The sequence below is a fragment of the Luteimonas sp. AC640a genome (assembly GCF_979256585.1).
This window is the reverse complement of sequence record NZ_CEEDOV010000010.1, coordinates 1-226,257: the sequence shown is the minus strand read 5'-3', so window position 1 is coordinate 226,257 and position 226,257 is coordinate 1. Positions and strand designations below refer to the sequence as shown.

At 67.6% G+C, this 226,257-nt stretch carries 208 protein-coding genes, 3 pseudogenes and 1 riboswitch (1 of these 212 only partly in view); of the genes and pseudogenes, 135 read left to right on the top strand and 76 right to left on the bottom strand.

Translation table 11 applies throughout. The features are described from left to right. The 7 genes from ACZ9YD_RS10135 to ACZ9YD_RS10105 form a co-directional block, all read left to right on the top strand. Positions 1-46: the final stretch of a hypothetical protein gene (locus ACZ9YD_RS10135; RefSeq protein ID WP_465075078.1), read on the top strand. The gene continues 353 nt to the left of window position 1, outside the view; the window shows 46 of its 399 coding nt (coding positions 354-399); its start codon lies beyond the left edge, outside the window; the stop codon is at positions 44-46. A gap of 68 nt (positions 47-114) precedes the next feature. Then, positions 115-669 carry an ATP-dependent protease subunit HslV gene (gene hslV / locus ACZ9YD_RS10130; RefSeq protein WP_159680638.1) on the top strand — a complete coding sequence of 185 codons (555 nt, stop codon included), beginning with the start codon at positions 115-117 and terminating at the stop codon, positions 667-669. 91 nt (positions 670-760) lie between these two features. After that, positions 761-2,146 (top strand): ATP-dependent protease ATPase subunit HslU, encoded by a 1,386-nt coding sequence (hslU, locus tag ACZ9YD_RS10125; protein ID WP_465075077.1) that lies wholly within the window; start codon positions 761-763, stop codon positions 2,144-2,146. A 70-nt stretch (positions 2,147-2,216) separates the two neighbouring features. Further along, positions 2,217-3,416, top strand: a complete 1,200-nt coding sequence (locus ACZ9YD_RS10120) for a DUF1176 domain-containing protein (RefSeq protein WP_465075075.1) — start codon at positions 2,217-2,219, stop codon at positions 3,414-3,416. A 51-nt stretch (positions 3,417-3,467) separates the two neighbouring features. Further along, the gene (locus tag ACZ9YD_RS10115) at positions 3,468-3,911 is read left to right on the top strand and encodes a hypothetical protein (RefSeq protein WP_465075073.1); all 444 of its coding nucleotides are present in this window, start codon (positions 3,468-3,470) and stop codon (positions 3,909-3,911) included. Between the two features lie 87 nt (positions 3,912-3,998). Next, positions 3,999-4,355 carry a type II toxin-antitoxin system prevent-host-death family antitoxin gene (locus ACZ9YD_RS10110; protein ID WP_465075071.1) on the top strand — a complete coding sequence of 119 codons (357 nt, stop codon included), beginning with the start codon at positions 3,999-4,001 and terminating at the stop codon, positions 4,353-4,355. Between the two features lie 2 nt (positions 4,356-4,357). Beyond that, entirely contained in the window at positions 4,358-4,996 is a 639-nt protein-coding gene (locus ACZ9YD_RS10105) for an AAA family ATPase (RefSeq protein WP_465075070.1), read from the top strand. 7 nt (positions 4,997-5,003) lie between these two features. Here the strand turns inward: ACZ9YD_RS10105 and ACZ9YD_RS10100 are convergent, their stop codons facing one another. From ACZ9YD_RS10100 to ACZ9YD_RS10055, 10 genes are all read right to left on the bottom strand, one after another. Beyond that, positions 5,004-6,116 (bottom strand): HlyD family secretion protein, encoded by a 1,113-nt coding sequence (locus ACZ9YD_RS10100; protein ID WP_465075068.1) that lies wholly within the window; start codon positions 6,114-6,116, stop codon positions 5,004-5,006. Continuing rightward, a complete protein-coding gene (locus ACZ9YD_RS10095) occupies positions 6,113-7,723 on the bottom strand; it encodes an MFS transporter (RefSeq protein ID WP_465075526.1) in 1,611 nt (536 codons plus the stop codon). The genes ACZ9YD_RS10100 and ACZ9YD_RS10095 overlap by 4 nt, the downstream gene beginning before the upstream one ends. Positions 7,724-7,963: 240 nt before the next feature. Further along, positions 7,964-8,734, bottom strand: coding sequence for an enoyl-CoA hydratase-related protein (locus ACZ9YD_RS10090; RefSeq protein ID WP_465075066.1), 771 nt, complete (start codon positions 8,732-8,734; stop codon positions 7,964-7,966). Then, complete coding sequence (locus ACZ9YD_RS10085) at positions 8,727-10,265, bottom strand: 3-hydroxyacyl-CoA dehydrogenase (protein ID WP_465075065.1); 1,539 nt, start codon at positions 10,263-10,265, stop codon at positions 8,727-8,729. The genes ACZ9YD_RS10090 and ACZ9YD_RS10085 overlap by 8 nt, the downstream gene beginning before the upstream one ends. Then, entirely contained in the window at positions 10,258-10,863 is a 606-nt protein-coding gene (locus ACZ9YD_RS10080; RefSeq protein WP_465075064.1) for a glutathione S-transferase family protein, read from the bottom strand. The genes ACZ9YD_RS10085 and ACZ9YD_RS10080 overlap by 8 nt, the downstream gene beginning before the upstream one ends. Beyond that, entirely contained in the window at positions 10,863-12,089 is a 1,227-nt protein-coding gene (locus ACZ9YD_RS10075) for a CaiB/BaiF CoA transferase family protein (protein ID WP_465075063.1), read from the bottom strand. Before ACZ9YD_RS10075 ends, ACZ9YD_RS10080 begins: the two co-directional genes overlap by 1 nt. Before the next feature lie 126 nt (positions 12,090-12,215). Next, positions 12,216-12,992 carry an enoyl-CoA hydratase/isomerase family protein gene (locus ACZ9YD_RS10070; protein ID WP_465075062.1) on the bottom strand — a complete coding sequence of 259 codons (777 nt, stop codon included), beginning with the start codon at positions 12,990-12,992 and terminating at the stop codon, positions 12,216-12,218. Between the two features lie 128 nt (positions 12,993-13,120). Continuing rightward, on the bottom strand, positions 13,121-13,918 hold the full coding sequence (locus ACZ9YD_RS10065; RefSeq protein WP_465075061.1) for an amidohydrolase family protein: 798 nt from the start codon (positions 13,916-13,918) through the stop codon (positions 13,121-13,123). Beyond that, positions 13,915-14,484 (bottom strand): carboxymuconolactone decarboxylase family protein, encoded by a 570-nt coding sequence (locus ACZ9YD_RS10060; protein WP_465075059.1) that lies wholly within the window; start codon positions 14,482-14,484, stop codon positions 13,915-13,917. Before ACZ9YD_RS10060 ends, ACZ9YD_RS10065 begins: the two co-directional genes overlap by 4 nt. A gap of 94 nt (positions 14,485-14,578) precedes the next feature. Continuing rightward, the gene (locus tag ACZ9YD_RS10055) at positions 14,579-15,562 is read right to left on the bottom strand and encodes a LysR family transcriptional regulator (RefSeq protein ID WP_465075058.1); all 984 of its coding nucleotides are present in this window, start codon (positions 15,560-15,562) and stop codon (positions 14,579-14,581) included. A 341-nt stretch (positions 15,563-15,903) separates the two neighbouring features. Between ACZ9YD_RS10055 and ACZ9YD_RS10050 the strand changes: the two genes are divergently transcribed. The 9 genes from ACZ9YD_RS10050 (at position 15,904) to ACZ9YD_RS10010 (ending at position 25,746) form a co-directional block, all read left to right on the top strand. Then, entirely contained in the window at positions 15,904-16,053 is a 150-nt protein-coding gene (locus tag ACZ9YD_RS10050; RefSeq protein ID WP_465075056.1) for a hypothetical protein, read from the top strand. A gap of 216 nt (positions 16,054-16,269) precedes the next feature. After that, on the top strand, positions 16,270-17,382 hold the full coding sequence (locus tag ACZ9YD_RS10045) for a porin (protein WP_465075054.1): 1,113 nt from the start codon (positions 16,270-16,272) through the stop codon (positions 17,380-17,382). An 84-nt stretch (positions 17,383-17,466) separates the two neighbouring features. Beyond that, a complete protein-coding gene (locus tag ACZ9YD_RS10040; RefSeq protein ID WP_465075052.1) occupies positions 17,467-18,774 on the top strand; it encodes an MFS transporter in 1,308 nt (435 codons plus the stop codon). A gap of 97 nt (positions 18,775-18,871) precedes the next feature. Next, on the top strand, positions 18,872-19,675 hold the full coding sequence (locus tag ACZ9YD_RS10035) for an alpha/beta fold hydrolase (RefSeq protein ID WP_465075051.1): 804 nt from the start codon (positions 18,872-18,874) through the stop codon (positions 19,673-19,675). A gap of 42 nt (positions 19,676-19,717) precedes the next feature. After that, the gene (gene pcaF / locus ACZ9YD_RS10030; RefSeq protein ID WP_465075049.1) at positions 19,718-20,923 is read left to right on the top strand and encodes a 3-oxoadipyl-CoA thiolase; all 1,206 of its coding nucleotides are present in this window, start codon (positions 19,718-19,720) and stop codon (positions 20,921-20,923) included. A 40-nt stretch (positions 20,924-20,963) separates the two neighbouring features. Next, positions 20,964-21,932 (top strand): aldo/keto reductase, encoded by a 969-nt coding sequence (locus tag ACZ9YD_RS10025; RefSeq protein WP_465075047.1) that lies wholly within the window; start codon positions 20,964-20,966, stop codon positions 21,930-21,932. A 63-nt stretch (positions 21,933-21,995) separates the two neighbouring features. Further along, a complete protein-coding gene (locus tag ACZ9YD_RS10020) occupies positions 21,996-23,432 on the top strand; it encodes an aldehyde dehydrogenase family protein (protein ID WP_465075046.1) in 1,437 nt (478 codons plus the stop codon). 26 nt (positions 23,433-23,458) lie between these two features. After that, positions 23,459-24,901 carry an aldehyde dehydrogenase family protein gene (locus ACZ9YD_RS10015; RefSeq protein ID WP_465075044.1) on the top strand — a complete coding sequence of 481 codons (1,443 nt, stop codon included), beginning with the start codon at positions 23,459-23,461 and terminating at the stop codon, positions 24,899-24,901. A 77-nt stretch (positions 24,902-24,978) separates the two neighbouring features. Further along, the gene (locus tag ACZ9YD_RS10010) at positions 24,979-25,746 is read left to right on the top strand and encodes an SDR family NAD(P)-dependent oxidoreductase (protein ID WP_465075043.1); all 768 of its coding nucleotides are present in this window, start codon (positions 24,979-24,981) and stop codon (positions 25,744-25,746) included. A gap of 53 nt (positions 25,747-25,799) precedes the next feature. Here the strand turns inward: ACZ9YD_RS10010 and ACZ9YD_RS10005 are convergent, their stop codons facing one another. Together ACZ9YD_RS10005 and ACZ9YD_RS10000 are read right to left on the bottom strand one after the other, a co-directional pair. Beyond that, positions 25,800-27,278 carry a SulP family inorganic anion transporter gene (locus ACZ9YD_RS10005; protein WP_465075041.1) on the bottom strand — a complete coding sequence of 493 codons (1,479 nt, stop codon included), beginning with the start codon at positions 27,276-27,278 and terminating at the stop codon, positions 25,800-25,802. 180 nt (positions 27,279-27,458) lie between these two features. Then, a complete protein-coding gene (locus tag ACZ9YD_RS10000) occupies positions 27,459-27,914 on the bottom strand; it encodes a nucleoside deaminase (protein WP_465075525.1) in 456 nt (151 codons plus the stop codon). Positions 27,915-28,050: 136 nt separating this feature from the next. Between ACZ9YD_RS10000 and ACZ9YD_RS09995 the strand changes: the two genes are divergently transcribed. From ACZ9YD_RS09995 to ACZ9YD_RS09970, 6 genes are all read left to right on the top strand, one after another. After that, positions 28,051-29,595 (top strand): TerC family protein, encoded by a 1,545-nt coding sequence (locus tag ACZ9YD_RS09995; RefSeq protein ID WP_465075040.1) that lies wholly within the window; start codon positions 28,051-28,053, stop codon positions 29,593-29,595. A gap of 7 nt (positions 29,596-29,602) precedes the next feature. Further along, the gene (ubiE, locus tag ACZ9YD_RS09990) at positions 29,603-30,364 is read left to right on the top strand and encodes a bifunctional demethylmenaquinone methyltransferase/2-methoxy-6-polyprenyl-1,4-benzoquinol methylase UbiE (protein WP_465075039.1); all 762 of its coding nucleotides are present in this window, start codon (positions 29,603-29,605) and stop codon (positions 30,362-30,364) included. A gap of 94 nt (positions 30,365-30,458) precedes the next feature. Then, positions 30,459-32,447 (top strand): M1 family metallopeptidase, encoded by a 1,989-nt coding sequence (locus ACZ9YD_RS09985; RefSeq protein ID WP_465075038.1) that lies wholly within the window; start codon positions 30,459-30,461, stop codon positions 32,445-32,447. Positions 32,448-32,451: 4 nt separating this feature from the next. After that, the gene (locus ACZ9YD_RS09980; RefSeq protein WP_465075037.1) at positions 32,452-33,435 is read left to right on the top strand and encodes an alpha/beta fold hydrolase; all 984 of its coding nucleotides are present in this window, start codon (positions 32,452-32,454) and stop codon (positions 33,433-33,435) included. Beyond that, positions 33,432-34,163 (top strand): hypothetical protein, encoded by a 732-nt coding sequence (locus ACZ9YD_RS09975; RefSeq protein WP_465075036.1) that lies wholly within the window; start codon positions 33,432-33,434, stop codon positions 34,161-34,163. Before ACZ9YD_RS09980 ends, ACZ9YD_RS09975 begins: the two co-directional genes overlap by 4 nt. A gap of 664 nt (positions 34,164-34,827) precedes the next feature. Then, positions 34,828-35,463, top strand: coding sequence for a DUF998 domain-containing protein (locus ACZ9YD_RS09970; protein ID WP_465075034.1), 636 nt, complete (start codon positions 34,828-34,830; stop codon positions 35,461-35,463). A 1-nt stretch (position 35,464) separates the two neighbouring features. Here ACZ9YD_RS09970 and ACZ9YD_RS09965 read toward each other — a convergent pair whose 3' ends face one another. Together ACZ9YD_RS09965 and ACZ9YD_RS09960 are read right to left on the bottom strand one after the other, a co-directional pair. Further along, complete coding sequence (locus ACZ9YD_RS09965; RefSeq protein ID WP_465075033.1) at positions 35,465-35,884, bottom strand: hypothetical protein; 420 nt, start codon at positions 35,882-35,884, stop codon at positions 35,465-35,467. A 116-nt stretch (positions 35,885-36,000) separates the two neighbouring features. Beyond that, positions 36,001-37,503: an MATE family efflux transporter gene (locus ACZ9YD_RS09960; protein ID WP_465075031.1), complete on the bottom strand. Its 1,503-nt coding sequence runs from the start codon at positions 37,501-37,503 to the stop codon at positions 36,001-36,003. A 487-nt stretch (positions 37,504-37,990) separates the two neighbouring features. Here ACZ9YD_RS09960 and ACZ9YD_RS09955 point away from each other — a divergent pair, with 487 nt between their 5' ends. Then, positions 37,991-39,475 carry a peptidoglycan-binding protein gene (locus ACZ9YD_RS09955; protein ID WP_465075029.1) on the top strand — a complete coding sequence of 495 codons (1,485 nt, stop codon included), beginning with the start codon at positions 37,991-37,993 and terminating at the stop codon, positions 39,473-39,475. A 121-nt stretch (positions 39,476-39,596) separates the two neighbouring features. Here ACZ9YD_RS09955 and ACZ9YD_RS09950 read toward each other — a convergent pair whose 3' ends face one another. Beyond that, positions 39,597-40,814 (bottom strand): HD-GYP domain-containing protein, encoded by a 1,218-nt coding sequence (locus ACZ9YD_RS09950; protein ID WP_465075027.1) that lies wholly within the window; start codon positions 40,812-40,814, stop codon positions 39,597-39,599. A gap of 811 nt (positions 40,815-41,625) precedes the next feature. Between ACZ9YD_RS09950 and ACZ9YD_RS09945 the strand changes: the two genes are divergently transcribed. Together ACZ9YD_RS09945 and ACZ9YD_RS09940 are read left to right on the top strand one after the other, a co-directional pair. Further along, positions 41,626-41,763, top strand: a complete 138-nt coding sequence (locus ACZ9YD_RS09945; RefSeq protein WP_465075025.1) for a M15 family metallopeptidase — start codon at positions 41,626-41,628, stop codon at positions 41,761-41,763. A 264-nt stretch (positions 41,764-42,027) separates the two neighbouring features. Further along, on the top strand, positions 42,028-45,024 hold the full coding sequence (locus tag ACZ9YD_RS09940) for a LysM peptidoglycan-binding domain-containing protein (protein ID WP_465075024.1): 2,997 nt from the start codon (positions 42,028-42,030) through the stop codon (positions 45,022-45,024). Between the two features lie 182 nt (positions 45,025-45,206). Here ACZ9YD_RS09940 and ACZ9YD_RS09935 read toward each other — a convergent pair whose 3' ends face one another. From ACZ9YD_RS09935 to ACZ9YD_RS09920, 4 genes are all read right to left on the bottom strand, one after another. Next, the gene (locus tag ACZ9YD_RS09935; RefSeq protein ID WP_465075022.1) at positions 45,207-45,635 is read right to left on the bottom strand and encodes a hypothetical protein; all 429 of its coding nucleotides are present in this window, start codon (positions 45,633-45,635) and stop codon (positions 45,207-45,209) included. Positions 45,636-45,707: 72 nt separating this feature from the next. Beyond that, complete coding sequence (locus tag ACZ9YD_RS09930) at positions 45,708-46,331, bottom strand: DUF4240 domain-containing protein (RefSeq protein WP_465075021.1); 624 nt, start codon at positions 46,329-46,331, stop codon at positions 45,708-45,710. A gap of 59 nt (positions 46,332-46,390) precedes the next feature. Then, entirely contained in the window at positions 46,391-46,756 is a 366-nt protein-coding gene (locus tag ACZ9YD_RS09925) for a bleomycin resistance protein (RefSeq protein ID WP_465075524.1), read from the bottom strand. A 368-nt stretch (positions 46,757-47,124) separates the two neighbouring features. After that, a complete protein-coding gene (locus tag ACZ9YD_RS09920; protein ID WP_465075020.1) occupies positions 47,125-48,075 on the bottom strand; it encodes a carbohydrate kinase family protein in 951 nt (316 codons plus the stop codon). Positions 48,076-48,281: 206 nt separating this feature from the next. Between ACZ9YD_RS09920 and ACZ9YD_RS09915 the strand changes: the two genes are divergently transcribed. The 15 genes from ACZ9YD_RS09915 (at position 48,282) to rarD (ending at position 65,726) form a co-directional block, all read left to right on the top strand. Further along, positions 48,282-49,322, top strand: coding sequence for a rod shape-determining protein (locus tag ACZ9YD_RS09915; protein ID WP_465075019.1), 1,041 nt, complete (start codon positions 48,282-48,284; stop codon positions 49,320-49,322). A gap of 244 nt (positions 49,323-49,566) precedes the next feature. Further along, positions 49,567-50,619, top strand: a complete 1,053-nt coding sequence (gene mreC / locus ACZ9YD_RS09910) for a rod shape-determining protein MreC (protein ID WP_465075018.1) — start codon at positions 49,567-49,569, stop codon at positions 50,617-50,619. Then, on the top strand, positions 50,616-51,095 hold the full coding sequence (mreD, locus tag ACZ9YD_RS09905; RefSeq protein ID WP_465075017.1) for a rod shape-determining protein MreD: 480 nt from the start codon (positions 50,616-50,618) through the stop codon (positions 51,093-51,095). The genes mreC and mreD overlap by 4 nt, the downstream gene beginning before the upstream one ends. Before the next feature lie 14 nt (positions 51,096-51,109). Next, on the top strand, positions 51,110-53,167 hold the full coding sequence (gene mrdA, locus ACZ9YD_RS09900; RefSeq protein WP_465075016.1) for a penicillin-binding protein 2: 2,058 nt from the start codon (positions 51,110-51,112) through the stop codon (positions 53,165-53,167). Further along, positions 53,164-54,273, top strand: coding sequence for a rod shape-determining protein RodA (rodA, locus tag ACZ9YD_RS09895; protein WP_465075015.1), 1,110 nt, complete (start codon positions 53,164-53,166; stop codon positions 54,271-54,273). Before mrdA ends, rodA begins: the two co-directional genes overlap by 4 nt. A 70-nt stretch (positions 54,274-54,343) precedes the next feature. Continuing rightward, entirely contained in the window at positions 54,344-55,474 is a 1,131-nt protein-coding gene (mltB, locus tag ACZ9YD_RS09890) for a lytic murein transglycosylase B (protein ID WP_465075014.1), read from the top strand. Beyond that, complete coding sequence (locus tag ACZ9YD_RS09885; protein ID WP_465075013.1) at positions 55,471-56,814, top strand: septal ring lytic transglycosylase RlpA family protein; 1,344 nt, start codon at positions 55,471-55,473, stop codon at positions 56,812-56,814. The genes mltB and ACZ9YD_RS09885 overlap by 4 nt, the downstream gene beginning before the upstream one ends. A gap of 55 nt (positions 56,815-56,869) precedes the next feature. After that, positions 56,870-58,111 carry a D-alanyl-D-alanine carboxypeptidase family protein gene (locus ACZ9YD_RS09880; RefSeq protein ID WP_465075011.1) on the top strand — a complete coding sequence of 414 codons (1,242 nt, stop codon included), beginning with the start codon at positions 56,870-56,872 and terminating at the stop codon, positions 58,109-58,111. Between the two features lie 256 nt (positions 58,112-58,367). Next, a complete protein-coding gene (locus tag ACZ9YD_RS09875; RefSeq protein WP_465075009.1) occupies positions 58,368-58,646 on the top strand; it encodes a DUF493 family protein in 279 nt (92 codons plus the stop codon). Between the two features lie 22 nt (positions 58,647-58,668). Continuing rightward, positions 58,669-59,136: a BLUF domain-containing protein gene (locus ACZ9YD_RS09870; RefSeq protein WP_465075008.1), complete on the top strand. Its 468-nt coding sequence runs from the start codon at positions 58,669-58,671 to the stop codon at positions 59,134-59,136. Next, complete coding sequence (lipB, locus tag ACZ9YD_RS09865) at positions 59,106-59,789, top strand: lipoyl(octanoyl) transferase LipB (protein ID WP_465075523.1); 684 nt, start codon at positions 59,106-59,108, stop codon at positions 59,787-59,789. Before ACZ9YD_RS09870 ends, lipB begins: the two co-directional genes overlap by 31 nt. A gap of 80 nt (positions 59,790-59,869) precedes the next feature. Next, positions 59,870-60,877, top strand: coding sequence for a lipoyl synthase (gene lipA, locus ACZ9YD_RS09860; protein ID WP_465075006.1), 1,008 nt, complete (start codon positions 59,870-59,872; stop codon positions 60,875-60,877). Between the two features lie 366 nt (positions 60,878-61,243). Then, complete coding sequence (locus ACZ9YD_RS09855) at positions 61,244-63,436, top strand: carboxy terminal-processing peptidase (RefSeq protein ID WP_465075005.1); 2,193 nt, start codon at positions 61,244-61,246, stop codon at positions 63,434-63,436. Positions 63,437-63,879: 443 nt separating this feature from the next. Next, complete coding sequence (yedA, locus tag ACZ9YD_RS09850) at positions 63,880-64,818, top strand: drug/metabolite exporter YedA (RefSeq protein ID WP_465075004.1); 939 nt, start codon at positions 63,880-63,882, stop codon at positions 64,816-64,818. Then, positions 64,815-65,726 (top strand): EamA family transporter RarD, encoded by a 912-nt coding sequence (gene rarD, locus ACZ9YD_RS09845; RefSeq protein ID WP_465075002.1) that lies wholly within the window; start codon positions 64,815-64,817, stop codon positions 65,724-65,726. The genes yedA and rarD overlap by 4 nt, the downstream gene beginning before the upstream one ends. A gap of 107 nt (positions 65,727-65,833) precedes the next feature. Here the strand turns inward: rarD and ACZ9YD_RS09840 are convergent, their stop codons facing one another. Beyond that, a complete protein-coding gene (locus tag ACZ9YD_RS09840; protein WP_465075001.1) occupies positions 65,834-66,898 on the bottom strand; it encodes an alpha/beta fold hydrolase in 1,065 nt (354 codons plus the stop codon). Positions 66,899-67,073: 175 nt separating this feature from the next. Here ACZ9YD_RS09840 and ACZ9YD_RS09835 point away from each other — a divergent pair, with 175 nt between their 5' ends. Then, the gene (locus ACZ9YD_RS09835; protein ID WP_465074999.1) at positions 67,074-67,691 is read left to right on the top strand and encodes a nucleotidyltransferase family protein; all 618 of its coding nucleotides are present in this window, start codon (positions 67,074-67,076) and stop codon (positions 67,689-67,691) included. Positions 67,692-68,085: 394 nt separating this feature from the next. Here ACZ9YD_RS09835 and ACZ9YD_RS09830 read toward each other — a convergent pair whose 3' ends face one another. From ACZ9YD_RS09830 to ACZ9YD_RS09810, 5 genes are read right to left on the bottom strand one after another with little or no spacing between them, the layout of a single operon-like run. Then, positions 68,086-68,394, bottom strand: a complete 309-nt coding sequence (locus ACZ9YD_RS09830) for a hypothetical protein (protein ID WP_465074997.1) — start codon at positions 68,392-68,394, stop codon at positions 68,086-68,088. Further along, positions 68,391-69,701: an ABC transporter permease gene (locus ACZ9YD_RS09825; RefSeq protein WP_465074995.1), complete on the bottom strand. Its 1,311-nt coding sequence runs from the start codon at positions 69,699-69,701 to the stop codon at positions 68,391-68,393. The genes ACZ9YD_RS09830 and ACZ9YD_RS09825 overlap by 4 nt, the downstream gene beginning before the upstream one ends. A 54-nt stretch (positions 69,702-69,755) precedes the next feature. Then, positions 69,756-70,913 (bottom strand): ABC transporter permease, encoded by a 1,158-nt coding sequence (locus ACZ9YD_RS09820; RefSeq protein WP_465074994.1) that lies wholly within the window; start codon positions 70,911-70,913, stop codon positions 69,756-69,758. A 25-nt stretch (positions 70,914-70,938) separates the two neighbouring features. Then, positions 70,939-71,631 (bottom strand): ABC transporter ATP-binding protein, encoded by a 693-nt coding sequence (locus ACZ9YD_RS09815; RefSeq protein ID WP_465074993.1) that lies wholly within the window; start codon positions 71,629-71,631, stop codon positions 70,939-70,941. 44 nt (positions 71,632-71,675) lie between these two features. Then, complete coding sequence (locus ACZ9YD_RS09810; protein ID WP_465075521.1) at positions 71,676-72,923, bottom strand: efflux RND transporter periplasmic adaptor subunit; 1,248 nt, start codon at positions 72,921-72,923, stop codon at positions 71,676-71,678. A gap of 246 nt (positions 72,924-73,169) precedes the next feature. Between ACZ9YD_RS09810 and ACZ9YD_RS09805 the strand changes: the two genes are divergently transcribed. Together ACZ9YD_RS09805 and ACZ9YD_RS09800 are read left to right on the top strand one after the other, a co-directional pair. Continuing rightward, on the top strand, positions 73,170-74,126 hold the full coding sequence (locus ACZ9YD_RS09805) for an ABC transporter ATP-binding protein (protein ID WP_465074992.1): 957 nt from the start codon (positions 73,170-73,172) through the stop codon (positions 74,124-74,126). Beyond that, positions 74,126-74,896 (top strand): ABC transporter permease, encoded by a 771-nt coding sequence (locus ACZ9YD_RS09800; RefSeq protein ID WP_465074991.1) that lies wholly within the window; start codon positions 74,126-74,128, stop codon positions 74,894-74,896. The genes ACZ9YD_RS09805 and ACZ9YD_RS09800 overlap by 1 nt, the downstream gene beginning before the upstream one ends. A gap of 2 nt (positions 74,897-74,898) precedes the next feature. Here ACZ9YD_RS09800 and ACZ9YD_RS09795 read toward each other — a convergent pair whose 3' ends face one another. Continuing rightward, the gene (locus tag ACZ9YD_RS09795; protein WP_465074990.1) at positions 74,899-75,636 is read right to left on the bottom strand and encodes a hypothetical protein; all 738 of its coding nucleotides are present in this window, start codon (positions 75,634-75,636) and stop codon (positions 74,899-74,901) included. Between ACZ9YD_RS09795 and ACZ9YD_RS09790 the strand changes: the two genes are divergently transcribed. The 3 genes from ACZ9YD_RS09790 (at position 75,596) to ACZ9YD_RS09780 (ending at position 78,722) form a co-directional block, all read left to right on the top strand. Beyond that, the gene (locus ACZ9YD_RS09790) at positions 75,596-76,783 is read left to right on the top strand and encodes a CIA30 family protein (protein WP_465074988.1); all 1,188 of its coding nucleotides are present in this window, start codon (positions 75,596-75,598) and stop codon (positions 76,781-76,783) included. The genes ACZ9YD_RS09795 and ACZ9YD_RS09790 overlap by 41 nt on opposite strands. A 56-nt stretch (positions 76,784-76,839) precedes the next feature. Further along, positions 76,840-78,033 carry a sensor histidine kinase gene (locus ACZ9YD_RS09785; protein WP_465074987.1) on the top strand — a complete coding sequence of 398 codons (1,194 nt, stop codon included), beginning with the start codon at positions 76,840-76,842 and terminating at the stop codon, positions 78,031-78,033. 68 nt (positions 78,034-78,101) lie between these two features. Continuing rightward, the gene (locus ACZ9YD_RS09780) at positions 78,102-78,722 is read left to right on the top strand and encodes a response regulator (protein WP_465075520.1); all 621 of its coding nucleotides are present in this window, start codon (positions 78,102-78,104) and stop codon (positions 78,720-78,722) included. Positions 78,723-78,950: 228 nt separating this feature from the next. Here the strand turns inward: ACZ9YD_RS09780 and hglS are convergent, their stop codons facing one another. Further along, complete coding sequence (gene hglS / locus ACZ9YD_RS09775; protein ID WP_465074985.1) at positions 78,951-80,318, bottom strand: 2-oxoadipate dioxygenase/decarboxylase HglS; 1,368 nt, start codon at positions 80,316-80,318, stop codon at positions 78,951-78,953. 182 nt (positions 80,319-80,500) lie between these two features. On the opposite strand from hglS, the gene ACZ9YD_RS09770 reads away from it, so the two are divergent. Continuing rightward, positions 80,501-80,926 carry a hypothetical protein gene (locus ACZ9YD_RS09770; protein WP_465074983.1) on the top strand — a complete coding sequence of 142 codons (426 nt, stop codon included), beginning with the start codon at positions 80,501-80,503 and terminating at the stop codon, positions 80,924-80,926. A gap of 7 nt (positions 80,927-80,933) precedes the next feature. Here the strand turns inward: ACZ9YD_RS09770 and ACZ9YD_RS09765 are convergent, their stop codons facing one another. Both ACZ9YD_RS09765 and ACZ9YD_RS09760 read right to left on the bottom strand, forming a co-directional pair. Continuing rightward, on the bottom strand, positions 80,934-82,295 hold the full coding sequence (locus ACZ9YD_RS09765; RefSeq protein ID WP_465074982.1) for a leucyl aminopeptidase family protein: 1,362 nt from the start codon (positions 82,293-82,295) through the stop codon (positions 80,934-80,936). 28 nt (positions 82,296-82,323) lie between these two features. Further along, positions 82,324-83,037: an HAD-IA family hydrolase gene (locus ACZ9YD_RS09760; protein WP_465074980.1), complete on the bottom strand. Its 714-nt coding sequence runs from the start codon at positions 83,035-83,037 to the stop codon at positions 82,324-82,326. A gap of 159 nt (positions 83,038-83,196) precedes the next feature. Between ACZ9YD_RS09760 and ACZ9YD_RS09755 the strand changes: the two genes are divergently transcribed. Beyond that, entirely contained in the window at positions 83,197-85,530 is a 2,334-nt protein-coding gene (locus ACZ9YD_RS09755; RefSeq protein WP_465074978.1) for a winged helix-turn-helix domain-containing protein, read from the top strand. 156 nt (positions 85,531-85,686) lie between these two features. Next, on the top strand, positions 85,687-88,941 hold the full coding sequence (locus tag ACZ9YD_RS09750; protein WP_465074977.1) for a YadA-like family protein: 3,255 nt from the start codon (positions 85,687-85,689) through the stop codon (positions 88,939-88,941). Positions 88,942-88,980: 39 nt separating this feature from the next. Here ACZ9YD_RS09750 and ACZ9YD_RS09745 read toward each other — a convergent pair whose 3' ends face one another. From ACZ9YD_RS09745 to ACZ9YD_RS09725, 5 genes are all read right to left on the bottom strand, one after another. Beyond that, a complete protein-coding gene (locus tag ACZ9YD_RS09745; protein WP_465074976.1) occupies positions 88,981-90,102 on the bottom strand; it encodes an AI-2E family transporter in 1,122 nt (373 codons plus the stop codon). 22 nt (positions 90,103-90,124) lie between these two features. After that, on the bottom strand, positions 90,125-90,718 hold the full coding sequence (locus tag ACZ9YD_RS09740; protein WP_465074975.1) for a hypothetical protein: 594 nt from the start codon (positions 90,716-90,718) through the stop codon (positions 90,125-90,127). Then, a complete protein-coding gene (locus tag ACZ9YD_RS09735) occupies positions 90,715-91,227 on the bottom strand; it encodes a phage holin family protein (protein WP_465075518.1) in 513 nt (170 codons plus the stop codon). Before ACZ9YD_RS09735 ends, ACZ9YD_RS09740 begins: the two co-directional genes overlap by 4 nt. A gap of 24 nt (positions 91,228-91,251) precedes the next feature. Next, a complete protein-coding gene (locus ACZ9YD_RS09730; protein WP_465074974.1) occupies positions 91,252-91,608 on the bottom strand; it encodes a hypothetical protein in 357 nt (118 codons plus the stop codon). 62 nt (positions 91,609-91,670) lie between these two features. Beyond that, positions 91,671-93,098 (bottom strand): Do family serine endopeptidase, encoded by a 1,428-nt coding sequence (locus ACZ9YD_RS09725; RefSeq protein WP_465074973.1) that lies wholly within the window; start codon positions 93,096-93,098, stop codon positions 91,671-91,673. 538 nt (positions 93,099-93,636) lie between these two features. Between ACZ9YD_RS09725 and ACZ9YD_RS09720 the strand changes: the two genes are divergently transcribed. The 5 genes from ACZ9YD_RS09720 to ACZ9YD_RS09700 all read left to right on the top strand — a co-directional run bounded on the left by ACZ9YD_RS09720 (position 93,637) and on the right by ACZ9YD_RS09700 (position 99,047). Beyond that, positions 93,637-95,787 (top strand): adenosylcobalamin-dependent ribonucleoside-diphosphate reductase, encoded by a 2,151-nt coding sequence (locus ACZ9YD_RS09720; protein ID WP_465074971.1) that lies wholly within the window; start codon positions 93,637-93,639, stop codon positions 95,785-95,787. A 167-nt stretch (positions 95,788-95,954) separates the two neighbouring features. Then, positions 95,955-96,650: a hypothetical protein gene (locus ACZ9YD_RS09715; protein WP_465074969.1), complete on the top strand. Its 696-nt coding sequence runs from the start codon at positions 95,955-95,957 to the stop codon at positions 96,648-96,650. Between the two features lie 208 nt (positions 96,651-96,858). After that, positions 96,859-97,677 (top strand): TSCPD domain-containing protein, encoded by an 819-nt coding sequence (locus tag ACZ9YD_RS09710; RefSeq protein ID WP_465074968.1) that lies wholly within the window; start codon positions 96,859-96,861, stop codon positions 97,675-97,677. An 85-nt stretch (positions 97,678-97,762) separates the two neighbouring features. Beyond that, the gene (locus ACZ9YD_RS09705) at positions 97,763-98,488 is read left to right on the top strand and encodes a hypothetical protein (RefSeq protein WP_465074966.1); all 726 of its coding nucleotides are present in this window, start codon (positions 97,763-97,765) and stop codon (positions 98,486-98,488) included. A gap of 310 nt (positions 98,489-98,798) precedes the next feature. Continuing rightward, on the top strand, positions 98,799-99,047 hold the full coding sequence (locus ACZ9YD_RS09700; RefSeq protein WP_465074964.1) for a hypothetical protein: 249 nt from the start codon (positions 98,799-98,801) through the stop codon (positions 99,045-99,047). A gap of 256 nt (positions 99,048-99,303) precedes the next feature. Here ACZ9YD_RS09700 and ACZ9YD_RS09695 read toward each other — a convergent pair whose 3' ends face one another. Then, a complete protein-coding gene (locus ACZ9YD_RS09695) occupies positions 99,304-101,178 on the bottom strand; it encodes an ATP-dependent nuclease (protein WP_465074963.1) in 1,875 nt (624 codons plus the stop codon). 234 nt (positions 101,179-101,412) lie between these two features. Here ACZ9YD_RS09695 and ACZ9YD_RS09690 point away from each other — a divergent pair, with 234 nt between their 5' ends. From ACZ9YD_RS09690 to ACZ9YD_RS09665, 6 genes are all read left to right on the top strand, one after another. After that, on the top strand, positions 101,413-101,766 hold the full coding sequence (locus ACZ9YD_RS09690; protein ID WP_232134171.1) for an FKBP-type peptidyl-prolyl cis-trans isomerase: 354 nt from the start codon (positions 101,413-101,415) through the stop codon (positions 101,764-101,766). Positions 101,767-101,989: 223 nt separating this feature from the next. Continuing rightward, the gene (locus ACZ9YD_RS09685; protein WP_465074962.1) at positions 101,990-102,985 is read left to right on the top strand and encodes a hypothetical protein; all 996 of its coding nucleotides are present in this window, start codon (positions 101,990-101,992) and stop codon (positions 102,983-102,985) included. Between the two features lie 220 nt (positions 102,986-103,205). Continuing rightward, positions 103,206-104,204, top strand: coding sequence for a sulfite exporter TauE/SafE family protein (locus ACZ9YD_RS09680; RefSeq protein WP_465074961.1), 999 nt, complete (start codon positions 103,206-103,208; stop codon positions 104,202-104,204). Between the two features lie 417 nt (positions 104,205-104,621). Then, positions 104,622-105,062, top strand: a complete 441-nt coding sequence (locus ACZ9YD_RS09675) for a BON domain-containing protein (RefSeq protein ID WP_465074960.1) — start codon at positions 104,622-104,624, stop codon at positions 105,060-105,062. A gap of 230 nt (positions 105,063-105,292) precedes the next feature. Continuing rightward, positions 105,293-105,685: a VOC family protein gene (locus tag ACZ9YD_RS09670; RefSeq protein WP_465074959.1), complete on the top strand. Its 393-nt coding sequence runs from the start codon at positions 105,293-105,295 to the stop codon at positions 105,683-105,685. A gap of 126 nt (positions 105,686-105,811) precedes the next feature. After that, positions 105,812-106,177, top strand: coding sequence for a hypothetical protein (locus ACZ9YD_RS09665; protein ID WP_465074958.1), 366 nt, complete (start codon positions 105,812-105,814; stop codon positions 106,175-106,177). 235 nt (positions 106,178-106,412) lie between these two features. Here the strand turns inward: ACZ9YD_RS09665 and ACZ9YD_RS09660 are convergent, their stop codons facing one another. From ACZ9YD_RS09660 to ACZ9YD_RS09650, 3 genes are all read right to left on the bottom strand, one after another. After that, complete coding sequence (locus ACZ9YD_RS09660; RefSeq protein ID WP_465074957.1) at positions 106,413-106,601, bottom strand: hypothetical protein; 189 nt, start codon at positions 106,599-106,601, stop codon at positions 106,413-106,415. A gap of 323 nt (positions 106,602-106,924) precedes the next feature. After that, a complete protein-coding gene (locus ACZ9YD_RS09655; RefSeq protein WP_465074956.1) occupies positions 106,925-107,782 on the bottom strand; it encodes a chemotaxis protein CheX in 858 nt (285 codons plus the stop codon). 38 nt (positions 107,783-107,820) lie between these two features. Next, complete coding sequence (locus tag ACZ9YD_RS09650; protein WP_465074955.1) at positions 107,821-108,189, bottom strand: response regulator; 369 nt, start codon at positions 108,187-108,189, stop codon at positions 107,821-107,823. A 285-nt stretch (positions 108,190-108,474) separates the two neighbouring features. On the opposite strand from ACZ9YD_RS09650, the gene ACZ9YD_RS09645 reads away from it, so the two are divergent. After that, positions 108,475-108,783, top strand: coding sequence for a hypothetical protein (locus ACZ9YD_RS09645; protein ID WP_465074954.1), 309 nt, complete (start codon positions 108,475-108,477; stop codon positions 108,781-108,783). Positions 108,784-108,808: 25 nt separating this feature from the next. Here ACZ9YD_RS09645 and ACZ9YD_RS09640 read toward each other — a convergent pair whose 3' ends face one another. Then, complete coding sequence (locus tag ACZ9YD_RS09640) at positions 108,809-109,570, bottom strand: nuclear transport factor 2 family protein (protein ID WP_465074953.1); 762 nt, start codon at positions 109,568-109,570, stop codon at positions 108,809-108,811. A gap of 46 nt (positions 109,571-109,616) precedes the next feature. On the opposite strand from ACZ9YD_RS09640, the gene ACZ9YD_RS09635 reads away from it, so the two are divergent. Then, on the top strand, positions 109,617-110,294 hold the full coding sequence (locus ACZ9YD_RS09635) for a hypothetical protein (RefSeq protein ID WP_465074952.1): 678 nt from the start codon (positions 109,617-109,619) through the stop codon (positions 110,292-110,294). Positions 110,295-110,334: 40 nt separating this feature from the next. On the opposite strand, the gene ACZ9YD_RS09630 is transcribed toward ACZ9YD_RS09635, so the two are convergent. The 3 genes from ACZ9YD_RS09630 to ACZ9YD_RS09620 all read right to left on the bottom strand — a co-directional run bounded on the left by ACZ9YD_RS09630 (position 110,335) and on the right by ACZ9YD_RS09620 (position 111,674). Continuing rightward, entirely contained in the window at positions 110,335-110,586 is a 252-nt protein-coding gene (locus ACZ9YD_RS09630; RefSeq protein WP_465074951.1) for a hypothetical protein, read from the bottom strand. Further along, complete coding sequence (locus ACZ9YD_RS09625; protein WP_465074950.1) at positions 110,586-111,299, bottom strand: pseudouridine synthase; 714 nt, start codon at positions 111,297-111,299, stop codon at positions 110,586-110,588. The genes ACZ9YD_RS09630 and ACZ9YD_RS09625 overlap by 1 nt, the downstream gene beginning before the upstream one ends. A gap of 165 nt (positions 111,300-111,464) precedes the next feature. Next, on the bottom strand, positions 111,465-111,674 hold the full coding sequence (locus ACZ9YD_RS09620) for a cold-shock protein (RefSeq protein WP_134674212.1): 210 nt from the start codon (positions 111,672-111,674) through the stop codon (positions 111,465-111,467). A gap of 543 nt (positions 111,675-112,217) precedes the next feature. Here ACZ9YD_RS09620 and ACZ9YD_RS09615 point away from each other — a divergent pair. The 3 genes from ACZ9YD_RS09615 to ACZ9YD_RS09605 all read left to right on the top strand — a co-directional run bounded on the left by ACZ9YD_RS09615 (position 112,218) and on the right by ACZ9YD_RS09605 (position 114,103). Beyond that, positions 112,218-112,586, top strand: a complete 369-nt coding sequence (locus ACZ9YD_RS09615) for a TraR/DksA family transcriptional regulator (RefSeq protein WP_465074949.1) — start codon at positions 112,218-112,220, stop codon at positions 112,584-112,586. Positions 112,587-112,792: 206 nt separating this feature from the next. Further along, entirely contained in the window at positions 112,793-113,857 is a 1,065-nt protein-coding gene (locus tag ACZ9YD_RS09610; protein WP_465074948.1) for an SDR family oxidoreductase, read from the top strand. A gap of 102 nt (positions 113,858-113,959) precedes the next feature. Next, a complete protein-coding gene (locus ACZ9YD_RS09605) occupies positions 113,960-114,103 on the top strand; it encodes a hypothetical protein (protein ID WP_465074947.1) in 144 nt (47 codons plus the stop codon). Positions 114,104-114,274: 171 nt separating this feature from the next. On the opposite strand, the gene ACZ9YD_RS09600 is transcribed toward ACZ9YD_RS09605, so the two are convergent. After that, on the bottom strand, positions 114,275-114,673 hold the full coding sequence (locus tag ACZ9YD_RS09600; RefSeq protein ID WP_465074946.1) for a response regulator: 399 nt from the start codon (positions 114,671-114,673) through the stop codon (positions 114,275-114,277). After that, positions 114,670-115,695 (bottom strand): sensor histidine kinase, encoded by a 1,026-nt coding sequence (locus tag ACZ9YD_RS09595; protein ID WP_465074945.1) that lies wholly within the window; start codon positions 115,693-115,695, stop codon positions 114,670-114,672. Before ACZ9YD_RS09595 ends, ACZ9YD_RS09600 begins: the two co-directional genes overlap by 4 nt. Before the next feature lie 182 nt (positions 115,696-115,877). Between ACZ9YD_RS09595 and ACZ9YD_RS09590 the strand changes: the two genes are divergently transcribed. Further along, on the top strand, positions 115,878-116,156 hold the full coding sequence (locus tag ACZ9YD_RS09590) for a hypothetical protein (RefSeq protein WP_465074944.1): 279 nt from the start codon (positions 115,878-115,880) through the stop codon (positions 116,154-116,156). On the opposite strand, the gene ACZ9YD_RS09585 is transcribed toward ACZ9YD_RS09590, so the two are convergent. Then, on the bottom strand, positions 116,129-116,932 hold the full coding sequence (locus tag ACZ9YD_RS09585) for an EAL domain-containing protein (protein ID WP_465074942.1): 804 nt from the start codon (positions 116,930-116,932) through the stop codon (positions 116,129-116,131). The genes ACZ9YD_RS09590 and ACZ9YD_RS09585 overlap by 28 nt on opposite strands. Positions 116,933-117,184: 252 nt before the next feature. Next, the gene (locus ACZ9YD_RS09580) at positions 117,185-117,418 is read right to left on the bottom strand and encodes a hypothetical protein (RefSeq protein WP_465074941.1); all 234 of its coding nucleotides are present in this window, start codon (positions 117,416-117,418) and stop codon (positions 117,185-117,187) included. Positions 117,419-117,981: 563 nt separating this feature from the next. Between ACZ9YD_RS09580 and ACZ9YD_RS09575 the strand changes: the two genes are divergently transcribed. From ACZ9YD_RS09575 to ACZ9YD_RS09565, 3 genes are read left to right on the top strand one after another with little or no spacing between them, the layout of a single operon-like run. Further along, positions 117,982-118,449 carry a hypothetical protein gene (locus tag ACZ9YD_RS09575; RefSeq protein ID WP_465074940.1) on the top strand — a complete coding sequence of 156 codons (468 nt, stop codon included), beginning with the start codon at positions 117,982-117,984 and terminating at the stop codon, positions 118,447-118,449. Beyond that, the gene (locus tag ACZ9YD_RS09570; protein WP_465074939.1) at positions 118,446-119,285 is read left to right on the top strand and encodes a polysaccharide deacetylase family protein; all 840 of its coding nucleotides are present in this window, start codon (positions 118,446-118,448) and stop codon (positions 119,283-119,285) included. The genes ACZ9YD_RS09575 and ACZ9YD_RS09570 overlap by 4 nt, the downstream gene beginning before the upstream one ends. Then, positions 119,282-119,638 carry a low molecular weight protein tyrosine phosphatase family protein gene (locus ACZ9YD_RS09565; protein ID WP_465074938.1) on the top strand — a complete coding sequence of 119 codons (357 nt, stop codon included), beginning with the start codon at positions 119,282-119,284 and terminating at the stop codon, positions 119,636-119,638. The genes ACZ9YD_RS09570 and ACZ9YD_RS09565 overlap by 4 nt, the downstream gene beginning before the upstream one ends. Positions 119,639-119,647: 9 nt before the next feature. Here the strand turns inward: ACZ9YD_RS09565 and ACZ9YD_RS09560 are convergent, their stop codons facing one another. The 3 genes from ACZ9YD_RS09560 to ACZ9YD_RS09550 all read right to left on the bottom strand — a co-directional run bounded on the left by ACZ9YD_RS09560 (position 119,648) and on the right by ACZ9YD_RS09550 (position 122,608). Further along, positions 119,648-120,841 (bottom strand): GAF domain-containing protein, encoded by a 1,194-nt coding sequence (locus tag ACZ9YD_RS09560; RefSeq protein WP_465074937.1) that lies wholly within the window; start codon positions 120,839-120,841, stop codon positions 119,648-119,650. A 73-nt stretch (positions 120,842-120,914) separates the two neighbouring features. Further along, positions 120,915-121,154 carry a hypothetical protein gene (locus tag ACZ9YD_RS09555; protein WP_465074936.1) on the bottom strand — a complete coding sequence of 80 codons (240 nt, stop codon included), beginning with the start codon at positions 121,152-121,154 and terminating at the stop codon, positions 120,915-120,917. Between the two features lie 107 nt (positions 121,155-121,261). Continuing rightward, the gene (locus ACZ9YD_RS09550) at positions 121,262-122,608 is read right to left on the bottom strand and encodes a GAF domain-containing protein (RefSeq protein WP_465074935.1); all 1,347 of its coding nucleotides are present in this window, start codon (positions 122,606-122,608) and stop codon (positions 121,262-121,264) included. Here ACZ9YD_RS09550 and ACZ9YD_RS09545 point away from each other — a divergent pair. The 3 genes from ACZ9YD_RS09545 (at position 122,607) to ACZ9YD_RS09535 (ending at position 126,118) form a co-directional block, all read left to right on the top strand. Continuing rightward, complete coding sequence (locus tag ACZ9YD_RS09545) at positions 122,607-123,782, top strand: GAF domain-containing sensor histidine kinase (RefSeq protein ID WP_465074934.1); 1,176 nt, start codon at positions 122,607-122,609, stop codon at positions 123,780-123,782. The genes ACZ9YD_RS09550 and ACZ9YD_RS09545 overlap by 2 nt on opposite strands. Before the next feature lie 142 nt (positions 123,783-123,924). Then, the gene (locus tag ACZ9YD_RS09540; RefSeq protein ID WP_465074933.1) at positions 123,925-124,758 is read left to right on the top strand and encodes an amidohydrolase family protein; all 834 of its coding nucleotides are present in this window, start codon (positions 123,925-123,927) and stop codon (positions 124,756-124,758) included. 34 nt (positions 124,759-124,792) lie between these two features. Continuing rightward, positions 124,793-126,118 (top strand): glycoside hydrolase family 2 TIM barrel-domain containing protein, encoded by a 1,326-nt coding sequence (locus ACZ9YD_RS09535; RefSeq protein ID WP_465074932.1) that lies wholly within the window; start codon positions 124,793-124,795, stop codon positions 126,116-126,118. 83 nt (positions 126,119-126,201) lie between these two features. Here ACZ9YD_RS09535 and ACZ9YD_RS09530 read toward each other — a convergent pair whose 3' ends face one another. Next, on the bottom strand, positions 126,202-127,368 hold the full coding sequence (locus tag ACZ9YD_RS09530; RefSeq protein ID WP_465074931.1) for a PQQ-dependent sugar dehydrogenase: 1,167 nt from the start codon (positions 127,366-127,368) through the stop codon (positions 126,202-126,204). A 67-nt stretch (positions 127,369-127,435) separates the two neighbouring features. Between ACZ9YD_RS09530 and ACZ9YD_RS09525 the strand changes: the two genes are divergently transcribed. Next, positions 127,436-127,912, top strand: coding sequence for a hypothetical protein (locus ACZ9YD_RS09525; RefSeq protein WP_465074930.1), 477 nt, complete (start codon positions 127,436-127,438; stop codon positions 127,910-127,912). Between the two features lie 20 nt (positions 127,913-127,932). Here the strand turns inward: ACZ9YD_RS09525 and ACZ9YD_RS09520 are convergent, their stop codons facing one another. Then, on the bottom strand, positions 127,933-128,316 hold the full coding sequence (locus ACZ9YD_RS09520) for a VOC family protein (protein WP_465074929.1): 384 nt from the start codon (positions 128,314-128,316) through the stop codon (positions 127,933-127,935). A gap of 202 nt (positions 128,317-128,518) precedes the next feature. Between ACZ9YD_RS09520 and ACZ9YD_RS09515 the strand changes: the two genes are divergently transcribed. Then, complete coding sequence (locus tag ACZ9YD_RS09515; protein ID WP_465074928.1) at positions 128,519-128,683, top strand: hypothetical protein; 165 nt, start codon at positions 128,519-128,521, stop codon at positions 128,681-128,683. 68 nt (positions 128,684-128,751) lie between these two features. On the opposite strand, the gene ACZ9YD_RS09510 is transcribed toward ACZ9YD_RS09515, so the two are convergent. Next, positions 128,752-129,462, bottom strand: coding sequence for a response regulator transcription factor (locus tag ACZ9YD_RS09510; protein ID WP_465074927.1), 711 nt, complete (start codon positions 129,460-129,462; stop codon positions 128,752-128,754). A gap of 261 nt (positions 129,463-129,723) precedes the next feature. Beyond that, the gene (locus tag ACZ9YD_RS09505; protein ID WP_465074926.1) at positions 129,724-131,343 is read right to left on the bottom strand and encodes a sensor domain-containing diguanylate cyclase; all 1,620 of its coding nucleotides are present in this window, start codon (positions 131,341-131,343) and stop codon (positions 129,724-129,726) included. Between the two features lie 187 nt (positions 131,344-131,530). Here ACZ9YD_RS09505 and ACZ9YD_RS09500 point away from each other — a divergent pair, with 187 nt between their 5' ends. From ACZ9YD_RS09500 to ACZ9YD_RS09490, 3 genes are all read left to right on the top strand, one after another. Beyond that, positions 131,531-131,854, top strand: a complete 324-nt coding sequence (locus ACZ9YD_RS09500) for a DUF6122 family protein (RefSeq protein WP_232147848.1) — start codon at positions 131,531-131,533, stop codon at positions 131,852-131,854. After that, a complete protein-coding gene (locus ACZ9YD_RS09495) occupies positions 131,844-132,491 on the top strand; it encodes an NAD(P)H-binding protein (RefSeq protein ID WP_465074925.1) in 648 nt (215 codons plus the stop codon). Before ACZ9YD_RS09500 ends, ACZ9YD_RS09495 begins: the two co-directional genes overlap by 11 nt. A 112-nt stretch (positions 132,492-132,603) precedes the next feature. Then, positions 132,604-133,155, top strand: coding sequence for a hypothetical protein (locus tag ACZ9YD_RS09490; RefSeq protein ID WP_465074924.1), 552 nt, complete (start codon positions 132,604-132,606; stop codon positions 133,153-133,155). A gap of 27 nt (positions 133,156-133,182) precedes the next feature. Here the strand turns inward: ACZ9YD_RS09490 and ACZ9YD_RS09485 are convergent, their stop codons facing one another. Continuing rightward, positions 133,183-134,364 (bottom strand): acetyltransferase domain-containing protein, encoded by a 1,182-nt coding sequence (locus ACZ9YD_RS09485; RefSeq protein ID WP_465075516.1) that lies wholly within the window; start codon positions 134,362-134,364, stop codon positions 133,183-133,185. Between the two features lie 158 nt (positions 134,365-134,522). Between ACZ9YD_RS09485 and ACZ9YD_RS09480 the strand changes: the two genes are divergently transcribed. After that, complete coding sequence (locus ACZ9YD_RS09480; RefSeq protein WP_465074923.1) at positions 134,523-134,921, top strand: host attachment family protein; 399 nt, start codon at positions 134,523-134,525, stop codon at positions 134,919-134,921. Next, positions 134,921-135,244 (top strand): thioredoxin family protein, encoded by a 324-nt coding sequence (locus ACZ9YD_RS09475; protein WP_465074922.1) that lies wholly within the window; start codon positions 134,921-134,923, stop codon positions 135,242-135,244. Before ACZ9YD_RS09480 ends, ACZ9YD_RS09475 begins: the two co-directional genes overlap by 1 nt. Here ACZ9YD_RS09475 and ACZ9YD_RS09470 read toward each other — a convergent pair. Then, positions 135,241-135,840: a DNA-3-methyladenine glycosylase gene (locus ACZ9YD_RS09470; RefSeq protein WP_465075515.1), complete on the bottom strand. Its 600-nt coding sequence runs from the start codon at positions 135,838-135,840 to the stop codon at positions 135,241-135,243. The two genes, ACZ9YD_RS09475 and ACZ9YD_RS09470, sit on opposite strands and share 4 nt — an antisense overlap. 55 nt (positions 135,841-135,895) lie before the next feature. Then, complete coding sequence (locus ACZ9YD_RS09465) at positions 135,896-136,402, bottom strand: DUF421 domain-containing protein (RefSeq protein ID WP_465074921.1); 507 nt, start codon at positions 136,400-136,402, stop codon at positions 135,896-135,898. Between the two features lie 217 nt (positions 136,403-136,619). Here ACZ9YD_RS09465 and ACZ9YD_RS09460 point away from each other — a divergent pair, with 217 nt between their 5' ends. Beyond that, positions 136,620-136,889 (top strand): hypothetical protein, encoded by a 270-nt coding sequence (locus tag ACZ9YD_RS09460; protein ID WP_465074919.1) that lies wholly within the window; start codon positions 136,620-136,622, stop codon positions 136,887-136,889. A gap of 148 nt (positions 136,890-137,037) precedes the next feature. Here ACZ9YD_RS09460 and ACZ9YD_RS09455 read toward each other — a convergent pair whose 3' ends face one another. Next, positions 137,038-137,238: a hypothetical protein gene (locus tag ACZ9YD_RS09455; protein ID WP_465074918.1), complete on the bottom strand. Its 201-nt coding sequence runs from the start codon at positions 137,236-137,238 to the stop codon at positions 137,038-137,040. Between the two features lie 145 nt (positions 137,239-137,383). Between ACZ9YD_RS09455 and ACZ9YD_RS09450 the strand changes: the two genes are divergently transcribed. Then, the gene (locus ACZ9YD_RS09450) at positions 137,384-138,100 is read left to right on the top strand and encodes an SOS response-associated peptidase (RefSeq protein WP_465074916.1); all 717 of its coding nucleotides are present in this window, start codon (positions 137,384-137,386) and stop codon (positions 138,098-138,100) included. Between the two features lie 62 nt (positions 138,101-138,162). Then, on the top strand, positions 138,163-138,609 hold the full coding sequence (locus ACZ9YD_RS09445; RefSeq protein ID WP_465074915.1) for a hypothetical protein: 447 nt from the start codon (positions 138,163-138,165) through the stop codon (positions 138,607-138,609). Between the two features lie 9 nt (positions 138,610-138,618). On the opposite strand, the gene ACZ9YD_RS09440 is transcribed toward ACZ9YD_RS09445, so the two are convergent. Both ACZ9YD_RS09440 and ACZ9YD_RS09435 read right to left on the bottom strand, forming a co-directional pair. Continuing rightward, positions 138,619-139,098 (bottom strand): cupin, encoded by a 480-nt coding sequence (locus tag ACZ9YD_RS09440; RefSeq protein ID WP_465074914.1) that lies wholly within the window; start codon positions 139,096-139,098, stop codon positions 138,619-138,621. Between the two features lie 60 nt (positions 139,099-139,158). After that, entirely contained in the window at positions 139,159-139,710 is a 552-nt protein-coding gene (locus ACZ9YD_RS09435) for an adenine phosphoribosyltransferase (RefSeq protein WP_465074913.1), read from the bottom strand. Positions 139,711-139,801: 91 nt separating this feature from the next. Here ACZ9YD_RS09435 and ACZ9YD_RS09430 point away from each other — a divergent pair, with 91 nt between their 5' ends. Next, positions 139,802-140,575 (top strand): lytic transglycosylase domain-containing protein, encoded by a 774-nt coding sequence (locus tag ACZ9YD_RS09430; protein WP_465074912.1) that lies wholly within the window; start codon positions 139,802-139,804, stop codon positions 140,573-140,575. 58 nt (positions 140,576-140,633) lie between these two features. Here the strand turns inward: ACZ9YD_RS09430 and ACZ9YD_RS09425 are convergent, their stop codons facing one another. After that, a complete protein-coding gene (locus tag ACZ9YD_RS09425) occupies positions 140,634-141,830 on the bottom strand; it encodes a PQQ-dependent sugar dehydrogenase (protein ID WP_465074911.1) in 1,197 nt (398 codons plus the stop codon). A 384-nt stretch (positions 141,831-142,214) separates the two neighbouring features. Between ACZ9YD_RS09425 and ACZ9YD_RS09420 the strand changes: the two genes are divergently transcribed. The 4 genes from ACZ9YD_RS09420 (at position 142,215) to ACZ9YD_RS09405 (ending at position 144,598) form a co-directional block, all read left to right on the top strand. After that, a complete protein-coding gene (locus ACZ9YD_RS09420; protein ID WP_465074910.1) occupies positions 142,215-142,592 on the top strand; it encodes an EF-hand domain-containing protein in 378 nt (125 codons plus the stop codon). A 121-nt stretch (positions 142,593-142,713) separates the two neighbouring features. Further along, on the top strand, positions 142,714-143,451 hold the full coding sequence (locus ACZ9YD_RS09415; RefSeq protein WP_465074909.1) for an HAD family hydrolase: 738 nt from the start codon (positions 142,714-142,716) through the stop codon (positions 143,449-143,451). Between the two features lie 183 nt (positions 143,452-143,634). Continuing rightward, positions 143,635-144,054: a hypothetical protein gene (locus tag ACZ9YD_RS09410; RefSeq protein ID WP_465074907.1), complete on the top strand. Its 420-nt coding sequence runs from the start codon at positions 143,635-143,637 to the stop codon at positions 144,052-144,054. Between the two features lie 100 nt (positions 144,055-144,154). After that, positions 144,155-144,598 carry a hypothetical protein gene (locus ACZ9YD_RS09405; protein WP_465074906.1) on the top strand — a complete coding sequence of 148 codons (444 nt, stop codon included), beginning with the start codon at positions 144,155-144,157 and terminating at the stop codon, positions 144,596-144,598. Positions 144,599-144,635: 37 nt separating this feature from the next. Here ACZ9YD_RS09405 and ACZ9YD_RS09400 read toward each other — a convergent pair whose 3' ends face one another. After that, entirely contained in the window at positions 144,636-144,827 is a 192-nt protein-coding gene (locus ACZ9YD_RS09400) for a hypothetical protein (protein WP_465074905.1), read from the bottom strand. A gap of 144 nt (positions 144,828-144,971) precedes the next feature. On the opposite strand from ACZ9YD_RS09400, the gene ACZ9YD_RS09395 reads away from it, so the two are divergent. Further along, positions 144,972-145,499, top strand: a complete 528-nt coding sequence (locus ACZ9YD_RS09395; RefSeq protein ID WP_465074904.1) for a hypothetical protein — start codon at positions 144,972-144,974, stop codon at positions 145,497-145,499. 39 nt (positions 145,500-145,538) lie between these two features. On the opposite strand, the gene accC is transcribed toward ACZ9YD_RS09395, so the two are convergent. The 5 genes from accC to ACZ9YD_RS09370 form a co-directional block, all read right to left on the bottom strand. Then, positions 145,539-146,906 carry an acetyl-CoA carboxylase biotin carboxylase subunit gene (accC, locus tag ACZ9YD_RS09390; protein WP_465074903.1) on the bottom strand — a complete coding sequence of 456 codons (1,368 nt, stop codon included), beginning with the start codon at positions 146,904-146,906 and terminating at the stop codon, positions 145,539-145,541. A gap of 10 nt (positions 146,907-146,916) precedes the next feature. Next, positions 146,917-147,396 carry an acetyl-CoA carboxylase biotin carboxyl carrier protein gene (gene accB, locus ACZ9YD_RS09385; protein WP_465074902.1) on the bottom strand — a complete coding sequence of 160 codons (480 nt, stop codon included), beginning with the start codon at positions 147,394-147,396 and terminating at the stop codon, positions 146,917-146,919. Positions 147,397-147,465: 69 nt separating this feature from the next. Next, entirely contained in the window at positions 147,466-147,909 is a 444-nt protein-coding gene (gene aroQ, locus ACZ9YD_RS09380; RefSeq protein ID WP_465074901.1) for a type II 3-dehydroquinate dehydratase, read from the bottom strand. 102 nt (positions 147,910-148,011) lie between these two features. Next, on the bottom strand, positions 148,012-148,611 hold the full coding sequence (locus ACZ9YD_RS09375) for a TlpA disulfide reductase family protein (RefSeq protein ID WP_465074899.1): 600 nt from the start codon (positions 148,609-148,611) through the stop codon (positions 148,012-148,014). Then, positions 148,608-150,956: a protein-disulfide reductase DsbD family protein gene (locus ACZ9YD_RS09370; RefSeq protein WP_465075514.1), complete on the bottom strand. Its 2,349-nt coding sequence runs from the start codon at positions 150,954-150,956 to the stop codon at positions 148,608-148,610. Before ACZ9YD_RS09370 ends, ACZ9YD_RS09375 begins: the two co-directional genes overlap by 4 nt. Before the next feature lie 542 nt (positions 150,957-151,498). On the opposite strand from ACZ9YD_RS09370, the gene ACZ9YD_RS09365 reads away from it, so the two are divergent. From ACZ9YD_RS09365 to ACZ9YD_RS09345, 5 genes are all read left to right on the top strand, one after another. Continuing rightward, the gene (locus ACZ9YD_RS09365; RefSeq protein ID WP_465074898.1) at positions 151,499-151,984 is read left to right on the top strand and encodes an acyloxyacyl hydrolase; all 486 of its coding nucleotides are present in this window, start codon (positions 151,499-151,501) and stop codon (positions 151,982-151,984) included. 446 nt (positions 151,985-152,430) lie between these two features. Continuing rightward, complete coding sequence (locus tag ACZ9YD_RS09360) at positions 152,431-152,721, top strand: co-chaperone GroES (RefSeq protein WP_465074897.1); 291 nt, start codon at positions 152,431-152,433, stop codon at positions 152,719-152,721. Between the two features lie 130 nt (positions 152,722-152,851). After that, on the top strand, positions 152,852-154,492 hold the full coding sequence (gene groL, locus ACZ9YD_RS09355) for a chaperonin GroEL (protein ID WP_232147878.1): 1,641 nt from the start codon (positions 152,852-152,854) through the stop codon (positions 154,490-154,492). 148 nt (positions 154,493-154,640) lie between these two features. After that, positions 154,641-156,833, top strand: a complete 2,193-nt coding sequence (locus ACZ9YD_RS09350; protein WP_465074896.1) for an AsmA family protein — start codon at positions 154,641-154,643, stop codon at positions 156,831-156,833. 234 nt (positions 156,834-157,067) lie between these two features. Next, the gene (locus ACZ9YD_RS09345; RefSeq protein ID WP_465074895.1) at positions 157,068-158,141 is read left to right on the top strand and encodes a 3-deoxy-7-phosphoheptulonate synthase; all 1,074 of its coding nucleotides are present in this window, start codon (positions 157,068-157,070) and stop codon (positions 158,139-158,141) included. Positions 158,142-158,220: 79 nt separating this feature from the next. On the opposite strand, the gene ACZ9YD_RS09340 is transcribed toward ACZ9YD_RS09345, so the two are convergent. After that, a complete protein-coding gene (locus ACZ9YD_RS09340) occupies positions 158,221-159,438 on the bottom strand; it encodes a BaiN/RdsA family NAD(P)/FAD-dependent oxidoreductase (RefSeq protein WP_465074894.1) in 1,218 nt (405 codons plus the stop codon). Between the two features lie 125 nt (positions 159,439-159,563). On the opposite strand from ACZ9YD_RS09340, the gene ACZ9YD_RS09335 reads away from it, so the two are divergent. The 7 genes and pseudogenes from ACZ9YD_RS09335 (at position 159,564) to rpoH (ending at position 168,501) form a co-directional block, all read left to right on the top strand. Continuing rightward, positions 159,564-160,778 (top strand): NAD(P)/FAD-dependent oxidoreductase, encoded by a 1,215-nt coding sequence (locus ACZ9YD_RS09335; protein ID WP_465074893.1) that lies wholly within the window; start codon positions 159,564-159,566, stop codon positions 160,776-160,778. Positions 160,779-160,809: 31 nt separating this feature from the next. Next, positions 160,810-161,079, top strand: a pseudogene (locus tag ACZ9YD_RS09330) (GIY-YIG nuclease family protein); the annotation flags it as partial. Positions 161,080-161,142: 63 nt separating this feature from the next. Beyond that, positions 161,143-161,535 (top strand): GNAT family N-acetyltransferase, encoded by a 393-nt coding sequence (locus ACZ9YD_RS09325; protein ID WP_465075513.1) that lies wholly within the window; start codon positions 161,143-161,145, stop codon positions 161,533-161,535. A 72-nt stretch (positions 161,536-161,607) separates the two neighbouring features. Continuing rightward, complete coding sequence (locus ACZ9YD_RS09320; protein ID WP_465074892.1) at positions 161,608-162,726, top strand: UDP-N-acetylglucosamine--N-acetylmuramyl-(pentapeptide) pyrophosphoryl-undecaprenol N-acetylglucosamine transferase; 1,119 nt, start codon at positions 161,608-161,610, stop codon at positions 162,724-162,726. After that, positions 162,723-164,351 (top strand): phytoene desaturase family protein, encoded by a 1,629-nt coding sequence (locus ACZ9YD_RS09315; RefSeq protein WP_465074891.1) that lies wholly within the window; start codon positions 162,723-162,725, stop codon positions 164,349-164,351. Before ACZ9YD_RS09320 ends, ACZ9YD_RS09315 begins: the two co-directional genes overlap by 4 nt. Positions 164,352-164,646: 295 nt before the next feature. Then, on the top strand, positions 164,647-167,424 hold the full coding sequence (glnE, locus tag ACZ9YD_RS09310; protein WP_465074890.1) for a bifunctional [glutamate--ammonia ligase]-adenylyl-L-tyrosine phosphorylase/[glutamate--ammonia-ligase] adenylyltransferase: 2,778 nt from the start codon (positions 164,647-164,649) through the stop codon (positions 167,422-167,424). A 198-nt stretch (positions 167,425-167,622) separates the two neighbouring features. Then, positions 167,623-168,501 (top strand): RNA polymerase sigma factor RpoH, encoded by an 879-nt coding sequence (gene rpoH, locus ACZ9YD_RS09305; RefSeq protein ID WP_465074889.1) that lies wholly within the window; start codon positions 167,623-167,625, stop codon positions 168,499-168,501. Between the two features lie 80 nt (positions 168,502-168,581). Here rpoH and zupT read toward each other — a convergent pair whose 3' ends face one another. From zupT to ACZ9YD_RS09280, 5 genes are all read right to left on the bottom strand, one after another. Beyond that, positions 168,582-169,391, bottom strand: a complete 810-nt coding sequence (gene zupT / locus ACZ9YD_RS09300) for a zinc transporter ZupT (RefSeq protein WP_465074887.1) — start codon at positions 169,389-169,391, stop codon at positions 168,582-168,584. 76 nt (positions 169,392-169,467) lie between these two features. Beyond that, on the bottom strand, positions 169,468-170,781 hold the full coding sequence (locus ACZ9YD_RS09295; RefSeq protein ID WP_465074886.1) for an NAD(P)/FAD-dependent oxidoreductase: 1,314 nt from the start codon (positions 170,779-170,781) through the stop codon (positions 169,468-169,470). Positions 170,782-170,935: 154 nt separating this feature from the next. Next, on the bottom strand, positions 170,936-173,755 hold the full coding sequence (locus tag ACZ9YD_RS09290; protein WP_465074885.1) for a valine--tRNA ligase: 2,820 nt from the start codon (positions 173,753-173,755) through the stop codon (positions 170,936-170,938). A gap of 137 nt (positions 173,756-173,892) precedes the next feature. Further along, a complete protein-coding gene (locus tag ACZ9YD_RS09285) occupies positions 173,893-174,318 on the bottom strand; it encodes a DNA polymerase III subunit chi (RefSeq protein WP_465074884.1) in 426 nt (141 codons plus the stop codon). A 67-nt stretch (positions 174,319-174,385) separates the two neighbouring features. Next, entirely contained in the window at positions 174,386-175,864 is a 1,479-nt protein-coding gene (locus tag ACZ9YD_RS09280; RefSeq protein WP_465074883.1) for a leucyl aminopeptidase, read from the bottom strand. Positions 175,865-175,998: 134 nt separating this feature from the next. On the opposite strand from ACZ9YD_RS09280, the gene lptF reads away from it, so the two are divergent. From lptF to ACZ9YD_RS09265, 3 genes are all read left to right on the top strand, one after another. Then, on the top strand, positions 175,999-177,084 hold the full coding sequence (gene lptF, locus ACZ9YD_RS09275) for an LPS export ABC transporter permease LptF (protein WP_465074882.1): 1,086 nt from the start codon (positions 175,999-176,001) through the stop codon (positions 177,082-177,084). Next, entirely contained in the window at positions 177,027-178,190 is a 1,164-nt protein-coding gene (lptG, locus tag ACZ9YD_RS09270; protein ID WP_465075512.1) for an LPS export ABC transporter permease LptG, read from the top strand. Before lptF ends, lptG begins: the two co-directional genes overlap by 58 nt. Before the next feature lie 156 nt (positions 178,191-178,346). Continuing rightward, a complete protein-coding gene (locus ACZ9YD_RS09265) occupies positions 178,347-178,487 on the top strand; it encodes a hypothetical protein (protein ID WP_465074881.1) in 141 nt (46 codons plus the stop codon). A 210-nt stretch (positions 178,488-178,697) separates the two neighbouring features. On the opposite strand, the gene ACZ9YD_RS09260 is transcribed toward ACZ9YD_RS09265, so the two are convergent. Next, positions 178,698-179,186 carry an RDD family protein gene (locus tag ACZ9YD_RS09260; protein WP_465074880.1) on the bottom strand — a complete coding sequence of 163 codons (489 nt, stop codon included), beginning with the start codon at positions 179,184-179,186 and terminating at the stop codon, positions 178,698-178,700. A gap of 43 nt (positions 179,187-179,229) precedes the next feature. Between ACZ9YD_RS09260 and xerD the strand changes: the two genes are divergently transcribed. From xerD to ACZ9YD_RS09140, 24 genes and pseudogenes are all read left to right on the top strand, one after another. Next, positions 179,230-180,216, top strand: coding sequence for a site-specific tyrosine recombinase XerD (gene xerD, locus ACZ9YD_RS09255; RefSeq protein WP_465074879.1), 987 nt, complete (start codon positions 179,230-179,232; stop codon positions 180,214-180,216). Between the two features lie 788 nt (positions 180,217-181,004). Then, positions 181,005-181,811, top strand: a complete 807-nt coding sequence (locus tag ACZ9YD_RS09250; protein ID WP_465074878.1) for a DsbC family protein — start codon at positions 181,005-181,007, stop codon at positions 181,809-181,811. 88 nt (positions 181,812-181,899) lie between these two features. After that, complete coding sequence (purL, locus tag ACZ9YD_RS09245; protein ID WP_465074877.1) at positions 181,900-185,820, top strand: phosphoribosylformylglycinamidine synthase; 3,921 nt, start codon at positions 181,900-181,902, stop codon at positions 185,818-185,820. Positions 185,821-186,228: 408 nt separating this feature from the next. Continuing rightward, positions 186,229-186,312 (top strand): annotated as a pseudogene (locus tag ACZ9YD_RS09240) (ESPR-type extended signal peptide-containing protein); the annotation flags it as partial. Positions 186,313-186,390: 78 nt separating this feature from the next. After that, positions 186,391-194,766, top strand: a complete 8,376-nt coding sequence (locus ACZ9YD_RS09235; RefSeq protein ID WP_465075511.1) for a hypothetical protein — start codon at positions 186,391-186,393, stop codon at positions 194,764-194,766. 106 nt (positions 194,767-194,872) lie between these two features. Further along, entirely contained in the window at positions 194,873-196,771 is a 1,899-nt protein-coding gene (locus tag ACZ9YD_RS09230) for a S8 family peptidase (protein ID WP_465074876.1), read from the top strand. An 839-nt stretch (positions 196,772-197,610) separates the two neighbouring features. After that, positions 197,611-198,018: a hypothetical protein gene (locus ACZ9YD_RS09225; RefSeq protein WP_465074875.1), complete on the top strand. Its 408-nt coding sequence runs from the start codon at positions 197,611-197,613 to the stop codon at positions 198,016-198,018. 133 nt (positions 198,019-198,151) lie between these two features. Beyond that, entirely contained in the window at positions 198,152-198,766 is a 615-nt protein-coding gene (locus ACZ9YD_RS09220; RefSeq protein WP_465074873.1) for a DUF2242 domain-containing protein, read from the top strand. Between the two features lie 69 nt (positions 198,767-198,835). Then, positions 198,836-200,569, top strand: coding sequence for a type II secretion system ATPase GspE (gene gspE, locus ACZ9YD_RS09215; protein ID WP_465074872.1), 1,734 nt, complete (start codon positions 198,836-198,838; stop codon positions 200,567-200,569). Beyond that, positions 200,562-201,305, top strand: a complete 744-nt coding sequence (locus ACZ9YD_RS09210) for a hypothetical protein (RefSeq protein WP_465074871.1) — start codon at positions 200,562-200,564, stop codon at positions 201,303-201,305. Before gspE ends, ACZ9YD_RS09210 begins: the two co-directional genes overlap by 8 nt. A gap of 12 nt (positions 201,306-201,317) precedes the next feature. Beyond that, entirely contained in the window at positions 201,318-202,535 is a 1,218-nt protein-coding gene (xpsF, locus tag ACZ9YD_RS09205; protein WP_465074870.1) for a type II secretion system protein XpsF, read from the top strand. Between the two features lie 68 nt (positions 202,536-202,603). Beyond that, entirely contained in the window at positions 202,604-203,041 is a 438-nt protein-coding gene (gene gspG / locus ACZ9YD_RS09200; protein ID WP_465074869.1) for a type II secretion system major pseudopilin GspG, read from the top strand. 80 nt (positions 203,042-203,121) lie between these two features. Continuing rightward, positions 203,122-203,586, top strand: coding sequence for a type II secretion system protein XpsH (gene xpsH / locus ACZ9YD_RS09195; RefSeq protein WP_465074868.1), 465 nt, complete (start codon positions 203,122-203,124; stop codon positions 203,584-203,586). Positions 203,587-203,588: 2 nt separating this feature from the next. Then, positions 203,589-204,008 carry a type II secretion system protein XpsI gene (gene xpsI / locus ACZ9YD_RS09190; protein WP_465074866.1) on the top strand — a complete coding sequence of 140 codons (420 nt, stop codon included), beginning with the start codon at positions 203,589-203,591 and terminating at the stop codon, positions 204,006-204,008. Continuing rightward, positions 204,005-204,640 (top strand): prepilin-type N-terminal cleavage/methylation domain-containing protein, encoded by a 636-nt coding sequence (locus ACZ9YD_RS09185; protein ID WP_465074864.1) that lies wholly within the window; start codon positions 204,005-204,007, stop codon positions 204,638-204,640. The genes xpsI and ACZ9YD_RS09185 overlap by 4 nt, the downstream gene beginning before the upstream one ends. After that, positions 204,637-205,494, top strand: a complete 858-nt coding sequence (locus tag ACZ9YD_RS09180) for a type II secretion system minor pseudopilin (RefSeq protein ID WP_465074863.1) — start codon at positions 204,637-204,639, stop codon at positions 205,492-205,494. The genes ACZ9YD_RS09185 and ACZ9YD_RS09180 overlap by 4 nt, the downstream gene beginning before the upstream one ends. Beyond that, a complete protein-coding gene (locus ACZ9YD_RS09175; RefSeq protein WP_465074862.1) occupies positions 205,494-206,681 on the top strand; it encodes a PilN domain-containing protein in 1,188 nt (395 codons plus the stop codon). The genes ACZ9YD_RS09180 and ACZ9YD_RS09175 overlap by 1 nt, the downstream gene beginning before the upstream one ends. Continuing rightward, entirely contained in the window at positions 206,671-207,333 is a 663-nt protein-coding gene (gene gspM / locus ACZ9YD_RS09170) for a type II secretion system protein GspM (protein WP_465074861.1), read from the top strand. Before ACZ9YD_RS09175 ends, gspM begins: the two co-directional genes overlap by 11 nt. Continuing rightward, positions 207,323-208,195, top strand: coding sequence for a type II secretion system protein XpsN (locus ACZ9YD_RS09165; RefSeq protein ID WP_465074859.1), 873 nt, complete (start codon positions 207,323-207,325; stop codon positions 208,193-208,195). Before gspM ends, ACZ9YD_RS09165 begins: the two co-directional genes overlap by 11 nt. A gap of 10 nt (positions 208,196-208,205) precedes the next feature. Next, complete coding sequence (gene gspD, locus ACZ9YD_RS09160; RefSeq protein ID WP_465074858.1) at positions 208,206-210,491, top strand: type II secretion system secretin GspD; 2,286 nt, start codon at positions 208,206-208,208, stop codon at positions 210,489-210,491. A gap of 27 nt (positions 210,492-210,518) precedes the next feature. Then, positions 210,519-211,346 (top strand): annotated as a pseudogene (locus ACZ9YD_RS09155) (glycosyltransferase family 2 protein); the annotation flags it as partial. A 170-nt stretch (positions 211,347-211,516) separates the two neighbouring features. Beyond that, positions 211,517-212,377, top strand: a complete 861-nt coding sequence (locus ACZ9YD_RS09150; RefSeq protein ID WP_465074857.1) for a glycosyltransferase family 2 protein — start codon at positions 211,517-211,519, stop codon at positions 212,375-212,377. A gap of 3 nt (positions 212,378-212,380) precedes the next feature. Continuing rightward, the gene (gene pncB, locus ACZ9YD_RS09145; protein ID WP_465074856.1) at positions 212,381-213,568 is read left to right on the top strand and encodes a nicotinate phosphoribosyltransferase; all 1,188 of its coding nucleotides are present in this window, start codon (positions 212,381-212,383) and stop codon (positions 213,566-213,568) included. Between the two features lie 107 nt (positions 213,569-213,675). Beyond that, positions 213,676-215,073: a CehA/McbA family metallohydrolase domain-containing protein gene (locus ACZ9YD_RS09140; RefSeq protein ID WP_465074855.1), complete on the top strand. Its 1,398-nt coding sequence runs from the start codon at positions 213,676-213,678 to the stop codon at positions 215,071-215,073. 183 nt (positions 215,074-215,256) lie between these two features. On the opposite strand, the gene pyrF is transcribed toward ACZ9YD_RS09140, so the two are convergent. The 3 genes from pyrF to ettA form a co-directional block, all read right to left on the bottom strand. Then, positions 215,257-216,087 carry an orotidine-5'-phosphate decarboxylase gene (gene pyrF, locus ACZ9YD_RS09135; protein WP_465074854.1) on the bottom strand — a complete coding sequence of 277 codons (831 nt, stop codon included), beginning with the start codon at positions 216,085-216,087 and terminating at the stop codon, positions 215,257-215,259. A 10-nt stretch (positions 216,088-216,097) separates the two neighbouring features. Continuing rightward, complete coding sequence (gene map, locus ACZ9YD_RS09130; RefSeq protein WP_465074853.1) at positions 216,098-216,835, bottom strand: type I methionyl aminopeptidase; 738 nt, start codon at positions 216,833-216,835, stop codon at positions 216,098-216,100. Between the two features lie 125 nt (positions 216,836-216,960). Next, a complete protein-coding gene (gene ettA / locus ACZ9YD_RS09125; RefSeq protein ID WP_465074852.1) occupies positions 216,961-218,622 on the bottom strand; it encodes an energy-dependent translational throttle protein EttA in 1,662 nt (553 codons plus the stop codon). Between the two features lie 161 nt (positions 218,623-218,783). Between ettA and glyA the strand changes: the two genes are divergently transcribed. The 8 genes from glyA to thiL all read left to right on the top strand — a co-directional run bounded on the left by glyA (position 218,784) and on the right by thiL (position 226,002). Then, on the top strand, positions 218,784-220,052 hold the full coding sequence (gene glyA, locus ACZ9YD_RS09120; protein WP_465074851.1) for a serine hydroxymethyltransferase: 1,269 nt from the start codon (positions 218,784-218,786) through the stop codon (positions 220,050-220,052). Between the two features lie 102 nt (positions 220,053-220,154). Next, the gene (gene nrdR, locus ACZ9YD_RS09115; protein WP_465074850.1) at positions 220,155-220,679 is read left to right on the top strand and encodes a transcriptional regulator NrdR; all 525 of its coding nucleotides are present in this window, start codon (positions 220,155-220,157) and stop codon (positions 220,677-220,679) included. A 121-nt stretch (positions 220,680-220,800) separates the two neighbouring features. Next, positions 220,801-221,901, top strand: coding sequence for a bifunctional diaminohydroxyphosphoribosylaminopyrimidine deaminase/5-amino-6-(5-phosphoribosylamino)uracil reductase RibD (gene ribD, locus ACZ9YD_RS09110; RefSeq protein ID WP_465074849.1), 1,101 nt, complete (start codon positions 220,801-220,803; stop codon positions 221,899-221,901). Positions 221,902-222,101: 200 nt separating this feature from the next. Beyond that, positions 222,102-222,250: riboswitch (FMN riboswitch) on the top strand. A gap of 97 nt (positions 222,251-222,347) precedes the next feature. Continuing rightward, positions 222,348-222,965, top strand: a complete 618-nt coding sequence (locus ACZ9YD_RS09105; RefSeq protein ID WP_465074848.1) for a riboflavin synthase — start codon at positions 222,348-222,350, stop codon at positions 222,963-222,965. After that, positions 222,962-224,062 (top strand): 3,4-dihydroxy-2-butanone-4-phosphate synthase, encoded by a 1,101-nt coding sequence (gene ribB / locus ACZ9YD_RS09100; protein WP_232134286.1) that lies wholly within the window; start codon positions 222,962-222,964, stop codon positions 224,060-224,062. Before ACZ9YD_RS09105 ends, ribB begins: the two co-directional genes overlap by 4 nt. Before the next feature lie 41 nt (positions 224,063-224,103). After that, positions 224,104-224,571, top strand: a complete 468-nt coding sequence (gene ribH, locus ACZ9YD_RS09095; RefSeq protein WP_465074847.1) for a 6,7-dimethyl-8-ribityllumazine synthase — start codon at positions 224,104-224,106, stop codon at positions 224,569-224,571. Continuing rightward, positions 224,568-225,032 carry a transcription antitermination factor NusB gene (gene nusB, locus ACZ9YD_RS09090; protein WP_465074846.1) on the top strand — a complete coding sequence of 155 codons (465 nt, stop codon included), beginning with the start codon at positions 224,568-224,570 and terminating at the stop codon, positions 225,030-225,032. Before ribH ends, nusB begins: the two co-directional genes overlap by 4 nt. 16 nt (positions 225,033-225,048) lie before the next feature. Then, positions 225,049-226,002, top strand: a complete 954-nt coding sequence (gene thiL, locus ACZ9YD_RS09085; protein ID WP_465074845.1) for a thiamine-phosphate kinase — start codon at positions 225,049-225,051, stop codon at positions 226,000-226,002. The last annotated feature ends 255 nt before the right edge of the window (positions 226,003-226,257 follow it).

Here is a 226,257-nt window from a genome sequence, read left to right as displayed (position 1 = left end):
GCTCGATCGCTACGTGTGCGGGCCTGCGGCCGACGCGACGCCATGACGCGACGCCGGATGCCTTGATCCGGGCGGGCGCGGCCCCATCCAGTGGATTCGATCCTTGGAGGCCGCATGGACCCCAGCCAGAATCCCAACGTATTCCACGCCACGACGATCGTGTCGATCCGCAAGGGCGGCAAGGTGGTCGTCGCCGGCGACGGCCAGGTCACGCTCGGCCACACCATCATGAAAGGCAACGCGCGCAAGGTGCGTCGCCTGGGCGAAGGCGGCAAGGTGCTCGCCGGATTCGCCGGCGCCGCCGCCGATGCGTTCACCCTGTTCGAACTGTTCGAAGGCAAGTTGCAGCAGCACGGCGGTCAGCTGGTGCGCGCCGCGGTGGAACTGGTCAAGGACTGGCGCACCGATCGCCGCTACGGAAAGCTCGAAGCGCTGCTCGCCGTGGCCGATGCCGAGACCTCGCTGATCATCAGCGGCAACGGCGACATCATCGAACCCGACGACGGCATCATCGCGATCGGTTCCGGCGGCTCCTACGCATTGTCGGCCGCGCGCGCACTGCTCGCGCATACCGAGCTCGACGCGCGCACCGTCGCTGTCGAGTCGCTCAACATCGCCGGCGACATCTGTATCTACACCAACCGCAACGTGGTGGTCGAAGAGCTGTGATCGACCTGCGGCGGCGCGCGGCGATCCGCCGGATTGCACGCGCCTGCCGGTCGCGCGCACCCGCCCACGCTTCTACGGACATCCGATTCCCATGACGAATGCCAATTCCTCGACCATGACCCCGCGCGAGATCGTGCAGGAACTCGACCGCCACATCGTCGGCCAGAACGCCGCCAAGCGTGCCGTCGCGATCGCGCTGCGCAATCGCTGGCGTCGGGCGCAGCTCGACGACGATCTGCGCAACGAGGTCATGCCCAAGAACATCCTGATGATCGGCCCGACCGGCGTCGGCAAGACCGAGATCGCGCGTCGTCTGGCGACGCTCGCCAATGCGCCATTCGTCAAGGTCGAGGCGACGCGCTTCACCGAGGTCGGCTACGTCGGCAAGGACGTCGAACAGATCATCCGCGACCTCGCCGACACGGCGGTCAAGCTGTATCGCGAACAGGCCAAGGTGCGCGTGCGCACACAGGCCGAGGACCGCGCCGAAGACCGCATCCTCGACGCGCTGCTGCCGAAGCGCGAAGCCGCGCAGCCCGGTTTCGGCTTCAGCGCGCAGAGCGCCACGGTCGATATCGGCGCCGAGCCGTCGTCGAAGGAATCGGAGACGCGGCAGAAGCTGCGCCGCCAGCTGCGCGCCGGCGACCTCGATGATCGCGAGATCGAACTCGAACTCAGCGCCGGGCAGGGCATGGACATCATGACCCCGCCGGGCATGGAGGAAATGGGTCAGCAGCTGCGACAGATGTTCGCCAACCTCGGAGGCGGCAAGACCCACAAGCGCAAGCTGACGATCCGTGCCGCGCGTCCGCAGCTGGTCGAAGAAGAAGCCGGCAAGCTGGTCAACGAGGACGATGTGCGTGAAGCCGCGATCGAAGCCTGCGAGCAGCACGGCATCGTCTTCATCGACGAGATCGACAAGGTCGCCAAGCGCAGCGAGGGCGGCGCGAGCGGTGCCGACGTCAGCCGCGAAGGCGTGCAGCGCGATCTGCTGCCCCTGGTCGAAGGCAGTACGGTGAGCACCAAGTACGGCTCGGTGAAGACCGACCACATCCTCTTCATTGCGTCGGGCGCGTTCCACCTCGCCAAGCCCAGCGATCTGATTCCCGAGATGCAGGGTCGCTTCCCGATCCGCGTCGAACTGACGGCGCTGACCAAGGACGATTTCGTCCGCATCCTCACCGAGCCCAAGGCGGCGTTGACCACGCAGTACGTGCAGCTGCTCAAGACCGAGGGCGTCGGCCTGACGTTCGCGCCGGACGCGGTGGACCGGCTCGCCGAGATCGCAGCGCACGTCAACGAGCGCCAGGAAAACATCGGTGCGCGTCGCCTGCACACGGTGCTCGAACGCCTGCTCGACTCGCTGAGCTTCGAGGCGCCCGACAAGGGCGGCACGGTGCTCATCGACCGCGCCTACGTCGACCAGCAGCTGGGTGATCTGGTGCAGGACCAGGATCTGAGCCGCTACATCCTCTGACGCATCCGCGTTCACCACGTTCGAACCTCGGGCCCGCATCATTGCGGGCCCTTTCGTTGGAGACGTCGCGATGTCGAACGCTGCTCGCAAGTCGGTGCTTCTAGTGGCGCTGCTGGCCTCGCTGGGCGCGTGCACGAAAGGCGATGCGGACATGCCGGCGGCTGCAACCGGGTCCGTGTCGATCCCGGACACCGATGCGGCGGCATCCGTGGACGCATCCGCACCGGCGGCCCCCGTCGGCACGCCCGCCGCACCGGTCTACCGGACCTTCCGCGACGTCACGGTCGCCTGCGACAACGTCCGCCGCTGCGCCGCGATCGGCGTCACCGACGCCGCGCCGGGACTGGTGCTGTCGTTGACCCGCGATGCCGGCGCCGATGGCGCGCAGTCTTTGCTGCTGAGTGCACCGTGGGCGGACGTGGACGCCTCGTCGCTGCGACTCGACGGTGTCGCCGCGTCCGCGATTGCGGTGCTGCCCTGGGAGCGCGATGCAGGCGAGAACGCTGCCTTGCGCATCGAGGATCCCGCGTCGATCGCGCGCTTCCTCGATCTGGTGCGCGACGGCACGCGTCTGGATGACGATCAGGATCGCAGCGTGTCGCTGTCGGGCCTCAACGCGGCGCTGCTCTACATCGACGAACACCAGCAGCGACTCGATACGCCCGGCGCGTGGGCGCGACGCGGCGAGCGGGATCCCGTGGCGATTCCTGCGGCGCCGGCGCTGCCGGTCCTGGCGCGGGCCACTGCGTCGCCGCAGCCGTTGTCGGGCGCCGATGCCGCGCGTCTGACGCGCGGCGTGCGTGCGTCGCAGGCCGCGGCACTGCGTGCGCACGAGTGCAACGAGGCCGGCGGCGACTTTGACGTCTCGCGCGAGGATGCTGCGTACCCGCTTGATGCGGCGCACGCACTGGTCTTCATCAGCTGCTACAGCGGCGCTTATCAGGGCTCGAGCCTGGTGTTCCGCGCGGCGCGCGACGGCAGCGACGTCACGCGGCTGACCCTGCCGGCGCCGAAGCTCTCCGACGACAGCGTGAACCCCAGCGAGGATTTCGACCTGCTGGTCAGCCCGGGCCTGGATGCCGCCAACGGCACGCTCGCGCAGTTCGCGAAGGGCCGCGGCATCGGCGACTGCGGCTTTGAAGCGACGTGGCAGTTCGACGGCCAGACGTTCCAGCTGTCGCACTACGCCGAGATGCAGACGTGCGGTGGCCTGAGCGCCGATGCATGGCCGGTGCTGTGGCGCGTGGCCGAGCCTGCCGCCGCGCCTTGAGCCCGCCGGGCGAGGGCGCCACAATCGCCCGCCCTGTCCGGTGCGCCGCCCATGTCCGTGTTGCTTCGACTCGTCGCGATCCTGCAGATCGCCGGTGGTTTCTACGGCCTCGCCAGCACGCTGATGCGGCTGGCCTCCGGCGGAGCCGGCGGCGGCGCGGTGCTGGTGCTGGCGATCGGCCTGCTGCTGTCGACGTTCGCGATGATCGCCGGCGTGCTGCTGCTCGAAGGCGACGCGCTCGGCGAGCGCCTGTCGCGGATTGCGCTCGCCATGCAGATTCCGGTCATCGCCACGCCGTGGCTGAGCTACGCCTGGCACGTCGGCGCCACGGTGCCGCTGCAGTTCCGCTTCGGCCGCAGCGTGGTGGTCGACCTCGACTGGTCGGTGCCTTCGGAGGCATTCCGGCTCGCGCTGGCCGGCCCATCGACCGCGGCGCTGGGTGTGAATCTGCTCGCGCTGGTGCTGTGGCTGGTGCTGCGCTTTTCCCGTCGCTGAGCGGGTCCAGAACACCGTGCATCGCGTGAAGGGCCAGATAGGCCAATTGGGGTATATTTCCCCATGCCCGCCGCAGGAGCGACCGCGATGACGATGTCCCTCAAGCTCGACGCCCTCGATGCGCTGCCGCGCACGCCGGCCTCCGACGTCAAGAAGCTCGGCTGGCGCGGCGTGATGAAGACCATCGCCCGCGGCGGGAAGGTCGTGGTGACCAACCACAACACGCCCGAGGCGGTGATCCTGTCGGCCGAGGAATACGGCGCGATCCTGCAGGCGCTCGACACCGCCGGCGCGGCCCAGCGTTCGGCGCTGGACACGCTGCGCACGCGTTTCGACGCGCGCCTGGCGGCGCTGCAGGCCGACGATGCCGGCGCGCGTCTGCGTGACGCGATGCGCGGCCCCGCGCGGCTGCGCGGCAAGGTCAAGGCCGGCGCGACCTGCTGAGCGTGGCGCGTCCGGTCCTCTACGTGCTGGCGGGCGTCAACGGCGCCGGCAAGAGCTCAGTCGGCGGTCATCTGCTCGAACGCGCCGGCATGACGTGGTTCAACCCCGACACCTTCGCGCGCGAACTCGCTGCCGCGACCGGCTGCTCGATGCCTGAAGCGAATGCGGAAGCCTGGCAGGCAGGCATGCGCCGGCTCGACGTCGCACTCGCACACGGCCACAGCCATGCATTCGAAACCACGCTGGGCGGCAACACCGTGCCGGCGCGCATCGCCGAGGCCGCACGCACGCACGACGTGTTGATGTGGTTCTGCGGCCTGTCCTCGGCCGAGCAGCACATCGCGCGCGTGCAGGCGCGCGTCGCGGTCGGCGGTCACGACATTCCCGAAGCCAGCATCCGCGCGCGCTGGACGCGTGCGCGCGAAAACCTGATCGCGCTGATGCCGGTGCTCGCGCAGCTGCAGGTCTACGACAACAGTGTCGAGGTGGCGCGTGGAAAGGCGGTGCCGGATCCGGTGCTGCTGCTGGAGATGATCGATGGCGCGCTGGTGGTGCCGGATGCGGATGATCTGGAGGCGCTGGCGGCGACGCCGGAATGGGCGAAACCGGTCTTGGAAGCAGCGCTGGACACGCCGCGTTGAGGCGCGGTCAGCGCGTGGCGGGCGACGTCGCGGGGGGTGTGGCTGCCGTATCCACACTCACCTCCACCGACATCCCGGGCCGCAACCGCTCCGCCAGTGGTTGATCGCGGTCCACCGCGATCCGCACCGGAATCCGCTGCGCGATCTTGACGAAGTTGCCGGTCGCGTTGTCCGCGGGCAGCACGCTGAACTCCGAACCGGTCGCGGGTGAAATGCGTTCGACGCGACCGGTCAGCCGCGCGCCGCCGAGTGCGTCGACGGTGAAGCTCGCCGGCTGGCCGACGCGCATGTCGACCATCTGCGTTTCCTTCATGTTCGCCAGCACCCAGACGTCCGCCGGCACCACCGCCATCAGCTGCGTGCCGGCGTTGACCAGCGCGCCCTGGCGCACGGTGACCTGGCCGAGCAGGCCGTCGTCGGGCGCAACGATGCGCGTGTTGTCGAGATCGATCTTCGCCAGCCGCACCGCGGCTTCGGCGCTCGCGACGGCGGCTTCCAGGCTGTCGCGGTTGACGTCGACGCTGCGCGCGTCCTGTTCGGAAATGTCGAGCGATGCACGGGCCTGTGCGGCCGATGCGCGCGCCTGCGCATTGCTGGCGCGGGCGAGATCGCGGTCGTGTTCGGAAATGAGTTTCTGCGCGGCCAGTTGTTCGATGCGGCGCAGATCGATCGCGGCGACGTTCGACTGCGCGCGCGTCGCGGCGATGTCCGCGGCGCTGCGGGCGATGCCGGCTTCGGCGCTGCGCCGCGACTGCGTGGCGTTCGCCAGCGCGGCCTGCTGCACGCGCAGGTTCGCTTCCGCCTGTTCGAAACGCTGGCGATAGATGCGGTCGTCAATGGTCACCAGCAGCTGGCCGCGCGTCACCGCCTCGAAATCCTGCACCGCGACCTCGGTGACATAGCCCGAGACCTGCGGCGCGATCAGTGTCACGCGTCCACGCACGGTCGCGTTTTCGGTGCTCTGCACGCTGCTGCCGAACGGTGGCAGGCGCCAGGCGTAGAGCACCAGCAACACGCCGGCCAGCGCGACCGCGGCGAACGCGGCGATCTGCAGCACGCGTCGGCGACGCGACGGCGCGGCCGGCTGTTCGGGTGGAGGCGTCGGGGCGGGTGCGCTCATGCGGAATCCGGGGCGGCAGAAGAGGGTGGCGATGCGGGCGTTGCCGGTGCGGCGCGCAGACGCGCCCAGACCCGCGACGCGATGATCCACACCAGCGTGCAGAACGCGATGAAGGCGATCAGCAGGAAGACATCGTTGTAGGCCAGCACATTGGCCTCGCGCGTGGCCGCGCTGCCGAGTGCGCGTACCGCGAGGGCGTTGCGCTGCGCGGGATCGGCGATGGTCGCGGCATAGCCGTTCGCGGTGGCTTGCACGCGCGCGGCGACCAGCGGATCGAGCAACGTCAGGTGCTCGGTCAGTACGCTGGAGTGGAACTTCTCGCGCATCGTCTGGAACGTGCCCAGCAACGCCGAACCGAGCAGCCCGCCGAGGTTCTGGGTCATGCCGAACAGCACGACGAAACTGATCAGGTTGCGCGGCTGGCTGATCACCGGGCCGATGCCGGCGATCAGCATCGGCCCGAGAAAGAACGTGCTGCCGAACGCGAGCAGGAACTGGCTCACGTACATCTGTTCGGGCCGGGTGACGTTGGTGGCCTGCGCATCCATCAGCGCACCGGTCATCATCAGCGCCAGCGAGATCAGCACCGGTTGCCAGGTCTTCGTCGGATCGATCGTCAACGCGCTCGTCGCCAGCCCGGCCACGCTGCCGACGAGCACGATCACGAACAGCGTGCGCATCTGTTCGTTGCCCAGGCCCAGCGCCTGCAGGAAACCGACCGCGCCGGTTGCCTGTTCCGACAGCACGATGCGGATCAGCACGATCGCCAGTGCCAGCCGCAGCATCGAGCCGGTCGCGAGCCAGCGCGTATTGAGCAGCGGCCGCGCGCGGAAATGTTCAATGGCGATCGCCGCCGTCACCAGCGCGAAGGAGCCCGCCAACGCCCACCCCAGCCACGCGGTTTCGGTCCACCACGCGAGACGGCCCTGCGCGAGCACCGCGGTCAACAGCGCGATGCCGGGTGCGAACAGACCGAAGGTCACGAAGTCCAGCGGCTCGAAGGCCTTGTGGCGGTCACCGGGCGGCAGTTTCAGCAGCAGCACGCCGCCGAGTGCGACCAGCGCCAGGCCGAGTTCGAACATGTACAGACCGCGCCATTCGCCGAACTCGAGCAGATCGGTCGAGAACACGCGCGCCAGCGGCAGCGCGAGTTGCGCGATGCCCAGGCCGATCACCAGCCCCCGCAAACGATGCTTCTGCGGAAACGCCTGCAGCATGTAGTACAGGCCCAGCGTGTTGAGCGCCGCGCCGGCGATGCCGTGGCCGGCGCGCACCGCGATCGCCGAGCCCAGATCGTTGACGAACAGATGGGCCAGCGTGATCAGCGCATAGAGGATCAGGAACGCCTCGGTGAACAGCCGCAGGCCGAACTGCTGGCGGAACTTCACCAGCAGGATGTTCATCGACACGTTGGTCATCACGTAGGCCGCAGGTAGCCACGCGATCTCCGACGCGTACGCGCCGAGCGCGCCCTGCAGGTTGACCAGGTTCGCGGTGACCAGCGCATTGCCGAGACCGCCGGTCATCGCGACGATGAAACCGACGATGCCGAACGCGATGCGGCGCCGCGTGGAGTGCAGCGGCGTCGACGGCGAGCCCGGCATCATCGGCCGCTCGTGCGGCGCCCATTCGCGGGGCGCGTAGCGATGCGCGCGCAGTGCGGCCCGCTCCGGAACCGCGGCAGGCGGCGTGGAGGGCGGCAGACTCGACATGCGGTCAGTCTGGGCCGGCGCGCGCACTAGAACAAGACAACCCGCGGCATGCAGCGTTCGCTGGCGTTGCCGGTGATTTCACGTCCCGGTGACTGGCGATGCGCAGCACCCGCGGGTGCACGCGCTGCGTCGGTGTCAGCGACCGGTGTAGCGCGGCGCGCGTTTGTCGAGGAAGGCCTGCATGCCTTCGCGCTGATCGGCGCTGTCGAACAGCCGCTCGAACAGACGACGCTCCAGCGACAGCGCGGTCTCCAGCGGCACGTCGGCGCCCAGGCGCATGGCCTCGCGGATGGCCTGCACGGCCAGCGGCGGCATCGTCGCGATCTGCGCGGCGAGACGGACCGCCTCGTCCAATGCCTCGCCGGGTGGGACCAGGCGCGAGACGAGATTGGCCGCGTACGCATCTCGGGCCGGAATATGCTCGCCGGTCAGCGTCCACAACAGCGCCTTGTAACGGCCCGCCGCGCGCAGCAGGCGCTGGGTGCCGCCCGCGCCCGGCATGATGCCGACGCGGATCTCGGGCTGGCCGAAACGTGCGTCCTCGGCCGCGACGATCAGGTCGCAGGCCAGCGCGAGTTCGCAGCCACCGCCCAGCGCGTAGCCTTCGACCGCAGCGATCACCGGCTTGGGCGACTGCCGCACCACGTGGAAGACGCGATCGGTCTCGAGACGCTGGTGATCGGTCGGCGACAGGGTCGCCATCTCGCCGATGTCGGTGCCGGCGACGAAATAGCCGCCGCTGCCGGTCAGCACGATGGCGACGACGGCAGGATCTGCGCAGGCCGCCTGCAGCGCCACGATCAGCTCGGTCTTGACCTGCAGGTTCAGCGCATTGCGCCGCGCCGCGCGTTCGATGCGCACGATCGCGACCGCATCGCGGACCTCGGTGACGACGAACTCAGCCATGTGTGCCTGCCCCGATGTGCAGTGCCTGGACCTCGCGACGCAGCCACGGGGACACCTTGTAGCGGTCCTCGCCATATGCCGCCGCCAGATGCGTGAGGACTGCTGCGAAGTAAGGCAGGCCGTCCTTCCGGCCCCAGGCCAATGGTCCCAGCGGATAGTTCACGCCGCGGGTCATCGCCGCGTCGATGTCGTCGGCGGATGCGATGTCCTGCTGCAGAGCGTCCGCCGCTTCGTTGACGAGCATGGCGACCGTGCGCGCGACCACGAGACCGGGCGGGTCGTCGAGGACCGAGACGCGCTTGCCGAGTGCCTCGAACAGGCCGATGACCGCGTCGCGTGTCCGTGTGTCTACATGTGCCGGAAACGCGAGCGCAATCCGGGTGGCGGTGGCGTAGTCCAGCGCCAGGTCGAAGACCGCCACCGGCTCGCCCGCCTCGAGCGAACGCGCGGTCGCGGTGCGGCCGTCGGTCAGTGCGAGCGCGAGGCCGTCGATCCGCAGCAGGCCGGATCCGCTGCCGTGTTCGACCGTGATGCCATCGAGCCCGTCGAGCAGCGCGACCAGCGCCTGCGCCGCGCCCAAGTCGCCCCCGACGCGTACCTGCGAGGGCCGCGTGCCGGTGGCATCGTCGGGCCGCGGTGTGTCGGCGTCTTCGCGATAGTCGAAGAAGCCGCGACCGGACTTGCGCCCCAGCCAGCCGGCGTCGACCAGCGACTGCTGCACGAGCGACGGGCGGTAGCGCGGATCCTGGAAGAACGCGTCGTAGACCGAGCAGGTGACCGCGAAATTGACGTCGTGGCCGATGAGATCCATCAGTTCGCACGGTCCCATGCGGAAGCCACCCGATTCGCGCAGCACCGCATCGAGTGTGGCCGGCGTCGCCGCGCATTCCTGCAGCAGCCGCAGCGTCTCACCGTAGAACGGACGCGCGATGCGGTTGACGATGAAGCCCGGTGTCGAGCGGCACACCACCGGCGATTTCTTCCACGCAAGTGCGGTCGCGACGAGTGTGTCGACGACCCCGGGTGCAGTCGCCTGGCCGGCGACGACCTCCACCAGAGGCAGCACCGTGGCCGGATTGAAGAAGTGCAGACCAGCCACACGCTCCGGGCCGGGCAGGCGCGCGGCAAGCGCGGTGACCGACAGCGACGAGGTGTTGGTGGCGAGGATCGCGTCGGCGGGCAGGGACGCCGCGTACGGCGTCAGCGCGGCGACCTTGATGTCGAGGTTCTCGACGATCGCTTCGATCACCAGTCCGACATCGGCCGTATCGGCACTGCCGTCGTCGGCGTGGATGCGCGACACGATTGCATCGCGCGTGGCCGCGTCGAGCTTGCCGCGGGCGACGCGCTTGTCGAGGCCGGCGTGGATGCGGGCGATACCGCGTGCCAGCGAATCCGCATCCGCGTCGCGCAGCAGCACGCGGTGACCGGCGGTCGCGGCGACTTCGGCGATGCCGCCGCCCATCGTGCCTGCACCGATGACGATGACCGCGCGCTGCAGCGGCAGTGCGGTGCCGTGGACCTCAGCCATCGGCGGGCACCGTGCCGGCAAACGACGGCCGCGCGGACACGTCGGCGAACCAGTCCGCCAGTGCCGGCGCGGACGCACGCCATTCGCGCGCGGCGAACCGGTAATCGAGATAGCCCAGCGTGCAGCCGATCGCGATATGGCCGATCGCGAACGGCGCGGCCGCAAGGGCCGGCGCTTCGCGTTCCAGCTGCGCGACCACGGCGTTGCTCTTCAGCGCGAAGGCATCGTCGAGCACCTCGGACGGTACATCGCGCTCGCGTTCGTTGCGCCAGAGCACCAGCAGATCGAGCGCGCCATCCCCCAAGGCCTGCCAGCGCAGCGCGTCCCATCGCAGGCCGGGCGCACGCGGAAACAGGTGTCCGTCGAAACGGTCGTCGAGGTATTCGCAGATCACGCGCGAGTCGAACAGGCACGCGCCGTGCTCGAGCACCAGCGTGGGGATTTTCGACAGCGGGTTGTCCCGCATCAACGCAGCGTTGGGCACCCGCATCGCGGCGACCGAGCGCTCGAGCGCGATCGCATCCGCGCATCCCAGCTCATGCGCGCAGACCATGACCTTGCGGACGAACGGCGACTTCGGCGACCAGTGCAGTTTCATCAGACGACTCCGGTGGCACGCAGCGCCGCGATGCGCTCGGGACTGTAGCCGAGCGTGGCGAGGATCTCGTCGCTGTGCTGTCCGAGTAGCGGCGGCGCGGTGCGCGGCTTGAGCGCGGCGTCGCGGAAGCGCATCGGCGTGCCGATCAGTGGCACGTCGACGCCGGCCGGATGCGCGGCGTGCTGCAGCATGCCGCGTGCGACGACCTGCGGGTCGGCCAGCACTTCGGGCACCGTGTTGATCGCGCCGCAGGGCACGCCGACCGCATCGAGCGCAGCCACCAGGTCGGCGCGCGTCCAGTTCGCGAAGGCGTCGCGCAGCAGCGTCGACAGGGCACCGATGTTGCGTACCCGGCCGGCATTGCTGGCGTAGTCGCCCTCGGCCCATTCGGGATGGCCGAGCACGTCGCAGAGCTTGCCGTACTGGCGGTCGTTGCCGACGACCAGGATCACGTCGCCGTCGCTGCAGGCATAGACGTCCTGCGGCTGGATGTTGGGATGGGCGTTGCCGTTGCGCTGCGGGGTGTCGCCCGACACCAGATGGTTCATCGCCTGGTTGGCCAGCGTCGCGACCTGCACGTCGAGCATGCTGATGTCGATCGTTTCGCCTTCACCGCTGCGGTCGCGTTTGGCGACGGCGGCGAGCACGGCGACCGCGGCGTACATGCCGGTCATCAGATCGACGATCGGGATGCCGACCTTCTGCGGGCCACCGCCGGGACGGTCGTCGCGCTCACCGGTGACGCTCATCAGGCCGCCCATCGCCTGGATCAGGAAGTCGTAGGCGGGCTGGTCACGGCGTGGGCCGGTCTGGCCGAAGCCGGTGACCGAACAGAAGATTAGCCGCGGGTTGATCGCGCGCAGCGCATCGGCGTCGAGGCCGTAACGCTTCAACGTGCCGACCTTGTAGTTCTCCAGTACCACGTCGGCGTGCTGTGCGAGTTCGCGCACCAGCTGTTGGCCTTCGGGCGTGTCGATGCGGATCGTGATCGAGCGCTTGCCGGAATTGACCGCCAGGTAATAGCCGGCCTCGCGGGTGTCGTTGCCTGCAGCGTCCTTGAGGAACGGCGGACCCCAGGTGCGCGTGTCGTCGCCGCTGCCGGGGCGTTCGACCTTGATCACGTCCGCGCCCAAGTCGGCCAGGATCTGTCCGGTCCATGGCGCGGCCAGGATGCGGCTCAGATCCAGCACCTTGAGGTGAGACAGCGGGCGTTGGTCGGGCGTCATGGGGCAGGCGATCTCCGGCGGGTGTCCGGTGGACTGTAGGAAGGTGGGCCGCCGCTGCCTACGCGCCTGATGCGCAAGGCTGGCATGCCGTCCGCGACACATCGCGGCCACGGCGGCACGGGTGCATCAGCGGCCGGTGAACGCCGGCGCGCGCTTCTCGCGGAACGCGGTCTGCGCTTCGCGGGCATCGTCTGTGCGGCCGATCGCCGCGGTCATGTCCTGCTCGTAGCGGTAACCGTCGCGCAGGCTCATGTCCTCGATGACGTTCATCGTGTGCTTGCCCATGCGCGTGGACACCGGACTCTTGGCGGCGATGCTGCGGGCGATCTCCAGTGCCGTCGGCAGCAGCGCCTCGTGCGCGGTGCAGGCTTCGACGATGCCGAGCCGGTAGAGCTCCGCACCGTCGACGCGGTGCCCGGTCAGGGCCATGCGTCGCAGACGCGAATGGCCGAACAGGCGCATCGCATGGCGACAGCCGCCGAGCAGGCCCACGTCGACTTCCGGCAGGCCCAGCGATGCACGCTCGGACGCGACCAGGATGTCGGCCGAGGCGACCATCGCCAGACCCGACCCCAGCGCTGCGCCGTTGATCGCGACGACCACGGGCTTGGCGCATTCGCGGATCGCATGGAAGCATTCACGGGTGCGGCGGGCATGCGCCGGCAGATCGCCGGGGCCCCTGATGATCTCCGCGCGCCCCTTGAGGTCCGCGCCTGCGCAGAACACCTTGCCCGCCGCCGTCAGCAGCACGACGCGCACGTCGTCGAGTTCCGAGATGCGGTCCAGCGCGAGCGTGAGTTCGTCGTTGAGCGTGCGCGTCAACGCGTTCACCGGAGGGGCGTCGAGCGTCAGCGTTGCGACGTGGTCGGCGATGTCGACCTGGAGCTGGGTGTAATCGTCCATGTGGCGCCTGCAGCCCGTACCGGAGATGACATCCGAGTCTAGGCAGGCGGTCGGCGCCCCACGATGCGGGCGCCCGCAGAGCAGCTTTGCGGATTCGCGCAACACGTCGCCATGCCGCGCCCGCGCCGTCAGTCGTACAGCGCGGCCGGATTGTCGACGAGGATCAGCTGCGCGAGCGCGGCAGGCGTCCAGTCGCGGAACAGGGCGAGCAGATCCGCCGCATCGGGCGCCGGTTCCACGCGCAGATGCGGCCAGTCGCTGCCCCACACCAGCTGCGCGGGATTGGTGTCGAGCAGCGCCTGATGGAATGCGCGGCCGCGCGCGAGATCGGTGCCGAACAGATTGCGATAGGCGCACAGTTTGACCCAGGCGTGACCGTCACCGACCAGCGCCCGCAGCGCATCGAAGCCGGGCGCATCGACGCCGGCTTCGACGTCGAAACCGCCCATGTGGTCGATGACCACGGTCACCGGCAATGCGCGCAGCGCGGTGTCGATCCCGGGCAGCGCCGTGGTGTCGGTCCACAGCTCGGCATGCAAGCCGGCGTCGGCCATCGCAGGCGCGAGCGCGACCAGATCGTCGACGCTGGCGCTGCCGGCGAAGTTGCCGGCGCCGCTGCGATGACTGAAGCGCAGGCCGCGCACACCGCGTGCGCGCAGGTCGGCGAGATCACGATGTTCGTCGGCGCGGGCCACCATCACCCCGCGCAGCTGCGGCGCGGCGTCCAGCGCATGCAGCAGCAGCGCATGGTCGGGGCCGTAGGCGCTCGCGTGCACCAGCACGCCGCGCGTCAGATCGAGCCGCTGCAGCAGGCCGAGATAGGCGTCTAGCGTCGCTTCGGGCGGCGTATAGCTGCGCTCGCCGGCCAGCGGGAAATCCGCGTACGGCCCAAACACATGTGCGTGGCAGTCCCAACCCCCGCTCATCGCAGCGTCGCCTGTGGCAAGTCGAATGCAGGCGCGACGCCGTCGGGCAGTGGAATCTCGTGTGCGTTGAGTGTCATCGCGACCATCGTGTAGTAGCCCACCAGCGCAGTCAGCTCGACCACGGCCACCGTGCCGAGCAGCGCGAGCGCGCGTGCATACACGGTGTCCGAGACCGAGCGGTGCGCATTGAGCTCTGCGGCGAACGCGACGACCACGGCCTCGTCCTCCGCGAGACCGGTCGGTACTTCACGCGCGAGCAGCGCTTCGATCACCGGAGGTTCCAGTCCGATGCGCTCGCTTTCCAGCCGATGCGCATACCACTCGAACGGCGAGTTGCAGGCGCGTCCGGTCACCAGAATCGCCAGTTCCGACTGGCGTGGTGTCAGCGAGGTGTCGTAGCGCAGCAGCGCACCGAGTGCCTGCCAGCGGTCGGCAAGTTCGGGGCTGTGCAGCGCGGCGCGCAGCGGGCCCTGGATCTTCCCGCGCGGGCCGGACACGATGCGGTCGTACACGGCGCGTTGCGCGGGCGACATGTCGTCGGGGGCGGGCAGGGCAATACGGGGCATCAGGACTCCGGAACGGCGGCGACGTCGACACGTCGCGGAGCGACGACCCTAGCCGCCGGTGCATCGACGATCCAGCCCGTTGCCTGCAAGCCAGTTATGCGTGGGCCGGCGGTTGCGGCCGATCGCGATGCCAGATGCCGGTCTCGGCCATCTCCCGCACGATGGTTTCGATCTGCGACGCGACCGCCGAGACGGCACGGCCGGGATTCTTCGAGCGCGCCATCGCCATCGAGATCGTCCGCTGCACCGGCGGATCGGTGATCCGCGACGCCTGCAGCGAGCCGTCGTCGAGCTCGTGCCAGACCGCGTGGATCGGCAGCACGGTGTAGAGCCCGTCGCGCGCGGTGAGCGATTTCTGCAGCGGCAGCGAGTCCGCCTCGATCGCCGGCGACAGCGCGATGTCACGCTGCCGGGCGATGCTGTCCAGTGCGCGGCGCAGGCCGTTCGGTGCACTCGGCAACACCAGCGGCAGGCCGTCGAGTCGATCGAAGGCGACGGTCTTGTTGCGGGTGAGCGCATCGCGCTGCGGGCCGATCAGATAACTGTCGACGACCGCGAGCGGCTGCTCCATCTCGTGGGTGGAGGTGCCGTAGCGGTAGAGGATGGCGATGTCGATGCGCGCATCGGCCAGCCACTCTTCGACTTGGCCGCCGGAGCCTTCGAGGATCTTCAGGCTGACACTGGCGAAGCGCTCGCGCAGCGCGGCGAACAGCGGTGCGGTGATCGTCTGCGAGATCGATGGCAGCAGGCCCAGCGTGACCCGGCCGGTCGGCGCGAGCGCCTCGCCGCGGATGTCGGCGTCGAGCAGCGCGGCGTCTGCCAGCAGCGCCTTGACCCGCGGAAGCACATGCGCGCCAAGCTCCGACAACTGCACGCCGCGACCGGTGCGGGTGAACAGCCGCGCGCCGCAATCGCGCTCGAGCGCATTGAGTTGGCGGCTGAGCAGGGACTGGTTGCTGTCGAGGAACAACGCCGCACGGGTGATGCTGCCGAGTTCCGCGATCGCGACGAACGCACGCCAGCGGTGCAGGTCCGACGCGATGCCGATTTCGAACTCGGTGGGTTTGGCCGCTTGCATCGCCGATCCTGATGGAGATGCGAACCAGGTTCCGGTTCGCGTGTCTCGAGGCTGTGCAGCGTACGCCTGCGTCCAGATCGCGCCAAGGCGAGACATCGCGTGACATCCCCATCGCCTGACACATGCAGCGCAGGTTCCTGGAACGGCTGACCTGCGAAACGACCGGGAAAAATGCTGTGCTGCAACAATCGTTGACGCAAGGCGGCCATGTCTCGCATGGCATAGCTGGATTGTCCGCGGACTCCGTGCGCCGGCCAAAAACCCACCGATAGACTCCGCTACGTCGAGACGCCATGGCCCATGCGCCGGAACGTCTCGCACCACGACGAGGGAGGTGTGGAATGCAGCGTCGCCAGCAAGTCGCCATGCCGCGCCCGCGGCCGGGTATCGATCGACGGATCCATGTCGCGACCACGCGGCGCGGCGATGTGTCCGCCGTCGATGCCATGCCGGCCGCCCGATGGATTCACCGGCGCATGCCGGTGCCCTGACCCCCGTCATTCCACCGAAAGGTCGGGTGCAGGACGCCCCGACCGCACCTGTTGTTCCGACACATCCGCCAGGCCTTGCAGCCGGGCCGGCGAGCCGTGCACGCCAGTCCGCAGCGCGAAGGAACCCCCTGCCTCGTGACGCGGCGGACGCGTTGGAACCACTGCCCGCATGGATGCCCATCCGAACACGACAACCAGATTGAAGGGGATGTGCGAATGAGACAGACGATAGCGAGCGTGACGATCTGCGCCGGCATGGTGCTGAGTGCATCGGCCGCCGCGCAGCAACCGCAGACGCCGCCGGAGCCCGCGCCCGCGCCTGCGGCGGCCCCCGCCGCTGCGACCCCCGCCGCGAAAGCGCCGCTCAAGCCGATCGGCCTGTACGGCATCGTCGACGTCTTCGTGACCACAGGCGACTACGGCAACGGCACACGCACACGCGTCGATTCGAACGGCGCGCGCGCCAGCCGGCTCGGCCTGCGCGGCGGCAAGGCGCTCACCGACGACCTGTCGGTCCAGTACACCTACGAAATGGGCCTCGATCTGACCCACGCCCGAAAGGCCGACCGCCATCGCGTGTTCAACCGCCAGGCCTGGGTGTCGCTGGTCAGCGAGGACTACGGCATGGTGCGTGTGGGTCGTCAGAACACCCCGCAGTTCATCATGCTGGGCAAGTACGACGCGATGGACGCGACCACGCAGTCGTCGGGTCTGTTGAATCTGGCGCCGTTCAATCCGCGCTACAGCCGTCTGGTGTCGTACTTCACCCCGAAGCTCGCCGGTGCGGTGACGCTGCAGGCGCATTACGGCCTGGGCGAACACCTGTTCAACGGCAACCGCACCAACAGTTGGCATGTCGCGGCGGAATACGAGAAAGGCCCGGTCGGCGTCGGCGTGACCCACGAGCACGTCAAAGATCTGGGCACCGCCACGGTCGAGACCGACTACACGCTGGCCGGCGGCAGTTACGACTTCGGCCGCTTCAAGGTGTTCGGTGGCTACCACCACGTCACCACCAGCAATGCCAGCCGCGAAGCCGATACCTACTCGACGTCGGTGCTCTACCGCATGACGCCGGTCGACACGCTGTCGCTGGGCTATAGCGCGCTGTCGGACCGTCTGCCGGCCAACAACGACGCCAGCCAGGTCGGCCTGCTGTACCAGCGCTTCCTGCGCCCTCAGACGGTGATCTACGCCGGCGTGGCGCATATCAACAACCGCAATGCCGCGCGTTTCACCCTCAACGGCTCCGCGGTCGCGGGCACGCCGCTCACCGAGCCGGGCTTCAATCCGCAGGCGCTGCAGCTGGGCTTCCGCCATGGCTTCTGACCTGAATCTTCCGTCCGCTGTCGATACCGACGGCACATCCGCGCCGTCGTGCGCGCTGGCATTCTTCGCTCCAGGAGACATCGCATGAGTCATGACGCAGCGCCGCAGGGGATCCATCAGGGATCCGACGCGAAGACCATCCGCCGGGTCGCCATCTCCAGCTGGATCGGCACCACGATCGAGTTCTACGACTTCCTGCTCTACGGCACCGCCGCCGCGCTGGTGTTCGGCAAGCTGTTCTTCCCGGAAAACAGTGCGACGGCCGGCACCCTGGCGGCGTTCGCGACGCTGGCTGTGGGCTACATCGCCCGGCCGCTGGGCGCGGCCGTGTTCGGCCACTACGGCGACAAGGTCGGCCGCAAGAAGATGCTGCTGCTGACGCTGATCCTGATGGGCGGTTCGAGCACCCTCATCGGCCTGCTGCCGACCTATCACAGCGTCGGCATCCTCGCGCCGATCCTGCTGGTGATGTGCCGCTTGGTGCAGGGCATCGCGATCGGCGGCGAGTGGGGTGGTGCCGCGTTGATGGTCGTCGAACATGCCGGCGCGAAGAACCGCGCGTTCTGGGGCAGCTTCGCGCAGATCGGCGCGCCGACCGGCGTGCTGCTGTCGACCGGCGTGCTGGCGATCATGACCCAGCTGCCGCCCGAGCAGTTCGAGAGCTGGGGCTGGCGCGTGCCGTTCCTGCTCAGCGTGTTCCTGCTGATCATCGGCTACTACATCCGCACCAGCGTGACCGAAAGCCCCTTGTTCGCCGAAGCCAAGAAGAGCGAGCAGGGCGTGGCCAAGGTGCCGTTCGTCGAGCTGATGCGCGCGCCGGGTCCGTTGTTCAGCGCGATGGGTGCGGGTCTGGGCGCGTTCGTGATCCAGGCGGTCATGCTGTTGTTCGGTCTGTCGCATGCGATCAGCGTCGGCTTCGACCGCAGTGACGTGCTGCTGATCCAGGTGGCGGGTTCGGCCGAGCTGATCGTGCTGGTCGTGGTGATGGCGGTGCTGGCCGACAAGGTGGGCCGGCGTCCGGTGGTGCTCGGCGGTGCGTTGCTGTCGGCGGCCTGGGCCTTCCCGATGCTCAATCTCATCAATACCGGCGAATTGTGGGCGCTGATGCTGGCAGTCGGCGTGGGCACGATCGCGCAGGCTGCGATGTACGCGCCGCTGGTCGCGTTTCTGACCGAGAAGTTCAAGCTGCGCACCCGCTACACCGGCGCGTCGCTGGGCTACCAGGGCGCGGCGCTGATCGGTGCCGGCTTCACCCCGATGATCGCCACCGCACTGAAGGCCGAGTTCGGCGGCACGTTCGCCGTGTCGATGCTGTTGCTGGTCACCAGCCTGATCTGTGCCGGCTGCGTGTACTTCGCCAAGGAAAGCCAGCACAACGACCTGCGTCAGTGAGAGCGCGACGGCCCGCGTCGCCGCCTCGACCCATGCGCCCGGATCCCGGGCGCATGGAGGTTTGCAAGCCCCGCCGTTTGATGGAATCCATGTGTCGATGAATCACCCCGCTTTCCGTGGCGCGCCCGGCGCCAGATTTCGCCGCCTGCTGGTACGGGGCGATGTGCAGCTCGACGTGATCGTCGAAGGCGCCGGCCCTGCGATCGTGCTGCTGCCCTCGCTCGGTCGCGATTCCGAGGACTACGACGTGGTCGCCGCGGGACTCGCGCTGCAGGGTTTTCTCGTGCTGCGGCCACAGCCGCGCGGTCTCGGTCGCAGTCATGGGCCGATGCTCGATCTGACGCTGCAGGACTACGCCGACGACATCGCGTTCGTCATCGCCGAACTGTCGGCCGGACCGGCGGTCATCGTCGGCCATGCATTTGGCAACTGGGTCGCGCGGATGACCGCCAGCGTGCATCCCAAACAGGTGCGCGGCGTGGTGATCGCGGCGGCGGCGGCCAAGCGTTATCCCGCGCAACTGACCGCCAGCATCCGCCGCATCGTGGATCCCGCGGTCGACGATGCCGAGCGCCTGCAGCATCTGCAGTCGACGTTCTTCGCGCCCGGCAACGATGCCTCGGTGTGGCTGGACGGTTGGCACGACTATGTACGCGACAGCCAGTTCGCCGCGCACCAGGCCACGCCGCAGGGCGACTGGTGGGCCGCCGGTGAGGTGCCGTTGCTCGATCTGCAGGCCGCGGACGATCCGTTCAAGCCCGCCGACAAGCGCGAAGAACTGCGCGATGAACTCGGTCCGCGCGTGTCGATTGCCTTGATTGAGCACGCGAGCCACGCATTGATTCCCGAGCAGCCGGAGCGCGTCGTCGAGGAAGTCGTGCGCTGGGTCCGGACGCTGTGATGCACATCGACACCACCACCCACGCCACGAGGCGCCAAAGCGATGCATGACGTCTTCATCTGCGATGCAGTGCGCACGCCGATCGGCCGCTACGGCGGCGGTCTGGCGCCGGTGCGCGCCGACGATCTGGCGGCACTGCCGCTGCAGGCCCTGATGCGGCGCAATCCACAGGTCGACTGGTCGCGGCTGGACGAAGTGTTCCTCGGCTGCGCCAACCAGTCCGGCGAGGACAACCGCAACGTTGCACGGATGGCAGCGTTGCTTGCCGGCCTGCCTGTCGAAGTGCCGGGCGTGACCGTCAATCGCCTGTGCGCGTCGGGCATGGACGCGGTGGGCGCCGCGTTCCGCGCAATCGCCAGCGGCGAGCTCGAACTGGCGATCGCCGGCGGCGTGGAATCGATGTCGCGTGCCCCGTTCGTCATGGGCAAGGCCGAGGCCGCGTTCGGGCGCACCCAGGTGCTGGAAGACACCACGATGGGCTGGCGGTTCGTGAACCCTGCGCTCACCGCGTTGCACGGCACCGAGACGATGCCGCAGACCGGCGACAACGTTGCCGCCGAGCACGCCGTCTCGCGCGCGGACCAGGATGCGTTCGCGCTGCGCAGCCAGCAACGCGCCGCGCGCGCGCAAGCGGCCGGATTTTTCGCCGACGAGATCGTTCCGGTGGAGGTCACCACGCGCAAGGGCACGCTGGTCGTCGACCGTGACGAACATCCGCGGCCCGACACCACGCTCGAGACGCTGCAGAAGCTGCGGCCGGTCAACGGCGCCGACCGCAGCGTGACTGCGGGCAACGCGTCGGGCATCAACGACGGCGCAGCCGCGATGATCCTCGCCTGCGCCAGCGCAGTGCGTGCGCATGGCCTGACGCCGCGCGGCCGCGTGCTCGGCATGGCCAGTGCCGGCGTCGCGCCGCGTGTCATGGGTATCGGGCCAGTGCCTGCCGTCCATAGACTCTGCGCGCGCCTGCAGATGTCCGTGGCGGACTTCGATGTCGTGGAACTCAACGAGGCCTTCGCCAGTCAGAGCCTGGCGGTACTGCGCACACTTGGACTCGCCGACGATGCGCCACAGGTCAATCCGAACGGTGGAGCGATCGCACTCGGCCATCCGCTCGGCATGAGCGGCGCGCGCCTGGTGCTGAGCGCGTTGCATCAGCTCGAAGTGCAGCAGGGCGACAGGGCCCTGGCCACGATGTGCGTCGGTGTCGGCCAGGGCGTGGCCCTGGCGATCGAGCGTATCCGATGACACGCATGCCGCACTCCATCCGCAATCCGGATCCAACGCCATGAACCACCGCACGATCGGCCGCACCGGTGTCCGCGTTTCGCAGCTGTGCTTCGGCACGATGTCGTTCGGCTCCTATTCCGACGCCGACGCTTCGAAAGCCATGTTCGCGCGCTGCCGCGAGGCCGGCATCAACTTCTTCGACTGTGCGAACTCCTACGCAGGCAGCCGGTCCGAAACGATTCTCGGCGAGTGCATCGCCGAATCGAAATCGCGCGACGACATCGTGCTGGTGTCCAAGGTCTGCCGCCCGATGGGACCGGGCGTGAACGATCGGGGACTCTCGCGCCACCACATCATGCGCGAGGTGGAACAGAGCCTGCGCCGGCTGCAGACCGACCGCATCGACTTCTACTTCATGCACCACTACGACCCGCTGACGCCGGTCGAGGAATCGCTGCGCGCGTTCGACGACCTGCAGCGGCAGGGGAAGATCCTCTACCCGGCGGTCAGCAACTGGGCCGCCTGGCGCATCGCCAAGGCGCTGGGCATCTCGGAACGCGAATCACTGGCACGCTTCGAGCTGGTCCAGCCGATGTACAACCTGGTCAAGCGCCAGGCCGAAGTCGAACTGTTTCCGCTGGCCGAGTCGGAGCAGCTGGGCGTGATCGTCTACAGCCCGCTCGCCAGCGGTCTGCTGACCGGCCTGTACGGCGTGGGCCGCAAGCCCGAGACCGGCCGCCTCAACGAGGCGCGCTATTCGCAGCGCTACGCCGACCGCATGAACTACGAGGTGGCCGATCGCTTCACCGCGTTCGCCGCCGAACACGGCTTTCATCCGCCGTCGCTGGCAGTGGCCTGGGCGATGTCGCACCCGGCCGTGACCGCACCGATCATCGGCGCCGAAACCGTCGAACAGCTCGACGGCTATCTCGGTGCGCTGGACATCGACCTGACGCCCGACCTGCGCCAGCAGATCTCCGATCTTTCGTTCGTGCCCGATGTCGGCACCGAACGCACCGTCGACTGATCCGGCGTTCCTCCCCCCTTCGCCGGTTCGCCGGCGACGCCGTACTGCTCTGAAGGAGTTCCCATGCACAAGACCCACCTGCTCATCGACAACCAGGACGTCGCGACCGACGACTACCTCGAAGTCCGCGATCCCGGCCGCACCGCCGACATCGTCGGCCTGCTCGCACAGGGCACCGCGGCGCATGTCGACGAGGCCGTGCAGGCTGCGCATCGCGCGTATGCCGGCTGGCGCGACACGCCGCTGGCGCAGCGCCAGGCGCTGCTGACGCAGGCCGCGGATCTGCTGGTGGCCGAAGGGCCGGGCGTGGCCGAACTGATGGCCCGCGAGTCCGGCATGCTGGTGCCGACCAACAAGGCCGAAGCCGGCATGTCGGCTGCGATCATCCGTGACAACGTCGATCTCGCCACGGAGTTCCTGAAGCCGCTGCAGGTCGAGGACGAGGCCAGCTGGGTCAGCGTCGAGAAGCGGTCGATCGGCGTGATCGCCGGCATCATTCCGTGGAACGCCCCGATCATCCTGACCATGCGCAAGCTCGCGCCCGCGCTGGTCTGCGGCAACACGCTGGTCCTCAAGCCCGCGCCGACTGCAGCACTCGGCCTGTCGGCGCTGCTGAAGAAGATCGCCGCGCTGTTCCCGCCCGGCGTCATCAACGTGATGCACGGCGGTGCCGAGGTCGGCACGGCACTGACGACGCATCCACTGGTGCGCAAGGTGTCGTTCACCGGTGGCGGCACGGTCGCGAAGGCGATCATGAAAGCCGCAGCGGACAGCATCAAGGGCGTGCAGTTCGAACTCGGCGGCAACGATCCGGCGATCGTGCTGGCCGATGCAGACCTCGACGACGTGATCCCGAAGATCGTCGGCGGCGTGTTCCGTCGCTCGGGCCAGTTCTGCTTCGCGGTCAAGCGCATCTACGTGCAGCGGCCGATCTACGACGCGTTCTTCGAGAAGTTCATCGCCGAGGTCGACAGGTTCAAGGTCGGGCACCCGCTCGCCGAGGGCGCGACCTTCGGCCCGGTCAACAACCGCTCGCAGTTCGAGTATCTGCAGGGTCTGGCCGAGCGCACCCGCGCCGCCGGCGCCGAGGTGATCGAACTCGGCAGCAAGCTCGACGCCAGCACCTGGGACGACGGCTACTACCTGCTGCCGGCCGTGGTGAAGCACGCGGCGCCGGATCTGGAGGTCGTGGTCAACGAGCAGTTCGGTCCGATCATCCCGATCGTCGCATTCGACGATGTGGAAGACGCCATCCGTCTCGCCAACGACAGCGAACTGGGTCTGGCGTCCAGTGTCTGGTCGACCGATGCGGATCAGGCCGTCGCGATCGCCAGCCGCATCGAGGCCGGCATGACCTTCATCAACAACGCCGGCACGTCGCGCATCGGCCAGAAGAACAGCCCGTTCGGTGGCGTGAAGCAGAGCGGCATCGGCCGCGAGAGTTCGGAAGTGGGCCTGTCCGAGTACGTGGAGTACCACGCCATCAACTTCCACAAGTGAGCGGACCGGTCGCAGGAGACACACGCATGCATATCCCCACGCTTCAACTGCTGATCGACAACCAGGATGTCGAGACCAGCGACTATCTCGAGGTTCGCGATCCGGGCCGCTTCGCCGATGTCGTCGGTCGCGCTGCGCAGGCCGACGCGAGCCACGTTGATCTCGCCGTGCAGGCCGCGCATCGCGCGTTTCCGGGCTGGGCGGCGACCCCGCTCGAGTCGCGCATCGAACGTGTGCTCGCGGTCGCCGATCTGCTCGAATCGATGGTCGATGAACTGACCCCGATCGTCGTCGCCGAGTCCGGCCTGCTGCCGCAGGAAATCCGCATGGAGATCGCCGGCTCCGCATTCGCCACCCGTGACAATGTCGATGCCGCCCGCGCGTTCCTGCAGATCCAGCGCGTCGAGGACGACACCAGCTGGGTGACGGTCGAGAAGAAGCCGGTCGGTGTGATCGCGGGCTTCGTGCCGTGGAACGCGCCGGTCGTGCTGATGATCCGCAAGCTCGCGCCCGCACTCGTCTGCGGCAATACCATCGTCATCAAGACACCGCCGACCACGCCGCTCGGCGTGGGCACGCTGCTCAAGCGCGCGGCCGCACTGTTCCCGCCGGGCGTCATCAACGTGCTGCACGGCGGCAGCGACACCGGCTCGGCGCTGGTCGCGCATCCGCTGGTGCGCAAGATCTCGTTCACCGGCGGCGGCAAGGCGGCGACGGCCATCATGAAAAGTGCCGCCGATACCATCAAGAGCGTGCAGTTCGAGCTGGGCGGCAACGATCCGGCGATCGTGCTCGACGACATGGATCTCGATGCGCAGATGCCGACGCTGGTTGCCGGCACCTTCCATCGTTCGGGGCAGTTCTGTTTCGCGGTCAAGCGCATCTACGTACCGCGTGCCATCTACGACACCTTCTTCGAGAAGTTCAGCGCCGAGGTCGCGAAGTTCCGCATCGGCCATCCGCTCGATCCGCGCACCACGTTCGGTCCGGTCAACAACGCGGCGCAGTACCGCTACGTGCAGGACCTCGTGGCCCGGGCGAAAGACAGCAGTGCGACGGTCGTGGAACTCGGAGAGCCGGTCGATCCCGACACCTGGCAGGACGGCTATTACCTGCGTCCGGTGCTGGTGAAGCATCCGACGCCGGATCAGGAAATCGTCACCTGCGAACAGTTCGGCCCGGTCGTGCCGGTGATTGCGTACGACAGCGAGGATGCGGTCATCGCGATGGCCAACGACAGCGAGTACGGCCTGGGCTCCAGCATCTGGACCACGAATTTCGAGCGTGCGGTCGCTATGGCGCGGCGTATCGAGGCGGGCATGACCTACATCAACAAGAACGCGCAGTCGCGCCTCGGGCGTCGCTACATGCCGTTCGGCGGAGTGAAGCAGAGCGGCATCGGCACGGAGAACGGCGAATTCGGTCTGGCCGATTACGTCGAATACCACGCGATCAACTTCCACACATGAACCAGCTGACCCGTCCCGTGATCGAGACCGCCCCGGGAGGCGGTGATCCTGGTGCGATGCGTCGCGAGGAGCACGCCGTGAGTCGTCATCAACTGTTGCAGGGCAAGACCGCCATCGTGACCGGTGCCGCGTCGGGGCTCGGCCATGCCATCGCCGCGCTGTTCCATGCGCAGGGCGCGCGCGTGATCGTCGCCGATCTCAATGGCGAGGCCGCGGATGGAGTGGCGGCGACGCTTGGCGGGGGTGCCCATGCGGTGCAGGCCGATGTCGCCTCGGAAACCAGCATCCGCGCGCTGGTGGACGCCACGGTGTCGCGCTTCGGCACAATCGACGTGCTGGTGAACTGCGCCGGCGTGCCGCAGGTCTATACCGCGATCGAGGACCTGGAAGAACGCCACTGGGACTGGATCCTGGGCGTCAATGCCAAGTCGATCTTCCTGGCCTGCAAGCACGTCGTGCCGCATATGAAACAGGCGGGCGGCGGCACGATCGTCAACATCGGTTCGATCGTCGGCGTGCGTCCCAAGCCGGGCCAGAACGCCTATTGCGCATCCAAGGCTGCGACGATCGCGCTGAGCCAGTCGCTCGCGCTGGAGCTGGCGTCGAGCCACATCCGCGTCAATGTCATCAACCCGGGCGCGGCGGAAACGCCGATGCTCGGCGGCTTTCTGGATCCGGCCAAGACCTCGCTGGAAGACGCCAAGAAGCTGTTCGCGGGGAACATCCCGATGGGTTCGCTGATCCAGCCCGACGACATCGCCGAAGCGGCGCTCTATCTCGCCTCCTCGCTGTCGAAGCAGGTCACCGGACTGGTGATGAACGTGGACGGCGGTCGCGGCGTCTGAGGTGACGCACCATCGCCGGGCGAAACCGGCGATGGTGACGGACGGCATCGGGCTCAGTGCCCGGCAGCGGGACGCGCCCCAGGCTTGTCGTGCACGCCGAGCCGCTCGACCAGCGTCGCGCTCGCGGCGTTGAGTCCAAGCACCTCGACGTCGACGCCGCGCGCGCGCAGTTTCATCACCACGGTATCGAGTGCGCCGATCGCGCTGAGATCCCAGAAGTGCGCGTGGGTCAGGTCGATCACGACGCGCGGCACCGGCTCCAGCAGATCGAAGGCATCGCCGAATGCGTTGGCCGAGGCGAAGAACACCTGGCCGCGCACGACGTAGCGGCGGATGCCGTCGGCGTCGAGCGAATCTTCGACATTGAGCAGCCGGCCGACACGCCGGGCGAAGAACAGCGCCGAGAGCAGCACGCCGGTCAGCACGCCCTTGGCGAGATCGTGCGTCGCCACGGTGACGACGACGGTGCTGAGCATCACCACGCTTGATCCCGGCGGATGCCGACGCAGGTCCAGCAGCGACTGCCAGCTGAAGGTGCCGATCGAGACCATAATCATCACCGCGACCAGCGCGGCCATCGGAATCATCCCGACCCACGGCCCGGCAAACACCACCAGTGCCAGCAGCACGGTGCCGGCGACCATCGACGACAGCCGCCCGCGACCGCCGGATTTCACGTTGATCACCGACTGGCCGATCATCGCGCAGCCGGCCATGCCGCCGAGGAAACCGGTGGCGATGTTGGCCGCGCCCTGGCCCACGCATTCGCGGTGCTTGTCGCTGGGCGTGTCGGTCATGTCGTCGACGATGCGTGCGGTCAGCAGTGATTCCAGCAGGCCAACCACCGCGAGCGTTGCCGACACCGGCAGCACGATGCGCAAGGTCTCCAGCGTCCACGGCACGTCGGGCAGCAGGAACACCGGCAGGCTGTCGGGCAGCGCGCCCATGTCGGACACCGTGCGCACGTCGATCCCCATTGCGGCGACGAGCACCGTCATCGCGACGATCGCCACCAGCGGCGACGGGACCGCGCGGGTGATGCGTGGGAGTCCGTAGATGATCGCCAGCGCCGCCGCGCACAGCGCGTAGACCGTCCACGGCATGCCGACCAGTTCCGGCAGCTGCGCGGCGAAGATCAGGATCGCCAGCGCGTTCACGAATCCGGTGATCACCGAGCGCGAGACGAAACGCATCAGCGATGCGAGTTTCAGCACGCCCGCGAGGATCTGGAACGCGCCCGCGAGCAGCGTCGCGACCAGCAGGTACTGCAGGCCGTGGTCGCGCACCAGCGTGACCATCACCAGCGCCATCGCGCCGGTGGCGGCGGAGATCATGGCGGGGCGGCCGCCGACGATCGCGGTGACCACGGCCATCGAGAACGAGGCGTAGAGACCGACGCGTGGATCGACGCCGGCGATGATCGAGAATGCGATCGCTTCGGGAATCAGTGCGAGCGCGACGACGAGTCCGGCGAGCACGTCGCCACGGATGTTGCCGAGCCATTGCTGGCGCAGCGGAATCTTGGAATGCATGGGATAGCCCTGACTGAGCCGGACACGCAGCGGTGTCCGGCGGGATGACGGTGCATGGCATAGCGCGGCGACGCCCGGTGGGCGGCGCGGAAACGGCGGCTATGGTGGCGTGGTCGTCATCAGGGGCAGGGCGGGTGACGCGGGGGCGCGCAGTCTAACGCAGGTCAGTAGAGGTGACGCTCAGTCCTCGCCGATGTCCTCGTTCCAGACCTCCGGATGCGCGGCGATGAAGCCGCCGAGCAGCTCGACGCATGTCTGGCTATGCATGTCGATCACCTCGACACCGGCCTCGCGCAGCCAGTCGATGCCGCCCTGGAAGGTCTGCGATTCACCGACGACGACGGTGCCGATGCCGAACTGACGCACGAGGCCGCTGCAGTACCAGCACGGCGCGAGCGTGGTGACCATGATCGTGTCGCGGTAGGAACGCTGACGCCCGGCCTTGCGAAACGCATCGGTCTCGCCATGGATCGACGGATCGCTTTCCTGCACGCGGCGGTTGTGGCCGCAACCGAGCAGGCGTCCGTCCTGGTGATACAGCGCCGCGCCGATCGGGATGCCACCTTCCGCAAGGCCCTGTCGGGCTTCGGCAATGGCGGTGTCGAGCAGGGCGCGGTAGTCGGGCGTGGCGATCATGCGGGCGCTCATCGATACATCGGGCACGCAGTCTGCCTGCCGCATCCGTCGCGGTCGAGCGTGAGACGCCTCGTCAACTTCTTAACGAACGCGTGGCAGAATCCGTGGCCCCCAAAAGCGCGATGCAAGAACACCTATGGAATGGCTGTCCGACCCCACGATCTGGATGGGGCTGGCGACCCTGGTAGTCCTCGAGATCATTCTCGGCATCGACAACCTGGTGTTCATCGCGATTCTCGCCGACAAGCTGCCACCGGAGCAGCGCGACAAGGCCCGTGTGATCGGCCTGTCGCTGGCACTGTTGATGCGGCTGGTCCTGCTGGCGCTGGTGGCGTGGATCGCCGGCCTGATCACGCCGTTGTTCACGCTCTGGGGCAACGACTTCTCCGGGCGCGATTTGATCCTGCTGATCGGCGGCGTGTTCCTGTTGTTCAAGGCGACGATGGAGCTGCACGAGCGGCTCGAAGGCCAGCAGAGCCAGACCAGCACGAAGCGCGTCTACGCCTCGTTCGGTGTCGTGCTCACCCAGATCGTCGTGCTCGACGCGGTGTTCTCGCTCGATTCGGTGATCACCGCGGTCGGCATGGTCGAGCACCTCGGCGTGATGTACGCGGCGGTCACCATCGCGATGGCGGTGATGCTGCTCGCCAGCAAGCCGCTGACCACCTTCGTCAACAAGCATCCGACCGTCGTCGTGCTGTGTCTGGGCTTCCTGCTGATGATCGGTTTCAGCCTGGTCGCCGAAGGCCTGGGCTTCAAGATTCCGAAGGGCTATCTGTACGCGGCGATCGCGTTCTCGATCCTGGTCGAGGCCTTCAACCAGTGGTCGCGCTTCAATCGCGAGCGCCACGCGCAGCAGCTGCCGTTCCGCCAGCGCACCGCCGATGCCGTGCTGCGTCTGCTCGGCACACGTCCTACCGCGCACATCGAGGATGGTGCGATCGACGTGCCGCAGGGCGAGGGCGAGGAACGTCTCGAAGCCGCCGAGCACGACATGATCCGCAGCGTGCTCACGCTGGCCGAGCGCCCGGTGTCGAGCGTGATGACGGTGCGCAGCGACATCGAGTGGATCGACGCGACGCGCGGCATCGAACACGCGACCGCGCGCCTGATCGAATCGCCGCATACGCGCCTGCTGGTCTGCGACGGCGAACTCGACCAGATGCTGGGCATCGTGCAGAGCGGCGATCTGCTGTCGAGCGTGCTGCAGGGCCGCGCGCTGAACGTCACCGATTTCGTGCGCGAGCCGCTGGTGGTGCCCGAGGGCACCTCGACGCTGCGCGTGCTGGAGCAGATCCGCGCGCATCCAATTCCGCTGGCGGTGGTCGTCGACGAATACGGCAGTCTCGAGGGCATGGTGACCGCGAACGATCTGCTGGCGACGATCGCCGGCGATCTGGTCGACACCCAGGACGCCGACTATGCCGCGAGTCGCGGCGACGACGGCATCTGGCTGGTCGACGGCTCGATGTCGCTGCAGGATCTGGAGCAGACCACGGGCATCGTGCTGCCGCGCGAAGCGACCTACGTCACCCTGTCGGGCCTGGTGCTGCACCTACTCGACCGCATGCCGGTCGAAGGCGACACCGTGACCGTCGGCGCCTGGCAGCTGCAGGTCGAATCGCTGGAGCGGCGCCGCGTGGGCAAGCTGCGGATCGCGCCGGTCCCGGATGAGGGATAATCGACCCATGAGCGACGAATCCAACAAGCCCGGCACCACCCATTTCGGTTTCCGCGACGTGCCCACCGGGGACAAGCAGAAGCTCGTCGGCGAGGTGTTCTCCTCGGTCGCAGGCAACTACGACCTGATGAACGACCTGATGAGCCTCGGCATCCACCGGGTGTGGAAGCGCTACTTCGCCGCGACCGCGCAGGTGCGCACCGGTGACCGCGTGCTCGATCTGGCCGGCGGTACCGGCGACATCGCCGCGCTGCTGAAATCCCGCGTCGGCGAATCCGGCGAACTGGTGCTCGGCGACATCAACGCCTCGATGCTGCGCGTCGGCCGCGACCGCATGACCGATCGCGGCAACGTGCGCGGCTTCGAGTACGTGCAGTGCAATGCCGAGACGCTGCCGTTCCCGGACGCCAGCTTCGATCTGGTGACGATCGCCTTCGGCCTGCGCAACGTGACCGACAAGGACGCTGCACTGCGCGAGATGCTGCGCGTGCTGAAAGTGGGCGGCCAGGCGCGCGTGCTCGAGTTCTCGGAAGTGAAGGCCGACTGGTTCAAGCCGATCTACGACTTCCATTCCTTCCAGATCATGCCGCGGCTGGGCAAGCTATTCGCGCGTGATAGCGACAGCTACCAGTACCTGTCGGAATCGATCCGCAAGCACCCGCCGCAGGATGCGCTCAAGGGGATGATGGAGACGGCCGGCTTCGCGCGCTGCAAGTACCGCAATCTCAGCGGTGGCATCGTCGCGATCCACGACGGCTTCAAGGCCTGAATACGCTGCTGCGCCGCGGATGGGGTGCAGCACACCGGAGCGAGGGCAGGGCGCACGGTAGAATCGCCGGCTTGTCCCCCGTGTGGATTGTCCGATGCGCCCACTCCGTTCCGCCGCTGGCCTGCTGGCATTGGCCGTTCTTGCGCTGACCGCATGCAACCGTGATGCACCGCCTGCCGGCGAGCCGACCGCGCCGCCTGCCCAGGCCGCCGCCGTCGACCGCGATGAGCATTCCTACGCCGAGCCCGGCAAGGTCGTTACCGAAGACCTGGCGCTCGATATCGCGCTGGACTTCGATGCCAAGACCATCGCCGGCACCGCGACCTACACGCTGCAGTGGAAGGATCAGTCCGCGACCCAGCTGGTGCTCGACACGCGCGACCTGACGATCTCCAAGGTCGAAGGCGAGGCCGCCGGCGGCCAGTGGCAGCCGCTGCAGTACGCGCTCGCGCAGGCCGATGCGACGCTGGGCAGCAAGCTCACCATCGAAACGCCTGAACGGAACGCCAAGGTCCGCGTGACCTATGTGACCTCGCCGGATGCGTCGGGCCTGCAGTGGCTCACGCCGGAGATGACCGAAGGCAAGCAGTTGCCCTTCATGTTCAGCCAGTCGCAGCAGATCCACGCGCGTTCGTGGGTGCCGCTGCAGGACACGCCGGCGATCCGCTACACCTACACCGCGCACGTCACCGCACGCCCGGACGTCATGGTGCTGATGAGCGCCGACAACGATCCGGCCGCCCAGCGTGACGGCGATTACACCTTCAAGATGCCGCAGAAGATTCCGTCGTACCTGATGGCGATCGCGGCCGGCGATCTGGTGTTCAAGGAGATCTCGGGCCGCGCCGGCGTGTGGGCCGAGCCGGCGATGATCGATCGCGCGGTGGCGGAATTCGCCGATACCGAAAAAATGATCGCCACCACCGAGCAGCTCTACGGTCCCTATCGCTGGGAGCGCTACGACCTGCTGATCCTGCCGCCGTCGTTCCCGTACGGCGGCATGGAGAATCCGCGTCTGTCGTTCATCACCCCGACCGTCATCGTCGGCGACAAGTCGCTGGTCTCGCTGATCGCGCACGAGCTCGCGCACAGCTGGTCGGGCAACCTGGTGACCTTCTCCAGCGCCAAGCACGGCTGGCTCAACGAAGGCTTTACCAGCTACGTCGAGAACCGCATCGTCGAGTCGCTGTACGGCAAGGAAGTCAGCGACATGGAGTACGTGATCGCGCGTAACTCCCTGCGCGAGAACATCGCGTCGATGCCCGAAGCCACGCAGGCGCTGGCGGTGAAGCCGGATGTCGCACTCGATGCCGACGACGCGCTGAGCGCGGTGTCCTACGACAAGGGCGCGTGGTTCCTGCAGTTCCTCGAGCAGCGCTTCGGTCGCGAGAATTTCGACGTGTTCCTGCGCGGCTACTTCGACCACTTCGCGTTCCAGAGCATCACGACGGAACAGTTCCTCGCGTACGCCAAGGAGAACCTGTTCGACAAGTTCCCCGACACCGTGACCGACGCCGAGATCCAGGAATGGGTCTACGCGCCGGGCATTCCGGGCTACGCGCCGCAGGTGATGTCGCGCAACTTCGGCATCGTCGATTCCGCGCGTCTGGCGTGGCTGGGCAGCGCGCAGCTGCCGCCGCGTCAGATCACCGACGCGTGGTCGACCCAGGAATGGCTGCACTTCCTCGAAAGCCTGCCGCCGACGCTGACCGTCGAACAGCTGACCCAGCTGGACGAGGCCTACAAATTCACCGGTACGGAGAATGGCGAGATCGCGATGCGCTGGTATCCGCTGGCGGTGGGCAGCGGCTACACGCAGGCGAACGAGGCACTGGCCGAGTTCACCGCGCGCGTCGGCCGTCGCAAGCTGATCATGCCGATCTACACCGCGCTGGTGCAGACCGAGCCGGGTCTCGCGCTGGCGAAGCAGATCTTCGCAACCGCACGTCCGGGCTACCACCCGATCACGACCGGTTCGGTGGAGAAGCTGATCAACGAGGCCAAGCCCGCACCGGCGCCGGCACCGGCTGAAGTGCCTGCGGCCGTGCCTGCCGATCCGGCGGCGCCGGCACCCGCCAACTGAGGCGATGCAGGCATTGAGCCATCCGTTCGCGGCCGCCCTCGTGGCGGCCGCGTGCGTTGCGGCCATCGGCATCGGCGCATTCGCGTGGCTGCTGTTCCGCGAGCCGCGGCAGCTGATCCGCGCCGAGTACGGGCGCCAGCGTCGACGTCTGCGACTGGCTGTGCATCGCGCGCGCATCGACGGCCTGCGCTGGTGCTGGACGGAGCGCGCAGGCACCGATGCATCCGCGCCGACGCTGGTGATGCTGCACGGCTACACCGGCAGCAAGGAGAACTGGTACCGGCTCGTGCCCGAACTCGATGCACGCTTCCGCTTGGTGATGCCGGACCTGCCGGGCTGGGGCGACAGCGAACGTATCGCGGACGCCGACCACGGCTTCGTCGCCGAAGCCGCGCACGTCGCCGCGTTCCTGCTTCATCTCGATGCAGGCCCGGTGGTGCTGCTGGGGCATTCGATGGGCGGCGGCATCGCCGCACTGGTCGCCGCGAAATATCCCGAGCTCGTCGCGCGCGTCGGTCTGCTCGATGCGGCCGGTGTGCACTTCGAGGACAACGCCTTCGGGCTCGCCGTGCTCGACGGCCGCAATCCGTTCGGCATCGAGGACACCACGTCGATAGAGCAGTACATGTCCGTGCTGTTCCACGAGCGCAGTGCGCGGCCGCCGCTGCCCTGGCCGGGCACGATCGCGTTCGTGCGCCATCGCCGCAATGAGGCCGCGTTCGAACAATCGGTGCTCGATCGCATCGGCCGCAGTGACGAACGGTTTGCGCCCGGCGATGCTGCCGGCGAGATCCGTCAGCCTGCGGTGCTGATCTGGGGCGCGCACGATGCGGTGATCGATCCGAGCGCGATGGCCCTGTACGCTGCCCGCATGCCGCAGGCGCGTCAGGTCCTGCTCGAGCGCAGCGGCCACATGACCCTGATGGAGCAACCGCGCGATGTCGCCGACGCGGTGCACTGGCTGATCGAACGAGGAACGCCCGCATGACATCCCGACACCTGCTCGCCACCGCACTGCTCGCCGCGCTGCTCCCGCTGACCGCCTGCCAGGATCGCGAAGCCCAGGCCGCCGCACAGGCGCAGGCCCAAGCCGCCGCAGCCGAACAACAGGCCGAAGCGGCGGAGGCTGATTTCGAAGCCGCCATCGCGATCGAGAACTGGGCATTGGCGAAGGCACAGGCCGACGTGTTGCTCGCGCGCTATCCCGACACCGCCGCCGCAGAACGCGTGCGTGCGAAGTTCGACGACGTCGCGGCCAAGGGCGACGCGTTGCGCGAAACCGCGCGCACCCAGGCGTTGTGGATCTACAACACCGCGAACGTCGAAGGCGGCGAACAGCTGTCGGCGGCGATCTACGCCAAAGACAACATCGACGTCGATGGCACCGGCGCGAAACAGGTGCGCCTGATCTTCCGCGACCATCCGTCTTGGGGACGCAGCAGCTACCTCGTGCTGCAGGCCGGCGATTTCGACTGCTACCCCAACTGCCGCGTCAGCGTGCGCGTCGACGACGGCGAGCCGCGACGCATGGCGGCAAACCGCCCGAAGACCGACGAGGCCATCGCCATGTTCATCGACGACGAGCGCGCGCTGTGGCGCCTGCTCGACGGCGCGAAAACGGTGTCGATCGAGTTCCCGGTGAAGGCGGGCGGTACACGGAGCGCGGTGTTCGAGGTGGCGGGGCTGGATCGGGCGAAGTTGCCGAAGTGGGGCTGAGGGCGGGTCCGTCCGCATTGGTGCGATATCGGTGAGCAGTGTCGCCTGAGGCAACGGCGGCCAGTGAGATTGCGCAAATCTCCAAAGCCGTCGTTCCAGCGGCTTTCAACAGCCGAATGGCTGTTCAAGCTGGAACCCATCTTGATTTTCGCTCGTGCTCCACACCTCGCGTGTGGCGCGCCTCCACGCGAAAGTGGATTCCAGCGTGACCTGCCATCCGGCTTTTAGAAGTCGCTGGAATGCAGAAGCAAATCGCTCGCTCATGCTCCGCGTCACTCGCGCGGGTGATTCTTTTCCGCAAAGATGGATTCCAGATTTACCAGCCGTGCGTCTGTTACAAGCCGCTGGAATGACGGGAAAATCCCGACGGTCGGAGTGCTCTAACTGCTGTCATTTCGGCGAAGGCCGGGCCTTCAACGGACGCATGTCCGGTCATCCAGCGCCTTTGCGTGCCGCAAAAGCGTCAGTCAGGCGAGCTGGGACTTTACATACAGCGGGAAGTCACTGGATGACCAGCCATTCGGCTGTTGAAGGGCACCTCCGGCATTTGCCGGGATGACGGGCGGAGAGGTAGCTGGTGAATCCTCATTCCCACATGCCCAATGGCACACGCCGCAGGCGCGAAGGAAACCTAGCCTCACCCCACGCCATCCCGGAAGGCCACATGCACACGCCACGGTTGCCCGCACCGCACAGCGCCACCCGCATCCGCCTGATCCGAATCGGCATTCTCGCCATCGTGCCCGCCTGGTTACTGATGCTCTTCGGCAGCGGCGTCCTCAAGCCCGGCTACTCGCACGTCTCGCAGTACATCAGCGAACTCAACGCCATCGGCACGCCGTACGCCTGGCAGATCGGGCTGTTCGGTTTCGTACCGTTCGGGTTGTTGCTGGCAGTCGTGCTGATACTCGCGTCGCCGCTGCTGCCGATCCGCGGCGTCGCGCGTGTGGGCTACTGGATGCTGTTGCTCGAAGCCGTCGCCTACATCGGCTCGGCATTCGCACCCTGTGATGCCGGTTGTCCTGCAGAAGGCTCACGCAGCCAGCAACTGCACAACCTGCTCGGCCTGTTGACCTATCTCGGGACATGCGTGGGCGTCGTGCTGCTGGCCTGCGGCACCAGGCTGCCATCGCGCACGCGCGCGGCGCTGCTGGTGGTGGCGATGCTGTGGCTGCTGCTGTTCTTCGCGATGGTGCTGCCGCCGTTCGAACCGGTGCGCGGACTGCTGCAGCGCATAGGTGAGGCGATCCTCTACGTCACGCTGCTGACGCTCGCATGGCGTGGGCTGCCGCGCCGCTGACTCAGCGGCAGTTGCCCTGCGCGATGGCCATGCGCTGGCTCGCTGCATTGCGCTCACGCGTCGTCGCACGCTGCTGGGCGTCGCGTTGTGCGCGCAGGCCGCTGTGATCCGTGGGATCGCGCGCATCTCCGCCGCGTGCGGCGCGCTGGGTTTCGATCGCTGCGGCGCGACGTTGTGCACTCGCCACGCGGGCAGTGCTGGTCGGCTGGATCGAGCGCGATGCCGCCTGCACGCAGCGTTCGTGCGCAGCGTCGCGTGCGGCGTTCGCGCCGACATGCGTGGGCAGGCGCGGCGAAGGTTCCGCCTGACGCAACACCGGCGCAGCACGCGGCGGTGAATCGGCCGGATTGCGCAGCTGCTGCGCGAAGGCGGGCGCCGTCGCGGTAGCGATCAACAGCATCAGCAGAAGTGGAGTGCGCATGGGACTGTCCGGGTGCACGCAGAACATCGCGTTCGAACGTCCTAGATGCCGTCGCGGTGCAGGCAGGTCAATGCAGCGCGGTCCGCAGGTTCAGGCGCGGGCCGGCTGCCACACCTTCAAAGCGCGCGGCGACGCCCGTCCTGCGTGTCGTTCGGATCGAGACTCGCCAATGGCGCCGGCGGTTGCGCCGGCACTTCGGCCGGCATCGCCACCGGTTCGCGCGCTGCGCCATCGAGCATGCGGGCGCGCCGCCAGCCGCCCCAGCGGTAGTAGCCGATCGACAGCAGCATTGCGAGCAGCGCGCTGGCCGGGAAACTCCACCAGATCGCATCCACGCCGAGCGTCGGCTGCAGCAGCGTTGCGAACGGCACGCGCACGCCCCACAGCGTGACCGCGAGGATTACCAGCGGCGGCATGACCGCACCGGTCGAGCGCACCACGCCGAACAGCACGAAGGTCACGCCGAAGAACAGGAACGACCAGATCGCGATGCGGTTGAGATGCCGCGCGGTCTCCAACGCGACGCTGGCATCGCCGAGGAACAGCGACAGCGCGGCGCGATCGAGCAGCAGCAATAGACCGATCAGCGCACCGGTCATCAACACGTTGAAGCCCACGCCGGTGGCGGCGATGCGTGACACGCGGTCCCAGTGACCGGCGCCGACGTTCTGCGCTGCCATCGTCGAACACGCCGCGCCGATCGCCATCGCCGGCATCTGCACATAGGTCCACAACTGCAGCGCGGCGCCGTAGCCCGCGGTGGTGTCGACGCCGTGCGCGTTGACCATCGAAATCATCGCGATCATCGCCGCCGACAGCATCACCATCTGCAGGCCCATCGGCAGGCCTTTGGCCAGCAGCGCACGCACGATGGTCCAGTCGGGCTTGTAGAGATGGCGCTCGGTGCGATGGATCCACAAGCGGTGCTTCCGATGCCGCAGCCAGGCGAGCAGGGCGGTGAGACCGAGCGCGTTCGCGATCAGGCTCGCCAGCGCCGCGCCGGCCATGCCCATTGCCGGCAGCGGGCCGACGCCGAGCATCAGCATCGGCACCAGCACGATGTCCAGCGCGACCACCAGCAGCAGGAACAGGAATGGCGTACGCGCATCGCCGGCGCCGCGCAGGATCGCCGACAGGAATGCGAACGCGTACAAGAACGGCACCGCGAGAAAGATCAGTTTCAGATAGGCATCCGCATGCGGCAGCGCATCGGCCGGGGTGCCCATCCACAGCAGCACGTGGCGCGACAGTGGCAGGCCGACCAGCGCGACGAGCACCGACGCGGTGAGGAAGAACGTCGCGCTTGTACCGATGACGCGCTTGGCGCCGGGCAGGTCGTCGCGACCGATCGCCTGCGCTACCAGGATCGTCGCCGCCATGCCCACGCCGAACACCGCGCCCAGCAGCAGGAACAGGATGTTGTTGGCATTGGCGATCGCTGCCAGCGCGCCCTCGCCGAGGAAGCGCCCGATCCAGACCGCATTGACCGAACCGTTGAGCGACTGCATGACGTTGCCGCCTAGGATCGGCAGCGCGAACGCGAAGAGCGTGGGGCCGATCGCACCACGGGTCAGGTCGCGTGGTCGGGCGGGGATGTCGGCAGGTCGGCGTCGCGGCATCCGCGCATTCAATCGGGAAGCGGATCGCGGCGTGGTGAGGATGTGGGGTTGGCGGTCTCGTCAGCAGTCACCGCAGGCACGACCCCAGCGCCTCTCCCTCTGGGAGAGAGCCTGCCCCGGACTTGTTCCGGGGTCGACGCGCAAAGCGCGTCGGGTGAGGGCTGGCCAGAGATCTACACCTGCCCCCGCCTGCGGGGCATTGCGCCCTTCCCGGGTGGAAGGTTGGGATGGGGGCAAACAGCCAGATCGCTTCGGAATTCGTTTTCAAGCTTCGTCAGGACATGACCTTCGACTCTGATGTCCGCTCGACTCTGAAGGCTCGCCCCCTCCCAACCCTCCCCCACAAGCAGGGGGAGGGCTCTCACCCGCCCAACGCCGAACTGTGACCCATGCACGCTGGGGCACCCCCCATCTGTCGCGCGGCGCCGGAGGCCCGGACACTGCAGCTATCCGGGGGATGTGTGCCCAATCGATCCAGGAGCCTGCCGTGAGCGTCAACGCCGTCTCGTCATCCGAAACCACCAACCGCCTGCAGGACCTGCCGCCGCCGGGCGAGGCCGCGCAGTCCTACACCGCGCAGCGCGGCGACACGCTGTCGGAAATCGCCAAGGCCCATGGCGTCAGCCTCGAAGGCCTGCTGGCGGCGAATCCGCAGGTGAACAATCCGGACGTCATCTATCCCGATCAGTCCATCGCACTGCCCGCCGGCACCAAGCCGCTGAGTAGTGAGGCGGCGTCGGTCAACGGCGCGGCGCCGGCGAATGAGACGCAGGGCTCCTACACGGGTGGCCCGCTGGATCGCACCCAGCTGGCCCAGCTGTTCCACGAGGCCGGCTTCCGTGGTGAGAACCTGGTGAGCATGGTCGCCATCTCGATGCGCGAATCCACCGGCGATCCGGCCGCGTTCAATGGCAACGCCGCCACCGGCGACAAGTCGTATGGCCTGACCCAGATCAACATGATCGGCGCGATGGGTCCCGAGCGCCGCGAAGCCTTCGGCCTGACCTCCAACGAGCAGCTGTTCGACCCGCAGACCAATGCGCGCGTCGCGTTCGAACTGTCCAACAACGGCACCAACCTCTCGCCGTGGGGTGCCTACAAGGGCCTGACCAATACTTACAACACCGACGTGTCCGCAGCGCGCACGGCCGTCGCCGACGCGCAGGCGCAGGGCCTGCTGGGCACGCCGTTCAACGGCGGCGCACGTGCCGAGGGCGCCGCGCCCGTGCAGCAGAACACACCGGCCTCGGCTACGCCGACACTGGAACGCATTGACCGTGGCCCGGCTGTCACCGACCTGCAGACCCGTCTGGCCGCTGCGGGCTTCAGCCCGGGCACGGCCGATGGCATCTTCGGTGCCCGCACCGAGAGCGCGGTGCGCAGCTACCAGGCGAGCCGTGGCATCGAGGTCGATGGCGTCGTCGGACAGAACACCTGGGCGCAGCTCAACGGCGCGCCTGCGGTCGAGAAGCCGCCGGCAGCCGAGCCGGTCGCGCCAGGTGATGTCGCCCAGGTCAGCGATGCCCCGAGCAACGCCCGCATCGCCGGCCTGCATCCCGAACTGCGCGGCCAGGCCGCCGAGTTCGTCAATCGCGTCGAACAGGAACTGGGCATCACCCTGCGCGTGACCCAGGGCTTCCGCACCTACGCCGAGCAGGACGCGCTGTACGCCCAAGGCCGCACCACGCCGGGCGATATCGTCACCAATGCCCGCGGCGGCCACAGCAACCACAACTTCGCCACTGCCTTCGACGTCGTCGAAGTGCGCCCGGACGGCAGCATCAACTGGAGCCCCGACTGGGATGCCATCGGCCGCGTCGGTACCGACATGGGCCTGGAGTGGGGCGGCAACTGGACCACCTTCGTCGACCGTCCACACTTCCAGCTCGATACCGGCCTGAGTACGGCGGATATGCGTGGCCGTATCGCGGCCGGCAATGTCGATGGCGATGGATTCGTCAATCTGCGTTGATCGGTGTCTCCAGATCGGGCAAACGCGACAGGGCGCCGAGAGGCGCCCTGTGCACTTGAAGCCTGGGAACTGAATCTGGCACCGCGTGATCTTGCGCACCGGGCCGCCGTGTGGCGCTGGCTCACGGCAGCCAGAGTTTCTCCAGTTCGCGCAGCCCCCATTCGTCCGGCGACTCTGCCTGCAGGATCCGGTCCTGACATCCCGGGGCGGCCAGGTCCACGTCGCGAAGCAGGATGCGCCGGTGGCGGCGCGCGCAGTGGAATACGCGCACACGCGGTTTCAACAACGCGTCGGGCGCCTGCTCCAGCACCACGGCCAGATGCTGCGACTGCAGGCGCACCAGCGTGCCGACCGGATAGATGCCCAGGCGCTTGACGAACGTGCGGAAGATCGCCGGATCGAAGTGCCCCGTCCATGACGCCATCTGGCGCAAGGCCTCCGCCGGACACCATCCGCGCTTGTAGGGACGATCCGAGGTGACCGCGTCGTAGACGTCGCAGATCGCGGCCATTCGCGCCATCTGCGAGATCCCCTCGCCCTCCAGCTGACGCGGATAACCGGTGCCGTCCATTTTCTCGTGATGATGCAGCGCGATGTCGAGCGCGGCGGCGTCGTCCACGCCGCTGTCCACCAGCAGGCGATGGCCTTGTTCGGGATGTCGGCGCATCACGTCGAACTCCGCCTCGGTCAGTCGCCCCGGCTTGTTGAGCACGTGCGGCGGCGACATCGCCTTGCCCATGTCATGCAGCAGGCCACCCTTCGCGGCCGCGTGCACCTCGTCCTCGGGCAGGCCCATGCCGCGTGCCAGCATGGTCATCAGGCCGGCGACCGCCATCGAATGCAGATAGGTGTAATCGTCGGCCGTCTTCAGTCGGGCCACGCTGATCAAGGCATGCGGATTGCGCAGCACCGAAGCACAGACCGCCGCCACCAGTGGCGTGGCCGCACCGGTATCGACGTTTCGTCCCAGACGCGCCTCGCCGAACATCGCCTCGACCAGCGCCCGGCCGTCCTGCAACAGCGCGCGCGCGCTTTTGACCTCGACCTCGAAGTTGCCGGTGTCGACCTGCGGTGTCGCCTCGCGCGGCGCGGACACAGGCGATGCGGCCTGCGTGGCCTCCGGTGCTGCCGCTGCCTGTGCCAGCGGCTCGGGCGACACATCGCTGCCCAGCGTGCAATCGATCACCAGCGTCTCGACACCGCTGGCGCAGATCTTCGCCACGGCGTCGGCATCGGCCAGGAACGACGTACGCCAGAACGGATGGTCGAGCCAGGAGCCGCACAGGCGCTGGACATGCATACCGGGCTTGAGCTGGTCGGATCGGATCGTACGGAGCATCGGGCGTCAGCCAGTCTGCGGGCGGGTCGTCTCCCGCTTGCAGTCCTTCCGGCAACACCCGCCAGCGCGCCAGGCGCTTTCAGACAGGCACCGCAACGAATGAGCTGAAAGCAAAGGACCAGTGTCCGTATCGGCGCGCGCGTGCCCAACTTGAGCGCGTCGCGCGCGGCGGGTCTCCCGCTTCAGCAGACCTTCGTTCTTCTTCGTTTGGGTGTGTGGAAGGGAGGCGCGAACATGCCTCGCTCTTCGTGACCCCGTTCTTGGTCGAGGCAGGGACTGTTCGCTCATAGATCGGACGCGCAGCTTCGATCGTCTCCCGTGTCCGAGCGGGTCAGTGGGACGGTACCGAGATGACGGATACGGGGCCGCGGGAAATCAGCATTCCAGCCTGCGCGCCGCGCCGCGCGCTGTGGTTGGCAGCCCTCGCTGCAAATCCAGAGGCACCAGCGCACCAGCGCCTCGCCCATCAACGGCGTGATCGCGCGCCGCGCCTCGGGCGCAAGCTGGCCAGGATGCGGGGCTGCCCGGCATCGAACCCCTCATCGACAACGGCGCCTGCGATCGTCGCTCTCGTATCCGCGTCGATCACGGACGCGCGAATGCCAACGTGGCGCACCACGTAGCGGGCAGCGAGTCGGTCAAGAGCAACAGGGCAAGCGGTGAAGCTGTAGCGCGCGCAAGGGCGGACATCGCACATTGATTCTTGCGTTGTCGATATCGTCGCCAACGCCAACGCCAACGCCAACGCCAACGCCAACGCCAACGTCGGCTGCAGCAACCGACCTTCGCCACCACTTTCGACGTCGTCGAAGTGCGCCCGAACCGCAGCATCAACGGTAGCTCCGACCCGGATGCCATCGGCCGCATCTGCACCGGTATGGGCCTGGAATGGGGCGGCAACTGGACGACTTTCGTTGACCGTCTGCATCTCCGCTCGATACCGGCCTGAGCACCGCGGACATGCGTGACCGGATCGCGCACGGCAACGTCGACGCGGAAGGGTTCGTCAACCTGCGTTGATGCGAAGTTCCAGACTGCGAAAACCGGACAGGACGCTGAGAAGCGCCCCGTGGTTGCGATTCGGGGAAGCACGATTTCAGTCGGCCAGGCGGGCAAAGCGGCGAACCGCCCACACCTAGGGCTTGCCCCGGGCTGACGCGGCGCCCCGGACGCGGTTTCATCTCTGCCAAATGCCCGAAGGACTGCGCCTCCCATGACCTACACCGTCAACAACGGCGAAACGCTCGCCAGCATTGCCGCCGCGCGCAATCTGCAGCTTCAGGATCTTGCTGAGGCGAATCAGCTCGAGCCAACCGCGGAACTGGAAGCCGGACAGGAGCTCGCGATTCCGATCGACGCTGAGCCCGCAGGTCCCCAGCTCAGCGCTGCCGAACGTACCGATGCGGCGCTGGCGGACTACCAGCAGGCTTTGGCGGAATCGGCGCGCCTGCCCGGCCCGCTCGCCACCACGCCGTCTGCGCGCAGTGCGCTGGACGCCGCCGTCACCGCGGAACTCGCGCCGGTCGTCAACGGCGTGGACGCGCGCATCCCCGGCGCGCCGACCAGCCAGCAGACCATCGCCTCGATGCGCGAAAGCCTGCTCGCACGTCACGCCGGAGATTCCGCCGCGCAGCAGGCGCTGTCGCAGTCCATCGATACCTTCGCCACAGAACACCGCGCCGATGTCCTGGCGCAGGCCGATGTCTTCGGCAGCAGCGTGACGCCGGGCGACCGCCTGACCGCGCTCGGCCAATCGCTCGCGAACGAATCGCCGGCCGTCGTGACCGAACTGCTGCAGCAGCCCTCGGTGCAGACGCGTATCGACGCGGCCGCCGAGTGGGTCGGTGCGCCTTACGCCGGCGTCGGCGATGACCAGGCTGGTTACGACACCCAGATCGCCAGCGAGTCGTCCGGGCGCTTGGCCGGGCTCACGGACACGCTGCCGCCGGAAATGGCCGCAGCGCTCGTCGAGCGCAGCCTGCCGACGATCGAACGGATCGCAGGTGTGGAAGGCGTCTATACAAGCGCCGGCCCGTTCGCCGACCTGTCGCGTGCGGTGGCCGCGATGGGCGACGCGCCGGGCGCAAGCGCAACTGCCGATCGGGTCGCCGACGCGTTTCTCCCACAGGTCGAAACCTGGAGTGGTTTCTTCCTCGATTCCAATGGCGGCATCGTCCGCAGCGCCGTCGGCAGCGGCGCATCGCCCGAACTTGCGATTGCCCTCGCCGGCAGGCTGGAGGCGGCCGGGAAGGCGGACGAGGCCGGCATGGCCCTGCGTGCCGCTGCGGAGGGCACGCACGATCTGCAGTCGCGCCTCAACGGCTCGGTCGAGGCCTACGCCGAACACACCGAGGACCTGCTGACGGTGCTCAACGACGCCGGCAGCAACGTATCGCCCGAGCAGCGACAGCAGGCGATCGATGCCTACGTCGACCGGCAGGGGCCGGAATGGAAGGCACGTCTCGAGGAACTGCAGGCCGAGATCGCCACGCAAGGCGGTCAGTTGCTCGACAGCATGGCGGCGCTGCACAGCCTCCCCCCCAATCTTTCCAATGTGGGGCAGGGCGTCGACGGCATCCTGCGCGACGTCGCGGGCGACGAGACCACGCAGGGCAGCCTGTCGTTCGCGCTGTCGCTCGACCCCACACTGCTCGCCGGGCACGATGCCGCCAGCCTCGCCACCTTCCTGGCCGACGAGGGCCAGAAGGGCAGCGACTTCCTCAAGAATCTCGGCAACGCCTACGTCAACAGCCAGTTGATGCCGGCGATCGGCGCGATGAATCCGAACGACCCGGCAAGCGTGTCGCGCGCGAACGCCGCGATCGGCGATCTCGAGCGCAACGGCGCGCGTCTGTTCGGCATTCCGCAGACCGAGATCGACGCGGGTGTGGCGCGCCTGCGCAGTCTGTCGGACACGCTGTCCGATCCGGGCGCGCGTCTCAGCCCGGGCCAGGCATTCGAGTCGGTGGAGTCCTTCAGTGACGCGCAGCGCGACCTCACCGCGCTGCGCGATACGCAGTTCAGCTCCGGCCCCGCCGCGATGGCGTTCCGCACGCTGGCGCTGGGCATGTCCGGTGCCGCGTTCCTTACCTCGGCGCAGACCACGATCGACAACCCGAACGCGCAGAACGCGATCGGCACCCTGGCTTACTCGGTCGGGTTGGCGCAGGACGCGACGGCGTTCGCATCGACCATCGGCGCCATCAATGCCGAAGGCCGCGCGGCGCAATGGGGCACCGGCGCATCCTGGGCCGGCCAGTTCACCGCGAAATTCGTCGGCGTGCTCAACACCGCCTACTACGCCGCGGGCGCGATCGACCAGTGGAGCCAGGGCAGTGTGCCCGGCGTGCTGTTCAACGCAGCCGGCGCGGGCGGCGCGATCATGACCGTGCTCGCCGCCAACGGCACCATCGGCGCCTGGGGTGGCCCGGTGGGCGTCGGCGTGATGATGATCGCCACCGGCGGCGTCGCGCTGGTGCAGTACCGTCAGGACATCAACGCGCGCACCGATCTCGCCGAGCAGTTCTATCGCGACGCGGGTATCGATGCGCCCACCGCCGAGATCCTGGGCAACGAAGCCTCCGAAACCACGAACATCCTGCGCGACGGCCTGGATCTGTCACCCGCGCAGATCCAGACGCTGGCGAAGGATTTCCCGGAAGTGTTCTGGTCGCCGCCGGAGGCCGCAGGCACGGTCGCGGTCCTGCAGGCCAACGGCATCGGCGCCGACGACGCGCATGCGTTCCTGACCGCGGCGCGCGCGGACGACGCAATGTTCTTCCAGCGCTTCGCCGACCACTACAACAACCGGCCGTCGAACAGCGAGGGCACATTCGACGCCAATACGCGCCAGATGGTCGAGGGTTCGTTCCCGAGCGCAGCCGAGATCGCGCGCGAGGCTGCACCGGAGCTGTTCGGCGATAACGCAGAAGAGCGCGACCAGGCCGTGCGCGACTACGAGAACCTGCCGACCGGTGATCCTGCGATGACGGGCAACCTCTTCAAGGACACCAGTGACACCTATCGCGCCGAAGTCGTCCGCCAGCTCCAGGAAGACGGCATGCTGGATGTGTTCGTGGAGAACATGGCCACGAGCCACGCCTACAACGGCTGGCCGGAAGCGGCACGCGACGGCATCGAAGCCGCGCGCGACGCGGGTGTGCTCAGTGATGAGCAGGCGGGCGCGTATTTGTCGCAGCTCGGGTTTTGATCTAGGCGCCGCGTTTTACAAGTGGAACTGAGAAGGGCCTGCGATTGCAGGCCCTTCTTTGATATGTCGGCGGTGAAAGTGAACCTGACACCGTTACTTCGAAGGCGTTTCTTCCTGATTGGTAGGAGCATTCTGTGTGCCTCCTAGATCACACGCGAAGCGTATTCGGCCTGAATTAATTGTTAGCCTGCATTTGTGCCGCCAACCCTTGCGCTCCTGTCCACAGCCATCTCTACGACTCTTTTGCTGCGATCCTTCAGCAGGGCGGAAGAGATTGCACCGAAGCATTTTATCGGCACTTCATCAAGCAGGGACGCGACCCTAAACCGCACCTCTGCGTTGGAATGAGATGCGAGCTCAGACCACAGGCTAATTATGTCGGGATAGTCGAAACCGGTCTTGCGTAGCCACTTTGCTGCGTTCTCCCAGACCCCGGCTCCGCCTTCCGTCATCGCTACGTGTACGGAAGTCCTGACATACTCCAGATCTCCATTGCCATCGATCAAATCGTGAATGGCGTCAATGACGTTCATCAGCAACGGAATCTGCGCTGGGTTGCGGACAAGTCTCGCCTCGCAATTTTTCTCGTGGTCGCGACCGAATGTGAACATGCTGCCTAACGCCTGAATTAAGCCGCGCCGCGAAGCGACGTCGGCTTGAATGAATTGTTAGCCCGCGGCGCGCTACCGGGGATAGCTTTCCTCATAAGGATGATCTCCGGCTGTACCGAGCCACGGTGTAAGTGATGACAATGGTCTTTCTGACGCTGTGAAAGAGACATTGATGTTGTCCTGTGTGCACCGCGCTGGGTGGCGATTGCCGCTATGAACTATGTTTCCAGTAACTACTACCTGAAGGGCACTGCCTTTTTGGGTGATGTTGATCTGGCCGCGTTCGATGGTGCCGGAGCAGGCAGCATGCGGCCATGCTGAACCACCTTTTGTGTGCACCACGACCACCGAATCGTCAATCGCAATAGCACCTGGGTCTGGCCCTGAGTTCTTGAACCAGATCGTCAACTTCTCAAACACTTCATCGTCCACCGTGAGCGCCCCACCTGGGGAATAGAAGCGGTGAGCAACAACCGTGCCTTGTCCAGAGGACAGCCTATGAGCAAATAACCCCATCTCGGAGCGGTCTAGTGCAGCTACATTCTCGGGTCGCACGCCCAGTTCAGAAAGATAATCTGGATCTGCTAGCACAGCATTATGGACGAAGAATCCATCGTTCCGCGCCTTGCCCTGACCCATGACCGTGCAGGAGGACAAGAACGAAGCGATTAAGAAGACGGCGGCGTGCTTAGTCATGAGCGGGCTAACGCTGGAATTAAGCCGACCCGCGAAGCGGATTCGGCTTGAATGAATTGTTAGGCAGCGAGCTCAGTGAAGAAGGTGAGCCTGTTGCCGTCCGGATCAGCTACCAAGATTTCGCGAGTTTTCCAGGCGGTGTTGCGCGGCGAGCCAGATTGAACAAGTCCCGTTGTTTGGAACGCCTGATGGCACTCGTCTACATCTGGAACAGCAAAGTAGACGGCGCCACCGACCTGACAGTCGTCTGCGTGCTCTGTCAGGAAGATCGATTGGTGCCCGCGAGTGAGCTGCGCAAAGACCGGAAAATCCGGCTCGTGCCGATACTCCCAATCGACGGTGAATCCAAGCCCCTGAACGTAGAACGGGAAACTGGCGGAAGCACTGGTTACCCGAAGGACGGGGGTCACTGTCTGGGTCACGATGATCTCTCCTTGCTGCCTAACTAGTATTCGGCCCCGGATGCGGGGTGTTGCGTCGAGTATGCGATGGAAGTCGCCCTGCGGCCAAGGCGGGGATTTCGAAATGCATTCAACTACTTGCTTCCCCTGTGCCGGTCGTCTGGCTGGGTGCTCGCCCGCGTTATCAGGCGAATGCTCAGAGGCGGCGTTATGTGATGAAAGTGAGGTGTAACGCGTCCGGTCACCGATCGGGTATCGACCACCTCTCAGGGTGTGATAGGCGGCGCGGCTCAGCACTCGTCACCAATCGATCGTCAATGTCAGCAACCCATAACGGAACAGGGCGCCTCGAAGGGCGCCCTGTTCTTTAGAACTTCGCAATATCGCCGGACTCAAGCCGTCGTCTTGCTCTCCAATGCATACCCGAACTGCTGCCGGAACTGCAGCGAGAACTCGGCGTAATCGAAACGCTGGTTCTGTGTGCCGGGGTGCTCGACTTTCAATGCGCCCATCAGGTTGCCGATGCGGCCGATGGTCAGCCAGTCGCAACCTTTCTCGATGCCGAAGATCAGGCCGGCGCGGAAGGCGTCGCCGCAGCCAGTGGGATCGGTCACGCGGCGCTCGTGCGCGGGCGGTACGTCGTGGGTCTGGCCTTCGGCGTAGATGACGACGCCCTTCGGGCCCCGGGTGCAGATGTAGGCGCGGACCTTGGCGGCGATGGTGGTCTCATCCCAGCCGGTGCGCTCCTGCAGCAGGTTGGACTCGTAGTCGTTGACGACGACGTAGTCGGCCAGCTCGATGAAGTTGCGCAACTCTTCGCCGTTGAACAGCGGCATGGCCTGGCCGGGGTCGAAGATGAAAGGGATCTTGCCGTCCGAGAATTCCTGGGCGTTCTGCAGCATGCCCTCGCGGCCGTCCGGACCGACGAGGCCGATGGTCACGTTCGGCACGTCCCTCACGTGGTTCTCGTGGCTGCGCATCATCGCGCCCGGATGGAAGGCGGTGATCTGGTTGTTGTCCAGATCGGTGGTGATGAAGGCCTGCGGGGTGAACAGGTCGGGAATCTCGCGGACCTGCGACAGGTCGATGCCGTGCTCCTCGAACCACTCCCGGTAGGGGCCGAAGTCCTGGCCGACCGTCCCCATGGGGATCGGCTCGCCGCCCAGCAGCTTGAGGTTGTAGGCGATGTTGCCGGCGCAGCCGCCGAACTCGCGACGCATCCGCGGCACCAGGAACGAGACGTTCAGGATGTGCACCTTGTCCGGCAGGATGTGGTTCTTGAACTGGTCGGGGAACACCATGATGGTGTCGTAGGCCAGGGAGCCGCAGATCAGTGCAGACATCGGGCGGAAGCTCGCGCGGAAAGGCCGCACAGGGTACCGGCGCAGGGGGCGCGAGGCCAGCGCGAAGGCCGTTCCGGCGCGCCGTGCGGACCCGGAACAGCGGCCTACCGGGCGCGCAACTGGGGGTGGCCCGGGGCCGCGGGGAGGCCGCTTTTTTGCTAGGCTAATCCGCTTCGTTTCGCCTCCCTGCCGGACGCCCTCTCCCGATGTTCAAGAAGTTCCGCGGTCTCTTCTCCAATGACCTGTCCATCGACCTGGGCACCGCAAATACCCTCATCTTCGTCCGCGGCCAGGGCATCGTGCTCAACGAGCCGTCGGTCGTCGCCGTGCGCCAGGACCGGAGCGCCGGCCAGAAGGTGGTCGCCGCCGTCGGCACCGAGGCCAAGCAGATGCTCGGCCGCACGCCCGGCAACATCACCACGCATCGCCCGATGAAAGACGGCGTCATCGCCGATTTCACCTACACCGAGGAGATGCTGAAGTACTTCATCAAGAAGGTGCACAAGTCGCGTTTCTTGCGCCCGAGCCCGCGCGTGCTGATCTGTGTGCCGGCCGGCTCCACCCAGGTGGAGAAGCGCGCCATCAAGGATTCGGCGCTGGAAGCCGGCGCGCGTGACGTGTCGTTGATCGAAGAGCCGATGGCGGCTGCGATCGGCGCTGGCCTGCCGGTCACCGAGGCGCGCGGTTCGATGGTCGTCGACATCGGCGGCGGCACCACGGAAGTCGCGGTGATCGCGCTCAACGGCATCGTCTACTCGCAATCGGCCCGCATCGGCGGCGACCGTTTCGACGAGTCGATCATCAATTACGTGCGCCGCAACCACGGCATGCTGATCGGAGAATCCACCGCCGAGCGGATCAAACTGCAGATCGGCTGCGCGTATCCGCAGGAAGAGGCGATGGAGATGGAAGTCTCCGGCCGCCATCTCGCCGAGGGCGTGCCCAAGATCGTCACGATCAGCTCCAACGAAGTGCTCGACGCGCTGCGCGAGCCGCTGTCGGGCATCGTCGAGGCGGTGAAGCAGGCGCTCGAGCAGACGCCGCCGGAGCTGTGCGCCGACGTCGCCGAGCGCGGCATCGTGCTGACCGGTGGTGGCGCGCTGCTGCGCGACCTCGATCGTCTGATCAGCGAGGCCACCGGCCTGCACGTGCAGGTCGCCGAGGATCCGCTGACCTGCGTCGCCCGTGGTGGCGGCCGTGCGCTGGAACTGCTGGACCTGCACGGCAACGAGTTCTTCGCGGACTGATGGCGTCGGCATCGGCGATCGGAGCGAAGTTCTGGTCGCCATTCCGTCGTCAGTGCCACCCAGCGCCGTCGCGCCGTCGCGTTCGCAAGACCCGCCGTCCCGCTGGTGTTCAACCGGCGGCTGGCTGTCCGGGCCAGGATCTATTCCCAGGATCAAGATGGGCCCCAGCCTGCGCTGGGGCGACGACAATGCGGCCTTCGACTGTTGAGCCCACGTTCGAGATGACGCCGAGCGACCGCCCCTGATGTCCGCCTACGCCAGTTCTCCCGCGCCCCGGCCCGGCGAAGTCGCCGGCACGCTACGTCTGCTCGCCTATCTCGCACTGTCGTGTGCCCTGGTGGTCAGTGACCACCAGGGCGGCTGGCTGTCGCAGTTCCGCCAGCAGGCCAGCGTGGCGATGCAGCCGCTGTGGTGGCTGGCCGGTCTGCCGTCGCGGCTCGGCGACAGCATGCGCAACGATGCCGCCACGCGCACTCAACTCTCGGCCGACAACCGCCGCCTGCGCAACGAACTGCTGGTGCTCAATGCCGGCCAGGCGCGTCTGCGCGTGGAGGCGGTCGAGAACGCGCGGCTGCGCGCGCTGCTGGGCGCGGTGGAACAGGGCAGTCTCGACGTGCAGCTGGCGCCGATCCTCGATGTCGACCAGGACCCCACGCGCCAGCGGTTGCTGCTCGATGCCGGCAGCCGCAATGGCGTGCGTGTGGGCCAGAGCGTCATCGATGCCGGCGGCCTGCTCGGCCAGGTCATCACGGTCACGCCGCTGACCTCGACCGTGCTGCTGGTGACCGATCTCGAACACGCGGTGCCGGTGATCATCGCCCGCAACGGCGTGCGCCTGGTTGCTTACGGCAGTGGCCGCGCCGACCATCTGGCGCTGCGCAACATACCGCTGTCGGCGGAGGTCGAAGTCGGCGACACGCTGGTGACCTCGGGCCTGGGCGGCCGGTTTCCGCCGGGCTTTCCGGTCGGCACGATCACCGAACTGCAGCCCGACGACAGCCGTGCGTTTCTCGTCGGCGATCTGACCCCTGCCGCGCAGCTCGATCGCGGGCGCGACGTGTTGCTGCTGCGCGATGTCGTGGTGCCGGTGACGACCGCCGATCTCGACGCCGCCGCCGCCGAGCGCGAAGCAGCCGCACGCGCGCAGGCAGAGGCCGATGCTGCGGCAGCGCCCGTCGATGGTGTGGACGCCGCGGCGCCCGGTACCGGCGACCCACCGCCCGTTGATGCGTCTGTGGCCCCGTCGAACACTGCGCCGCCGCCTGCAACGCCACCTGCGCCGGCGCCGCAACGATGAGCCGTCGTCGTAGCCCCTGGGTCCTGCCGGCCAGCCTGTTCATCGCGCTGTTGCTCGGCCTGCTGCCGCTGCCGCCCGGCGTGCAGCCGTATCGGCCGTTCTGGCTGGCGCTGGTCGTCGCTTACTGGGTGATCGAAGATCCCGACCGCGCGGGTCTGGGCTTCGCGTTCTCGATGGGCCTCATTGCCGATCTCGCGTTCGGCGGCCTGCTCGGCGAACAGGCGCTGCGACTGGTCATGATGGCCTTCATCCTGCAGCGCTTCCGCTCGCAGCTGCGTTTCTTCCCGGTCGCGCAGCAGGCGCTGGCGATCGGTGGTCTGCTGCTCAACGATCGCGTCATCAGCGCGGCGATCCACGTCGCGCTCGGCGTGCCGCAGCTGCCATGGTCCTACTGGCTGGCGCCGCTGATCGGCATGCTGCTGTGGGCGCCGCTGTATCTGGTCATGGACGCACTGCGCTTCGGGCGCAAGTCTTAAGCGTGGGCTGACGAATGGCCAGGCGCGGGCGCCGTCCCGATATCCGCAACAACGCCACCGAAGCCGCGGCGTTCCGCACGCGTGCGCTGATCGGATTCGGTGCGGTCGTGATCGCGCTTGGGGTGCTCGCCGGCTGGTATTTCAAGCTCCAGGTCATCGATCACGACATCTACGCGAAGCGCTCGGAGGCCAATCGCATCAAGCCGCGGCCGGTGGTGCCGGGACGCGGGCTGATTCTCGACCGCAAAGGCCGCATCCTCGCCGAGAACGAGCAAGCGTATCGCCTCGAAGTCACGCCCGAGGAAGCTGGCGACACGCGTCAGCTGATCAGCGAGCTGTCGCGGATCATCGCGCTCTCGCCCGACGACATCGCCCGTTTCGATCGCGAGCGCAAGGCGCAGCGGGGCTTTCGCGCGGTCACGCTCAAGCTGCGCATCAGCGAGGACGAGATGGCGCGCTTCGCGCTCGACCGCTGGCGCTTTCCGGGCGTCGAAGTGGTGCCGTATCTCAACCGCTATTACCCCTACGGCGATCTGTTCGCGCACGTGGTCGGCTACGTGGGCCGCACCGACGAGAGCGACGTCGCGCGCTACGGCCAGGCGCATCTGCTGTATCCGCAGACCGGGCGCACGGGGCTGGAGCGGTATTACGACGAAGCGCTGCGCGGCAAGATCGGCTACGAGCAGGTCGAGACGAATGTCGAGGGGCGTGCGCTGCGCCGGCTCGGGCTGCTGCCGGCGACCGCCGGCGCGGATCTGCGCCTGAGCGTCGATGCAGACCTGCAGCAGGCGATGGTGCTGGCCTTCGGTGGCCTGCACGGTTCGGCCGTCGCGGTGGAGCCGGCGACCGGCAACATCCTCGGCATGGTCAGCCTGCCGAGCTTCGATCCCAACCTGTTCGTCAACGGCATCTCGCACGACGACTACCGCAGCCTGATGGACGATCCCGCGCGTCCGCTGTTCAACCGCAACGTGCTCGGTGGCGGCCCGCCGGGTTCGACGATCAAGCCGCTGGTCGCGCTGGCAGGTGTCGACAGCGGGCTGCGCACGCCGGAATCGCGCGTGTTCTCGACCGGCGAGTTCTTCATTCCCGGGCAACGCCGCGGCTATCGCGATGCCGCGCGTGGTGCCGGCTGGACCGACCTGCGCGATTCGATCGCGCGCTCGGTGAACTATTACTACTACCAGCTCGCCTACGAGATGGGCATCGAGCGTTTCGACCAGTACATGACGCGCTACGGCTTCGGCCAGCCGACCGGCATCGATCTGCTCGGCGAGAACGCCGGCATCGTGCCGTCGCCGCGCTTCAAGGCCTCGCGCACGCGCGAGCCCTGGTACGCGGGCGAAACGGTGATCGCCGGCATCGGCCAGGGCTACTGGATCGCGACCGCGCTGCAGCTCGCGCGCGGCACTGCGGCGATCGCCAACGGCGGCGAACTCAACACGCTGCATCTGGCCAACGAGCGTCGCGACGGTTTCGACGCGCCGTGGCGCCTGGTGCCGCGGCCGGCCTCGACGTCGATCACCGACAACCCGGCGCATCTGCGCGCGGTGCAGGAGGGCATGGTCACCACGATCCACGGCCGCGGCACCGGCACGCGCATGGCGATCGGCGCCGAGTACCGCATGGCCGGCAAGACCGGCACCGCGCAGCGGGTGAGCCGCCGCGGCAGCGCGAGCATGGATCCGCGAAGCCTGCCGTATCACCTGCGGCATCAGGCGCTGTTCGTCGGCTATGCGCCGGCCGAGAATCCGACGATCGCGGTCGCCATCACCGTCGAGCACGGCGGTTACGGCGGCAGCACGGCCGCACCGATCGCGCGCCGCATCTTCGATGCCTGGCTGCTCGGCAAGATGCCTGAAGTCGAAATCGACGCCGCCACCGGCGCACCGGCCGCGGTGGCTGCGATCGTGCCCGACGCCGACCTCGCACCCGAGCCGTCGTTCGAAGCGGTCGTCGCCGGCGTGCGCACCGCGCCGCGCGATGCCAACGGCAGGTTCCCGGGCGTGACGCCGACCGCTTCGCCTGCGGCTGCGACCGGTGCCACCGCGCCGACGGCGCCGACGCCATGAACGTGATTCTGCGCTGGCTGCTGGAGATGCTGCAGCGTTTCACCCGCACGCTGGACTGGCCGCTGCTCGCCGCGCTGGTCGCGCTGATGTGCATCGGCCTCGCTGTGCTGCACAGCGCCACCAACCAGAACGTCGCAATGGTCGCGTCGCAGGGCAGCCGCTTCGTCATCGGTCTCGGCGCGATGTGGGTGCTGTCGCGGATTCCCGCCGTGCAGCTGCGCCGTTTCACCCCGGCTGCGTACGTGGCCTCGCTCTTGCCGCTGATCGCCGTGCTCTTCATGGGCACCGGGCGCAGTGGCCAGCACTGGATCAACCTCGGCGTGTTCTATGTGCAGCCGGCCGAGTTGATGAAGCTGTCGCTGCCGATGATGGCGGCCTGGTGGCTGGGCCAGCAGCCCACGCCGCCGCGGCTGGGCACGATCGCAATCGCCGCCGCGATCATCGGTCTGCCGACCGGCCTGATCCTGCTGCAGCCCGATCTGGGCACCGCGGTGCTGGTGGCCTCGGGCGGCGTGTTTGCGTTGTATCTGGCCGGATTGTCGTGGTGGTGGTTCATCGGCGGCGCGGCGGCGTTTGCCGTGGCCGCACCGGCGGCCTGGTTCTGGTATTTCCAGCAGTACCAGAAGGACCGCATCCTGACCTTCCTCGATCCCGAATCCGATCCGCTGGGCACCGGCTGGAACATCATCCAGTCGAAGATCGCGATCGGCTCGGGCGGTTTTTCGGGGCAGGGCTGGGGTGACGGCTCGCAGTCGCATCTCAACTACGTGCCCGAACACACCACCGACTTCATCTTCGCCGTACTGAGCGAGGAATTCGGATGGCTCGGCGTCAGCGTCGTGCTGGGCCTGTACCTGTTCATCGTCGGCCGCTGCCTGTGGATCGCCAGCGAGGCGCGCGATGGATTCTCGCGATTGCTGGTCGGCAGCCTCGGGCTGGCGCTGTTCGTCTACGTCATCGTCAACGGCGGCATGATCTCCGGCCTGCTGCCGGTCGTCGGCGTGCCGATGCCGTTGCTGAGTTTCGGCGGCACCGCGGCGGTCTCGCTGCTGGCCGGTTTCGGCGTGGTCATGGCGGTGCAGGCGAGTGCGACGCGGCGTCGTTAGCCTTACCGGCCCTGACTGCGCCCGCGCAACGGTGCGTGCCGCGCGCACGTGCGTGCTAACCTCGCCGCCGATGAGCCGACGCCCTTTTTTGCGACTCGCCGTGGCCACCCTGCCGCTTGCTTTGGCAGCGTGTGCGACACCCGTCAATCCGTCCGATGGCCATGCCGAGGACTACGGTGCGGTGACGCCGCTGCCCGAGCCTGCGCGCGCTGAAGGCGCCCTGCTGGCGCCGGTGCCGCAGCCCCCCGAACGCCCGGTCGCACCGACCCCGGTCACCGATCCGGCGATCCCGCGCGCGCAGCGCGTCGAGAACTTCGTCGACTACACCGTGCAGACCTACGGCGCCGATCCGGCGCACGTGCGCAGCGTGCTGGCACAGGCGCAGGTGCAGCAGGCGATCCTCACCGCGATCAGCCGTCCGGCCGAAGCCGTGCGCCCGTGGCGTGATTACCGCCCGATCTTCATCAACGACGCGCGTATCAACGGCGGCGTGGCGTTCTACCGCGAGAACCGCGCTGCGCTCGATCGCGTGGCTGCCGACACCGGCGTGCCGGCCGAGTACATCGTCGCAATCATCGGCGTGGAAACCAGCTACGGCCGCATCACCGGCAACTGGAAGGTGATCGACGCGCTGTACACGCTGTCGTTCGATTACGCGCCGCGCGCCCCGTTCTTCGCCGGCGAACTCGCGCAGCTGTTCGCGCTGGAGAAGGCCGAGCCGCAGCTCGACGTGCTCGAACTCAAGGGCAGCTACGCCGGCGCGATGGGCATGGGTCAGTTCATGCCGTCGAGCTATCGTCTGTGGGCGAAGGATGGCGACGGCGATGGCCGCCGGGACCTGCTGACCCACAAGCCCGACGTGTTCGCGTCGATCGCCAATTACTTCGTCGTGCACGGCTGGCAGCGCGGCGGTCCGGTCGTGGCGCGCGCGCAGCGCGATGCGTCCGCTGCGGACTTCAAGCCCGAGAACTGGGAGCCGGTCTATCCGTTGTCTGATCTGGCGAAACGCGGCTACACGCCGGCGCCCGGCCAGCCGACCGGCGAAGGCGCGACCCTGCTGTCGCTCGACGGCGAGGCCGGCATGGAGTACTGGCTGGCGTATCGCAACTTCTACGTGATCACCCGCTACAACCGCTCGCCGATGTATTCGCTGTCGGTGCATCAGCTCGCACAGGCGATCCGGGCCGGGGTCGGTCCGTGATCCGATGGCTGCTGCCGCTGGCGGCGGTGGCTCTGCTGGCGGGCTGCGCGGGCAATGCCAAGCGCGGCGATGCGCCCGCGACCGGCGGTACCGTGTCTGCACCAACGGCGCCTGGTAGCGCACCCCGGCCTGCATCGGGCCAGCGCGGCGCCTCGCCGTATGCACCCGCGCAGGAAGATCCCAACACCCGCGGCCACTACACCGCTGGCGGTCTGTACCGCCCGGGCGTGCCCGACAGCCTGCCCGACTACCTGCCCAACGTGGACGCGATTCCGGAACCGGAGGTCGTCGATCTGCCGCGTTCGCCGGTCGGCAACCGCAGCCCCTACCAGGTGCTGGGCAAGAGCTATCGCGTGCTCGACGACCACAGCGAATTCGCCGAGACCGGCACCGCGTCCTACTACGGCGCCAAGTTCCACGGCCGCCTGACCTCGAACCGCGAGGTCTACGACATGTACGCGTTCACCGCCGCGCACAAGTCGCTGCCGCTGCCGAGCTTCGCGCGGGTGACCAATCTCGATACCGGCAAGTCGGTGATCGTGCGCGTCAATGATCGTGGCCCGTTCCACGAAGGCCGCGTCGTCGATCTGAGTTATGCCGCCGCGGTGAAGATCGGCATCCATCCCGCTGGCACCGGTCGCGTGGAAGTGCGCGCGCTGAGCCCGGGCGAGAACGCCCGCAACGATTACGACGCCGTCGCCAGCGCGCCGCGCGCGGCTACCGTGCCTGCGACCGCCACCGCATCGGTCACGCCCGCAGCCACGACCACGGCGGCCGCCAGCGCGATGGACGCCATCGTCGAGGCCCTGCCGATCGCCAGCGCCCAGGCTGGCGAGCGTCCGGCGCCCGCGCCGCAGGGCGACGCTTCGAACGGCCGCTTCAACATGTATCAGAACGGCAGGGTCATGACCGCCGACGATTTCGACGCCTGGCTCGCCTCGCGCGGGATCAAGCTCGAGAACGGTCGTCAGGTGCCGTTGCATCCGCAGCCTTCAGCCACTCAGGCTGCGACACCGGCTGCGACGCCTGCCGCCGCACCTGCTGCAGTGGCTGCCGTGACCGCGCCGACACCGACGGCTGCGCCCGTCCGCACTGCGGCGGCCGCCCTGGGCGGCGTGACCCTGCAGGTCGCCGCCTTCGGCGCCCGTGCAAACGCCGAGCGCGCGCTCGCCACATTGCGCGGCGCTGGTATCGCCGCTGCCCAGCTGCAGGACGGCACCGCCGCCGGCAAGCCGGTCTGGCGCCTGCGCGTGGGCCCGGTCGAAGCCACTCAGGTTGCCGAGGTGTCCTCGCGCGTCGCCGGCCTCGGCTTCGGCGCGCCTACTGTCGTTCGCGACTGAATTCCTTCCATCAACCGCCGGTCGACGCGGCCGGTTCCCCGGAGTTGTGCATTACATGAAAGTGTCCGTAGTCGTTTCGCGTATGTTGCTGGCCGCGCTGGCTACCGCCACGGTGGGTATCGCCGTCGCGCAGGATCCCGCGCCCACGCCGCAGCCCGCGCCCCGGCCTGCCGCGCCTGCCGCCGCCGCGCCCGCGCTCAGCGACGAACTGCCGACGCCGCCGCCGCCGACCATCACCGGTACCGCCTGGATCGTCATGGATTTCGCCACCGGCCAGATGCTGGCGGGCGACAACCCGGACGAGCGCGTCGAGCCGGCCAGCATTACCAAGGTGATGACCAGCTACGTCATCGCCGCCGAGCTCGCCGCCGGCAAGATCAAGCCCGACGACCAGGTGCTGATGAGCGAGAACGCCTGGCGCAAGGGCGGCGCCGGCACCGACGGCAGCTACAGCGGTTTCCCGGTCAACCAGCGCGCGCCGCTGCTGGACATGGAAATCGGCATGGTCGTGCAGTCCGGCAATGATGCGGCGATCGCCCTGGCCGAACACGTCGCCGGCAGCGAGGAGGCGTTCGCCCAGCTGATGAACGCCTACGCCGCGCGCATCGGCATGAAGAACAGCCACTTCGAGAACGCGACCGGCCTGTCGGGTCCGGAGCATTACTCGACGGCGCGCGATCTGGCGATTCTCGGCCGCGCGATGGTGCGCGACTTCCCAGAGGAATATGCGCACAACAAGATCAAGGAATTCACCGTCGGGCCGATCACCCAGCACAATCGCAACCGCCTGCTGTGGCGCGACGACAGCGTCGACGGCATCAAGACCGGCCACCACAGCGGCGCCGGCTACTGCCTGATGGCGTCGGCCCTGCGTGGCGACCAGCGTCTGATCTCGGTGGTGATGGGCTCGACCAGCGAAGCGCAGCGCGCCACCGATTCGCTGGCGCTGCTCAACTGGGGCTTCCGCTTCTTCGAAACCCACGCCGTCTACGACGCCGGCAAGGCCGTCGCCACGCAGAAGGTCTGGAAGGGCAAGGCCGACGAAGTGCAGCTGGGCGTCGCCGAGCCGATGCTGGTCTCGATGCCGCGCGGGAAGTACGCCCAGCTCAAGCCGTCGATGGATATTCCGCAGACCCTGGAAGCGCCGATCGAAAAGGGCCAGGCCATCGGCACCGTGCGCGTCGAACTCGACGGCAAGGTCATCGCCGAGCGTCCGCTGGTCGCGCTGGAAGCGGTGGAAGAAGCCGGCTTTTTCAAGCGCCTGTGGCATGAATTCCTGATGTGGTGGAACGCGTAAGAGCGGGAACTTTGCGGCTTCATTGGAGACGCGTGTTTGTCTCCTTCCCCCGTTCGCGGGGGAAGGCTGGGATGGGGGCGAGCGTTCCGGTTGAGTGAACAACTGTTCCTCACGAGCCGGTCGCGCGATGACTTGCGAGCGCCGACCTGACAGTTCGCCCCCACCCAACCCTCCCCCGAAATGCGGGGGAGGGCTTCGAGTCATCGAACTGTCGCCACCGCTTGGGTTCGGCGCCCGCTGCCCCGATAATCCCGCGATGGATATCTCCTCAGACAACCCCGACCACGGCTTCCAGTTTCCTGGCGTCTTCGAGATCACCGCGATGGGGCCGGCCGCTGCCGGGCTCGATGCAGAAATCCCGCGCCTGCTGACCGCCGCCGGTATCGCCGTGCTCCACGAAACCGTCACCGCGCGCGAGTCGAGCGGCGGCAAGTACGTGTCGATCAAGCTCAGCATCCGCGCCGAATCGCGCGCGCAGTACGACGCCGCGCACGCGGCACTGCGCGACCATCCCGAAGTGAAGTGGACGCTGTAACCGATCGAACGGAACGTCGCGCATGATTCGCCAGCTGCTCTATCGCAGCGGTCAGCTGTACGAGTTCACCGTGGCCGACATGGTGCGTCTGCTGCTGCAGGCCCGCACCTACAACGCGCGTCACGGCATCGGCGGCATGCTGCTGTTGCAGGACGGGCTGTTCATGCAATTGCTCGAAGGTCCCGCCGCCGCGGTCGATGCGCTGTATGCGCGCATCGCCGCTGATCCCCGCCACTGCGAGGTACGCCTGATGGTCCGCGCCGAACGCACCGCGCCGCTGTTGCCCGGCTGGCGTATGGCCTGGAGCGAGGCGCCGCTGGACGATGAGGCGCCGGTGTTCGAGGGGCTCGAACCCGACACCGAGGCGCTCGCGCTGCTCGAAAGCGCCCGCAGCGATCGTGTGGCCGCGGCGATGCGCGCGTTCCTGCACGGCGCGCCGGTGCCCAGCGGTGGGCTGGGCTGCGCGCGCGTGATGGAGCGGGTGCTGTGAGTGCGCCGGCAATCGTCCGCCAGCTCGGCCGGCAGCCCTACGAACCGGTCTGGCGTGCGATGCAGCGCTTCACCGATGCGCGCGGCGCCGACGGCACCGACGAGCTGTGGGTGGTCGAACACGATCCGGTGTTCACCCTCGGCCAGGCCGGCAAGCCGGAGCACGTCCTCGCGCCCGGCGACATCCCGGTGGTGCAGGTCGATCGCGGCGGCCAGGTGACCTATCACGGCCCCGGCCAGCTGGTGGTCTACCCGCTGCTGAACCTGCCACGGCTGAAGATTGGCGTGCGCGAGTACGTCTGCAAAATCGAGCAGTCGATCATCGACACGCTGGGCGACTGGAACATCGAGGCCGTGCGTCGCGACGGCGCGCCGGGCGTCTACGTCAACGATGCCAAGATCGCCGCGCTCGGCATCCGCGTGCGCCGCGGCTGCACCTTCCACGGCCTGGCATTCAACGTGGCGATGGATCTCGAACCCTTCCAGCGCATCAATCCCTGCGGCTACGAAGGCCTGCAGGTGGTGTCGCTGGGCGATCTCGGCGGGCCGTCCTCGCCCGGCGACGTGGCGCCGCTGCTGCTGGAGAACCTGGCTGCGCAGTTCGGTCTTTCGATGACCGCAGGCGCGCCGCCGGTACTCCAGACCGCTGAATGACACGCAGCGTCCCCGGCGCCCGGCAAGACAGTGCCGGGGCAGGGGCCTACAATGATCCTCCGACCGCAGTCCTGGCCGCCATGTCCTCTTCCGTCGACAAATCGATCCCGCTGCAGGTGGTCTCCGCGCCGCCGCCGGCGTCGCTGCAGACCGGCGTCAAGCAAGTGGCGGGCGACAAGATCGCCCGTTCGCCGGTGCAGTTCGCCGATGCCCCCGTGCTGCGCAAGCCGTCGTGGATCCGCGTGCGCATTCCGTCCAACGGCGCGGTCGCCGCGCTGAAGTCGAAACTGCGCGAGAACCGTCTGGTCACGGTCTGCGAAGAAGCCAGCTGCCCGAACATCCACGAATGCTTCGGCCACGGCACCGCGACCTTCATGATCCTCGGCGAGGTCTGCACGCGCCGGTGTTCGTTCTGCGACGTCGCCCACGGCCGGCCCAAACCCCCGGATGCGAGCGAGCCGCTGAACCTCGCGAACACGATCGCCGACATGGGCCTGAAGTACGTGGTGATCACGTCGGTCGATCGCGACGATCTGCGCGACGGCGGTGCCCAGCATTTCGTCGATTGCATCCGCGAGGTCCGCGCGCAGTCGCCGAAGATCCGCATCGAAGTGCTGACGCCCGACTTCCGCGGCAAAGGCCGCATGGAGCGCGCGCTGGAGATCCTAAAGACCAACCCGCCCGACGTGTTCAACCACAACGTCGAAACGGTGCCGGATCTCTACCGCAACGTGCGACCCGGCGCGGACTACCAGTGGTCGCTCGACCTGCTGAAGAAGTTCAAGGCCCAGCATCCGGACGTCCCGACCAAGTCCGGCATCATGCTCGGCCTCGGCGAGACCATGGAGCAGGTGCAGGGCACGCTGCGCGACCTGCGCGCGCACGATGTCGAGATGGTCACCATTGGCCAGTACCTGCAGCCCAGCGCACACCACCATCCGGTGCTGCGTTACTGGACGCCGGAAGAGTTCCGCGCGCTGGAGGACTACGGCATGGCGCTGGGTTTCAGCCACGTCGCCTCCGGACCGCTGGTGCGCTCGTCGTACCACGCCGACCAGCAGGCGATGGACGCCGGCGTCGCCGCCTGATTCAGCAGGATCGGCCCCTTCCCCCGCAAGCGGGGGAAGGCTGGGATGGGGGCGAACGCTCAGGCTGGGGAGGCTTCTGATCTCGTACGCTGGTTGAGCGAGTCGTGATCCTCCGAGCCTGACACTTCGCCCCCACCCAACCCTCCCCCGCGATGCGGGGGAGGGCGCTCGACCTCGTCGACGTGGAAGCAGCTTTCAATTCGCCTCGCGCGACTGACGCCGCGATGAACGCAGCCTCGATTCATCCTCAGTCCGTACAGTCGTTTGCACGCGGTCTGCAACTTTCGGCACTGTCGACACGTCTGTTCACGCGACAGGCTCGAGGCCATGTCGCATGATGACCGCATCCGCAATCCAGGACCCTGCATGAAAGCTTCCCGCGTCGTTTCCGGCTCACTGATCGCCCTCGCGCTGGCCGTACCGCTCGCGCTGATGGCCAGGCCCGACGCCGTCGCCAATGTGCCGATGACGCCCAATGCCGACCAGGTGGCCGCGTCGAAGCTGGTCTACGGATTGCTGTCGGACAGTCGCTACGCCTACCGGCCGCGCGCGCTGGACGCCAGCCTGTCGGGCGAGATCTTCGACCGCTACTTCGAGAACCTCGACGCCGGCAAGCTGTTCTTCACCCAGCAGGACATCACCCGCTTCGGGCCCTTGCGTGCAGGCATGGGCGCGGCCGTCCGCGACGGTGACGTGGCGCCCGCACTGGAGGTCTTCGCGCTCTACAAGCAGCGCGTCAACGAGCGCATCACCGGCGCGCGCGAGCTGCTGAAGCAGGACATCTTCGATTTCAGCGGCACCGACCGCTGGGAATATGACCGCGAGGATGCGCCGTGGGCGGCCGACGCCGCCGAGCTCGACGCGCTGTGGCGCCAGTCGGTGCGCAACGACTGGCTGCGTCTGAAGCTCGCCGGCAAGGCTGACGACGAGATCCGCAAGACGCTCGACCGTCGCTACCTCAACACCGCGAACACGGTGGCCTCGCTCAACGGCGAGGACGCCTTCAGCAGCTTCCTCAACGCCTACACCGGTTCGATCGATCCGCACACCGACTACTTCAACCCGCGTGCGGCGCGTCTATTCAACCAGAGCATGTCGCTGTCGCTCGAGGGCATTGGTGCGCAGTTGCAGAAGCAGGACGACGTGGTGGTGATCCGTGAGGTCATCGCCGGCGGCCCCGCCGCGATCAGCAACCGCTTCAAGCCCGGCGATCGCATCGTCGGCGTCGGCCAGGGCACCAACGGGCCGATGGAAGACGTGATCGGCTGGCGCATCGATGATGTCGTCGACAAGATCAAGGGTGCGAAGGACACCCAGGTGCGCCTGGACGTCATTCCCGCCGAGGCCACGCTCGACAGCGAGCCGGTGCGCATCACGCTCACCCGTGCACGCGTGCGCCTGGAAGAGCAGGCGGCCAAGGCCGAAACCCTGAAGCTGCCGGCCGATACCGAAGGCGGCCGCGAAAAGCAGATCGGCGTGATCAAGCTGCCGGCGTTCTACCAGGACTTCGAAGGTCGCCGGAACCGCGATGGCGAATACGCCTCGGCGACGCGCGACGTCGCGCGCCTGCTCGAAGCGTTCAAGACGCAGAAGGTCGACGGCGTGGTGCTCGATCTGCGCAACAACGGCGGCGGTTCGCTCAACGAGGCGGTCGAACTGACCGGCCTCTTCATCGACCAGGGCCCGGTGGTGCAGGTGCGCGAATCCGGGGGGCGTGTCGGTGTGCAGGGCGATCGCGAGCCTGGCGTGGCTTGGGACGGTCCGCTCGCCGTGCTGATCAATCGCGGCTCCGCCTCGGCATCGGAGATCGTCGCCGGCGCGATCCAGGACTACGGCCGCGGCCTGATCATCGGCGAGACGACGTTCGGCAAGGGCACGGTGCAGAACCTGGTCGATCTCGACCGCTGGCCGGCGAATGAGACCAAGCGCTTCGGTCAGGTGAAGCTGACGATCGCGCAGTTCTTCCTACCGGGTGGCAGCAGCACCCAGAACAAGGGCGTCGAGCCGGACATCCACTTCCCGGTGACAGTGGATGCCACCGAATTCGGCGAAAGCACCTACGACAACGCGCTGCCGTGGACGCGCATTGCCGCGGTGCCGCACACCCAGTACGGCGATTTCGCACCGCTGCTGCCGCGCCTCGAGCAGCTGCACGACACCCGCGTGGCGACGGACAAGGAATTTGTCTGGTGGGCCGAGGACATCGCCGAGTTCCGCGCCGAGCGCGAGAAGAAGTTCGTGTCGCTCAACGAGGCCGAGCGCCGCACCGAGCGCGACCGCCAGACCGAGAAGCGCCAGGCGCGCCAGGAAGAGCGCCGCGCGCTGGGTCTGGAGCTCGATCCGCTGGCCGAGGATTCCGACGACGATGGCCTGCAGGCCAGCGAGCGTGCGATCGCCCAGCAGAACCGTCTGGAGAAGGCGGCCGAAGATCGTCCCGATCCGTTGCTGCGCGAAACGGCGGCGATTCTCGCCGATGCGGTGCGTCTGCTCAATGCCGATCGCGACCTCTCGGCGACGGTGCTGCCGGAGTCGACTGCGCCGGGCCGCTGGGCGCGCTGATCCGTTGACACGCTGGAACACGAAGCCGCCGCGAGTGATCGCGGCGGCTTTTCGTTATGTGGGGTTGCGGCTGAGGCGCACCAAGAAATTTCGCCGGACACGTGGACTCGACTCCTTCCCCCGCTGGGCGGGGGAAGGTTGGGATGGGAGCGGACGGATAGGTCTTTTGAACCCGGAGTTCCATGCGAAGCCCGAGCCTTAAGCTTGGAGACCCGCCATCTGCTACGACTGAAACTTCGCCCCCACCCATCCCTCCCCCGCGAGCGGGGGAGGGCTTTGACTGCGCGCGCGTAGACGACCTCGTGTGGCAGCGGTTTGTGCTTGGGATGCGCGCATGCGCAGCGCAGCGTCGCTGCAACACCACCGTTCCAGCCGTGCAACGGGCCGCGGGCGTAGAATTCCGCTCCGCATTCGCGGCTTCTCCTCTCTTCTCCGGAACCTCCATGAGCGTCGCGCCGGTGTCGCGTCCCGCCTCGGTCCTGTCCATTGCGCTGGCGCTGGCGGCCGTCTATCTCGTCTGGGGGTCGACCTATCTCGCGATCCGTTTCGCCCTCGAAGGTGGCTATCCGCCGCTGCTGATGGCGGGCATGCGCTTCATCGTCGCCGGTGGACTGATGTACGCGGCGCTGCGCCTGCGCGGTGTGCCGGCGCCGACGCGCAACCAGTGGAAAACCCTGCTCGCGATGGGCGTGCTGCTGCTCGGTCTGGGCAACGGCATGGTCTGCATCGCCGAACAGAGCGTGTCGTCGGGTCTCGCCGCAGTCGCGGTCGCGTCGGCGCCGATCTGGATCGCATTGTTCGCGGCGATCCGCGGTGATCGTCCCTCGCGCGTCGAGTGGGCCGGTCTCGCGGTCGGGTTCGCCGGCGTGCTGTGGCTCAACGCCGGCAGTTCGCTGACCGCGACGCCGACCGGCCTCATCGCCTTGCTGATCGCGCCGCTGGCTTGGGCCTTCGGTTCGGTGTGGAGCCGCGGCCGCGATCTGCCGTCGCCGTTCATGGCGGCCGCGGCGCAGATGCTCGCCGGCGGCGTGATCATCCTCGCGGTCGGCCTGCTGATCGGCGAACGCTTTCACGAACTGCCGACGCTCAAGGGCACGCTGTCGGTCGCGTATCTCGCCTCGTTCGGTTCGATCATCGGCTTCACCGCCTACGTCTGGCTGCTGCACAACGTGCGCCCGACGCTCGCCGGCAGCTACGCCTACGTCAATCCAGCGATCGCGGTGCTGCTCGGCGCGTGGCTCGCGTCGGAGCGCTTCCACGTCAACGATCTCGGCGCGATGGCGGTGATCCTGGTCGCGGTGGTCGCGATCACGCTCGGCCGCGCGCGCGCGAAGAAGGTCGTGCCGACACCGGCCGCAGCGGTCGCGGGAGAAGATCCATGATCGACGCCGCACAGAGCCGTCGCGGATTGTGGATCGCGGTCGCGGCCTTCGTGATCTGGGGCCTGATGCCGCTGTACTGGTACGTGCTGCGGGACGTGCCGTCGCTGCAGATCGTGCTGCACCGCTCGATCTGGTGCGCGATTCTGGTCGCGGCGTTTCTGACCATCCGCCAGGGCCGCGGCTGGCTGCGCGAGATCCTCGCGCAACCGAGGCTGGCCGGCATGCTCGCGATGTCGGGCTGCCTGATCGCCGCGAACTGGGCGTTGTACGTGTGGGCGGTCAACAGCGGCCACGTGGTCGAAGCGAGCCTGGGCTACTTCATCAATCCGCTGCTCAACGTCGTGATCGGCGTGGTGTTCCTGCGTGAGCGGCTGTCGCTGCCGCAGTGGATCGCGGTCGCGCTGGCCGGCGGCGGCGTCGCGTGGCTGACCTTCAACTACGGCAGCTTTCCGTGGATCGCGCTGTGTCTGGCGACCTCGTTCGCGCTGTACGGGCTGATCCGCAAGTTCGCCGCGGTCGAAGCGGTGCAGGGACTCGGCGTCGAAAACCTGTTCGTGTTCGGTCCCGCGCTGATTGCGTTGGTCTGGATCGAAAGCCAGGGCGGCGGTGGGTTCTTCTCGCTGCGCTGGGGTGGCTGGACCGACGTGCTGCTGGTGCTCGGCGGCGCACTGACCGCGATCCCGTTGATCTGTTTCGCCTATGCGGTGCGTCGCGTGCCGCTGACCGTGGTCGGCCTGTTGCAGTACATCGGCCCAACACTGCAGTTGTTGCTGGGCGTGTTCTTCTTCGGCGAAGCCTTCGGCATCGACCGTGCGGTCGGCTTCGGTTTCATCTGGGTGGGGCTGGTGGTGTTCGCGGTCGACGGCTTTCTGCAGTCGCGTCGACGGATCGTCGCGCAGCAGGCGTGAGGTCTCCATTCGGGACATCTGCCTGAAGCCTTTCGTAGGAGCGCGCTCGCGCGCGATGAAGCTCTCCGGGAAGGCCCATCGCGCGCGAGCACGCTCCTACAAAGGGTCTAGCGCGCGGCGAGTGCGCTTTGCGGACAGGCCGGTGCGTCGAACCAGTCGACGACGGTCGGCGCTAGGCGGTCGAGTCGCATCGGCAGGCTGAGGTGATCCTCGCCTGCGAGCTCCAGATAACGCGCGCCGGGAACGGCCGCCGCGAGCGCGCGGCCGTGTTCCACAGGCACGTGACGATCCGCATCGCCGTGCACCAGCAGCACGCAGCCCGGCGCGTGCGCCAGCGCGGCGCCGACATCGACGCCGTCGAGCGGCAACGACAGCGTGTCGCCCGCGCGTGTGATCGCCGCGTCCAGCACCGAGGCATCGATGCGCCAGCGCAACCAGCGGCGCGTCAGTTGCGCGTGCCAGCTGCCGCCGTCTTCGTCGAGCATGTGCGGCACCATGTCGCGGATCGCGGCGCCGGCGTTGTCGAAGGATTCCAGCGCGACAACGCGCTCGGCGTGCAGGCGCGGATCGGCGGCCGCGAAAAGCGCCGTCGCCGCGCCGTAGGACACGCCGAAGATATGCAGCGGGCCGGCGATTTCGCCTTGCTCGCGTAATGCGGCGACCGCGTCGACGACATCGCCTGCCTCGCGCGTGCCGTAGCCCGATGGCGCATGGCCGGAGCGGCCGTGGTTGCGCAGGTCCAGGGTGATCGTGCGATAGCCGGCTTCGGCCAGCGCGATCGACCACGGCAACAGCGAACCGCCGTCCATCATCCAGCCGTGCAGCAGCACGACGGTGCCGCGCGGCGCCGCTGCGGGCGCGGACGGCGCGTTGAAATCGAGCGAGAAGTCGACGCCGTGCGGATCGTCGGCAGGCCGTGTCCACGCGTAGTCCATGCCGTAGTCGCCGGGATCGAGCGCGCGCCAGAACATCGAAACACCTTCGCTCGTGGTGACGTGTCCGCTGCGGTTCGGCAGCCGCGCGAATGCGGCCTCGACACGATCTGTCTGCAGCAACGGCGATGCCCCGGGCGGCGCGACCAGTTTCGACGCCAGCGAACTCGCCATGCCCGGCCACGACGAGAATCCGGCGACGAGCAGACAGGCGGCGAGGAGGACGGCGAGGCGGAGCATGGCGGTGGCGGAGGCGAGGCGGCCGCGCAGACTATCGACGCGGCGCCAGGCGTCGCTATCGCACTGCGATGACAGCTGCATGACAGACGGTCGCCGTTCATCGGCGTGCGCAGGCCGCCGCACCGGCCTTCTGGCACAGTGCGGTCATGTCGATCTGTTGCCCCGGACGCTCTCGATGACCACCGCGCATGCCGCAATCGTGCTGGCCGCCGGCGGCAGCACGCGTCTGGGCAGGCCCAAGCAACTGCTGCGCCGCGACGGCGAAAGCCTGGTCGCGCGCGTCGTGCGACTGGTCGCGGAAACGCATCCCTGCCGGCTCGTGGTGATGCTCGGGGCGTATCACGACGCGGTCGCCGCCGAGCTCGCGCCGTCGCCGCACGGCTTCGTCGAGTTGCACGAGGTGCCGGACTGGCGCGAAGGCCTGTCCGCCAGCCTCGTCGCCGCATCGCGCGAGTTGCAGGCACATCGCGGGCCGGTGCTGGTGACCGGCGTCGATCAGCCTGCGCTCAACGCCCTGCATCTGCGCGCGCTGCTGGACGGGGCACGCAGCGTGCGTTCGGGCTGCGCGGCGGTGATGCACGGCGAACGTCCCGGCGCGCCGGCGGTGCTGTCGCACACGCTGTTCGCGGAGGTGGATGCGTTGGAAGGCGATCGTGGATTCGGGTCGTTGCTGGCGGCGTTGCCGGAGGAGGATCTGTTCCGGCTGCAGGCGCCTTCGTTGGCGCAGGACATCGATACATCGGATGACGTGGCGCAGGCGCTGGCGGACGGGTTGCTGGATCGCGGGGGCTAGTTCAACGCGACGCGAGTTCTCGACGCAGGAACGCAGAATGGGTTGAACGGAGCGAAACCGATCGCCCAGTAATTTCGAATTCTGGCTTTGTCGCGAGCGTCGCCCTCACCCCAACCCCTGTCCCTTGGGCCTGATTAGCGTCGTGTCTCAGCCAAGGTCTAGTTTTTGACGTGGTGTTACGCCTCAGTGTCTGGAAGGATTTGAAAATACCCCGTCACTCCCGCGAAGGCGGGAGTCCATGGACGTGTGCGCGGACGTTACGAAAGTCCTTGGATGACCGGACATACGTCCGTTGAAGTCCCCGCCTTCGCGGGAATGACGACTCATAGTTTCAGTCGCCAGCTGAGACACGACGCAATGAGGGACTTAAGCGCGGCGGCCGGTACGCTCCCGATCAACCCGCGCGCGACATCATCCAGACCACGCACATCGCACCCACGACACCGATCACCAGCGCTGCGTTGCGCCAGCGTTTTGCACGCCGCCGATAGCGCGCGACGCGTTCCTCGTTGAGCGCGGTGGCGCGTGCAATCCACGGGGCGGTGTCGCGTTCGGCCTGGGCGTAGATGACCTCGGCGCGCGCGGGATCGGACTCGGCGCGCAGTGCGGCATCCTCGTAGCGTTCGAACGCGCGTTTCTGCAGCGACTGGATCTCGCGGGCGATGTCGGCGTTCGACAAGGTGTCGGGCGAGGCAACACTCATGTCGCGCGCAACGCCGCGGTGACCGGCAGGCGCGCCGCGCGCAGGGCCGGGAACAGGCCGCCGACGAGGCCGATGCCCAGCGCCCACTTCAGACCATTCCACAGCAGATCGGGCGAGACCTTGAACTGGAACACCACCTGGCTGAAATTGCTGCCCAGCGTGCTGACGCTGTAGCCGTTGAAGATGCTCCACGCGAGCAGGCCGCCGAGCAGGCCGCCGAGCAATGCCAGCAGCATCGTCTCCAGCATCACCGCGACGACCACCGGCAGGCCGCGGAAGCCGATCGCGCGCATCGTTGCGATCTCGCGTGCGCGGCCCGCGACCGCGGCGTACATCGTATTGAGCGCGCCGAATACCGCGCCGACCGCCATGATCGCGCCGATCACCGTGCCCAGCACATTGATCAGCGTCGCCAGCTGACCGGACTGCTTGCCGTAGTAGGCACGCGTCGTCGAGACGTCGAGTTTCAGGCGCTGGTCGGCGTCCATCGCGGTCTTGAACGCGGTAAAGCCGGCAGTGCCATCGGTGCGCACGGTGATCGACTGGTAGGCGCCACGGTTGTAAGTCGATGCCAGGGTTTCACCATCGGTCCACAGCTCCGAATCGTGCGCATCGCCAGACGCGAACACGCCGACGACGGTCCACTGCTGGTTGCCGAGGTTGAGCGTCTTGCCGACCTCGAGTCCGCGGAACTGGCTGCGTGCACCCTGGCCGACGACGATTTCGCGCAGGCCCGGCGCGAACTTGCGGCCTTCGATCACCTGCACCTTGTCGTGCACGGCCCAGGCGAGTTCGCCGACGCCGCGGAACTGCGCATTGACGTCGGTGCCGTCGGCCTTCGACGGCAGGTTGACCACCTGCGACAGCTCCGGCGACAGCAGCGGGCGGCCCTGCGCGTCGCGCGCGATGCCGGCCAGCGTGCCGATCAGCGGCACCTGGTCGCGGGTGATCACCGAGTTGGTTTCGGCCTGCGAACCGCCGCGCAGCACGATCGCCGAGGTCTCGTCGCCGGTGCTGTTGAGCGTGGCCTTGAAGCCTTCGCCCATCGCCAGCATCGCCACCAGCACGCCGACCACGCCGGCGATGCCGACCACGATCACCGACGACGCGCCCCAGCGCTGCGGCAGGCTGCTGATGCCGATGCGCGCCGCCGCCAGCGCCAGTCGGCCGCCGCGTGTGAGCATCAGCCACAGCGCGATGGCGACCGCGATCGCCAGCACGCCGTACCAGGGCAGCAGCACCCACACCGCGAGCCCGACGACGAGCGCGACGATCGACAGCAGGTTCCAGAGCCATGGGCTTTTCATGTCGGTCCGATCCGGTTCGTCGTGCAGCGGAAAGAAGTGCGATGGGCCATGACGTCAGCGCCCCGCGAGCGCATCGACGATCTTCAGCCGCTGCGCACGCAGCGCCGGCAACACGCCGACGATGATGCCGATGCCGATCATCAGGCCCAGCCCGATCAGCCAGGTCTGCGCCGGGACCGTCGGCAGCGCGATCACGCCGCCGCTGGCGGCGCTCACGCCCGGCATGATCGCCGACGCGAGGCCGAGGCCGACCAGTCCGCCGATCACCACCAGCAGCACCGATTCCACCATCACCAGCACCAGCACGGTGCCGTCGGTGAAGCCGAGCGTCTTCAGCGTCGCGAGTTCGGGAATGCGCTCGCGCACGGCCTGCGCCATCGTGTTGCCGGTCAGCAGCAGCAGGGTGAAGAACACCGCGCCCATGATCGCGGTGACGATCAGGCCGATGTCGGCGAACTGTTTGGCGAACGCCTGCTGGAAGGCCGATTCGGTCTGCGACTTCGTTTCGTGATCGGAGTTCGCCGAGATCGCATCGATCGCCTGCGCCACGCGCGAGGCCTGGTCGGCGTTGGACAGCTGCACGGTGAACCAGCTGACCTGGTTCTTGATGTAGTCGTTGGATTCGTCGAAGTATTTCCAGTTCATCATCAACTGGTTCTCGGCGCCGACGTTGCTGCGGTCCTTGGCGCGGAAGATCGCCTTGAGCTCCAGCGGCCAGTCGTTGCTGCCGCCGCGCGGAAAGATCGTCGCCTGCATCGGAATCGTGTCGCCGATCTTCCAGCCGAACTTGTTGGCCAGCGCTTCGCCCACGGCCGCGCCGGTACGTGTGTCACGGAAGGCCTGCAGCTGGTCGGGCGGCACGTCGTATTCGCCGTAGACGTCGAAGAAGTTCGGCGCGACGGAGAAGTTCGGGAAGAAGTTGCGCTGGTCCTGGTAGATGCCGCCGAACCACATGGCGTACGTCACCTTGCGCACGCCGGGAATCGACTCGATCTGCGCCTGCAGACGCACCGGCAGCGACTGGGTGATCGACAGCCGCGAGGCGACGATCAGACGGTTCGCGCCGTCGACCCTGCCGCCGGCATTGAAGGCCACGCGTACCGAATCGAGCATGCCGAACAGCAGGAACGCCGCGACCACGGACAGCAGCGTCAGCAGTGTCCGCGTCTTGCTGCGGAACAGCTGGGCCCACACCAGCGACAGGTACTTCATCGTGCGTCTCCGGAGAAGCGGTGGGTCAGTGCGCGCCGATGGGTGTGTCGACCAGCTCGCCCTTGTCGAGGTGAATCGTGTGGGTCGCGTATTCGGCGGCCTTCGGGTCGTGGGTCACCATGACGATGGTCTTGCCGTGCTCGCGGTTGAGTTCCTGCAGCAGGCCGAGGATCTCCTCCGCGCTCTGCCGGTCGAGATCGCCGGTGGGTTCGTCGCAGATCAGGAACGTGGGATCGGACACGATCGCGCGGGCGATCGCCACGCGCTGCTGCTGACCGCCCGACAGTTCGTTGGGCTTGTGCGTGCGCCGGTCGGCGAGGCCGACGAGGGTCAGCGCGATTTCCGCATTGCGCTTGCGCTGCGCGCCGCCCAGCGTGGTCAGCAGCAGTGGCAGTTCCACGTTCTTCTGTGCGTTGAGCATCGGCATCAGGTTGTAGAACTGGAACACGAAGCCGACATGGCGGCTGCGCCAGTTCGACAGCTGGCCGGCGCTCATGCGGTCGATGCGCTCGCCTTCGATCTCGATCTCGCCCGAGGTCGGCGTATCCAGTCCACCGATCAGATTCAGCAGCGTGGTCTTGCCCGAACCCGACGGTCCCATCAGCGCGACGAAATCGCCCTGCGGGATGTCGAGATCGATGCCGTGCAGCACGTCGACCTTTTCCGGGCCGCGCTGGTAGGTCTTGTGCAGGTTGCGGATGCTGACGAGGGACGACATGGCGCACTCCGGTGTGGATGCTGCTCGGTGGATGGGGCGTGCGATCAGCGCGTGTCGCTTTCGGCGGCGGCCATGCGCACCTTCGCGCCGTCGGCCAGCGTCTCGGACGGATCGAGCACAACGGTGTCACCGGCGTTCACGCCCGACAGCACCTGGCGGTCGTCGCCGAGCGCGATGCCGGTCTTCAGTGCCTGCTGCGTCACCGTGTTGTCCTCGCCGAGCACGAAGGCGACGTCGGCGCCGTCGCGCTGCACGATCGCCGCGCCGGGCACGCGCACGCCGCTGGGCTGTTCTGCATCGGCGGCCTTCGGCGCTTCGAGGAAGCTCACGCGCACGCCCATGTCCGGCACGATGCGCGCGTCCCTCTGCTTGATCGCGATGCGCACCTTGACCGTCGCCTTGCCGCGGTCCGCAGCCGGAATGATCGCGATGACCTCGGCGGGAATCTTCCAGTCGGGATAGGCGTTGAGCGTCGCCTCGACCGGCATCTTCGGCTGCACGCGACCGATGAAGGCCTCGCCGACGTCGACTTCGACTTCCAGAGAATCCATGTCGACGATCGTGCCGATGCCGGTGCGGGTGAAGCCACCGCCGGCCGACAGCGGCGAGACGATCTCGCCCGGTTGCGCGGCCTTGGCGGTGACCACGCCGGCGAACGGCGCGCGCACGACGGTGTTGTCGACGCCGAGATCGGCGATCGCCAGCGAGTCCGACGCGACCTGTGTATTGCGCTGTGCGGTGATCAGCTGCGCGCGCAGTGCATCGCGCTGGGCGACGGCCTGATCGAACTGCGAGCGCGAGACCAATTGCTGCGCCACCAGCGACTGCAGGCGCGTGGCCTCGGCCTCGGCCTGCGCCAGCTGCGCCTGCACACTGCCGGTCTGGCTGCGCGCGGCGGCGAGCTGCGAAGCCGACAGATTACGCTGTGCATCGGCGTCGATCGGATCGAGCGTCGCCATGATGTCGCCGGCCTCGACGCGCTGGCCTTCCTCGATCAGCACCTCGCGCACGCGGCCGGTGATCTTCGACGACACGGTGGCGGTGCGGCGCGCGACGACGTAGCCGGTGGCATCGAGCACCGATGCATTCGCACCCCCAGCAGTGATCGCGACCACCGGCGCGGTGCGTACCTCGACGCCCGCATCGCGGCCGAACAGCGCCCAGCCGGCGACCAGCAGGAGCAGCAGCACGACGACCGCGACGGCGATCCACAGGCCGCGCCGACGTGGCGGCTCGGGTGGCGCCTTGCGGTCGATGCGGAGTTCGTTGAGCAGGTCGGCCTTGGTATTCATGGGTTCCATGGAAAGCAGGACGTGACGACAGGCGCGAGTGTGACCGCGGGGGTCGGGCGATCCAACCTGCCGGAAGTCAGCTTCCGACGGGGCGCCGAACGACGCGCCCGCAACGGCGGGCCGGACCGAGTCTGCGCGCATCCGGCACGGCGGTCACCTGACGTGTGTCACCTGCAGTGGATGACGCCTGCGACTGACCGCGCGGCGCGCGCCACCCGAGACTGCACGCAACCCGGAGGAACCGCGATGCGCCCAGTCCCGTTCACTGCAGACCCTTTGAAAGCGACGTCGACGCCGCTGGCCAGCCTGCGGGGCGTGCGTCGTCGCCGCGGCGCAGTGCAGGCGCTCGACGGCGTGGATCTCGCGCTGCCTGCCGGCCAGGTGACCGCGCTGCTCGGCGTCAACGGCGCCGGCAAGACCACCGCGATCGAGATCCTGCTCGGCCTGCAGCCGGCCGATGTGGGCGAGGTCATGCTGTTCGGGCGGCATCCGTCGGATCTCGAAGCGCGCCGGCACATCGGCGTGATGCTGCAGCAGGCGCAGTTGCCCGAACGCCTGCGGGTCGATGAGCTGCTTGCGCTGACGCGCAGCTGGTATCCGCAGCCGCGCAGCGTCGCCGACTGCGTCGCGCTGGGCGGACTCGATGGACTGCTCGACCGCCGCTATGGCCGGCTGTCGGGCGGGCAGCAGCGCCGCGTGCAGTTCGCGCTCGCGCTGTGCGGGCGACCGAAGCTGCTGTTTCTCGACGAGCCGACCACCGGGCTCGACATCGGCGCACGCCAGCAGGTGTGGCGCGCGATCCGCAGTCTGGTCGCCGACGGCGTCGGCATCCTGCTGACCACGCATTACCTGGAAGAAGCCGAAGCGCTGGCCGATCGCGTCGTCGTGCTCGATGCGGGACGCGTGCGCGCCGATGGCAGCGTCGGCGACTTGCGGGCGCAGGTCGCGCAGGGGCGCATCCGCTGCACGAGCGTCGTGCCTGCCGATGTCGTCGCGACTTGGCCGGGCGTGCGCTCGGCGGACACCGTCGACGGGCAGCTCGTGGTGATGGCCGAGCAGGCGGAGTCCGTGCTGCGCCGCTTGCTGGATGCGGATTCGCAGCTGGGTGATCTCGAAGTCCAGCGCGCCGGTCTCGCCGAAGCGTTCGTGGCGATGACGGCAAACGCCGACGTGATGTCTGGCTCGAAACAGGAGGCTGCGTGATGGACACGACACTCGACACCGGCACACACGTCAGCCTCTGGCGCTGCTATCTGCTCGACACGCGCTGCGAACTGCTGCGTCTGCTGCGCGAGCCGATGTACATCATTCCGACGCTGCTGTTTCCGGCGTTGTTCTACGTGATGTTCGGGCTGCTGCTCGGCGGGCGCGGCAGCGGTGAAGCGGCGCGTTATCTGCTCGCGACCTACGGCGTGTTCGGCGCGATGGGCGCGGGCCTGTTCGGCTTCTCGGTCACGCTGGCGATCGACCGCGAGCGCGGCTTCTTCGCATTGCGCCGCGCGTTGCCGGCGCCGCCGAGTGCATGGCTGGTCTCGCGTCTGCTGATCGCGATGCTGTTTGCGCTGGTCATCGTGCTGGAACTCGCGACGCTTGCGGTCGTGTTCGGTGGTGTGTCCATGACGGCAGGGCAGTGGACCTTGCTGTGGACAGTGACCGTGCTCGGCGCGCTGCCGTTCTGCGCGATCGGCCTGCTGCTCGGCAGCATCGCCAGCGCGAATGCGGCGCCGGCGTGGGTCAACCTGCTGTTCCTGCCGATGGCGTTCCTGTCCGGCCTGTGGCTGCCGCTGTCGATGTTGCCCGGGGTATTCGCGACGCTCGCGCCGGTGTGGCCGGCCTGGCATCTGGCGCAGATCGCACTGCGCGTGACCGGGCAGACGGGTACGGCGCCGCTGTGGCTGCATCTGCTGGTGCTGACCGTCGTAACCGTCGCCTGCTGCGTGCTCGCGCTGCGCCGCCTCGCGCGCGCGGTCTGAGATCATCCGCTTTCAAGTTCGGGGAGAACGCAATGACACAGACAGATCGACTGGGCCAGCGTCGCTGGCCAGGCGTGGCCGCGGTGGTAGCGCTGGTGGCGGTGCTCGGCATCGCCGTGGCGGTCGCGGGGCGGGAACAGTCCGCGGATTCGACATCTGCGCCGGCAACGCAGGGCACGTTTGCGATCCGCAACGCACGCATCTTCGACGGCGTCGACGTGATAGAGCGCGGCACGGTACTGGTGCGCGACGGATTGATCGAAGCGGTCGGCGCCGATGTCGTGGTGCCGGATGGCGTCGCCGTGGTGGATGCTGCCGGCAAGACGCTGCTGCCCGGTCTCATCGACGCGCACGTGCACGCCTGGGGCAACGCACAGCAGGACATGCTGCGCTTCGGCGTGACTACCGGGCTCGACATGCACGGCATGCCGGATCGCCTGCCGGCCGTGCGCGCACAACGTGAGTCCACCGCGCCGACCACGCAGGCCGATCTGTGGGCCGCGGGTTATGCGATCACCGCGCCAGGCGGGCACGGCACGCAGTACGGATTTCCGGTGCCGACCGTCGATGCCGATACCGATATTCCGGCCTTCATCGCCGCGCGCCTGGCTGAAGGCGACGACTTCATCAAGCTGATCGTCGAAGACCTCAGCGGCTATGGTGGCAACCGCACGCTGCCGACGGCTGACTGCCGCACAGGTGCGCGCGGTCGTCGAGGCCGCGCATGCGCAGAAGCGCATCGCCGTCGCCCACGTCTCCACGCAGGCCAGCGCCCGCGAGGTACTGGATGCCGGCATCGACGGCTTCGTGCATGTGGCCGACGACGCCGTGGTCGACGACGCCTTCGTTGCCGACGTCGCGCGTCGCGATGTGTTCGTCGTGCCGACGCTGGTGGTGATCGCTTCGGTGGCCGGTGCTGATGCTGGCCGGCAGCTCGCGGACGATGCCGCGTTGTCGCCGTGGCTGACGCCGGAACAGCGCGACAGTCTCGGCGCACGCATGTCCACCGCACCGAAGCCAGAGCGCCTCACCGATGCGATCGACAGCGTGCGTCGGCTGCATGCGGCAGGCGTGACGATTCTCGCCGGTAGCGATGCGCCCAATCCCGGCACCGCACAGGGCGCGAGCCTGCACGGCGAACTGGCATTGCTGGTGCAGGCCGGGCTGACGCCGCAGCAGGCACTGGTCGCGGCGACCTCCGCACCCGCCGCGCGCTTCGGTATCGCCGACCGCGGCCGCATCGCGCCGGGCCTGCGCGCCGATCTGGTGCTGGTCGACGGCAATCTGCTCGACGACATCACCGCAACTCGGCGCATCGGCACCGTGTGGAAGAACGGCGTGCGCGTCGAACGCACGAAACCCGCCGCCGCAGCGTCGGCCGGCGCGGTGCCTGACGAGACCCGCATCAGCGATTTCGAAACCGGACTCGACGCCAGCTTCGGCAGCTGGGCGCCGACCACCGACCAGATGGCGGGCGGCGCGTCGACCGTCGCACATACACGTATCGAAGGCGGTGCAGACGGTTCGGGCGGCGCGCTGTCGGTCACCGGCGAGATCAGGCCGGGCTTCGCGCTTCCGTGGTCCGGCGTGATCTTCTTCCCCGCCGCGCAGGCGATGCAGCCCGCGGATCTGTCGTCGCGCAGCGAACTCGCCTTCCGCGTGCGCGGCGACGGTCGACGCTACAACGCGCTGCTGTTCTCCGGCGCATCGCCGACCGCAATGCCGGCGATGCAGAGCTTCGACGTCGCCAGCGGTTGGACCGAAGTGCGCCTGCCGCTCAGCGGCTTCGCCGGCGCGGATCTGACGCAGGTGCGCGGCATCGCATGGACCGCCGGTCAGCCGGAGGGCACCTTCGCCTTCGCGCTTGACGACGTGGAACTCCGCTGAGGTGGAGGCGGATCAGCACAGCGCAAGACGACCGCCACTTCTGGCGGACACCTGAGATGGCTACCCTGCGCGATATGGACACGCTCCCGGATCCGACACCGCTGCGCACCTTCGCTGGCCTGCGGCCTGCGCCGGATTCGATCATCGGCAGCGCGCTGCGTCAGGGCCGGCCGGCGTGGAGCGAAGGCATCCATGTGTTCTGGTCGGTCTGGGTCTTCGTCGTGCCGATGTTCTCGCCGCATGGCTACGACCTGCGCTGGCTGCTGCTCACCCTGCTGTCGTATCCGGTCTTCATCGCGCTGTTCGCGGGTGCGCTGTTGTTGCCGGCGCGCCGCTCGCCGTGGTGCGCGCTCGGCATGATCGTGTTGTGCTTCGCCCTGTTGCCCTGGTACGTCTCGAGCCTGAGCTACTTCGTGTTCGGCTGCGTATTTCTCGGCGCGCTGTCGCGTACGTCGGTCTGGCGTTACGTTCTGGCGTTGATCGTGTTCAACGCGGTGCTGCTGACGTGGGCGCGCATGCTCGGTTATCCGTGGGCGGCGCTGGCGTGGATGCCGGTGACGACGGTGATGATCGGCCTGCTGGTTCACGTGGAACGCCTGAAGAACCGGCAGGACGCCGCGCTGCGGCTGTCGCACGACGAGGTGCGCCGACTGGCCGCGGTCGGCGAGCGCGAACGCATCGGTCGTGACCTGCACGATCTGCTCGGGCACACCTTGTCGATGGTCGCGTTGAAGGCGGATCTCGCCGCGCGGCTCGTCGAACGCGACCCTGCTGGTGCCCAGCGCGAGATCGGCGAAGTCGGCGGTATCGCCCGTGAAGCGCTGACGCAGGTGCGGCAGGCGGTCAGCGGCATCCGCGCCGCAGGTCTTGCAGCCGAACTCGCGTCCGCGCGCCTGCTGCTGGAGACCGACGGCGTGGCGTTCGGCTACAGCCTCGATACGGACGTCGCCGGTGCCGGCCTGTCGCCCGCCGTGGAAACCGCACTGGCGATGACGTTGCGCGAGTCGGTGACCAACCTGCAGCGCCACGCGCATGCGCACACCGCGCAGGCACAGTTCTCGCGCGAAGGCGAGGCGATCCGGCTGCAGGTCAGCGACGACGGCCGCGGCGGCGCGATCGTGCCCGGCAATGGTCTGTCCGGCATGCGCGAACGCATCGAAGCACTGGGCGGGCAGTTGCGCATCGACAGCGGCGCCGACGGCACGCGGATCGATGCACGCATTCCGCTGGGCGCGACGCGAGTCGAGTGATCCGCAACGCCCGCCATCGTTCGTTTTTCGACCGCCATCCAGCTGCTACCGTCATCGCCATGCCGCGCATGCCCACGCCCGAAGAGCCGCTCCGCATCCTCATCGCCGAAGACCAGGCGATGTTGCGTGGTGCGCTGACCGCACTGCTGAATCTGGAAGACGATCTGTCGGTGGTCGGCAGCGTCGGCGATGGCGAATCAGCCTGGCGCGAACTGCAGCGCCTGTCGCCCGACATCCTGGTCACGGACATCGAGATGCCCGGCCTCACCGGCCTCGAACTCGCACAGCGCATCCAGCGCCATGCGTTGCCGGTACGCGTGGTCATCGTCACCACGTTCGCGCGCGCCGGCTTCCTGCGCCGCGCGCTGGATGCTGGCGTCGGCGGTTATCTGCTCAAGGACGCACCGGCCGAACAGCTCGCCGCTGCGTTGCGCCGTGTCCACGACGGCGGCCGCGCGATTGACCCGCAACTCGCACTGGAAGCCTGGAGCGAGCCCGACCCGCTGAGCGAACGCGAGCGGCAGGCCTTGCGCCTGGCAGGGCAGGGCATGAGCGCCAGCGAGATCGCCGCGCAGCTGCACCTCTCGCACGGGACCGTACGCAACTATCTGTCGGAAGCAATCGGTAAGCTCGGGGTCGGGAACCGGATCGAGGCGTATCGGCTGGCGCGGCAGAAGGGGTGGTTGTAGGCCACGGAGCGCCTGGCGCGTGCGACCAGCAAACTCCTTCCCAACTGGTGGGGCATTGCGCCCTTTACGGGTGGAAAGTTGGGATGGGGGCGAACGATCAGGTCGCGGAAGCCTCCTATGGTGTCGACGCACGTGCTTGGGTTTCGAGCGTCGGACGGTTTGCCCCCACCCAACCCTCCACCCGTAAAGGGCGCAATGCCCCGCACGCGGGGGAGGGCTGAAAGCGACTCAGCCTTCCAGCCCCACCGCCACCAGAGAATCCCGCTCGATCCGCGCATAGATCTCGAACTCGTCGTGCACCTGCGCACCGAGCGCCGCTTCGAACGCGTCGCGATTCGATTGCGCCGCGAAGGCGCGCTGTTCGCCGCCACCCAGGTTCGATTGGAAGATGCCGGCCGCGCTGACCGGCAGGAAATCCTCGTAGACCACCGGGTCGGCCGTGACCAAGCCGGCTGCGATCGCGTTGTCGATGCTGCCGCGCGCGATGGCCGATGGATCCGCACGTCCGGCATCAGTCAGCGCATACCGGTAATAGCCGAGACCCTCGCGGCGCAGCGTGTCGTCGTCATCCGGGAAATCTTCGAACGCGGCGGCCAGGCGCGAGGCGTAATCGCCGGTGCTGCCGGCGCCACCCGCGTCGCGTGCACGCGCGAGCAGGCTGTCATAGAGGGCGCGGCCCTTGGGTGTCAGCGCGAGGCCGCGCTGTTCGATCTCGCCGAAGCGCGCAGTGTGCGTCCCGGCGTCGGCGCTGTCGCCGGCGGGAAACAGCACCGGTTCCTGCAGCGCCTTGAAGCTGGTCTGGCGCAGCAGGATCGGGCAACGCCGGCGCGGCGGGCCTTCGATCACCGCCTTTGCGTCGATGCCGCGCGCCTGCATCGCATCCTGCGCAGCGTCGATATCGAGCGTGCGCGGGGTCAGATGGTTGATGTGCGGGCCGCGGAAGCAGACCACGTCGGCGATCAGGCGGTGCGCGGACAGCAGCGCCTGGTAGGTCGCGTGCGACACGGTGGCTTCGCTGTGCCAGCGGAAGGTCTCCAGCGCTTCGGCAACAAATTCGGTGGCTTCGTCAGCGCTCAGTCCGCCGGCCTGCTCGAAGCGTCCGATCAATGCGAGCGCGCGCGGGGTGAAGATCTCGCGGGCTTCGAGAATCGCGGCGGCTTCATCGCGCAGCGCGGCGTCCTCGATCAGTTCCAGCCGCAGCAGGGACGTGAACACCCGGAACGGATTGCGCGCGAGCGCCGCGGCGTCGACCGGACGGAACGCGGTCGCGTGCACCGGCACGCCGGCGACGGCGAGGTCGTAATAGCCGACCGGATGCATGCCCATCACCGCGAACAGGCGACGCAGCGTCGCGAGTTCGCGCGGCGTGCCGACGCGGATCGCGCCGTGACGTTCCGCATCCAGCCGGTCGAGCGCATCGCTGCGCTGCAGGCGTGCGGCCAGCGAGGGATCGTTGGCCAGCGTCGCTGCATTCACCTCCGACACCAGTTCCATCAGCGTGCCGTATAGCGGCACTTCGTCGCGATACATGCGCGACATCGCCTGCGCGAACAGGCTGCGGATCTCGTCGGGGGACAGCGGCGTCGAAGCGTTCATCGGGGACCGGGGGGCGGACCGGGCGTTCCCCGGCGAAGCGCGCATTTTCGCCTGTCAGCGGCGCCCGCGGGAACCTCGTGCGCACTTGCGTCGTGTCCGCTTCAGGCTGCGAACTGCAGATGGGGCGACGCGCGGCGCTGCTAGGCTATGCCACCGCCGCTGCGCACACCGAGGACCGACCGATGCAGATCCCCATGCCGCTGGGCGCCCGCGTGGTCGCGCTGACTGCGTTGCTGTGGAATCTGTTCGGTCTGCTGGTGTTCGTGCTGCAGGTGTCGATGACGCCCGAGCAGCGTGCCGCGCTGCCGCTCGACCAGCAGCAGATCAATGCGGCGATGCCGCTGTGGGTCTACGGCTTGTTCGGTCTGGCGACGCTTGCAGGTTCTGCTGGCTCGATCGCGCTGCTGTTCGCGCGCCGCTGGGCCGAGCCGGCGCTGCGGGTGTCGTGCGTCGCGATCGTCGTGCAGATGGTCGCCAGCTACGCGCTGACGCCCGTCTGGTCGCTGACCGGCATGCGCGGTCTGGGCTTGCCGCTGCTGCTGGTCCTGGTGGTCGCGGCGATGTGGCTGTTCGCGCGCGGCGCCGCACGTCGCGGCTGGCTGCGCTGACGCTGCGTCAGACGCGCGACTTCAGCAACGCCCACGCTGCGCGCAGGCCCAGCGCCTCGCCGCCCTGCGGATGACCCGCACGGCTGCTGTCGCTCCAGGCGTAGGTGTCGAGATGCGCCCACGGTGTCTCGGCCGGCACGAAGCGCTCGAGATACAGCGCGGCGGTGACCGAGCCCGCCATGCGTGAGCCGGCATTGGCGATGTCGGCGATGCCGCTGGTGAGGTAGCGCAGGTACGGCCGCCACAGCGGCATGCGCCACACCGGGTCGCGCGTCGCTTCACCGCTGGCGATCCAGGCGTTCGCCAGGGCATCGTTGTTGGAGAACAGCGCCGGCAGGTCCGGGCCGAGCGCGATACGCGCAGCGCCGGTGAGCGTGGCGAAATCGAGGATCGTATCCGGCGACTGCTCGCCGGCGAAGGTCAGCGCATCGCACAGCACCAGGCGGCCTTCGGCGTCGGTGTTGTCGATTTCGACGCTGATGCCCTGACGCGTGGCGATCACTTCGCCGGGGCGGAACGCGTCCGGGCCGATCGCGTTCTCGACGGCCGGTACGAGCAACGTGATGCGCAGCGGCAGCTTGCGCGCCATCACCAGTTCGGCCAGCGCGATCGCGTGCGCCGCGCCGCCCATGTCCTTCTTCATGTTGCGCATGCCGTCGGCCGGCTTGATGTCGAGCCCGCCGGTGTCGAAGCACACGCCCTTGCCGACGATCGCGATGTGCGGATGCGCGGCGGCGCCCCAGGTCAGATGCAGCAGGCGCGGCGCGCGATGCGAGGCGCGGCCGACAGCGTGGATCGCGGGGAAGTTCTGTTCGAGCAACGCGTCGCCGGCGATGCTCTCGAAGGTCGCGCCGTGCGCATCCGCGATCCCGCGCACCACCGCTTCCATCTGCTCCGGGCCCATGTGCTCGGTCGGCGTGTTGACCAGGTCGCGCACGCGCGTGGTCGCGGCGATGACGTCGACGGTCTCGGCATCGGGCGCATCGACTGCGAGCCGCGCCGGCTTGCGTGCCGTCGTCTTGTAGCGGGTGAACCGGTACGCGCCCAGGCCCCAGCCGAGCTGCAGCGTCGCCGCATCGTGCGCGCCGGCCACACGCCAGTCGCCTTCCGGCAGCCCGTAGACCGCATGCGCGTAGCTGTCGGGGTCGAGCGCATCGCCGATGCCGATCACCGCGCCGTCGAGACCGCCGTCGCCCGGCAGCAATGCCAGCGCACCGGGCGCCGCATCGAAGGCCTGCGCATCGAGCCAGGCCTGCACGATGGCCGGCTGCGTGTCGCGCCAGGCCGCATAGCCGTCGCGCGCGACGATGTGCAGCGGACGCGCGTCCTGCGAGGCGGTGGCGAAAAGATCGGTCGTGGTATCGGTCATGGCGGGAACCTGTTTCAAGTGCAGCGTGTCAGATGCGGTCGGCGACGGGCGGGGCGGCATCGAGCCAGTCGGCGAGCGCGGCGAGCGTGTCGAATTCGAGATCGGGCGCGAGCGTGGGATGTTCCCAGCGCCGGTCTTCGCGATTGATCCAGCAGGTGCGCAGACCCGCGCGCGCAGCGCCGGCGACATCCATCTCGATGTGGTCGCCGACGTGCAGCACGTCGCCATGCGCGCAGCCCAGTCGATCGCAGGCGGCGTGGAAGATGCTCGCGTCGGGTTTGGCCACGCCGTGTTCGCGCGAGCCGAGGGTGAACGCGAACAGATGGCCGATGCCCACGCGATCGAGATCCGCGTTGCCGTTGGTCACGGCCGCCACCGGCACCCGCGTCGCAATGCGCTCGAGCGCGGCCAGGCTGTCGGGGTAGTACTCGACCTTGTTGCGCTCGGTATAGAACACCTCGTACGCCGCATCCAGCAACCCGAGATCGCCGCCGCTGTCGCGCAGCGCGTGTTCGATGGTCAGCTGCCGCAACGCGGACAGGTCATGCATCAGATGCCCGTTCTCCGCGAACACCCGCGTGCGCAGATCGCGCATCTTCTCGACCGGATACATGTCCGCGGTCGCGGGGCTGTGCGTGCGCAGGAACGCGTCGAGCGTCTGCTCGACCCGCACGCCGATCGGCGCGAACGGCCACAGGGTGTCGTCGAGGTCGAGGGTGATGGCGCGGATGGGAAACGTCATGGGTGACATTGTAACGAGTGCCCGATGCAGGCCTCGTGGCGCACGCGGCGCAGGCCCTTCAGCAGCGGGCGCAGCGACTGCCTTCGGTCATACTTGGCGCGCTGGAGCCGTCGCCGTCTGATCGCGGCGACTGCGAGCGGCTCGCCATTCCCGATGCCAATGCCGAACGCCTACCGATTCTCTGAGTACCTGCTCGACTGCGATGCACGCGAGTTGCGCCATGACGGTCTGGCCGTCGTCGTGCCCGCGCGCGTCTTCGCCTGTCTGCAGCATCTGCTCGAGCATCGCGAGCGGGCGGTGTCGCGCGACGAACTGGCGATGGCGATCTTCGCGCGCGACAACGTCTCCGATGCGCAGCTGAGCCAGATCATCCTGCGTGCGCGCCGCGCGGTCGGCGACGACGGCCAGGAGCAGCGGGTCATCCGGACGGTGCCGAGCTTCGGCTTCCGTTGGGTCGCGGAGGTGGTGCCGGTGGCCGCCGCGGAACAGCCTGCGCCGGAGTCCGGAATGGACGAAGCGCCGTCGCCGGCAGCCGAATCCGCGCCGAGCCCGGTTGCGCGCCCGCGGCGCCTTTGGCGCGGGATCGCAGTGCTGTTCGCGATCGCGCTGCTGGCCGCTGCAACGTGGTGGTGGGTGACCGCCCGGCCGGACGCGGATCCGGCACCACAACCGGGCGCGGGCGCGTTCATCGTGCTGCCCACAGAGCTCGAACAGGGCGCCGACATCGCCTGGGCGCGACTAGGGCTGATGGATTTCATCGGCGATCGTCTGCGCCGCGCCGGCCTGCCGGTGGCGGCCAGCGACAGTGTGCTGTCACTGATGTACGCGCATAGCGGCGAGCGGATCGAACCTGCCCGACTGCGCGACGAGGTTGCCGGCGACTGGGTGGTCCACAGCCGGGCGATGCGGCGCGGTTCCGGCTGGCGAGTGGAGATCACCGCTGAAGGCCGCGACGACGCAGCGCGACATGCCTTCGGCGAGCACGCCGATCTGGTCCGCGCTGCCGACCAGGCCTGCGGTCGCCTGTTGGCCGCGCTGGGCCGTGATGCGACAGGACCGGACGTCGATGCCGGACTCAGCGAACGGCTGCAGCGCGCCCAGGCCGCCTTGCTGAGCAACGAACTGGATGCCGCCCGGCGCATCCTGGCCGAGGCGCCTGCCGCACAGCGCAATGACCCGAACCTGCGGCTGCGGCTGGCCCAGGTCGATTTCCGCGCCGGTCTGTATCCGAAGGTGCGCGACGAGGTCGAGCGGCTGTTGCGCATCGAAGCCGCCGAGACGCCACTGTTCAGAGCCCAGGTGCTGCTGCTGCGGGCCGGCATCGATCGCAGGCTCGACCATCGCGCGTCCGCCGAACGCGACTACACCCAGGTGCTGGCGCTGGTCGGGCCCGGGGGCGACATCGTCCTGCAGGGCGACGCACTCAACGGCCGGGGCATGGTCCGCTCGCTGCTCGGGGATTACGACGGCGCGCTCGAGGATCTGGGCCAGGCGCGCATCCTGGCCGCACGGACCGGCGATCCGCTTGCCGTCGCCCGCGTCGACGCCAGCCTGGGATTTCTGGAGAAGGTGCGTGGGCGGCCGGCGCAGGCGGCGGAATATATCGCCCGCACGCTCGGCGAGTTCCGTCGTTTCGGTGCGATCTACGAACTGGTGTCGATGTCGGTGGCGCTGGCCGAAACCCGGCTGTTGCTGCTGCAGCCCGACGAGGCCCGCGCGAGCATCGAGCAGGCCTGGGCGCTGCGCGCACGCATTTCCGATCCGAGCCAGCTGACCAACATCGCCTTGGGCCGCGCGGAGGCGATGGTCCGGCAGGGCGCGTTCTCTGCGGCCGAGTCGATGCTGGATTCCGAGGCGGCCGGGCCTACGCTCAACAGTGATCTGCATCGCGCCGATGCGTTGCGGATCGAGATGGCCTGGCGCCGCGGTGAGCCCGCGGCAGCGGTCCGGATCGCCGACGGCGTACTGACCCAATGGCATGCCGAAGCGCGGGCGGAGCGGCTGTTCCGGGTGCGCTGGATGCGGCACCAGGCCGCGCTGGAGGCCGGCCTGCCCTTGCGTGCCGACGAGGCGCCGCGGCCGGCGTCGGACGACACCGGCTACGCCTGGGACTGGCTGCTGGTGGCGATGACTGCGCAGGCGCAGGACCGCGACGCCGACGCCGGCCACGCCTACCGCATCGCGGTGGTACGCGCCGAGCAGGACGGCGTGCCGGAGGAAGTCGCCCAGGCCGTCTATGCCGGCACGGTGTGGCTGCTGGCCCACGATGACCGCGCCGAGGCGACGGCACTGGTCGGGCGCATCGCGCCCTGGGCGCGCCAGGATTTCGATCTGGCGTTGCTGCAGACCCGGCTGCTGCACGCGCTCGGACAGGCCGATGCCTGGTCGATCGCATTGCAGGACGCGAAACGTCTGGCCGGCGAGCGTGTCATCCCGGTCGCGCTGCAGAGACCGCCGCCCGCGCGCGTATCGCAGGGCGGCGCAGGTCTCTGAAAGAGAACGGAAAAATGGCGATGTAATGAATCGGTAACGTGCCAGGAATGGCCCTCTCCCGCGCCGCGCGCCAAGGATCGGGCGTTGCCGCACGTCGCGGCGACGCAGGTGGAACCCCCGTTCCGCCGCCACCGTGTCCCTGAGGGAAAGCCGATCATGACCCGTACGACCCTGGCGCTCGCCATTGCCGCACTTGTTTCCGTTCTGCCGCAGGCGCGTGCGCAGACCTCCGATCTCCACCACGCGGCCGTCGGCGAAGTCGCCATCGCGCAGGACGATGTTGCAGGCGCGGATGCGCCGACCGCCGTGACCGTGCTGCCGGCAGCCGACACGAGGCCGGCGCTCTCGCGGGAACGGGCACCGACTACGGCGCGCGCCGCCGACGTTGCCGACGTTGCCGACGAAGATCCGCCGGCGGACAACGATCGCTACTTCCAGGCCAGTGGCGACCTGGGCGCCTCCGCCGCCGGAGAACTCGCGACGGCCGCCGGCTCGGGCGCGGCCGCGAGCGCACCCGGTGCGTCGGCGTTCGGCAGTGGCGCTTCCGCAGATGAGAAGCACACGACCTCGGTCGGCTTCAATAGCGCGGCATCGGCCGACTATGCCAGCGCATTCGGCGCCGGCGCGCAGGCCAGCGCCGACAGTGCGACCGCGATCGGCGGCCATCTCTACGTGATGAATGGCGAAACCTGGGAGATGGAAGAGTTCGCGACCATCGCATCGGGCCGCGAGAGCGTGGCCGTGGGCGCCGGCGCACGCGCGCTGGAATACCAGTCGACCGCGATCGGCGCGGGTGCCTATGCCGGCGGCCAGGAGTCGGTGTCGATCGCCGGCAGCGCACGCGGTGACTCGTCGACGGCGGTCGGTGTCATGGCGACCGCGGGCGCCGATCATTCGACCGCGATCGGCAAGGGCGCCACGACCGGTGCAATGCGCACGCTGGCGGTGGGTGGCGGCAGCGCGGCGTTCGGCGACAGCGCCACCGCACTCGGGCAAGCGGCGCAGGCCTATGGCGCGCAGAGCGTGGCGCTGGGCTTTCGAAGCCTGGTGACCGGCGAAGGCGGCATGGCGCTCGGCGCCGATGCATTCTCGACTGCGGCGGGCAGTGTCGCGCTCGGCGCCAATGCCGTCGCCGATCGCGACTTCACCGTCTCGATCGGTGGCGCGGGCGCGGAGCGGCAATTGGTCAACGTCGCCGCCGGCACGGAGGGCACCGACGCGGTGAACCTCGCCCAGCTGCGCGATGCGACCCGGTACGCTGAATACTTCGAAGCGACCGGCGGCCCGGACAACCAGCAGCCCGCGACCGTGATGGGCGACTACGGCACCGCGGCCGGCTCTGGCGCGCTGGCCGCGTCGCTCGGCGCGTCCGCCTTCGGCAGCGGCGCGTTCGCCTACGAGAAGCACACGACCGCGATCGGCTTCAACAGCGCAGCGTCCGCCGACTACGCCAGCGCATTCGGTGCCGGCGCGCAGGCCTCGGCCGACAGCGCCACTGCGATCGGTGGCCAGTACTACGTGATGAACGGCGAAACCTGGGAGATGGAGGAGTTCTCGACCATCGCTTCAGGCCGCGAGAGCACGGCAGTGGGCGCGGGCGCGCGCGCACTGGAATACGCGTCGACGGCGATCGGCGCGGGCGCCTATGCCGGCGGCGAAGAGTCGGTGTCGATCGCCGGCAGTGCGCAAGGGCATTCGACGACGGCTGTAGGCGTCATGGCGACGGCGGCGGCTGATCACTCGACCGCGATCGGCCATAGTGCGGCGGCCGGTGCGATCCGCTCACTGGCGGTCGGCGGCAGCGCCGGTGCGTATGCCGACAGCGCCACCGCGCTCGGCCAGGCGTCGCGTGCGTATGGCGTGCAGAGCGTGGCGCTGGGATTCCGCAGCCAGTCCGACGGCGACGGCAGTCTGGCGTTGGGCGCCGATGCGTGGTCCACCGCGATCGGCAGTGTCGCGCTCGGCGCTGGCGCGTTCGCCGATCGCGCGAATACGGTGTCGATCGGTGCTGCGGGCGCGGAACGGCAGCTGGTCAATCTCGCCGCCGGCACGCAGGGCACGGATGCGGTCAACTTCGACCAGCTCAGCGCGGTCGCCGAACGCGTGGGCGAAGTCGCCGACAACGCGATCGGTTACGACGATGCGAGCCGCGGCCGGGTGACGTTCGCCGGCGCGCAGGGCACGGTGCTGACCCACCTCGCCGACGGCGACGTCGCGGCCGACAGCACCGATGCGGTGACCGGCAACCAGCTCTTCGAGACCAACCAGCGCGTGGGCGCTGTCGAAGGACGTGTCGACGGCATTGAGGACCGCATCGGCGACATCGAAGGCGTGGCTGCGAATGCGGTGGCCTACGACGACGACCGGCGCGACAGCGTCACCCTGGCGGGCGAGGACGGCACGCGACTGGGCAATGTGGCGGCCGGCGCGATCAACGCGTCGAGCCGCGATGCGGTCAACGGCGCGCAGGTGCATGCGTCGATGCAATCGGTCGCGACTGCGTTCGGCGGCGGCACGGTCGTCGATGCCGGCGGTCGTCTGATCGGCAGTGTGTTCACGATCCAGGGCAGCCACTACGGCAACGTCGGCGATGCGCTGGGGGCGCTCGACGGCGTGATCGCCGGACTCGATGGCCGGATCGGTGCGCTGGAGACCGGAGGTGGCGGTGGTGGCGTCACTGCGCCGCCATCGGGGCGTGGCGACGGCCTGGCGGTCGGCAACGACAGCGTGGCGGTCGACGGCAACGACACCGCGGTCGGGCATGGCGCGGTGGTCGAGGCCGAGGGCGGCACCGCGCTCGGCAGCAACGCATCGATCACTGCCGATGCATCCAACGCAGTCGCGGTCGGCGCCGACGCACGCGTCGAGGCGGCATCGGGTACGGCCGTGGGGCAGGGTGCACGCGTCAGCGCCGAGGGTGCGGTTGCGCTCGGTCAAGGCGCAATTGCCGACGAGGCGAATACGGTGTCGGTCGGCAATGCCGATCAGCAGCGTCGTGTGACCAACGTTGCCCAGGGCGTCCGCGATACCGACGCCGCCAACGTCGCGCAGGTGAATGCAGGCGATGCGCGCACGCTGCAGAGCGCCAATGCTTACACCGACAGCCGCTTCGCCGCCTGGGAAGACAACTTCTCCGCGCTGCGCGGTGAGATCGACGACCGCATGCGCCACCAGGATCGGCGCATCGACCGCATGGGCGCGATGAGTGGTGCGTACGCGGGCATGGCGAGCAACACGTCGGGACTCGCCGGGCGTAACCGCATCGGCGTGGGCGTCGGTGGACAGGGCGGCGAGCAGGCGATCGCGATCGGCTACCAGCGTGCGATCGGCAATCGCGCAAGCGTCTCGCTGGGCGGCGCGATCGCGGGTGGCGAAAGCAGCGTGTCGGCAGGCGCCGGTTTTAGCTGGTGACGTGACGGGCTGCGCCGGCTGTGCCGGCGCAGAACGCACTCATTCCAGCAACCGCGCCCAGCCCTCGAATCCTTCCACCCGAGAAAGCACCAGCTTGACGCAGACGATCAGCGGCACCGCGAGCAGCAGGCCGACGATGCCCCACATCCAGCCGAACAGCATCAGCGCGAGGATCAGCATCAGCGGCGAGATCGCCATGCGGCGGCCGAGCACGATCGGGGTCACGAACTGGCCCTCGATCGTATGCAGCAGCAGATACACCGCCGCCGGAATCACCGGCGCCCAGGCCGCGTTCGGCCAGGTGCCCTCGTAACTGACGAAGCCCATCAGCAGCATCAGCAGCACGCCGATCAGCGGGCCGACATACGGCGCGAAGTTCAGCAGCGCGACGACGGTCCCCCACAGCAGTGCCTCCTGCAGCGGCAGACCCATCCAGAACACGATGCCGGCGAACACCGCGCCGAGCACCGTGTTGATGATCGAGATCGTCAGCACGTAACGCGAAATCTCGTGTTCGATGGACTGCATGATGTCGACGGTGAGCTTGCGGCGCTGGCGATCGGGCAGCATCGCGATCGCATTGCGTTGCAGGTTTTCGCCGTAGACCATGAAAAAGAACGTCAGCAGTACGACAGCCAGCACGGACGCGAGCATCTTGGGCGTGGCGACGATCGTGCGCCACGAGCTGTTGTCCTGGATCTGCACCATCTGCACGCGACGCTGCGGGCGATCCTCGGTGGCGCGGGCGAAGGATTCCGCCGCCTGGCTGGCCTGGTGCACCGGCTGGGTCATCGCCTTCAGGCGCGGCGCGAGTGTGCGCAAGGTCTTCGGCGCGTCCTGCACCCACTCGCTGGCGGGGCCGTAGAGCTGCAGGCCGAGTGCGCCGGCGCCGGCAATGCCGAGGCTCAGCAGCAGCAAGGCGCCGACGAAGCGTGGGATCCACAGGCGCCGCAGTGCGCGCAACACCGGGTTGCCGACCAGGGCAAAGAACACGGCCAGCAGAATCGGCAGGATCACCGTTTGCGCCGCCCATAGCGTTGCCAGTACGGCCAGCGTCGCCAGCACGATGATGGCCGTCGATGCGCGCGGGCGTGGCGCGACTGGCGTCGCTACCGGCAGCGGTGCGTCGTCCGCCGGCGGGGGACTGATGGGGGTGCTCATCGGCAGTCAGCGCGTCGGGCGCTCAGCGCCCGGATTCCGACAGTTCGGTCGCCGCTTCGGCGGGACGCGGCTGCTCCGACAACACCGGGTCGGGGCGACCGCGATCCGTGCGCGGCACCGAAGTGCCCGCGTCCGGCGTGGTGCCCGGTTGTGTTGTGCGCTGGGTCTGCGTGCCGCCAGCGGCCACGACCTGCGCGGCCGCAGCAGCACCCGCTGCCGCAGCTGCCTGCGTGTCCGAAGTGCCGTCTGTTTTCGCCGCCACGTTGTCCGCGGCGGCATCGGCCGTCTGCGCAGCGTCGTCCGCAGTCTCGGCCGCCTTCTCCGCAGTTGCCGCGGCGACAGTCGCCTGCACCGAGGTCAGCAGGCCCGACAACGCACTGAGCAACTGGATCGACTTCGGACCGCCCAGCTTGCCGAGCTTGGTCAACGCGCGGCGCGGCTCCAGATGACCGGTCGCGAAGCCCATCACCAGACCGGCGATGAGAATGCGCGGCGGGGTCCAGGCTTCGCGCCAGCTCGTGCTCAATGCGCGGTAGCGGTCGCTGGTCTGCACCACGCGGCCGTCGACCAGCGTCTCGGCACGTTCGACGCGATTCTTGAGGCCTTCAAAATTCATGACGCCTTCGCCTTGTCCGATGCGCGCGCGGGCAGGGACGTGTCGTCCGCATCCTCGTCGTCCTGTCCCGCTTCGGAGAACATCCCCAGACGCCCGAGCTGGCGGCGCGTGGCATGCATGCCGGCGTAATCGAAGAACACCGAGACGCGCCACGCGGCGATCGCGGTGACGACCAGGCTGATCAGCGTGGCGATCGAAATCGACGCCAGCCACGACAGACCCCACGACTGCAGCAATGCAATCGCGGCGCCCATCGCCAGCAGCCACGCCGATGCGCCGAACACCACGGACACGGCCGACCATGCCAGTGCACGCCCGAGGGCACTGCGCGACAAGGCCATATCGGCCGCGACCAGCTTGCGCAGGGCACGGCCGCTGTCGAGTCCGGAGGTGAAGGTTTCAGTGGCCGCCGCACGGATGCGGCGGATGCTTTCGTCGAGGTGCGGTGCTTCGCCGGGCGCACGTTGTGCGCTGCCGGCGGGTTCCTCGCGCGGGTCTTCCCCGGTCACGCGCTCGGTCACGAAACGCCGCGCTTACTTGCTGCGCGCGAGCTTGGCGATGATCCAGCCGGCCGCGAACGCGGTGCCGAATGCAGCGATCGGACGCTCACGAATCAGATCGGCAGCGCTTTCGACCAGGTCACGGCCCTTGTCCAGCAGCACGTCGTACTGTTCCTTGGCAGCGGTGCCACCTTCCTCGAACGCGGCCACGCCGGCGATCGCGGAATCGGCAAGATCGGACTTCACGGTCGCGCGGCCGAGCTTGAGCTCGTCACCGGCCACGCTCGCGGCGTTCTTGACCGCTGCGCCTGCATCGCGGGCAGCTTGGGCAAGGTGCGAACTCGCTTCGCCAAGATGGGTCTTCACCGCGTCGGTCGAAGTGGGGCTCATGGTCGTGCTCCTGTCAGTTGAACGATGCCGCGCGAAGGGCGTGGCATGTGGGGGGAATCGCGTCAGCGCATCATCAAGTCGTTGATGCGTCCGCGACGTGAAATGCGCAGCACCAGGTTGGACGGCCGGTCGGCCAGCGAGTCGCGGAAACCCGCGAGATCACGGAACTCGCCGCTGTTTGCCGCAAGGATCAGATCGCCGTCACGCAGGCCGCTCTGGAACGCACGGCTGCCGGGCTCCACCTTTTCCACCAGCACGCCGCCGGCGCGCTGGTTCTGGCGCCGCAGCGCTTCGGGCAGATCGGCGAACATCGCGCCGGTCAGGCGTGCGTCGACGCTCGCGCCATCGCGCGGCAGAACGGTCAGGCGCGTGTCCACCTTGATCGTGCGCCCGTCGCGCAGCACGTCCAGCGTCACCGGCGTGTCGAGTGCCTGCAGACCCTGGAAGTTGCGCAGTGATTCGCTGTTGTCGATGCGCTCGCCGTTCGCGGCCACCACCACGTCGCCGGGGCGCAGGCCCGCACGTGCCGCGGGCGAACCGCCATAGACGCGTGTGATCACCGCGCCGCGCGGCGTGTCGAGGCCAAGGCCCTGGGCGATGCGCGCATCCACCGTCTGCGTGTCGATGCCCAGCGTGCCGCGCTGCACGCTGCCGGTCGTCGCCAGCTGGGTCATCACGTTGCGGGCGAGACCGATCGGAATCGCGAAGCCCAGGCCGATGTTGCCGGCCATGCTGCCCTGCGTGTTGAAGCTCGCCGTGTTGATGCCGACCAGTTGCCCGCGCAGATTGACCAGCGCGCCGCCGGAGTTGCCCGGATTGATCGACGCATCGGTCTGGATGAAGTTCTGGAAGCCCACGCCCGGCACGTTGCTGCGGCCGACCGCGGAAATGATGCCGGAGGTCACCGTCTGCCCGAAGCCGAACGGGTTGCCTACTGCGACGACGAAGTCGCCGACCTGCAGATTGGCGTCCTGCGCCAGCGGAATCGCGGTGAGGTTGTCGGCCTTGATCCGCATCAGCGCGACATCGGTATCGACGTCCGAACCGATGAACGCCGCGTCCACCGTGCGGCCGTCGGCCAGCGTCACCGACACGTCGTCCGCGCCTTCGATCACATGGTGGTTGGTCAGCACGTAGCCCTGCTGCGCATCCACGATCACGCCCGAGCCCAGCGATTCGTTGATCCGCTCCTGATTCAACTCCGGAAACATGCGGCGGAAGAACGGGTCATTGCCGAAGGGGCTCACCCGTACGCGCTGCTTCGCGTGCACCGACACCACCGACGGCGTCACCGTCTTGAGCATCGGTGCCAGCGAGGGCAACGGTGCGCCGTCGACCGCAGTCGGCAATGCTGCCATCGTCGGCACCGCAGCAAGGGTCGCCGGCGTGGCGCCCGCGGGTTGCTGCATCACGTCGCGGATCGCGGTCGCGGCAAAGCCCCCGAACGCAGCGGCGCAGGTCAGGGCGAGAAGTGTGGTCTTGGCGCGCATGGAGCGTCCCCTGTCGGCAGTGGGTCGGGATGATCGACGCCGGAGCGTGGAAGGTGGGTCGAAGCCGGTCGAGACCGCCGGCTTCATGGCCAACAGTGTGGCCGGCATCGGTTGAATCGGTGTTGAAAGTCGCATTCAGATGATGCGCCGGACGCTCGCCGCCGACATCTGTCATAGGTCCTGTCGACAATCGCCGCGCGCCGGGATTTTCGGTTGACACCGGTCGGAGTCCGGGCGTAGCGTGGACCCCCGTCGCCGCCACTACATATTGGGTGTCGATGTTGGAAATTCCCAACACGTGGGGCTTTCAACGCTCAGCGACACTTCGCAGCAAAGGGGATGCACGCGATGGGTTCGAACGCCAAGGAGACGACGGCTCACGGCCGCAACCGGCGCTGCGCCTGCACCCGCACCACGCTTTCGAAATTTGCACGGATCCACGGCGCCTGATGCGCCGCCGGGTGCAGTGCGTCCGCACCACGCATACAACAGGCGACCGGCCCACAACACCGGCGCGATTCCAGGAGCACACAGCAGCATGAGCACGGTTCGCCTCGCGGCGGTGAAGTCCGATTCCGGTCCCGACATTCCGATGCAGCCCGCGTCGGACGACATCTGGGACAAGAAGTACCGCCTCAAGACGAAGCAGGGCGTGGCCGTGGATGCCGACATCGACGGCACCTACCAGCGCGTGGCCAGGGCGCTCGCCGATGCCGAGATCACGGTCGAGAAGCAGCGGCACTGGCACGAGCGCTTCCTGTGGGCGCTGCGCCGCGGCGCGATTCCCGCCGGCCGCATCACGTCCAATGCCGGCGCGCTCGAACACAAGCCCGCGACCAGCACGATCAACTGCACCGTGTCGGGCACCATCGTCGATTCGATGGACGGCATTCTCGAGAAAGTCCACGAAGCCGGCCTCACGCTGAAGGCGGGGTGCGGCATCGGATACGAGTTCTCGACGCTGCGGCCCAAGGGCGCGTTCGTCGCCGGCGCCGGCGCGTACACCTCCGGCCCGATGTCCTTCATGGATATCTACGACAAGATGTGTTTCACCGTGTCGTCGGCCGGCGGTCGCCGCGGCGCGCAGATGGGCACCTTCGACGTCAGCCATCCCGACGTGCGCGATTTCATCCGCGCCAAGCGCGAAGACGGCCGCCTGCGCCAGTTCAATCTCTCGCTGCTGATCACCGACGGTTTCATGGAAGCCGTCGACACCGACGCCGACTGGCCGCTGGTGTTTCCGATCAACGAGAAGGAGGTCGGCGACTTCGATCTCGCCGATGTCGAGCAGGTGATCTGGCGCGAGTGGCCGCAGACCAAGGGCTACGTGTCCCGCGACGACGGCCTCGTCGCGTGCAAGGTTTACGGCAAGGTCCGCGCGCGGCACCTGTGGGACATGATCATGGTGTCGACGTACGACTACGCCGAGCCGGGATTCATCCTCATCGACCGCGTCAACGAGATGAACAACAACTGGTGGTGCGAGACCATCCGTGCGACCAACCCGTGCGGCGAGCAGCCATTGCCGCCCTACGGCGCCTGCCTGCTCGGTTCGGTCAATCTGACCAAGTTCGTGCGCGAGCCCTTCACCGAGCGCGCGCGCTTCGACTGGGAGGAATACAAGGAAGTCGTGCGGGTGTTCACGCGCATGCTCGACAACGTGGTCGAGGTCAACGGGCTTCCCTTGCAAAAGCAACGGGACGAGATCATGCGCAAGCGTCGCCACGGCATGGGCTTCCTCGGCCTCGGCAGCACCGTGACCATGCTGCAGATGAAATACGGCGAGCCCGATTCCTGCGAGTTCACCGAGCGCATCGCGCGCGAGATGGCCGTCGCCGGCTGGGAAACGGGCCTGACGCTGGCGCAGGAAAAAGGTCCGGCGCCGATCATGGAAGAACGTTTCGAAGTCACCGCCGCCATGCTGCGCAAGCGCCCGGAAATGGCGAAGGACGGCTGGAAGCTCGGCCAGGAAATTCCCGGCAAGGTGCTGCACGCCAGGTACTCGCGCTACATGCAGAAGATCGCCGAGGTCGCGCCCGATCTCGTCGACCAGCTGGCCGAGGCCGGCGCGCGTTTCACCCACCACAGCTCGATCGCGCCCACCGGCACCATCTCGCTGTCGTTGGCCAACAACGCCTCCAACGGCATCGAGCCGTCGTTCGCGCACCACTACAGCCGCAACGTGATCCGCGAAGGCAAGAAGTCCAAGGAAAAGGTGGACGTCTTCTCGTTCGAACTGCTGGCCTACCGCGAACTCGTCAATCCGAAGGCCATGCCGTACTCGGACGAACCCGACGCGCAGCTGCCGGATTACTTCATCGCCGCCGACGACATCACGCCCAAGGCGCATGTCGACGTGCAGGCCGCCGCGCAGATCTGGGTGGACAGCTCGATCTCCAAGACCGCGAACGTCCCGACGGATTACCCGTACGAGGACTTCAAGGACATCTACCGCTACGCGCACCAGCAGGGCCTCAAGGGCTGCACCACGTTCCGCTTCAACCCCGCCGCGTTCCAGGGTGTGCTGGTCAAGGAAGCGGATCTCGCCAACACCACCTACCGCTTCGAGCTGGAAGGCGGCGAAGTGCTGGAGGTCGCGGGCAACGAACAGATCGAATACGACGGCGAAATGCACACCGCCGCCAATCTGTTCGACGCGTTGAAGGAAGGCTATTACGGCAAGTTCTGAAGCTGCCGCGACGCGTCGGCGGCAACGTCGGCGCGGAAACGGCGACGCACTCTGCAGTCGCATCACCGTCGTATCCGCAATTGCTGCTCCCCTGTGCACCGGCTTCGCGCTACATTTCCGCCGCGGACGAAGTGCTCCGTACAAGATCACTGACGAGGACACCCAGAATGAGTAACGGAAACGGGGTTGCAGACACCCTGACGCACGCCGCCGAAGATGTCGCCGAGAAGGCGAAGGACATCGTCGCCGAGGTCAAGAAGCGCGCCAGCGCCGTCGCGAAATCCGCGAAGAAGAGCGCGCAGGACGCAGAGAAGACGGTCACCAAGCGCGTCACCAAGGTGCGCAAGGCCGCGACCAAGCGTGCCGAAACGGCGAGCAAGGCCGTGAGCAAGCGCGTGACGGCGGTGAAGAAGAAGCTGGCCGCTGCCAAGACCGCCGCGTCGTCCGAGATCGCCGCGCTCAAGCGCAAGGGCGCCGGCAAGACCACCGCGAAGAAGGCGACCAAGACGACCGCGAAGAAGGCGACGGCGAAGAAGGCCACCGCGAAGAAGGCCACGGCCAAGAAGGCAGTCGCTAAGAAGTCGGTCGCCAAGAAGGCACCGGCGAAGAAGGCCGCCACCCAGAAGTCGGCGACCCGCAAGACCGCCGCCAAGAAGGCCGCGACCACCCGCAAGGTCAACGCGACCAAGAAGACCGTCAAGAAAGCGGTGAAGAAGGTCGTCAAGAAGGCCGCCGCCAAGACTGCGACCGCCAAGCGCAGCGTCGCCGCCCGCAAGGGCGTCGCCAAGAAGACGGTCAAGACCGCCAAGCGTTCGGTCGCCGCCAAGAAGGGCGCCACCAAGCGCGCGTCGAAGAAGGCCTGATCCATCTGCTTCAAAGCCCCTCTCCCATGGAGAAGGGCTGCTCCGAGCCCCTCTCCCTCTGGGAGAGGGGTTGGGGTGAGGGCAGAACGACGTCCCAATCCCAAACCAGGCGCCACCCATCTTTCAAAACATCTGTCGCGACCGATATCCGTCGCCGCCGAAAGCGTCCCAAGCCGCACCGACAACAGCCCCACCCAGGACACCCGCCATGGCCGTCAAGATCGACCGCAAGATCACCGGATACGCCGTCGTCAAACCGGAAGACAAGCCCGTCGAAGGCACGTCTGTCCCGCGCGAGATCGTCGAGGCGGAACTCCCCACGGCCGACGTGATCCACATGCACGAGCGCATCGAGCGCCCGGAAGTCCTGATCGGCAGTACCTACAAGATCAAATCGCCGCTGGTCGAACACGCCATGTACGTGACGATCAACGACATCGTGCTCAACGCCGGTTCCGAGCACGAACAGCGCCGCCCGTTCGAGATCTTCATCAACTCCAAATCGATGGACCACTTCCAGTGGATCGTCGCGCTGACGCGCATCATGTCCGCCGTGTTCCGCAAGGGCGGCGACGTGACGTTCCTCGTCGAGGAAATGCGCGCCGTGTTCGACCCCAAGGGTGGCTACTTCAAGGCCGGTGGCGTGTACATGCCGTCGCTGGTCGCCGAGCTCGGCATGATCGTCGAGGACCATTTGAAGTCCATCGGCATGATGCACGACCCGGAAATGTCCGACGCGCAGAAAGCCCTGATCGCCGAGAAGCGCAAGCAGATCGCACAGCGCGAAGGCTCAAAAAAAAACAGTGACGTGCGCCGGTCTTCCCCCTCGCCCGCACCGGCGGGAGAGGGCCGGGGTGAGGGCGCTTTTGCGTCGACCCAAGATCACCCCGAAGACATCGAAATCACCGGCGACGGCGCGAGCTTCCCGCCGTCCGCGACCATGTGTCACAAGTGCAGCACGAAGGCGCTGGTGCTGATGGATGGGTGTGCGACGTGTTTGAACTGTGGGTATTCGAAGTGTGGCTAGAAATCGGCCAAAAAGAAAAAGAACGGTCGTTCCGGTCACTTCGGGTGAGCAGATCAATAGTTTGAGCTGGCGTGACCATCCTTGGATGGTGGCCCTTGCTTCAGGGGCTGCGGTCGCGGTGTTCTTTGTGACTGTAGTGCAGCCGATTATTTCAACAATTTCATCAAATCGAATTGACGAGTTAGAAGCTGAACTGACGTCAGCACGCGATGAGGAGGCTGGACTTACAGCCACTCGGAGGAAGCTAAGTAACGTGGAAGAAATGTTGGCGTCGGCTCAGAGTGAGATTGATAGGCTCCGATCCGCAAATCCGTTTCGTGATCAAGACCCCTATCCGCTTGGCCTGCGGTCGGCTCGAATCGGATCGAGTGTGCAGAGCGTGCTAAACACCTATAGCGATAAGGAACCCAAGGAGCTTGAGTCTTGGGTGGAGATCGAATCTGTTTCACCGGCTTTTGGCGAGGTAGTGCTTTACAAGAAAGAAGGGGCGAGAGGGCCTGTCATTGACAGCGTGTTGATTCACACCACGACTGTAAGTAGGACGCGCATTTCCTCCGGTGATTCGGTTTCAATGCCGGTGAACAAATCGAGCTCAATCCTCGTTTCTTTGACCGAGGAGTTTGGTGAACCAGATAAGATCAGCATAGTGAACGGCGTTGTTTCTTCCCGATGCTGGTTTGATCGAAGGTCCACTGACATTGAGCTCGATTCGATGACATTCAGACTCCAGGGTTCGCAAAAGGGAATGCAGGCTTTCCGTCCCTGTGGTGGCCCTGACGAGAAACCTGCAGTTAACGACGTCAACTTTTAGTTTTTTCGATTTTCCATGGCGCTCACAGTGGCGGAAGAATAGCGGCCATAACAAGACAGGGGAGAGCTGGCTTTATCTATCTGTGGCGAAAATCGACTCTGACCCCTGTTCGGCAGTTAGCGCCCTTCCGCGGTAGCGAGCGAGGTTCGCATGCCCGTGGGGCGCATCATCTATTCAGTCGGGTCAACTGCTTGGAAGGGGTTTCCGGTCTGCCCACCTAACGACCTGCCTATGTGCGCGGTGGAACGAGACGAACGAAGCCGCCGCTAGGCGGCTTTTTTCTTGCCAATCGAACGGCGATTTTCGATTGATGACTAGCCCGGGCCTCACGCCCGAGCAGCGTGACCAGGCACGCGCTCTGCTGGATGAAATTCGCGAGAGGCCTGAAGTCTTGATCGCCGGGAATGCAGGGCTGCTGTTCGCCTATCGCCGGAAGGTTGCCAAGGAACTGACCTATGACGAGCGCGGCAAGCCAATAGTCCGGCGACGGTTGAAGGCGCTCAAGATGAAAGATCAGGGCGGAGTCTGGGAGCCCCTGCCCGAGGGCGGGCCGTTCTAATCGCGCGTGCGTGGTCGATGGATTAACCGTCAAGAACACTCGGTTTCATCCACACCACCTGCGACATGAAGGTAGGGGCTACGCGTGAGAGCCGCACTTCGCCAACGGCCCGGTGCGCCTCATTACTGTCCCCGGCTCTAATCTGGAGAAGGAACCCGTCTCTACAGCTTGGTAGCCCGCGTGTCGCGTTCGCGCCCCTCAAGGATGACGGACGCGTGAGGCCCTTGGGTCAAGGCCACAGATCGCCAGGGCGGCTCTACGTCTCTTTTCCCTTGTAGCGAAGGTCTTCTTGAAGGCCCTGTTCCGCGGCAAATGCCATTAGCGGCTCTCGAAGAACGGTCAGATAATCTGCGCCGTTCAGTGCTTGGTCCGGGAATGGCTCGTGTTGTTGGCTGCTCAACAGGTCGTTTAAAAGGTTTTGCACTTTCTCGCTCAGAGCGGGATCGTCTGTGACATTGCGGTAAGCAGTGAGCGGCTTGTCCTTTGACTCGGCTTGCGCACCAAGAAATCGCTCAAAGTCGGGGATGCTGACGCGGTGTCGGACGACGAGGCCATCCCCGCGCGCGGCGATTATTGCCTCCCGAATGCTTTGGTTTATCGACCACATGCCGTTGTGATCTCCCTTCTTCGTGAAGGGCGGGTCACAATCGTGCACGATCCCGAAGTCGATCTTGAAGTGGCGCATGACTGCAATGAGCGGAATAAGGATTGCCTTGCCACGCGACCGCACTACGGTCACGCGTTCGATCAACTCGTGCTGCTTTTCCACGATGGACGCAATAAAGGCGGCGTGCTCCGTATCTCCTTCAACAAGTACGGGATACGATCCAAAGAAGATCTCGGCCAAACTCGGATCAATATGCTGTAACGCTTGGAGTCTCTTCTTGTCATCAGCGGAAAATGCGATGGAGTCGGATCTGTATGTCTTTGGGGCAACTGGAGCGTCGTCTTCAGATGACGACCTCTCCAGTCGGACAATGGTCGTGTGATCCTCAAGCGGATTGATGAAGTACGGGGAGTGCGTGGTCATCATGACCTGCCAATCGGGGCTTTCGGCAAGCTTGTACAAATGGCGCTGCGCAGCTCTGGCTGCCATCGGATGAAGCGCGTTTTCGGGCTCGTCGATTAGCAAAAGATAGCCTGGAAATGCTGGGTCCTCCGCATCTTCCGGCAGAGGCCCGCCTGCCTCAAGCGCCGCGAAAATCGCACCGAGTACAGCACTTTGCTCGGGGTCCTTACACTTTTTCAGGTTCGCGGCCACTTGCTTCTTCGAAGCCTCTCGTGACTCCTTTTCGCGAGTCAATTCGTTATGTACCTGAAGCATCGCCCAGAACAAGGCGCGCCTAGCTCCTGTCCCTTGTTGCAAAAGCGTCGTGTTCGCCTTTCCGTCTTTGACGCGGAGCCCGGAGCCGTCTTTCACGAGGGCATCAATCTTTGGAGCCCAAGGTGAGGTGCCCACGCTCAGGCGCACATCCAGCTTTGGAAATACACCCTTGAATCCTTCGGTCACCTTGGTGGCAATCGCGTTGAAGTGATCTTCGTGCGCCGCGCTGATGACCCTGACCTGCTCGATCACGGCGGATAACGCAACGGCGAGGGCAGAAGTCACTTCGCTGCGCTCAGCTTCGATCATCGTCAACAATGGCGTCAAAGCCAATGTGAGAAGCATCTTCTCGGTGCTTTCCGCGTCTTGCAGTGATCCCACGCGCAACGGCTTCGGCAACCGAGACTTGAACACGTTGTCCGCGCCACCGGCCTTCCCCTCAGCAGCCCAGTCATTTGCCACCGGGTCCCAAGTAGATCGGACAGACTTGTAGTCTGGCTTCGACCATTGCCAACGGCTACGGACAACCAAGAGGTCGCCCTCTGCCAGCTTCCACTTTTCGTCCACGTTGCCTATGCCAGCAGGAATATGCACCTCAAGCTCAACTTCAGATGGGGCGTCGTCCGGACACCACTGGCAGCAATCTCGGGTGTGCGAGTAAGTCTCAGTACCAACGGCGAGTTCATAAGCGCGCAGGATGGTGGACTTTCCAGCGTTGTTCTTTCCAACTAGGCAAACAATATTGTCCAGCTCGACCGTAAGTCCTTCGTCCCCGACACAACCGATATTCCGCAAGCGGATTCGCACAAGCTTCGATATGTTTGGCACGGCCCCCTCCCTTTGACCAGCGCGCGCAAGATCGCGCCACCGGATGGTTAAAGGGATAACGCGAGTTGTCAAAGGGTCAACGAGGGAAGTTCCACTCAACTAACGATGCCAAGTTCACTTGCCATGATGCGGGTCGCAACCGGTTGAGGATGCCGGCCCCCGACCCGCCCGCTAAACTGCGCGCCCCGTTTCCGCATTCGACAAGGATCCCGCATGACCTCCATCACTACGCCGTCCGGCCTGCAGTACGAAGACACCGTCGTCGGCACGGGCAAGGAAGCGCAGCCCGGCCGCAACGTCACCGTGCACTACACGGGCTGGCTGTTCGAGAACGGCGTGCAGGGCGCGAAGTTCGATTCGAGCAAGGATCGCGACGAGCCTTTCATCTTTTCCCTGGGCGGCGGCATGGTCATCAAGGGCTGGGACGAAGGCGTGCAGGGCATGAAGGAAGGCGGCCAGCGCACGCTGATCATTCCGGCCAGCCTGGGTTACGGCGCGCGCGGTGCCGGTGGCGTCATCCCGCCCAACGCCACGCTGAAGTTCGACGTGGAACTGCTGGGCGCCTGACACCAGCAGCGCACGCGAACCTGCGGTGCCAGGTCCACCAAGATGGCCTGGCACGGCCGCGCAGCCCTGAGCAGGGGTTGGCTGCGAGCGGTTTGCGTGCCGTCTGCGACGGATTGGCAGCAAACGGACGTTCCGCAGAATGCTCGGAATCGAGGAGCTGGCGATCCCGGTCGAGATGCCGCCCGCTGTGCGACGATCCGCAACGTGATCGGGGAGGAGCAGGATGCTCGCTTGGCTGTTCGGTAAGAAGACACCTGAGGCGCAGCCCGCGCCTGACGTGCACCCGCGCATGCCGGTGCAGATGCATTGGCGCACGGACATGGCATTGCCCGTGCCCGACTGGCCGGCGATGGACGCCGCGCTTCCCGACGATGCGGACGCGCGTCTGCTGCACGCCTATTACGACGCCGCAGCCGCCCATTGGCTCGACGTGCTGGCCGCGGCGTTGCCTGCCGACTATCGGCAGACGGGCGCGACGGATTTCCGGTTGCTGTCGGCGCAATCGGCGCGCGAGTCTGCGCTGGTGCTGCGCAGTTGCACGCAGGCGATGCGGGCGATCCGCAGCAGCCTCGGACCGCTGGCCTGCGAGACCGGTTACGGACGCTACGTGGTGCTGGTGTTCGCCAGTCAGGACGATTACTACGCGTACGTGTCGCAGTACCAGGGCGACGGCGAGGCGGTGCCGATGTCGAGCGGCGTCTTCATCAATGCCGGCTACGGGCATTTCGCGAGCTGGCATGACGGGCTGGACGAACTGGAAGCGGTCGTCGTCCACGAACTCACTCACGCGCTGCTCGCGCACTTGCCGATGCCGGACTGGTTGCACGAGGGGTTTGCGGTGAACGTGGAGCGCACCCTGCTGCCGCGGCTGGCCGATCCGCGGCTGGCGCTGTATCGCCCCGACGAGATGGCCGCGCGGCATGCGGACTGGTGGACCGCGACGACGATCCAGGCGTTCTGGTCGGGCGCGGCGTTCCACACCGCAGGCGAGGGCGTCGAGCTGGCTTACGAACTTGCGCGCGAAATCACCGCACTCGCCGCGCGCGAAGACGAAGCCGCGTTCCGCGCATTCGCGGCGAGCGCGCACAACGAAGACGCCGGCAGTGCGGCCGCGATCGACATGCTGGGTTATCCGCTTGAGCATCTGATCGAGGCGGTGCTGGGCGAGGGCGACTGGGCACCGAAACCGGAATCGTGGATCGTGGCCCGCGCGGCATAAGCCGGGCTCGGGCCCAACTCTTCGCGCAGCTTGAGTGCGCTGGCCAAGCGCCCGCACGACACAGCACAGTTCGGCCCGCGCTGCCTTCTCGACAGCGGCGCAGCCGGCTCCGGTGAAGTGCAGGCAATGCGGCCTGTGCCATCTGCCCGGGGAATTGCGGACAATCGGCGTATCGCCTCCTGACTGCTCGATATCGATGCCACGTTCTCGAATGCCGCCCGTGTGGTCGCTGCTGCCGCGTCGACGCTTGCTCTTTCCGCTGTGGCTATGCGTGGCCGGTGCCACGCTGCTGGCGCTGTTCCATATCTACAGCAGCCTTCCGTTTCTGGCGGCGCACTGGTATTACCCGGCCACGATGGTGGTGGGCGCGTTCGTCGCCGGCGCGACGCCGGAGGGCGGGGGCGCCGTCGCGTTCCCGGTACTCAACATCTTCCTGAGCGTGGACCGCGTGCTGGCGCGCGATTTCAGTCTGATGGTGCAGTCCATCGGGATGACCAGCGCCAGTCTGCTGATCCTGTCGCGCAAGGAGTCGCGCCTGGCCGACTTCCGGCCGCTGTTGTGGTGGGTGCCGGTGGCCTTCCTCGGTTTCGTTCTCGGCATGGCGACGCTGCAGGGCGTGCGCGTACCGGTGATCCAGGCGCTGTTCCTGAGCCTGATCGCCGCGTTCGCACTGGTCTATCTGCGCAGCCCGCATCGCGGTTACACCGAGGCGGTGGCGGGCGCGACGGGACGCGATCATGCGGTCACCGTCGTGGTGCTGCTGCTGGGCGGCCTGTGCGCCAGCCTGTTCGGCACCGGCGCCGACATCCTGCTCTACACGCTGCTGGTCACGCGGTTTGCGCTGAAGGAAAAACGCGCCACGGAGATGAGCATCATGCTGATGGCCAGCCTGAGTGTGCTTGGCTATGCCTGGCGCGGACTCGTGCAGGGGGAAATCTCCGCGTTCCAGGTTCAGACCTGGCTGTGCGCCGCACCCGTCGTGCTGATCATGGCGCCGCTGGGCAGTGCGGTGCTGCGTCGAATTTCGCACGAATGGATGCTCCGCGGCATCGTCGTGCTCAATCTGGGCCAGCTTGCGTACTTCAACCTCGTGCGACCCACATGGGAGAAGACCGCGTGGTCGCTTGGCTTCACCGTCGTGCTGCTGGTGCTGTTCGCAAAAGTGATGGGCATGGTGGGCGAGCATCGCCGCCGGCAGGCCGCCCTGCCACTGCCGTAAGGACGGCCCGAGCGTGCCAGGTTGACGTTTCGCGCCGACGCGCGAATGGTGCCGGATTCACTTGATCGGAGTGCCCGTCAGAACCCGCCTGAGAATGCCGGATCCCATTACGCCCGCCAGCGGGTGCCCGGCGGTCGCATTCGATATGGAATCGGCCATGCCCGCGATCACCACGCGTTCCGGCTTGCGGTACGAAGGAATGTTGTCCGCACGGCCGAGGGTGCAGCGTTGTCAGATGCCAGTCTTCCCGAATCTTCCGCCGTGATCGACTTGGAGCGGTCATGCCACACCGCGCTGTCCTTCGCGGGCATGTCACGAACCTAAACGTGGCTTTCGATATTCAGGACGTTCCGTCACGCGCACCACGCATCGCACGGTCGACACTCTGCGCCACACCCCCAGACGCTGGAGTTTCAGATGACTTCCAATATCGCCCGTATCCCGCTCGCCATCGCCATGTCCTCCGTGCTGGCGCTTGCCGTCGGTTGCTCGAATGACCGCACCGCCGAAGACCAGGCCGCCATGACCCCGGCCAGCGAGCCGGCCGTGCAGACGCCGCCGCCCGTCACCACGCCGGCCGACACCACGCCCGCGACCGGTATGAACAACGGCATGAACGACGGTATGGATTCCGAGCAGCCGGGCAGCGACACCTGGATCACCACGAAGGTGAAGTCCTCGCTGCTGGCAGACTCTGACGTCGCCGGCCTCAAGATTGATGTCGAAACCGTCAATGGCGTCGTGACGCTGACCGGCCAGGTCGAGCAGGCCACGCAGGTCACCGAGGCTACGCGTATCGCGCGCGAGATCGAAGGCGTGACCGATGTCGTGACCACCAACCTCACCACGGTCAAGTAATTCGCGCCGCTGCGGGCGGGCGACGCGCCCACCCGCAGCGCATCGCGGGTTCGAGTCAGTCAACGAAGTGCCGCGCACCCTCGGGTGTGCGGCATCTTTTTTTTTGGGGGCCTCGCGCACGCGATGGCAACAGCGCGTCCAGGCCGCCGGACCTTCGGAGTCGCCGGCGATTGCACGCCTCACCCCCCGGCATACTCCAAGCACTTTTCAGTCCACGCAGGAGACAGCACATGCTCAACCACGTCATGGTTGGTTCGAACGACATCGCGCGTTCGAAGCAGTTCTACAACACGCTACTGGCCGTGCTCGGCGCGGGCGCGCCGGTGGAGAACCAGGCAGCGTCCGGGCACAAGCGGCTGTTCTACCGCCATGACGGCCACACGTTCTGCGTCAGCGAGCCGATCGACGATGCGCCGGCGACGCCCGGCAACGGCGCGACCATCGGATTCAAGTGTGCGTCGCCCGAACAGGTGCAGCAGTTCCACGATGTCGCGGTGGCGGCGGGTGGCCTGTCGATCGAGCAGCCGCCGGGTCTGCGCGAAGCACCGATGGGCACGTTGTACCTCGCCTATGTGCGCGATCCCGACGGCAACAAGCTGTGCGCCATCCATCGGCCGAAATAGGCATCGGCCAGCATCCGGTGTCGGGTGGGCGTGGCGGAGGCCGGCACGGGACGGCCGATGCGGGCGCGGGCGTAGGATGCCGACATCGCCGGCGCCTGCGCGGCGCTGCACCCCGAGGAGACTGCGATGCGCCGATGCCTGCCGTGGATACTCGTGTGCCTGATCTCGACGCCGGTACTGGCCGACGACAGCGGTCTGGACGGCGCTTGGGTCGTCGACCTGTCCAGTTCGCCGGGCGAGGTCTATACGCAGCCGATGCAGTTGTCGCTGGCGGCCGATGGGACGGTGAGCGGCAGCTTTTACGGGAGCGCGATGGAGGCCGGGCGCTGGAAGCGGGATCGCGGTCGCCTGTGCGCGAGTTTCCGCACGACGGACGGCGCCGGCCCGTATCACACGGCGGTGTGTCTGGCGGGCGATGTCGCCAGCGGCCAGACCTGGGCCGAGCACCGCAAGTTCCTGTTCAACTGGAACGCGAAGCGCGCTGCGCCGTAGCAAATCAGGGTGCCAGGTTCACGTGTTTCGCGCGTCCGGGCTCGGGGGCGGGCGCACCGTGACGGGTTCACCGCCTTGCGCTATCGCGGATGCAGTGGCGCGCTTGTCTGGCGCGCCTGGCGTGCCCGCTCAGTAGAGCGGCGTATTCGGCGCGGGGTGCGAAAGCGTCGGTCCTGGATGTCATGCACCTGCGTGCGAAGTTTCACGATCAGCGAAGACGCGTCCGACGCGCGGCTCAAGACGCGAGGATTGCCTTGGCGACGAGCAGGGTTACGACAAGCGTCACGACGCCCAGCAGCCCCCAGAAGCGCAGCGTTCTCGCGGGCGGTTTCCCGTGCTGGTAGACCAGGCCGAACACGAGCGCCATCAGTGGTACGACGGCGATGATGGCCCAGGTGGAATCGATTGAGTTCAAGACGTTCACGACCTCCATCTCCGTGTGAGCAGCGGTGTCGGTTGTGGGATGCGGACTCGACGCGAAGGCAGTAACGCAGACTGGATCGTAACAGCGAGGCCGATCGCGGCGCGACGCTCCTGTTCGTGGAGCGTGCGCGATCGAGGCGGGCGGTGCTCGCCTTGTGCGCCATCGATGCACCGGCGCCTCGTGGGCCGCATCAGCCGGCTGCCGCGCGACGCACGCGCAACGGACGGACGCCCGTTGCGGGGCGCGAATCGGCCGGTGCGCGCGGCGTCGAACGACGTAGCGATGTTCGTCCTGCGGATGCGCGAAGCATCCGGACGTCGGGATCAGGCAGGCCGATCCACCAGCAGTACGAAGGCGCCCAGCTGCGAGCCCATGCCGATCGCCAGGCTGCGCGTGCGGTCTGCGGCCAGCGTGGCCGCCGGCACCGTCGCATCGGGCGGCAGTGCGCGGTAGACGGCGTCGTCGTCGGTCATCACGTCGCGCACGAGATATCCCATCAGCACGTTGACCATTTCGCCCAGTGCGTCGAGGGCCAGCGCGTCGTCGCACTCGTCGGGTGTGATGCCGAGCAGGGCGCAGGCGAGTGCGCGGGCGGCGGGCAGGTCGCTCGCCAGGCCGATGCCAAACGCGTGGCGGCCTTCCACGCGTACGTGGGCCACATGGGGCCAGAGGTCGAGATCGGCCGGCGACAGTACTTCGGCGGGCAGGCACTGGCTGGCCAGCATGCGCGGAAACAGGCGCCCGCACAGGTCGATCGCGCTGTTGGCGAGGTCGCGCAATGCATGACTGGCGAGCGCGCTTTCGAGCGCGTGCTTGGCGTGTTCCTGATCGGCGCGGTGCAGGGCGATTTCCGACTGCAGGCGCGCCGCGTCGATCGCGCCCTGTTCCAGCAACACCTGGCCTAGCAGCTTGCGACCGGTCTTCTGGGCTTCGAGCAGGGCATCGAGCCGGTCCTGGTCCAATGCGCCCATCTCCAGCGCGATATCGCCGAAGCGGCGGTCTTCGACGCGCTGGCGCTGCTGGATGCGCCGGGCCTGTGCTTCGTCGAGCCAGCCTTTGCGTACGGCCAGCTCGCCCAGCAGTGGGTTGGACGCGCGCTGCGCCTCGATCGCCGCCAACAGCTGCGGCGCGGTGATGACGCCGCGTTCCAGCAGGAACTGGCCCAGGAATTTCGCTGCCATCGTGTGCCCTTTATGCAAAAAGTCGAAGCGCTCGCCGGTCAGGCGAGGACCTGGTGGAGGACGCGTTCCATCGCCTCGGGGTCGATGGGCTTCTGTAGGTAGGAGCGCGCCCCCAGGCGCAGGCACTGTTCGATGTCGCTCTGCGCGCCCAGCGAGCTGAGGATCACCACGCGGGCCTGGGGATCCAGTTCGAGGATGCGGGCCAGTGCCTCGCGTCCATCGCTCTGGGGCATGACCAGGTCCAGCAGCACCAGGTCCGGGCGCAGCGTCTGGTACTGGCTGACCGCCTCGAGGCCGTTGCCGGCTTCGCCCACGACATCGAATCCTGCGGCGTCCAGTTGCCCGGCAGCGAGCATGCGCAAGGCGCGCGAGTCGTCGCACAGCAGTACGGTGGGTCGTACGGTCATCAGAGTCTCCTGGTCGAGGGGTGGGTTGTCCGCGGGCCTGTTGGCGTTAGCGGCCGGAGAACGCGATGCTTGAAAGAAATCGCAGGTGCGTTGCGGCATCAAGGCCCCGCCAGCCCGCATGGACGGCCTCGCCAGCCCATTCCGTGGCTGTCCGCTCCCGGCGCGGGATCCGCTCCGCGGGGGCTGCCGGGGTGGGAGCCTCGATGCCGGACGTTGTGCCGGACATCCGCTTTTTTTCGGATGGAGCGGGCGCATACTGCCGCCCTCCCACCCGCGGCCACGCACATGATCGACCCGATTCCCCTGGAAGACCTGGCGCTTCTCGACGTCCTGCAGCAGATCAGTCAGGGCAGCGATGCGATCCAGGTGGAAACCGAGATGACGCGGCGGTTGGTCGAGAGCGCGCTCGTCGAGGACGACGCAGATGGCATGCGTCTGACCCATGCGGGCATTGCCCTGTGCAAGTCGCTGCAGCACCGGGTGGCGGCCGACAAGCTGGCCAGCGAGATCATCGAGAAGCGCGAGAACGAAGCCGGAAGTGCCCAGCCGTTGCCGGGCGAGCGACCGCCGGTCGAGCCGCCGCTGGTCGCGTAAGCGAGCCGCGTGGACCGGGAAGCGCTCAGTGGTCCCGCGTGGCGCGCTCGGTCAATGCGCCGTTCTCGTACACGGCCATCGCGCCCGGGGAATGCGCGCTGGCCGTGTCGAACTCGAAGCGCAGATCCCGTTCCATCGCGAAAAAACGATGCGCGGATTCCGGATAGAGCACTGTGCTGAAGGTGCCGGCGGTCAGCGTGAGGTGATCGCCTTCGACGGCGATCAGGATCTCGCCAATGCGCGCCGAACGATAGCGCCCGGCACAGGCAGCCAGTGCCGAAGCCGGCAGCTGGATCGCCTGCGGTGGCGTGTACGGCACCGGGCCATGCGCGTAGCTCAGTACGCGGTGCATCTGCCAGTGGCCGTCATGGAATTGCCAGAGATTGGTGAATTCTGCTTGCCCGTCCAGTCGCTCCGGCGCATCTCCCGTGCGCACGTGGAAACGATGGCGGCCTGACAGGATGGCGTAGCCGTCAGCCAGTGGATGGAAGACGAGACTGTCGTCGATGACCTCGCGACGCAGCCGCAGGTCGGGCGTCGCGCAGGGACCGTTGCGCAACGAGTCGACGACGTCCGTGCGCGACGTCGTGCGTCCTGTTGTGTCGTGATAGAACTCGACGTCCTCGGTGAGCAGCGCGCCGATCGCCGTCATGTCGCAAGCGTTGTAGGCCTGCCAGAACGCGGCATCGGCGGCGCGCACCTCGCGTTCGGCATCCGGCGTCTGCGCAGTCGCCGCGGCGCACGCGATCAGCAATGCGGATGCAACGGCGAGTCGGGTGATGCGCATGTGCGGAGCCAGAGTGCGGACGGACCTCACGGTAACGAAGCGATGCATGCGTCGCGTCAGCCGGAAGGCACCCTGCCGGATGGCGTGCCGCGTGCAGTCGCGGCCTGCGCATGGGCGGGCGGCTTCGGCAGGCATGGCCGTCTGGCCGCTCGGACGCAGAAAATCCGTTCGTCGGACAGACGTGTTGCGATTCAGCGCAGGGGGCACACCGATGTTCGTTCCGAAATGGCTGGTGGCGATCGGCATCATTGCGTTCGTCGCACTCGCGATCTGGACCTGGCTGCTGGCGAATGGCCGCAATCCATTGCCGTTTCCCGACGGCGGCTCACGAATCTTCGCGGCCGCTTCGCCGGAGGCCAAGGCGGCGATCGTCGACGTGTTGGCGCGCAACGGGCTGCGGGAACGCTTCCGCGTCGACACGGACGGCGTGCTGCGTTCGATCCTGTTCGACGGCACGATCATCAACTGGTCCGCGCCCGGCGTGACGCGCAGGCTGCGCGGCGCGACATCGGCCATCGGCCTCGTCGCCGACGATCCGCTCAAGCAGGCGGAAGACGCGGCGGCCATCTTGCGATCGCATGGCTTCAGCGCCGACGTGGTGCGAGAGGCGGACCCGGGCGTTCCGGTCGTGTTCGTGCTGACCGACGCGATGCCCGGCACCGCGCTCAACTTCCGCCCGCATGTGATCCACATGCCGCGGCCGCCGAAGCCGTCGGCGCGCTGATCGCGTCAGCCGAGCGCCGACGTCGAGCAGCCGGCGAGGCTCACATCTCCGCGTCGATCGTCTCGTCCAGCCGGTCCGAGCCCACCATGTAGCCGCTGGCCTCGATTGCATCGCGCACATCGAACAGCGCCACACCGAGTGCATCGAGATCGGCCGTGTCCGCCATGCCGACGAGCTCGATACAGCGGTCGTTGAACCACGTCCAGAACTGGCGGTAGGTCTTGCCCTTCCAGTGTTCGTGGCGGATGGCCTGGTAGAGCTCGCCGACGGCGATGGTCAGATCGTCGCGCATCAGAATTCCGCCTGGCCGGGCAGCAGGCCGCGCAGTTCGGCGTCGGTGAGGTTGCGCCACTGGCCGGGCTTGAGATGCGCCAGCTTGACCGGGCCGATGCGCACGCGGATCAGCTGTTTCACGCGCAATTTGAAGTGCGCGGCCATCAGGCGGATCTGCCGGTTGAGGCCCTGGACCAGGATGATGCGGAAGCCGAACTTGCCCAGCGGGCTGGTGCGGCAAGGCAGGGTGGTCTGGCCGTGGATCGGCACGCCGCGCGACATGCCGCGCAGGACCTCCTGGCTCACCGCATGGTTCACGGTGACTAGGTATTCCTTCTCCAGCTTGTTCTCGGCGCGCAGGATCGCGTTGACGATGTCGCCGTTGCTGGTCAGCAGGATCAGGCCTTCTGAATCCTTGTCGAGCCGGCCGATCGGAAAGATGCGTTCGCGATGGTCGACGAAGTCGACGATGTTGCCTTTCACCGCGGCTTCGGTGGTGCAGGTGATGCCCACCGGCTTGTGCAGCGCGATGTACACGTGGCGCCGCTTGCCGGGCGCGGTGGTCCGCTGCAGCAGCGCCTGGCCGTCGATCATGACGGTGTCGCCTTCGCCCACTTCCGCGCCCACGCGTGCGCGCATGCCGTTGACCGTGACCCGGCCTTCGCCGATGAGGCGGTCGGCTTCGCGCCGCGAGCAGGCGCCGGTGTCGCTGATGTGCTTGTTCAGGCGCATGGGCGCGTGCGGTGCTAGTGATCGCGAAGGGCACGCAGTCTGGCAGATCGTGCGCCCGGGGTCATCGAAGCAGGCTCGCGGTGCCCGGCGAGCGGCCACAAAAAAACCCGGACGTTTCCGCCCGGGTTCTTTGGCGCCGCTTACGCGGCACAGGTCGAGTAGAACTTACTCGGCCTGGACTTCTTCAGCCTGCAGGCCCTTCTGGCCCTGCGCGACCTTGAACGAGACCTTCTGGCCTTCCTGGAGCGACTTGAAGCCGCTGCCCTGGATCGAACGGAAGTGGACGAACAGGTCGTCGCCGCTCTGCGGGGTGATGAAGCCGAAGCCCTTGGCGTCGTTGAACCACTTGACGGTACCGATCTGACGATCAGACATGGTGTTACTCCTTGGATCAGTTATTGGATGCACGGCCCGCAAGTGCGGTGCCGGGACTGTATCGAGCAAGGGGTAACGCGAAGCGATGGAGCGGATCGTCTGGATAGGCCGTTGCCGGCCTTGGAACCTGTGATCAACCGCATCGGAGCCACGATGTACCGTGATCCCGCTTTGAACAGTGGGTGCACCTTACATCACTTTTCCGATTTGTCTGTGAACTGTGAGCACGCGATTGCAGGATTCGGGGCGGGACAGGCGCCCGGGAGGCGCTGTGACGGGGAAATCCGGGGTTTGAGGCAGGACAGGCCGTCCTCGATTCCGGCCTGTCGACGCTGCCGGTGCGCCAAAAAGCCGTCGGCGGACGCGGACACCTGCTGAGCGCGCCGAGGTGGTGGCGCGCTGCGCACCGCGCCGCGCGACCTTGCTCAAAGCGTCTGGTGTCGGGACGGGTCGCCGCTGCCTGGCGCGGCCGCGCGTGCTCACACGCATCAAGCGCGGTGTGTCCTAGGGTCTGCGCTCACTTTGCATCCACCGGACTTCCCCATGGCTTCCGAGAACGCCGCGTTATCAGCCGACTACATTGCCGCCCAGAAAGCTCGCCTGGTGGCGTTGCGCGACGAACTGGGCGTCGACAACCGCGCGTCCGCAGCTGAGGAAGCCGAGTTGCAGGCGGATTCGATCGATGAACCGCACGGCTCGGGCGACGACGCGCAGAAGACCAACCTGCGCGACAACAATGCCGCGTTGATCGAGCACAACGCCGCGCGCCTTGCGGCCGTGACCCGCGCTTTGCAGAAGATCGAAGACGGCACCTACGGCCTGTCCGATCGCAGCGGCGCGCCGATCCCCAAGGCCCGCCTCGACGCATTGCCGGAAAGTCTGTGGACGGTCGAAGAAGACGACGGCGCGTAAGACCTGACGGTTTGATGGCGTTGGCGGCTGACGCCGCGGCGCGCTCGTGCGCTGCAGCGGCTTCGAGGTCTGGACGCGTTCGACGGTGCGGTGCCTGGGCACCTCGGCAGCCGTGAGCCCCGTGGTCTTGGGGCACTGACCATCCCGCATTTTTTGAATGCCGAGCCGCCTGCGCGGGTTGGCGAGATGCACACGAGGACAATGAGATGACACAGCAGGCATTGGTGGTGGGCGCGACCGGCATCGTAGGCAGCGCGCTGGCGAAGCAGCTGCTGGCAGCGGGTTGGAATGTGAGCGGTCTCGCGCGCCGGCCCGATGTCTTGCCGGCGGGCGTGCAGGGCGTGGCCGCGGATCTGTCCGACGCGCAGGCCACGCGCACGGCACTGGCGGGTCTGGCGCCCAGCCACGTGTTCATCACGACCTGGTCGCGGCAGGCGAGCGAGGCCGAGAACATCCGCGTCAATGCGGCGATGGTGCGCAATCTGCTCGACGGTCTGCAGCCGGCGGGTTCGGTGCGGCATGTCGCGCTGGTGACCGGCTTGAAGCATTACCTCGGTCCGTTCGAGGCCTATGCGCAAGGCGCGTTGCCGCAGACGCCGTTCCGCGAAACGCAGCCGCGGCTCGATGTCGAGAATTTCTATTACGCGCAGGAAGACGAGGTCTTTGCGGCTGCCGCGCGCGATGGCTTCCACTGGAGCGTGCATCGCCCGCATACCGTGATTGGCGCGGCGGTCGGCAATGCGATGAACATGGGCACGACGCTCGCCGTGTATGCCTCGCTGTGCAAGTCGACGGGCCGGCCGTTCCGCTTTCCCGGTTCGACCGCGCAGTGGGAAGGGCTGACCGACATGACCGATGCACGTCAGCTGGCGAAGCACCTGCTTTGGGCCGCCACTACGCCAGCTGCTGCGGACGAGGCGTTCAACGTCGTCAATGGCGACGTATTCCGCTGGCGCTGGATGTGGGGCCGCATCGCCGAATGGTTCGACCTCGAACCCGCGCCGTTCGACGGCACGTTACAGCCGCTGGAAAAGCAGATGGCAGGGGATGGGGAAGCCTGGACGCAACTGGCGGCCGAGCATGGCCTGGTCGAATCCGACATCCACCGTCTGATCTCGCCCTGGCATACCGATGCCGATCTGGGCCGGCCGCTGGAAGTGGTGACCGACATGTCCAAGAGCCGGCGCATGGGATTCCTGGACTACCAGTCCAGCGACGACGCGTTCTTCGACCTGTTCAAGATGTTGCGCGCGCAGCGTTTGGTTCCTTGAACGGACGATGCGCGGCGCGTCGCCGCGGATTGATCCACGTCACAGTCGATTGATCCGCGCGGGCGCAGGGTGATCCGCTCATCCACTGCATCGAGATCCGCCATGAGCATTCCGCAGACCCCGGACAGCATGAAGAAGTCGCAGCAGGACAAGGCGCCGCCGCAGAAACCTGAAGCCGAGAAGCCGTCGAAGCTGTCCAACGACGAGGCCGGCGACCAGGCGGAAGAGCGGCAGGGCGGGCACTGAGTCCAGAAGCGCCTGCAGCTCGCACCGATGAGGTGTCTTGTCAGGCCGCCGCCGTGCTCTCCGAAATCTCTTGATGCCGGCGGCGACGCGCAGCGCCGGGGTCGTGCGAGATATTAAGTAAGCGACCTGGGAGACCCTCCGCGCAGTCGATCCGCGAGAGACACACAGGCGTCAGGCGCCCGCGTTCGACTTCCGCTCACGCGCGGCTTCGGCCATCTGGTCGCAGCTGGCCAGCGCCTTCTTCAACGCTTCGGCGCCGTACGGCTTCTGCAGGATGTAGTGATCCCGCAGGTGCTCGGGAACCCCTGCTGCGCCGTAGCCGGTCATGAAAATATAGGGAATGCCGCGCGCATCGAGCGCATCGGCAATCGGGAAGCTCTGCTCGCCGCCCAGGTTGATGTCGAGGATCGCGAAGTCGATGTCACGCGCATCGAGGAGCCGCAACGCCTGCGCCACGTTCGATGCAACGGCCGGCGGCGCGTAGCCCAGATCGTCGAGAAAATCCTCCAGCAGCATCGCCAGGATCGATTCGTCCTCGACGATGAGGATCGCGGACTCGGTCCCGATCATGGGGTTTCCAGTTCAAGCTGCGCATCCAGCGAAGCGGTTTCCAGCGGCGCGGTCGCTTTGAACACGACGCCTTCCGCTGCGTAGGCCAGTTCGACTTCGCCGCCCAGGTCGTTGCGCAGGCCACGTTCGAGCAAGCGAGAGCCGAAGCCGCGCCGCGTCGGCATGTGGACTTCGGGACCACCGCACTCGCGCCAGGTGAACTCCATGGCGGCGCCTTCGCCAGCGTGTGTGCAATCCCAGCTGATGTGCACCGCGCCCCCGTCTCGCGACAGCGCGCCGTACTTCACGGCATTGGTGGCGAGCTCGTGCAGCGCCATCGCCAGTGCGAGCGCGCGCTGTGGATTCACTCGGCATGGGGGCCCGGACGCTTCGAAACGGGGAGCGTCGTCCGACTCGTACGGCGCAATGGCGCCGCGGACGATGTCGTGGATGTCGGCGCTGTGCCAGTTCTCACGCGTCAGTACATCATGTGCGCGCGACAGCGCGAACAGTCGAGATTCGATGCGTGCGCCACCGTCATCCAGATCGCTCGCGGTGCCCAGCGTCTGCCGCACCAGCGACTGCACGGTGGACAGTGTGTTCTTGACCCGGTGATTCAGCTCGTTGACCAGCAGCTCGAGGTGTTCCTCGTGCAGGCGCCGATCGGTGACATCGCGGGTGCTGCCGGCAATGGCTTCGACTTCGCCGTCGGCACCGAGCACCGGAGTGAAAATGTAGTCGTAGATGCGCACACCCTTGGTGTGATGCTTGAACGGCACATCGCCGCGGATGGGCGCGCGGGTGGCGATGACGCGTTCGATTTCCGCGTCGTGCATCGCTGCGTGCCAAGGCTCGTAACCCATCTCCAGGCAGGTCTTGCCGGCGGCGTCTTCCCAGCGCATGCCCCACATCGTCAACAGCGCATCGTTCGCGTAGACGAAACGATGCTGCAGGTCGAAGACGTACAAAAGGTCGGGCGTGGCCTGCAGCAGCGCTTCATAGGCGCGCAAGGTGGCGGGATCACGCGGCTGGGCAAGTTGCACGGAACGGGCTCGATCGACGGTGGCCGAATCTAGCACCGGGGCTTGTGCGCATTCCGTCATGACGCGCCGAAGTCTGAACACTAATGCGCCCCGGGGCGGGCGCGGGCGCGGGCCATCGTGAAGGCGCCTGTGCATCACTCACGCGTACGCTGCAGGCCCGTCAGACCGGCCGAGCGCATCCCATGGAGACAGAAGGCCGATATTCCCTCGCCGCTACGGTCACGCCGACGGCCGACAAGCCGGGTCGCTGGACCGGGGCGGGTGCGTTGTACGCCGCGGGCGCGGCGGCTCCGGTGGAGACGGTGCTGGCCGGTGACAACTTTGAGACACCGCAGGTGGCCGAAGTCGCGGCGATCGAGGCCGCGCGCCAAGTGGCCGCCACGCGCGACGCTGTACCCGTAGACGCGTCGCTGCCGGGCCCGACTGAAGACGCTCAGATGTCCAGCGGTCGTTCGATCTGATCCCAGAAGGCATCGGGCACGATGTCGAGCGCTTCCAGTCGCGGCCGGCCGAACAGATAACCCTGAAACAGCGGCACGCCGAGACCGCGCAGGCAGCGGTACTCGCCCTCGGTCTCCACGCCCTCCGCGAGCACGGCGCAGCCGATGGCTTCGGCGATCTGCACGATGCCGCGCACGATCGCCGTGCGCACCGGGTCGGTATCCACGTTGCGGATCAGCGCGATGTCGAGCTTGAGCAGATCGGGCTGGAAATCCGCGAGCAGCGTCAGTCCGGCATAGCCGGCGCCGAAATCGTCGATGGCGGTGAGGAATCCGCGGCTGCGGTAGTCACAGAAAATGCGCGTCAGGTGCGCGTGATCGCGAATTTGTTCCGATTCCGCGGTCTCGAAAATCAGCTTGTCGGTGGGAAAGCCGAACGTCTGCGCCGCGCTCAGCGTCAGGCGGATGCAGGTGGCCGGTTCGTACACCGCATTGGGAAAGAAGTTGATCGACAGCCGCTGCTGCAGACCGAGGCGCGCAGCCGTCTCGATGGCCTTGACACGGCAGGTCTGGTCGAACCGGTACAGCTGGGCGGGCGTGACGCGCGCGATGACCTCGGCCGCGCCACCGCCGTCCGCGGTGCGGACCAGCGCTTCATAGCCGAAGATCGAGCGGTCGCGCGCGTCCACGATCGGCTGGAAGGCCATGCGCACTTCAAAGTCGAGCGTATCGTCGCTACCGCAGCCCTTGCAGGGATGTGGCGAAGGCGCAGCGCCGAAGAATTTTTCCAGATACATGCGAGGTCCCAATGGGGAAGTTCCGCATGCCGGTGCACCGCGGGCCGCTGACATCCTACGGCCCGCCCGCGGGCGGGTGTGCGCGGTGGCGCACTTTACCCGCCAACGTCAGGAGACAGCCACTTCACCGATAGCGGATCTGCCGTTTGGCGGCCACGCAATGCGACTCGACACCATGGACGGCCGTGGCGTCCTTCGTTTCGAACGGTCCGTCCTTCCAATCCGCCCGCACCCGGCGCGGCGCGTGACCGATCAGCCCGGCTGGGGCAGCACGCATTCGTCCGGAACGCTGTGCTTGATCGCCAGCGCGTGGAGGGCCTGGTTGATCCAATCGCGCTCGTCCGGCGGCGCATTCTCACGCAGGCGTACCGCCATGTTGGCAAGCGCGGCGATCTTCTTCAGGCGGTCGCTCTCGGAGTCGCCGTAGGTGCACAGGCTGACATCGAGGTCGTGCAGCGCGGCAGTCGTGGCGTCGTTGATCGTCATGGGCTGGGCGTCGGTCGGGTTGCGCAACTGTAGAGCGGGCGCGTGCACGGTGCGTCATGGCGACAGCGCCGCCAGCGCATACAGCGGTGGCGGTCGCGATGCGCCAGACAGAGGCCAACAGCGCCAGCTGCCAGGCGCTGGCCTGAAGCGGCGTCGATTCGACCCGAGATCACACTCCGTAGTCGCATTGCGGCCGGTATCGACGATCCTGCTCTGAGACGGGAGGGCCTGACGCCGCTGCAGCATGCATCGCACCCGCGACCGGACTACCCTGCGCGCACATGTCCCGCAGGGAGCTCCGGATGAAGCCTGTCAACATTCTGTTGTGCTGTGTGCTTTCGGCGATGGCGGGCGCGCTGCTCTGTTACGCGGCACTTCGGGGCCCGTATGCAGACACCGGACGTGCTGACGCAACCGGCGCGGTGCCGTCTGCCGAGACCGCGTTCCAGAACACGGCTGCTGCGGAAAGCGCACGGCGTCCATCACCGTCCGTGGGCGGTACGACCGGTGCGGTGTCCGGACCGAGCGCCGTTGCCACGCCTGCTCACAGTGCTGGCACTTCGATGGCCGAGACACGCGGACGCGTCGCGCCGCCGTCTTCAGGCGCCGGTCCGCTGCCGATGTCGGAGGCCAACATGCGCCGCGCCGCTGACGCCATCACCGGCATGCGTCTGCGCGACAGCGATCTGGACGACCTCTACACGCTGCTGGAAAACGAAGGTCGCGATGCGGCGTGGTCCGATGCCGCCGAGGCACAACTGGTGGCGTTCCTGCGCACGCACGGCGGCGGCTATGACGGCCTCGAAGTGATGCCGCCACGCTGCAGTGCGAATGTCTGCGAACTCGCGGCCGTCGCGCAGCCCGGCCTGGGGACCGAGGCCGCGCATGCGAACTGGCAGCGCCTGCTCGGGGTGATGTACGGACAGGACTGGTTCCGCAGCGCCTTCGTCGATCAGCGCATGGGCATGACGGGCCAGGGCGGGTCGGCCATCTACGTGACCAACTTCATGCGCGCGGATCCAGCGCCATGACGCGCGGCCGCGCGGCCGCACTGCTGTGTGCAGTGTTGTCGTGCCCGGCGGCGGCGACGCAGCCGGCCGCATTCGCATGGCCCGATGGCCAGCGCGCCGCCGTGAGCCTGTCCTATGACGATGCACTCGACTCGCAGTTGGACACCGCGATTCCCGCGCTCGATCGTCATGGATTGAAAGGCAGCTTCTATCTCACGCTGTCGGCCGACACGGTGCGCACGCGCATGCAGGACTGGCGAGCGGTGGCGCGCAGCGGGCATGAACTGGGCAACCACAGCCTGTTCCACCAGTGCGCGGCGTCGAAGCCGGGGCGCACGTGGGTAATGCCGCAGGATGATCTCGATGCGATGACCGCCGTGCAGATGCAGGAACAGGTCCGGCTTGCGTCGACGATCCTGCAGGCGATCGACGGCGCCACCACGCGGACGTTCACCGTGCCCTGCGGCGACACGCAGGCGCGCGATGGCGACTACATCGCGGGACTTGCGACGGAGTTCGTGGGTATCAAGGTGATGGGCAGCGCCGTGGTGCCCGACATGCACACCCTCGACGCGCATGCGGTGCCGGTGGAGGCGCCGGTCGGTCTCGATGGCGACGCATTGATCGCACTGGTCGAAGACGCTGCGCGCCGCGGCACGATGGTGAACCTCACCTTCCATGGCATCGGCGCCGAGCATCTCGCCGTGTCGAGCGAAGCGCATGCGCAACTGCTCGATCATCTCGCCGTGCACCGCGACCGTTACTGGACCGCGACCTTCCGCGAGATCATGACGTGGGTGCGCGATCGGCAGACGCCGGCCAGCGCGCCCTCCCACCGCGTACTGGACACCCCTTGACCCGACACATCCTGTTCGTCTGCAGTCGCAACCGGCTGCGCAGCCCGACCGCCGAACAGGTGTTCGCGGATTGGCCCGGCGTCGAGACCGCATCGGCCGGCCTGAGCCCGGACGCCGAAGCGCCGGTGACGCCGGAACTGCTGGCATGGGCCGACACGATCTTCGTCATGGAACGCGTGCATCGCACGCGTCTGAGCGAGCGGTTCCGGCCGCATCTGCGGCATGCGCGGGTGATCTCTCTGGAGATTCCCGACGATTTCGATTTCATGGAGCCGGCGCTGGTGCGCCTGCTCGAAGCGAAGGTGCCGGCGCATCTGCCGCGCGGACGTCGTGCACCGAAGCACGAGGACTGACGCGTCCCGTCAGCGCACGATCTGCGCAGCAGGGATCCGGATGATGTAGTCGCTGCCGATGTCGAGCGCGGTTTCAACAAGGAGTTGATAGCCCAGCACGTCGCAGCTGCGCTTGGCGATGCTGGTGCCGAGCCCGAGCGAGCCGTTGGGATTGAGGCCAGCGAGATCCTCGGCAACGCCGCGCGCGTCGCGGTCGTTCATGCCGCTGCGATTGCCGCCGCCGCGCGCGCGCACCGACAACTGCAGGCCATCGGCATCGTGCGTGCACTGCACGCAGACGAGGGTCGCGTGTCGCTCCAGCGCCACGCGCACGAGGCTGCACAGGGCGCGTAGCAACAACGGCGCGTTGGTGCGCAGCACGACATCGGTCGCGTCGACTTCAAGCCGGGTGCCGTGTACGCGCATCGGCAGTGACATCGAATGCGCGAGATCGTTGAACACGCCCGACAGCGGCACCTGCGCGCTGGGTTGCAGGTCCTGGTCGGCTTCTTCCGCAGTGGCTTCGGCGACCTGGCGGAAATCAGTCTCCAGCGTACGCGCTGCATCGAGCGCCAGCGCAAGCAACTCTTTCTCTTCGTCGGAGTGCGTGAAGCTCGCCAGCTCGCCGAGCACGGTGGTGATCGTGGTCAGTGGCCCGCGGAAGCCGCGCGTGGCCAGCACGTTGAGGCGCGAGCGATAGCGGTTGGCGCGGCGCGCGCTTTCCAGTGCGCGACGCAGTTCGAGCTGGATGCTGGCCTGGCGCACGGCGCCATGCAGGAATGCGCGTTCGGTATCGGTAAGCACGCGGGGGCGGCTGTCGAGCACGCACAGCGCGCCGAGTGCGCGGCCGGAATCCGACAGCAGCGGCAGGCCGCTGTAGAAACGGTAACCGGCCTCACGCACGAACGGCTCTCTGGCGAAGACGGGGTGGGCTGCGAGATCCGCGACTTCGATCGCTGTGCTGTGTTCGATGACCTGGCGGCAGACCACGGTCAGATCAGGGCCGTCGTGGCGTTCGGGAATCGCCTCGGGCGCGCGCTCGAGCGCAAACCAGGCGGAGACCTGCGGATCGAAGGTGAGCTGTGCGTAGGCGACGCCGAGACTGCGCTTGAGTCCTGCGAGCAGATCGTCGAACGCGTGCAGCAGCGAGGTATCGGTCACCGAGGCGACCGCGAGGTCGGCGAGATTGCCCGATTGGCTGAAGAAACGATCGCCAGTGGCCACGACGCCCTCCTCGGGCGACTGCTGCTCTGGCGTGAATCCTATGTGAGGGTACATGCGCTTTGCCAGCCGTCGATCAATGGGCAGCGCGCATTTCGTCCAGGGTCGCGACCGGCAGATGGTGGCGATCGACAAGCATCTGCAGCGTGTCGAGGAACCATGGTCGGTCCACCGGCACCACCATGAACTGCAGGGCGTCGGCAACGTTTGCGAAGGCCGCCAGGCGCGAAAGTTGCGACGCCCCCGTGCCGGACATGCGGACCAGCTCGCCGTCCAGGTCTTCCAGCACCGCAGTCGCGGTGTCGCGAGTGGTCAAGATGTTCTCCCGGTCAATGGGGGAACCTAGCAGCAAGCCAGTGCAGGAGCCCTCACATCCGCGATGCAGGTGTCGATCACGGACGGCTGATTCCGCAGCCGCGTCACTTAGACGGCGGGTTGCAGGTCCAGCGCGCCGCCAGCCAGGGGCATCGGCGGTGTGACCGCCCGCTCCGCCAGCGAGAGAAAACTCGCGGCGAGCGCGTCGACGTTGGCGTGGAACGCGACGGCGGAGACGCGGTCGAGTAGGCGGTCGGCTTCCTGGCGGAGCGGTTGCGCGTACTCCTCGAAGGCTTCGAGTGCATCGCTGCGGGTGTCGGACGCCAGCAGGATCTCGTGGCTCATCAGGCGCAGCGACTCGAGCCTGCGGTCGAGGGCACGCTGCAGGCCGGCCATGGCGCCGTGCGGTTCGAACGATGCGGCGAATGCCCGGGTCAGGGTGACGATGTCGGGCGCGACCTCGACCACGTCGTAATCGAAATGGCAGACGGTGCCGAACACCGTATCGCCGGCCGACACCGGAAAGCCGACATAGGTCCGGACGTCCGGGCGCTTGGGATGCTCTTCCAGGCGCAGATCGCATGCGGCGTCGGTGACCAGGAAGGCTTCGCGCGACTGCTGCACGAACGCACAGTAGGTCTGGTCGATCGGCACCGGCTGCAGCGCCGGCGCGTAGGCATCCAGGCGGTCGATGAGCACGAGGTTGCGCAGGTCCGCGTCACTGAAGCGGAACAACGCAGTGAACCGGCAGTCGGAGAGCAGGTTGAGGGTCTCGAGCGCGTTGCGAAGACGACCCTCGGCGACCAGACCATCGAGTTGGGTGAGTGTGGTCTGCGTCATGTCCCTAGCGTAGGGCATCACGCGGCCCTGCGCGGGGCGCATACAGGCGGGGCAAGAAATGCCCGGCAGCGTCGGCTCGGATGTCGTGCAGTCGCAGCGGAACGCATTTGCGATGCCGAAATCCAGCCGAGAACGTCGCCACGGCCGGGTCCTGCCAATTGCCCGCGGCATCCAGTGGGTCACGCAGTCGCAGCCCTGGCTGCGGTGGGAGTAGACGTGACGTCCGTTACACGCGGAGGCTCTGGTCAGCCCGGGATCGGGCAGGCTGAGCTGGTCGGCCTCGAAACAGGCCCACACCACGCCACAGCAGCGGCACCGTGAGCAGTTGCATTCGGTGACCTCCGTGGGCGCGGCGTCGACGACGATCTCGATCGCGCCGCTTTGGTACGTGGCGAGAAGCGTGCCATCGGCGGGCCGCCCGTTTCGGCAACGCACGGCAGGTCTCGGAACGGGCGACAGGCATGCGGATTCCACGCGGAATGACTGAGCCGCGTCCTGCCGAAGAAAGCGGACTCCCATCGCGCGCGGCGACGTTGGGTGGCCGCGAAGGCATCGATACCACAGGCTCTTTCGCCGGACGTGGCAGAATCCGCAGCCCCCCTCGGAGTGCACCATGCATCAGGCCGCCGCGAAGTTGCCCGCCCACGCCGAGTCCCGGCGCCTGTCCGCGCTGCGCAGCTACGGCATGCTCGATACGCCCGCCGAGACGGTGTTCGACGACATCACCCGGATCGCTGCGGCCATCTGCGGCACGCCGATGTCGATCATCAGCCTTGTCGATGTCGACCGGCAGTGGTTCAAGTCGGAACTCGGCATGGGCGTGCGCGAGACGCCGATCGATGCATCGATCTGCGCCCACGCGATCCTCGAGCACGATTTCCTCGAAGTACCGAACACCACGACGGATGCGCGCTTTTCCAGCAATCCGCTGGTGACCGGCGATCCGAGCCTGCGCTTCTACGCCGGTGCGCTGCTGAAGACGCCGGACGGCCTGCCGCTCGGCACGGTGTGCGTGCTCGATACCGTGCCGCGCGAACTCACGCAGGTGCAGATCGACACGCTGCAGGCACTCGCGCGGCAGGTGATGGCGCAGATGGAGCTGCGACGCATGCTGGTGGAAGCGCAAGCGCTGAACCAGCACCGGGCGCGCGTGCTCGCGACGGCCGGCCACGATCTCAAGGGACCGCTGCGCGCAGCGCTGTACGCGTTGACGAAGGCGCGCGCCGCGGACGGCGCAGAACGCGACGCGCGACTGGAAAGCGCGGAGCAGGACCTCGCGTACATCAACCAGAAGTTCGGCGACATGATCGCGGGCGCCACCGGCAAGGGCGGTGCCGCCGCGCCGGAACTGCGCCCCACGGATCTGGCGCCGGTGCTGGGCGAAGTGGGCCGGGTGTGGACGCGTGCAGCGCGACGCAAGCACATCGAACTGGTGGTCGATCCGGCGCCGTGTCTCGCCAGCACCAACGCGGGTTTGCTCGAAACCCTGCTCGGCAACCTCGTCGCGAACGCGATCAAGTACACGCCCGAAGGCGGTCGCGTTGCCGTCGAGTGCAGTGACGGCGAAGACGCCATCGAAATCGTCGTCGCCGACACCGGCATCGGCATGGACGCCACCCGCGTCGAGGATTACTTCACCGCATTCCGCCAGGCCGACGCTGCATCCGAAGGTCTCGGCATCGGCCTGTGGATCGTCCGGCAGGCCGCAGATGTGCTGGGCGCGCGCATCGACGTGCAGTCCGCCCTGGGCGAAGGCACGCGTGTGTCGGTGTCGCTGCCGAAGGGCTGAGGCGTTCGCTGGTCATTCGTTAACAGCCTGATCGCCCTACGTCCGTGCGGCGTTCGAAGTGTGACGGCGCGGATGCTGCGCTGCGTCTGGGGCACACGCGGTTGCACCGGTAGAGTGGCGCGACTTCCGGAGGAGCCCGCGGATGAAATGTCTGCCGATCGCCCTGTGTCTGCTGGGTCTGCCCACCGCTGCATTCCCGGCCGATGAGGTGTTCGATGTGCATGTGCACATCTGGAACGGCGCGACGTCGGTCGCGGAATATCGCGCGCAGGTCGACGAAGCCGGTATCGCGCTCGCCGGATTCGGCGGCATCTTCATGGCCTACGCGGGTCAGATCGATCGTACGCGCGAGAAGAACGACGAGCTGCTTGCGCTGGCGAAGCGGCATGCCGATTTCGTGCCGATCGGTTCGGTGCATCCCTACGACGGTGAGGTGGCGATCGCCGAGCTCGAACGCATCGCGGGGCTGGGCATGCGTGCGATCAAGCTGCATTCGCACACGCAGAAGCTCGATGCCGCCGATCCGCGCGTGATCGCGGCCTGCCAGCGCGCCGGCGAACTGGGGCTGGTGGTGCTGTTCGACGATGCCAACGTGACGCCGGCCGAAAACCAGAAGCTGTTCGATCTGGCGATCCAGGCGCCGAACACGCGCTTCGTGTTCACCCACATGGGCGCGCTGGAATTCCGCTTCTGGAATCTGTTGCCGCTCGCGCGTACATCCGACGGTCTGCTCGCCGACAACATCTACTTCGATGTGTCGGCGATCGTCACGTTGATTCCGGGCTCGCCGCTTGAGGAGGAATTCGTGTGGACGATGCGCAATGTCGGCATCGACCGCCTGCTGCTCGGCTCCGATTTCCCCCAGTTCACACTGAAGCAGAACCTCGATGCGTTGGAACAGTTGCCGTTGACCGATGAAGAGAAGACGAAGGTCCGGGTCGGCAGTGCGCGCACGCTGTTCGGCCTTGCCGATTGACCCGACGCGACCCGTCCGCGCCCAGGAATCCATGATGAAACGAGCCGCATTTCCCCGCGCATGGCGCGCAATTACGCTGCTGGTGCTGTGCGTGAGCTGCCTGTCCGTGGCTGCTGCCGATGATGGACCTTCGGTCGTCCGCGTCGTCACGACGGCGGATGGCCATCAGCTGCAGGTCGACGGCACACCGTTCCGCATTCGCGGTGCCGGTCTGCAGGACGGCGACCAGGAAGCGCTGGCCGCGCGCGGCGCGAATTCGTTCCGGACCTGGCACACCGCAGACGACGCCGCGCAGGTGCGCACGATGCTCGATCGCGCGCAGCGCAACGGGCTGATGGTCGCGATGGGTCTGCATGTCGGCAAGGAACGGCACGGCTTCGACTTCGGCGACGTCGCCGCGATCGCGGCGCAACAGGCGCGCCTGCTCGAACAGGTTCGCGCCTACAAGGAGCACCCCGCGGTGCTGATGTGGGTGGTCGGCAACGAACTGAATCTCGAAGGTCGCGATCCGCGGGTCTGGGATGCGGTCGAATCGATCACGCGCGCGATCCACGCCGAAGATCCGAACCATCCGGTGATGACGCCACTGGCCGGATTCGACCCCGCGCTCGCCGATCTGCTGCGCACGCGCGCGCCGTCGCTGGATCTGATCGGTGTGCAGCTCTATGGCGACATCGTCGATCTGCCGCGCAAGCTCGAGGCTGCGCGCTGGGACGGGCCCTATGTCGTCACCGAGTGGGGCCCGACCGGTCACTGGGAAAGCCCGCTGACGTCCTGGGGTGCGCCGGTCGAAGACGACGCGTCGCGCAAGGCGGCGCTGCTGGTCGATCGCTACACGCGCATCATCGAGGCCGATGCCGCGCAGGGGCTCGGGTCCTATGTGTTCCTGTGGGGGCAAAAGCAGGAGCGCACGCCGACCTGGTACGGCCTGTTCCTGTCCGGCGGCGAATCCACGCCGGGTGTCGATGCGATGCAGCAGCTGTGGACCGGGCACTGGCCGGCGAATCGTGCGCCGGCTATTTCACCGTTGCGCATTGACGAGCGCGTCGCTACCGACAGCGTGGTGCTGGCGCCCGATGCCGGACATCGCGCGCAGGTGCTCGCGACCGATCCTGATGGCGATCCGCTCGTCTACCGCTGGATCGTGCGCGAAGAGAGCCGGGCAACGTCGATCGGTGGCGATCCGGAGACCTTGCCGCCGGAGGTGCCGTTGCGGTTGGCCGAAAGTGCGGCTGGTGACCTGCGGTTCTCTGCGCCGACGCAGCCAGGCGCGTATCGCCTGTTCGTCGAGGTCCGCGACGGCCAGGGCCATGCGGCCTACGCGAACGTTCCATTCCATGTCGGTCCGCCGCCCGCGTAGGAGTGAACGATCGAGGCCTGTAGGCGCGCGCCTGCGCGCGGTCGGAATTTCCCGGCAGCGCGCCATCGCGCGTCCAGGATGGGTCAGTCCGTAGGCACGATCCGCAACACACGTCCGCTCGCGCTGTCGGTCAGCAGATACAGCGCGCCGTCCGGCCCGCTGCGCACATCGCGGATGCGCTCGCCGAGTTCGGTGAACAGGATGTCCTGCGTGCCGGGTATGCCGCCGGCCATCGGCACGCGACGCACGCTGCGTTCGGCCAGCGCCGACACGAACAGGCTGCCGCGCCATGCGGGGAACAGGGCGCCGTCGTACCAAGCCATGCCCGAGGGCGCGATGGACGGCGTCCAGTGCGTCATCGGTGCGGTGATGCCGGGCCAGGTGCGATAGGGCGTGACCCGCGCGCCGGTGTAGTCGACGCCGTCGGTGGTGATCGGCCAGCCGTAGTTCGCGCCGGCCGTGATCGCGTTGAGTTCGTCGCCGCCCTTGGCGCCGTGCTCGTTCGAATACAGCACGTTGCCGACGCGCACCATCGCCTGCGGATTGCGATGGCCGATCGACCAGATTTCGGGCAGGGCGCCGTCACGGCCGACGAAGGGGTTGTCACGCGGCACGCGGCCGTCGGTGTGCACGCGGATCGACTTGCCCAGGTGCGTATGCAGACGCTGCGCGTCGGTGCGTTTGAGATTGCCGTCGCCCATCGCGGTGACCAGCGTGCCGTCGGCGAGCAGCGCCATGCGGCCGCCGAAGTGCTGGCCGGCGCGCTTGGCCGGTTGCGAGGTGAACACCGGCGTGACGTCGTGCAGACGCGTGCGGTCGAAGCGTGCGCGCACGATGCGTAGGTGGTTCGCATCCGCGGTGCCGTGTGCGAACGACAGATAGACGAGGCCGCTCTGCGCGAAACCGGGATCGACCATGACGTCGAACAGGCCGGCCTGTCCCATCGCCAGCACCGGCGGCACGCCGTCGACCGGTGCGCCGCGCAGCGCGAATGCGCCATCGCTGCCGCGTTCGATGATGCGCAGGCGGCCCGCGCGTTCGGTCACCAGCATGCGGCCGTCGGGCAGGAACGCGAGCGACCACGGATGGTCCAGTCCGCCGGCGACGGTCTCCACGCGGTAGTCGCGCGTGTCGGCCATCGCGGCGCCGGCCAGCAACATCGACACGACTGCGATGCGTGCGATGCCGATGCGCGCGAACGGCCTGCGTGTGACACGCGGCAACGGCAGGCGGGGGGACGCGATCGACATGCACACTCCACATTCGGCGCCGCGACTGCGGCATCATCGCGTCAATGATGCTGCATGACACCTGCCGATGACGATGTCCCGCACGCCCCGCACCATCGGATGGGGCCGGCGCATCGCCGCGTTTCTCGCTGCGCTGCTGCTCGCCACCGCGTGGGGCAGCGTGGTGCAGACGCAGTTCAATCTGCAGGCACTGGCGGCGCTGGAGGTCGACATTCCGCTGCAGGTACGTGGGCTGACGACGCTGCAGGATCTCGTGGGCTTCGGCCCGGCTTATGCCGGCATCGTGCTGGCGGCGTGGCTGCCTGCATTTCTCGTCGCCGCCCTGCTGGTGCGCGTCTGGCCGCAGGCGCGCGTGCCCGTCTACGCGCTCGCCGCCGGTGTCGGCTTGATTGCAGCGGTGCGCGTCGTCGATGCGGTCGCGCCGATGCCGGTGCTGATCGACGCGACGCGCGGCATCAGCGGATTGCTGGCGATGGCGGTTGGCAGCCTGTTTGCCGGCGCCGCGTTCGCCTGGTGGACGCGGGCGCGGCGCAGCCGCTACTGATCACGACGCGGGCGTGCCGATCAGACCGCTTCGATCAACGCGAGGATGTTGCCCTCGCTGTCCTTGAACCACGCGGCCTTCGCGCCGCCGCCGGTGAACACGCCGTCGTCCCAGGCGCCGGCGTCATCGTCGATGTCGTAGCGCTCGAAGACCACGCCGCGCGCTTCGAGTGCGCGTTTCACCGCGTGGACGTCGTGCACCCGCCAGAACGCCTGGCTGGCCTTCGAGGTGCCGGCGTTCGGCGTCGGATACAGAAAGCACGCGGTGCCGCCCGCGAAGCGATAGGTCGCGCCGCCCGCGGTCTCTTCGCTGGCGTGCATCCCCAGCGTGTCTTCGTAGAATCGGCGCGCACGCGCAACGTCGCGTGCGGGCAGATAACTGTAGATCGGGAAGTCCTGCAGCATGGCGATGTCTCCGATGGCTCACCGGTATCAAGCGCCTGCAGTCGTGAAGTTGAAGTGGCAATCCGAAGCAACGCGCAGACAGCTGCCTGTATCGATGGCAACAGACGGGGCCGCGTGCGTACTGAATGCCCGTTCGTCTCGAACGACTCACGAGCACCGGCGGAGGGTGCGCGTACGGCGATTCCCGCCGTTGGAGCCTCCCATGAGCAATCAGCACCAGAAGCCGCAGCAGCAGGCGCAGTCCCAGAACAATCCGGGTCAGCAGGGCGGCCAGTCGCCCGGCCAGCAGGGCAATGATCGTCAGGACGATGCGACGCGTCAGGCGCCGCAGCGTCAGACGCCCGGCGGCAGCGAAGAAGAGGAATAAGCGGCGTCTCGTACGCCGACGTATGACACAGCGTGACGCTCCGGTTGCGGAGCGTCACGCGAACCGGATCAGGCGACGGCCTTGTCCAGGTCAGCGACGCGATAGCCCGCGCCGGTGATGGTGTGCAGCAACTGCACATCCTGGTCGCGATCGACCGCCTTGCGCAGGTTGTAGAGATGGCTGCGCAGGGTGTCGGAATCGGGCAGCGTCAGGCCCCAGATTTCCTGCTCGATCTCGCGACGGCTGACCACGCGCGGTGCTTCGCGCATCAGAATGGTCAGAATCTTCAGCGCGATCGGGGCGAGGTTGAGCTCGCGTCCGCCGCGCTGCACGCGCAGCGAGGACGGGTCCAGCACGAGATCTGCGATCTGCAGCACGCTCGCGCCGATTTCGCGACGGTCGCGACGGATCAACGCACGCACACGCGCTTCGAGTTCCTTGATGTCGAACGGCTTGGTCAGATAATCGTCGGCGCCGGCTTCGAGGCCTTCGATCTTCTCCTCCAGCGAATCGCGCGCGGTCAGCATCAGAATCGGGGTGGTGCTGCGATGCTCGGTGCGCAGGCGGCGACAGACTTCCAGTCCGCCCAGGCGCGGCAGCATCAGGTCGAGCACGATGACGTCGAATGCGATCTCGGTAGCGAGATTCACCGCATCCAGTCCGTCGGCTGCATAGTCGACTTCGAAACCACGGCTTTCGAGAAACTCGCCCACCGGTTCGGAGATATTGCGGTTGTCCTCGACGAGCAGGATCAGACCGCCGGGGCTGTGGTGCGCCATGGAACGACTCCGGACTACAGAATTAAGGTTCGCGAAGCTCGCATCAACGCGGTGGAAATCCGGTGAAAACCCATGTGCGTTTCCGCACATAGCCGGACCGGTCGATGGCGTCGGGTTGGAGCTGGGTCCTGCGCGCCGAACATACGACGGATACGGCGTCTTCTTTGCACCTAGCCAGGGGTTCCCAGATGCGGCGGCGCCCGATCTTGCGCCGCGCTCGGCGGTTGTGCGCCGCAGGCGAAGAACGCAGCGCGGCGCCGGTCAGTCGACCAGTGCCGGATGCGGATCTTCGAGTTCGGTCCGGTCGCGCCCGGCATGCTTGGCCGCGTACATCGCGGTGTCGGCGCGCTGCAGCAGCGCATCGCCCCCGGCATCGTCTGTGCGCAGCGCGCTGATGCCGGCGCTCAGCGTGACCTGCAGGCCGGGCTTGTCGAGCACGACGCCGGTGCTGGCGAGCATCGCGCGCAGCGTGTCGACCCGCATGCGCGCGTGATCGGGATCGGCGCCCGGCAGGATCACCAGAAACTCCTCCCCGCCCATGCGCGCGACGTGATCCGCGCTGCGGAATGCGCTGCGCAGCGCGTGCGCGACATGGCGCAATACCCGGTCGCCGCACTCGTGGCCGTAACGGTCGTTGATGCGCTTGAAGTGGTCCAGATCGAGGAAGGCCACCGTCAACGGCGCACCACTCGCGCGGGCGACGGTGATACTGCGTTCGAGTTCTTCCAGCGCCGCGCGTCGATTGGGCAGACCGGTCAGCGAATCGGTCTGCGCCAGGCGCGTCATCTCGTCGCGCTGCTGGCGGAGCATCCCCAGGCGCAGGGTCAGCACCATGCTGCACGTCAGCGCGAGCCAGCCGCCCGACAGCATGTAGGCCTCGACCTTCCACAGCGCCAGCGTCATCGGCGCGAAGGCTTCCAGCGCGGCGACGGCCAGGAATGGCAGCACGCCGGCCAGCAGCGACGCACCGCCCTCGCGACGCCGCACGAGAGCCACGATCGCGACTCCGGCGAACACCAGCGCCAGCAGATAGAAACCGACTTCCGTCGCGACCGACATCGCGGCCAGCGCGACGGGCGGCAGCAGCGGCGCGCACAGGCCGGCGATGACGAGCGCACGCGCGCCCCAGCGTACGCTGCGCTCGACCTGCGGCAGCCGCCGGCGCAGCCAGGATTGGCGCACCAGCGCCAGCGTGGTCACACCGACCAGCGCGACCGCCAGACCGACCATCGCTTCGACCGCAAAGCCCGCGATCGGCAGCCACGGCCGCGGCCACGCCCACATGCCGGACAGCAGTGCGAGCCAGGTCGCGAACACGCTCACCGTGGTGGCGTAGGTGAGGAACGCGCGCTCGCGCGTGGCGACGAAACTCAGCAGCGCCGACATCACCAGCGTCAGCACGACGGCCAGCGAGGCGACGCGGATCGCGAAGCGGCCGATGTCTCCGCGCTGCACCGGCGCCGGTTCGCCCAACTGCACGATCGGCCGCCACAGCGGCAGGGGGTTGGCGTCGTATTCGATCTCGATCGGCGCGGTGTCGCCGGCATCGGGCACCAGCACCGTGCCGACGCCGGCGCGGAAGCGCGAATCGAGCGTGCGCGCATCGGCCAGCGTGCCGCAGCGGTCGCGTTGGCCGTGCCGGATGTCGACTTCGCCGGCCAAGGCGTTGAGCACCACGACCGCCTGTGGATGGCCGGGCCAGCCGCCTTCGGGCGCCGGCAACTGCAGCACCTGCCGGCCCGGGCGATGCACATGCACGCATTCGTGTTGCGCATCGGAGACGAGCGCCGGTGCTCCGGTGAGCACAGGCGCAGCCGTGCCGAGCTGCCCGCAGGCCGCCAGCATGCACACCAGTGTTCCCACCGCGATGGACCTGGCCATCGACCGCCAATCCCGCCGTCGCCTCATGGTTGTTTGCGCCGAAGACACCCTGTCTCCCGGAATGGGAGCTTCGGAAAGTGTAACGGCCGCGGTCGGTATTTCTTGAGCCGCACGCCCACGCGTCCGCGATGACCGTCATTGCGCGCGGGTCTAAGCTGTCCGGCTTCCGTCAAACCGATCGCCGCCCATGGGTGTCCGCGCCATCCTCCATCTGCTGCTGCATGCCGCCGTGCCGGCGCTGCTGGCCTGGCTGTTCTGGCGCGAGCGTTTCGGCCGGGCTTGGGCACTGCTGATGCTCGGGTGGATCATCGACATCGATCATCTGCTGGCCGATCCGATCTACGCGCCGGGGCGTTGCAGCATCGGCTTCCATCCGCTGCACACCGCGCCGGCGATCGCGGTCTACGCCGGCCTGACGGTGCCCAAGCGCACGCGGCTGTTCGGCATCGGCCTGCTGGTGCACATCGCGCTCGATGCGATCGACTGCGTATGGATGCGTCATGTCGGCTGACGGTGCGCGCGTGTTGCTGGTCGGTGCCACGGGTCTCGTCGGCGGGCATGTACTGGACAGGCTGCTGGCGGACCCGCGCGTCGCGCGCGTGATCGCGCCAGTGCGGCGCCCGCTGCCGCGTCGCGATGGACGCCTGCTAACACCGGTCGTAGATTTCGATGCCTTGCCCGACGACGCAGCGCTGTGGTCGGTCGACGCGGTGATCTGCACGCTCGGCACGACGATGCGCGTGGCCGGCTCGCGCGAGGCGTTCCGCCGTGTCGACCTCGACTATCCGCTGGCCACGGCGGCGTTCGCGCGCCGACATGGCGCCAGCGCGTTCGCACTGACTTCGGCGATGGGCGCCAATGCGCAGTCGCGGTTCTTCTACAACCGGGTCAAGGGTGAACTGGAAATCGCGCTGCAGGCGCAGGGCTGGCCGTCGCTGACGCTCGTGCGTCCGGGTCTGATCGGCGGCGATCGCAACGAGGCGCGGCCTGCCGAACGCGCTGCTGCGGGGGTGCTCGGCGCGCTCGCGCCGGTGTTGCCGAAGCGCTGGCGCATCAGTCCAGCGTCGCGCATTGCCGACGCACTCGCTGACCACGTTCTGGCCGCTGCGCCCGGGTGCCGCATCATCGATGCCGCCGCATTGGCCTGAACACAGCCAGCACTGATTCAAGCGCGTGGTGTTAGCGTCGAACTCCGGGCCGACGCTGCCCGCCCTCGAAACCGGACCAGGCCTCGCCATGCGGATCAGCTCAGTGTTGTGGATGTCCCTGCTCGCTATGCCGTTCATGGCGCACGCGGCGGACGACGATGGCGTCGACCTGAGTCTGCCGTCGCAGCCGATGTTCACCGGCGAGGCGGCGTTCGGCGGCGGCACGTACACCGGTCCGCGCACCGATACGCCCGAATACCGTGCCCGCTACGGTGACGAGCTGGTGCGTCGCGGCGGCTGCCCGACTGCGCCCGACGGCAGCGAGCGCACCGTCACCGGCAGCGTCACCACCGGCATCGGTTATTCATCGCGTGGCGGCAACAGCCACTTCAATGCCGCCGACATCAGCCTGTGCAAGGAGACGGTCAGTGACGCCGGCAACATCAACACGATGCAGCTCAACCTGCGCGTCGCCCAGTCCGACGGTCCGGGTTATTACGGTGGCGGTTTTGGCCCCTATGGTGGCTACGGCGGATATGGCGGCTACGGCGCCGGTGGCTACTTCAACGGTTTCGGTGCGGGCTTCAACGACATCTACGGCCCGTATCCGGCCGGTCGCGGGCGCGACGAGTCGTGGACCGAAGGCCGTCAGCCCTGGCGCTGATCGCGACAGCGTTGCACGCGGTAGATCTCAGAGATAACGCAGCCACGCGATGTCGCGTCGGCGTGCCTTGAGTCGTGCGAAGGCCGCGGTCGGCGGCTGCAGCAACAGTGCCAACGCGATCGCGATCGCCAACAGCGTCGCCACGCTGTCAAAGCCGAAGACGGCGCCGCGATTGGTGCCCCAGAGCGTGACCGCACCGATGTACAGCAGCTTCAGCACGTACAGGTGCAACAGATAGAAAAACATCGGCGCCGCACCCAGCGCGGACAGCGGCTGCAGATAGCGGGCCAGCGCGGGCGACTCGTAGAGCCGCAGCAGCAACAGGCCGATGCCGAGCGTCAGCAGCACGAATTGCAGCGACGGCGGGTACTTGGTCACATTGAAGAACGCCATCAGGGTGCGCGTCGTGTCGGCCTGCAGCGCCCAGACTGCATCGCCGTAGACGTTCGTCACGCGCAACAGCAGAAAACCGGCGAGCGCGCCAAGCCCGCTCCAGAGCAGCAACGCATGCCGCCGTGAGGCCGGGGCCTCACGCGCGAACCACGGTCCGGCCGCCCAGCCCAGCGCGATGACACCGAGCCATGGCAGTACCGGATAGGAGGCGCGCGCGCGTAGCGCATCGCCGAACTGCAGCCAGTCGCGCTGATGCAGCACCGCCCACAGCGTGTGCAGCGGATGTCCGGTTTCGAAGCGCACCCCGTCGAGCAGGTTGTGGCCGGCGACGATCGCCACGGCTAGCGCGATTAAGGCTGCGCGAGGCAGCCACAACAGCGCCGAGAGCGCCAGCATGCTCAGCCCGATCGCCCAGATCACTTGCAGGTACAGCGTCTGCGGCGGCAGTTCGAGGGTCCACGCGAAATTGACCAGGGTCAGTTCGAGCACGACGAGAAACAGGCCGCGCTTGAACAGGAAGGCCGATGCCGCGCGACGCCCGTCCGGCTGTTTACTCGCGTAGAGCCATGCCGACAGGCCGGTGAGGAACACGAACACCGGCGCACACAGATGCGCGAGCAGACGGCAGGCGAACAACGCAGGCGAGGTAGTGGCCACATCGACCGGATCGCCTATCTGCACGTGCAGGAAGAAGGTCTCACGCACATGATCGAGGAGCATCAGCACCATCACAGTGCCGCGGAGCAGATCGATAGAGGACAGGCGTGCAGAGGTCGCGGCGGGAAGAGCGTAGGGAGACACAGACGCACCGTAAATCTCGAATCGTTAGATTATTACATAACGATTCAAGCGTGCCATCGGTGCTGAACGCAGGGGTGCGCAGAGAACGTTCCCATGTCACGCCGCTCACATTTGCCTGCCTAGGCTGGGCTCAGCCGTATCGCGGCGTAGACCACATAAAAATAGAGGCGATGATGACGATGAAGATTCCGAAGGGTGCCCTGATCGTAGTGGCGGATGGCGGTTCGGCCCGCGTGTTCAGCAACACCGGCGATGACCGCAACATTGCCCTGAAGCAGGAAGCGCTGCTGGAAGGCATGAACCTCGACGACGAAGGCCCGTCCGGTTCGATGCCGTCGGAATCCAGTGCCTCGCAGCTCGACGAGGCCACGTTCGCCAAGCAGCTGGCCAAGGGACTCAACGATGGCGCGTTGAAGAACAAGTACGCGCATCTGGTGCTGATCGCTGACGCCAAGACGCTCGGACGCGTGCGCCCGCTGCTGCACAAGGAAACCCAGCAGCGTCTGGTCGGCGATCTCGCCAAGGATCTGACCAACGCGCCGCTCGAAGACATCCAGCGCTCGCTGTCGTGATGACGGCCACCAGCGGCTACCGCGACGCGGCACTGACGCGCGATGACGTCGACGCGATGCGTGGGCCGCTGGTGATCGAATTCGGGACCGACTGGTGCGGCCATTGCCAGGCCGCGCAACCGGCGATCGCCTCTGCGCTCGCCGGTCGCGATCCCGTCGAACATCTGAAGATCGAGGACGGCAAGGGCCGTCCGCTCGGCCGCAGCTTCTCGGTGAAGCTGTGGCCCACGCTGATCGTGATGCGCGATGGCGTGGAACTCGCACGCGTCGTGCGTCCGGCGGATGCAGCCGCCGTCACCGAAGCGCTGCGCGCGCTGGATTAGCGCAAGCGCTTTACGCGGGCCTTCGGTGGTCCGCGATGCCGTGACACATGGGGATTACCCGGCACACAGAAGCGCCACGGCGCATCGATCGCATGGCGGATGCCGATGCGGCTCGTGATCAACGGTGCCAGTGGCGGCCGTGTGCCGTCATCGCCGATCCAGATGCGCGACGTGCGCCGGGCGATGTCGAGACCGCCATCCTCGCGCGTCACGCCCAGCGCCTGTGCCAGTCGTCCTGGGCCCGACGCGAGCAACGTCGGCGTCGTCGTGCGCCGCGCCTCGGCCATGGTGTCGAGGCCCGCGAGCGGCTCGGCCGCGCGGATCAGGACGCCATGCCCGGACCGCTGTCCGCAGACGGCATTGATCGCCCAGTGCATGCCGTAGATGAAATACACATACAGATGCCCGGCCGCGCCGAACATCACCGCATTGCGCGGCGTCGGCCCACGGAACGAGTGCGCTGCCGAATCGTCGCCACCGCAATAGGCTTCGACCTCGACGATGCGCGCGCGGCGTCCGTCGGCGGTCGCCAGCACCTTGTTGAGCAGTTCAGGCGCGACGACATCCGCATCGCGGGCATAGAAAAGACGGGGCAGGGGACGCATGCGTGCAGCGTGCGCGCAGTCGCGTGGTTCGCGCGCGAATGGCCACTCAGTCCGGGGCGCGCGGGCCGTCCTTGCGCGGGATGAAGGTGATCTCGCCCGAGGTCTCGAGCACCGCCAGTTCGATCTCGCCGAGCGTCGCGTAGCCGGCGGCGCGGCGTGCGATCGCGAAATCCTGCTCGCTGATGGCCTGACGCGTGAGCTGTTCGCGGAATACCTCGCCGCGACGCGCCAGGATCACGGGCACGCCTTCGATGAAACGGTCGAAGCGGCGGCTGTGCGCCGACAATCTGCCGACCAGTGAGTTCAGCGCCAGCAGCGTCGCCGCGAGAATCAGACCGCCGAGCAGCGAACTGTCTTCGCCGATCAACGAGTTCTGCACCGCGTTGCCCAGCAGCACGACGACCAGCAGGTCGAATGGCGTGAGTTGACCGACGGTGCGCTTGCCGGTCAGGCGCATCAGCACCAGCACAACCACGTACACGACGATCGCGCGCAGCACGAATTCCCACCACGGCATGCTCAGCGAAAACAGACTGTCGAATGCACCATTCATGAGGCGTCTCCGCCGGCGACGCCGGTGTCCGGCTTATCGCGCAGCCGATGTGGCGCGTCAGTGAATGCGGACTCCGGCACGGCCCGCGCTGGAAAATCCGGCGTGCGCACGCGCGCCAAAATCGCGACGCGGCTCACCACACACGATGTCGTCATGCTGCACGTGTGAGGATGCTCGTGTGCCCGGCGGCCTCCTCACCGTCGATGGACACCCTGCAATGCCTCCCTTCAGCTTCACCCTGCGGCATAACGCCGCCACCTTCGACTGGGAACTCGCCGCTGCCGGCGACGCCGCACCTTCGCACCACGCCACGCATTCGTCCGCGTTCGACATGCTCGCCGCGAATCCACTGATCGTTGCGCGCGGCGCGACCGTCCGCGTATTCGGCGCCGATGGCGGTTACGAACACGAGCGCACGTATGCGCCCGCTGCATTGAAGACCGCGAAGTTGAACTGCGACACCACCGTTTCGACTGTCGCGCTCTAGAGCGAATGCCATCCGCGCATGGCGCGGATCGGGTCATTACCGCGCGATTCCTGTGGACACTGCTCTGATGCGTCTGCGGTACGTCCAATCAACGCGGACTGAAAGCGACACGCGCATCCGCGCGCAGCGCTGACGTTGACGCGCACACTCAGTATTGCTGCGGCGGATCCTGCGGCTGGTTCGGTGCGGGCGGGTCCTGCATCGGTTGCGGATCCCGCTCCGGATCGCCGGGCGTCGGCAGTGGCGGATCGACCGGCTGGTCCGGCATCGGATCATGCATCGGATGCGGAATGCTGCCGGGCACGTCATCGGGCGGCGTCGGGGGGCGCGAAGGATTCGGCATCTGCATGGCGTCGTCTCGTTGCGGGTGGTGCGACCACCGTGGCCGCGACCGCGCCATGCACGCGTGAAATCCGCGCCTGCTTCACGCGTCGCGTCGCAGGCTGGGCCCATGTCGCATCGTGCGCGCCACGTCGTTCATCCAGAGCCTGCCGATGCGTAGGTTCGTGCAGGCCATCGCGGCCGATGCCGTGCCGGCCGCGCTGTCTTCCGGTATAGGTGACGCGCTGTCGGACGCGCCGCCGCGTTACAACATCGCCTCCAACGGCGATGCGCGCGTGTTGGTGATGCACGAAGGCGAAGTGGCCGTGGACACGCTGCGCTGGGGGCTGGTGCCGCGCTGGTCGAAGCTGCCGGAAACGGCGTACAGCACCATCACTGCACGTCTGAATCGCGCACCGACGAGTCGCATCTATGCCAGGCCGTGGGCATCGCGGCGGTGCGTCGTGCCGATGAACGGTTATTACAAGTGGGATCGCAGCGGCACGCGGCCCGTGCCGCATTTCATCCAGGCGCGCAGTGGCAAACTGCTGTTCGCAGCCGGCGTCTGGGATCTGTGGGAGCGCGAGCTGCCGCCGCTGGCCTCGTTCGCATTGCTGACGATGCCGAACACCGCGATTCCGCGGCCGCTGTCGCCCGACGGTCCGCTGTTTCTGCCGGCCTCGAAGCTCCTCGCCTGGCTGTCCGATCCGGCGCCCGATCCGGCGCAGATCGCCGGGACGCCGCAGCCGGAACTCGAGGCCTATCCCGTCTCGAAGCGGATCCGCAGCCGCGATGTCGACGATTACACGCTGCTCGAACCCGCAGCGCCGGACGCCCCCGACGAGACGGACGACGACTTCGACCCCGACGGGGACGTCGACGAGGACTGACGGAAATCTCACATCGCAGCGCTATCGTCCGCGCTTCCCCCAAATCCGTTCCGGAGTCCACCATGCCGAACCTGCGCACCGCCCGTCTCGCGCTGTCCCTTGCCGCCGTCGGCGCCCCCGCCTTCGCCCAGGCCCCGCCCACCGATGCGCAGGCCGCCTACATGGGCGCGCATGTCTTCGATCGCCAGATCGAGGTGTTCCGCGAGTTCTGTGCCAAGGATCCGGCCGGCGCGCAGGCGCTCGACACCGGCGTGACCCAGTTCCGCCTCAACAATCCGGACTACGTCGCCGCGAAGGGCAGCAAGCCGGATTCGCCCGAATTCGCCGCGACGGTGCAGGCCGTGGACGCGCAGTTCGATCAGGTCGCCGGCACGATGCGCACGCAGCTGGCGTCTCGCCCGGTTGGTCCGCAGTGCACGACGCTCGGCGACCAGCTGCGGCAGGCGCGCTTCGCGGCGCTACTCGAACAGGCCAAGCGCGGCGCACCGCCGGCGCCTGCAACGCCCTGACGCAACGCGCTAGAACGGCGCGCCGTCGACGGGATCGCGCGGCGGCGCCGGCAGCGCATGGATGCGCGCGCGCGTCGCCGCATCCGGCGCGTCGCGCTGCAGATCCCAGTCCTGTCCCTCGGGATAGGCGCCGGCCACGCGGAACGCAGCGTCGGCATCGATGCAGCGATGGCCGGTGCCGACCGGCAACAGCAGCGCGTCGCCTGCTTCGAGCGTGACGATGCTGCCGCCCGGGCCACCGATTTCCAGTCGCGCGCGACCGGCGTACACGCCCAGCACCTCGTGCGCGGTCGAATGGTAGTGGTGATCGTCGTAGACGCCGCCGCGCCAGTCCGGCGGCCAGCCGTGCGACGCGAACATGCGCTCGAATGCCGGCGCATCGGGCACATGGCCATCAGCTGAGCGCAGGCCGCGATACACGCGCACCGCGATCGATGGATTGTTCGGCACCCAGTCGTTGGGGCCGTGGACCAGATGTTCGATGCGCATTTCAGGCTCAGGACAGATCTGCCGGCAGCCTGCCTGCGGACGCGTCAGCGCGCCGGGAAATCAGCCCTGCAGGGCGACGTGCAGCGGCGCGTCGCTGTCCCAGCGTGCGCGGCCGTTGAGCTCGGGCAGTTCGACGAGTACGGCGGCGCCGACGACCGTCGCACCCTGTTGGCGCGCCAGCGACAACGCGGCGCGCAGCGTGCCGCCGGTGGCGAGTATGTCGTCGACCAGCACCACGCGCGCGCCGGGCGGCAAGGCGTCGGCGTGCATCTCCAGACGGTCGCTGCCGTATTCGAGCGCGTAGTCGTGCGCCAGCGTGCGCGCCGGCAGCTTGCCGGGCTTGCGCACCGGCACGAAGCCCGCGCCCAGTGCATGGGCGAGCGCGGCCGCGAAAATGAAGCCGCGCGATTCGATGCCGATGAAGGCATCGGGAACCGCGTCGCGCCACGGCGCGGCCATCGCGTCGATCGCATCGGCGAATCCGCGTGCATCGGCGAGGACCGGCGTGATGTCCTTGAACACGATGCCGGGTTTGGGAAAGTCCGGGATGTCCCGGATCAGCGACGACCAGTGCAGCATCGTGGGAGGGCTCGTTCGGCGGGCGACGATCATGGCCGCACACGCGTTCCGACACAATGTGCACGCCACGCGGCGTATACAGCCGCGACCCGCTTCCGGTGCCGTCATGCCCCAGTTCCAACCCATGTCGCACCGGTGGTCGGCCATCGTGCTCGCCGCCTCACTCGCGGCCGCCGCGCCGGTCGAAGCGCGCACCGTCTGGCGCTGCGTCAAGGGCGGCACCGTGAGCCTGTCGACCGCGCCCGAGCCGGGCTCGAAATGCGAGGCGCGCGAGATTGCCGACGACGCGGTGCAGACGCCGAATCTGTGGGGTTCGATGGGCGTCTTCAGTGGCGTGCTGTACGAGCGCGAGCAGGACGGCGTGATGGTCTACGGCACGCGACGGCTGCCGGGTTCGCGCGAGTACCTGCGCTTCACCGCGCAGACGCCGCCGGGCGAACCCGCACACGAAGGCCTGGGCAATGTCGGCGCACCGCAGCTCATGCCGCACTCGGCCCTGTTCGCGGCGAACGCGAAGACCTATGGACTCGACGAAGCCTGGCTGCGCGCGATTGCGCATGCGGAAAGCGGCTTCGATGCCACCGCGATCTCGCCGAAAGGCGCGCGCGGGGTGATGCAGCTGATGCCGGATGTCATTGCCGATTACGGCGTCGTGGATCCGGACGCACCGTCCGAATCGATCCGCGCCGGCGCGCGGCATCTGCGCGGTCTGCTGCGCCGCTACAACGGCGACCGCACGCTCGCGCTCGCGGCCTACAACGCGGGGATCGGCACGGTCACGCGCTTCGACGGTGTGCCGCCGTATGCCGAAACGCGCGCCTACATCGACAAGGTGCAGTCGCTTTACGTGCGGTATCGCGCCGCGCTGGGCAATCCGATCGAGCGACCGGAAATCTGAAACCCCGGAACGACGAAGGCCGCGGTTCCCCGCGGCCTTCGATGCGACGCGTGGGCGATCAGCCCTCGCGCGGCGCCAGCCGGATCAGGCGGCCGTCCTTGCCGTCCTCGATCACGTACAGCGCGCCGTCCGGGCCCTGCGCGACATCGCGGATGCGGCCGCCCATCGCGAAGCGCTCGGCCTCGCGCGCGCTGTCACCGGTAATCTCCACGCGCACCAGCGTCTGGCCCGACAGGCCGCCGATGAAGGCGTTGCCGGTCCATTCCGGGAACAGCGTGCCGCTGTAGAACGCGAGGCTCGACGGCGAGATCACTGGCGTCCAGGTGATCGCCGGCTTCTCGAATTCCGGACGCGTGTCGTGGTCGGGAATCGGACGGCCGTCGTAGTGGTCGCCGTTGGAGACGGTCGGATAACCGTAGTTCGCGCCGCGCTTGACGAGGTTGAGTTCGTCGCCGCCGGCCGGGCCCATCTCGCTGTTCCACAGACGGCCCTGCGTATCGAACGCGAGACCGAGCGGATTGCGATGGCCGAGCGACCAGACCTGCGACGCGACCTCGCCCTTGCCGGCGAACGGGTTGTCGTCCGGCACGCTGCCGTCGTCGTTGAGGCGCACGATTTTGCCGAGGTTGGACTGCATGCTCTGCGAGGGATCGAACTTCTGCCGCTCGCCCGACGAGATCCACAGCTTGCCGCCCCCATCGAACGCGATGCGGTGACCGTAATGGCCGTTGCCGTCGACCTTGGGCACCTGGCGCCAGATCACCGAGACGTCCTGCAGCGCGCCCGCGTCGAGATCCAGACGCGCGCGTGCGACCGCCGCGCCGCGACCGCCTTCGCCGTCTTCCGCATAGCTCAGATAGACGATGCCGTTCTCCGCGAACTGCGGATGCGGCTTGATGTCGCCGAGGCCGCCCTGGCCCGCGTTGGCGACGGCCGGCACGCCGGAAATCTCTCGCGCCTCGCCGCCGGGCAGCGTCACGTGCTTGAGCACGCCGCTCTTCTCGGTGATGAGCACGCTGCCGTCGGGCAGAAAGCCGATGGCCCACGGCTCGTTGAAGCTGGCGATCGCAGTGCTCGCGAACGGCAGGCCTTCGATCGCATCGGCAGCAGGCGCCGCGGTCGCGTCGGAGGTCGCTGCCTGCGGCGCTGCCGTGTCCTGCGTCGCGGTGCCGTTGGCGGCATTGCCGTCGCAGCCCGAGAGCCACAACAGCGAAGCGGCGAGGGTGGTCAGAACGAGGGGGCGCGTGCGTGTCATGCGTAACTCCAGAGCGCAATCGGGGTAAACCCGAGTGTCGCATAAAGGTTCGTGGAAACTGCTAGACGCGTGGTCGAAAACCGACTCGTAAACGTTGTGTTCGATTCAGCAGTTTCTCTGTGCGCGTTCGATCACCGCGCGTCCGCGCATCGTCCAACGCATCACCGTCATGAAGCGCTTCGTCCGCACGTACTCACACATCATGAACGGAATGCCTAGAGCGTGCAGTGCACGTTGTGGTTAAGCGTTCGTAAGCAGCGGCGATCGTGACGTTTGGTCCATTCATTCGTGCGCTTGCAAGGTGGACTCGTGCGGTATCCACGACGAGGACGACTCACCACCCCGCGCAACAAACCCAAGTTTTGAAATACGGAGAAGACGCTCATGAAGAATGCACGCAAGCCGCTGACCGCGATGATCGCCCTGGGTGTTGCCATGGCCATGCCGATGGCGTTCGCGCAGGACCCGACCTCTTCCACCACGCAGGCGCCGCCGACCACCGATGCGGCGACCACCACCACGCAGGGCTATGCGCAGGACGCCACGGCCGAAGCGCCGCAGGCTCAGCAGGGCCAGGTGACGTGGGCAGATCTCGATGCCGACGGTGACGGCAAGTTGAGCCAGGCCGAAGCGGCGGGCCTCGAAGGCCTTGCGCAGGTCTTCAGTGAAGTCGATGCCGACGGCGATGGCTTCATCACGCCGGAAGAGTATCGCGACTTCGTGAACCGTCAGGCGGCAGGCGCCGGCGCTGCCGAAGAGTGATGCCGGCACGCGGATGACGTGATCGACGTGATGTGATCACGCCCCATGGGGCGGCCTTCGGGCCGCCCTTTTTGTGCGCGCATGCAGACGATGCGGCCGGTGTGCAGCGCATAATTGGCGCATGACCGGAATCCGCATGGTCGGCTTCGACGCCGACGACACGCTCTGGCGCAGCCAGGATTATTTCGACGACGCGCAGGCCGAATTCGAGCGCATCGTCGGCCGTTACGTCGACCTCGCCGATGTGCGCGTGCTGGACGCGCTGTATGCGGTCGAGACCGCCAACATCGCGGTCTTTGGCTACGGCGTGAAAGGCATGACGCTGTCGATGATCGAGTCGGCGACACAGATCACCGGTGGGCGCATCGCAGCGCTTGACCTGCATCGCATCGTCGAAATGGCCAAGGGCCTGTTGCGGCATCCGGTGGAACTGCTGCCCGGCATCCGTCACGCGGTTGAAGCCGTGGCCGAGGATTTCGACGTGGTGCTGATCACCAAGGGCGACCTGTTCCACCAGGAAGCCAAGGTGCGCGATTCGGGCCTGTCGGATCTGTTTCGGCGCATCGAGATCGTCAGCGAAAAGGATCCGCCGACCTACGCCCGTCTGCTGGCCGAGTTCGATATTGAAGCCGGCCAATTCCTGATGATCGGGAATTCGCTGCGCTCGGACATCGCGCCGGTGCTCGCGCTCGGTGGATGGGGCGTGCACATGCCGTACCGCACGACTTGGGCGCATGAAACCGAGGCCGAGATCGACGCTGGACTCGATGCACGGATGTGCGCGGTTGCAGATCCGGCCGCACTGTCGGATGCAGTTGCATTGCTCGCGGCACGCGCATTCGCGTTGCGAGGTGCTTGATCCGAATCAGTTCACAAGCTCGGCGTAAACGCTTCCATCGTCGGTAAACGTTTACAGTTTGAACCGATTCTTTACGCGGCAGGGATTCTGGAGCTGCGTGTCGTGAAATTGCATGCCTGTTCATTCCAGGGCCGCCATGTTGGCGCCATGGCCGCTGCGGTAGCGGCCCACTGGAGAGATGACATGATCACTAACCCTCTGACCCGATGGCTTGCGCCTGGCCTGCTCGCTGCAGGTCTATCGGCCGCCGCGATCATGCCGGCGCCGGCGCACGCCCAGTCCAGCGACGACCTGGTGCAAGTCATTGTCGATGTCGCCGACGTGGTGTTGCGCGGCAACCAGCCGTACTACCGCGGCGACTACAACAATCAGCTGCGCGTGTCCTACGACAACCGCGGCCGTCCGGTGTACTACCGCACGGCGCCGCGCTACGACCAGCGCTACAACGCTCGCCATTACCGCAGCCCGCCACGTCATGCGCCGGCACACGGCTGGCGCAATCCGCAGCAGGTGCGCCGCGAGACCTGTGACCGTCGTGGCCGCTGCACCGTGCAGTACTACGATCCGCGTCAGGACCGGTCGCGCGACCGCCGCTGGCGCTGAGTTCGCTGCCGCGTCACTGCTTCGCGCATTCAGCGATTTGCCACGCCGCAGTCTTCGACTGCGGCGTGTGTCTGTCCGGAGCTTCTGCTAGCGTTGGTGCATGCGTTGCCATCCCCGCACCCGCCCGAACCACCGTCCGATCGTCGCGGTCCTGTCTGCGCTCGTGTTGTGCGCCGGCCTGCCCGCAAGCGTCGTCGCGTCCGAGCTGATGACCTGCGAACTGGCGTTCACTGCCGGCAACTGGTCGATGCATCACCGCACCGCGCGTGGCACCGGCGAATTGCGTTGCGCGGACGGCCGCACATTACCCGTGCGGGTCAGCGTCAAGGCCAATGGCGGCGACACGCTGCGCATCGATGCAGGTGCGGCGAGTTTCAGCGGCGTCGGGGATCCTCGCGACGTGATCGGTGCCTATGTCGCAAGTGGGCAGGTCGGCAACGATCTGGCGATGCGCAAGGGGGCTGTCGCGCTGCGCGTGACCGCCACCGGCGACTGGTGGCAGCAGGGCGGACGCCCTGGCACGCTGGTCATTGCTGCGCGCTGATTGATTCCGCCGGCTGCCCGGCGCTCGTCAGGGCCGATCAGTCCGCCGGCCGGCGGTTGTCTCCATGGCGCGGCAGTTCGCGCATGGTGCTCTCCGCATCTTGTCCGATCCGCGCAGCGAACCGGTCCAGCGCCAGCCACCAGGCGCCGAGCAGCACCACCACCACGCCCAGGCCGATGCTCCAGCGCCACATGCGAGTTGAACGATCTTGCGGGCGCGAAGTGGCCATGACGGCTGTCCTTGAATTACGGGCGTGAGGTATGGTCGTTCACCGCGTGTCGCGGGCACGTCGCGGTGGATGCGGCGCGTCGCGACACCTATTTCCGGACAACGCGGGCGCCGTGACCGTTCGGCCAGTCGAGGAGCCCACCCGATGCACATCCGCCCCGTCCTGATTGCATGGCTGCTGGCCGGCAGTGCCATGCCGGCGCTGGCGCAGGACGCAGCCGGTGCGCCGCCTGCGGAACCAGCGGAACCGGCGCAGACGGTCGCCGTCTGGTCGGCGGCGAGTGGCGACGACTGGCTCGATACGTGGCTGGCCGACGTCAACACCTACGCCGGTCGCTATCGCGGCGCGTTCGTCGACGAGCTGGTGCGCTACCAGGGCGCGCCGCGCGTCTTCGTCACCGGATTGCTGGATGCCGGTGCGCGGCCGGCGGACGTCTATCTGGCGTGCGCGACCGCGCATGCGCTGGGGCGGACCTGCCGCGAGATCGTCGGGGAATGGCGACTCGATCCGGCCGGCGGCTGGCGCGAGGTATTGGAGCGGCTGGAAGCGGGCCGCGGCACGGAGACATTCACCCGCGTGCGCCGCGGACTGGTGTCGAGTTTCGACCGCTGGGCGCGCCCGATCCGCCTGGACGCGGCCTTGCGCCGCGCGTTTCCCGACCGCGAAGGCTGAGCGATCCGGGCGCCGCAGACGCGACGCCCGGATGCCGGGTCAGCCGATCGCCAGCGTCTTGTTCTTGCGCTCGGCGAGGCGCTTCTCCAGGTAGTGGATGTTCTGTCCACCACCATGGAAGCCCTGGTCGCGCATGATCCGCTGCTGCAGCGGGATGTTGGTCTTGATGCCGTCGACGACCATCTCGCTCAACGCCACACGCATGCGACAGATTGCGGTCTCGCGGTCGGGACCGTGCACGATCAGCTTGCCGATCATCGAGTCGTAGTTCGGCGGCACCGCATAGCCTTCGTAGACGTGCGTGTCGACGCGCACGCCGGGGCCGCCCGGTGCGTGGAAGTGACGGATCGTGCCGGGCGAGGGCATGAAGGTGTCCGGATCCTCGGCATTGATACGGCACTCGATCGCGTGGCCGGTCAGTACCACGTCTTCCTGCCGGATCGACAGCTTGTGGCCCGAGGCGATCATCAGCTGTTCGCGCACCAGATCGATGCCCGTCACCATTTCGGTGACCGGATGCTCGACCTGGATGCGGGTGTTCATTTCGATGAAGTAGAAGCGGCCGCCCTCATACAGAAACTCGAACGTGCCCGCGCCGCGGTAGCCGATGCGGATGCAGGCATCCACGCAGACCTTGCCGATCTGCGCGCGCGCTTCGGGTGTGATGCCGGGCGCAGGTGCTTCTTCGACGACCTTCTGGTGGCGACGCTGCATCGAGCAGTCGCGCTCGCCCAGATGGATCGCGCCGCCTTGGCCGTCGGCCAGCACCTGGATCTCCACATGGCGCGGGTTCTCGAGGAACTTCTCCATGTAGACCATGTCGTTCGAGAACGCGGCCTTGGCTTCCTGCTTGGTCGTCGCGATCGCATTGACCAGCGCGGCTTCGGTGTGGACCACACGCATGCCGCGTCCACCACCACCGCCGGCCGCCTTGACGATGACCGGGTAGCCGATCTCGCGGGCGATCTTGACGTTGGTCGCCGCGTCGTCGCCGAGCGGGCCGCCGGAGCCGGGGACGCAGGGCACGCCGGCTTCCTTCATCGCGCGGATCGCCTCGACCTTGTCGCCCATCAGGCGGATGGTCTCGGCCTTCGGCCCGATGAAGATGAAGCCCGACTGCTCGACGCGCTCGGCGAAGTCGGCGTTCTCGCTGAGGAAGCCGTAGCCGGGATGGATCGCCTGGGCGTCGGTGACCTCGGCCGCGGCGATGATCGCCGGCATGTCGAGGTAGCTCTGCGCGGACGGCGGCGGGCCGATGCAGACCGACTCGTCGGCCATCGCGACGTGCTTGAGGTTGCGGTCGACGGTGGAATGCACCGCGACCGTACGGATGCCGAGGGTGTGACACGCGCGCAGGATGCGCAGCGCGATCTCACCGCGATTGGCGATGACGACTTTCTCCAGCATCGCGGCGGCCTCAGCCGATCACGAACAGCGGCTGGTCGAATTCGACCGGCTGGCCGGTCTCGACCAGGATCGCGACGACCGTGCCCGAGGTTTCGGCTTCGATAGGGTTGAACATCTTCATCGCTTCGATGATGCCCAGCGTGTCGCCGACCTTGACCTGCTGGCCGACCGAGACAAACGACGGCTTGTCCGGCGCCGGCGAGGCGTAGTACGTGCCGACCATCGGCGACTTGGTCACCTGGCCAGGCGGCAGGTCGTCGCCTGCGGCCTTCGGCGTGCCGCCAGTGGCGGCATCGACCGGCGAGCTCATCGGCATCACCGGCTCGGCGGCGCGCGGGGCGGCAGCGGCCGGCGCTGGGGCGTACATCATCGGCGCGGCGGCCGCGTTACGCGACAGGCGCACCGACTCCTCGCCTTCCTTGATCTCGATCTCGGTCAGGTTGGACTCTTCGAGCAGGTCGATGAGCTTCTTGATCTTTCTCAGGTCCATGCGGGCCTCTCTCTGTGCGTGGGTCGCGCAACCGCGCGAATACGGAACGGGATGGATGCGTGTCGGGTGTCAGCCGGCGGGGAGCCGGGCGATCGCGGCGTCGAGTGCGTAGCGGTAGCTGTCGGCGCCGAAGCCGCAGACCACGCCGATGGCGAGGTCGCTGAAATAACTGGTGTGGCGGAACGGCTCACGGCGGTGCGGGTTCGACAGGTGGATCTCGTAGAACGGCAGCGCCACCGCGGCCAGCGCGTCGCGCAGGGCCACCGACGTGTGAGTGAACGCGGCCGGGTTGAGCAGGATCAGCGCGGTGCCGTCGCTGCGGGCGGCCTGCACCCGGTCGACCAGCACGTGTTCGGCGTTTGACTGCAGGCTCTCCAGCACGTGGCCGGCGGCCTGCGCGGTCGTCTGCAGCGAGGCGTCGATGTCGGCAAGCGTCGCGTGCCCATAGACCTCCGGCTCGCGGGTGCCGAGCAGGTTGAGGTTGGGACCGTGCAGGACGAGGATCGAGGCCATGGGGACGCGGTGCGGCGGGTGCGCGAAGTCTGCGGGATGTCCCCGATGGTGTCCAGTTCGCAGACGTTTGACGATTTTAAACGTCCGTTTGAATTTCTACGCTCAGGGCGCGACCCAGCCGTCGATCTCGCCGTGGGCGAACGGGCCGATCCGTTGCTTCAGTAACCGCCCGTCTGCCGACAGCAGCACGGTGTAGGGCAGTACGCCGCGCGGATTGCCGAGACGCACGCCGGCGTCGGCCGGGCCTGGCGTGTCGAGACCGATGGCGTAGGTCACCGGGATCCGCTCGAGGAACTCGATGACGGCCTCGGCATCATCGAGTGCGATGCCAAGCACCTGCACGCCGGTGTCGCCTTGTTCGCGGGCGAAGCGGTCCAGCTCGGGCATTTCCTCGATGCAGGGTCCGCACCAGCTGGCCCACAGATTCACCAGCACTGGGCGACCGGCGTAGGCGGCTGGCATCTGCAATGTCTGGCCGTCGAGGCCGGCGACGTCGAATGGCGCGATGACATCGCCCCGGCGCGCGACGGTCACGCCTTCGGGGGGCGCAGGCGCGGTGGCGCTGAGCGTGTCGGCATACAGACGTTGTCCGGCCTCGGTGCCGAGCAGCGGGCCGGGGCCGCCGACAAACAGGCTGGCGAGCACGCCGAGACCGCCGGCGACGACCGCGATCGCGACGACGGTCAGTGGGCCGACCTTCATTGCGCCGGTCCCGCGCGCCCGAGCGCGTCGACGATGACCGCGTCGCTGAGCAGCGCCGGCAGCACCACACCGTCACCGCCGCCGGCCGGATACACCACGTACAGCGGTACGCCGACTGCGCCGTGCGCTTCGAGGAAAGCGCCGATCTCCGGATCCACGTTGGTCCAGTCGCCGACCATGTAGGTCGCGCCGGCATCGGCCATCGCGGTCTTGAACATCGCGCCCGACAGCACCCGGCGCTCGTTGGCCTTGCAGGTCACGCACCAGTCGGCGGTCATGTTGACGAACACCGGCGTGCCGGCGGCGCGCAAGGCGGCCAAGCGCTGCGCGGAGTAGGCGACGTGGGTGCTGGTTTCGCCGGCCGCGGTGTTCGCAGTCGCCGGCGTCGTGAGCCGGCCGACCGCGATCACCGGCAGCAAGGCCAGCAGCGCGAGCGCCAATGCGAGTCCGCGATGCAGGGCATGGCCGGTCCAGCGGCGCCGTTCGAACCACCACAGCGCCAGTGCGAGCACGGTCATGCCGGCTACCAGCAGCGCCATCGCATCCACGCCGCGCTGCTTGCCCAGCACCCACGCCAGCCACAGCGCGGTCAGATACATCGGGAACGCCAGCACCTGCTTCAGCGTTTCCATCCATGCGCCGGGCTTCGGCAGGCGGTCGGCCAGCGCGGGCACCAGACCGATCAGCAGGAACGGCAACGCCAGGCCGAGGCCCAGCATGAGGAACACCGCCAGCGCCATCGGCGTCGATGCGGTGAACGCGTACGCCAGCGCACCGCCCATGAAGGGCGCGATGCACGGGCTTGCGACTACGCACGCCAGCACGCCGGTGAAGAAGTCGCCGACCGGACCGCTGCGACCCGCGAGCGCGCTCCCGACATTGGCGATGCGACCGCCGAGACTGAAGACGCCCGACAGGCTCAGGCCGACCGCGAACATCAGATAGGCGAGCGCCGCGACGAACCACGGCTGCTGCAGCTGGAAGCCCCAGCCCATCGCCTGGCCGGCAGCGCGCAGCGCGATGACCAGCAGACCGACCGCCGCGAACGCGACCAGCACGCCGGCCGTGTACCAGAGCGCATGCGAGCGGGCGGCCGCGCGACTGCCGCCACTTTTGGCGATGCCCAGTACCTTCAGCGACAGGATCGGCAGCACGCAAGGCATCAGGTTCAACAGCATGCCGCCGAGCAGGGCCAAGCCGAGGGCTGCGAACAGGCCGATCGACGCGGCGGCAGGCGGGCGCGTGCGTGACGCGTTGTCGTCGCTGGCGTCTGGAGTGTCGGTTGTGTTGGTCGGCGCGGTGAGCGCGTCGATATCGCCGGCTGCAACAGGCGACGTGTCTTCAGGTGTGGCAGCGTCGTTCGCATCGATGGCCGCATCCGTCGCAGCGGATGCTCCCGGTGATGCAGTACCCGCCAACGCAGCCGCGGTTTCGGCCATGGTCTGCACGCGGCCGGTCGGCAACGCGACGCGCACCGTGCGGGTCATCGGCGGATAGCAGATGCCCTCGTCCTGGCAGCCCTGGAAGGTCGCGACCACCTCGATCTCCGCAGCTTCAGCCGTCGTACGCACCAGTGGCAGAGGCACGTCGATCTGGTCGAAGTACACGGTGACATCGCCGAAATGCGCGTCGTGATGTGACTGCCCCTTCGGCCAGCGCGGCGCGCCGGCGCGGATGCCCTCGACGCCGCGGACCTCGAACCGGTTGCGGTCGCGATAGAGGTAGTAGCCCTTGGCCGGGGTGAAGCGCAGCAGGATCGTGTCGCCGTCACCCGCGATGGCCTCGAACGCGAACGCGCGCTCCGGCGGCAAGGCATCGTTCGCACCGGTAAGCGTCGGGGTGCGGCCCGCACTGTTGGCGCCGAGCGCCTGACCGAAGGCGGCGAAGCCCGAGTCGCTCGCGGCGGGCGGGCGGGACGCACCCGCAGGGCCCCGCGGCAACGTGACCTGCAGCATGCGCGTCTGCGGCGGATAGCAGATGCCCGCATCCGCGCAGCCCTGATATTTCACTTCGACCTGCAGCGTGTCGACACCGTCGGCCGCCGCGCCCGTCAGCACGCCGGTGACCCGGCCGCGATAGGTCTCGACCTCGCCGAAGAATTCGTCGGTGTGCTTGCGGCCGGCGGGCAGTTGCAGCGGATTGGTCTTGAAGCCACTCTCGACCCGCGCGCCCATGCGATGGCGATACAGGTAATAGCCGTCGGCAATCGCCCAGCGGATCTCGATCCGGTCCGGCGCGACCGCTTCGGCGGACACCTTCAGGGCTTCGTCGACCGGCAACACATCGTCGAAACCGATTCCCTGTGCCCAGGCCGGCAGCCCGGTGAACAGCAGCATGCAGGCCATCAGCCACGCGGTGAGGCGGGCCGGCGGCCGGGCGAGGGAGGGGAGCCGCTGATCGCGGCCGGTCATGACATCGGAGGAGGGCGCACGCATCGCGCCAGTATCGCAGGCCGTCGCGGCGGATGCCGAACGCAGGTTCAGCGCCCGCGCGTTCACCGGGGAGCGCCACCACGGCGACTCTCGAAGCGCGGAAGTTGGGGGCGCGTGGTCCGAATCCTCGATGCGATGTCGTCACCGACGTATGCGCGTTGCAGGCGACCGAGCGTCGCGCGCCTGCCAGCAGTCGCACGAGAGCGCCGGCCCCACTGGGCAAGGTACTGCATCAGGACGGGCACTGAAGCAGACGAGGATGTCCAGTCCACTCGCCAGCGGCTGTCGACCTGCACGGCGTCTCCACGCATCCGCGGCCAGGCTTGCGAGCCGCAGTGCGGATGCAGCATCCCGTCAGCGGGAGAAAGATGTCGCGCGCATTAGTGAACCGGTCGGTATACTTACTGATCTTCCCGAGACCCAGCCGAATCGCCCCGCGATTCCCACAGAGTTCGATGCGCCCGATCATCTCCTGCTTTGCCGCAGCCCTGCTGGCCTGCGCCGCCCTTCCCGCTGCCGCCCAGAGTGCGCCTATCGACATCGGCATCGGTGCCTCCGCGACCCGCGAGAACGAAACCACCTTCGTCGCCAGCGTGGCCTGGCTGCCGGAATGGCGCCGCACCGAACGCGGCGTCCTGCGCTGGGACGTCGGCGCGGTCTATGTGCGTGGCCGCGACAATACCCGGTTCGATCTGTCCGAAGACGCCGGCGTGTTCCACGGCGGCGCCCGGTATGAGCGCGACAACGGGTTTGTCGCCGGCTTCGGCATCGGCGTCCAGGCCGGCCGCACCAGCGCGCTGTCTGGCAACCCGCAGTTCGTCAGTACGGTCGGCTGGCGCTGGGAGCGTTTCTCGCTGCTGGCCCGCCACATCTCCAACGCCAGCATCAAACAGCCCAACGATGGCGAGACGATGCTGCTCGCGGCGTGGCGCTTCCGCTGACGGCGGACAGAGCCCGCAGGTCGTGCCTGCCGTTGAGGTGGGCCGGTCAGGCGCAAGGCGTCGAGACGCCCGGTGGATGACGGGACGCGTCTGATCCTGGATCGCGCGGCGGGCGTGCCATGCCTCGCCGCGCGCCGCCGCGTGGCGGCGGTCCGCTCCATGTGATGCGCCCGGCGCCCTTGTGGGCGTTCCGAATTCGCAACGCCGCGCGTCTTTGCTGTCGCCCGGTCGTCCCCAGCAGGCTTACCGGGCGGCCGGGTAGTCGCACCGGGCGCCGGGAGCGTCCTTTCTTTCGCGGCGGCCCTTGTAATCCGATTCCCCGTGCCCATCTCCGGTCCCGTCCTGGTTTTACCGGGTGCGTGCGCCGCGGTTCCTGGCAGTCGTCTCGGGCGAGTGCTAGAATTGGCGAACGATTTCTTTCCAATCAATTACTTAGCGAGGCTGTAATGAGCAACCTGAAGCCGCTTTACGATCGCATCGTGGTCAAGCCTGTCGAGGCCGAAGAGAAGAGCGCCGGCGGCATCCTGATTCCGGACAACGCCAAGGAAAAGCCCACCAAGGGTGAAGTCGTCGCCGTCGGCGAAGGCAAGGCCCTGGACAACGGCAGCGTGCGCGCGCCGAAGGTCAAGGTCGGCGACATCGTGATCTACGGTCAGTACGCGGGCAGTGCCTACAAGGCTGACGGCATCGAATTCAAGATCGTGAAAGAAGACGACATCCTCGCGATCGTCGGCTGACCCGGGCGCGGCGATGCGCGATCGGTGATTCGTCACAGCACACGCTGACGATCCCGGCCGGTCCGGATTGCCGCTGCCGCGCGCGCTTTCGAATCACGAATCAACACTTACGAATCACGGAGTTATCCAAATGGCTGCCAAAGAAATCCGCTTCGGCGAAGACGCACGTTCCAAGATGGTGCGTGGTGTGAACATTCTCGCCAATGCCGTCAAGGCAACCCTGGGCCCGAAGGGCCGCAACGTCGTGCTCGAGAAGAGCTTCGGCGCGCCGACGATCACCAAGGACGGCGTGTCCGTCGCGAAGGAGATCGAACTGGCCGACAAGTTCGAGAACATGGGCGCGCAGATGGTCAAGGAAGTCGCCTCCAAGACCTCCGACAACGCCGGTGACGGCACCACCACCGCGACCGTGCTGGCGCAGGCGCTGATCCGCGAAGGTTCCAAGGCCGTTGCGGCCGGCATGAACCCGATGGACCTCAAGCGCGGTATCGACCAGGCCGTCAAGGCCGCCGTCGCCGAGCTGAAGAACCTGTCCAAGCCGACGGCTGACGACAAGGCGATTGCGCAGGTCGGCACGATCTCCGCCAACTCGGACGAGTCGATCGGCACGATCATCGCCGACGCGATGAAGAAGGTCGGCAAGGAAGGCGTGATCACCGTCGAAGAAGGCTCGGGCCTGGACAACGAACTCGACGTCGTCGAGGGCATGCAGTTCGACCGCGGCTACCTGTCGCCGTACTTCGTCAACAACCAGCAGTCGATGTCGGCCGAGCTGGATGACCCCTTCATCCTGCTGTACGACAAGAAGATCTCGAACGTCCGTGACCTGCTGCCCGTCCTCGAAGGCGTGGCCAAGGCCGGCAAGCCGCTGCTGATCGTCGCCGAGGAAGTCGAAGGCGAAGCGCTGGCGACCCTGGTCGTCAACACGATCCGCGGCATCGTCAAGGTCTGCGCCGTCAAGGCACCGGGCTTCGGTGACCGTCGCAAGGCGATGCTCGAAGACATGGCCACCCTGACCGGCGGCACCGTGATCTCCGAGGAAGTCGGCCTGACGCTCGAGAAGGCGACCATCGCCGACCTCGGCCGCGCCAAGAAGATCCAGGTCTCGAAGGAGAACACCACGATCATCGACGGCGCCGGTGAGACCGGTGGCATCGAAGCCCGCATCAAGCAGATCAAGGCGCAGATCGAGGACACCTCGTCCGATTACGACCGCGAGAAGCTGCAGGAGCGCGTGGCCAAGCTGGCCGGCGGCGTTGCGGTGATCAAGGTCGGTGCTTCGACCGAGATCGAGATGAAGGAAAAGAAGGCCCGCGTCGAAGACGCCCTGCACGCCACGCGCGCAGCGGTCGAGGAAGGCGTGGTCCCCGGTGGTGGCGTGGCGCTGGTGCGCGCGCTGCAGGCGATCGGCGAGCTCAAGGGCGCGAACGAAGACCAGAACCACGGCATCATCATCGCCCTGCGCGCGATGGAAGCGCCGCTGCGCGAGATCGTCACCAACTGCGGTGAAGAGCCGAGCGTCGTGCTCAACAAGGTCAAGGACGGCACCGGAAACTACGGCTACAACGCCGCGACCGGCGAATACGGCGACATGATCGCGTTCGGCATCCTGGACCCGACCAAGGTCACCCGTTCGGCCCTGCAGAACGCGGCCTCGATCGCCGGTCTGATGATCACGACCGAAGCGATGGTCGCCGAGCTGCCGAAGAAGGAAGAGCCGGCGATGCCGGGCGGCGGCGGCATGGGTGGCATGGGCGGCATGGATTTCTGATTCAGCCCCAACCGCTATGACGTTGCACGAAAAACCCCGCCGCGAGGCGGGGTTTTTTTTGGCCGGGCTGTTGTAGCAAACGGGCGCCGTTAGATCCCCCGGATGTACGTGGAGGCAGTCCTCACCGCTACTCGCTCATGCTTGACCCATGCCGACGACCTCATCCGATCCGTGGTGGCGCGCGCACCGCACGGGGTTGCGTCGTGCGGGCATCGTGGTGGCCGTGCTGTACCTGCTGTATCTCGTCGCTGCCAACCTGTTCCTCAACAGCGCGTTCGGCGCGGACGTCATCAACCGCAAGCCCGAGCGTTTCCACGCGCGATGGGACTGGGCGATGAGCCTGTATCCGGGTCACATCCACGCACGCGGCATCGTCATGGGTGGTCATGCGCGCACGAACCTGTGGACGATCGCCAGTCCGCGCGCCAACGGTCGCATCCGGATCCTGCCGTTGCTCGGACGCGAGATCGCGTTCGGCAGGATCCGCGCGCAGAACGTGTCCGTGCACGTCGCGCGCACGCCGCACGATTTGCCGACGACGGTGCGTCCCGGCAAGTCGCCGTGGACGATCCGCTTCGCCGCGATCACCACGCCGAGCCTGCTGCGACTGGATTTCTACGACGCGCGCGTGACCGGTCACGGCGAGGCGCGCTTCGTGTTCGAGAAGACGCTGCAGGGCGGCGCGATGGAAGTCGGCCCATCCACGCTGACGATGCCGGACGCGACCCTGCAGATCAGCGACGTGACGGTGCTGCGCGAGGGCATGCTCGAGTTCGAGATCGCGATTCCCGCGCACATCCGTGAGCAGGCGCAGGGTGAGGAGAAGCTGGTGCTGCTCGATGCGCATATGCGCGTCGACGGTCCGGCGCCGGGCATCGATCTGGTCGCACGCAACGACGACGCCCTGCCGATCGGCACGGCCGGTTTCGTCGGTCATCTGCGCGCCGATCTGACCCTGGAGCGCGGCGTGCTGATGCCCGGCAGCCAGCTCGACTGGTCGGCGCCGGTGTATTCCAGCGCGGCCGATGGCACGCCGCTGCGGCATCCGCTGGGCGTGGCCTTGCGCACATCGTCCGACGCGATTCTCGTCGCCGCCCGTGTGCCGGCGCCGGCGTCGGGCACGCCGTGGCTGCGTGCCGACCTGCGTGTCGCCGATCGCCGCATCGGCCCGGACGACTGGTTGCGACCGGTGCGTGCGCTGGGCGGCACGGTCGAGACGCAATGGCCAGCGGTGCCGCTGCGCTGGATCGACGTGATCCTGCGCGACGTCGACTGGCTGGCCTTCGACGGCCGCGCCGATCTCGACGCCGACGTGCGCCTGCACGACGGGCAACTGCAGCCCGGCAGCCGCATCGATCTCGACAATGCCGCGCTGACGGCGCGCGTGCTCGACAACCGTTTCAGTGGCAACGCGCACGCCCGCATGCGGATGCGCGATGACGCCGAATCCGGTCAGCGCACGACGATCGGCATCGTCCTCGACCGCTTCACCCTTGCGCCGGAATCCGCGCCGGACCGGATCGATCTGCGCGGCCGCGATCTGCGGCTGGATCTGAGTTCAACCGGCACGCTGGCCGAGTTCCACGAACGTCTCGATGCGCGACTGCGCTTCGACGATGCACAGGTGCCGGACCTGCGCACCTACAACCGCTATCTGCCCGGCGACAGTGCGCGTCTGGTCGGCGGCAGCGGACATGCCAGCGGCGACATCCGTCTCGACAACGGCGGCGAGATGATCGGCGGGCGCATGCGCGTGCGTGGGCAGGATGTGCGCGTCGCGCTGGGACCGTCGCAGCTGTCGGGCAATGTCGATCTCGACAGCCGCCTGTCGCGCATGCAGCGCGTCGGGCGGCGCTACAAGATCGATGCGATGGCGTTGCGTCTCGACGGTGTGCGGCTCGACGGGGCCGGTGGCGACGACGCGCCGTGGTGGGCAAAACTCGCACTGGAGAACGGCACGCTGGACTGGCGCGAGCCGTTCGAAGTCACCGGCCGCGGCCGCGTCGACATGCGCGACGTCAGTGTGCTGCTGGGCCTGTTCGCCGAGCGCAGAGTGTTTCCGCGCTGGATCGGCAATCTGATCGATTCCGGCGAAGCGCACGCGACCGGCGATCTGCGTCTGCGCGGTAACGAGCTGGTGTTCGATCGCGTGCAGGCCAGCAACGACCGCATCGACATGCAGGCGCGGCTGCGCATCGCCGACGGCACGCCGAATGGCGATCTGTACGCGCGCTGGGGCGTGCTGGGCATGGGCGTCGAGCTGCAGGGCGGCGACCGCAAGCTGCACATCGCCGGCGCGCGCGACTGGTATGAATCACGGCCACCGCTACTGCCCAAGTGACGGCTGCGGGCTGCGATGGTCGCGACTGCAACCGTCGCACCGCGCGGATGGCCGTGTTATCAATGGCGCCATGACCTCGCGTCCCTCCAGCTTTTTCTATTGGTATGCGTTTCCGACGCCACAGGCGGCGGACGGTCCGCGCGCGCCCTGACACCAGGTCGCACGTATGTCCCGGAAGCCGCCAGAGACCCTGGCGGCTTTTTTCGTTTCAGCCTTCCGTTTCCGAGATCGACCATGCCCCCGCACACCGACGACCTCCGCATCCGCGACCTGCAACCGCTGACCCCGCCCGCCACGCTGCTCGCCGAACTGCCCTGCAGTGACGCGATGTCGACGACCGTCGCCGACGCCCGCGCGGCCTGCCACGCGATCCTGCACGGCGAGGACGATCGACTGATCGTCGTCGTCGGCCCGTGCTCGATCCACGATCCGGTCGCGGCGATGGAGTACGCGCACCGCCTGCGCGCGCTGCGCGACACGCATGGCGACGCGCTGGAACTGGTGATGCGCGTGTATTTCGAGAAGCCGCGCACGACGATCGGCTGGAAGGGCCTGATCAACGATCCCGACCTAGACGGCAGCTTCCACATCGACAAAGGCCTGCGTCTGGCGCGCGGCCTGCTGCGCGAGGTCAATGCGCTGGGTCTGCCGGCAGGTGTGGAATTCCTCGACATCATCAGCCCGCAATACATCGCCGATCTGGTGGCCTGGGGCGCGATCGGCGCACGCACGACCGAGAGCCAGGTGCATCGCGAGATGGCGTCGGGCCTGTCGTGTCCGGTCGGCTTCAAAAACGGCACCGGCGGCGACGTGCGCATCGCGGTCGACGCGGTCGGCGCGGCGTCGCATCCGCACCATTTCCTCGCCGTCGGCAAGGACGGGCGCTGCGCGGTGGCGTCGACCTCCGGCAATCCGGACTGCCACGTGATCCTGCGCGGCGGGGCGGTGCCCAACTACGACGCGGCGCATGTCGAGGCGGCATCCGGCGTGCTGCAGGCGCAGGGCCAGCGCGCGGCGCTGATGATCGATGCCAGCCACGCCAACAGCAGCAAGCATCCCGACAACCAGCCGAAGGTCATCGACGACATCGCGCGCCAGCTCGAAGGCGGCGAGCGCCGCATCGTCGGCGCGATGATCGAAAGCCATCTCGTCGCCGGCAAGCAGGCGCTGTTGCCGGGGACGCCGCTGGTCTACGGCCAGAGCATCACCGACGGCTGCATCGACTGGGACACGACGGTGCGCACGCTCGAGCGTCTCGCCGATGCGGTGCGCACGCGTCGCGCGCAGGCGGAATCGCAGGCAGCCTGATCACGTGTAGGAGCGCGCTTGCGCGCGATCGGGCGTCGCCGGGAATGCCATCGCGCGCAAGGGCGCTCCTACCGGCTCTTTACGCCGCGCTGCCCGCCGCCATCCCTGACGCCCAGGCCCACTGGAAGTTGTAGCCGCCGAGCCAGCCGGTGACGTCGAGCACTTCGCCGATGAAGTACAGCCCGGGCGCGTGCTGGGATTCCATCGTGCGCGACGACACGCCGCCGGTGTGCACGCCGCCCAGCGTGACTTCGGCGGTGCGGTAGCCCTCGGTGCCGCTGGCGACCAGCGGCCAGGCCTGCAGCAGCGCGGCGGTGTCCTGCAGTTGCGGCGGGGTGAACTGTTTCATCGGCCGGTTCGGCAGCCAGATCTCGCACAGGCGCTGGGCGAAGCGGCGTGGCATCAGTTCGGCCAGTACGTTCTTGAGTTCGGTACCGGGGCGCTCGGCCTGCTGCGTCTGCAGCCATGCCAGCGCATCGCGGCCGGGCAGCAGGTCCAGGCGCAGATCGTCGCCGGGCTGCCAGTAGGACGAGATCTGCAGGATCGCCGGTCCGCTGATGCCGCGGTGCGTGACCAGCATGCGGTTGCGGAAGAACGCGCCGTTGCAGCCGGCTTCGACGTCCAGTGCGACGCCGGACAGTTCGTCCAGGCGTTCCTGATGCTTGCCACTGAGCGTCAGCGGCACCAGGCCGGCGCGCGTCGGCACCAGCGTGTGGCCGAAGCCGCGCGCGAGGTCATAGCCGAAACCGGTTGCGCCCATGCTCGGAATCGACAGGCCACCGGTCGCGACGATCAGCGAGGCGCAGTGCAGTCGCCCCGCTGCAGTGTCGATGACGTAGCCGTCGTCGACGCGTCGCGGCAGCTGCACCGTGCAGTGCGTGCGCACCTGCACGCCGACGGCATCTGCCTCGTCGAGCAGCAACTGCACGATCTGCTTCGATGAGCCGTCGCAGAACAGCTGGCCCAGCTCCTTCTCGTGCCAGGCGATGCCGTGGCGGTCGACCAGTTCGATGAAATCCTGCGGCGTGTAGCGCGCCAGCGCCGATTTGCAGAAGTGCGGGTTGTCCGACAGGTACTGCGCCGGCGTGGTGCCGGTATTGGTGAAATTGCAGTGGCCGCCCCCCGACATCAGGATCTTCTTGCCGACCTTGTTCGCGTGGTCGAGCACCAGCACGCGACGCCCGCGCTGGCCGGCCGCAATCGCCGCCATCAGGCCGGCGGCGCCCGCGCCGAGCACGATGACGTCCCAGTCGGTGGACGGCAGGGCGGTGGATGCGGGAGCGGGAACGACGGGCATCGCGGGACGGGTCGGGCAGGGGCGCGCAGTCTAGCGGGCGGCGGCTGCGGCTGTCGTCGGAGGCTGTCACCGGCGTGTTCACGCGGACGCGTCCAGACTGCCGCACCTCCCATCGATGCGCGCGCATGGACCTCAAGAGCGGTTATCCCTTCTGGGCCGTGCGTAACGGTCTGATGCACGCGTTCCCCCGGCTCGAAGCCGACGTGGCCTGCGACGTGCTGGTCGTCGGCGGCGGCATCACCGGCGCGCTGATCGCCGACGAACTCGCCACGCACGGACATTCGGTCGTCGTCGTCGAGCAGCGCGACATCGCCTGGGGCAGCACGGCCGCCAGCACGGCGCTGCTGCAGTACGAGATCGACACCCATCTGGTCGATCTGGCCAAGCGCTACGGCGAGGCCGATGCCGCGCTGGCGTATCGCGCCTGCGGCGACGCGATCGACATGCTGGGCGAGGTGGCGCGTTGCCTTCGAGACGTGGATTTCGAACGCGCCGACAGCCTCTACTACGCCAGCCGCAAGCGCGATGTCGCCAGCCTGCGCGAGGAATACGAGGCACGTCGACGCCACGGCTTCGACATCGAGTATCTGGAATCGGAACCGCTGAAGGCCGAGTACATGATCGACGCGCCCGCTGCGCTGCGCAGCAAGCAGGCTGCGCAGGTCGATCCCTACCGCTTCGCGTCACGGCTGCTCGCGCGACTGGTGAAACGCGGCGCGCAGGTGTTCGACCGCACCGCGATCCTGCGACTCGATGCGCGCGCGCGCGATGTTGTCGCGACGACCGACAACGGCGCGCGCATCCGCGCCCGCCACGTCGTGATCGCCGCGGGCTATGCCAGCCAGCACTGGCTGCCGAAGCAGGTCGCGCGCAACCGCAGCAGCTATGCCTTCGTCACCGATCCGATCTCCGAAGCCCAGCTCGGTCCGCTCACCCACACCCTGGTCTGGGAAACCGCGCGGCCCTACCTCTACATGCGGACCACCGGCGACCGGCGTCTGCTGATCGGCGGCGAGGACGACGATGTCGACGTGCCCGCAAGGCGCGACGCGCGCGTGGAGAAGAAGGCGCGCGTGCTGATGAAACAGATCGCGAAGATCCGCCCGGATCTCGACCTGACCCCGACGTTCTCCTGGGCCGGCACCTTCGCCGAAACCGAGGACGGCCTGCCGTTCTTCGGCCCGCATGCCGCGACCGGCAAGCGCGTGCATTTCGCGATGGCCTACGGCGGCAACGGCATCACCTATTCGATGCTGGGCGCGGGCCTGCTGCGGGCGCTGATCGAGCGGCGCAAACATCCGTTGGCGGCCCTGTTTTCCTTCGATCGCCTCGACCGCTGACAGCGCCGCGCGCGTATGGATAATCGGTGCGATGACCGCACCGTCGCCTTGGCACCTGTACCTGCTCGAATGCCGCAACGGCAGCTGGTATGCCGGCATCACCAATGATCTCGACGCGCGCTTCAAAGCCCACGCGGCCGGCCGTGGTGCGAAGTACACCCGCGGCAATCCGCCGGTGCGCATCCTCGCCACTCGCGGCTATCCCGATCGCGCCAGCGCCTCGCGCGCCGAATGGCAACTCAAGCGCCAGCCGCGTGCGCGCAAGCTGGCCTGGCTGCAGGCGCCCGAATCGACGCTGGAAATCCGCGCCGGCGGTCTCGACGATCCACGCGTCATCGCGCTGCTGCAGGCCCATCTCGACGCGATGGCGCTGCACTCGCCGCCCGAAAGCATCCATGCGCTGGATCTGTCCGGCCTGCGCGCGCCGGGCGTGTCGTTCTGGGGTGCCTGGCGCGGCGATGCGCTGGCCGGCTGCGGCGCGCTCAAGGATCTCGGCGACGGGCACGGCGAACTCAAATCGATGCGCACCGATGTCGCGCACCTGCGTGAGGGCGTGGCCGCAGCGATTCTCGCGCACCTGATGGCCACGGCCCGCGCGCAGGGCTGGCAGCGGCTGAGCCTGGAGACCGGCACCGCGGCCGCATTCGCGCCCGCACATGCGCTGTACGCGCGCCACGGCTTCGAGCCCTGCGGTCCATTCGGCGATTACACCGACGATCCCTTCAGCACCTTCATGACCCGCACCCTGGACGACTGAGCGCTACCCGCGGGCGTGAACGTGCCGGACGCACTGGCTATAGTCGTGCGCTGTCGTTTTCGCAGGTCGTCCATGTCGCACGTGTCCCCCGCATCGCTCCCCACCATCGCCTGCGCCGCCGGCGGCACCGGCGGGCATCTGTTTCCGGCCGAGGCGCTCGCGCGCGAGCTGCAGCGTCGCGGACATCCGGTGGTGATCTACACCGAGCGCCGCGGCGCGGCGTACACCCAGGCGCTGGCCGGTCTCGATCATGTCGTGTTGCCCGCGCGCAGCCTTGAAGGCGGCCTGACCGGCAAGCTGGCCGCCGGCCTGACGATCCTGCGGGCGACCGCGCAGGCACGCGCCGACATGCGCCGCCGCAGCGTGCGCCTGCTGGTCGGGTTCGGCGGCTATCCGAGCTTCGCGCCTGCGCTCGCGGCCAAGAGCCGCGCGCTGCCGCTGCTGCTGCACGAGCAGGGCGCGCGCCTGAGCATGGCCAACCGCAAACTGCTGCGCTTCGCTGATGGCGTGGCGACGTCGTTCCCGGACACCGCCGGCCTCGACGGCTTCGACACCGCTCGCATCGTCGACACCGGCAATCCGGTGCGTCAGGCGATCCTTGATGCGCGTGGCGACTACCCGGTGCTCGATGGCGCGTCGCCGCTACGCCTGCTCGTCGTCGGTGGCAGCCAGAGCGCGCGGGTGTTCGGCGATGTCGTGCCGCCGGCGCTGCTGCAACTGCCCGATTCGATCCGCCAGCGCCTGCAGGTCTCGCTGCAGTACAAGGGCGATGCGAGCGATCAGATCGAGCGCACGCTGCGCGCTGTCGGCATCGACGCGACCGTGCGCCCGTTCTTCGACGACATGGGCGTGCGCCTGCGCGATGCGCATCTGGTGATCACACGCGCCGGCGCGACCACGGCCGCAGATCTGCTCACCGTCGGCCGTCCGGCGGTGCTGGTGCCGATTCCCGCGGGCGGCTCGCGCGACGAGCAACGCCGCAATGCCGAGACGCTGGCCGCCGCCGGCATCGGCTGGTGCGTGGCCGAGTCCGAATTCACGCCCGAACATCTGTCGACGCTGCTGACCGATGCTTTCGCCTCGCCGACCGTGCTGCCTGAGGCCGCGCGCGCCTCGGCCGCGCTGGGGCGTCCGCAGGCCGCGTCGACGCTGGCCGATCTCGTGCAGTCCACGCTGGCCCGGCACGCATGAGCGGCCGCCGCGACGACTGCGATGTGCTGGTCGTTGGCGGCGGCCACAACGGCCTGGTCTGCGCGGCGTATCTTGCCGGTGCCGGCCTGCGCGTGCGCGTGCTGGAGCGCCGCAGCATCGTCGGCGGCGCGGCCGTCACCGAGGAGTTCCATCCGGGGTTCCGCAACTCGCTGGCGAGCTACACCGTCAGCCTGCTCAATCCGCAAGTGATCGCCGATCTGCGGCTGGCAAAGCATGGCCTGCGCGTGGTCGAGCGGCCGTACTCGAACTTCCTGCCGCTGCCGGACGGCCGCGCATTCCGTCTCGGCGGCCCGGACGGCGCCGCCGAACTCGCGCGCTGGTCGCCGCGCGATGCGGCGCGTCTGCCCGAGTACTACGCGATGCTCGATCGCGTCGTCGTCGTGCTGCGCGAGCTGATGCACGCCACGCCGCCCAATGTCAGCGATCGCTTCGTGCTCGCCGACTGGCTCAACTCGTTGAGCGTCGCGCGGCAGCTGAAATCGCTGGACATGCGCGGCCGCCGCGACCTGCTCGATCTGTTCTCGAAATCCGCCGGCGAACTCCTCGACGACTGGTTCGAGTGCGAGCCGCTGAAGGCTGCGCTGGGCTGGGACTCGATCGTCGGCAATTTCGCCAGTCCCTACACGCCGGGCTCGGCCTACGTGCTGCTGCATCACGTGTTCGGCGAGGTCAACGGCAAGAGCGGCGTCTGGGGCCACGCGATCGGTGGCATGGGCGCGATCAGCGATGCGATCGCGACCGAGTGCCGCGCGCGTGGCGTGGTGATCGATACCGATGCGGAGGTCGCGCAGGTGCTGGTCGAGGACGGTCGCGCGGTCGGTGTCGCACTCGTCGACGGACGCACATTGCGCGCCGGCGTGGTCGCGTCCAACCTCAATCCGAAGCTGCTGTACACGCGCCTGGTCGCGCCCGAGCATCTCGACGAGGACACCACCGCGCGCATCCGCCGTTATCGCTGTGGTTCGGGCACGTTCCGTATGAATGTCGCGCTTTCGGAGCTGCCGGATTTCCGCGCAGCCCCGGGCACCACGCTGCAGCCGCATCATCAGAGCGGCATCCTGATCGGCGATTCGCTCGGCTACTTCGAGCGCGCGTACTTCGATGCGAAATCGCGCGAACACAATCCCGGCTGGGCGCGCGCGCCGGTCGTGGAACTGGTGATCTCGTCGACGCTCGACGACAGCCTCGCGCCGCCCGGCCAGCACGTCGCCAGCTTGTTCTGCCAGCACGTCAATCCTGTCATCAAAGAGGCCGACGGCGGATGGGACGCGCACCGCGACACGGTCGCGCAGCTGATGATCGACACCGTGGATGCGCAGGCGCCGAACTTCGCGCGCAGCGTGCTCGGCTATGACGCGCTGACGCCGCTCGATCTGGAACGTCGGCTCGGCCTCATCGGCGGCGACATCTTTCACGGTGCGCTGGGCCCGGACCAGTTGTTCAGCGCGCGACCCGTACTCGGGCAGGGGAGCTATCGCGGCGCACTGGACGGGTTGTACCTGTGCGGCTCCGGCTCGCATCCCGGCGGCGGCGTCACCGGCCTGCCCGGGCGCAACGCCGCGCGCGAGATCCTGCGCGATCTGCGACGCAGTCCTAAACCCTGAACAGGTGGGTTTTTTTGTGGCCGCCATCCATGGCAGCCACCCGCTGGGCCGTCGCTTCGCGACGTCAAAAATCGCTCCAGGCGATTTTTTGAACCCGTCGGTATCGTTTTGCAATGCAGCGTGCAAAGGGGTAACGACTCTTTCACTATTGCCCTGCACCCGACGTGGGGGAGGGAGCAAGGCCCGCAACCGGTTTACCGGTCGCGGGCTTTTTTTTGCCTGATGTTTCTGCAGGGCATGCCCGAACGCCACATATCCGGGCGCGATATCCGCATCGCGATGCGACAATCCGCGGATGCCTGACGCCCCCTTGCCGCCCGAACTCGACGCCCAGCTCGACCGCCTGATCGCGCGACTGCCGGACGCCATTCGCAGCGATCCCGATGCACTCGCGCGCATCCGCCCGGTGGCGCTCGCCAGCGATTTCGCGCTCGACGTCCTGCAGCGTCAGCCGGACGTGCTCGCGCAGCTGCTCGAAGACGACGCACAACCCGGCATTGCGCCGCCTGCGCTCGACGCCGGCAATCGCAGCGAATGGCCGGCGTTGCTGCGTCGCTACCGCACCGCGTGTTCGGCGCGGCTGGTGTGGCGCGACGTGCACGGTCTCGACGGTGTCGACGCGACGCTGGCCGGCAGCACGGCGCTGGCGGAAACCTGTCTGACGCTCGCGCTCGACGCGCTGGAAGCCGAGTTCGCGCAGCGTTACGGCCATGTGCGCGATGCCGACGGCACCGTCGTGCGACTGGTCGTGTTCGGCCTCGGAAAACTCGGCGGCGGCGAACTCAATTTCAGTTCCGACATCGATCTGATCTACGGCTTCGCGACTGCGGGCGAGAGCGATGGCGCGCGTGCGCTCGCAGCCGAGGACTATTTCACCCGGCTCGGTCAGCAGCTCGCGAAGCTGCTCGACGAGAACACCGCCGATGGTTTCAGCCATCGCGTCGATCTGCGTCTGCGGCCGTTCGGCAGTGCTGGCCGCATCGCATTGAGTTTCGCGGCGATGGAGCAGTACTTCCAGCACGAAGGGCGCGACTGGGAACGCTATGCCTGGCAGAAGGCGCGGCCCGTCGCGGGCGACATCGAGGCCGGCGAACGGTTCCTGTCGCAGTTGCGGCCCTTCATCTATCGCCGCTATCTCGACTACGGCGCGCTCGACGGCCTGCGGCAGATGAAGGCGATGATCGCGGCTGAAGTGGCGCGCAAGGAGTTGTCCGACGACATCAAACGTGGCGACGGCGGCATCCGCGAGATCGAGTTTCTCGCCCAGGCCCTGCAGTTGATCCGAGGCGGCCGTGAGCCCGCGCTGCGCGATCGTCGTCTGCTGCCGACGCTCGAGGCGCTGCACGCGCATGCGCAGATCGACGCGGACACGCTGGCGTTGCTGCAACGTGCCTACCGCTTCCTGCGCCAGCTGGAGAACCGGCTGCAGATGCTGCGCGACGCGCAGACGCACATGCTGCCGGCCGATCCGCTGGATCGCTTGCGCGTCGCGCGCTCGCTCGGTTACGCCGACTGGTCAGCGCTTGTCGATGCGCTGCGCGTAGTGCGGGCTTCTGTGGCGCAGGAGTTCGACGCGCTGTTCGCCGTACGCAGCCAGCAACGTTCGGTCGATACCGACGACGATCTCGCCGGCTACTGGCGGGCCTTGCCCGCGGGTGGCGAGCGCGGCGTGCTCGAGGCCGCCGGTTTTACCGACAGCGCGGACGTCGACGCGGCGCTGCGCGACTTCGCGCGCTCCCCGAGCGTGCGCGACCTCTCCGACAGCGCACGCACGCGACTGGACCGGTTGATGCCGGTGCTGCTGCAGGCATCCGCGCCCGCCGATCGTCCGCTACAGGCGATCCGCCGGCTGCTCGCGTTGCTGCACAACATCCTGCGGCGCGCGAGTTATCTGGCCCTGCTCGACGAGCGGCCCTCGGCGCTGGCGCGTCTGGTCGACGTGGTCACGCGCAGCGCGTTCCTCGCCGAACGCCTCGCCGCGCATCCGCTGCTGCTGGACGAACTGCTCGACAGTCGTGACGAAGGCCCAATGCCGCAGCGGGGCGAGATGGCCCAGGCCTGCACGCGCGCGTTGCGGCAGCCGGACCTTGAAGCCGGCCTGCTGGACCTCAACGAGGCCCGCCAGCAGCTGAGCTTCCGCATCGCGCTCGCCACGCTCGACGGGCGCCAGTCCGGGCAGGACGCGACGCGCCAGCTCGCGTGGCTGGCCGATGCGGTGGTCGATACCGTACTCGCGCTGGCGATGCGCGATCTCGAAGCCACGCACGGCGCGCTGCCCGACGCGCGGTTCGCGGTGATCGGCTACGGCAGTCTCGGCGGCGAGGAACTCGGCTTCGGTTCCGATCTCGATCTGGTGTTCCTCTACGACGCGCCCGCCGATGCGCAGTCCACCGGTGCGCGCCCGCTCGATGTACAACGCTGGGCCGCGCGGCTGGGGCAGAAGATCGTCGCGCTGCTGGGCACCGTCACCGGCGGCGGCCGTCTCTACGACGTCGACGTGCGCCTGCGCCCGGACGGGGGCAAGGGGCTGCTGGTCTCGTCACTGGCAAGCTACGCCGAGTACCAGCGCGAGCGGGCCTGGACCTGGGAGCACCAGGCATTGGTTCGCGCGCGTTTCGTGGCCGGTCATGACGTGATGGCCAGCGCCTTCGAGGACGTACGCCGCGACATCCTGGCGACGCCGCGCGATCCGGAGACGCTGCAAAATGACGTGCTGTCGATGCGCCGACGCATGCGCGCCGAGCTGGACCGCAGCGCCGGAAACCGCTTCGATCTCAAGCAGGGTGCGGGCGGGCTGGTCGATCTAGAGTTCCTGATGCAGTACCTGGTGCTGCGCCATGCGGCGACGCGGCCCGCGCTCCTCGCGCCGCGGGCGACGCCGCTATTGCTGGAAGTCGCGGGCGCAGAGGGGCTGGTGGACCCAGCCGTGAGCGCCGGCTTGCGGGCGGCCCACGCCACACTTCTGGAACTGGGGCTCGGCTGCACCCTGGACCGCCGGACCCGCATCGTCGTCGAGACTCCAGAACTGGAGTCTGCGCGCGAAACGGTCCGTTGCGCGGCTGACTGGACCTGAATGCGGTTGATTTCATGTGCGGTTGGCCGTCCTGCCCGCAGACTGACCCCTAGAACGCAGGAGCCAATCCGGTCGCTTCAGTCACTCCGGTAGCGAGCGGCATTCAACTGAAACCGCGGGCTCGTTCCGTGAATGGAACGCTCGGGAACTCCTGTGCGTCTTAGCAGTCAGACCTATCGACTGCTAATATCCCTTCCTATGAGCACGCAGACCATGTCACACGCCCTGGTTGCCAACAGCCTCCCGACTCTCAACCCGCTGGGTTCGCTGGATGCCTACATCGGCGCCGTGCACCAGATTCCGGTGCTGTCGGTCGAAGATGAGCAGGCGCTTGCCCAACGCTTCCGCGACGACGAGGATCTCGACGCCGCGCGCGAGCTGGTGCATTCGCACCTGCGCTTCGTGGTGCACGTGGCCCGTGGCTACAACGGCTACGGCCTGCCGCTGGGCGATCTGATCCAGGAAGGCAATATCGGCCTGATGAAGGCGGTCAAGCGCTTCGACCCCGACGTGGGCGTGCGCCTGGTGAGCTTCGCCGTGCACTGGATCCGTGCCGAAATGCACGAGTTCATCCTCAAGAACTGGCGCATCGTGAAGGTCGCCACGACCAAGGCGCAGCGCAAGCTGTTCTTCAACCTGCGCAAGTCGAAGAAGCGCCTGGGCTGGTTGAACGCCGCCGAAGTCAGGGCCGTCGCTGCGGATCTCAACGTGTCCGAGCGCGAAGTGGTGGAGATGGAGTCGCGTCTGTCGGGCCGTGATATCGGCTTCGACGCGCCTGCCGGCGAGGACGACGACAACGCGCCGCCCGCGCCGGTCGCCTATCTCGTCGCCCGCGACGAGGATCCGGCGCAGCTCTACGAGCGCACCGACAGCGAGGACAGCAAGCTCGATCTGCTGCGCGAAGGCATGGCCACGCTGGATGCCCGTTCGCGCGACATCATCAGCCGCCGCTGGCTCGACGACGAGCACAAGGTGACGCTGCAGGAACTGGCGGACGAGTACGGCGTGTCCGCGGAGCGCATCCGCCAGGTCGAAGCGAACGCGCTGAAGAAGATGAAGGCGCTGTTCGCGGCCTGATTGGCAGGACCCGAGCGACACACGGAACGGCCCGCGCAAGCGGGCCGTTTCTGTTTGCGCGAATCAGAAGTGGTGCGAGTTCACCACTTGAACAGCACCAGGCTGATCGCCAATGCGGCCATGCCGGAGACGAGGCCGTAGACCGTCTCGTGGCCCTTGGCGTAGCGCTTGGCGGCGGGCAGCAGTTCGTCGAGGGCGAGGAACACCATGACGCCGGCGATCAGGCCGAAGACGACGCCGAACACCGGTTCGGACAGGAACGGGCGCAGCACGGCGTAGCCGATCAGTGCGCCGATCGGTTCGGCCAGACCCGACAGCAGGCAGGCGAGAAAGGCGTAGAGCTTGTTGTTGGTGGCGAAGTAGACCGGCACGGCGATTGCGATGCCTTCGGGAATGTTGTGGATCGCGATCGCGAATGCGAGCGGCATGCCGACACCCGGGTTCTCCAGCGTTGCGAAGAACGTCGCCAGACCTTCGGGAAAGTTGTGCGCAGTGATCGCGACCGCGGTCAGCAGGCCGACGCGCTTGATGTAGCTGGTGTTGTGTTCGCGGAAGTAGGGATCGTCGACGTCCAGGCGCTCGTGCGGGTTGGGCACCAGCCGGTCGATCGTGACGATGAAGAGCACGCCGCCGAGGAACGAGAGCGTGCCCCAGGTGAAGCCGAGCTGCGGACCGTAGGCATTGGTGAACGCGAGGATCGACTTGTCGAGGATCTCGGTCAGCGACACGTAGACCATCGCGCCGGCGGCGAACGCCAGGCCGAACGACAGCAGGCGCGCGTTCGGCTGCTTGGAGAACAGCACCAGCAGGCTGCCGAGGCCTGTGGCCAGGCCAGCGGCGGTGGTGACCGCGAGCGCGATCCAGAAATTGTGGGTCGAGATTTCGAGCATGCGCGGAACGCCGGAACGTATGGAGGGAGCGACTCAGCCTGGCTGCAGATCCGGCTTGGGCGGGCGCGCGGCCATGCTAGCCGATGCGCGGTGCGTCAGGCCCTTCGCGCGTCGGCGTCGTGACCGGTTCGGCATCGACGGGCGGGCCAAAGATGATCCGCGCCGCGCGCTGGTAGCTCCAGTACGCCATGGTCCAGTTGAGCAGCACGACCACGCGGTTGCGGAAGCCGATCAGAAAGAACACGTGGGCGATCAGCCAGAACCACCACGCGAGCACGCCCGACAGTTTCAGCCGGCCGAAGTGGACGACCGCGGCCATGCGTCCGATTGTCGCGAGGTTGCCGAAGTCGCGGTAGGCGAACGGCGTCGTCGCCTGCCCGCGCAGGCGCGCGCGGATGCTGGTCGCGACGTGCCGCCCCATCTGCTTGGCGGCCGGCGCGACGCCCGGCACGGGCTGGCCTGCGCTTTGGATCGCGGCGAGATCGCCGGCGACGTAGATGTCGGGATGGCCCGGCACGCGGAGATCCTGTTCGACCTGCACCCGGCCGGCACGGTCGCGCGGCGCATCGAGCAGGGCGCCCAGTGGCGACGCCGCCACGCCCGCGGCCCAGATCACCGTCTTCGCGGCGACGCGCTGATCGCCGAGGCGGTAGCCGTCGGCATCGATGTCGGCGACCGGCGTGCCGGTCTGCACCTCGACACCGAGCTTCTGCAGCTGACGGCGCGCCTTCTCCGACAGATCGTCCGGGAACGACGACAGCACGCGCGGCCCCGCTTCGACCAGGCGCACCTTCGCCAAGGCCGGATCGATGTTGCGGAACTCGCTGCGCAACGTGTGCCTCGCGATCTCGGCCAGCGTGCCGGCGAGCTCGACGCCTGTCGGGCCACCGCCGACGACGGCGAAGCTGAGCCACGCGGCGCGCTTGTCGGGATCGGTTTCGGCCTCGGCGCGCTCGAAGGCGAGTAGCAGCTTGCGCCGCAGCAGCAGCGCATCGTCGAGCGTCTTCAGGCCCGGCGCATGCGCGGCCCAGTGGTCGTTGCCGAAGTAGGCATGGGTCGCGCCGGCGGCGAGCACCAGCATGTCGAAAGCGAGGGCGGTGCCGTCGGCAAGCGCGAGCGTTTTGGCGGCGGTGTCGATGCCCTGCACATCGGCAAGTCGCACCTCGACGTTGTCCTGGCTGCGCAGGATGTGACGCAGCGGCGCGGCGATATCCGGCGCCGACAGGCCTGCGGTCGCCACCTGGTAGAGCAGCGGTTGGAACAGATGATGGTTGCCGCGATCGACGAGCGTGATCCGCACCGGATCGCGCGCCATCGCACGCGTGGCCCAGAGGCCGGCAAAACCACCGCCGACGATGACGACATGGGGAATGCGATCGGAACTGGGCATGGGATCGACGTGCGTGCGGGTGGCCGATTGTAGGCGGCCGTCCGGGAACACGCTGTCAGCTATCCGGACCTGTAGGAGCGCGCTTGCGCGCGATGGGGTGATCAAGGGAATGCCCATCGCGCGCGAGCGCGCTCCTACAGGCCGGCGTCGTGCCTCAGAGCCGCGCGCGCTGCGCGGCGAGGGCGTCGTGCTGCGCGGTCCAGTCGACGAGGCGATGACGCTCCTGCTCGACGACGGCCGCCGGCACCTTGTCGCTGAACTTCGCGATCTTCGCGGCGCTCTTGTCCTTCTCCGCCAGCACCCGGGCGATTTCCTTGTCGAGGCGCGCGCGCTCCGCATCCAGATCGACCAGGCCTTCCAGTGGCACGAACAGCTTCACGTCGCCGACCAGACCGGTGGCGGCCGGCGGTGGATCGCCGTCGACGGCGTCGATGCGATCGAGCCGGTTGAGGAACTTCAGCTGCGAGTCGAACCGCTGCAGACGCACGCGCGCGGCGTCGCTGCCGGCCTGTACCAGCAGCGGCACCTGCTTGCCCGGCGACACGCCCAGCTCGCTGCGCACGCGGCGCAGCGCGGTGACCATCTGCTTGAGCCATTCGACGTCGGTCGTCGCCTGCGCGCAGCGGGCGATCAGATCGCTGTCGGGTGCCGGATAGGGACGCAGCGAAATCGTCGCGTCCGCGATGCCGACGCGCGGTGCGACCTGGCGCCACAGCTCTTCGGTGAGGAACGGGATCAGCGGGTGCAGCAGACGCAGCAGCGATTCGAGCACGTGCAGCAGCGTGTGGCGGGTGCTGTTCGCTGCGGGCGCGTCATCACCCAGCAGCGCCGGCTTGGCGAGCTCGACGAACCAGTCGCAGAAGTCGTTCCACGCGAATTCGTACAGCGTCTGCGCGAGCAGGTCGAAGCGGTAGCTGGTGAAGTGCGCGCGTGCCTCGTCGGCGGTCGTCGCCAGACGCGCGAGAATCCACTTCTCCGCGTCGGTCGTCGGCTCGGGCGCACCGTCGGCGCTGAAGCCTTCGGTGTTCATCAACACGAAGCGCGTCGCGTTCCACAGCTTGTTGCAGAAATTCTTGTATCCCTCGGCGCGGCCGAGATCGAACTTGATGTCGCGGCCCGGGCCGGCCAGCGCGGCCATCGTGAAGCGCAGCGGGTCGGCGCCGTGGGCGATGATGCCGTCCGGAAATTCCTTGCGCGTCGCCTTCTCGATCTTCGGCGCGTCCTTGGGCTTCATGAGCCCGGTGGTGCGCTTGGCGACGAGGTCTTCGATGCTGATGCCGTCGATGATGTCGAGCGGATCGAGCACGTTGCCCTTCGACTTCGACATCTTCTGACCGTCGCGGTCGCGCACCAGACCGGTCATGTAGACATCGCGGAACGGCACCTGGCCGGTCAGGTGATCGGTCAGCATGATCATCCGGGCGACCCAGAAGAAGATGATGTCGAAGCCGGTGACCAGCACGCTCGACGGCACGAAGTGCTCGAAGCCGCGCTCGGTCATCGCCGTTTCGTCCGGCCAGCCCATCGTGTTGATCGGCCACAGCCCCGACGAGAACCAGGTCTCGAGCACATCGGTGTCCTGGGTCAGCACGACATCGGCACCGAGTCCATTGCGCGCACGCGCTTCGGCCTCGTCGCGGCCGACGTAGGCGCGTCCGTCTGCGTCGTACCACGCGGGAATGCGATGGCCCCACCACAGTTGGCGGCTGATGCACCAGTCCTGGATGTTTTCCATCCAGTGGCGATAGGTGCTGGTCCAGTTCGGCGGCACGAACTTCACTTCGCCGCTCTCGACCAGATCCAGGCCGCGCTTGGCGAAGCCTTCCATCGCGACGAACCACTGGTCGGTCAGGTACGGCTCGATGACCTGACCCGTGCGATCGCCGCGCGGGACCTGCAGCTTGTGCGGCTTCGTTTCGACGAGGAAACCGCCGGCTTCCAGATCGGCGAGCACGGCCTTGCGCGCGTCGAAGCGATCGAGGCCGCGGTACTGCTCGGGCGCGTTCTCGTTGACCGCGGCATCCGGGGTGAACAGGTTGATCATCGGCAGGTCGTGACGCTGGCCGACCTGGTAATCGTTGAAGTCGTGAGCGGGCGTGACCTTGACCACGCCGGTGCCGAACGCGCGGTCGACGTAGCCGTCGCCGATCACCGGGATGATGCGACCGGTCAGCGGCAGCACGACCGATTTGCCGATCAGATGCGCGTAGCGCGCGTCATCGGGGTGCACCATCGCCGCGGTGTCGCCGAGCATGGTTTCCGGACGCGTCGTCGCGACGACGAGATAGTCGCGCGTTTCGCGCAGCGTCTCGGTGCCATCGGCGTCGACTTCGACGTGTTCGTAACTCGCGCCATCGGCAAGCGGATAGCGGATCGACCACAGCGAGCCGTCTTCTTCCTCGCTGACGACTTCGAGGTCGGAGATCGCGGTCTTGAGCACCGGATCCCAGTTGACCAGGCGCTGGCCGCGGTAGATCAGGCCTTCCTCGTGCAGGCGCACGAAGGCTTCGACGACCGCCTGCGAGGGCAGCGGGTCCATCGTGAAGGTCTTGCGCGACCAGTCGCCCGACGCGCCGAGGCGACGCATCTGGCGCTCGATCGTGTCGCCGGACTGGCCCTTCCACTCCCACACCTTCTCGATGAAGCCGTCACGGCCCAGCGAGTCGCGGGTTTCACCCTTGCCTTCGAGCGCAAGGTTGCGCGAGACCACCATCTCGGTCGCGATGCCGGCGTGGTCGGTGCCCATCTGCCACAGCGTGCGATGCCCGAGCATGCGGTGGTAGCGGATCAGCGCGTCCTGCAGCGTGTGCTGGAAGGCGTGGCCCATGTGCAGCGTGCCGGTAACGTTCGGCGGCGGCAGCAGGATCGTGTAGGCCGGGCCATCGCCCTGCGGCTGGAAGACGCCGGTCTTCTCCCATTCCGCGTACAGGCGGGCTTCGAAGGTGCCGGGGTCGTAGCTTTGGGCGAGGGACATGGAAGAGCCGTGATGGGTGATTGGGGATGAACGGACATGCGTCCGTTGAGAGCCGTGATCGGAAGAGCGAAGCGGCATCACGTGATCGGTCGAGGTGCTCTTTCGAATCACCCATCACCCATCACGAATCACCGCCCTCACATATCGTGCTTGGCGAGATCGAGGCCGGCGGCCTTGTACTGCTTCCACCGCTCGCGCAGCGGTTCGCGGGCCGAGTCGTCGGCCGGCACCACTTCGAGCACGCGCTCGAAGCCCGGCGGCGCCACTTCGTCGCGCAGGTTGATGACCAGCGCGCGCATCGGCGCGTCGAAGTCGGGCGTGGCGATGAGGACCGGTGTTTCGTCGTCCTCTTCGTCCATGCCCGCGATCTGGTGCGGGATGTAGGCGTCTTCGCCCATGTCCCACAGCAGATCGTCGAGCGCTTCGGCCTGTTCGGCGTCGCGGGCGAGGATCAGCGTCCACAGGTCGGCCGCATAGGATTTGCGGACCAGTTCGCACACCAGACGCAGCGGTGCCTCGCGGAAGCGCGGCTTGGCGATCAGGTAGAAGTCGGCGCGGGCCATGGCAGTGGCGGTCGGGCCGGAACCGGGGACGCGGCGCGATGCCGCATCCCCGCAAGGCCCGGACCGGTCAGTCGACCTGGTCCATGAGCCACTGGCTCAGCAGACCGACCGGGCGGCCGGTGGCATAGGCCATCTTGCCGCTGCCGCTGGCGCTGCCGGCGATGTCGAGATGCGCCCAGCGCTGACCTTCGGTGAAGCGCGACAGGAAGCAGCCTGCGGTGATCGCGCCGCCCCAGCGACCGCCGATGTTGTAGACGTCGGCGAAGTTGGAATCGAGCATCGACTGGTATTCGTCCCACAGCGGCAGACGCCAAGCACGGTCGAACACGTGCTCGCCAGCGGCCAGCAGCTCGGCGGCCAGATCGTCGTGCTTGCTCATCAGGCCGGTGGCCTGCGTGCCGAGCGCGACCATGCAGGCGCCGGTCAGGGTGGCGACGTCGACCAGTGCGGCCGGCTCGAACCGCTCGGCGTAGGTCAGCGCGTCGCACAGGATCAGGCGGCCTTCGGCGTCGGTGTTGCCGACTTCGATGGTCTTGCCCGACATGCTGGTGATGACGTCCGACGGGCGATACGCGTCGCCGTCGATGCCGTTCTCCACCGCCGGCACGATCACGTGCAGGTTGATCGGCAGATCGAGGCCGACCGCGGACACGAACGTGCCCATGACCGTCGCCGCGCCGCACATGTCGAACTTCATTTCCTCGATGCCGCCCTGCGTCTTGAGGTTGACGCCGCCGGTATCGAACGTGATGCCCTTGCCGACCAGCACGTAGGGCTTCGCGTCGCCGCCGTTCTTCCAGCTCAGCACGACCAGACGCGGACGATTGGCCGAACCGCGCGCCACGGCGAGCAGCGAGCCCATGCCCAGCGCTTCCATCTGGGCCTCTTCGAGCACTTCGCACGAGGCCTTGTCGAACCGCGACGCGAAGGTTTGCGCCTGTTCGCCCAGGTAGGCCGGGTTGCAGATGTTCGGCGGCAGGTTGCCGAGCTCGCGGGCGAACTGCACGCCAGCGGCGATCGCCTTGCCCTGCGCCAGCGCATCGGCGTCGTCGCCGACGATCGAGATCGCGGTCAGCGTGTCGGGTTCGCGCTTCTTGTTCTTGGCGCCCAGCGTGGCCACGTAGCGATACGCGGCGTGGTCGGCGGCGACCACGGCCTGGCGAATCTTCCAGGCGGCGTCGCGGCCCGCGACGTCGAGATCGGCCAATGCGATCGCGGCGCTGGTGCTGTTGCCGTCACGCAATGCGCGCACGGCATCGGCGACCGCCTTGAGGTACTGCGGCACGCCGAACTTGGCGCGCTCGCCCAGGCCGATGGCCAGCACGCGCGGCGCAGTGACGCCCGGCAGGTCGTGCAGCAGGCTGGTGCGACCGGCCTTGCCGGACAGGTCGCCACGGGTGGCAAGGGCGGCCAGACGGCCGCCGCTGGCGGTGTCGACGGCGGCGGCGGCGCCGGCCAACGGGCCGTCCGCGAACACGCCAATGACGAGGCAATCGCTGGACAGGGCGGCGGGGGATGCTTGGTTCAGGGAGAATTCGAGGGTCATCAACCAGATTCCATGGGGTGATCGGTACACTTCACGGTCCAGCGCGCGGCGCCCAGTCAGGCTTGCCGCTGCAGAAGCGCCGTGGTGGCGCGGCTGGACGAACCCCCAAGTCTAAAGCAAAGCCCCCACACACGATGTCGAAGCTCGACCGATACCTGTCCCGCGAGTTGGCCCAGTCCACGTTCGCCGCCCTCGTGGTGCTGCTGATCGTGAGTCTGGGCGGCGTGTTCGCGGACGTGCTGAGCGACATCGCCCGCGGCCGGGTGCCGGCCAAGCTGATGCTGGCCCAGTTGGGCCTGTCGGTGATCAGTTACATGCCGCTGATTCTGCCGCTGGGCCTGATGCTCGGGCTGATGCTGGGCTTCGGCCGCCTGTACCGCGATTCGGAAATGCCGGTACTGACCTCGGTGGGCATCGGTCCGCGGCGTCTGCTGCGGCCGCTGTCGCTGGTGGTCGGGCCGATGCTGCTGGTGATCGGCGCCTGCTCGCTGTGGCTGGGGCCGTGGGCGCGCGACTACTCGCAGCAGATGATCGAGGCTGGTCAGCGCAGCCTGCTGGTCAGCGGCCTGGAGGCGGGTCGCTTCGTCGAGTTTCCCGGTGGCGGCGGCGTGGTCTACGTCAATGCAATGTCCGACGACGGCAGCAAGCTCGGCCGCGTGTTCGTCTATCGCCAGGATGAAGGGCGCATGGACATCACCACCTCGCTGAGCGGTGCGTTGAGCATCGACGGCACCGAACGCTTTTTGCGTCTCGATGAGGGGTTCCGCGTCGAAGGTCCGATGGACGCAGGACTCGACTACCGCCTGATGCGTTACGCCAGCAATGAGCTGCGCCTGCCGGCGGTCGAATCGCGCGCCGATGGCGACGATCCCGAACTGCAACCGACGCTTTCGCTGTTCGGCGATGCGCGCCCGGAAGCACATGCCGAGCTGCATTACCGGCTGGCGCCGGTGCTGTTGACGCTTGCGTTCGCGCTGCTGGCGGTGCCGCTGGCGCGCAGCCCGCCGCGTCAGGCGCGCTACGGCAGGATGATGACCGGCTTTCTCGCCTACGTGATGGGCATGAACCTGATGATGCTCGGCAAGGACTGGGTCGCAGACGGACGCATTCCTATGCTGCTGGGTCTGTGGTGGCTGGTGCTGCCGCTGCTCGGGTTCGCAGCCTGGATGTACTTCAGCGATGGCCGGGTGGCTGCGCCCAAGTGGAGGCGCGCGAAATGAAGCCCTTGCTGCGCATCCATGATCTGTATGTCGCCAAGGTCGTCACCATGATGGTGCTGGCGACCTGGATGGTGCTGGTCGGTCTCGACGCGGTGATGGCCGGCGTCAGCGAGATCAGTGCCGTCGGGCAAGGCGATTACACCTACTTCGGCGCGCTCACCTACATCCTGCAGACGCTGCCGCGTCGCGCGTATGTGATGTTCCCGACTGCAGCGGTCATCGGCTCTCTGATGGGTCTGGGCCAGCTGGCGGCCACTTCGGAACTCATCGCGATGCGCGCGGTGGGCCTGTCGCGCACCCGCCTGAGCGTGTCGGTCGCGTTGCCTCTGCTGGTGCTGACCGCCGTGATGGTGCTCAGCGGCGAGACCCTCGGCCCGATGGCCCAGCGCAGCGCCGACAGCATGAAGTCGGCCGCGCGATCGAGCGACATGATCGTCGGCCGCTATTCGGGCCTGTGGGCGCGCGAGGGTGACACCTTTCTCAATGCGCAAAACGGCACCGAGATCAGCGACGGCGCCGGCGCCCGGATCCAGCTCCAAGACGTGCGCCTGTTCGAGTTCGCCAGCGATGGCCGCCTCGAATCGGTGGCGCACGCCAAGACCGCCGAGCACGGCGCCAACGGCTGGTTGCTGCGCAACGTCCAGCGCACCTGGTTCGAACCGCGCGCGGTGACCCGCACCGAAGCACTGGAAGAGCACTGGGACTCTCAGCTCGATGCGACCACGCTCGCCGCCAGCGCCAGCAGCATCTGGCGTCCGCGCTACATGCCGGCGAGCGAACTGCGCGCGGGCATCGAATATCGGCACCGCAACCAGCTCGACGCCAGCGAGTTCGAAGAGCACTACTGGGGCCGCTGGTTCTATCCGCTCAACGTGCTGGCGCTGTGTCTGGCCGCGATTCCGTTCGCGTTCGGCTCCCTGCGCAGCGGCAATGCCGGCAAGCGCCTCTTCATCGGCGTGGTCTTCGCACTGGGCTTCTGGCTGGGCCAGACCCAGATCGTCAAGCTCGCAGCGGTGTATCGCATCGATTACCGCCTGGCCTACCTCATTCCGCCGGTCGTGATGCTGATCATTTCCTGGGCTCTCTTCCGCCGCCGGAGTGGGTGAGCGCCCGTCGCTCACGCGGCACTGCCGCGTGACGGGCGCGAACGCCTCGCGTGCTACGCGAGGCCGGACGCGCAATTCAATGAATCGTCGATAGCAGGTCGCCCACGCCGCGCGCGGCAGCGAATGCCTCGCGTGCTTCGCCGGGCCGGACGGGCGATGAAACAGACCGCCGACAAAACATCGACGTGCGGCGCGCGCGGCGACGAATGCGTCGCGAGGCCGGACGAGGCTCGACGGCGGATGGCTGTTGCGACCAACCCGAACGCCGTCATCCCGGCGCAGGCCGGGATCCAGTGACTGGGCTCAGCGCGAGCCGCGTATCGGGGACTCAGTCAATCGGCTGCTGAAAGAACGATCTCGCTTTTACAAAGAGAGCGCAGAGAGAACCGTCAAACGAGTCCAAGTCTCTGGATCCCGGCATGCGCCGGAATGACGAGTTCGTGCACTAAGTCGGCGTCGTATTCGGGTCTTGGTGTCGCTGTCGGCGCTCGATACAAGCGTGACGAATCAACCGCCCTGCGCTTTCCGCTTCGCTTCCCGTATCACCCGCGTCCCGCTTGCCCGGTCATGCCAGGTCAGCCGCTCCCGATCGAGCCACGCCCACCAGAACCCCAGTCCGCCGGTCAGCACCGACAGGGTCGCAACGCAGAACCGCACCCACAACGCCCGCGTCGAAGCCCGCCCGCCATCCTTCGCGCGCACCCGCAATCGCCACGGCCGCATACCGAGCGTCTGCCCGCCGGTACGCCAGCTGACGACGGCGTACAGACCGGTCACCAGCCAGCACGCCGCCCACAACGCGAGTTGCAACCCGCTCAACGGCGCGATGTTCTCGTGCGCATCGTGGTGGCCGAGAAAAGTGAAGGCGGCAGTGAATGCAGCCGACAGCAGCAGCCACATGGCCAGCACCGGCCACAGGTCGTAGAGCATCGCCAGCAAGCGCCAGCCGATCCAGGGGCGGGGTGGGGTGGTTGGCGGCGTGGGGGCGTCGGACATCGGCAAAGCATAGCCGCACGCTCGAGCGTCTAAGCTTGCCGCGATGTCCAGCCGCCCCGCCAGCACCACGCCTGCCGATCGCCGCGCCCTCGCAGTCGCGCTGCCGCCGTTACGCGATGCGGACCGCTGCGATATCGAAGGCTTTCTCGACGCGTTCTGGGCCGAGCACGGCATCGCCAAGCAGACCGCCGCCGCGTACCGGCGCGATCTCGAGGGCCTCGCCCGTTGGCGTGACGGTCGCGATGGCGGCATCGCGCACGCGGACCGCGTCGCGTTGTTCGAGCATCTCGCCTGGCGCACGCGTCACGGCTGGTCGCCGCGCAGCAATGCGCGTCTGCTGTCCGCATTGCGCGCGTTCTTCGCGCATCGCCAGCGCCGACACGGGCGCGTCGACGATCCCACCGCGCTGCTCGATCCACCCAAGCTGCCGCGCTCGCTACCCAAGGCGCTGGGCGAGTCGGAGATCGACGCGCTCCTCGGGGTGCCTGACACGACCAGTGTCGACGGTCTGCGCGATCGCACGATGCTGGAACTGATGTACGCCTGCGGACTGCGCGTCAGCGAGCTGGTGGACCTGCCGGCCAATGGCGTCAATCTCCGTCAAGGCGCATTGCGCGTGACCGGCAAAGGCGAGCGCACGCGCCTCGTGCCGCTGGGCGAGGAAGCGCAGCACTGGCTGCAGCGCTACCTCGACGAAGCCCGACCGACACTCGCGGGCGGCAAAGGCCCGGCGCGCGACGCCGCCGGCGATACGCCGCTGTTTCTGACGTCGCGTCGCGCGGCGATGACCCGGCAACAATTCTGGGTGCTAGTGAAACGTCACGCTGCCGCAGCCGGCATCGATCCCGCCCGCATCAGTCCGCATGGCCTGCGCCACAGCTTCGCCACCCATCTACTCAACCACGGCGCCGACCTGCGCGCGCTGCAGATGCTGCTCGGACACAGCTCGCTGTCGACGACGCAGATCTACACGCTGGTAGCGCGCGAACAGCTCAAGCGACTGCACGCCACGCACCATCCGAGGGGGTGAGCGGTCATGGTGGCGAGCCATTGGCTCGCATGACCGCGAACGCCCGGCGTGCTTCGCCGGGCCGGACGGGCGATGCAGCGAAAAGCCGATAACGACTCGATCCAGAACCGCGCGGGTGCGCCGAACGCCCGGCGTGCTTTGCCGGGCCGGGGGTCGATGAAGCGAATAGCCGACAGCAGTTCGATCAAGCCCCTGCGGATCCGTTGGACATCCCGCATGCATCGCCGGGTCAGCGCTTCCTGCGGCTAATGAGTTTCTCGCCAGCACAGGCCCTCACCCGACGCGCTACGCGCGTCGACCTCTCCCGGAGGAAGAGGTGCGGATTCAATGTGCGCTAGCAAGCCGCTGGTTCGTTCGCGTCGATCACTGCGCTATGCGCGCGCCGCTTGTTGAATGCGATCCGCCCGGAGGCGGCTCGCCGCATAGACCGAATGCATCGATCGAACCTGGCGCCGCCCGACTGGAGGTGTGATCCGTCGACGCTCCGGAATTCAAGCCAGCTCCCGTCGGAAGAGGGGTTGGGGTGAGGCAGCAGATCGCAGTGATCCCGCCACACGCCCGAGAGCGACGGGTTTCGCTTCGCTCGACCCCTCATGCGATGCAGAACGTTTCCACGTCGCTGCGCGTTCGGACGCGCCAGGCCGGGGCGTACATCACCAGCCCTGACCCCGCCAAGCCCCCACCATGAACGCCCCCAGCCCCGCTCCAGGCCACCCGGAGCCCGCCCCATCCCTTCATGCCAGAATGGCCGCCCCCGGGATCGCCCCCGCTTTTGGTCGTCAGATTCGATGAAGCGATACGTGCTCGCGCTGCTTGGCGCCTTCAGCCTGTCCGCCTGTGCCCAGAACCCGGGTGCCGACGCCGCCGCGGCTTCCGCGTCCGCCACGCCAGAGCCGGCTACGGTGGAAGCGCCGGCAGGCTCGCCGGCAGCCGAAGCGCGTAATGCGATCCTGGCGATCAATCCGCGCGTGTCGATCGAAAGCGTGTCGGATGCGCCGCTGCCCGGTTTCCAGGAAGTCGTGGTCGCGGGTCAGGTGCTCTACGTCAGCAACGATGGTCGCTACGTGTTGCAGGGCAGCCTGTTCGATGCGCGTGAGAAGCGCGATCTGAGCCAGGCGGGTCTGTCGAAGCTGCGCCAGCGCCTGCTGTCCGAGGTGCCGGAAGACCAGCGCATCATTTTCGCGCCGGCCAATCCGAAGTACACGGTCTCGGTGTTCACCGATGTCGAGTGCGGCTACTGCCGTCGCCTGCACGAGGAGATCGCCGAGTACAACAAGCGCGGCATCGCGATCGAGTACCTGGCGTATCCGCGCATGGGCCCGGGCAGCGACGATTTCCGCCTGATGGAGTCGGTCTGGTGCGCCGCCGACCGCAAGCAAGCGCTGACCGATGCGAAAGCGGGCCGTCGCGTCGATTCCAAGGCCTGCGAGAACCCGGTCGCCGCGCATTACGCGCTCGGCCAGCGCGTCGGCCTGACCGGGACGCCGATGATCATCGCTGCAGACGGCACCCAGATGCCGGGCTACATGCCGCCGGACCAGCTACTCGAAGCGCTGCAGCGTCTCGACGGCGAGGCTGCGGGCGGCAGTCGCTGAGCGGAACGCCCCGCGCATACGTGCGGGTGGGGCAGCCGGCGCGGCCATTGGCTACAATGGCCGGCCCTGAAATACGGTTTCCCCGGACATGATCGTCCTCGAGGGCCAGCAGGCCCTGTCGCCGTTCCGCCGCGAACGGCTTGAAGCACGTCTGCAGTCAGTCTCGCCCACGCTCGCAGTGGCCGGCGCCTGGCATGTCTACTTCGTCGAAGCCGACGCCGGGCAGTCGCCCGACGACGCCACGCTGCGACGTATTCTCGAGGTCGATGCCGGTCCCGCACCGGCGCGCGTCGAGGGCGCGGTCTCGCGCTACGTCTCGCCGCGGCTGGGCACGATTTCGCCCTGGGCCAGCAAGTCGACCGAGTTGTTGCGCGGCGCCGGCCTGCCGGTGCATCGCGTCGAACGCGGCCTGCGCCTGGATCTGACCGGCTGGCCGGACGATGCGGCCGAGCAGGCGGCCGTCTCGAAGTTGCTGCACGACCCGATGACGCAGTCGCTGCTCGACGACGTGGACGCCGCCGACGCGCTGTTCGCGGCGCCCACGCGCGGCGCGCTCGAACGCATTGCGCTCGACGATCTCGATGCCGCCAACCGTCGCCTCGGCCTCGCCCTGGCCGACGACGAGATCGCCTACCTGCGCGAGCGATTCGGCGCGCTCGGCCGCGATCCCGCCGATGTCGAGCTGATGATGTTCGCGCAGGCGAACTCCGAGCATTGCCGGCACAAGATCTTCAATGCGTCGTGGACCATCGACGGCGAGGACATGTTGAAAGGTGGCCGCGCCCACGACGCCGACAGGCCGGCGTCGCTGTTCGGCATGATCCGCCACACGCATGCGACCACGCCCGAACACACGCTCTCGGCCTACAGCGACAACGCCGCGGTCGTCGAAGGCTATCCGGCGCGCCGCTTCCGGCCCGATCCGGTGTCGTTCGAATACCGCAGCGAGCCGCTGATCGACAGCGCGTTCTGCATCAAGGTCGAGACCCACAACCACCCGACGGCGATCTCGCCGTTTGCGGGCGCGGCCACCGGCGCCGGGGGCGAAATCCGCGACGAAGGCGCGACCGGCCGTGGCGGCAAGCCCAAGGCCGGCCTGACCGGTTTCTCGGTCTCGCACCTGCGGATTCCGACGCTGCCACAGCCATGGGAAGCGTCGCGTGCGCTGAATCCGCGCATGGCGCCGGCGCTCGAGATCATGCTCGACGGCCCGCTCGGCGGCGCCGCGTTCAACAACGAATTCGGTCGGCCGAATCTGCTCGGTTACTTCCGCAGTTTCGAACTGCCCGAAGGCGATGACGGCCTGGTCCGCGGCTACGACAAGCCGATCATGCTGGCCGGCGGCCTCGGCGCGATCGATCGCGCGATGGTCGAGAAGAAGACGCTGTCGGCGGGTGATGCCGTCGTGGTGCTCGGCGGTCCGGCGATGTTGATCGGCCTGGGCGGCGGGGCGGCGAGTTCGGTGGCGTCGGGCGAAAGCGCCGAGGATCTCGACTTCGCTTCCGTGCAGCGCGACAACCCGGAAATGGAGCGTCGCGTGCAGGAGGTCATCGACCGCTGCGTGGCGCTCAGCGATCACAACCCGATCCTGTGGTTCCACGACGTCGGCGCGGGCGGTCTGTCGAACGCGATCCCCGAGCTGCTGCACGATTCCAGCGTCGGCGGCGTCATCGATCTCGACCGCGTGCCCAGCGACGATCCGTCGCTGTCGCCGATGCAACTGTGGTGCAACGAGTCGCAGGAACGCTACGTCCTCGGCATTCCGCAGGACCGCGTCGAGGAGTTCGAAGCCATCTGCGCGCGCGAGCGTTGCCCGGTCGCGATCGTTGGCGTGGCGACGGCCGACGAACATCTGACGGTCGGCCATGGCGCGACGCTGGAGACGGTCGGCAGCGGCCGTGACTGGCCGATCGATCTGCCGATGGACGTGCTGTTCGGCAAGCCGCCGAAGATGCATCGCGATACCGCGCGCACCACGCCGCATCGCTGGCCGGCGCTCAACAGCCGCGCCGTCGATCTGCACGAAGCCGGTCTGCGCGTACTCGCGCATCCGACGGTCGCGTCGAAGTCATTCCTGGTCACGATCGGCGACCGCAGCGTCGGCGGCCTGACCGCGCGCGACCAGATGGTCGGCCCGTGGCAGCTGCCGGTCGCCGATTGCGCGATCACGCTGTCCGGTTTCGAAGGCTTCACCGGCGAGGCGATGGCGATCGGCGAGCGCAGCCCGCTGGCGCTGATCGATTCCGCCGCCGCCGCGCGTATGGCCGTGGGCGAGGCGATCACCAATCTGTGCGCCGCGCCTGTCGAAACCCTGCACCGAGTCAAGCTGTCGGCGAACTGGATGGCCGCGGCCGGACATGCCGGCGAAGACGCGCGCCTGTTCGATGCGGTGCATGCGGTCGCGATGGAACTGTGTCCCGAGATCGACCTGTCGATTCCGGTCGGCAAGGATTCTCTGTCGATGCAGGCGCAATGGCAGGCCGACGGCGCCGCGCATAAGGTCGTCTCGCCGGTGTCGCTGGTGATCACCGCGTTCGCGCCGGTGCCTGACGTGCGCACGCAGCTGACGCCCTTGCTCAGCCGCGAGCCCGACACCGAGCTGTGGCTGATTGGCCTGGGCGCCGGCAAGCAGCGTCTCGGCGGTTCGGTACTGTCGCAGTGTTTCGAAGGTTTCGGCGGCGCGGTTCCGGACGTCGACGAGCCCGAGCGCCTGAAAGCGTTCTTCGAACTGATCTGCGAAGCGCGTGAGGCCGGCCTGCTGATGGCCTATCACGACCGCTCCGACGGCGGCGCGTTCGCCGCGCTGTGCGAAATGGCGTTCACCGCGCACGTCGGCCTCGACATCGACCTCGAAGGCTGGGGCGACGACCGCAACCGCGACGCGCTGCGCACGCTGTTTTCGGAAGAGCTGGGCGCAGTGGTGCAGATCTCCGCCGAGGACCGCGCCGAGTTCGCCGATCTCGTCGCGCGTCATGGCCTGATCGAATGCGCGCAGCGCATCGCACGCCCGACGACGGCGAATGCGATCCGCGTGCTCGACGGCGAGGACGTGCTCGCCGAGTGGAAGTGGGAGACGTTGTTCGACGCCTGGTGGTCGGTGACGCACGCGATGCAGGCGTTGCGCGACAACCCCGAGTGCGCCGAGGAAGAGCGCGCGGCCGCGCGTCGCTTCGATGCACCGGCGATGCGTCCCGTGCTGACGTTCGATCCTGCCGAAGACGTCGCCGCGCCGTACATCTCGACCGGCGCACGACCGAAGGTCGCCGTGCTGCGCGAGCAGGGCGTCAACGGCCAGATCGAAATGGCGTCCGCGTTCGACCGCGCGGGCTTCACCGCGATCGACGTGCACATGAGCGACCTGATTGCCGGCCGCGTGGATCTGGCGACGATGCAGGGCCTCGTCGCCTGCGGCGGCTTCAGCTACGGCGACGTGCTCGGCGCGGGCCGCGGGTGGGCGACCTCGATCCTCGAGACCGCCGAACTGCGGGCCGCGTTCGAGCGCTTCTTCGCCCGCGGGGACACGTTCTCGCTGGGCGTCTGCAACGGCTGCCAGATGCTGTCGCAGCTCAAGCCGATCATCCCCGGCGCCCAGCATTGGCCACGCCTGCTGCGCAATCGCAGCGAGCAGTTCGAGGCGCGCTTCGGCCTGCTCGAAGTCGAGGAATCGCCGTCACTGTTCTTCACCGGCATGGCCGGTTCGCGAATTCCGGTGGCGATCGCCCATGGCGAAGGTCGCGTGCAGTTCGACGACGATGCCGACCGAATCGCAGCGACCGTGGCCTTGCGCTACGTCGACGGCAACGGGCAGGCCACGCGCTACCCGGCGAATCCGAACGGCTCCCAAGACGCTATCGCGGGGCTTGCCTCCACCGATGGCCGGGCGACGATCCTGATGCCGCATCCCGAGCGCACCCCGCGCACGGCCAACCTCAGCTGGGCGCCGGCCGACTGGCCGGAAGACAGCCCGTGGCTTCGGATGTTCCGGAACGCGAGGCAGCAGCTCGGCTGACAGCTGGCTCGGGATCATCTCGTCGCGCGTCTTTGCAAGAATTCGCGCTTCACATATCTGAACACGCCCGACCCTGTGAGGTCGGGCGTTTTCGTATGCGCGTCAAAAATTTGACGCTCGTCACACTTATGACATGAAATGTCATTAATTTATGGTTTAAGTAATTGATTGTCTGAAATTGTCATCTTTGGCCCTTGACGGGCAGTTTCTGCGGCGCAAGTATCGATCACGAACCGGCGTTGGGGGACCGTTCAACTTGTATGCAATCACGACATCGACCGGGCTGAGCCCGCGCGACACCGCGCGCCTCGCCCTGCGCCTGCACTAGACACCGAACCCACGGTCGCTCGCGGCCGTGGGTTTTTGTTTGCCAAAAATCTTTCAAATCAGCGACTTGCAGAGGATCAGATGAACCGAATCTATCGAAAGGTGTGGAGCCGCGCGCTCAAGCAACTCGTGGTGGCTTCCGAACTCGCCTCGGGAGATTCGGCCGGAGGCGCCGGTCACCGCGTCACTGGGGCCGGCGGCCGCGCCGTCCTGTCCGCTGCAGTCCTGGTGGCGCTTTCGGGCATGGCACTCCCTCTCTCGGCGCAATCCGTCGGAATGGGCGGCTCTGGAACCTGCGCCGTGGTCGCAGGCGGGCGTCTGGTCGTGACGCAGTGCGCGATCACCGGGAGTGCTAACGCATCGGGCACGAACGCCACGGCGTTCGGCGCCCAGGCGGTGGCCAGTGGTCCACAGTCGACTGCGCTGGGCTATGCCGCGCAGGCGACCGGTCCGAACTCGACTGCACAGGGTGCGAATGCCCGCGCAACGGCGAATAGCGCAACGGCGAATGGCGCCAATTCCCGCGCGAGCGCAGCGAACGCGTCAGCGATGGGTGCAGGCGCCAATGCCGCTGCAACCGGCGCGACGGCGCTGGGCTCGAACGCGCAGGCCTCCCGCGCGCAGTCCACTGCGGTCGGCTTCACCGCGCAGGCGCTCGCCGACGGCGGCACTGCGGTCGGCAGGACTGCCACCGTTCGCGCAGGCGCGACCGATGCGGTCGCCATCGGCCACGGCTCGGTCGCCACGGAAGCCGACACGGTCTCGTTCGGTGACGGCATCGGCACCGGCGCCGCCGGCGCACCGGCGACGCGGCGCCTGGTCAATGTCGCGGACGGCATCGCAGACAGCGACGCAGCCACCGTCGGCCAGGTCGATGACGCAGTGGCCGAGTCCACGCGCCACTTCCAGGCAACCGGCGACGACGACGCGCTGGTCGAGGGCGAAGCCTCCGTTGCAGCAGGCGCGGGCGCCGCGACCGGCGGTGACTTCACCACCGCAGTCGGCTCGACGAGCAGCGCGTACGGGACCGGTGCTTCGGCATTCGGCAGTGGTGCCTACGCCGGCGCGAACCAGTCCACGGCGCTCGGTTTCAATGCGAGCGCGAGTCAGGAGAACGGAACGGCGGTCGGCGCGGGCGCCGATGCCAGCGGGATCGCCAGCACTGCGGTCGGCGGGCAGGGCGAGGCACTCGACGAATTCGGCTGGCCGATCGAAGACGAGGATGGCAACCCCGTGCTGGTCGGCGCTGCGGCGGCGGATTATTCAACCGCTGTCGGCGCAGGCGCGCAGGCGACCGGCGTGCGTTCTGCGGCACTCGGCTATGGCGCACGCGCGGAAGGCGAGTTCTCGCTGGCTGCCGGCAACAAGGCCCACGCCCAGGCGGACTACGCCGTGGCCCTGGGCGACAACAGTCGCGCGAATGGTGAGCAGAGCACCGCGACGGGCGCCTACGCCTGGGCGACTGCCGATGGTGCGACCGCCTACGGCAGCTTCGCCTGGGCAACCGGTGTGGAATCGACCGCGCTGGGTCTGGACGCCTATGCGCCGGGTCGCCGGTCGGTCTCGGTCGGGTACGGCAGCTGGTCGCCGGGTGAGAGCGCAGTTGCCATCGGCAAGGGTGCGTTCGCCTACGACAACTACACGGTGGCCATTGGCCACCAGGCATTCGCTGATGACATCCACGCCATCGCGGTGGGTACCAATGCCTACGTCGATGCCGAAAGCGGCATCGCAATCGGTGCTGGCGCATCGGTCGAAACCGGCGCCACCAATTCGGTCGCGCTCGGCTCGGGCAGCACTGCCGATCGCGCGGACACGGTATCGGTCGGTGCTGAAGGCAACGAGCGCCAGATCACCAACGTGGCGGCAGGGACCGAAGAGACCGACGCGGTGAATCTCGGTCAGCTGGATGAGGCCACCGCGCGCTTCACGGCGACGGGCGATGGCGAGGCCTACGCGGATGGCGTGGACGGTACCGCGGCAGGCGCCAACGCCACGGCAGGCGCCGACTATGCGACCGCGATCGGGTCCGGCACGAACGCGACTGGTGTCGGTGCGTCCGCATTCGGCAGCGGCAGCAGCGCCTGGGGCGAGTACGCGACAGCGTCAGGTTTCAACGCACTGGCGGAAGGCGATTCGAGCACGGCCGTGGGCGGCTGGCTGTATTACGAAGATCCCGACACCGGCGAGGTGCTGCTCGACCAGACCACCACGGCGGTCGGCGACGGCGCGTCGGCATTCGGCGCAGGCGCGCAGGCGACAGCGGCGTTCAGCACTGCGGCCGGTGCCGCCGCGACTGCCGAGGGTGCGCAATCGACCGCGCTTGGCTACAGCAGCACCGCGGCGAGCGATGGTTCCAGCGCACTCGGCGCCTTCTCCGAAGCAACGGGCGGCTTCGCGACCGCAGTGGGCTACGGCAGCGTAGCGAGCGGCGACTACGGCCTTGCGGTTGGCGGCATTGCGGATTACGGCGATCTGCTGATCGGCTTCCCGGGCCTCATTCTGCAGACCACCGAAGCCAGTGGCGTCGCGTCCACTGCGCTCGGTAACGGCGCCCTGGCGACGGATATCGGTGCAACCGCGGTGGGCACGCTGGCAGAGGCGACCGGCATCCAGACGACATCGGTCGGTACGCTCGCATATGCCACGGCGGACGGTGCCAGTGCGGTCGGCAGCGGCAGCGCCGCATCGGCCGAAGACGCGACGGCGATCGGTTTCCTGGCTGGCGCTTCGGCGACGAACAGCGTGGCCCTGGGTGCGAATTCGGAAGCAGACCGCGCGGACACCGTTTCAGTCGGCGCGGGAGGCGCGGAGCGGCAGATCACCAACGTCGCGGCTGGCACCGAAGGCACCGACGCGGTGAACGTCGATCAGCTCGATGACGCCACGCAGTACAACAAGTATTTCGCAGCTTCCGGCGGTGCGGACGACGATCAAGGCGCCGTGGTCGATGGGGAATACGCCACCGCGGCCGGCTCTGCCGCGACGGCACTCGGAGACGGTGCGTCGGCGTTCGGCAGCGGTGCATTTGCACTGGCCGACAACGCGACCGCGGTCGGTTTCAACGCCACGGCGAGCGGCCAGAACAGCGCGGCATTCGGCGCAGGTGCGCAGGCCGCAGGCGCGGCGAGTGTCGCGGTCGGCGGTACGGCAATCGACGAGAACGGCGATGCACTGCTGGTCGGTGCGGATGGCGCGCCGATCGAAACGGCGGCCACCAGCGCCGGCGTTGCAGGCACGGCAGTCGGCGCGAGTGCCAACGCATCTGGCTTCGCGAGTTCGGCGTACGGCGTGGGTGCGTCGGCAGCCGGAGAAGTCTCCGCAGCGTTCGGCGCGGTCGCGACCGCGGCCGGCGATGCATCCACAGCGATGGGGTACGCCGCAGCGGCCACCACGGCCGATTCGACGGCGATCGGCTCTTACTCGGTCGCCAGCGGCATCAACAGCGTCGCGGTCGGCGGTGGCGCCGGGCTGTTTAATCTCTTCCCGACCGAGGCGTCGGGCGACTACTCGACCGCGGTCGGCGGCGCGGCCTGGGCGAGCGGATTCAACAGCACGGCGGTGGGTAACTTCTCCACGGCCGCAGGTGACGATTCGCTCGCGCTCGGTTCCGATTCCACCGCGACCGGCGCAGGCAGCGTGGCTCTCGGCCAAGGCTCAGAAGCAGATCGCGACAACACGGTGTCCGTCGGATCGGAAGGCAGCGAGCGTCAGATCACCAACGTCGCGGCAGGCACCGAAGCGACGGATGCGGTGAACGTGGCGCAGCTCGACGATGCCACGCAGAACACCAAGTATTTTGTCGCCAGCGGTGCCGAGGGCGAAGACGGCGTTGCGGCCTATGTCGACGGCGAGTACGCCACCGCGGCCGGTGAGGCCGCCACCGCCTACGGCACCGGGGCGTCGGTGTTCGGCTCCAGTGCCTCCAGCGTCGGCGACTACGCGACCGCCTCGGGCTACGGCGCTTCGGCGAACGGCACATCCGCGACGGCAGTCGGCGGCCTGCTCTCCTATACCGATCCAGACACCGGCGAAGTGCTGCTCGAACAGCTGACCACCGCCGACGGTGAGGGCGCGACCGCCCTTGGCGCGGGTGCGCAGGCGTCGGAATCGTTCGCAACCGCGACCGGCGCAGCCGCGTCCGCGTCCGGGCTGCAATCCACGGCGACGGGATACAGCAGTGATGCGTCGGGTCTCGCCTCCACCGCCAACGGTGGTTTCAGCGAAGCGACCGGCGAGTTCTCGACTGCATTGGGCTATGGCGCCGCGGCGAGCAACACGCGCACGACGGCGGTCGGCATCAGCGCAACAGCGAGCGGCACGAACGCCACCGCGCTGGGCAATACGGCCGATGCCAGCGGCAACACAAGCCTCGCTGCCGGCAGCACATCGCGTGCCACCGGCCTCAACAGCACTGCACTGGGCGGCTCGGCCTGGGCGACTGCGGACAATGCGACGTCGGTGGGACAGTTCGCGTGGGCGACTGCGGTCGGTACGACGGCAGTGGGCCGTGATTCCTATGCTTACGCGCAGAACGCGACCGCGCTCGGCCTCAGTGCCTGGGCCAATGGTGTCAACAGCGTGGCGATCGGCGCCGGCTCGCGGGCGACGGAAGCGGATGTCGTCTCCATCGGTAACGGCACAGGCGCAGGTGGCTACCCGGCCACGCGCCGGATCACCAATCTCGCGGCGGGCATCAACGACACCGACGCTGTGAACATGGCGCAGCTCAACGCGATCGGCGATGTCGCCGAGGAAACCGGCCGCTATTTCAAGGCGACGGGCGAAGGCGAAGCCGCGGTCACAGGTGAGGAATCTGTCGCGGCGGGCTCCGACGCATCGGCGGATGGCGACTACAGCACGGCCGTGGGTTCGGCTGCGCTGGCACTGGACGACGGCGCTTCGGCCTTCGGTAGCGGCGCATTCGCACTGGCCACCAACGCGACCGCGATCGGCTTCAATGCCGCGGCGACAGGCGAGAACGCATTGGCTGCCGGTGCAGCGGCGACGGCGGGCGGCGAGTACGCCGTCGCAGTCGGCGCGGAGAGCGCTGCAGATGGTCTGTACGCAACGGCGACCGGCGCGGCCTCGATCGCCAGCGGCGATGGCAGCGTGGCCTCGGGTGCGCTGGCGGGCGCGTCGGGTACCGAAGCAACAGCAGTCGGTTTCTTCGCTGATGCCTCCGGCGAAGGTGCGACGGCGGTGGGCGCAGAGAGCGTTGCCACAGGCGAAGAGGCCGCAGCGTTCGGGTTCGGTGCGGTTGCGGATAACGACTACGCCACCGCGATCGGTGGCTCGTCGATGGCGAGCGGCTTCAACAGCACGGCGATGGGCAATGTCGCTGTGGCGAGTGGCGACGACAGCCTGGCCCTTGGCTCCGATTCCGAAGCGACGGGGACCGGCAGTGTCGCTTTGGGTCAGGGCTCGGTGGCTGATCGCGACAACGCCGTATCCGTCGGCGCCGTCGACAGCGAGCGTCAGATCACCAACGTCGCTGCCGGTACCGAAGACACCGATGCGGTCAACGTCGGGCAGCTCGCGGAGGCCACTGCAGGCACCAGGTATTTCCGTGCGACCGGTGAAGGCGAGGCCTACGCCGACGGCGTGGATGCCACGGCGTCGGGTTCCAATGCGACCGCAGGCGGTGACTATTCGACCGCGACCGGCTCGGGTACGAACGCGGTGGGCGTCGGCGCGTCGGCATTCGGCAGCGGTAGCAGCGCTTGGGGCGACTACGCGACGGCCTCGGGTTACAACGCGGTGGCCGAAGGGAACTCGAGCACCGCGGTGGGCGGCTGGTTGTATTACGAAGATCCCGATACCGGCGAGGTACTGCTCGACCAGACCACGATCGCGCTCGGTGAGGGCGCTTCGGCCTTCGGCGCCGGCGCGCAGGCGAACGGTGCGTTCAGCACCGCGACGGGATCCGCATCGCTTGCGGACGGACTGCAGGCGACTGCGACAGGGTATTCGAGCGCCGCGACCGGGGATTACAGCGTGGCCAATGGCGGATTTAGCCAGGCCAGCGCGGTGGGCACCACCGCGCTTGGCTACGCCACGAATGCATCGAGTCAGTACGCCACAGCGGTGGGCTGGGGTGCAGTTGCCAGCGGTGCCGGCAGCACTGCGGTAGGCGGTATGGGTGATCTGGTGCCGGGTCTCGGTTTCCTGGTGCCCGCAGAAGCTGCGGGGACGGCATCTTCCGCCTTCGGCGCCGGTTCGGGTGCATGGAGCAACTACGGCACGGCCATTGGCGCGCTAGCGCAGGCGGACGGCGTCGGGTCCACGTCGCTGGGCTATTTCGCCTATGCGCAGGGCGAAACCGCGACCGCGTTGGGTGCGCAGGCCTGGGCGCAGGGTTTGAACTCCACAGCCGTCGGTTTCTACAGTACGGCTGCGGCCGAGGAGAGCACGGCGCTTGGTTTCAACGCGCAGGCTGCAGCTTCGAACAGCGTCGCATTGGGTGCCAGCTCGATTGCGGACCGGGAAGACACCGTGTCGGTGGGTAGCATCGACAACGAGCGTCAGATCACCAACGTCGCGGCCGGCACGGAGACGACGGACGCGGTGAACGTGGGTCAGCTGGACGAGGCCACGGCCTACAACCAGTATTTCCGCGCGACCGGCGAAAGCGAGGCGTTCGTCAACGGCGAGGATGCGACGGCATCGGGCTCGAACGCCTACGCCGACGGCAACTACGCCACTGCGCTGGGCGCCTCGAGCGATGCCTACGGCACCGGCGCCTCGGCAGTGGGCAGCGGCGCGGCAGCGCAAGCCGACTTCGCGACCGCGGTGGGCTACAACGCGACCGCGTTCGGCCAGAACAGTGTCGCGCTGGGTGCACTTGCACAGGCCGATGGCGCGGGCAGCATCGCGATCGGCGGCAATGCCGTGGACGAAAACGGTGATCCGCTGCTGACGTTGGGCGGCGTGCCGGTCGAGACCGCGGCCACCAGCGCAGGTGTGGCCGGTACGGCCGTAGGCGCGAGCGCGGACGCATCCGGCTTCGCGGGTTCGGCATTCGGTGTCGGCGCGAGTGCGTCGGGCGAGGTGTCTTCGGCGTTCGGTGCGGTTTCCACCGCAGCTGGCGATGCATCGACCGCCATGGGCTATGCATCCGCGGCGAGTGGCGTGGACTCCACCGCAATTGGTTCCTACTCGGTCGCCTCGGGGATCAACAGCGTTTCGGTTGGCGGTGGCGCCGGACTCTTCAGCCTGTTCCCGACGGAAGCCTCGGGTGATTACTCGACGGCAGTCGGCGGCGCGGCATGGGCCAGCGGCTTCAACAGCACCGCGGTCGGCAACTTCTCGACCGCTTCCGGCGAGAACTCGCTGGCCCTCGGCTCCGATTCGACCGCGTCGGCTGACGGCAGTGTGGCGCTCGGCCAGGGATCTGAAGCGGATCGCGTGAATTCGGTGTCGGTGGGCAGTGCCGGCAACGAACGTCAGATCACCAATGTCGCGGCGGGTGAGCTGGCGGAGAGCAGCACCGATGCAGTCAATGGCGGTCAGCTCTTCGATACGAACGTGCGCGTGGATGGCGTCGAAGATCGGCTGGGCGATGTCGAAGGCATTGCCGCCACCGCGATCACCTACGACGACGACACCCGCTCGACGCTGACATTCGAGGGCGACGACGGCACGCGCCTGACCAATCTCGCCAATGGCGCGATCACTGCGGGCAGCAGCGATGCGGTGACCGGCGGCCAGGTGTTCGGCGGACTGCAATCGACTGCCGATGCATTGGGTGGTGGTGCCGCGGTCACCGCGTTCGGCACGATTTCCGCGCCGACTTTTGCCATCCAGGGCGGCAATTACTACTCCGTCGGTGATGCGTTCGGTGCGTTGGATGCCGAGATCAGCGGCTTGAAGCAGCAGGTGGGTGATCTGGACGCAACGGTGAACTCGACCACTGCCAACAAGCCGCAGGCAAGGGTCGCAACGGCTTCTGCCGGCGACGAGGCGGTCGCCGCCGCTGATCAGCCCGCCGCTGCGGCGACTGCAGAGGTTGCAACCGCTGGCGAGGCTGTGGATGCGGTGTCCAGCACGCAGGCAACTGCACAGGCGGCTGCACCTGCAGACGCCGACACCTCCGGCGTGCAGGGCACGCCGGTTGCGGCGAGTGCCAGTCGCGAGCGCGTGGCAGACGCGACGTCCAGCGCGACGGCCTCTGCCACCGCGGCAGCTGCTGACGTCCCGGCAGCCGGTGGCGCAACGATGGCGCAGGTGGAAGCGGCTTCCGCCGATGCGCGCGCGTATGCCGATACCACCGCGACCCAGGCGGTCAGCAGCGCGAATTCGTATACCGACCAGCGCTTCGCAGCGTTCGACGACACCTTCGAGCAGTTCAAGGGGGATGTCGATCGGCGCTTCTACGACACGGATCGTCGAATCGACCGCCAAGGCGCAATGGGCGCAGCGATGCTCAACATGGCGACCAGCGCCGCGGGCATTCGCACCGAGAACCGCGTCGGCGTCGGTGTCGGCTTCCAGGGCGGCGAAAGCGCGCTCTCGGTCGGCTACCAGCGTGCAATCAGTGAGCGCGCGACGGTGACAGTCGGCGGTGCATTCAGTGGTGACGAAAAGTCGGTCGGCGTAGGTGCCGGTTTCGGCTGGTAACCAATGCGTACGGACTGCCGTCGCGCCCGGTTGATGACGGGCACAACGGTGGTTCGCAGTGTCATGACGAAGTGGAATAAATCCAAAAAACGTTGAGGAGAGTGAGATGTCGATGAAGAACAAGACGCTGTTGTGCGCTGCAGTTGCCGCCGCAATGGCCATGCCCGGCGCGTTCGCTGCGGGCCCGACGGCCGTGATCGGTCAGTCGAAAATCGCCCAGCCCCCCGCATCAGCGCAGCTCGCGGGTGCACGCCTGATCGTCAAGTATCGCGCCGGCACTCTGGAGCGCAGCAGCAACACCGCCAAGACCCGCGTGGTGCAGTCCGCAGCGGCGCGCATGGGCGGCAATACTTCCAAGGCTGGTCGCAGCGCAGCGCTGTCGGCAACCCATGTCCGTCAGCTCGGCGTCGGCGCCGATCTGTTGCGGCTCTCGCAGAAGATGGACGCCAGCGCGTTGAACACCCTGGTGCGGGAAATCGCTGCGGACCCGTCGGTCGAATACGCGCAGGTCGATACGCGCGACTACGCGCTGGCCAACCCGCGCGCGGCGACGGATGCATTTCCGCAGTTCGTCCCGAACGATCCCTTCTATGGGCAGTACCAGTGGAACTTCACCAATCCGGTCGGCGGCGTCAACGCACCGGCGGCATGGGACGTTGCCACCGGTGAAGGCATCGTGGTCGCGGTCCTCGACACGGGCATCCTGCCCGAGCACCCCGATATGAACGCTGGTCAGCTGCTGGCGGGTTACGACTTCATCACCGACGCCTTCGTCTCGCGTCGCGATACAGACGAGCGCGTGCCGGGTGCACTCGACTACGGCGACTGGAATCCGGTCGCAGGCGAGTGTTACGCGGGTTCGCCGGTCTCCGACAGTTCATGGCACGGCACGCACGTGTCCGGCACGGTGGCGCAGACCACCAACAATGCACTGGGTGCCGCTGGTCTCGCCTACGGCGCGAAGGTGCTGCCGCTGCGCGTGCTGGGCCGTTGTGGTGGTTACGGTTCCGACATCGCCGACGCGATCATCTGGGCGTCGGGCGGCACGGTGCCCGGTCTGCCGGACAACGAGAACCCGGCGGAAGTCATCAACATGAGCCTGGGCGGCGGCGCGGCGTGCGATCCGGCTTATCAGGACGCGATCGACATCGCGACCGCGAACGGCAGCCTGGTGGTCGTCGCGGCCGGTAACAGCAACTCCGACGTCGTCAACTTCCGTCCGGCGAGCTGCAATAACGTGGTGGCGGTCGGCGCGACGCGCATCACCGGCGGTCGTGCGTCCTACTCCAACTTCGGTGCGCTGGTCGACCTGTCGGCACCGGGTGGTGGCGGTTCGCAGGATCCCGGCAATGGTGGCTGGGACGGCTACATCATCCAGGCGGGTTCGGATGCGGCGACTACGCCGGATTCGGGCGAATACCTCTACTCCGGTTACACGGGCACGTCGATGGCGTCCCCGCACGTCGCCGCGGTGGCCGCGCTGGTGCAGAGCGCTCTGTCCGCAGCGGATCGGGATCCCATGACTCCCGCCGCGCTGGAAACCCTGCTCAAGCAAACCGCGCGTCCGTTCCCGACCACCATCCCGGCCAGTACCCCGATCGGTACGGGCATCGTCGATCCGGTGGCCGCTTTGGCGCTGGCATTGGAAGAGCCGTGTGATCCGGCCGTCGAGGAATGCGCGCCGCCTGCCACGCCTATCGTCAACATGACGCCGGTGCGGGCCCTCAGCGGCGCGGCGGGCAGCGAGACGCTCTACAGCGTCGAGGTGCCTGCCGGTGTCACGGGTCCGTTGAGCATCACCACCAGTGGTGGCAGCGGTGACGTCTCGCTGCATGTCAGTCTGGATGAAGCGCCCGGCGACACGGGGACCTGGAATTCGACGCGCCCCGGCAACTCGGAGACCATCCGCATCAATGCGCCAGCGGCCGGCATCTACTACATCAAGCTGTCCGGCAACCGTGCGTACTCCAATGTCATCCTGCAGGCGCGCTTCACCGCGCCTTGAAGTTGAGTTGAGGGCAGCCTTGCGACTGCAGGATGCCTGATTGTTGATGCACCCAAAGCCGGCGGATGCTCTATCCGCCGGCTTTCTTGTGTCCGAGATCGCGCTCAAAAGTTGAACGCGATTGCAGGCTCACGGCACGAGGCCTGCCACGCCGAAGGTATTGCAAGTCGCATGATCGAGCGTGTCGCCGCTGCTCGTTGCCGAACTCGGGTCTGCGCGGATCTGCAGCTCGTCGAGTGACGGGGCGGTTGCTGATCTGTTCAAGTATCTCGATCGCGATCGAATACCGAGCATCGAAGACAGCTGCCAGGCGTCGTTGTGGCGACGACAGCGTGCATCCCGCCGCGCATCGTTAGGCCGGCGAGTCGGCGTGATATCGCCTCATCGAACTGCGATCGATGTACAGCGGCTCGGTTGAGGATCGAGCCTAGGCGCCACTCGATCTCGCGCGTGATGTCTGAAACGAGTTGTCAGAGTTCTTCTGGCGCGGGAGCTGTATTGCACACCGCCGATTCTGTGCACAAGCCCGATTCGCTGGCGCGACCTGCGTCGATGGTGTGGCCGCGGCGTGCCAGCTCCGTCGGTCAGCAGGTGCAGGACGCAAACGCGATTCTCACCGCCTGGTCTTCGCGGCTGGACCGCCGCAGTCGTCCCCCGATATCCGTATCTGTACGTGCCGTACCAGCAGATGCCGGACATCGCCACCGCACAATGGCACTTGGGACGCACGCGCTTCGATCTCGGAGGTTTCTCCTGCGGAGCCCACGTGACGGGCCGATCAGCTGGGCATCGCGTATCTGGGATACTGTCGCGCCAGACTTCCGTACGATCGCAGTCCGATGTCCATCTCGTCCAAGTCACGCCGCGACGCACGACGTCGCAATGCGCCGCGCCGCAGCGACAGCGCTGCAGGTGCGCCGCAGATCCACGCGCAACTCAAGGGGGCCGACGAACGGGTGCTCGCCGGCGCGACCTATCACGAAGGCGAGTGGACGCTCGTGCTGCGCGGCGAACCCGTTGCGACCACGCCAAGTGCTGCAATGGTGCTGGCGATGCTGCGGCACACCGCCGCGTCGCGCCATGCCAATGGCATCGCCACGCGGCTCTCGGTGTCCAAGGCGCTCGACGCCGCTGCGAGCGCCGAAGCACAGGCCGAAGGCCGCACGTTGACCGAACATCTGGACTGGCTCGAGTCCGAGCGCCGCACCCGCAACGCGCCACCCGAGGCGCCACCCACCGCGCACTGACGCGTCACGGCGCGTCCGGCTGCACGATGAACCGTGCAGGCCGCCCCGGGATGCGGGCGCTGCGAGGCCGGTATGATGCCGCGGTCCCGGTTTCCGATCCGTCCCGATGCAATCCGTTCGCTCCCTGCCGCGCGTGACCGCACTTGCCGTTGCCGTCCTGGTACTGGCTGCATGTGGGCGCAACGTGCGCGAAGACGCGCCGTTCATGGGCGAATCCTTCGATTCCGACGAAACCTATTCGCGTACTTACGAACTGCCGCCCGCGCAGGTCTGCAGCGCCGCGCGTCTCGCGCTGCTCGGCCAAGGCTATGCGGTGGGCAAGTCCAGCGACGAGGCCGTTGAAGCGACCAAGAATTTCCAGCCAGAAGCCGAAGTCCATACCCAGCTTGCGGTCCGCGTGTCCTGCGTGTCCCGTGGGAGCGACCGCACGCTGTTGTTCGTCAGCGCGCTGCTCGACCGCTATGTACTGCGCAAGAGTTCAAATTCCGCGAGCGTGGGTGTCGGTGCGCTCGGGTCACTGTCGCTGCCCATCGGCAGCAGCGAGGACTCGCTGGTGCGCACCGCGAGCAGCACCGTGCAGGACACCGGCTTCTATCGGCGGTTCTTCGAGCGGGTCGGCTTCTATGTGCCCGCACCGAGCAGCCGGGACCGCACGCCGAGCGCCGACGAGATGCGACGCGAAGATCCGCCGCCGGCGGACCTCGAGCACAGCGCCGAGACTGCGTCGGAAGCGCTGCCTGGGGGCTGAGAACAACGGCGCCCGGCGCCGACGAACTGCTAAAGTCGGCCGATCCGTAATCGATGGGATGGCCGTGCAGTGAATGCGGTGCTCGAAGATTCCACAGCGACGCCCGACACGCCCGAGGCGCGCATCGTCGCGCGCCTGCGCGCCAGCGGCAGGCTCAAGGATGTCGATCTGGCGCGCGCGCAGCGGCTGCACGCCGAAGCCGGCGGCAGCCTGTTGACCCTGCTGGGGCGTCTGGGCTTGGTGTCTGAACGCGACCATGCCGAAGCCTGCGCCGCCGAGCTCGGCCTGCAACTGCTCGCCGCCAAATCCGTGCCTGAAGATCCGCCGGAACTGGTCGACGGCGCGCAGCCGTTGTCGGTGCGGTTCCTGCGTCAGTTCCACGTGCTGCCGATCGGCGAAAGCCGCGGGCGTCTGCATGTGTGGATGTCCGATCCGCACGACGATTACGCGCTCGACGCCGTGCGGCTGGCGACCGGCTGCGCCATCGCGCCCGCCGTCGGCCTGCGCTCGGAGATCGACGACCTGATCGAGCGCTGGTACGGCCAGGGTCGCAGCGCGATGGGCACCATCATCGAATCGGCGGATGGCGAAGGCGGCGGTGATGTCGACGACGTCGAGCATCTGCGCGACCTCGCGTCCGAGGCACCGGTGATCCGATTGGTGAACCTCGTGATCCAGCGCGCCGTCGAACTGCGCGCGTCCGACATCCACATCGAACCGTTCGAAAGCCGGCTGAAAGTGCGCTACCGCGTCGACGGCGTGTTGATCGACGGCGAGAGCCCGCCGGTGAATCTGACTGCGGCGGTGATCAGCCGCATCAAGATCATGGCCCGGCTCAACATCGCCGAGCGCCGCCTGCCGCAGGACGGCCGCATCATGCTGCGCGTGCAGGGCAAGGAACTCGACCTGCGCGTGTCGACGATGCCGACCGCGCATGGCGAAAGCGTGGTAATGCGTCTGCTCGACCGCGAGACGGTCGTATTCGATTTCTACCGGCTCGGCTTCACCGACGAATTCCTGCCGCAGTTCAACAAGGTGCTGGACCAGCCGCACGGCATCCTGCTGGTGACCGGCCCCACCGGCTCGGGCAAGACGACGACGCTCTACACCGCGCTGTCGCAGCTCAATACGCCCGACGTCAAGATCATCACCGTCGAGGATCCGGTCGAATACCAGATCGAAGGCATCAACCAGATCCAGGCCAAGCCGCAGATCGGTCTCGACTTCGCGCACGCACTGCGCTCGATCGTCCGCCAGGATCCGGACATCATCATGATCGGCGAAATGCGCGATCTGGAAACCGCGCGCATCGCGATCCAGTCCGCGTTGACCGGCCATCTCGTGCTCAGCACGCTGCACACCAACAATGCCGCGGGCGGTATCACCCGCATGCTCGACATGGGCGTCGAGGATTACCTGCTGACATCCACCGTCAACGGCATCCTCGCCCAGCGCCTGGTACGCAAGCTCGAGCCGACGCATCGCGTGCGCTACGCCGCATCGCCGGAGGAGATCGAACGCTTCGAGCTCCGACGGTTTCAACCTGATGGCGAGATCGTCCTGTATCGCCCGGGCCCGTCGGCCGGCGCGCCCACGGGGTATCTGGGCCGCACCACGATCGTCGAGTTCCTCGTCATGAACGACACGCTGCGCCGCGCGGTGATGCGCCACGCCGGCATGGGCGAACTCGAACAGCTCGCCCGCGAATCGGGCATGCGCACGATGTACGAGGACGGCATCCTCAAGGCGCTGGCCGGCGAGACGACGATCGAGGAAGTGCTGCGGGTGACGGAAGATGCGTGATGTACCGCTGGACGCGGTGCCTGATCCGAAAAGGCAATTCATGAGACTGACAGGGATGGCGTGCGCTGCAGCCTTGTTTGCAGTGGCCTGTGGCGGTGATCGGGATGTGGAGAGGCAGGGCGCCGGTTCGGACGTCAGCGTTGCGGGTGGGGACGCAGAACACACATTGGAGGTGGCGGATCGGGATGCATCCGTCGGTGCGATTGCGCCCGAGGCCGTTGCCGCACGCACAACGGACCAGCCCGGTGACGACTCGGTTTCCAGTACACCGATGGCTGTTCCGATGCATCGGACGCAGGCCTCGCCCCAATCACGCACGTCTGTCGAATCACGTTTGATGCAGGACGGTGCGTTGATGTCCGATACGTTCGGATTCATCAACGATGGGCAGGCCTGGGCCGATGCGGTTCGTGCATTCGAGAACGATGGCCTGACCGATCCCGACGCACGAGACCTGCATCAGCTCTTCGGCGATTGGTTGCGCACATCGCTCGGTCGGCATGGGCTTGAGATTTCCGGCTTCGGCTGTGGACGCAGCCTGTGCGCCGCGACGATTCCCGTGGTTGCGCCGGATGCAGCTGCGCGATACGCCGCGTGGTACGAAACAGACGCCAACCAACCGCCGATGCCGCTGCCGGTGTTTGCCCAGATGGCGTTCACTTGGCCAAGTGGCGCCAGCGAGATGCGGATCCTGTTCTCGACGGACCCCGACGTAACCGGAGTCAACGCGCCGTAAGGCGTCCATTCCATGACCCTCTACCGCTACAAAGCCCTCAACACCCGCGGTGAAACGCTCGACGGCACGATGGATGCCGGCAGCGAAGCCGAGGTTGCGTTGCGTCTGCAGGAGCAGGGCCATCTGCCGGTCGAGGCGCGGCCGGCGAGCGAGGCGCGCGCTGTCGAGGACTGGAAGGCGCTGTTCAAGCCCAAGCCGTTCTCGGGGCCGCGGTTGGTGCAGTTCACCCAGCAGCTCGCGACACTGCTCAACGCGGGCCAGCCGCTGGATCGTGCGCTGACGATCCTGCTCGATCTGCCCGAAGAGCCTGAAGCCAAGCGCACGATCACCGAGCTGCGCGATGCGGTGCGTGGCGGCGTGTCGCTGTCGACCGCGCTCGAACGCCAGCACGGCACGTTTTCGCGGCTGTACGTGAACATGGTGCGGGCAGGCGAGGCCGGTGGCAGTCTGGAAGACACGTTGCAGCGACTCGCCGACTACCTCGAAAGTACGCGTGCGCTCCGGGGTCGCGTGATCAATGCACTAATCTATCCGGCGATCCTGATCGTCATGGTCGGCGCCTCGCTGATGTTCCTGCTCGGCTACGTCGTGCCGCAGTTCGCGGCGATGTACGACAGCCTGGACGCGGAGCTCCCGGTGTTCACCAAAATCGTGCTCGGCCTCGGCGAGTTTGTGCGCGACTGGTGGATCCTGATGCTGGCGCTGCCGGTCGCGGCGATCTACACGTTCGTGCTGAAGCTTCGCGACGCGCGGTTCCGGCTGCGATTCGATGGCTGGCTGCTGCAGCGGCGGATCTTCGGGCCGCTGGTCGCGCGGATCGAGACCGCGCGGCTCGCACGCACGCTCGGCACACTGCTGCGTAACGGCGTGCCGTTGATCGCGGCGCTCGGCATCGGTCGCAAGGTGCTGGGCAATCTCGCGCTGTCGGCGGATGTCGACGCGGCCGAGAGCGAGGTCAAGAACGGCGTCGGTCTGTCGACGGCGCTGGGACGCAGCAAGCGCTTTCCCCGCCTCGCGATCCAGATGATCCAGGTCGGCGAGGAATCCGGCGCGCTCGACGCGATGTTGCTCAAGACCGCAGACACCTTCGACCAGCAGACCGGCACGTCGCTCGATCGCATGCTCGCCGCGCTGGTGCCGGCGATCACGATGCTGCTCGCACTGGTGGTGATGGTGGTGATCCTCGCGGTCCTGGTGCCGATTTACGACCTGACCAGCGTCATCGGCTAGGGTGCGCCAGCGGTTCAGGACGCACGCGGCATACAATGCAATCCGGACTCTTGAACGAGGCAGTGTCGATGCAGCACATCCGCAGATCGCGTCCCTTCGGTAGCCCGCGCACCGCGCAGGGCGGCTTCAGCCTGATCGAAATCATCCTCGTCGTCGTCCTGATCGGCGGCATCGTGGCGTTCGCCGCGACCCGTATCCTCGGCGGCGGCGACCGCGCGCGCGTCAATCTCGCCAAGGCGCAGGTGCAGACGCTGGCCGAAAAGGTGCACCAGTACGAAATGGACACCGGCACGTTGCCCAATGCACTGGGGGATCTGGTCACCCAGCCCGGCGGCGCCAGTGGCTGGCTGGGCCCGTACGCGAAGGACGCCGAGCTGCGCGATCCCTGGAACACCCCTTACGAGTTCGCCACGCCGGGCAACAGTCAGCCGTTCGACATCCTCAGCTACGGCGCAGACCGCAAGCCCGGCGGCGACAGCGTCAACGCCGATATCCGCTACGAATAAGCGCTTCGCGCGTCGTGGAAACCGGCGCCGATGATGCTAGATTCCGGGGCTGCTCCTGCTCCGGAACGTCGCCGCACCAGATGTCGCATCGCATCGCCCGGGTTCGCGGCTTCTCGCTGCTGGAAGTGCTGATGGTCGTCGGCCTGATCGCCGTGACCGGGGTGCTGGCGGCGGCCGCGATGAGCGGTGGCTTCGATCGCATTGCGTTGCAGTCCACGAGCAAGACCATTGCCGCGCAGTTGCGTTACACGCGGGCGCAGGCGATTTCGACCGGTGCGCCGCAGCGCTTCGTGATCAACCCGCAGGCGCGCACCTGGCAGGCGCCGAACGGTCGCCACGGCACGATTCCCGAGCCGCTCGCGGTCGAATTCACTGGCGCGCGCGAACTGCAGTCGAGCGACAGCGAGGGCGCGATCCTGTTCTTCGCCGATGGCGCGGCGACGGGTGGACGGGTGCGTGTGTTGCTGCGTGATGCGGCCTGGCAGGTCGACGTGGCCTGGTTGACCGGGGAAGTCCGTCTGTCGCGCGCGAACGCGAACGAATGAACGTGCGCGGCCAGCGCGGTTACACCTTGCTCGAAGTCATCGTGGCCTTCGCGGTGCTCGGCATCGCGTTGATGCTCTTGCTCGGCACGCTGTCGAACGGCACGCGCCAGGTGCGCTGGGCGGCGGATTCCGGACGCGCGGCGTTGCATGCGCAATCGCTGCTGGATGGCATCGGCATCGAGATTCCGGTGGTGCCGGGCAGCACCACCGGCGAGTTCGAGGACGGGCGCTATCGCTGGACGTTGGAGATCGCGCCCTTCGTCGATCCGGCGATGCCCCCTGCGCTACTCGATCCGTCCGGCCAGCAACTGTTCGAAGTCGCGCTCGCCGTGGACTGGGGCGAACGCGGGCCGCGCGAGCGTCTGCAGGTCCACACGCTGCGGTTGCGCGAACCGGATGCGCTCGGCGTGCCGACCCCATGAAGCACGCACGCGGGTTCACCCTGATCGAGGTGCTGTTGGCGACGGTGCTGCTCGCGGCCGGACTCGCCCTGGCGCTGACCACGTTGCGCGCCGCGACCGCGACCGTCGATCGCGGCGAGGCCCTGTCGCAGCGCAGCGAGCGCATGCGGGCAGTCGAAGGTTTCCTGCGCCGGCGCATCGCATCCGCGCAGCAGATCGCGTTCCAGACCGACGAGAACACCGGTGAGATCTCGCAGTTCGTCGGCGAACCGCAGCGCCTGCGCTTCGTCGCTGATCTGCCGAACTACCTGGGGCAGGGCGGGCCGCATCTGCACGACATCGCGGTCGACGAGGTGCGCGGTGCGCAGCGCCTGACGGTCGCATTCGGCATGGTGATGACCGGGCGCACGATCGAGCTCCCAAGCCCGCGGCCGCCCGAGCCGCTGGTCGATGACCTCGTCGAATTGCGGATACGTTATCGCGGCTTCGACGAGGCCGGCGCGCTCGGCGAATGGCAGGAACGCTGGGGGCCGGCCGCATTGCCGTTGCAGGTCGAAGTGCAGATCGAGACCGAGCGCGACGGCGCCTGGCCGACACTCGTGGTCACGTTGCCGCAGGGCACCGGACAGGCCGCGCAGGTGGCGATGCCATGAGTGCGCGCGCGCATCGCGGGGCCGCGCTGTTGCTTGTGCTGTGGCTGATCACGTTGCTGGCGGCGCTGGTCGGTGCCTTCGCGCTGACCGCGCGCATCGAACAGCAGCAGGGCCGCGTGCTCAGTCGCGGCGTCGCCGGCGACCAGGCCGCGCGCGCGGGTCTCGAGTACGCGTTGACCCGGCTGGCGATGGACGATCCCGCATTGCAATGGCAGCCCGACGGACGTCCTTACGGCTGGCGGTTCCATGACATCGACGTGGAGCTCAAAGTCGTCGACGAAACTGGCAAAGTCGATCTCAATGCCGCCGACGGCCTGCTGCTGGCCGCGCTGTTGCAGACCACCGGCGCCGATCAGAGCGTCGCGGTGCAGGTCGCCGGCGCGATCGTCGACTGGCGCGATGGCGACGATTTCGTGCAGATCACCGGCGGCGCGGAAGCCGCGGACTATGCCAGCGCGGGGCGGCCCTACGGCGCCAAGAACGCGCCCTTCGAAAGCGTCGCAGAGGTCGAGCAGGTGCTCGGCATGACACCAGAGCTGTATGAGGCGGTCGCGCCATATCTGACGATCTACAGCCGCCTGCCGTCGCCCGATCCGCAGTTCGCCGCCGGCCCCGTGCTGCAGGCGATGGGCGTCGAGGCCGATCCGATCCTCGCGGCCCGCGAAGCGACCGCCGCGCAACTGGCCGGCGCCCTGCTGGGCGGCGGAAGCGGCACGTATAGTATCGAGAGCCAGGCGCGGCTCCCGGAGGGGCGGACCGCGCGGCTGCGGGCAGTCGTCAGAACCGGCGCTGGCGCCGTACCGGGCACGGCCTACACCGTGCTGCGTTGGGAAGAAGGAGCGTCACCACGATGATGTCCGCGACACCCGCAACTCCGGGCGAGACCGTGCCCGGCCGCCGCGCCTGGCGCCTGGACGGCCGCACGTCGGCGCGCGTCCGGACGTTCCTGTCGTGGTGGGGGGCGGCGCTGTCGGCCTGGTTGCCGGCGCGTGTGCGTGAACTGTTCGGCCTCGCCAGCCGCCGTCTGCTGCTGGTCGGCAACGGCAGCGATATCGCATTGCGCTTGCAGGACGCCGACGGCGTGCGCGATCTCGCGAGCGTGCCGCGCGCCTCGTTCGACGAATCTGCGGGCGATCCGCTGGCCGCGCTGCTCGCGCCGCGCACGATCGATCTGCCGCGCTGGTTGCTGCTGCCCGCACGCACCGGTCTGCGTCGGCGCCTGACCCTGCCCGAAGCCGCCGGCGATCGCCTGCACGATGTGCTCGGTTTCGAGATCGACCGGCAGACGCCGTTCACCGCCGCCGATGTGCGCTACGACCACCGCGTGCTCGGCCGGCGCGGCGATGGCCAGATCGATGTGGAGCTGGTGGTCGTGCCGCGCGCCGCGATCGACGCGCAACTCGCCGCGCTCGGCCCGCTGGCGCCGATGCTGGCCGGTATCGATCTCGCCGGTGACAGCGGCCCGTTGGGCGTCAACCTGATCGACGATGCGCGTCGTCGTCGCCGCGAGGATCCGCAGCGGCGCGTGCAGCTGATGATTCTCGGCATTGCGGTGCTGCTGACCGCATTCGGCCTGTGGCAGATGCGCGAGAACCGCAGCGCCGCGGCCGATGCACTGGACGCACGCGTCGCCGCAGAAGCCACGCGTGCGCGCGCGGCTTCTGCGCAGCGCCAGCAACTCACTGATTTGCGCGAAGGCATGGCCTTTCTGCAAGCGCAGCGCGCTGCGCGTCCGTTGACGGTGGCGGTGCTCGATGAGCTCGCGCGTCGGTTGCCGGATTCCACGTCGCTGGAGAAGGCCGCCATCGAAGGCGACCGTGTGCTGCTGATCGGCCTGAGCACCGAAGCCTCTGCACTGGTCGGTCAACTGTCGGGCTCCACGCTGTGGCGCGCACCCGCGCTCGCCGGCGCACTGCAGAACGATCCGCGGACGCGCTCGGACCGCTTCACACTCACCGCTGAACTCGTGCCGCCGCCCACGGCTGCGCCGGCGCCTGCCGCCACACCACAGGAGCCCGTGCGTGCGGACGATGCCCGATAGGTCCGTGTCGGCCCGCGACCGCTGGCTGGCGCTCGCGCTGCTGCTGGGCGTGCTGTTGCTGGGGTACCTGTTGCTGATCCATCCTTGGTGGACACAGCCCATGCGCGAACTCGGGTCACGTATCGACACGCTGCAGGAACGTGAGCTGCGCATCCGCCGAGAACTCGAGCAGGCGCCGCAGGTGCGCGCCGAACTCGAACGTGCGCGCGCAGCCATGGACGACACGCCCGGTTTCATGCCGCAGGCAAGCGTGGAGCTTGCGACCGCCGCGCTGGTGCAGCGTCTCGAAAGCGCCGTGCTCGACGCGAGCCCCGGCAACCGCAGTTGCGCGATCAGCAACCGCTCGCCGATCGCCGGCCAGCGCAGCGACCAATACCCGCGCGCGACCGTTCAAGTGCGCCTGCGTTGCGGCAATGCCGAACTGGCCGCGGTGCTGCATTCGCTGGAAACCGGCACGCCACGGCTGTTCATCGACAACCTCAACATCCTCAGCCAGCGGCATACGCTCGCGGCCGGCGCGACCAGTGGCGGTGTCGACGTGAGTTTCGACCTGTCCGGTTACGTGCTGCCGGCGCCCGGCGCGGCGCCTGCGGCCAACGCCGCTGCGCGCGCGCGTTCGACGGCGGCCAACGGAGGCGGCGATGCGGATTGATGCCACCAATGCGCGCACCTGGCTGGTCGCCGCGGTCGGCGGCTGGGCGTTGCTGTTCGCGCTGCTGTCGCTGGCCGGACTCGGCAGCCGCATCGGCACGCTGGAGGACGACGGCGTGGCCGCAGCACCGGTCGGCCCCGCGCCCGGCGATGCCGCGCCGGCGCCGCCTCTTTCGAGCTTCGACGAAGTCGCCGCGCGTCCGCTGTTCTCCGGCGACCGCCGCCCGCATCCCTTCTTTATCGATCCGCAGGACGAAGGCGAGGGCACCGGCACTGGATTCGACTACGTGCTGACCAGCGTGCTCCGCACGCCCGACTTCGCGATGGCGATCCTGCAGCCCAATGGCGGCGGCGAGTCGATCCGGCTCAAGGTCGGCGAAGGTCCGCCTGAAGCTTCGAACTGGCTGCTCGATTCGGTGGATGCGCGCAGCGTGGTGTTCACCACGCCGGAAGGCCCCCGCACGCTGGAGCTGCGCGTGTTCGACGGCACTGGCGGACAGCCGCCCACGCCGATGACGCCGACACCGCCGCCGGATGGTCAATCGCCGGCGCAGGCGGCATCGCGCCCGCCGGCGACGCCGACGCAGGCTGTCCAAAATGCGGCCGGGGCTGCGGCACGCGCCGCAGGCAACGGCGCAAGCCAGCAGCCCGTCGGCGATGCGCAGGCTGGCAACGGGCAACCACGTGGTGCGGCCGGCCAGCAGGCGACGGCAGTCACCGGCAGCGACGGCAGTGCGACGCCCGAAGCCGCGCCAGCGGCCGGTCCGTCGGAAGCACAAGTCGAAGCGATCCGTCGCCGGATCGAAGAACGGCGCGCACGTCTGCGCCAGCAGCAACAGCAACCCAATTCCGCCCAGGACTAGACTCCCGTCGATGAAGCCTTCCCAGACGCCAGCCTTCCACCTCCGGGCGATCGCCCTCGGTACCGGCATCGCACTGCTCGCCGGCTGCGCCACCGCGCCGACCGCCTCGATGCGCCGCGATGCCGACCTGCGCCAGGGCGCGGAGGCGGGCACGTCGTCCACCGACACCGCATCGGCGCCGGGCGCACGCACGCAACCGCTGCTCGGCGATGACGAGCGTCCACAGCCGCAGATCCGCCGCGGCAGCGGCACGGTCATCAACCAGCGCGCCGCCTCCGCCGCGCCGCCCACACTGGGCGCGACCAGCGGGCAGGCCTCGTTCAATTTCGAAGGCGAATCGGTGCACGCCGTCGCCAAGGCGATCCTCGGCGACATGCTCGGCCAGAACTACGTCATCGCGCCGGAAGTGCAGGGCACGGTGACGCTGGCGACGCCGCAGCCGGTGAGTGCGGCGCAGGCGCTGAGCCTGCTGGAGATGGTGCTGGGCTGGAACAACGCCCGCATGATCTACAGCGACGGCCGCTACAACATCGTCGCCGCAGACACCGCGCTCGCAACCGGCACCGTCGCCCCGCGCACCGGCAGCACCGGCGCAGCGCGCGGCTTCGAGGTGCGCACTGTGCCGCTGCGCTACATCTCCGCGACCGAGATGGAGAAGGTGCTCGAGCCCTATGCGCGCCCGAACGCGATCGTCTCTGCCGACAACGCGCGCAACGTCATCACGATTTCCGGCAGCCGCTCCGAACTCGACAACTACCTGCGCACAATCGAGATCTTCGACGTCGACTGGCTGTCGGGCATGTCGGTCGGCGTATTTCCGCTGCAGTCGGGCAAGGCCACGCAGGTCGTCGCCGATCTGGAAAAGGTGTTCGGCGCGGACAGCGAATCGCCGGTCTCGGGCATGTTCCGCTTCATGCCGCTGGAAGGCGCGAACGCGGTGCTGGTGATCACGCCGCAGGCCGATTATCTCGGCGAGATCCAGCAATGGCTGGAGCGGATCGACAACGCGGGCCAGGATCCGAAACTGTTCTCCTACGAACTGAAGTTCATCAAAGCCCGCGAACTCGCGCAGCGCCTGTCGGAGGTTTTCGGCGGCGGCAGCGGCAGCAGTGGCGGCCAGGATGCGGCCTCGCTGATGCCGGGCCTGACCGGTAACACGCTGCGCACCGGCGGCACGGATGGCTCGTCCGGCCTCGACAGCGGCAGCGGCAGCAGTTCCGGACTCGGCAGCAACAATCGCGGTGGCGGCTCGGGCATGAGCCGTGGTGGTGGCAGTAGCGGTGGCGGTGGCGGTGGCGCCAGCATTGGCCAGATGGAGCTGAGTGATCAGCAGGAGGGACCGGGCAGCGTGACGCTGGAAGTCGAGGGCGACCGCGTTGGGGTGTCGGCGGTCGATGAAACCAACACGTTGCTGGTGCGGACGACGCCCGCGGCGTGGCGTTCGATCCGCGATGTGGTCGAACGGCTCGACGTGATGCCGGCGCAGGTGCATATCGAAGCGCAGGTCGTGGAGGTGCTGCTCAGCGGCGACCTTGAGTACGGCGTGAACTGGTTTATCGAAAAGGGCATGACCGACAACCAGATCGGGCCTTTCCCGTCGCCTGCGGGCGGCGGACCGAGCAGCTGGAGCACCCTCGGTGCCAGCATCGGCGGCATTTCGGGCCCGGGCCTGGCGTGGTCGCTGGTCAAGAACGACGCCGCAGCGATCATCAGGGCGCTCGACCAGGTCACCGACGTCCAGGTCCTGCAGTCGCCATCGGTATTCGTGCGCAACAATGCGATGGCCGAGTTCAACGTCGGCGCGAGTATCCCGATCTCGTCGACCAGCGTGAACCCGATTCTCGGCGACAGCCAGTACACCCAGGTCCAGTACATCGAGACCGGCACGATTCTCAAGGTGCGCCCACGGGTGACCCGCGACGGCATGGTATTTCTCGATATCGTGCAGGAAGTCAGTACGCCCGGCGCGCAGAACACCGCGGACGATCAGGGCAACGTGCGGATCGATACGCGCAGGCTGAAAACCGAAGCCGCTGTGCAGGCGGGCGACACGGTGATGCTGGCCGGGCTGATCCGGGATCAGGTGTCTCGAACCTCGTCGGGCATCCCTGGTCTGAGCCGGATTCCTGTCATCGGGGGGCTCTTCGGATCGCAGGGTTCAGGCACCGAGCGCAGCGAAGTCATCGTGCTGCTGACGCCGACCATCGTGCGCAATCCGCTCGAGGCGCGTCAGCTGACCGACGAGTACGGGCGCCGTTTCCGCGCGCTGCAGCCGCTGCAGGGCACGCAGGACTGAGCCCGGCGATGCGCGGAGACGCTGCGCATGGCTGAGTTGCCGGTGATCCTGCTGCCGGTCGGGCACGACGACGACGCGCTCGACGCGTGCCTGGCCGCGCTCGATGCCGGCACGCCTGCGGGCACGCGGATCTGGCTCGCCGACGATGCACGTATTGGCCCGCGTGGCGCGGAGATCGTGCAGCGCTGGCTCGCCAGTACGCCGTTGCAGGCCGACTACACCTGCCGCCAGCGATCGATCGGCGAGGTCGCGCATCTCGACGACGTGCTGCGCGCCTGCGGCGATGCCGACGTCATCGTGCTCGCACCCGACGCGATTCCCGCGCCGGGCTGGGCCAGCGCACTCGCGGCCTGCTTCGCGCGTGATGCCTCGATCGCGACCGCGACGCCGTGGTGCAACGCCGGCGAGTCCGCGGCCTGGCCGCGGATCGGCGAGATCAATCCGGTGCCCGATGCGCCGTCGCGTCTCGCGCGTGCGTGTCAGGCCCTGCCGCCGCTCTATCCCGAACTGCCGGCCGCGATCGGCCACGCGGTGCTGTTGCGCGGCAATGCGCGGCGCAAGGCCGGCGGTCTCGATGCGTCCAGCTACCGCTCCTGGTACGCCGCGCTGATCGACCTGTCGCTGCGCATGGCGGGTCTGGGCTGGCGCAATGCGCTGTGCGAAACGGCGTTCGTCGCACGCGGCGGCGAGGGAGGTCCGGCGGACGGCGACATGGACGCGCTTGCGGTGCGCTGGCCGTCTTGGCATTCGCGGCTGGCGACCTTCCTGATGCAGGACCCGCTGTACGCGACGCGCGTGGCGCTGCAACGCGGCTTCGATGCGCTGGAGAACGCGCCGGCGCAGCAGCAGCTGTTTCACGAGGAAACGGCGGACGCAGTCCGCCCGCCCATGCCCCTCTCCCATCCGGGAGAGGGGAGGACCATCCGCGAAGCGGATGGTGGGGTGAGGGCAGCCGGCGCTCGCGATACGCCAACTGCACCCGACGCGGCGGACAATGTGTCTTTCACCGAAGACACGCCGCCCAAGTGACCGCTGCAGATTCCGCCAAGCCCGACATCGTCGCCGTCGTCGTCACCCATCGAAGCGGCAGCACGATCGATGCCTGTCTGACACGCCTGCGCGCGGCCGACGGCGTCGCGCAGATCCGCGTCGTCGACAACGCGTCTGATGACACGACGTTGGCCATCGTCCAGCGACACGCCTCGCTCGATCCGCGGGTGCACTTCATCGGCAATCCCGACAACCCCGGCTTCGCCGTCGCCTGCAACCAGGGCGCACGTGATGGCGACGCGCCGTGGATCGCGTTCGTCAATCCGGATTGCCTCGTCGATGCCGATTCGCTCGCGCGTCTGCTTGCGCACGCCGATGCGCTGGCCGCACCGTGCCTGCTCGGTACCGAACTTGTCGGTGAGGATGGCGCGCGCGATCCCGCCGCACGCCGCCGTGATCCCGACTTCGCCGCGATGCTGCGCGACCCACAGGCCCGTGTGCTCGCCGTGCCGCGCGATGCCGCGCAGCCGCTGCAACGCGTGCAGGCGATCTCCGGCGCGCTGATGCTGCTGCCGCGGACGTTGTTCGACCGCATCGACGGTTTCGATACCGGCTACCGGCTGCACGCCGAAGACCTGGACTTGTGCCGGCGCGCGCGCGAAGCCGGCGCAGTGATCGCGGTCGCCAATGACATCGCGGTGTTGCACGTGCGCGGCGTGTCCAGCCGCTCGCGGCCGGTGTTCGTCGAATGGCACAAGCATCGCGGCCTGTGGCGCTACTTCCGGCGCTTCGAGGCCGCGCACCGCAAATGGCCGCAGCGCGTCGCCGTGTGGACGATGATCTGGGCGCGCTTCCCGATCGCGGTGCTGCGCCGCGCCTCGCAGGCGGCGGGCTGACCGATGGCCGCGATCGCCTCCTTGCTCGACACCGATCTGTACAAGTTCACGATGATGCAGGCGGTGCTGCACCAGCACCCCGGCGCGGTCGTGCAGTACCGCTTCAAGTGCCGTACGCCCGGCATCGATCTGGCGCAGTTCATCGGCGAGATCGATGCGGAGATCGATGCGCTGTGCGCGCTGCGCTTCAGCGCGGACGAACTGGCCTACGTGCGCGCGCTGCGCTTCGTGAAGCCGGACTTCGCCGATTTTCTCGGCCTGTTCCATCTCGATCGCAAGTACATCGATCTGCGCGCGTCGACGGACGTGCCGGGCGAGATCGAGCTCGAGATCACCGGCCCGTGGCTGCACACGATCCTGTTCGAAGTGCCGCTGCTGGCGATCATCAACGAGGTCTGGTTCCGCAACACCACGCAGGCCGATTTCGTCGAGGGCGAACGGCGTCTGCAGGCCAAGGCAGCATTGCTGCAGGATGTGGCCGGTTACGAGGATTGCCGGATCGCCGACTACGGCACGCGTCGCCGCTATTCGCAGCACTGGCACGGGCACATGCTGCCGCTGCTGCGCGATGCGCTCGGCGACCAGTTCGTCGGCACCAGCAACGTCCACTTCGCGCGCATCCATGGCATGACGCCGCACGGCACGATGGCGCACGAGTATCTGCAGGCGTTCCAGGCGCTCGGGCCAAGGCTTCGCGATTCGCAGGTCGTGGCATTGGATTCGTGGGCGCACGAATACCGCGGCGATCTCGGTATCGCACTGTCGGATGTCGTCGGGCTGGATGCGTTCCTGCGCGATTTCGACATGTACTTCTGCAAGCTCTTCGACGGCGTGCGCCACGACTCGGGCGATCCCTTCGTCTGGGGCGACCGGATGCTCGCGCACTTCGCCGACAACCGCGTCGATCCGTCGAGCAAGATCCTGGTCTTCAGCGATGGCCTCGACATCGACAAGGTCAAACGCCTGCACGCCTACTTCCGCGGCCGCTGCAAACTGGCCTTCGGCGTCGGCACGCACCTGACCAACGATCTCGGGCCGACGCCGCTGAGCATCGTCATCAAGATGGTTCGCTGCAACGGCCAGCCCGTGGCCAAACTCAGCGATTCACCAGGCAAGAGCATGTGCGACGACCCGGGCTATCTGACGTATCTGAAGCAGGTGTTCGGGCTGCCGGCCGACACCGCGGCCTGATCGCCGTACACGAAACCCGCACGGGTTTCATCGGGATGACATGGGGCTGCGGTGGAATACGCGGTTGCGGCGTACCGCGCCGTGTTCCTCCATCGTCTGGATTCCGCATGACCCTCCACGTTGCTTCTTCCCGGCACGCGCGCCGCGCGTCCTTCTCCGTCCTGTTGCTCGCCCTGGCGGCCAGCGCGTCCGCTGCCGAGCACGATGACGGCCGCGCCTGGCGCGCCGGCGACCACCACGTGCACAGCGAATGGAGCGTCAACTGGGATACGTCCACCTCGCCGCCGACGCCGATCCGTGGTGGCGACTCACCGTACTCGCGCACACGCAACGCCGAGGAAGCACGTCGACATGGTCTGACATGGATGGTGCACACCGATCACGGCGGCCCGAGCCATTCGGCGGTGACGCACGATTCCGCATGGCCGGCGCTGCAGCAGGCGCGCTCCGACGTCCCCGAGGTGCTGCAGTTCCACGGCATTGAGTTCGACGTGCCGGCCGGCGAGCACGCCTCGCTGATCATGGCGCCGGGCGCACACGAGAACACGATGCTGGTCGACCTGGAGCGACGCTTCAGCCGCCGCGAAGTGGACGACGACGCGCGCGACACGCCGGAGGCGATGCTCGCCGCGCTGCGCCACATGCAGGCGCAGCAGCCGCAACCGCTGATGTTCGTCAATCATCCCGCGCGCACCGCGACCGGGATTGGCGCCTGGGGTCAGGTGGATCCGCAGGAACTGCGCAACTGGCAGGACGCCGCGCCGGATGTGCTCGTCGGCATGGAAGGCGCGCCCGGCCATCAGGCCGACCGCCGCCATCGCGGGCTGTACCGCAACCATGCGGCGAAGACCTGGGGCGGCTTCGACCAGATGACCGCGCAGCTCGGCGGTGTGTGGGACACGCTGCTCGCCGAAGGGCGCCGCTTCTGGATCACCTCGACGTCCGATTCGCATCGCAACGTCGACATGGGCGGTGCGGACTTCTGGCCGGGCCAGTACAGCAAGACCTATGTACTGGCGCGCCATGACAGCGCGGATATCTTCGACGGTCTGCGGAACGGCCGCATGTTCGCGGTGACCGGTGATCTCATCGAAACGCTCGATCTGCAGGTCGACGCCGAAGGCGCGGCGCCGGCCACGATGGGCGGCACGCTGCAGGCCGCTGCCGGTGCGCAGCTGACGCTGCGCGTGTCGGTCACGGTGCCCGACGGCGCCAATTTCAACGGTGACCGCAATGCGATCGACCACATCGACGTGATCGCCGGGCAGGCGTCTGCCGACGGCACGCCGGACATGACCGTCCACACCGTACGCGCCGCGCAGTGGCAGCAGACCGGCAACCGCATCGCATTCGAACTCACGCTGCCGGCGCCGGAGACGCGTGGTTTCGTGCGTGTGCGCGGCACGTCGAACACGCGGATCGAGCCGACCCCGGACGCCGCTGGCGAGAATCCGTGGCAGGACCTGTGGTTCTACTCGAACCCGGTGTTCGTGGAGCTGCGCTGAGAACCCCGCGCAGACTGGATCCGCTCCTTCCCCCGCCTGCGGGGGAAGGCTGGGATGGGCGAACGGCCCGTCGACGCGTGAATGATCCGAGCGGAGCGCTCGACGAGTGAGCGGTTGCCTTGGCAGCTGACGGATTGCGCCCACCCAACCCTCCCCCGCAGGCGGGGGAGGGCTCAGGCCGCGTCAACGAAACCGGTTGATCGCATCCCGCAACGCACTCGCCTCGCGCGCCGCCGCGTCCGCGTAGTCATCGCCGTTCGATGCGTAGAGGATCGCGCGCGAGGAACTGACCATCAGGCCGGTGCCGTCGGCGGTCTTCGCGTGCGTAACCACCGCCTCGACATCGCCGCCCTGCGCGCCGACGCCCGGCACCAGGAACGGCATGTCGCCGACGATCGCGCGGACTTCGCGCAACTGTTCGGGCCAGGTCGCACCGACGACGAGCGACACGTTGCCGTGGCCGTTCCAGTCACGCGCGATGGTCTCGGCGACGTGCTGGTACAGCGCACGCGTCGCACCGGCATGCGCGACCGGGAGGTCCTGCAGATCGGCCGCCCCCGGATTCGAGGTGCGGCACAGGATCACGACGCCCTTGTCGCTGCGGTCGAGGAAGGGCTGCACCGAATCACGACCGAGGTAGGGGTTCACCGTCACCGCGTCGGCCTCGAAGCGCTCGAAGGCCTCAGTGACGTAGCGCTGCGCGGTGCTGCCGATGTCGCCACGCTTGGCATCGAGGATCACCGGCACGCCCGGGTGCGTGGCATGCAGATGCGCGATCAGCCGTTGCAGCGCGTCTTCCGCACCGAGCGCAGCGAAGTGCGCGATCTGCGGCTTGAACGCGCAGGCGTACTCGGCGGTCGCATCGGCGATGTCGCGGCAGAACGCGAACACCGCATCGGGGTCATTGGCGAAACGCGCAGGAAACTTCGCCGGTTCGGGGTCGAGGCCGACGCAGACGAGCGTGTCGGCGGACTGCCAGCGCGTACGCAGCGCCTGCATGAAGGTGTGCGTCATGGGACGGCTCTCAGGTGACGATGATCGGCGCGCCGTGGGTGACGACGACCGTGTGTTCGAACTGCGCGCCAAAGCCCTTGGGGCAGATCAGCGACCAGCCGTCGTCCAGGTCTTCGGTGCGCGTGGCGTGGGTCGCCAGAAACGGCTCCACGGTGATGACCATGCCGTCGTGCAGACGGCGCGTGTCGCGGGGATCGAAGTAGCCGGGAATCGAACCGGGCGCTTCGTGCAGCGCACGGCCGACGCCGTGGCTCTGCAGATTGCGGATGATGCGGAAACCGCGGCGTGCGGCGACGGTTTCGATGGTGCGGCCTATGCTGCTGAGCAGTTCGCCCGCACGCAGCTGGGCGATGGCGGCGTCGCGTGCTTCGCGCGTCGCATCGAGCAGACGCTGCTGCGCCGCGCTCGCGGTGCCGATGACGAAGCTCGCGCCGGTGTCGGCGAAGAAGCCGTCGAGTTCGGCGGACACGTCGATGTTGACCAGATCGCCATCCTGCAGCGGCGTCGCGTTGGGGATGCCGTGCGCGACGACGCGGTTGACGCTGATGCAGGTCGCGGCCGGGAAGCCGTAGGTCAGCACCGGCGCCGACTGCGCGCCGGCGTCGTGGAGCATGTCGGCGCCGATGGCGTCGAGTTCGCGCGGCGTCGTGCCGGTCTGTGCGCGCTCGCGCATCGTCGACAGGATGCGCGCGACGAGTGCGCCGGCGCGCTTGAGGCCTTCGAGTTCTGCCAGGGTCTGGATGGTCATGTGACGCTCCCGGTGGTCTGTCTTACCTCTACCCCGACGGGCACGTCGTCCCGGAGGGAGAGAGGTTCGACGCTCTTCGGCTGCCGGTCCACGCAGGCATCCGCGCGGACCGATTGCCGGATCGCTTACTTCAGCGCCTTGAACCGCAGACGCTTCGGACCCGCGTCGTCGCCCATGCGGCGGCGCTTGTCTTCTTCGTACTCGCGGTAGTTGCCCTGGAAGAACTCGACGTGGCTGTCGCCTTCGAACGCGATGATGTGCGTGGCGATGCGGTCGAGGAACCAGCGGTCATGCGAGATCACGAAGGTGTTGCCGGGGAACTCCAGCAGCGCGTCTTCGAGTGAGCGCAGGGTTTCGATGTCGAGATCGTTCGATGGTTCGTCGAGCAGCAGCACGTTGCCGCCCTGCAGCAGGGTCTTGGCCATGTGCAGACGACCGCGCTCACCACCCGACAGCGTGCCCACCAGCTTCTGCTGGTCCTGGCCCTTGAAGTTGAAGCGGCCGATATAGGCGCGCGACTGGATCTCGACGCCGTTGATGTTGAGGATGTCGAGGCCGCCGGCGATTTCCTGGAAGACGTTGTGGTTGCCCTCCAGCGCATCGCGGCTCTGGTCGACGTAGGACAGCTGCACGGTCGGTCCCACGACGATCTCGCCGGAATCCGGCTTCTCCTGCCCGGTGATCATCTTGAACAGCGTGGATTTACCCGCGCCGTTCGGGCCGATGATGCCGACGATGGCGCCCGGCGGAATGATCATCGACAGGTCGTCGATCAGCAGGCGGTCGCCGAACTTCTTGGTAACGCCCTTGAACTCCATCACCGCATTGCCCAGACGCTCGCCCGGCGGGATGAACAGTTCGTTGGTCTCGTTACGCTTCTGGTAGTCCACCGACTGCAGTTCTTCCAGTCGGGCCAGACGCGCCTTGCCCTTGGTGCGGCCGCCCTTGGCGTTCTGGCGCGACCACTCCAGTTCCTTCTGGATCGCCTTCTGACGTGACTTTTCCTGGTTGTCTTCCTGCTTCAGGCGCTCGTCTTTCTGGGTCAGCCATTCGGTGTAGTTGCCCTTCCACGGAATACCGCGGCCGCGGTCGAGTTCGAGGATCCACTCGGCGGCGTTGTCGAGGAAGTAGCGGTCATGGGTGACCGCGACGACGGTACCGGTGTAGCGCGCGAGGAACTGCTCCAGCCATTCCACCGACTCGGCGTCGAGATGGTTGGTCGGTTCGTCGAGCAGCAGCATGTCCGGCTTCTGCAGCAGCAGGCGGCACAGCGCGACGCGGCGCTTCTCGCCGCCCGACAGATTGCCGACCTTGGCTTCCCACGGCGGCAGGCGCAGCGCATCGGCGGCCACGTCCAGCTGGTTCTCCAGCGTGTGCGCGTCGCCCGCGGCGAGGATCGCCTCCAGGCGCTCCTGTTCCTTGGCCAGCGCGTCGAAATCGGCGCCTTCCTCGGCGTAGGCGTCATAGACCTTGTCCAGCGCGGCCTGGGCCTGCAGCACTTCGCCCACGCCTTCTTCGACCGCTTCGCGCACGGTCATCTCGGGATCCAGCTCGGGTTCCTGCGCCAGATAGCCGACCTTGGTGCCGGCCTGCGCACGCGCCTCGCCTTCGAAATCCTGGTCCACACCCGCCATGATCTTCAGCACGGTGGACTTGCCCGAGCCGTTGAGGCCGAGCAGGCCGATCTTCGCGCCCGGGAAGAACGACAGCGAGATGTCCTTGATGATCTGCCGCTTCGGCGGGACCACCTTGGACACGCGGTTCATGGTGTAGATGTATTGCGACATGGGGGCTCCGGTTGTGCCGGCCCGCGCCGGGGCCCGGTCGGGCGGCGTCGGGTTGGGAAGGGATGGCGGCGATTATAACGGCTCGCGCCCGGCGGGGCCGCGCGCCGGGCGGGCCGGCGCTACAATGGCCGGCCTCGCCGTTCACTGTTCCGGAGCCCTCGATGTTCCAGCGCGACGCCCGTCTCGAAAGCTACGATCCCGCACTCGCCCAGGCCATCGCGAACGAGGTCCGCCGCCAGGAAGACCACGTCGAGCTGATCGCCTCGGAGAATTACTGCAGCGCGTTGGTCATGGAGGCGCAGGGCAGCCAGCTGACCAACAAGTACGCCGAGGGCTACCCGGGCAAGCGCTATTACGGCGGCTGCGAGTACGTCGACATCGCCGAGCAGCTCGCGATCGACCGCCTCAAGCAGCTGTTCGATGCCGATTACGCGAACGTGCAGCCGCACTCGGGCTCGCAGGCTAACCAGGCCGTCTACTTCGCGCTGCTGCAGCCGGGCGACACGATCCTCGGCATGTCGCTGGCGCACGGCGGTCATCTGACCCACGGCGCCAAGGTCAATGCATCGGGCAAGCTTTTCAACGCGGTGCAGTACGGCGTCGATGATGCCGGCCTGATCGATTACGACGAAGTCGAGCGCCTCGCGCTCGAGCACAAGCCGAAGATGGTCATCGCCGGCTTCTCCGCGTACTCGCAGATCGTCGACTGGGCGCGCTTCCGCGCGATCGCAGACAAGGTGGGCGCGTACCTGTTCGTCGACATGGCGCACGTCGCCGGCCTCGTCGCCGCGGGTGTGTACCCGACGCCGGTGCCGCATGCGCACGTGGTCACCTCGACCACCCACAAGACCCTGCGCGGTCCGCGCGGCGGCATCATCATCGCCAGCCAGCAGGGCGCCGGCGAGCAGTTCGACGAGATCGCCAAGAAGCTGCAGTCGATCGTGTTTCCCGGCATCCAGGGCGGCCCGCTGATGCACGTGATCGCCGGCAAGGCGGTCGCGTTCAAGGAAGCGCTGGAGCCCGCGTTCAAGACCTACCAGCAGCAGGTGGTCAAGAACGCGCAGGCGATGGCGAAGGTCATCATCGAGCGCGGCTACAAGATCGTCTCGGGCGGCACCGAAAACCATCTGATGCTGGTCGACATGATCGGCAAGGACGTCAGCGGCAAGGACGCGGAAGAAGCCCTCGGGCGCGCCCACATCACCGTCAACAAGAATTCGGTGCCGAACGATCCGCGTAAGCCCTTTGTGACCTCGGGTTTGCGTCTGGGCACGCCGGCGGTGACCACGCGTGGTTACGTCGAGCAGGACTGCACCGATCTCGCCCACTGGATCTGCGACGTGCTCGATGCACCGAAGGACGAAGGCGTGATCGCCACCGTGCGCGACAAGGTCGCCGCGCAGTGCGCGAAGTACCCGGTGTATGGCTGAGCAGCCGGGCATGAGGGGTCTTGATTCGGGTGTGGCAAGGCGCCTGATCCCCGGGATGGCCGCTGCGTCGTCTCGAACGCTGTTCCCCACGCCTCGCGCCTGATGCATTGCCCCTTCTGCCAGCACACCGATACCCGCGTGATCGATTCGCGCGTGTCCGAGGACGGCGCGACGATCCGTCGCCGGCGCGAATGCGAGGCCTGCGGGGAACGTTTCAGCACGCTGGAGACGATCGAGCTCAAGCTGCCGACGATCATCAAGGGTGACGGGCGGCGTGAGCCGTTCGATGCGCGCAAGCTGCGCCTGAGCATGGACCGCGCGCTGCACAAGCGTCCGGTGTCGGAAGAGCAGATCGAGGCGACGGTGCGCGCGGTCGTGCATCACCTGCGCATGACCGCGGAACGCGAGGTGTCTTCGCGCCGGGTCGGTGAATTCGTCATCGCGGAACTGCGCAAGCTCGACCACGTCGGCTTCGTGCGATTCGCGTCCGTGTACCGCTCGTTCGAAGACGTCGCCGATTTCCGCGAAGAGCTCGACCGGCTCGAGCGCGACCTGCCGGGCGATGGCCAGTTGCCGTTGCTCGAAGGCGAGACGGCGCCGACGGGCAAGGGCCCGCGCAGGCGCTGAGCGGGGCGGTCGCGAGTTTTGATCTCTGCGCCCGTGATCATCTTTCTGCGCACCGTTGCGGCATTCGTGCCCTGCGCCTCCATCCCGCTCGTGATCGAACACGCTGTCAGGAGAGCCTCATATGTCCGATTTCACTGCCGACGACCATCGCTTCATGGCGCAGGCCTTGCGCTTGGCCGAACGCGGCGCATGGACGACGCGGCCCAATCCCATGGTCGGCTGCGTGCTCGTCGCCGATGGCGAAGTGGTCGGTGAAGGGTTCCACGTTGAGAAAGGCGGCCCGCATGCGGAAGTGGTCGCGCTGCAGACGGTAGGCGACCGTGCGCGCGGCGCGACGGCCTACGTGACGCTGGAACCCTGCGCGCATACCGGCAGCACCGGACCGTGCGCCGACGCATTGATCGCGGCCGGCGTGTCGCGCGTGGTCGCGGCGATGCGTGATCCGTTTCCCCAGGTCGATGGCGCCGGCTTCGATCGGCTGCGCGCGGCGGGCATCGAAGTTCAGTCAGGATTGATGGAAGTGGCGGCGCGTGCGCTCAATCGCGGGTTCCTGTCGCGCATCGAGCGCGGCCGGCCCTGGCTGCGCGTCAAGCTCGCCTGCAGCATCGATGGGCGCACGGCGATGGCGAACGGCGATTCGAAATGGATCAGTGGCGAGGCCTCGCGCGCTGACGTGATGCGCTGGCGGGCACGCGCGGGCGCGCTGTTGACCGGCAGCGGCACGGTACTGGCCGACGACCCGCAGTTGACCGTGCGCCTCGCAGAAGACGCGCCGTTCGTGGTGCCGATGCGCGTGGTGCTGGATGCGGGCCTGGCGACGATCGCACGGGGCAACGTCCGTGATGGCGCCGCGCCGACGCTATACGTGCACGCGCACGACACCAAGGTGCCGAATGGTTTCGATGCGCCGCGCATCGCGATTCCACGCGGCGCGGATGGCCAACTCGACCTGCACGCGGTGCTGGCGGCGCTGGGCGAAGGCGGCATCAACGAGATCCAGGTCGAGGCCGGCGCGACGCTCTCGGGCGCGTTCCTGCGTGCAGGCCTCGTCGACGAATTGCTGTTGTATGTGGCGCCTGTGCTGCTGGGCGAGCGCGGGCGTCCGCTGTTCGACGGGCTCGGCATCGACACCATGGCGCAGCGGCTGCAGCTGCAGACGATCGAGACTCGCCGGATCGGCGACGACCTGCGGTTGCTGCTGCGGCCGAAGCCGGCCGCCTGATCCAGGCCCTGTAGGGGGCGCGCTCGCGCGCAAAGGGATTCGACCCGATCGCCATCGCGCGCAAGCGCGCGTCCGCAGGAGCGCATCATCCGTGGGCGCCCTGCCTGTCCCTGCAATGAAGCGTCCCGCCGCGGTGCCCCGGGCCCGCGCGACGGCGCTGGTAGAATCCCCGGGGCCGGCCCAGCCGGCAACACACAATCGAATGTCTTCGGGGCGGGGTGAAAGTCCCCACCGGCGGTAGGCGCGGCGACGCGCGAGCCCGCGAGCGCTGCCGGCAACCGCCGGCGGGTCAGCAGATCCGGTCGAACTCCGGAGCCGACGGTCAGAGTCCGGATGCGAGAAGACGACCTCATGCGTGGCCCAGCGGCAGCGCACGCTGTCGCGTCCCGGACCGTTCCCTTTCGGCTTGACCGTGCGGGCGTGCCCGTGCGGACGGAGGCAGCGACATGTTCACCGGACTGATCGAGGGCGTCGGACGCCTGGTTTCCACCGAGACGCTTGGCGGCGACGCGCGGCTGCGCATCGCGGTCGGCACGCTGCCGTTCGACGGCGTGGCGATGGGCGAGAGCATCGCGGTCAATGGCGTTTGCCTGACCGTGGTCGCGTTCGACGATGCGCATTTCGAGGCAGATGCCTCGACCGAAACCCTCTCGCTGACCACGCTCGGCGTGCTGGCGCCGGGCCGCGCGGTGAATCTGGAGCGCGCGATGCGCCCGACCGATCGCCTCGGCGGCCACATGGTCAGCGGCCATGTCGACGGCGTCGGCAGCGTCGCTTCGGTGCACGACGATGCACGCGCGCAGCGCTGGCGCTTCGATGCGCCGGCCGCGCTGCTGAAGTACGTCGCGCACAAGGGCTCGATCTGCGTCGACGGCGTCAGTCTGACGGTCAACGCTGTCGATGCGACCGGCTTCGAGGTCGCGCTGGTGCCGCACACCGTTGCGCACACCGCGTTCGGCAGCACGCCCGTCGGCGAGGCGGTGAACCTGGAGGTGGATCTGGTCGCGCGTTACGTCGAGCGCCTGCTCAGCGCGGGCGTCGTCCAGGCGGGAGCGGCGGCATGAATTTCGCACCCGTTCCCGAACTGCTGGAAGAGATCCGCCAGGGCCGCATGGTCGTCATCGTCGACGACGAAGACCGCGAGAACGAAGGCGATCTGATCATGGCCGCCGAGCTGGTCAAGCCCTCGGACATCAACTTCATGGTCACCCACGGCCGCGGTCTGGTCTGCCTGCCGGTGACGCCCAGCCGCGCCGCGCAGCTGGGTCTGGCGCCGATGGTCCGCGCGAACACCGCGCAGTTCCAGACCAACTTCACCGTCAGCATCGAGGCCGCCGAAGGCGTGACCACTGGCATCTCGGCCCACGATCGCGCGCACACGATCCGCACCGCGGTGAAGGCGAACGCGAAGCCCGAGGATCTGCACCAGCCCGGTCACATCTTCCCGCTGGTCGCCCAGCCCGGCGGCGTGCTGACCCGCGCCGGTCATACCGAAGCCGGCGTCGATCTGGCGATGCTCGCGGGCCTGGAGCCGGCCGGCGTGCTGGTCGAGATTCTCAATCCCGACGGCAGCATGGCGCGCCGCCCGGAGCTGGAGGTCTTCGCTCGCGAACATGGCCTGAAGATGGGCTCGATCGCCGATCTCATCGCGCATCGCCTCGCCACCGAGCACACCGTCGAGCGCATCGACGAACGCGAGATCGAAACCGAGTTCGGCGCCTTCCATCTTGTGACTTACCGCGATCGCATCGCACACGAGCTGCATTTCGCGCTGGTGCGCGGCACACCCGACGCCGACACGCCCACCCTTGTGCGCGTGCAGGTGGAGAACCCGCTCGCCGATCTGCTGCACTGGCGCCGCGACGATTTCGGCGTGGCCGGCAGCGATGCGCTGCGTGCGATCGCCGAAGCGGGGCAGGGCGTGATGGTGGTGCTGTCGGCGCCGCGTGACTCCGACGCGCTGCTGGCGCGCCTGCGCAAGGAAACCGTGGTCCGGCCGCCCGGCAAGGACAAGGACGTGGGCCAATGGCGCCGCAACGGCGCCGGCGCGCAGATCCTCGCCGATCTCGGCCTCGGCCGGCTGCGCGTACTCGGCACCCCGCGCAAGCAGGTGGGTCTCGCCGGCTACGGCCTCGAAGTCGTCGAATACGTCACGGCCTGACGCGCGTTAAACTGACCGGCCTTGCGCGAATCCCCATGCCCATGAGCTACCTCGAAGGCGACCTGCGCGCCCCGGCCGGCGCGCGTTACGCGATCGTCGCCAGCCGCTGGAACCCCAAGATCACCGATGCCCTGATCGCCGGTGCGCGCAAGGCGTTCGCCGATCACGGCGTCGCCGAAGACGCGGTCGACGTGATCCGCGTGCCCGGTGCCTGGGAAATCCCGATGGTGTGCGCGCGTCTCGCCGCCGCCGGCGCGCATGCCGCGCTGCTGGGCCTGGGTTGCGTGGTGCGCGGCGACACGCGCCATTACGAGCAGGTGGCCGACGGCTGCAGCGACGCGCTGATGCGCGTGGCGCTCGACAGCCGGGTGCCGGTCGCCAATGGCGTGCTCGCGGTCGAGGACTACGTCGACGCCGAAAAGCGCGCGGGCGGCAGCCACGGCAACAAGGGCGAAGAAGCGGCGCTGGTCGCCATCGAAATGAGCAATCTGTTGGACAAGATCGGATGAACCAGACCCGCAAACCCCATGGCGTCGACCCCGTGCTGCGCTCTCGCGCGCGCCGTCGCGCGCTGCAGGCCATCTACGCGATGCAGATGTCGGGCACCGAACCGCGCGAGATCGTCGCCCAGTTCGCGCACGAGCAGGCCAAGGAAATCGCCGACCTCGCGTATTTCGAGGATCTGGTCCACGGCGTCGGCACGCGCTACCGCGAACTCGATGCGTCGCTGGCGCCGTTCCTCGACCGCACGATCGAAGAGGTCGATCCGATCGAGCGCGCGATGCTGCGCATCGCCGCCTACGAACTGCAGCACCGCATCGATGTGCCGTATCGCGTCGTCATCGACGAGGCGCTGAAGACGGTCAAGCGTTTCGGCTCCGAGCACGGCCACACCTACGTCAACGGCGTGCTCGACCGCGCTGCGGCGGAATGGCGCGCGCCGGAAGTCGGCGCGCCGCGCGGGCGTTGAGCCCGTCTCGGCTGCAATGGCCGGCGAGTTCGACCTGATCGACCGCATCCGCGCGCGCATCGTCGCGCGCGATGACGTGGTGCTGGGCATCGGCGACGATGCCGCGCTGCTGCAGCCGCCCGCCGGCATGCAGCTCGTCGTGGCGATGGACACCCTCAACGCCGGCATCCATTTCCCGCATGACACCGCGCCGGCCGACATCGGCTGGAAGGCGCTGGCGGTGAACCTGTCCGACCTCGCGGCGATGGGCGCCACGCCGGCCTGGTGCACGCTCTCGCTGTCGTTGCCCGAACCCGACGCGGCGTGGGTCGATGCGTTTCTCGACGGTTTCGATGCACTCGCGCGCCAGCATGCGGTGGCACTGGTCGGTGGCGACACCACGCGCGGGCCACTGTCGATCTGCGTGACGGTGTTCGGCTTTGTTTCCCCCGGTCGCGCGCTGCGTCGTGATGGCGCGTGCGTCGGTGACGAGATCTGGGTCAGTGGCGCGCCCGGCGATGCGGCTGCCGCGCTGGCGCAATGGTCGGCGGGTGCTGCGCGTGATCCGGTGCTGCGTGAGCGGCTCGACCGGCCGACCCCACGGATCGCACTCGGCTTGCGGCTGACTGGCTTCGCGCATGCCGCGATCGACATGTCCGATGGCCTGCTGGCCGATCTCGCCCATATCTGCCGCGCGAGCGATGTACGTGCCGAGATCGATGTCGACGCGTTACCGGCGTCGGACGCCTTGCGCGCTGCTGCGCCTGATCCAGACACACGTCGCGCGCTGCAGGTGAGCGGCGGCGACGATTACGAGCTCTGCTTCACCGCGCCGGTCGGCGCTCGTGATGCGATCGAGACCGCTGGGAAGGAGGCAGGCGTTTTTTTGACCCGCATCGGACGCATCGTGGAAGGGCAGGGTGTCGTCGCGACTGCGAACGGCGCGCCTTGGACGCCGGTGCGCGCTGGTTGGGATCACTTCGCCGGTTGAAGCGCGCCCGCTGGCGGAACTCGTGCGTATCAGGATTGCATTGTCGGATGCTTGCCTGGCTCGGGAGCTGCAGTGCTTCTGCTTCTGCTTCTGCTTCTGCTTTTGCTTTTGCTTTGCCTTTTGCTTTTGCTTTGCCTTTGGCTCTGGCTGTTCGCTTTTGACTTGAATCGAGCCGTAAAGCGAGCCGAGCACCGGAGCCTGGCGTGGCCGAAGAGCAGCCCATGTCTGAGCGCAGCGAGTTTGGGCTGCGTGCCG

Coding starts and splice junctions, on each gene's coding strand:
- ACZ9YD_RS09705 (WP_465074966.1), top strand. CDS start 97,763: ATGGTGGCCCTTGCTTCAGGGGCTGCGGTCGCGGTGTTCTTTGTGACT.
- ACZ9YD_RS09635 (WP_465074952.1), top strand. CDS start 109,617: ATGCGTCGCGTCAGCCGGAAGGCACCCTGCCGGATGGCGTGCCGCGTG.
- ACZ9YD_RS09670 (WP_465074959.1), top strand. CDS start 105,293: ATGCTCAACCACGTCATGGTTGGTTCGAACGACATCGCGCGTTCGAAG.
- pyrF (WP_465074854.1), bottom strand. CDS start 216,087: ATGACGCACACCTTCATGCAGGCGCTGCGTACGCGCTGGCAGTCCGCC.
- ACZ9YD_RS09530 (WP_465074931.1), bottom strand. CDS start 127,368: ATGTCGATCGCGTCCCCCCGCCTGCCGTTGCCGCGTGTCACACGCAGG.
- ACZ9YD_RS09750 (WP_465074977.1), top strand. CDS start 85,687: ATGACCCGTACGACCCTGGCGCTCGCCATTGCCGCACTTGTTTCCGTT.
- lptF (WP_465074882.1), top strand. CDS start 175,999: ATGTCGAAGCTCGACCGATACCTGTCCCGCGAGTTGGCCCAGTCCACG.
- ACZ9YD_RS10120 (WP_465075075.1), top strand. CDS start 2,217: ATGTCGAACGCTGCTCGCAAGTCGGTGCTTCTAGTGGCGCTGCTGGCC.
- ACZ9YD_RS09995 (WP_465075040.1), top strand. CDS start 28,051: ATGGAATGGCTGTCCGACCCCACGATCTGGATGGGGCTGGCGACCCTG.
- ACZ9YD_RS09410 (WP_465074907.1), top strand. CDS start 143,635: ATGATCACTAACCCTCTGACCCGATGGCTTGCGCCTGGCCTGCTCGCT.
- ACZ9YD_RS10000 (WP_465075525.1), bottom strand. CDS start 27,914: ATGATCGCCACGCCCGACTACCGCGCCCTGCTCGACACCGCCATTGCC.
- ACZ9YD_RS09700 (WP_465074964.1), top strand. CDS start 98,799: ATGACTAGCCCGGGCCTCACGCCCGAGCAGCGTGACCAGGCACGCGCT.
- ACZ9YD_RS09415 (WP_465074909.1), top strand. CDS start 142,714: ATGACCGGAATCCGCATGGTCGGCTTCGACGCCGACGACACGCTCTGG.
- mltB (WP_465075014.1), top strand. CDS start 54,344: ATGAGCCGACGCCCTTTTTTGCGACTCGCCGTGGCCACCCTGCCGCTT.
- ACZ9YD_RS09605 (WP_465074947.1), top strand. CDS start 113,960: ATGAGCATTCCGCAGACCCCGGACAGCATGAAGAAGTCGCAGCAGGAC.
- ACZ9YD_RS09975 (WP_465075036.1), top strand. CDS start 33,432: ATGACATCCCGACACCTGCTCGCCACCGCACTGCTCGCCGCGCTGCTC.
- ACZ9YD_RS09725 (WP_465074973.1), bottom strand. CDS start 93,098: ATGCGCGCCAAGACCACACTTCTCGCCCTGACCTGCGCCGCTGCGTTC.
- ACZ9YD_RS09545 (WP_465074934.1), top strand. CDS start 122,607: ATGCATCAGGCCGCCGCGAAGTTGCCCGCCCACGCCGAGTCCCGGCGC.
- ACZ9YD_RS09430 (WP_465074912.1), top strand. CDS start 139,802: ATGTCGCACCGGTGGTCGGCCATCGTGCTCGCCGCCTCACTCGCGGCC.
- ACZ9YD_RS09690 (WP_232134171.1), top strand. CDS start 101,413: ATGACCTCCATCACTACGCCGTCCGGCCTGCAGTACGAAGACACCGTC.
- ACZ9YD_RS10085 (WP_465075065.1), bottom strand. CDS start 10,265: ATGGCTGAGGTCCACGGCACCGCACTGCCGCTGCAGCGCGCGGTCATC.
- ACZ9YD_RS09465 (WP_465074921.1), bottom strand. CDS start 136,402: ATGAATGGTGCATTCGACAGTCTGTTTTCGCTGAGCATGCCGTGGTGG.
- accB (WP_465074902.1), bottom strand. CDS start 147,396: ATGGACCTGAGAAAGATCAAGAAGCTCATCGACCTGCTCGAAGAGTCC.
- ACZ9YD_RS09960 (WP_465075031.1), bottom strand. CDS start 37,503: ATGCCGCGACGCCGACCTGCCGACATCCCCGCCCGACCACGCGACCTG.
- ACZ9YD_RS09610 (WP_465074948.1), top strand. CDS start 112,793: ATGACACAGCAGGCATTGGTGGTGGGCGCGACCGGCATCGTAGGCAGC.
- pncB (WP_465074856.1), top strand. CDS start 212,381: ATGGCCGCGATCGCCTCCTTGCTCGACACCGATCTGTACAAGTTCACG.
- gspM (WP_465074861.1), top strand. CDS start 206,671: ATGCCCGATAGGTCCGTGTCGGCCCGCGACCGCTGGCTGGCGCTCGCG.
- rodA (WP_465075015.1), top strand. CDS start 53,164: ATGAACGTGATTCTGCGCTGGCTGCTGGAGATGCTGCAGCGTTTCACC.
- ACZ9YD_RS10020 (WP_465075046.1), top strand. CDS start 21,996: ATGCACAAGACCCACCTGCTCATCGACAACCAGGACGTCGCGACCGAC.
- ACZ9YD_RS09550 (WP_465074935.1), bottom strand. CDS start 122,608: ATGGTGCACTCCGAGGGGGGCTGCGGATTCTGCCACGTCCGGCGAAAG.
- ACZ9YD_RS09395 (WP_465074904.1), top strand. CDS start 144,972: ATGCACATCCGCCCCGTCCTGATTGCATGGCTGCTGGCCGGCAGTGCC.
- ribD (WP_465074849.1), top strand. CDS start 220,801: ATGTCCGATTTCACTGCCGACGACCATCGCTTCATGGCGCAGGCCTTG.
- nrdR (WP_465074850.1), top strand. CDS start 220,155: ATGCATTGCCCCTTCTGCCAGCACACCGATACCCGCGTGATCGATTCG.
- thiL (WP_465074845.1), top strand. CDS start 225,049: ATGGCCGGCGAGTTCGACCTGATCGACCGCATCCGCGCGCGCATCGTC.
- ACZ9YD_RS09650 (WP_465074955.1), bottom strand. CDS start 108,189: ATGACCGTACGACCCACCGTACTGCTGTGCGACGACTCGCGCGCCTTG.
- ACZ9YD_RS09315 (WP_465074891.1), top strand. CDS start 162,723: ATGAGCGGCCGCCGCGACGACTGCGATGTGCTGGTCGTTGGCGGCGGC.
- ACZ9YD_RS09540 (WP_465074933.1), top strand. CDS start 123,925: ATGAAATGTCTGCCGATCGCCCTGTGTCTGCTGGGTCTGCCCACCGCT.
- rarD (WP_465075002.1), top strand. CDS start 64,815: ATGATCGACGCCGCACAGAGCCGTCGCGGATTGTGGATCGCGGTCGCG.
- ACZ9YD_RS10050 (WP_465075056.1), top strand. CDS start 15,904: ATGCAGCGTCGCCAGCAAGTCGCCATGCCGCGCCCGCGGCCGGGTATC.
- ACZ9YD_RS09400 (WP_465074905.1), bottom strand. CDS start 144,827: ATGGCCACTTCGCGCCCGCAAGATCGTTCAACTCGCATGTGGCGCTGG.
- ACZ9YD_RS09935 (WP_465075022.1), bottom strand. CDS start 45,635: ATGTTCACATTCGGTCGCGACCACGAGAAAAATTGCGAGGCGAGACTT.
- ACZ9YD_RS09510 (WP_465074927.1), bottom strand. CDS start 129,462: ATGGCGCACCACAGCCCCGGCGGTCTGATCCTGCTCGTCGAGGACAAC.
- ACZ9YD_RS09795 (WP_465074990.1), bottom strand. CDS start 75,636: ATGCGCTTCTGCGCATGCGCGGCCTCGACGACCGCGCGCACCTGTGCG.
- ACZ9YD_RS09350 (WP_465074896.1), top strand. CDS start 154,641: ATGCCGACGACCTCATCCGATCCGTGGTGGCGCGCGCACCGCACGGGG.
- mreC (WP_465075018.1), top strand. CDS start 49,567: ATGTCCGCCTACGCCAGTTCTCCCGCGCCCCGGCCCGGCGAAGTCGCC.
- yedA (WP_465075004.1), top strand. CDS start 63,880: ATGAGCGTCGCGCCGGTGTCGCGTCCCGCCTCGGTCCTGTCCATTGCG.
- ACZ9YD_RS09720 (WP_465074971.1), top strand. CDS start 93,637: ATGAGCACGGTTCGCCTCGCGGCGGTGAAGTCCGATTCCGGTCCCGAC.
- ACZ9YD_RS09105 (WP_465074848.1), top strand. CDS start 222,348: ATGTTCACCGGACTGATCGAGGGCGTCGGACGCCTGGTTTCCACCGAG.
- ACZ9YD_RS09800 (WP_465074991.1), top strand. CDS start 74,126: ATGGACACGACACTCGACACCGGCACACACGTCAGCCTCTGGCGCTGC.
- ACZ9YD_RS09225 (WP_465074875.1), top strand. CDS start 197,611: ATGTCCATCTCGTCCAAGTCACGCCGCGACGCACGACGTCGCAATGCG.
- ACZ9YD_RS10095 (WP_465075526.1), bottom strand. CDS start 7,723: ATGATGCCGGGCTCGCCGTCGACGCCGCTGCACTCCACGCGGCGCCGC.
- ACZ9YD_RS10025 (WP_465075047.1), top strand. CDS start 20,964: ATGAACCACCGCACGATCGGCCGCACCGGTGTCCGCGTTTCGCAGCTG.
- ACZ9YD_RS10035 (WP_465075051.1), top strand. CDS start 18,872: ATGAATCACCCCGCTTTCCGTGGCGCGCCCGGCGCCAGATTTCGCCGC.
- aroQ (WP_465074901.1), bottom strand. CDS start 147,909: ATGGCCTCGATCCTCGTCCTGCACGGTCCCAACCTCAACCTGCTCGGC.
- hslV (WP_159680638.1), top strand. CDS start 115: ATGGACCCCAGCCAGAATCCCAACGTATTCCACGCCACGACGATCGTG.
- ACZ9YD_RS09420 (WP_465074910.1), top strand. CDS start 142,215: ATGAAGAATGCACGCAAGCCGCTGACCGCGATGATCGCCCTGGGTGTT.
- ACZ9YD_RS09805 (WP_465074992.1), top strand. CDS start 73,170: ATGCGCCCAGTCCCGTTCACTGCAGACCCTTTGAAAGCGACGTCGACG.
- ACZ9YD_RS09490 (WP_465074924.1), top strand. CDS start 132,604: ATGTCCCTGCTCGCTATGCCGTTCATGGCGCACGCGGCGGACGACGAT.
- nusB (WP_465074846.1), top strand. CDS start 224,568: ATGAACCAGACCCGCAAACCCCATGGCGTCGACCCCGTGCTGCGCTCT.
- ACZ9YD_RS10075 (WP_465075063.1), bottom strand. CDS start 12,089: ATGACGCCCGACCAACGCCCGCTGTCTCACCTCAAGGTGCTGGATCTG.
- ACZ9YD_RS09250 (WP_465074878.1), top strand. CDS start 181,005: ATGAAGCGATACGTGCTCGCGCTGCTTGGCGCCTTCAGCCTGTCCGCC.
- xpsF (WP_465074870.1), top strand. CDS start 201,318: ATGACCCTCTACCGCTACAAAGCCCTCAACACCCGCGGTGAAACGCTC.
- ACZ9YD_RS09820 (WP_465074994.1), bottom strand. CDS start 70,913: ATGAAGTACCTGTCGCTGGTGTGGGCCCAGCTGTTCCGCAGCAAGACG.
- ACZ9YD_RS09525 (WP_465074930.1), top strand. CDS start 127,436: ATGACGATGTCCCGCACGCCCCGCACCATCGGATGGGGCCGGCGCATC.
- ACZ9YD_RS09325 (WP_465075513.1), top strand. CDS start 161,143: ATGGCGCTGCACTCGCCGCCCGAAAGCATCCATGCGCTGGATCTGTCC.
- ACZ9YD_RS09810 (WP_465075521.1), bottom strand. CDS start 72,923: ATGAATACCAAGGCCGACCTGCTCAACGAACTCCGCATCGACCGCAAG.
- ACZ9YD_RS09495 (WP_465074925.1), top strand. CDS start 131,844: ATGTCGGCTGACGGTGCGCGCGTGTTGCTGGTCGGTGCCACGGGTCTC.
- ACZ9YD_RS10100 (WP_465075068.1), bottom strand. CDS start 6,116: ATGAGCGCACCCGCCCCGACGCCTCCACCCGAACAGCCGGCCGCGCCG.
- ACZ9YD_RS09840 (WP_465075001.1), bottom strand. CDS start 66,898: ATGCTCCGCCTCGCCGTCCTCCTCGCCGCCTGTCTGCTCGTCGCCGGA.
- ACZ9YD_RS09340 (WP_465074894.1), bottom strand. CDS start 159,438: ATGCCCGTCGTTCCCGCTCCCGCATCCACCGCCCTGCCGTCCACCGAC.
- ACZ9YD_RS09180 (WP_465074863.1), top strand. CDS start 204,637: ATGAGTGCGCGCGCGCATCGCGGGGCCGCGCTGTTGCTTGTGCTGTGG.
- hglS (WP_465074985.1), bottom strand. CDS start 80,318: ATGAACGCTTCGACGCCGCTGTCCCCCGACGAGATCCGCAGCCTGTTC.
- ACZ9YD_RS10115 (WP_465075073.1), top strand. CDS start 3,468: ATGTCCGTGTTGCTTCGACTCGTCGCGATCCTGCAGATCGCCGGTGGT.
- ACZ9YD_RS10040 (WP_465075052.1), top strand. CDS start 17,467: ATGAGTCATGACGCAGCGCCGCAGGGGATCCATCAGGGATCCGACGCG.
- ACZ9YD_RS09760 (WP_465074980.1), bottom strand. CDS start 83,037: ATGACGTTTCCCATCCGCGCCATCACCCTCGACCTCGACGACACCCTG.
- ACZ9YD_RS09780 (WP_465075520.1), top strand. CDS start 78,102: ATGCCCACGCCCGAAGAGCCGCTCCGCATCCTCATCGCCGAAGACCAG.
- ACZ9YD_RS09855 (WP_465075005.1), top strand. CDS start 61,244: ATGAAAGCTTCCCGCGTCGTTTCCGGCTCACTGATCGCCCTCGCGCTG.
- ACZ9YD_RS09625 (WP_465074950.1), bottom strand. CDS start 111,299: ATGCGCCTGAACAAGCACATCAGCGACACCGGCGCCTGCTCGCGGCGC.
- ACZ9YD_RS09440 (WP_465074914.1), bottom strand. CDS start 139,098: ATGCGCATCGAACATCTGGTCCACGGCCCCAACGACTGGGTGCCGAAC.
- ACZ9YD_RS10080 (WP_465075064.1), bottom strand. CDS start 10,863: ATGAAACTGCACTGGTCGCCGAAGTCGCCGTTCGTCCGCAAGGTCATG.
- ACZ9YD_RS09230 (WP_465074876.1), top strand. CDS start 194,873: ATGTCGATGAAGAACAAGACGCTGTTGTGCGCTGCAGTTGCCGCCGCA.
- ACZ9YD_RS09655 (WP_465074956.1), bottom strand. CDS start 107,782: ATGGCAGCGAAATTCCTGGGCCAGTTCCTGCTGGAACGCGGCGTCATC.
- ACZ9YD_RS09665 (WP_465074958.1), top strand. CDS start 105,812: ATGCGCCGATGCCTGCCGTGGATACTCGTGTGCCTGATCTCGACGCCG.
- ACZ9YD_RS09515 (WP_465074928.1), top strand. CDS start 128,519: ATGAGCAATCAGCACCAGAAGCCGCAGCAGCAGGCGCAGTCCCAGAAC.
- ACZ9YD_RS09615 (WP_465074949.1), top strand. CDS start 112,218: ATGGCTTCCGAGAACGCCGCGTTATCAGCCGACTACATTGCCGCCCAG.
- ACZ9YD_RS09235 (WP_465075511.1), top strand. CDS start 186,391: ATGGCACTCCCTCTCTCGGCGCAATCCGTCGGAATGGGCGGCTCTGGA.
- ACZ9YD_RS09630 (WP_465074951.1), bottom strand. CDS start 110,586: ATGCGCGACGATCTGACCATCGCCGTCGGCGAGCTCTACCAGGCCATC.
- ACZ9YD_RS09965 (WP_465075033.1), bottom strand. CDS start 35,884: ATGCGCACTCCACTTCTGCTGATGCTGTTGATCGCTACCGCGACGGCG.
- gspG (WP_465074869.1), top strand. CDS start 202,604: ATGCAGCACATCCGCAGATCGCGTCCCTTCGGTAGCCCGCGCACCGCG.
- mreD (WP_465075017.1), top strand. CDS start 50,616: ATGAGCCGTCGTCGTAGCCCCTGGGTCCTGCCGGCCAGCCTGTTCATC.
- hslU (WP_465075077.1), top strand. CDS start 761: ATGACGAATGCCAATTCCTCGACCATGACCCCGCGCGAGATCGTGCAG.
- ACZ9YD_RS09770 (WP_465074983.1), top strand. CDS start 80,501: ATGCAGATCCCCATGCCGCTGGGCGCCCGCGTGGTCGCGCTGACTGCG.
- ACZ9YD_RS09365 (WP_465074898.1), top strand. CDS start 151,499: ATGCGCCCGATCATCTCCTGCTTTGCCGCAGCCCTGCTGGCCTGCGCC.
- ACZ9YD_RS09505 (WP_465074926.1), bottom strand. CDS start 131,343: ATGGCCAGGTCCATCGCGGTGGGAACACTGGTGTGCATGCTGGCGGCC.
- ACZ9YD_RS09640 (WP_465074953.1), bottom strand. CDS start 109,570: ATGCGCATCACCCGACTCGCCGTTGCATCCGCATTGCTGATCGCGTGC.
- ACZ9YD_RS09580 (WP_465074941.1), bottom strand. CDS start 117,418: ATGACGATCAACGACGCCACGACTGCCGCGCTGCACGACCTCGATGTC.
- ACZ9YD_RS09455 (WP_465074918.1), bottom strand. CDS start 137,238: ATGCAGATGCCGAATCCTTCGCGCCCCCCGACGCCGCCCGATGACGTG.
- purL (WP_465074877.1), top strand. CDS start 181,900: ATGATCGTCCTCGAGGGCCAGCAGGCCCTGTCGCCGTTCCGCCGCGAA.
- ACZ9YD_RS09590 (WP_465074944.1), top strand. CDS start 115,878: ATGGAGACAGAAGGCCGATATTCCCTCGCCGCTACGGTCACGCCGACG.
- ACZ9YD_RS09715 (WP_465074969.1), top strand. CDS start 95,955: ATGAGTAACGGAAACGGGGTTGCAGACACCCTGACGCACGCCGCCGAA.
- ACZ9YD_RS09260 (WP_465074880.1), bottom strand. CDS start 179,186: ATGTCCGACGCCCCCACGCCGCCAACCACCCCACCCCGCCCCTGGATC.
- ACZ9YD_RS09745 (WP_465074976.1), bottom strand. CDS start 90,102: ATGAGCACCCCCATCAGTCCCCCGCCGGCGGACGACGCACCGCTGCCG.
- ACZ9YD_RS09815 (WP_465074993.1), bottom strand. CDS start 71,631: ATGTCGTCCCTCGTCAGCATCCGCAACCTGCACAAGACCTACCAGCGC.
- ACZ9YD_RS09830 (WP_465074997.1), bottom strand. CDS start 68,394: ATGAGTGTTGCCTCGCCCGACACCTTGTCGAACGCCGACATCGCCCGC.
- lipA (WP_465075006.1), top strand. CDS start 59,870: ATGTCCTCTTCCGTCGACAAATCGATCCCGCTGCAGGTGGTCTCCGCG.
- rpoH (WP_465074889.1), top strand. CDS start 167,623: ATGAGCACGCAGACCATGTCACACGCCCTGGTTGCCAACAGCCTCCCG.
- ACZ9YD_RS09175 (WP_465074862.1), top strand. CDS start 205,494: ATGTCCGCGACACCCGCAACTCCGGGCGAGACCGTGCCCGGCCGCCGC.
- ubiE (WP_465075039.1), top strand. CDS start 29,603: ATGAGCGACGAATCCAACAAGCCCGGCACCACCCATTTCGGTTTCCGC.
- ACZ9YD_RS09835 (WP_465074999.1), top strand. CDS start 67,074: ATGACCACCGCGCATGCCGCAATCGTGCTGGCCGCCGGCGGCAGCACG.
- map (WP_465074853.1), bottom strand. CDS start 216,835: ATGACCATCCAGACCCTGGCAGAACTCGAAGGCCTCAAGCGCGCCGGC.
- ACZ9YD_RS09450 (WP_465074916.1), top strand. CDS start 137,384: ATGCGTAGGTTCGTGCAGGCCATCGCGGCCGATGCCGTGCCGGCCGCG.
- ACZ9YD_RS09985 (WP_465075038.1), top strand. CDS start 30,459: ATGCGCCCACTCCGTTCCGCCGCTGGCCTGCTGGCATTGGCCGTTCTT.
- ACZ9YD_RS10060 (WP_465075059.1), bottom strand. CDS start 14,484: ATGCCCCGTATTGCCCTGCCCGCCCCCGACGACATGTCGCCCGCGCAA.
- ACZ9YD_RS09280 (WP_465074883.1), bottom strand. CDS start 175,864: ATGACCCTCGAATTCTCCCTGAACCAAGCATCCCCCGCCGCCCTGTCC.
- gspD (WP_465074858.1), top strand. CDS start 208,206: ATGAAGCCTTCCCAGACGCCAGCCTTCCACCTCCGGGCGATCGCCCTC.
- ACZ9YD_RS09165 (WP_465074859.1), top strand. CDS start 207,323: ATGCGGATTGATGCCACCAATGCGCGCACCTGGCTGGTCGCCGCGGTC.
- ACZ9YD_RS09360 (WP_465074897.1), top strand. CDS start 152,431: ATGAGCAACCTGAAGCCGCTTTACGATCGCATCGTGGTCAAGCCTGTC.
- ACZ9YD_RS09730 (WP_465074974.1), bottom strand. CDS start 91,608: ATGAGCCCCACTTCGACCGACGCGGTGAAGACCCATCTTGGCGAAGCG.
- ACZ9YD_RS09930 (WP_465075021.1), bottom strand. CDS start 46,331: ATGACTAAGCACGCCGCCGTCTTCTTAATCGCTTCGTTCTTGTCCTCC.
- ACZ9YD_RS09480 (WP_465074923.1), top strand. CDS start 134,523: ATGACGATGAAGATTCCGAAGGGTGCCCTGATCGTAGTGGCGGATGGC.
- ACZ9YD_RS10015 (WP_465075044.1), top strand. CDS start 23,459: ATGCATATCCCCACGCTTCAACTGCTGATCGACAACCAGGATGTCGAG.
- ACZ9YD_RS09825 (WP_465074995.1), bottom strand. CDS start 69,701: ATGAAAAGCCCATGGCTCTGGAACCTGCTGTCGATCGTCGCGCTCGTC.
- ACZ9YD_RS09345 (WP_465074895.1), top strand. CDS start 157,068: ATGCCCCCGCACACCGACGACCTCCGCATCCGCGACCTGCAACCGCTG.
- ACZ9YD_RS09435 (WP_465074913.1), bottom strand. CDS start 139,710: ATGATCGTCGCCCGCCGAACGAGCCCTCCCACGATGCTGCACTGGTCG.
- ribB (WP_232134286.1), top strand. CDS start 222,962: ATGAATTTCGCACCCGTTCCCGAACTGCTGGAAGAGATCCGCCAGGGC.
- ACZ9YD_RS09785 (WP_465074987.1), top strand. CDS start 76,840: ATGGCTACCCTGCGCGATATGGACACGCTCCCGGATCCGACACCGCTG.
- ACZ9YD_RS09920 (WP_465075020.1), bottom strand. CDS start 48,075: ATGTCTGCACTGATCTGCGGCTCCCTGGCCTACGACACCATCATGGTG.
- xerD (WP_465074879.1), top strand. CDS start 179,230: ATGTCCAGCCGCCCCGCCAGCACCACGCCTGCCGATCGCCGCGCCCTC.
- ACZ9YD_RS09295 (WP_465074886.1), bottom strand. CDS start 170,781: ATGCCCAGTTCCGATCGCATTCCCCATGTCGTCATCGTCGGCGGTGGT.
- ACZ9YD_RS09880 (WP_465075011.1), top strand. CDS start 56,870: ATGAAAGTGTCCGTAGTCGTTTCGCGTATGTTGCTGGCCGCGCTGGCT.
- ACZ9YD_RS09320 (WP_465074892.1), top strand. CDS start 161,608: ATGTCGCACGTGTCCCCCGCATCGCTCCCCACCATCGCCTGCGCCGCC.
- ACZ9YD_RS09685 (WP_465074962.1), top strand. CDS start 101,990: ATGCTCGCTTGGCTGTTCGGTAAGAAGACACCTGAGGCGCAGCCCGCG.
- ACZ9YD_RS09140 (WP_465074855.1), top strand. CDS start 213,676: ATGACCCTCCACGTTGCTTCTTCCCGGCACGCGCGCCGCGCGTCCTTC.
- mrdA (WP_465075016.1), top strand. CDS start 51,110: ATGGCCAGGCGCGGGCGCCGTCCCGATATCCGCAACAACGCCACCGAA.
- ACZ9YD_RS09290 (WP_465074885.1), bottom strand. CDS start 173,755: ATGTCCCTCGCCCAAAGCTACGACCCCGGCACCTTCGAAGCCCGCCTG.
- ACZ9YD_RS09950 (WP_465075027.1), bottom strand. CDS start 40,814: ATGCTCCGTACGATCCGATCCGACCAGCTCAAGCCCGGTATGCATGTC.
- ACZ9YD_RS09980 (WP_465075037.1), top strand. CDS start 32,452: ATGCAGGCATTGAGCCATCCGTTCGCGGCCGCCCTCGTGGCGGCCGCG.
- ACZ9YD_RS09265 (WP_465074881.1), top strand. CDS start 178,347: ATGAAACAGACCGCCGACAAAACATCGACGTGCGGCGCGCGCGGCGAC.
- ACZ9YD_RS09370 (WP_465075514.1), bottom strand. CDS start 150,956: ATGGCCTGCATGCTGCTGTTCACCGGGCTGCCGGCCTGGGCACAGGGA.
- pcaF (WP_465075049.1), top strand. CDS start 19,718: ATGCATGACGTCTTCATCTGCGATGCAGTGCGCACGCCGATCGGCCGC.
- ACZ9YD_RS10045 (WP_465075054.1), top strand. CDS start 16,270: ATGAGACAGACGATAGCGAGCGTGACGATCTGCGCCGGCATGGTGCTG.
- ettA (WP_465074852.1), bottom strand. CDS start 218,622: ATGTCGCAATACATCTACACCATGAACCGCGTGTCCAAGGTGGTCCCG.
- ACZ9YD_RS09710 (WP_465074968.1), top strand. CDS start 96,859: ATGGCCGTCAAGATCGACCGCAAGATCACCGGATACGCCGTCGTCAAA.
- ACZ9YD_RS09915 (WP_465075019.1), top strand. CDS start 48,282: ATGTTCAAGAAGTTCCGCGGTCTCTTCTCCAATGACCTGTCCATCGAC.
- ACZ9YD_RS10090 (WP_465075066.1), bottom strand. CDS start 8,734: ATGGCTGAGTTCGTCGTCACCGAGGTCCGCGATGCGGTCGCGATCGTG.
- ACZ9YD_RS10070 (WP_465075062.1), bottom strand. CDS start 12,992: ATGGACGATTACACCCAGCTCCAGGTCGACATCGCCGACCACGTCGCA.
- zupT (WP_465074887.1), bottom strand. CDS start 169,391: ATGCTCGAAATCTCGACCCACAATTTCTGGATCGCGCTCGCGGTCACC.
- ACZ9YD_RS09335 (WP_465074893.1), top strand. CDS start 159,564: ATGGACCTCAAGAGCGGTTATCCCTTCTGGGCCGTGCGTAACGGTCTG.
- ACZ9YD_RS09620 (WP_134674212.1), bottom strand. CDS start 111,674: ATGTCTGATCGTCAGATCGGTACCGTCAAGTGGTTCAACGACGCCAAG.
- ACZ9YD_RS10005 (WP_465075041.1), bottom strand. CDS start 27,278: ATGCATTCCAAGATTCCGCTGCGCCAGCAATGGCTCGGCAACATCCGT.
- ACZ9YD_RS10055 (WP_465075058.1), bottom strand. CDS start 15,562: ATGCAAGCGGCCAAACCCACCGAGTTCGAAATCGGCATCGCGTCGGAC.
- ACZ9YD_RS09185 (WP_465074864.1), top strand. CDS start 204,005: ATGAAGCACGCACGCGGGTTCACCCTGATCGAGGTGCTGTTGGCGACG.
- xpsH (WP_465074868.1), top strand. CDS start 203,122: ATGTCGCATCGCATCGCCCGGGTTCGCGGCTTCTCGCTGCTGGAAGTG.
- ACZ9YD_RS10065 (WP_465075061.1), bottom strand. CDS start 13,918: ATGAGCGGGGGTTGGGACTGCCACGCACATGTGTTTGGGCCGTACGCG.
- ACZ9YD_RS09425 (WP_465074911.1), bottom strand. CDS start 141,830: ATGACACGCACGCGCCCCCTCGTTCTGACCACCCTCGCCGCTTCGCTG.
- ACZ9YD_RS09375 (WP_465074899.1), bottom strand. CDS start 148,611: ATGAAGGTCGGCCCACTGACCGTCGTCGCGATCGCGGTCGTCGCCGGC.
- glnE (WP_465074890.1), top strand. CDS start 164,647: ATGCCTGACGCCCCCTTGCCGCCCGAACTCGACGCCCAGCTCGACCGC.
- ACZ9YD_RS09535 (WP_465074932.1), top strand. CDS start 124,793: ATGAAACGAGCCGCATTTCCCCGCGCATGGCGCGCAATTACGCTGCTG.
- ACZ9YD_RS09940 (WP_465075024.1), top strand. CDS start 42,028: ATGACCTACACCGTCAACAACGGCGAAACGCTCGCCAGCATTGCCGCC.
- ACZ9YD_RS09970 (WP_465075034.1), top strand. CDS start 34,828: ATGCACACGCCACGGTTGCCCGCACCGCACAGCGCCACCCGCATCCGC.
- ribH (WP_465074847.1), top strand. CDS start 224,104: ATGAGCTACCTCGAAGGCGACCTGCGCGCCCCGGCCGGCGCGCGTTAC.
- ACZ9YD_RS09570 (WP_465074939.1), top strand. CDS start 118,446: ATGACGCGCGGCCGCGCGGCCGCACTGCTGTGTGCAGTGTTGTCGTGC.
- ACZ9YD_RS09285 (WP_465074884.1), bottom strand. CDS start 174,318: ATGGCCCGCGCCGACTTCTACCTGATCGCCAAGCCGCGCTTCCGCGAG.
- ACZ9YD_RS10110 (WP_465075071.1), top strand. CDS start 3,999: ATGACGATGTCCCTCAAGCTCGACGCCCTCGATGCGCTGCCGCGCACG.
- ACZ9YD_RS09445 (WP_465074915.1), top strand. CDS start 138,163: ATGCCGAACCTGCGCACCGCCCGTCTCGCGCTGTCCCTTGCCGCCGTC.
- ACZ9YD_RS09765 (WP_465074982.1), bottom strand. CDS start 82,295: ATGACCGATACCACGACCGATCTTTTCGCCACCGCCTCGCAGGACGCG.
- ACZ9YD_RS09755 (WP_465074978.1), top strand. CDS start 83,197: ATGCCGAACGCCTACCGATTCTCTGAGTACCTGCTCGACTGCGATGCA.
- ACZ9YD_RS09600 (WP_465074946.1), bottom strand. CDS start 114,673: ATGATCGGGACCGAGTCCGCGATCCTCATCGTCGAGGACGAATCGATC.
- ACZ9YD_RS09460 (WP_465074919.1), top strand. CDS start 136,620: ATGCCTCCCTTCAGCTTCACCCTGCGGCATAACGCCGCCACCTTCGAC.
- ACZ9YD_RS09870 (WP_465075008.1), top strand. CDS start 58,669: ATGATTCGCCAGCTGCTCTATCGCAGCGGTCAGCTGTACGAGTTCACC.
- ACZ9YD_RS09740 (WP_465074975.1), bottom strand. CDS start 90,718: ATGAATTTTGAAGGCCTCAAGAATCGCGTCGAACGTGCCGAGACGCTG.
- ACZ9YD_RS09645 (WP_465074954.1), top strand. CDS start 108,475: ATGATCGACCCGATTCCCCTGGAAGACCTGGCGCTTCTCGACGTCCTG.
- glyA (WP_465074851.1), top strand. CDS start 218,784: ATGTTCCAGCGCGACGCCCGTCTCGAAAGCTACGATCCCGCACTCGCC.
- ACZ9YD_RS09210 (WP_465074871.1), top strand. CDS start 200,562: ATGCGTGATGTACCGCTGGACGCGGTGCCTGATCCGAAAAGGCAATTC.
- ACZ9YD_RS09520 (WP_465074929.1), bottom strand. CDS start 128,316: ATGCTGCAGGACTTCCCGATCTACAGTTATCTGCCCGCACGCGACGTT.
- ACZ9YD_RS09500 (WP_232147848.1), top strand. CDS start 131,531: ATGGGTGTCCGCGCCATCCTCCATCTGCTGCTGCATGCCGCCGTGCCG.
- ACZ9YD_RS09575 (WP_465074940.1), top strand. CDS start 117,982: ATGGCCGAGACACGCGGACGCGTCGCGCCGCCGTCTTCAGGCGCCGGT.
- groL (WP_232147878.1), top strand. CDS start 152,852: ATGGCTGCCAAAGAAATCCGCTTCGGCGAAGACGCACGTTCCAAGATG.
- ACZ9YD_RS09875 (WP_465075009.1), top strand. CDS start 58,368: ATGGATATCTCCTCAGACAACCCCGACCACGGCTTCCAGTTTCCTGGC.
- ACZ9YD_RS09585 (WP_465074942.1), bottom strand. CDS start 116,932: ATGTATCTGGAAAAATTCTTCGGCGCTGCGCCTTCGCCACATCCCTGC.
- accC (WP_465074903.1), bottom strand. CDS start 146,906: ATGCTGGAGAAAGTCGTCATCGCCAATCGCGGTGAGATCGCGCTGCGC.
- ACZ9YD_RS09405 (WP_465074906.1), top strand. CDS start 144,155: ATGCGTTGCCATCCCCGCACCCGCCCGAACCACCGTCCGATCGTCGCG.
- ACZ9YD_RS09475 (WP_465074922.1), top strand. CDS start 134,921: ATGACGGCCACCAGCGGCTACCGCGACGCGGCACTGACGCGCGATGAC.
- ACZ9YD_RS09675 (WP_465074960.1), top strand. CDS start 104,622: ATGACTTCCAATATCGCCCGTATCCCGCTCGCCATCGCCATGTCCTCC.